Source organism: Klebsiella sp. KE9456, from assembly GCF_043832615.1.
In the GTDB taxonomy this organism is placed as follows: domain Bacteria; phylum Pseudomonadota; class Gammaproteobacteria; order Enterobacterales; family Enterobacteriaceae; genus Klebsiella; species Klebsiella indica.
In genome coordinates, this window is sequence record NZ_JBDYQK010000011.1 from 1 (window position 1) to 216,025 (window position 216,025).

Annotated in this window: 174 protein-coding genes, 1 tRNA gene, 4 pseudogenes, 1 CRISPR repeat array and 1 riboswitch; of the genes and pseudogenes, 107 read left to right on the top strand and 72 right to left on the bottom strand. The window is 54.9% G+C overall.

The window, feature by feature from the left end:
- Positions 1–196, top strand: a 196-nt coding sequence (locus ABK821_RS12715; RefSeq protein WP_395033949.1) for a hypothetical protein, incomplete at its 5' end; no start/stop codon positions are given.
- 184 nt (positions 197–380) lie between these two features.
- On the opposite strand, the gene rnz is transcribed toward ABK821_RS12715, so the two are convergent.
- On the bottom strand, positions 381–1,301 hold the full coding sequence (rnz, locus tag ABK821_RS12720; protein WP_142502317.1) for a ribonuclease Z: 921 nt from the start codon (positions 1,299–1,301) through the stop codon (positions 381–383).
- A 116-nt stretch (positions 1,302–1,417) separates the two neighbouring features.
- Between rnz and ABK821_RS12725 the strand changes: the two genes are divergently transcribed.
- From ABK821_RS12725 to yfaU, 12 genes are all read left to right on the top strand, one after another.
- Positions 1,418–1,879: a GNAT family N-acetyltransferase gene (locus ABK821_RS12725; RefSeq protein ID WP_343178815.1), complete on the top strand. Its 462-nt coding sequence runs from the start codon at positions 1,418–1,420 to the stop codon at positions 1,877–1,879.
- Positions 1,880–2,330: 451 nt separating this feature from the next.
- The gene (gene menD, locus ABK821_RS12730; RefSeq protein ID WP_343178816.1) at positions 2,331–4,001 is read left to right on the top strand and encodes a 2-succinyl-5-enolpyruvyl-6-hydroxy-3-cyclohexene-1-carboxylic-acid synthase; all 1,671 of its coding nucleotides are present in this window, start codon (positions 2,331–2,333) and stop codon (positions 3,999–4,001) included.
- The gene (gene menH / locus ABK821_RS12735) at positions 3,998–4,756 is read left to right on the top strand and encodes a 2-succinyl-6-hydroxy-2,4-cyclohexadiene-1-carboxylate synthase (RefSeq protein ID WP_343178817.1); all 759 of its coding nucleotides are present in this window, start codon (positions 3,998–4,000) and stop codon (positions 4,754–4,756) included. Before menD ends, menH begins: the two co-directional genes overlap by 4 nt.
- A gap of 14 nt (positions 4,757–4,770) precedes the next feature.
- Positions 4,771–5,628 (top strand): 1,4-dihydroxy-2-naphthoyl-CoA synthase, encoded by an 858-nt coding sequence (gene menB, locus ABK821_RS12740; protein WP_142502313.1) that lies wholly within the window; start codon positions 4,771–4,773, stop codon positions 5,626–5,628.
- Entirely contained in the window at positions 5,628–6,593 is a 966-nt protein-coding gene (gene menC, locus ABK821_RS12745) for an o-succinylbenzoate synthase (protein WP_308562241.1), read from the top strand. Before menB ends, menC begins: the two co-directional genes overlap by 1 nt.
- Complete coding sequence (gene menE, locus ABK821_RS12750) at positions 6,590–7,951, top strand: o-succinylbenzoate--CoA ligase (RefSeq protein WP_343178818.1); 1,362 nt, start codon at positions 6,590–6,592, stop codon at positions 7,949–7,951. Before menC ends, menE begins: the two co-directional genes overlap by 4 nt.
- Before the next feature lie 187 nt (positions 7,952–8,138).
- Complete coding sequence (locus ABK821_RS12755) at positions 8,139–8,681, top strand: YfaZ family outer membrane protein (protein ID WP_138361346.1); 543 nt, start codon at positions 8,139–8,141, stop codon at positions 8,679–8,681.
- A 196-nt stretch (positions 8,682–8,877) separates the two neighbouring features.
- On the top strand, positions 8,878–10,074 hold the full coding sequence (locus ABK821_RS12760) for a nicotinamide mononucleotide deamidase-related protein YfaY (RefSeq protein ID WP_138361345.1): 1,197 nt from the start codon (positions 8,878–8,880) through the stop codon (positions 10,072–10,074).
- 204 nt (positions 10,075–10,278) lie between these two features.
- Positions 10,279–11,061, top strand: coding sequence for an IclR family transcriptional regulator (locus ABK821_RS12765; RefSeq protein ID WP_138361344.1), 783 nt, complete (start codon positions 10,279–10,281; stop codon positions 11,059–11,061).
- A gap of 13 nt (positions 11,062–11,074) precedes the next feature.
- A complete protein-coding gene (gene rhmD, locus ABK821_RS12770; protein WP_138361343.1) occupies positions 11,075–12,280 on the top strand; it encodes an L-rhamnonate dehydratase in 1,206 nt (401 codons plus the stop codon).
- Between the two features lie 52 nt (positions 12,281–12,332).
- Positions 12,333–13,622, top strand: coding sequence for an MFS transporter (locus ABK821_RS12775; RefSeq protein WP_138361342.1), 1,290 nt, complete (start codon positions 12,333–12,335; stop codon positions 13,620–13,622).
- A 14-nt stretch (positions 13,623–13,636) separates the two neighbouring features.
- Positions 13,637–14,440 (top strand): 2-keto-3-deoxy-L-rhamnonate aldolase, encoded by an 804-nt coding sequence (yfaU, locus tag ABK821_RS12780; protein WP_138361341.1) that lies wholly within the window; start codon positions 13,637–13,639, stop codon positions 14,438–14,440.
- A 20-nt stretch (positions 14,441–14,460) separates the two neighbouring features.
- Here the strand turns inward: yfaU and glpC are convergent, their stop codons facing one another.
- The 3 genes from glpC to glpA are packed head-to-tail and all read right to left on the bottom strand — an operon-like array spanning position 14,461 to position 18,507.
- Complete coding sequence (gene glpC / locus ABK821_RS12785; protein ID WP_138361340.1) at positions 14,461–15,639, bottom strand: anaerobic glycerol-3-phosphate dehydrogenase subunit GlpC; 1,179 nt, start codon at positions 15,637–15,639, stop codon at positions 14,461–14,463.
- Entirely contained in the window at positions 15,636–16,895 is a 1,260-nt protein-coding gene (gene glpB, locus ABK821_RS12790) for a glycerol-3-phosphate dehydrogenase subunit GlpB (protein ID WP_142502306.1), read from the bottom strand. The genes glpC and glpB overlap by 4 nt, the downstream gene beginning before the upstream one ends.
- Complete coding sequence (gene glpA, locus ABK821_RS12795; RefSeq protein ID WP_138361338.1) at positions 16,885–18,507, bottom strand: anaerobic glycerol-3-phosphate dehydrogenase subunit A; 1,623 nt, start codon at positions 18,505–18,507, stop codon at positions 16,885–16,887. Before glpA ends, glpB begins: the two co-directional genes overlap by 11 nt.
- A 271-nt stretch (positions 18,508–18,778) precedes the next feature.
- Here glpA and glpT point away from each other — a divergent pair, with 271 nt between their 5' ends.
- Positions 18,779–20,125 (top strand): glycerol-3-phosphate transporter, encoded by a 1,347-nt coding sequence (glpT, locus tag ABK821_RS12800; protein ID WP_138361337.1) that lies wholly within the window; start codon positions 18,779–18,781, stop codon positions 20,123–20,125.
- A gap of 14 nt (positions 20,126–20,139) precedes the next feature.
- Complete coding sequence (glpQ, locus tag ABK821_RS12805; RefSeq protein ID WP_138361336.1) at positions 20,140–21,210, top strand: glycerophosphodiester phosphodiesterase; 1,071 nt, start codon at positions 20,140–20,142, stop codon at positions 21,208–21,210.
- A gap of 82 nt (positions 21,211–21,292) precedes the next feature.
- Here glpQ and yfaE read toward each other — a convergent pair whose 3' ends face one another.
- The 4 genes from yfaE to ubiG all read right to left on the bottom strand — a co-directional run bounded on the left by yfaE (position 21,293) and on the right by ubiG (position 26,138).
- A complete protein-coding gene (gene yfaE, locus ABK821_RS12810; RefSeq protein ID WP_138361335.1) occupies positions 21,293–21,547 on the bottom strand; it encodes a class I ribonucleotide reductase maintenance protein YfaE in 255 nt (84 codons plus the stop codon).
- Entirely contained in the window at positions 21,547–22,677 is a 1,131-nt protein-coding gene (gene nrdB / locus ABK821_RS12815; protein ID WP_138361334.1) for a class Ia ribonucleoside-diphosphate reductase subunit beta, read from the bottom strand. The genes yfaE and nrdB overlap by 1 nt, the downstream gene beginning before the upstream one ends.
- Before the next feature lie 102 nt (positions 22,678–22,779).
- Positions 22,780–25,065, bottom strand: a complete 2,286-nt coding sequence (nrdA, locus tag ABK821_RS12820; RefSeq protein WP_138361333.1) for a class 1a ribonucleoside-diphosphate reductase subunit alpha — start codon at positions 25,063–25,065, stop codon at positions 22,780–22,782.
- Between the two features lie 344 nt (positions 25,066–25,409).
- The gene (ubiG, locus tag ABK821_RS12825; protein ID WP_138361332.1) at positions 25,410–26,138 is read right to left on the bottom strand and encodes a bifunctional 2-polyprenyl-6-hydroxyphenol methylase/3-demethylubiquinol 3-O-methyltransferase UbiG; all 729 of its coding nucleotides are present in this window, start codon (positions 26,136–26,138) and stop codon (positions 25,410–25,412) included.
- 246 nt (positions 26,139–26,384) lie between these two features.
- Between ubiG and gyrA the strand changes: the two genes are divergently transcribed.
- Positions 26,385–29,018: a DNA topoisomerase (ATP-hydrolyzing) subunit A gene (gene gyrA, locus ABK821_RS12830; protein WP_138361331.1), complete on the top strand. Its 2,634-nt coding sequence runs from the start codon at positions 26,385–26,387 to the stop codon at positions 29,016–29,018.
- A gap of 130 nt (positions 29,019–29,148) precedes the next feature.
- Positions 29,149–31,998 carry a two-component system sensor histidine kinase RcsC gene (gene rcsC, locus ABK821_RS12835; RefSeq protein WP_138361330.1) on the top strand — a complete coding sequence of 950 codons (2,850 nt, stop codon included), beginning with the start codon at positions 29,149–29,151 and terminating at the stop codon, positions 31,996–31,998.
- Between the two features lie 51 nt (positions 31,999–32,049).
- Here the strand turns inward: rcsC and rcsB are convergent, their stop codons facing one another.
- Positions 32,050–32,700 carry a response regulator transcription factor RcsB gene (gene rcsB, locus ABK821_RS12840; RefSeq protein ID WP_004103995.1) on the bottom strand — a complete coding sequence of 217 codons (651 nt, stop codon included), beginning with the start codon at positions 32,698–32,700 and terminating at the stop codon, positions 32,050–32,052.
- Positions 32,701–32,716: 16 nt separating this feature from the next.
- The gene (rcsD, locus tag ABK821_RS12845) at positions 32,717–35,371 is read right to left on the bottom strand and encodes a phosphotransferase RcsD (protein ID WP_138361329.1); all 2,655 of its coding nucleotides are present in this window, start codon (positions 35,369–35,371) and stop codon (positions 32,717–32,719) included.
- A 768-nt stretch (positions 35,372–36,139) separates the two neighbouring features.
- Here rcsD and ABK821_RS12850 point away from each other — a divergent pair.
- The 6 genes from ABK821_RS12850 (at position 36,140) to mgtE (ending at position 43,656) form a co-directional block, all read left to right on the top strand.
- On the top strand, positions 36,140–37,237 hold the full coding sequence (locus tag ABK821_RS12850; RefSeq protein ID WP_138361327.1) for a porin OmpC: 1,098 nt from the start codon (positions 36,140–36,142) through the stop codon (positions 37,235–37,237).
- Between the two features lie 103 nt (positions 37,238–37,340).
- On the top strand, positions 37,341–38,393 hold the full coding sequence (gene apbE / locus ABK821_RS12855) for an FAD:protein FMN transferase ApbE (RefSeq protein ID WP_138361326.1): 1,053 nt from the start codon (positions 37,341–37,343) through the stop codon (positions 38,391–38,393).
- Between the two features lie 234 nt (positions 38,394–38,627).
- Positions 38,628–39,692, top strand: coding sequence for a bifunctional DNA-binding transcriptional regulator/O6-methylguanine-DNA methyltransferase Ada (gene ada, locus ABK821_RS12860; RefSeq protein WP_343178819.1), 1,065 nt, complete (start codon positions 38,628–38,630; stop codon positions 39,690–39,692).
- Complete coding sequence (gene alkB / locus ABK821_RS12865; protein WP_138361324.1) at positions 39,692–40,375, top strand: DNA oxidative demethylase AlkB; 684 nt, start codon at positions 39,692–39,694, stop codon at positions 40,373–40,375. The genes ada and alkB overlap by 1 nt, the downstream gene beginning before the upstream one ends.
- Before the next feature lie 36 nt (positions 40,376–40,411).
- Entirely contained in the window at positions 40,412–42,058 is a 1,647-nt protein-coding gene (locus tag ABK821_RS12870) for a multidrug ABC transporter permease/ATP-binding protein (RefSeq protein WP_343178820.1), read from the top strand.
- A 161-nt stretch (positions 42,059–42,219) separates the two neighbouring features.
- On the top strand, positions 42,220–43,656 hold the full coding sequence (gene mgtE / locus ABK821_RS12875) for a magnesium transporter (protein WP_343178821.1): 1,437 nt from the start codon (positions 42,220–42,222) through the stop codon (positions 43,654–43,656).
- Here the strand turns inward: mgtE and ABK821_RS12880 are convergent.
- Positions 43,619–44,866: a SulP family inorganic anion transporter gene (locus ABK821_RS12880; protein WP_343178822.1), complete on the bottom strand. Its 1,248-nt coding sequence runs from the start codon at positions 44,864–44,866 to the stop codon at positions 43,619–43,621. The genes mgtE and ABK821_RS12880 overlap by 38 nt on opposite strands.
- 278 nt (positions 44,867–45,144) lie before the next feature.
- On the opposite strand from ABK821_RS12880, the gene mqo reads away from it, so the two are divergent.
- Positions 45,145–46,779, top strand: a complete 1,635-nt coding sequence (gene mqo / locus ABK821_RS12885; RefSeq protein ID WP_343178824.1) for a malate dehydrogenase (quinone) — start codon at positions 45,145–45,147, stop codon at positions 46,777–46,779.
- Positions 46,780–46,872: 93 nt separating this feature from the next.
- Here the strand turns inward: mqo and ABK821_RS12890 are convergent, their stop codons facing one another.
- Positions 46,873–47,979 carry an AI-2E family transporter gene (locus ABK821_RS12890; protein ID WP_138361319.1) on the bottom strand — a complete coding sequence of 369 codons (1,107 nt, stop codon included), beginning with the start codon at positions 47,977–47,979 and terminating at the stop codon, positions 46,873–46,875.
- A gap of 603 nt (positions 47,980–48,582) precedes the next feature.
- Here ABK821_RS12890 and ABK821_RS12895 point away from each other — a divergent pair.
- Positions 48,583–50,283 carry an FUSC family protein gene (locus ABK821_RS12895; protein WP_138361318.1) on the top strand — a complete coding sequence of 567 codons (1,701 nt, stop codon included), beginning with the start codon at positions 48,583–48,585 and terminating at the stop codon, positions 50,281–50,283.
- 35 nt (positions 50,284–50,318) lie between these two features.
- A pseudogene (locus ABK821_RS12900) lies at positions 50,319–50,849 on the top strand (transposase); the annotation flags it as partial.
- 34 nt (positions 50,850–50,883) lie between these two features.
- On the opposite strand, the gene ABK821_RS12905 reads toward ABK821_RS12900, so the two are convergent.
- Positions 50,884–52,064, bottom strand: a protein-coding gene (locus tag ABK821_RS12905; RefSeq protein WP_395033950.1) for an IS3 family transposase whose coding sequence is annotated in 2 segments (ribosomal slippage) — positions 50,884–51,737 and positions 51,737–52,064 — 1,182 coding nt in all. Because the reading frame shifts where the segments join, the coding sequence is not laid out codon by codon here.
- A 139-nt stretch (positions 52,065–52,203) separates the two neighbouring features.
- Between ABK821_RS12905 and ABK821_RS12910 the strand changes: the two are divergent.
- A pseudogene (locus tag ABK821_RS12910) lies at positions 52,204–52,419 on the top strand (tail assembly protein); the annotation flags it as partial.
- 6 nt (positions 52,420–52,425) lie between these two features.
- Here ABK821_RS12910 and ABK821_RS12915 read toward each other — a convergent pair.
- Positions 52,426–52,785, bottom strand: coding sequence for a type II toxin-antitoxin system HigA family antitoxin (locus ABK821_RS12915; RefSeq protein WP_138361316.1), 360 nt, complete (start codon positions 52,783–52,785; stop codon positions 52,426–52,428).
- Between the two features lie 3 nt (positions 52,786–52,788).
- Positions 52,789–53,091, bottom strand: a complete 303-nt coding sequence (locus tag ABK821_RS12920; protein ID WP_142502293.1) for a type II toxin-antitoxin system HigB family toxin — start codon at positions 53,089–53,091, stop codon at positions 52,789–52,791.
- A 678-nt stretch (positions 53,092–53,769) separates the two neighbouring features.
- On the opposite strand from ABK821_RS12920, the pseudogene ABK821_RS12925 reads away from it, so the two are divergent.
- Positions 53,770–54,243: pseudogene (locus tag ABK821_RS12925) on the top strand (host specificity protein); the annotation flags it as partial.
- A 31-nt stretch (positions 54,244–54,274) separates the two neighbouring features.
- Entirely contained in the window at positions 54,275–55,030 is a 756-nt protein-coding gene (locus ABK821_RS12930) for a hypothetical protein (RefSeq protein ID WP_343179092.1), read from the top strand.
- Between the two features lie 128 nt (positions 55,031–55,158).
- Here ABK821_RS12930 and ABK821_RS12935 read toward each other — a convergent pair.
- The 3 genes from ABK821_RS12935 to ABK821_RS12945 form a co-directional block, all read right to left on the bottom strand.
- Positions 55,159–55,235: transfer RNA gene (locus tag ABK821_RS12935), tRNA-Pro, on the bottom strand.
- Positions 55,236–55,312: 77 nt separating this feature from the next.
- Entirely contained in the window at positions 55,313–57,073 is a 1,761-nt protein-coding gene (gene yejM / locus ABK821_RS12940) for an LPS biosynthesis-modulating metalloenzyme YejM (RefSeq protein ID WP_142502289.1), read from the bottom strand.
- Between the two features lie 19 nt (positions 57,074–57,092).
- On the bottom strand, positions 57,093–57,320 hold the full coding sequence (locus tag ABK821_RS12945) for a YejL family protein (protein WP_138360019.1): 228 nt from the start codon (positions 57,318–57,320) through the stop codon (positions 57,093–57,095).
- Between the two features lie 178 nt (positions 57,321–57,498).
- Between ABK821_RS12945 and yejK the strand changes: the two genes are divergently transcribed.
- Positions 57,499–58,506, top strand: a complete 1,008-nt coding sequence (yejK, locus tag ABK821_RS12950) for a nucleoid-associated protein YejK (protein WP_138360018.1) — start codon at positions 57,499–57,501, stop codon at positions 58,504–58,506.
- Between the two features lie 239 nt (positions 58,507–58,745).
- Here the strand turns inward: yejK and rplY are convergent, their stop codons facing one another.
- Together rplY and ABK821_RS12960 are read right to left on the bottom strand one after the other, a co-directional pair.
- Entirely contained in the window at positions 58,746–59,030 is a 285-nt protein-coding gene (rplY, locus tag ABK821_RS12955; RefSeq protein ID WP_138360017.1) for a 50S ribosomal protein L25, read from the bottom strand.
- A 137-nt stretch (positions 59,031–59,167) separates the two neighbouring features.
- Positions 59,168–60,925 (bottom strand): DEAD/DEAH box helicase, encoded by a 1,758-nt coding sequence (locus ABK821_RS12960; protein WP_138360016.1) that lies wholly within the window; start codon positions 60,923–60,925, stop codon positions 59,168–59,170.
- Between the two features lie 149 nt (positions 60,926–61,074).
- Here ABK821_RS12960 and rsuA point away from each other — a divergent pair, with 149 nt between their 5' ends.
- From rsuA to ABK821_RS12975, 3 genes are all read left to right on the top strand, one after another.
- Complete coding sequence (rsuA, locus tag ABK821_RS12965; RefSeq protein ID WP_142502286.1) at positions 61,075–61,794, top strand: 16S rRNA pseudouridine(516) synthase RsuA; 720 nt, start codon at positions 61,075–61,077, stop codon at positions 61,792–61,794.
- Positions 61,791–62,993 carry a Bcr/CflA family multidrug efflux MFS transporter gene (locus tag ABK821_RS12970; RefSeq protein ID WP_343179093.1) on the top strand — a complete coding sequence of 401 codons (1,203 nt, stop codon included), beginning with the start codon at positions 61,791–61,793 and terminating at the stop codon, positions 62,991–62,993. Before rsuA ends, ABK821_RS12970 begins: the two co-directional genes overlap by 4 nt.
- A 567-nt stretch (positions 62,994–63,560) precedes the next feature.
- Complete coding sequence (locus tag ABK821_RS12975) at positions 63,561–63,905, top strand: YejG family protein (RefSeq protein WP_138360012.1); 345 nt, start codon at positions 63,561–63,563, stop codon at positions 63,903–63,905.
- Positions 63,906–63,908: 3 nt separating this feature from the next.
- Here ABK821_RS12975 and yejF read toward each other — a convergent pair whose 3' ends face one another.
- From yejF to ABK821_RS13020, 9 genes are all read right to left on the bottom strand, one after another.
- On the bottom strand, positions 63,909–65,498 hold the full coding sequence (gene yejF / locus ABK821_RS12980; protein ID WP_343179095.1) for a microcin C ABC transporter ATP-binding protein YejF: 1,590 nt from the start codon (positions 65,496–65,498) through the stop codon (positions 63,909–63,911).
- A gap of 1 nt (position 65,499) precedes the next feature.
- Positions 65,500–66,525: an ABC transporter permease gene (locus tag ABK821_RS12985; protein WP_343179096.1), complete on the bottom strand. Its 1,026-nt coding sequence runs from the start codon at positions 66,523–66,525 to the stop codon at positions 65,500–65,502.
- A complete protein-coding gene (locus tag ABK821_RS12990; RefSeq protein WP_138360047.1) occupies positions 66,525–67,619 on the bottom strand; it encodes a microcin C ABC transporter permease YejB in 1,095 nt (364 codons plus the stop codon). The genes ABK821_RS12985 and ABK821_RS12990 overlap by 1 nt, the downstream gene beginning before the upstream one ends.
- 9 nt (positions 67,620–67,628) lie before the next feature.
- Complete coding sequence (locus ABK821_RS12995) at positions 67,629–69,434, bottom strand: extracellular solute-binding protein (RefSeq protein WP_138360046.1); 1,806 nt, start codon at positions 69,432–69,434, stop codon at positions 67,629–67,631.
- Between the two features lie 71 nt (positions 69,435–69,505).
- Complete coding sequence (locus ABK821_RS13000) at positions 69,506–71,068, bottom strand: cyclic di-GMP phosphodiesterase (protein ID WP_343179097.1); 1,563 nt, start codon at positions 71,066–71,068, stop codon at positions 69,506–69,508.
- Between the two features lie 173 nt (positions 71,069–71,241).
- Positions 71,242–71,814 (bottom strand): bifunctional murein DD-endopeptidase/murein LD-carboxypeptidase, encoded by a 573-nt coding sequence (gene mepS / locus ABK821_RS13005; protein WP_138360008.1) that lies wholly within the window; start codon positions 71,812–71,814, stop codon positions 71,242–71,244.
- A 427-nt stretch (positions 71,815–72,241) separates the two neighbouring features.
- Positions 72,242–72,949, bottom strand: coding sequence for a phosphatase PAP2 family protein (locus tag ABK821_RS13010; RefSeq protein ID WP_138360007.1), 708 nt, complete (start codon positions 72,947–72,949; stop codon positions 72,242–72,244).
- Between the two features lie 42 nt (positions 72,950–72,991).
- Positions 72,992–73,969 carry a GTP-binding protein gene (locus ABK821_RS13015; RefSeq protein WP_343179098.1) on the bottom strand — a complete coding sequence of 326 codons (978 nt, stop codon included), beginning with the start codon at positions 73,967–73,969 and terminating at the stop codon, positions 72,992–72,994.
- 119 nt (positions 73,970–74,088) lie between these two features.
- Entirely contained in the window at positions 74,089–75,555 is a 1,467-nt protein-coding gene (locus tag ABK821_RS13020) for a fructuronate reductase (RefSeq protein WP_343179099.1), read from the bottom strand.
- A 210-nt stretch (positions 75,556–75,765) separates the two neighbouring features.
- Here ABK821_RS13020 and uxuA point away from each other — a divergent pair, with 210 nt between their 5' ends.
- On the top strand, positions 75,766–76,956 hold the full coding sequence (uxuA, locus tag ABK821_RS13025; protein ID WP_142502281.1) for a mannonate dehydratase: 1,191 nt from the start codon (positions 75,766–75,768) through the stop codon (positions 76,954–76,956).
- A gap of 770 nt (positions 76,957–77,726) precedes the next feature.
- Here uxuA and yeiP read toward each other — a convergent pair.
- Positions 77,727–78,299 carry an elongation factor P-like protein YeiP gene (gene yeiP / locus ABK821_RS13030; protein ID WP_142502280.1) on the bottom strand — a complete coding sequence of 191 codons (573 nt, stop codon included), beginning with the start codon at positions 78,297–78,299 and terminating at the stop codon, positions 77,727–77,729.
- Positions 78,300–78,447: 148 nt separating this feature from the next.
- Here yeiP and ABK821_RS13035 point away from each other — a divergent pair, with 148 nt between their 5' ends.
- Entirely contained in the window at positions 78,448–78,702 is a 255-nt protein-coding gene (locus tag ABK821_RS13035) for a YkgJ family cysteine cluster protein (RefSeq protein WP_142502279.1), read from the top strand.
- 32 nt (positions 78,703–78,734) lie between these two features.
- On the opposite strand, the gene setB is transcribed toward ABK821_RS13035, so the two are convergent.
- Positions 78,735–79,916, bottom strand: coding sequence for a sugar efflux transporter SetB (gene setB, locus ABK821_RS13040; protein WP_138360001.1), 1,182 nt, complete (start codon positions 79,914–79,916; stop codon positions 78,735–78,737).
- Between the two features lie 330 nt (positions 79,917–80,246).
- Between setB and fruB the strand changes: the two genes are divergently transcribed.
- The 6 genes from fruB (at position 80,247) to ABK821_RS13070 (ending at position 87,743) form a co-directional block, all read left to right on the top strand.
- Complete coding sequence (fruB, locus tag ABK821_RS13045) at positions 80,247–81,377, top strand: fused PTS fructose transporter subunit IIA/HPr protein (protein ID WP_343179032.1); 1,131 nt, start codon at positions 80,247–80,249, stop codon at positions 81,375–81,377.
- A 1-nt stretch (position 81,378) separates the two neighbouring features.
- Positions 81,379–82,317: a 1-phosphofructokinase gene (gene fruK, locus ABK821_RS13050; protein ID WP_138359999.1), complete on the top strand. Its 939-nt coding sequence runs from the start codon at positions 81,379–81,381 to the stop codon at positions 82,315–82,317.
- A 16-nt stretch (positions 82,318–82,333) separates the two neighbouring features.
- The gene (gene fruA / locus ABK821_RS13055; RefSeq protein WP_138359998.1) at positions 82,334–84,022 is read left to right on the top strand and encodes a PTS fructose transporter subunit IIBC; all 1,689 of its coding nucleotides are present in this window, start codon (positions 82,334–82,336) and stop codon (positions 84,020–84,022) included.
- A gap of 510 nt (positions 84,023–84,532) precedes the next feature.
- A complete protein-coding gene (locus tag ABK821_RS13060; protein WP_343179031.1) occupies positions 84,533–85,474 on the top strand; it encodes a pseudouridine kinase in 942 nt (313 codons plus the stop codon).
- Positions 85,462–86,397 carry a pseudouridine-5'-phosphate glycosidase gene (locus tag ABK821_RS13065; RefSeq protein ID WP_343179030.1) on the top strand — a complete coding sequence of 312 codons (936 nt, stop codon included), beginning with the start codon at positions 85,462–85,464 and terminating at the stop codon, positions 86,395–86,397. The genes ABK821_RS13060 and ABK821_RS13065 overlap by 13 nt, the downstream gene beginning before the upstream one ends.
- Positions 86,398–86,492: 95 nt before the next feature.
- Positions 86,493–87,743, top strand: a complete 1,251-nt coding sequence (locus tag ABK821_RS13070) for a NupC/NupG family nucleoside CNT transporter (protein ID WP_343179029.1) — start codon at positions 86,493–86,495, stop codon at positions 87,741–87,743.
- Positions 87,744–87,777: 34 nt separating this feature from the next.
- Here ABK821_RS13070 and ABK821_RS13075 read toward each other — a convergent pair whose 3' ends face one another.
- From ABK821_RS13075 to ABK821_RS13085, 3 genes are all read right to left on the bottom strand, one after another.
- Positions 87,778–88,866 carry a sugar kinase gene (locus ABK821_RS13075; RefSeq protein WP_343179028.1) on the bottom strand — a complete coding sequence of 363 codons (1,089 nt, stop codon included), beginning with the start codon at positions 88,864–88,866 and terminating at the stop codon, positions 87,778–87,780.
- A 1-nt stretch (position 88,867) separates the two neighbouring features.
- Positions 88,868–89,725: a deoxyribonuclease IV gene (gene nfo, locus ABK821_RS13080; protein ID WP_343179027.1), complete on the bottom strand. Its 858-nt coding sequence runs from the start codon at positions 89,723–89,725 to the stop codon at positions 88,868–88,870.
- A 96-nt stretch (positions 89,726–89,821) separates the two neighbouring features.
- Entirely contained in the window at positions 89,822–90,871 is a 1,050-nt protein-coding gene (locus ABK821_RS13085; protein WP_343179026.1) for a YeiH family protein, read from the bottom strand.
- 356 nt (positions 90,872–91,227) lie between these two features.
- Here ABK821_RS13085 and yieE point away from each other — a divergent pair, with 356 nt between their 5' ends.
- Both yieE and ABK821_RS13095 read left to right on the top strand, forming a co-directional pair.
- Positions 91,228–92,094: a DNA-binding transcriptional regulator YeiE gene (yieE, locus tag ABK821_RS13090; RefSeq protein WP_138359995.1), complete on the top strand. Its 867-nt coding sequence runs from the start codon at positions 91,228–91,230 to the stop codon at positions 92,092–92,094.
- A gap of 161 nt (positions 92,095–92,255) precedes the next feature.
- Positions 92,256–93,725, top strand: a complete 1,470-nt coding sequence (locus ABK821_RS13095; protein ID WP_138359994.1) for an amino acid permease — start codon at positions 92,256–92,258, stop codon at positions 93,723–93,725.
- Positions 93,726–93,877: 152 nt separating this feature from the next.
- On the opposite strand, the gene ABK821_RS13100 is transcribed toward ABK821_RS13095, so the two are convergent.
- Positions 93,878–95,833, bottom strand: coding sequence for a ligand-gated channel protein (locus ABK821_RS13100; RefSeq protein WP_308562389.1), 1,956 nt, complete (start codon positions 95,831–95,833; stop codon positions 93,878–93,880).
- Positions 95,834–96,286: 453 nt separating this feature from the next.
- The gene (fghA, locus tag ABK821_RS13105; RefSeq protein WP_138359992.1) at positions 96,287–97,123 is read right to left on the bottom strand and encodes an S-formylglutathione hydrolase; all 837 of its coding nucleotides are present in this window, start codon (positions 97,121–97,123) and stop codon (positions 96,287–96,289) included.
- A 366-nt stretch (positions 97,124–97,489) separates the two neighbouring features.
- On the opposite strand from fghA, the gene folE reads away from it, so the two are divergent.
- From folE to mglC, 6 genes are all read left to right on the top strand, one after another.
- On the top strand, positions 97,490–98,158 hold the full coding sequence (gene folE, locus ABK821_RS13110) for a GTP cyclohydrolase I FolE (protein ID WP_138359991.1): 669 nt from the start codon (positions 97,490–97,492) through the stop codon (positions 98,156–98,158).
- Between the two features lie 16 nt (positions 98,159–98,174).
- Positions 98,175–99,332, top strand: a complete 1,158-nt coding sequence (gene yeiB / locus ABK821_RS13115; protein ID WP_138359990.1) for a DUF418 domain-containing protein YeiB — start codon at positions 98,175–98,177, stop codon at positions 99,330–99,332.
- A 155-nt stretch (positions 99,333–99,487) separates the two neighbouring features.
- Positions 99,488–100,513: an HTH-type transcriptional regulator GalS gene (galS, locus tag ABK821_RS13120; RefSeq protein ID WP_343179025.1), complete on the top strand. Its 1,026-nt coding sequence runs from the start codon at positions 99,488–99,490 to the stop codon at positions 100,511–100,513.
- 282 nt (positions 100,514–100,795) lie between these two features.
- Positions 100,796–101,794: a galactose/glucose ABC transporter substrate-binding protein MglB gene (gene mglB, locus ABK821_RS13125; protein ID WP_142502272.1), complete on the top strand. Its 999-nt coding sequence runs from the start codon at positions 100,796–100,798 to the stop codon at positions 101,792–101,794.
- A gap of 117 nt (positions 101,795–101,911) precedes the next feature.
- Positions 101,912–103,432 carry a galactose/methyl galactoside ABC transporter ATP-binding protein MglA gene (gene mglA / locus ABK821_RS13130; protein ID WP_138359987.1) on the top strand — a complete coding sequence of 507 codons (1,521 nt, stop codon included), beginning with the start codon at positions 101,912–101,914 and terminating at the stop codon, positions 103,430–103,432.
- 15 nt (positions 103,433–103,447) lie between these two features.
- Positions 103,448–104,458: a galactose/methyl galactoside ABC transporter permease MglC gene (gene mglC, locus ABK821_RS13135; protein ID WP_138359986.1), complete on the top strand. Its 1,011-nt coding sequence runs from the start codon at positions 103,448–103,450 to the stop codon at positions 104,456–104,458.
- A 61-nt stretch (positions 104,459–104,519) separates the two neighbouring features.
- Here the strand turns inward: mglC and sanA are convergent, their stop codons facing one another.
- The 4 genes from sanA to ABK821_RS13155 all read right to left on the bottom strand — a co-directional run bounded on the left by sanA (position 104,520) and on the right by ABK821_RS13155 (position 107,463).
- Positions 104,520–105,236 (bottom strand): outer membrane permeability protein SanA, encoded by a 717-nt coding sequence (sanA, locus tag ABK821_RS13140; RefSeq protein WP_138359985.1) that lies wholly within the window; start codon positions 105,234–105,236, stop codon positions 104,520–104,522.
- Between the two features lie 124 nt (positions 105,237–105,360).
- Positions 105,361–106,245: a cytidine deaminase gene (cdd, locus tag ABK821_RS13145; protein ID WP_138359984.1), complete on the bottom strand. Its 885-nt coding sequence runs from the start codon at positions 106,243–106,245 to the stop codon at positions 105,361–105,363.
- A gap of 127 nt (positions 106,246–106,372) precedes the next feature.
- Positions 106,373–107,068, bottom strand: coding sequence for a CidB/LrgB family autolysis modulator (locus ABK821_RS13150; RefSeq protein ID WP_138359983.1), 696 nt, complete (start codon positions 107,066–107,068; stop codon positions 106,373–106,375).
- Positions 107,065–107,463: a CidA/LrgA family protein gene (locus tag ABK821_RS13155; RefSeq protein ID WP_138359982.1), complete on the bottom strand. Its 399-nt coding sequence runs from the start codon at positions 107,461–107,463 to the stop codon at positions 107,065–107,067. The genes ABK821_RS13150 and ABK821_RS13155 overlap by 4 nt, the downstream gene beginning before the upstream one ends.
- A gap of 408 nt (positions 107,464–107,871) precedes the next feature.
- On the opposite strand from ABK821_RS13155, the gene dusC reads away from it, so the two are divergent.
- From dusC to ABK821_RS13175, 4 genes and pseudogenes are all read left to right on the top strand, one after another.
- A complete protein-coding gene (dusC, locus tag ABK821_RS13160; RefSeq protein ID WP_138359981.1) occupies positions 107,872–108,819 on the top strand; it encodes a tRNA dihydrouridine(16) synthase DusC in 948 nt (315 codons plus the stop codon).
- Positions 108,820–108,961: 142 nt separating this feature from the next.
- A complete protein-coding gene (gene bglG / locus ABK821_RS13165; protein ID WP_138359980.1) occupies positions 108,962–109,795 on the top strand; it encodes a transcriptional antiterminator BglG in 834 nt (277 codons plus the stop codon).
- A gap of 47 nt (positions 109,796–109,842) precedes the next feature.
- Positions 109,843–111,814, top strand: a pseudogene (bglF, locus tag ABK821_RS13170) (PTS beta-glucoside transporter subunit IIABC).
- A gap of 16 nt (positions 111,815–111,830) precedes the next feature.
- A complete protein-coding gene (locus tag ABK821_RS13175; protein WP_138359978.1) occupies positions 111,831–113,225 on the top strand; it encodes a glycoside hydrolase family 1 protein in 1,395 nt (464 codons plus the stop codon).
- 90 nt (positions 113,226–113,315) lie between these two features.
- Here the strand turns inward: ABK821_RS13175 and ABK821_RS13180 are convergent, their stop codons facing one another.
- Positions 113,316–113,885 (bottom strand): DedA family protein, encoded by a 570-nt coding sequence (locus ABK821_RS13180; protein ID WP_138359977.1) that lies wholly within the window; start codon positions 113,883–113,885, stop codon positions 113,316–113,318.
- A gap of 1,361 nt (positions 113,886–115,246) precedes the next feature.
- Between ABK821_RS13180 and ABK821_RS13185 the strand changes: the two genes are divergently transcribed.
- Entirely contained in the window at positions 115,247–115,834 is a 588-nt protein-coding gene (locus ABK821_RS13185; RefSeq protein WP_138359976.1) for a Yip1 family protein, read from the top strand.
- Between the two features lie 174 nt (positions 115,835–116,008).
- On the top strand, positions 116,009–116,956 hold the full coding sequence (gene pbpG, locus ABK821_RS13190) for a D-alanyl-D-alanine endopeptidase (RefSeq protein WP_138359975.1): 948 nt from the start codon (positions 116,009–116,011) through the stop codon (positions 116,954–116,956).
- Between the two features lie 74 nt (positions 116,957–117,030).
- On the opposite strand, the gene ABK821_RS13195 is transcribed toward pbpG, so the two are convergent.
- Together ABK821_RS13195 and dld are read right to left on the bottom strand one after the other, a co-directional pair.
- Positions 117,031–117,585, bottom strand: coding sequence for a GNAT family N-acetyltransferase (locus ABK821_RS13195; RefSeq protein WP_142502266.1), 555 nt, complete (start codon positions 117,583–117,585; stop codon positions 117,031–117,033).
- Between the two features lie 94 nt (positions 117,586–117,679).
- A complete protein-coding gene (gene dld, locus ABK821_RS13200; protein ID WP_343179146.1) occupies positions 117,680–119,422 on the bottom strand; it encodes a D-lactate dehydrogenase in 1,743 nt (580 codons plus the stop codon).
- A gap of 286 nt (positions 119,423–119,708) precedes the next feature.
- On the opposite strand from dld, the gene bglX reads away from it, so the two are divergent.
- The 5 genes from bglX (at position 119,709) to ABK821_RS13225 (ending at position 125,955) form a co-directional block, all read left to right on the top strand.
- A complete protein-coding gene (bglX, locus tag ABK821_RS13205) occupies positions 119,709–122,006 on the top strand; it encodes a beta-glucosidase BglX (RefSeq protein WP_138359972.1) in 2,298 nt (765 codons plus the stop codon).
- Between the two features lie 206 nt (positions 122,007–122,212).
- A complete protein-coding gene (locus ABK821_RS13210; protein WP_138359971.1) occupies positions 122,213–123,130 on the top strand; it encodes an ABC transporter substrate-binding protein in 918 nt (305 codons plus the stop codon).
- Between the two features lie 6 nt (positions 123,131–123,136).
- Positions 123,137–124,294: an ABC transporter permease gene (locus ABK821_RS13215; protein WP_138359970.1), complete on the top strand. Its 1,158-nt coding sequence runs from the start codon at positions 123,137–123,139 to the stop codon at positions 124,292–124,294.
- Complete coding sequence (locus ABK821_RS13220; RefSeq protein ID WP_138359969.1) at positions 124,287–125,234, top strand: ABC transporter ATP-binding protein; 948 nt, start codon at positions 124,287–124,289, stop codon at positions 125,232–125,234. Before ABK821_RS13215 ends, ABK821_RS13220 begins: the two co-directional genes overlap by 8 nt.
- A complete protein-coding gene (locus ABK821_RS13225) occupies positions 125,218–125,955 on the top strand; it encodes an ABC transporter permease (protein WP_343179147.1) in 738 nt (245 codons plus the stop codon). Before ABK821_RS13220 ends, ABK821_RS13225 begins: the two co-directional genes overlap by 17 nt.
- On the opposite strand, the gene ABK821_RS13230 is transcribed toward ABK821_RS13225, so the two are convergent.
- Entirely contained in the window at positions 125,930–126,043 is a 114-nt protein-coding gene (locus ABK821_RS13230) for a protein YohO (RefSeq protein ID WP_138359967.1), read from the bottom strand. The two genes, ABK821_RS13225 and ABK821_RS13230, sit on opposite strands and share 26 nt — an antisense overlap.
- Before the next feature lie 228 nt (positions 126,044–126,271).
- Positions 126,272–127,063 carry a MerR family transcriptional regulator gene (locus ABK821_RS13235; protein ID WP_138359966.1) on the bottom strand — a complete coding sequence of 264 codons (792 nt, stop codon included), beginning with the start codon at positions 127,061–127,063 and terminating at the stop codon, positions 126,272–126,274.
- Between the two features lie 210 nt (positions 127,064–127,273).
- On the opposite strand from ABK821_RS13235, the gene ABK821_RS13240 reads away from it, so the two are divergent.
- Genes ABK821_RS13240 through ABK821_RS13250 form a run of 3 tightly spaced genes read left to right on the top strand, consistent with a single transcriptional unit; the run spans position 127,274 to position 130,196 of the window.
- The gene (locus tag ABK821_RS13240) at positions 127,274–128,962 is read left to right on the top strand and encodes a sensor histidine kinase (RefSeq protein ID WP_142502260.1); all 1,689 of its coding nucleotides are present in this window, start codon (positions 127,274–127,276) and stop codon (positions 128,960–128,962) included.
- A complete protein-coding gene (gene btsR, locus ABK821_RS13245; RefSeq protein ID WP_138359964.1) occupies positions 128,956–129,675 on the top strand; it encodes a two-component system response regulator BtsR in 720 nt (239 codons plus the stop codon). Before ABK821_RS13240 ends, btsR begins: the two co-directional genes overlap by 7 nt.
- Positions 129,676–129,728: 53 nt before the next feature.
- Positions 129,729–130,196 carry a DUF1456 family protein gene (locus ABK821_RS13250; protein ID WP_138359963.1) on the top strand — a complete coding sequence of 156 codons (468 nt, stop codon included), beginning with the start codon at positions 129,729–129,731 and terminating at the stop codon, positions 130,194–130,196.
- Positions 130,197–130,806: 610 nt separating this feature from the next.
- Here ABK821_RS13250 and metG read toward each other — a convergent pair.
- A complete protein-coding gene (metG, locus tag ABK821_RS13255; RefSeq protein ID WP_138359962.1) occupies positions 130,807–132,840 on the bottom strand; it encodes a methionine--tRNA ligase in 2,034 nt (677 codons plus the stop codon).
- A gap of 152 nt (positions 132,841–132,992) precedes the next feature.
- Here metG and apbC point away from each other — a divergent pair, with 152 nt between their 5' ends.
- On the top strand, positions 132,993–134,102 hold the full coding sequence (gene apbC / locus ABK821_RS13260; RefSeq protein ID WP_138359961.1) for an iron-sulfur cluster carrier protein ApbC: 1,110 nt from the start codon (positions 132,993–132,995) through the stop codon (positions 134,100–134,102).
- Between the two features lie 221 nt (positions 134,103–134,323).
- Here apbC and ABK821_RS13265 read toward each other — a convergent pair whose 3' ends face one another.
- Entirely contained in the window at positions 134,324–134,641 is a 318-nt protein-coding gene (locus tag ABK821_RS13265; RefSeq protein ID WP_138359960.1) for an RcnB family protein, read from the bottom strand.
- 170 nt (positions 134,642–134,811) lie between these two features.
- On the opposite strand from ABK821_RS13265, the gene ABK821_RS13270 reads away from it, so the two are divergent.
- Complete coding sequence (locus tag ABK821_RS13270; RefSeq protein WP_138359959.1) at positions 134,812–135,726, top strand: LysR family transcriptional regulator; 915 nt, start codon at positions 134,812–134,814, stop codon at positions 135,724–135,726.
- 64 nt (positions 135,727–135,790) lie between these two features.
- Here the strand turns inward: ABK821_RS13270 and ABK821_RS13275 are convergent, their stop codons facing one another.
- Positions 135,791–137,134, bottom strand: coding sequence for an NCS2 family permease (locus ABK821_RS13275; protein ID WP_142502258.1), 1,344 nt, complete (start codon positions 137,132–137,134; stop codon positions 135,791–135,793).
- A gap of 2 nt (positions 137,135–137,136) precedes the next feature.
- Positions 137,137–138,948: an adenine deaminase gene (locus ABK821_RS13280; RefSeq protein WP_138359957.1), complete on the bottom strand. Its 1,812-nt coding sequence runs from the start codon at positions 138,946–138,948 to the stop codon at positions 137,137–137,139.
- Between the two features lie 130 nt (positions 138,949–139,078).
- On the opposite strand from ABK821_RS13280, the gene ABK821_RS13285 reads away from it, so the two are divergent.
- Complete coding sequence (locus ABK821_RS13285) at positions 139,079–140,002, top strand: LysR family transcriptional regulator (protein ID WP_343179024.1); 924 nt, start codon at positions 139,079–139,081, stop codon at positions 140,000–140,002.
- A 188-nt stretch (positions 140,003–140,190) separates the two neighbouring features.
- A CRISPR array of direct repeats spans positions 140,191–141,136; the repeat unit is 29 nt; unit sequence ATGTTCCCCGCGCAAGCGGGGATAAACCG.
- A gap of 248 nt (positions 141,137–141,384) precedes the next feature.
- Here ABK821_RS13285 and ABK821_RS13290 read toward each other — a convergent pair.
- Entirely contained in the window at positions 141,385–141,807 is a 423-nt protein-coding gene (locus ABK821_RS13290) for a universal stress protein (protein ID WP_343179023.1), read from the bottom strand.
- 173 nt (positions 141,808–141,980) lie between these two features.
- Positions 141,981–142,077, top strand: a riboswitch (TPP riboswitch).
- 34 nt (positions 142,078–142,111) lie between these two features.
- Between ABK821_RS13290 and thiM the strand changes: the two genes are divergently transcribed.
- From thiM to fbaB, 3 genes are all read left to right on the top strand, one after another.
- Positions 142,112–142,885 carry a hydroxyethylthiazole kinase gene (gene thiM / locus ABK821_RS13295; RefSeq protein WP_138359954.1) on the top strand — a complete coding sequence of 258 codons (774 nt, stop codon included), beginning with the start codon at positions 142,112–142,114 and terminating at the stop codon, positions 142,883–142,885.
- Complete coding sequence (gene thiD, locus ABK821_RS13300) at positions 142,882–143,682, top strand: bifunctional hydroxymethylpyrimidine kinase/phosphomethylpyrimidine kinase (protein WP_142502256.1); 801 nt, start codon at positions 142,882–142,884, stop codon at positions 143,680–143,682. Before thiM ends, thiD begins: the two co-directional genes overlap by 4 nt.
- A gap of 292 nt (positions 143,683–143,974) precedes the next feature.
- Positions 143,975–145,027 (top strand): class I fructose-bisphosphate aldolase, encoded by a 1,053-nt coding sequence (gene fbaB, locus ABK821_RS13305; RefSeq protein WP_138359952.1) that lies wholly within the window; start codon positions 143,975–143,977, stop codon positions 145,025–145,027.
- A 134-nt stretch (positions 145,028–145,161) separates the two neighbouring features.
- Here the strand turns inward: fbaB and ABK821_RS13310 are convergent, their stop codons facing one another.
- Positions 145,162–146,103 carry a sugar-binding transcriptional regulator gene (locus ABK821_RS13310; RefSeq protein WP_138359951.1) on the bottom strand — a complete coding sequence of 314 codons (942 nt, stop codon included), beginning with the start codon at positions 146,101–146,103 and terminating at the stop codon, positions 145,162–145,164.
- Positions 146,104–146,309: 206 nt separating this feature from the next.
- Between ABK821_RS13310 and dalD the strand changes: the two genes are divergently transcribed.
- The 7 genes from dalD (at position 146,310) to ABK821_RS13345 (ending at position 154,646) form a co-directional block, all read left to right on the top strand.
- Positions 146,310–147,677, top strand: coding sequence for a D-arabinitol 4-dehydrogenase (gene dalD / locus ABK821_RS13315; protein WP_343179022.1), 1,368 nt, complete (start codon positions 146,310–146,312; stop codon positions 147,675–147,677).
- 9 nt (positions 147,678–147,686) lie between these two features.
- Positions 147,687–149,156 carry a xylulokinase gene (gene xylB / locus ABK821_RS13320; RefSeq protein WP_343179021.1) on the top strand — a complete coding sequence of 490 codons (1,470 nt, stop codon included), beginning with the start codon at positions 147,687–147,689 and terminating at the stop codon, positions 149,154–149,156.
- A 183-nt stretch (positions 149,157–149,339) separates the two neighbouring features.
- Positions 149,340–150,617 carry a D-arabinitol transporter gene (dalT, locus tag ABK821_RS13325; protein ID WP_343179020.1) on the top strand — a complete coding sequence of 426 codons (1,278 nt, stop codon included), beginning with the start codon at positions 149,340–149,342 and terminating at the stop codon, positions 150,615–150,617.
- 56 nt (positions 150,618–150,673) lie between these two features.
- A complete protein-coding gene (locus tag ABK821_RS13330; protein WP_138360045.1) occupies positions 150,674–151,336 on the top strand; it encodes an HAD family phosphatase in 663 nt (220 codons plus the stop codon).
- Positions 151,337–151,633: 297 nt separating this feature from the next.
- A complete protein-coding gene (locus tag ABK821_RS13335; RefSeq protein ID WP_138359947.1) occupies positions 151,634–152,788 on the top strand; it encodes a mandelate racemase family protein in 1,155 nt (384 codons plus the stop codon).
- Positions 152,789–153,397: 609 nt separating this feature from the next.
- The gene (locus ABK821_RS13340) at positions 153,398–154,162 is read left to right on the top strand and encodes a winged helix-turn-helix domain-containing protein (RefSeq protein ID WP_142502254.1); all 765 of its coding nucleotides are present in this window, start codon (positions 153,398–153,400) and stop codon (positions 154,160–154,162) included.
- Between the two features lie 157 nt (positions 154,163–154,319).
- Positions 154,320–154,646, top strand: coding sequence for a hypothetical protein (locus ABK821_RS13345; RefSeq protein WP_241675612.1), 327 nt, complete (start codon positions 154,320–154,322; stop codon positions 154,644–154,646).
- A 139-nt stretch (positions 154,647–154,785) separates the two neighbouring features.
- Here ABK821_RS13345 and yegS read toward each other — a convergent pair whose 3' ends face one another.
- The 8 genes from yegS to ABK821_RS13385 form a co-directional block, all read right to left on the bottom strand.
- Positions 154,786–155,679 (bottom strand): lipid kinase YegS, encoded by an 894-nt coding sequence (gene yegS / locus ABK821_RS13350; protein ID WP_343179019.1) that lies wholly within the window; start codon positions 155,677–155,679, stop codon positions 154,786–154,788.
- Between the two features lie 234 nt (positions 155,680–155,913).
- Positions 155,914–157,284, bottom strand: coding sequence for a tRNA 5-hydroxyuridine modification protein YegQ (gene yegQ / locus ABK821_RS13355; protein ID WP_138359943.1), 1,371 nt, complete (start codon positions 157,282–157,284; stop codon positions 155,914–155,916).
- Positions 157,285–157,558: 274 nt separating this feature from the next.
- Positions 157,559–158,281, bottom strand: a complete 723-nt coding sequence (gene baeR, locus ABK821_RS13360; protein ID WP_142502252.1) for a two-component system response regulator BaeR — start codon at positions 158,279–158,281, stop codon at positions 157,559–157,561.
- Positions 158,278–159,789 (bottom strand): two-component system sensor histidine kinase BaeS, encoded by a 1,512-nt coding sequence (baeS, locus tag ABK821_RS13365; protein WP_142502251.1) that lies wholly within the window; start codon positions 159,787–159,789, stop codon positions 158,278–158,280. Before baeS ends, baeR begins: the two co-directional genes overlap by 4 nt.
- A complete protein-coding gene (locus ABK821_RS13370) occupies positions 159,786–161,201 on the bottom strand; it encodes an MFS transporter (RefSeq protein ID WP_343179018.1) in 1,416 nt (471 codons plus the stop codon). The genes baeS and ABK821_RS13370 overlap by 4 nt, the downstream gene beginning before the upstream one ends.
- Position 161,202: 1 nt before the next feature.
- The gene (gene mdtC / locus ABK821_RS13375) at positions 161,203–164,280 is read right to left on the bottom strand and encodes a multidrug efflux RND transporter permease subunit MdtC (RefSeq protein WP_142502249.1); all 3,078 of its coding nucleotides are present in this window, start codon (positions 164,278–164,280) and stop codon (positions 161,203–161,205) included.
- Entirely contained in the window at positions 164,281–167,403 is a 3,123-nt protein-coding gene (locus ABK821_RS13380; RefSeq protein WP_343179017.1) for an MdtB/MuxB family multidrug efflux RND transporter permease subunit, read from the bottom strand.
- Complete coding sequence (locus ABK821_RS13385) at positions 167,403–168,662, bottom strand: MdtA/MuxA family multidrug efflux RND transporter periplasmic adaptor subunit (RefSeq protein WP_142502246.1); 1,260 nt, start codon at positions 168,660–168,662, stop codon at positions 167,403–167,405. The genes ABK821_RS13380 and ABK821_RS13385 overlap by 1 nt, the downstream gene beginning before the upstream one ends.
- Before the next feature lie 193 nt (positions 168,663–168,855).
- Between ABK821_RS13385 and ABK821_RS13390 the strand changes: the two genes are divergently transcribed.
- The 5 genes from ABK821_RS13390 to ABK821_RS13410 all read left to right on the top strand — a co-directional run bounded on the left by ABK821_RS13390 (position 168,856) and on the right by ABK821_RS13410 (position 174,245).
- Positions 168,856–170,379: an EAL domain-containing protein gene (locus ABK821_RS13390; RefSeq protein WP_343179016.1), complete on the top strand. Its 1,524-nt coding sequence runs from the start codon at positions 168,856–168,858 to the stop codon at positions 170,377–170,379.
- An 822-nt stretch (positions 170,380–171,201) separates the two neighbouring features.
- The gene (locus ABK821_RS13395; RefSeq protein WP_343178924.1) at positions 171,202–171,963 is read left to right on the top strand and encodes an arginine deiminase family protein; all 762 of its coding nucleotides are present in this window, start codon (positions 171,202–171,204) and stop codon (positions 171,961–171,963) included.
- A 29-nt stretch (positions 171,964–171,992) separates the two neighbouring features.
- Positions 171,993–172,766, top strand: a complete 774-nt coding sequence (locus tag ABK821_RS13400; RefSeq protein ID WP_138359934.1) for an ABC transporter substrate-binding protein — start codon at positions 171,993–171,995, stop codon at positions 172,764–172,766.
- A 64-nt stretch (positions 172,767–172,830) separates the two neighbouring features.
- Positions 172,831–173,523, top strand: a complete 693-nt coding sequence (locus ABK821_RS13405) for an ABC transporter permease subunit (RefSeq protein ID WP_343178925.1) — start codon at positions 172,831–172,833, stop codon at positions 173,521–173,523.
- On the top strand, positions 173,520–174,245 hold the full coding sequence (locus ABK821_RS13410; protein WP_138359932.1) for an ABC transporter permease: 726 nt from the start codon (positions 173,520–173,522) through the stop codon (positions 174,243–174,245). The genes ABK821_RS13405 and ABK821_RS13410 overlap by 4 nt, the downstream gene beginning before the upstream one ends.
- Here the strand turns inward: ABK821_RS13410 and ABK821_RS13415 are convergent, their stop codons facing one another.
- Positions 174,246–174,701 (bottom strand): Lrp/AsnC family transcriptional regulator, encoded by a 456-nt coding sequence (locus tag ABK821_RS13415; protein WP_343178926.1) that lies wholly within the window; start codon positions 174,699–174,701, stop codon positions 174,246–174,248. It abuts the gene before it with no gap.
- Positions 174,702–174,715: 14 nt separating this feature from the next.
- On the opposite strand from ABK821_RS13415, the gene ABK821_RS13420 reads away from it, so the two are divergent.
- The 9 genes from ABK821_RS13420 to ABK821_RS13460 all read left to right on the top strand — a co-directional run bounded on the left by ABK821_RS13420 (position 174,716) and on the right by ABK821_RS13460 (position 183,726).
- On the top strand, positions 174,716–175,834 hold the full coding sequence (locus tag ABK821_RS13420; protein ID WP_138359930.1) for a succinylglutamate desuccinylase/aspartoacylase family protein: 1,119 nt from the start codon (positions 174,716–174,718) through the stop codon (positions 175,832–175,834).
- Between the two features lie 361 nt (positions 175,835–176,195).
- On the top strand, positions 176,196–178,313 hold the full coding sequence (locus ABK821_RS13425; protein ID WP_343178927.1) for a PTS sugar transporter subunit IIA: 2,118 nt from the start codon (positions 176,196–176,198) through the stop codon (positions 178,311–178,313).
- The gene (locus tag ABK821_RS13430) at positions 178,310–178,567 is read left to right on the top strand and encodes an HPr family phosphocarrier protein (protein ID WP_138359928.1); all 258 of its coding nucleotides are present in this window, start codon (positions 178,310–178,312) and stop codon (positions 178,565–178,567) included. The genes ABK821_RS13425 and ABK821_RS13430 overlap by 4 nt, the downstream gene beginning before the upstream one ends.
- Positions 178,568–178,606: 39 nt before the next feature.
- Complete coding sequence (locus tag ABK821_RS13435; protein ID WP_138359927.1) at positions 178,607–179,053, top strand: PTS sugar transporter subunit IIA; 447 nt, start codon at positions 178,607–178,609, stop codon at positions 179,051–179,053.
- Between the two features lie 13 nt (positions 179,054–179,066).
- The gene (locus tag ABK821_RS13440) at positions 179,067–179,378 is read left to right on the top strand and encodes a PTS fructose transporter subunit IIB (RefSeq protein WP_138360044.1); all 312 of its coding nucleotides are present in this window, start codon (positions 179,067–179,069) and stop codon (positions 179,376–179,378) included.
- Positions 179,379–179,404: 26 nt separating this feature from the next.
- Positions 179,405–180,478: a PTS fructose transporter subunit IIC gene (locus ABK821_RS13445; protein ID WP_138359926.1), complete on the top strand. Its 1,074-nt coding sequence runs from the start codon at positions 179,405–179,407 to the stop codon at positions 180,476–180,478.
- 42 nt (positions 180,479–180,520) lie between these two features.
- The gene (gene ptsP / locus ABK821_RS13450) at positions 180,521–182,239 is read left to right on the top strand and encodes a phosphoenolpyruvate--protein phosphotransferase (RefSeq protein ID WP_395033952.1); all 1,719 of its coding nucleotides are present in this window, start codon (positions 180,521–180,523) and stop codon (positions 182,237–182,239) included.
- A gap of 114 nt (positions 182,240–182,353) precedes the next feature.
- On the top strand, positions 182,354–183,205 hold the full coding sequence (locus ABK821_RS13455; protein WP_206665968.1) for a class II fructose-bisphosphate aldolase: 852 nt from the start codon (positions 182,354–182,356) through the stop codon (positions 183,203–183,205).
- A 101-nt stretch (positions 183,206–183,306) separates the two neighbouring features.
- Positions 183,307–183,726: a cupin gene (locus tag ABK821_RS13460; RefSeq protein ID WP_138359923.1), complete on the top strand. Its 420-nt coding sequence runs from the start codon at positions 183,307–183,309 to the stop codon at positions 183,724–183,726.
- A 4-nt stretch (positions 183,727–183,730) separates the two neighbouring features.
- On the opposite strand, the gene ABK821_RS13465 is transcribed toward ABK821_RS13460, so the two are convergent.
- The 3 genes from ABK821_RS13465 to ABK821_RS13475 form a co-directional block, all read right to left on the bottom strand.
- On the bottom strand, positions 183,731–184,939 hold the full coding sequence (locus ABK821_RS13465) for a pyridoxal phosphate-dependent aminotransferase (protein WP_138359922.1): 1,209 nt from the start codon (positions 184,937–184,939) through the stop codon (positions 183,731–183,733).
- A 61-nt stretch (positions 184,940–185,000) separates the two neighbouring features.
- A complete protein-coding gene (locus ABK821_RS13470; RefSeq protein WP_395033953.1) occupies positions 185,001–185,924 on the bottom strand; it encodes a dihydrodipicolinate synthase family protein in 924 nt (307 codons plus the stop codon).
- A gap of 130 nt (positions 185,925–186,054) precedes the next feature.
- Positions 186,055–186,831 (bottom strand): LamB/YcsF family protein, encoded by a 777-nt coding sequence (locus ABK821_RS13475; protein ID WP_395033954.1) that lies wholly within the window; start codon positions 186,829–186,831, stop codon positions 186,055–186,057.
- A 125-nt stretch (positions 186,832–186,956) separates the two neighbouring features.
- Here ABK821_RS13475 and ABK821_RS13480 point away from each other — a divergent pair, with 125 nt between their 5' ends.
- The 9 genes from ABK821_RS13480 to ABK821_RS13520 all read left to right on the top strand — a co-directional run bounded on the left by ABK821_RS13480 (position 186,957) and on the right by ABK821_RS13520 (position 196,486).
- On the top strand, positions 186,957–188,006 hold the full coding sequence (locus ABK821_RS13480; protein WP_142502237.1) for an ABC transporter substrate-binding protein: 1,050 nt from the start codon (positions 186,957–186,959) through the stop codon (positions 188,004–188,006).
- Between the two features lie 95 nt (positions 188,007–188,101).
- Positions 188,102–189,811, top strand: a complete 1,710-nt coding sequence (locus ABK821_RS13485; protein WP_343178930.1) for an ABC transporter permease subunit — start codon at positions 188,102–188,104, stop codon at positions 189,809–189,811.
- Entirely contained in the window at positions 189,792–190,793 is a 1,002-nt protein-coding gene (locus tag ABK821_RS13490) for an ABC transporter ATP-binding protein (protein WP_395033955.1), read from the top strand. The genes ABK821_RS13485 and ABK821_RS13490 overlap by 20 nt, the downstream gene beginning before the upstream one ends.
- Positions 190,790–191,506, top strand: a complete 717-nt coding sequence (pxpB, locus tag ABK821_RS13495) for a 5-oxoprolinase subunit PxpB (protein WP_308562505.1) — start codon at positions 190,790–190,792, stop codon at positions 191,504–191,506. The genes ABK821_RS13490 and pxpB overlap by 4 nt, the downstream gene beginning before the upstream one ends.
- On the top strand, positions 191,506–192,465 hold the full coding sequence (locus ABK821_RS13500) for a biotin-dependent carboxyltransferase family protein (protein WP_308562507.1): 960 nt from the start codon (positions 191,506–191,508) through the stop codon (positions 192,463–192,465). Before pxpB ends, ABK821_RS13500 begins: the two co-directional genes overlap by 1 nt.
- Complete coding sequence (locus ABK821_RS13505; protein ID WP_395033956.1) at positions 192,462–193,139, top strand: GntR family transcriptional regulator; 678 nt, start codon at positions 192,462–192,464, stop codon at positions 193,137–193,139. The genes ABK821_RS13500 and ABK821_RS13505 overlap by 4 nt, the downstream gene beginning before the upstream one ends.
- A gap of 16 nt (positions 193,140–193,155) precedes the next feature.
- Entirely contained in the window at positions 193,156–194,094 is a 939-nt protein-coding gene (locus ABK821_RS13510) for a dihydrodipicolinate synthase family protein (protein ID WP_395033957.1), read from the top strand.
- Positions 194,094–194,879, top strand: coding sequence for an SDR family oxidoreductase (locus ABK821_RS13515; protein ID WP_395033958.1), 786 nt, complete (start codon positions 194,094–194,096; stop codon positions 194,877–194,879). Before ABK821_RS13510 ends, ABK821_RS13515 begins: the two co-directional genes overlap by 1 nt.
- 161 nt (positions 194,880–195,040) lie before the next feature.
- Positions 195,041–196,486, top strand: a complete 1,446-nt coding sequence (locus ABK821_RS13520; protein ID WP_395033959.1) for an amidohydrolase family protein — start codon at positions 195,041–195,043, stop codon at positions 196,484–196,486.
- Between the two features lie 63 nt (positions 196,487–196,549).
- Here the strand turns inward: ABK821_RS13520 and ABK821_RS13525 are convergent, their stop codons facing one another.
- Both ABK821_RS13525 and ABK821_RS13530 read right to left on the bottom strand, forming a co-directional pair.
- On the bottom strand, positions 196,550–197,452 hold the full coding sequence (locus tag ABK821_RS13525) for a proline iminopeptidase-family hydrolase (protein WP_142502229.1): 903 nt from the start codon (positions 197,450–197,452) through the stop codon (positions 196,550–196,552).
- Between the two features lie 84 nt (positions 197,453–197,536).
- Entirely contained in the window at positions 197,537–198,289 is a 753-nt protein-coding gene (locus ABK821_RS13530) for a LuxR family transcriptional regulator (RefSeq protein ID WP_343178939.1), read from the bottom strand.
- 203 nt (positions 198,290–198,492) lie between these two features.
- On the opposite strand from ABK821_RS13530, the gene ABK821_RS13535 reads away from it, so the two are divergent.
- From ABK821_RS13535 to ABK821_RS13565, 7 genes are all read left to right on the top strand, one after another.
- The gene (locus tag ABK821_RS13535) at positions 198,493–199,392 is read left to right on the top strand and encodes a proline iminopeptidase-family hydrolase (protein WP_395033960.1); all 900 of its coding nucleotides are present in this window, start codon (positions 198,493–198,495) and stop codon (positions 199,390–199,392) included.
- Positions 199,392–200,330, top strand: a complete 939-nt coding sequence (locus ABK821_RS13540; RefSeq protein ID WP_395033961.1) for an ABC transporter permease — start codon at positions 199,392–199,394, stop codon at positions 200,328–200,330. The genes ABK821_RS13535 and ABK821_RS13540 overlap by 1 nt, the downstream gene beginning before the upstream one ends.
- The gene (locus tag ABK821_RS13545; protein WP_142502225.1) at positions 200,327–201,172 is read left to right on the top strand and encodes an ABC transporter permease; all 846 of its coding nucleotides are present in this window, start codon (positions 200,327–200,329) and stop codon (positions 201,170–201,172) included. Before ABK821_RS13540 ends, ABK821_RS13545 begins: the two co-directional genes overlap by 4 nt.
- Entirely contained in the window at positions 201,169–202,149 is a 981-nt protein-coding gene (locus tag ABK821_RS13550; RefSeq protein WP_395033962.1) for an ABC transporter ATP-binding protein, read from the top strand. Before ABK821_RS13545 ends, ABK821_RS13550 begins: the two co-directional genes overlap by 4 nt.
- The gene (locus ABK821_RS13555; RefSeq protein WP_308562525.1) at positions 202,149–203,180 is read left to right on the top strand and encodes an ABC transporter ATP-binding protein; all 1,032 of its coding nucleotides are present in this window, start codon (positions 202,149–202,151) and stop codon (positions 203,178–203,180) included. Before ABK821_RS13550 ends, ABK821_RS13555 begins: the two co-directional genes overlap by 1 nt.
- Entirely contained in the window at positions 203,161–204,675 is a 1,515-nt protein-coding gene (locus tag ABK821_RS13560; RefSeq protein ID WP_138359905.1) for an ABC transporter substrate-binding protein, read from the top strand. Before ABK821_RS13555 ends, ABK821_RS13560 begins: the two co-directional genes overlap by 20 nt.
- A 230-nt stretch (positions 204,676–204,905) precedes the next feature.
- A complete protein-coding gene (locus ABK821_RS13565) occupies positions 204,906–206,180 on the top strand; it encodes a dicarboxylate/amino acid:cation symporter (protein WP_138359904.1) in 1,275 nt (424 codons plus the stop codon).
- Positions 206,181–206,515: 335 nt separating this feature from the next.
- Here the strand turns inward: ABK821_RS13565 and ABK821_RS13570 are convergent, their stop codons facing one another.
- The 7 genes from ABK821_RS13570 to ABK821_RS13600 form a co-directional block, all read right to left on the bottom strand.
- Positions 206,516–207,133: a transcriptional regulator gene (locus ABK821_RS13570; RefSeq protein ID WP_138359903.1), complete on the bottom strand. Its 618-nt coding sequence runs from the start codon at positions 207,131–207,133 to the stop codon at positions 206,516–206,518.
- 106 nt (positions 207,134–207,239) lie between these two features.
- On the bottom strand, positions 207,240–207,380 hold the full coding sequence (locus ABK821_RS13575; protein WP_138359902.1) for a small membrane protein: 141 nt from the start codon (positions 207,378–207,380) through the stop codon (positions 207,240–207,242).
- Between the two features lie 366 nt (positions 207,381–207,746).
- Positions 207,747–208,445 carry a response regulator transcription factor gene (locus ABK821_RS13580; RefSeq protein WP_138359901.1) on the bottom strand — a complete coding sequence of 233 codons (699 nt, stop codon included), beginning with the start codon at positions 208,443–208,445 and terminating at the stop codon, positions 207,747–207,749.
- Positions 208,442–210,376: a sensor histidine kinase gene (locus tag ABK821_RS13585; RefSeq protein WP_138360041.1), complete on the bottom strand. Its 1,935-nt coding sequence runs from the start codon at positions 210,374–210,376 to the stop codon at positions 208,442–208,444. Before ABK821_RS13585 ends, ABK821_RS13580 begins: the two co-directional genes overlap by 4 nt.
- Positions 210,377–211,041: 665 nt before the next feature.
- Entirely contained in the window at positions 211,042–211,998 is a 957-nt protein-coding gene (locus tag ABK821_RS13590; RefSeq protein WP_395033963.1) for a glutathione S-transferase family protein, read from the bottom strand.
- A gap of 10 nt (positions 211,999–212,008) precedes the next feature.
- Entirely contained in the window at positions 212,009–212,416 is a 408-nt protein-coding gene (locus ABK821_RS13595; RefSeq protein ID WP_142502219.1) for a DoxX family protein, read from the bottom strand.
- A gap of 104 nt (positions 212,417–212,520) precedes the next feature.
- Positions 212,521–213,426, bottom strand: coding sequence for a LysR family transcriptional regulator (locus ABK821_RS13600; RefSeq protein WP_138359898.1), 906 nt, complete (start codon positions 213,424–213,426; stop codon positions 212,521–212,523).
- Between the two features lie 248 nt (positions 213,427–213,674).
- Between ABK821_RS13600 and ABK821_RS13605 the strand changes: the two genes are divergently transcribed.
- Entirely contained in the window at positions 213,675–214,958 is a 1,284-nt protein-coding gene (locus tag ABK821_RS13605; RefSeq protein ID WP_343178944.1) for a citrate synthase, read from the top strand.
- The last annotated feature ends 1,067 nt before the right edge of the window (positions 214,959–216,025 follow it).

The following is a 216,025-nucleotide window of genomic DNA, read 5'->3' on the forward strand; positions in this document are numbered from 1 at the left end:
CGCCGTCCTGGCGGCCAGTCCTGGATGCGCGCCTGCGTTCCCGCCAGGTTTCCTTGATGCGCCCAACCCCCATGCGGTGAGTCCGTTATTCGTCAGTGGCTTTTCAGAGGCTGAAAGTCATAAAAAAATTATATCCTTTATATTTCAGTCCGTATCAGCTCAGTTAGTGAATCAACCGAATCAGATTTTCGTTTAAACCACCGATTGACAGAACCACTCAGCCAGCCATAAACGCAACTGACAGCCCTTAACTGACCAGCATTAGGCCCACATCCCTGGGCCTCGTTCTTGTGGGCGCTGCGCACCTCAGCCGCTGGCTGTGGGGTTCCCGGCGTCGCCGCGTTATTCCCGTTTTTATTCCACTATTTCCTCTATTTCCACTATTCCACGGTATAGGTCAGAAAATCTTCCGCCAGTAGGGTGGACGGGAAGACTTCCCGACACTCAGCCAGCAGGCGCTGACAGCCCTCGGCGTCATAGCGCGAGCTGAAATGCGTGGCGATAAGCGTACCGACGCCCGCATCTCGTGCCAGCGCAGCCGTTTGCTGGCTGGATGAATGCCCGCGGCTGTTAGCCTTTTCCGCCATCGCCTGTTCGAGGGTGACCTCATGAACCATGACGTCCACGCCGCGCGCCAGCGCCAGCGCTTCTGTGCAGGGAGCGGTATCGCCGAAAATCGCCAGCTTTTTACCCGGCGTGGCCGGACCGAGATAGCGGCTACCGTCAATGACCCTGCCATCTGCCAGTTCAACCGTTAATCCCTGTTTTAAACGCTGAAACATCGGGCCGGGGGGTACGCCATCGGCGATAAGCCTGGCGGCATCAAGCGTGCCTGGCTTATCGTGCTGCTCGATACGATAGCCGTAGCACTCAACCGGATGGTTTAGCGGCCAGGCAGTAACCCGGTAGCCTGCTTCATCAAAAACCACGCCTTTTTCAACTTCGACAACGGTAAGCGGATAATCGGTCCATGAACCGCTAAGGCGTAGCGTGGTTTCCACAAACTCTTTCAGCCCCTCAGGCCCGTACAGCGTCAGCGGCAGCGAATTTCCTTGCATCGAGCGGCTGCAAAGCAGACCGGGGAGGCCGAACAGATGGTCGCCATGTAAATGGGTGATAAAAATCTTATTCAGTTTGCCAGGATGATAAGGGGTATGCAGAAACTGATGCTGAGTTCCTTCTCCGCAGTCGAACAGCCACATCTCAGCCGTTGTCGGCTGTTGCAAATTCAGCACCATAGACGTCATATTACGTGTACGGGTGGGCACGCCAGCGGATGTTCCCAAAAATAGTAATTCCATCGTCCGGTGTCCTTAGGGCGAGAGTCAAAAAACAGAGTATACCTGCCATTATTCAGGTTGCATGTGCGTTGGTTGCGGAGTGTCCGGGTGAAACGATATCAAGTAAGGAACGATAAATGATGATATGGCAGGATCTACACCACGCTGAACTGACCGTTCCACAGCTCTATGCTGTGTTGAAGCTACGCTGTACGGTGTTCGTTGTCGAACAAAACTGCGCTTATCTGGATGTCGATGGCGACGATCTGGTGGGAGAAAACCGTCATCTTCTCGGCTGGCGCGACGGCGAACTGGTGGCCTACGCGCGCATTCTCAAGAGCGATGATGAGTTTGAACCAGTGGTGATTGGCCGGGTGATCGTCAGCCCGGCGGTGCGCGGCCAGAATCTCGGCTATCAGTTGATGGAACAGGCGCTGGCCTGTTGCCGCCAGCACTGGCCGCAAAAGGCGATTTATCTGGGGGCTCAGGCCCACCTGCAAAAATTCTACGCCAGCTTTGGTTTTGTACCGGTTACTGAGGTTTACGATGAGGACGGCATCGAACATATCGGCATGGCGCGTGAAATCGTCGCCGTCTAACGAGCCGCAGTCAAACGTGGCTTCCTCATTGTAGGTACTGCTATTCATTGTGTTACCCCGTATAATATAGGGCCTTTATTCTGTGGCGGTTTGCGCGTTGTTTGTTTCTCTCTACCGGAAAGTTTATATAGCTGTCTGGCCGACGATTTTCCGCCAGCCGCCACAATCTCAACGGCGTTTACCTTTTGGTGGCCTTTAACCTGCGGCGGGTATACGGGTTAAAGGCCATCATTTGTTGTTTTTGCGTCTCTTGGTGTTCGCTGGGGCGATAAATATACGTTGAGATTGTTCGTCGGGGCTGAACCGAAGCAAGAGCGGCTGAAAATTGAACATAACGCTGCCAACGTGCGTGCGTTTTGCTTGCAGAAACACAGATAAAACGATGCATATCAAAACGGCAATAATTTGCATTATTTATACTTAGCCTCAATATTTGATACTGGACAAATTCATGTCAGTAAGCGCATTTAACCGACGCTGGGCGGCGGTGATCCTGGAAACGTTAATTCGCCACGGCGTGCAGCATATCTGTATTGCGCCCGGCTCGCGCTCGACACCGTTAACCCTGGCGGCAGCGGAAAACCACGCGTTTATTCACCATACCCATTTTGACGAACGCGGCCTCGGCCATCTGGCGCTGGGGCTGGCGAAGGCCAGCGGCCAGCCGGTGGCGGTGATTGTCACTTCCGGCACTGCGGCGGCTAATCTCTATCCGGCGCTGATCGAGGCCGGATTGACCGGCGAAAAACTCATTTTATTGACCGCCGACCGTCCCCCGGAATTAATTGACTGCGGGGCTAATCAGGCTATTCGTCAGCCGGGGATGTTTGCCTCGCATCCCTCGCAGACGATATCGTTGCCTCGTCCGTCGCCGGATATTCCCGCCCGCTGGCTGGTTTCGACTATCGATCAGGCGCTTGGCGCGCTGCGCACTGGCGGCGTTCATATTAATTGCCCGTTTGCTGAACCGCTGTATGGCGATATGGACGATACCGGCATTGAATGGCAGCAGCAACTGGGGACATGGTGGCAGAGTGATAACCCCTGGTTGAGCCAGTCGTTGCATCTGGAAAGTGAAAAGCAGCGCGACTGGTTTTTCTGGCGACAAAAGCGCGGTGTGGTGGTAGTCGGGCGAGTGAGCGCCGAAGAGGGCAAAAAGGTGGCTGAGTGGGCGAAAACCCTCGGCTGGCCGCTGATTGGCGATGTGCTCTCACAAACCGGGCAGCCGCTGCCCTGTGCCGACTTGTGGCTTGGCAATAGCAAAGCGGTTACTGAACTGGCGCAGGCGCAAATCATTATCCAGTTGGGCAGCAGCCTGACCGGAAAACGGGTGTTACAGTGGCAGGCGACCTGCGAACCTGAAGAGTACTGGCTGGTGGACAATCTACCGGGACGTCTGGACCCGGCGCAGCATCGCGGTCGTCGCCTGGTCTGCGCCATTGACCGCTGGCTGGAGCTGCATCCGGCGGAAAAACGCCCGCAGTGGGCGACCATGGTGCCAGAACTTGCGCGTCAGGCGTGGCAGGCGGCGGTCGCCAGTAGCGCGGATTTCGGCGAGGCGCAGCTGGCGCAACGGATTCACCGCTATCTACCGGAACAGGGTCAGCTATTTGTCGGCAACAGCCTGGTGGTGCGGTTAATTGATGCGCTGTCGCAGCTACCGGCCGGTTATCCGGTTTACAGTAATCGCGGAGCCAGCGGAATTGATGGCCTGCTGGCGACGGCCGCCGGGGTACAGCGTGCCAGCGCGCGCCCGACGCTGGCTATCGTCGGCGATCTTTCGGCGCTCTATGATCTCAATTCGCTGGCCCTGCTGCGTCAGGCGTCAGCGCCGATGGTGCTGATTGTTATCAACAATAATGGCGGGCAGATTTTCTCTCTGTTGCCGACGCCGCTGGAGCAGCGAAACCAGTTTTATCTGATGCCGCAGAATATCAATTTTGATCATGCGGCGGCGATGTTTGGTTTGCCTTACCATCGTCCGGCGGGGTGGGCGGCGCTGGAATCTGCCCTGGATGCCGCCTGGCGAGAGCCTGGCGCCACGCTAATCGAACTGGTGGTGAATGAAACCGACGGTACGCAAACGCTGCAGCAGTTGCTGGCGCAGGTAAGCCAGCTATGACGCTGCATTCGGTGGCAGAATGCGGCCAGTCGGGCTACCCCTGGCTGGTCTTTTTGCATGGTTTTTCCGGCGATTGCCGCGAATGGCGGACGGTGGGAGAGGCGTTCAGCGCATATCCGCGTTTGTATCTCGATCTGCCGGGCCACGGAGGTTCGGCGAATATCGAAGTGAGTGACTTTGCCGATGTCTGCCAGCTTCTTAAGAATACGCTGAATAGTTACAACATACTAAAGTACTGGCTGGTGGGATACTCCCTGGGCGGACGGCTGGCGATGGCCTATGTCAGCCAGCCGCGTAAAGGTCTCTGCGGGCTGGTCGTCGAAGGCGGGCATCCGGGATTACAGGATGACAACCAACGTCTGCTGCGCCAGCAAAGCGATGCCGCATGGGCGGAACGCTTGCGCTGCGAGCCTTTGCCGCATGTCTTTGCCGACTGGTATCAACAGCCGGTTTTTGCTTCCCTTGATGAATCCCGTCGTGCGGCGCTGATTGCGCTCCGCAGCCAGAATAATGGCGCGGCGTTAGCGGCGATGCTGCAGGCAACCTCACTGGCGAAACAACCCGATCTTCGCGGGTTATTACAGATGCGTGATTTTCCTTTTCATTATCTTTGCGGCGAACGCGACGGCAAATTTCGCGCCATTGCGCGGCAACTTGCTGCGACCACGCACATTATTAATCATGCCGGACATAACGCACATCGGGAAAATCCCGATGCCGTAGCGGCCTGTCTGGCGCAGTTTTTAGCGAGTTAACTGAAGGACACCCTATGATCTCTCTTGATGAAGCCATGCTTTACGCCCCGATTGAATGGCAGGACTGCTCTGAAGGCTACACCGACATTCGTTATCAAAAATCAGCGGACGGGATTGCCAGAATCACCATCAACCGCCCGCAGGTGCGCAACGCATTCCGTCCACTGACCGTTAAAGAGATGATTCAGGCGCTGGCGGATGCCCGCTATGACGACAATATCGGCGTCATTGTCCTGACCGGCGAAGGTGACAAAGCGTTCTGCTCCGGCGGCGATCAGAAAGTTCGCGGCGATTACGGCGGCTATCAGGACGACGCCGGCGTGCATCACCTTAACGTTCTCGATTTCCAGCGTCAGATCCGTACCTGTCCGAAGCCGGTGGTGGCGATGGTCGCGGGTTACGCCATCGGCGGCGGTCATGTACTGCATATGATGTGCGATCTCACTATCGCCGCGGAAAACGCCATTTTCGGCCAGACCGGTCCGAAAGTCGGCTCATTTGACGGCGGGTGGGGCGCTTCTTATATGGCGCGCATCGTCGGGCAGAAAAAAGCCCGTGAAATCTGGTTCTTGTGCCGCCAGTACGACGCGCAACAGGCGCTGGATATGGGGCTGGTGAATACCGTGGTACCGCTGGCGGATCTGGAAAAAGAGACCGTGCGCTGGTGCCGCGAAATGCTGCAAAACAGCCCGATGGCGCTGCGCTGCCTGAAGGCGGCGCTGAACGCCGACTGCGACGGTCAGGCTGGTCTGCAGGAACTGGCGGGTAACGCCACCATGCTGTTCTACATGACTGAAGAGGGTCAGGAGGGGCGCAACGCTTTCAATCAGAAGCGCCAGCCGGACTTCAGCAAATTTAAACGGAACCCGTAATGCGACAGGTGCAGGTTTACCGCTGGCAGCTACCGATGGATGCGGGCGTCGTGCTGCGTGAACGGCGGTTAAAAACCCGCGATGGCGTGCTCCTGCGGCTGCAGGAAGGGGGGCGTGAAGGCTGGGGGGAAATATCTCCTCTGCCGGGATTCAGCCAGGAAACCCTGGACGATGCGCAGACGGCGCTGCTTGCCTGGGCCACGGCCTGGCGCGATGGCCAGGACGCTGCGCCGCCGACGCCGCCTTCAGTTGCTTTTGGCGTCAGTTGCGCCCTGGCGGAGCTGCGTGACGAACTGCCGCACGCGGCGGATTATCGTGCCGCGCCGCTCTGTACCGGCGATCCGGATGAGCTGTTTGCGAAGCTTTCCCGGATGCCCGGTGAAAAAGTCGCGAAGGTTAAAGTCGGCTTGTATGAAGCGGTGCGCGACGGCATGGTGGTGAACCTGTTGCTGGAAGCGATTCCCGATCTGACGCTCCGCCTTGACGCTAACCGCGCCTGGACGCCGCTTAAAGCGCAGCAGTTCGCCAGATACGTTAATCCGCAATACCGCAGCCGTATTGCTTTCCTGGAGGAGCCGTGCAAAACCCGCGATGATTCGCGCGCGTTTGCCCGGGAAACCGGTATTGCCATTGCCTGGGATGAGAGCCTGCGCGAGGCGGATTTTGCGTTTGTCCCGGAGCCGGGTTTACGGGCGGTGGTGATTAAACCTATGCTGACCGGCAGCCTGCAAAAAGTGCGGCAGCAGGTGGCGCAGGCTCATGCCCTGGGGCTGACGGCGGTCATCAGTTCATCCATTGAGTCGAGCTTTGGCCTGACGCAACTGGCGCGGGTTGCCGCCTGGCTGACGCCGCACACCATCCCCGGTCTGGATACCCTGAGTCTGATGCGCAGCCAGCTGGTTCGATGCTGGCCGGGCAGCGATCTGCCGTGTCTGACCGTTGATGGCCTGGAGCCGCTGCTGTGACATTGGGTGACTGGCCCTGGCGCTACTGGCGTAAGCGGCGGGGAGAGGCGCAGGCGCTACGGCTGAATGAACAGCGGATAAGCTGGCGAGAACTGTGCGCGCAAATTGATGCGCTGGCCGCCGGGTTTCACGCGCAGGGCGTGAGCGAAGGCGATGGTGTGCTGATCCGCGCTTATAATCAGCCTGATGCTGTATTGGCATGGCTGGCGCTGTTGCAGTGCGGCGCTCGCGTCCTGCCGCTGAATCCGCAACTGCCGACCGCATTGTTGGCGCAACTGCTGCCCTCGTTAAGCCTCCGCCACGCGCTGCTGCTCAATGGCGGCGACCTTGCGGAGAACCTCAATCTGCTGGTTATGCGCTCTGCAACTGGCGAGCACGCGGTTGACTGGCGGGACGATCGCATCGCCTCAATGACGCTAACGTCGGGGTCAACGGGGTTACCGAAAGCGGCGGTCCATACTTTTCGCGCTCATCTTGCCAGCGCTGAAGGCGTGCTGGCGATGATACCGTTTGCGCCTGAAGACGACTGGCTGCTGTCGCTGCCGCTGTTTCACGTTTCCGGTCAGGGCATTCTCTGGCGCTGGCTGCTGGCGGGCGCTGGTCTGACGGTGCGCGAGAGACAGCCGCAGGATCAGGCACTACGGGGTTGTACCCATGCTTCCCTGGTGCCAACCCAGCTCTGGCGTCTGCTTAACGGTGATGCTGGTGTGTCGTTAAAAGCTGTCCTGCTTGGCGGCGCGGCGATTCCGGTGGCGCTTACCGAGCAGGCCCGTCAACGCGGTATTCGCTGCTGGTGCGGTTACGGACTGACTGAGTTTGCCTCCACGGTGTGCGCCAAAGAGGCCGATGGTCTGGCAGATGTCGGGCGGCCGCTGCCGGGGTGTGAGTTAAAGATTGTTGATGGCGAAGTCTGGCTTCGGGCCGCTAGCATGGCAATAGGCTACTGGCGGGAGGGACAAATTACGCCGCTGATAAATGAGAGCGGCTGGTTTGCCACCCGCGATCGCGGCAGACTGGATAACGGCAAACTGACCATCCTCGGGCGCATGGACAATCTCTTTTTTAGCGGCGGGGAAGGCATTCAGCCGGAAGAGGTGGAGCGAACGATCGGCGCTCATCCGCAGGTTCAGCAGATTTTTATTGTGCCGCTGGATGATGCTGAATTTGGCCAGCGCCCTGTGGCGGTAGTGGAGTGCAGTGAACATTGCGATCTTACTATGTTAGCCGCCTGGTGTTCCGACAAGCTGGCGCGCTTCCAGCAGCCGGTGCGCTGGCTACGGTTGCCGGAAACCCTGAACACGGGCGGGATTAAAATTTCCCGCCGGGCGCTGCGAGACTGGGTAAATGGCGGGCTTTAACCGCCATATCAACCAGCCAGAGGCGATCGTTTCTTGTCTGCGACGTTGCAGCGCTGACGCTGTTAGTAGCAACTGGTTACAATCACAAGGGTAAAGGCGGCCTCAGTTCATTGATTCCTTAGCGTTCAGCAGTACAATTCTGCGGTGTTTCGGGATTTTTTTATTCATGTCTTCTGGATAGATAAAAATGAAAAAAAGCATAATGATGGCCCTCTGCGGCATGATGTTCGTCTCGACGGCGGCAAATGCCATCAGCGTTGGCGGGCAGGTTGGTAAGCACTACACCAACCTTGGGGTCGGTTTTGGCACGGAATCCACGGGCCTGGCAGTGACCGGCAACTGGTTGCACAACGATGATGATGGCGATGCGGCAGGGCTGGGGTTAGGGCTGAATGTGCCGTTGGGGCCATTTCTGGCGACCGTGGGCGGCAAAGGCGTTTACACTAACCCGAAGGACGGCAGTGATGGCTACGCGGCAGCGGTTGGCGGCGGTTTGCAGTGGAAAATTGGCAGCAGTTTCCGCCTTTTTGGCGAATATTATTACTCCCCGGATTCACTCTCCAGCGGCATCGACAGCTATCAGGAAGCCAATGCCGGCGCGCGTTTCACCATTATGCGCCCGCTAAGTATCGAAGCCGGTTATCGTTATCTTAATCTGGCAGGCAAAGACGGCCATCGCGATAATACCGTGGCGGACGGTCCGTACATCGGCGTTAACGCCAGCTTCTGATCCTCCGGCGCGGTATGCCGCCGCGCCTGATTTTTCGCGTTTTTCAGCCAGCGACTTCGCGCTACTTTGTCGTTCCTTTCTCGCGTTCCCCCGGCAGACAACGATCGGCGTTGTTCGGGGAACGTCTGTGGTTCCCTGTCCCGCAGCGGGAATGATTTAAGGTATAGTATTCCGACTAATCAGGCTGGAGTTGACAATGTTAAACGTGGAAATGCTGTCCACTGGCGACGAAGTATTGCATGGACAAATCGTCGATACGAATGCCGCGTGGCTGGCGGATTTCTTTTTTGATCAAGGATTACCTCTCAACCGTCGCAATACCGTGGGTGACGATCTCAATGCTCTGGTGGCGATTTTACGCGAGCGCAGCGAGCATGCCGATGTTCTGATCGTTAACGGTGGTCTGGGGCCAACCAGCGACGATCTGAGTGCGCTGGCCGCGGCGACGGCCAAAGGCGAAGGGTTGATTTTGCATGAAGAGTGGCTGGACACGATGGCCCGTTTCTTTGCTGAACGGGGAAGGCCGATGTCCGCCAGTAACCGCAAGCAGGCGGAAATTCCGCAAAGCGCGGAGATGATCAATAACCCGGTCGGCACCGCCTGTGGCTTTGTTTTGCAGCTTAATCGCTGCCTGATGTTCTTCACCCCCGGCGTGCCTTCCGAGTTTAAGGTTATGGTCGAGCAGGAGATTTTACCGCGCCTGCGCGCACGTTTCCCGCTACCGGCTCCCCCGCTGTGTCTGCGTTTGACCACTTTTGGACGCTCGGAAAGCGAACTGGCGCAGAGCCTCGATCATCTGCCGTTGCCGCCTGGCGTGGTGATGGGCTATCGCTCGTCAATGCCAATTATCGAACTGAAGCTGACCGGGCCTGCTGAGCAGCGCGAGGCGATGCTGGCGCTGTGGTCGGAAGTGAAGACGGTCGCCGGAGATAGTATGATCTTCGAAGGCACTGAAGGCCTGCCGGCACAGATTGCCTGTCGCCTGCAGGCGCGCCAGCTAAGCCTGACGCTGAGCGAGCAGTTTACCGGCGGTCTGCTGGCGCTACAGCTTTCACGCGTCAATGCACCGCTGCTGGCCAGTGAAGTGATCCCCGCTCAGGAAGAGACCCTCGCGCAGTCCGCTCGCTGGGCGGCTGAACGGCGCGAAAAACACTTTGCTGGTCTGGCGCTGGCGGTCAGCGCTCAGGAAGGTGGGTATTTGAACTTTGCGCTCTCCACGCCGGAAGGTACTCACGCCCTGCGGGTCAAATTCAGCACCAATCGTCATAGCTTACAGGTGCGTCAGGAGGTCTGTGCAATGATGGCCCTGAACATGCTACGCCGTTGGCTCAATGGTCAGCCGGTAGCCAGCGAGCATGGCTGGATTAACGTTGTCGAGTCACTGTTCGTTTAAACACACCGCTGCGTCGGGAACCGCTTCCGGCGCGGCATAAGTCCAGCCCGCTGTACTCGCTTTAAAATATTCTGTGCACTATCTCGCATTTTCCCCTCTTCAGGCGTCCACTTCGCTGGAATAGTGTCGTCATTTGAAGTCGCTCACAATTTACAGCCCCGACAACCGCAACACTGATTCCAGTATTCAGGATTGGAGTCCATCATGTTGGAATCAAGCAAAGTTCCGGCGTTGACCCGCGCCATTGATATTCTCAATTTGATCGCTCGCATCGGCCCCTGCAGCGCCGCGACCATTATTGACGAACTGGGTATTCCGAAAAGTACCGTTTATTTGCTGCTGGGTGAGCTGAAAAAGCAGCGTTTTCTCAGCATCGATAATCAGGACAACTACTGCCTGTGGACCAAACTGGTTGAACTGGCCGGCCATGCGTTAAGCAAAATGGATCTGCGTGAACTGGCGCGCCCGCGCCTGACGCAATTGATGGATCAATGCGGGCTGCTTTGCCACCTGGGCATTATTGATAACGGTAACGCTTATTACATTCTGAAAATTGAATCCCCGGCCACCATCAGCGTGCGTTCGCATGAGGGGAAGAGTCTGTCGCTTTATCGCTCCGGTATCGGTAAATGCCTGCTGGCCTGGCAGCCTGAACGGGTACAGGAATCCATTATCAGCGAACTGCGTTGGGAGCAGGCTACGCCAACCACTATCACCAGTGCGTCGCAGCTTCGCGATGAGCTGGGGCGCATTCGCGCCAGAGGCTGGAGCTTCGATAACGGCGAAGATTATCCGGATGTTCGTTGCGTGGCCGCGCCGGTGTTTAACGCCAATAACCAGTTGACCGCCGCCATCTCCGTGGTGGGGACGCGTCTGCAAATCAATGAAGACAATCGTGATTACCTTGCCGGTAAAGCGATTGCCTGCGCCAAAGATATTTCCCGACTGTTGGGGTGGAAGAGCCCCTTTGAACAACAAGCCTCATAATAAGGAGAAGCGTATGACCCTACCGAAAATTAAACACGTTCGCGCCTGGTTTATCGGCGGTGCGACGGCAGAGAAAGGTGCAGGCGGCGGTGATTATCACGACCAGGGGGCGAACCACTGGATTGACGATCATATCGCCACCCCAATGAGCAAATACAAACAATATGAACAGTCCCGACAGTCGTTTGGCATCAACGTTTTGGGCACGCTGATTGTGGAGGTGGAGGCTGAGAACGGGCAGACCGGTTTTGCGGTATCAACGGCGGGGGAGATGGGCTGCTTTATTGTTGAGAAACACCTCAACCGTTTTATTGAAGGTAAATGCGTCAGCGATATTAAACTGATCCATGATCAGATGCTCAACGCCACCATGTATTATTCCGGCTCCGGTGGTCTGGTGATGAACACTATCTCCTGTATTGACCTGGCGCTGTGGGACCTGTTCGGCAAAGTCGTCGGCCTGCCGGTGTATAAACTGCTGGGCGGCGCGGTGCGCGATGAAATTCAGTTCTATGCGACCGGCGCGCGCCCGGATCTGGCGCAACAGATGGGCTTTATCGGCGGAAAAATGCCGACCCACTGGGGGCCGCACGATGGCGATGCAGGGGTGCGTAAAGATGCCGCGATGGTCGCAGAGTATCGCGAAAAATGCGGCCCGGATTTCTGGCTGATGCTGGACTGCTGGATGAGCCAGGATGTTAACTACGCCACTAAGCTGGCTCACGCCTGTGCGCCGTATAACCTCAAGTGGATCGAAGAGTGCCTGCCGCCGCAGCAGTACGAAGGCTATCGCGAACTTAAACGCAATGCGCCAGCCGGGATGATGGTCACCAGCGGCGAGCATCACGGTACGCTGCAATCCTTCCGTACGCTGTCGGAAACTGGCATTGATATTATGCAGCCTGATGTTGGCTGGTGCGGCGGCCTGACCACGCTGGTGGAGATCGCGGCGATCGCCAAAGCGCGCGGCCAACTGGTGGTACCGCACGGTTCATCCGTCTATTCCCACCATGCGGTCATTACGTTTACCAACACGCCGTTTAGCGAGTTCCTGATGACCAGCCCGGATTGTTCAACCTTGCGTCCGCAGTTTGATCCGATTCTGGTTGGCGAGCCGGTGCCGGAGAAGGGGCGCATTCACAAAAGCGTGCTGGATAAGCCGGGATTTGGCGTCGAGCTGAATCGCGACTGCAACCTGAAGCGACCTTATAGCCACTGATCCTGCCGTGCCGCACCGTGCTGACGTGCGGCCTCTTCTTGAGGATATTACGATGAGCAACACCTTGCTTGAGAGCGTGGTGAAGAAAAACCGCGCCCGTTTGATCCCGTTTATGCTGGCGCTGTACGTGCTGGCGTTTCTTGACCGCTCGAATATCGGTTTTGCCAAAGAGACCTACCAACTGGATACCGGGTTAAGTAATGAAGCCTATGCGCTGGGGGCGGGGATTTTCTTTGTGGTATACGCCTTTCTTGGCGTGCCTGCTAACCTGCTGATGCGCAAATTCGGCGCGCGAAAATGGATTGGCTGCACCACGCTGCTGTGGGGCGTGCTCTCCGCAGCGATGGCTGGGGCGGATACGGAAGCGAAATTTTTGCTGATACGCACCTTACTCGGGGCTGCCGAAGCAGGCTTTTTCCCCGGAATGATCTACCTGACCTCCCAGTGGTTTCCGCAGCAAAATCGCGCCAGCATCATGGGGCTGTTCTATATGGGGGCACCGCTGGCGTTGACTCTCGGTTCGCCTTTATCCGGTGCGCTGCTGGAAATGCACGGTTTTATGGGGCATCCGGGTTGGTTCTGGATGTTCATTATTGAGGGATTATTGGCCGTTGGCGCGGGGGTATTTACCTTCTTCTGGCTGGACGACACGCCGCAAAATGCGCGTTTCCTGAGCGCGACTGAAAAACAGGCGCTGATCGGCGAACTGGCCAGAGAAGAGGAGAAAAAGATCACATCGCGGCTCTCCGATGCGCTGCGCAATGGCCGGGTCTGGCAACTGGCGATTATCTATCTGACTATTCAGGTAGCGGTTTACGGTTTGATTTTCTTCCTGCCGACCCAGGTTGCCGCGCTGCTGGGCACCAAAGTCGGGTTTGTGGCCTCGGTGGTGACCGCCATCCCGTGGATTGCGGCGCTACTTGGCACCTGGCTTATTCCTCGCTATTCCGACCGTACCGGCGAGCGCCGTAATATTGCGGCATTCACCCTGCTGGCGGCGGCGATTGGCATTGCCGTCTCCGGACTGGTTTCACCGGTGCTGGCGATTATCGCCCTGTGCGTAGCCGCCGTTGGCGTGATTGCCGTGCAGCCGGTTTTCTGGACCATGCCGACTCAGTTGTTGTCCGGCACGGCGCTGGCCGCCGGCATTGGTTTCATCAATCTGTTTGGCGCCATTGGCGGTTTTCTGGCACCGATTGTTCGTGTCCAGGCGGAAACGATTTTCGCCAGTGATGCCGCCGGATTATTGACGCTTGCCGGTGTGGCGATTATTGGGGTCGCTATTATCTTTTCACTGCGTGTTAATCGCGCCGTTCCGCGGGCTGACAGCGTACAGCATTAACGTAAGGGATACCTATGAACGCAATTTTATCGAATCCGTTTAAAGCGGGATTATTACAGGGGGAAGCGCAAATTGGCCTGTGGCTGAGCTCGACCTCCTCTTATATGGCCGAGATCGCCGCCACTTCAGGTTACGACTGGCTGCTGATCGACGGCGAACATGCGCCGAATACTATCCAGGATCTTTATCATCAGCTTCAGGCTATTGCGCCGTATGCCAGTCAGCCGGTGATTCGCCCGGTAGAGGGCAGTCGCACCCTGATTAAGCAGGTGCTGGATATCGGCGCCAGAACGCTGCTGGTACCGATGGTCGATACCGCCGGACAGGCGCGGGAGATTGTTTCGGCAACCCGTTATCCGCCGATCGGGACGCGCGGCGTCGGCGCCGGAGTGGCCCGCGCCGCACGCTGGGGAAGGGTCGAAAACTATATGGCGCAGGCGAATGATGAACTCTGCTTGTTGATCCAGGTGGAGAGCAAAACGGCGCTTGATAACCTGGATGCGATCCTCGAAGTGGAGGGCATTGATGGCGTATTTATTGGTCCTGCTGATTTATCGGCTTCGCTGGGGTATCCGGATAACGCGGGTCACCCGGAGGTGCAGCGGATTATAGAACAGAGCATCCGCCGCATTCGCGCGGCGGGGAAAGCTGCCGGATTCCTGGCTGTGGACCCGGAAATGGCGCAAAAAGCACTGGCGTGGGGGGCGAACTTCGTCGCCGTGGGCGTCGATACCCAGCTTTATACCAGCGCGCTGGATAACCGGCTGGCGATGTTCAAGCCGGTAGCCGGGCAACCGGGAGGAAAGGGGAGCTACTAGGCGCTTAATGGCGCGGGTTTTCAGGCCAGCGCCTGCGCCAGCAGGGAGATGGGATGTTCACAGCGCTTGCTGGTGGACATCTCAATCTGCCACTTGCAGGTTTCGCAATCGGTCACCACCAGATCTGCGCCGCTTTCGTCAATCTGCCGGAACAGCGGTGCGCCAATCGCCTGCGACGAAGCGTAATTCTCCGACTTAAACCCGTAGGTTCCGGCGATACCGCAGCACTGGGAATCGAGCACTTGCAGTTGCAAGCCGGGGATCAGCCGCAGTAGCTCAAGGGTATACAGCGACCAGCCCATTTTCTCCATATGACAAGGGGTGTGATAAACCACCTTCAGCGGCAGCGATTTTAAAGGCAAACTGCGACCGGCATCCAACTGACGCCAAATCCAGCGGGTAGCCAGTTCAATCCGTTCGCGAATGTCGTGATTATCGATATCCAGCACATGCGAATATTCGTCGCGCAAGGTAAAGGCGCAGGTCGATGAGGTGGCGATAATCGGCAGGTTATTTTCCCGCATCGCCGCGACGTTACTGAGCGCCTGTTTACGCGCTTTAGCAAAAAATCCGTTGGCGATTAACGGCACGCCGCAGCACTTCTCTTTGCTGAGTAACTGCACGCCGACCCCCATAGCGTTCATCACGCGGACAAGATCTTTGCCCAGTTGCGGATGATTATAGTTGACATAGCAACCGTGAAAGAAAGCGACCTGCTCGCGATATTGCGCCTGTTGGGCGGCCAACTGGCGCCAGGCGCGGCGAAAGGTGCCGAAACCATACTTAGGCAGCGTGCGGCGATGATCGATTTTCAGCGTCGCGTCGAGAACCTGGCGTATCGGCTTCAGCCCGGTTACGGCATTAACCAGCGGTGCAAACGGTGTGGATAGCGTGCCCATCAGGTCGGTGTGGCTGAGCACGGCATCGCGCAAGGTCGGTTTTTGCTGACTGTACTGAATGCGCGCCCGCTGGATAATATCGCCGATTCTGACATCTGAAGGGCAGGCTACCTCGCAACGCTTACAGTTAATGCAATATTTTAACGCTTCATCGTAGAGGGCGCCGTCCTTCAGACGTAAACGCTCGCCGTCCGGTCCGGCCTGCTTGGGGCCCGGATAACGCGGATTGACGCGGCTGACAGGGCAGGCGGTAGTGCAAACGGTACATTTAATGCATTGCTCAAAACGGGTGTCGTTCATGATTCTTCTCCGGCAAGCTCGCTAATTTGCTTTGCGGCATGCAGCGCCGTCACCGCGCAGATGCCGCCGCCGCATCCCAGGGCAATGGCATCAAAACCTCCGAGCAGGGAACCAATGGCGAACAAATTTTCCAGTGGCTGCCCCTGACGCTGCGGGCGTAGATTCGCATCGGTTTTCAGGCCGAAACGTTGCCAGGGCTGCGAAGCAAAAAAGTCCTGCTGATACCAGCCTTCGCGCGGTAACGTCTGTTGCAGGTCGAGACCAAGAATCGGCTCCCGCACAGCGTCACGTTCGGCGACCAGTCCATTACTGAAAAAGCTGCCGCTGGCCAGCACGGCAAAACGCGGACGCAGCGGGATATCGCCGTGGTTGCGCGTCCAGACTGCGTCAACGACACCATTATGATGACTGATGTTGATCGCTTCATCCCCATTAAGCCAGGTTCCGCCGCGACGAATAAACTGGCGCTGTAGCTGAGCGTGCAGGCGCATCCCCGGCACCGATGGCGGCAGAGTCGGCAGCAGGCGAAGCGGGCAGGGCAAGCGTTGTTGCAGCCAGTGATAGAGGCGATCATCGGCGAGACCGAAACAGGCTGGCATGATTAACAAATTGTGTTGCTGCGCGAGCGGACGGAGCGCGGCCAGCAGCGTCGGCCAATGGGCGTCGTCGTCCAGCAGGCGGGCGATATTCGCGGCGCGGAATTCGGAGGGATTATCGCGCAGGACATCAAGCAGAGGTAAATCGATCTCTTTCGCCGTCGCGCTGACGCCGCGCTGATTCAGTGAGGCCGCGGCCAGATGCGGCTGGAAATCGGCAAATCCGCTGATACCGACCAGACAGACCTGGCGGGCGGGCAGCGGCGCGGTAGCGATTTCCTGCGGTGAAAGCCAGGCCGCGCGTAACGTTCCTAACGGCGTGACGCGCAGATGCGACTGGCTGGCGTCTCCCTGCATGACGATGCCGCTGGCGGCAAGCAGTTGCTGGGTCTGGCGGGCGTACATCATAACCCGCTCGACGCCAAGTCTGGCATAAGGGTGTTGCGGAAGCTGGTGGGTTAGCTGGTTTATGCCGTGAGCGATATCGGTGACGCTTTCACCGTTCGGCAGCGCCGAGAGCAGATCCAGCGAGGCGGAAGAGAAGTGCAGAGCGCTTTGACCGCGACTGACAATCACGCTGCGCAGGCCGCGCTGGTTTAGCGCCAGCCCGCATAGTAACCCGGCCAGTCCGCCGCCGATAATCACGCAATCAAACTTCATCCTGATGCTCCTTCTGTAGCCCGCACAGGCCGAGATAAACCCAACGGGTAAACTCGCTTTCGCGCAGCGCATCGCCCCAGGCGACCGGTTGCACGCCTTTCCAGCGTTCGTTAAGAAATTCAGACAACTGCGTGAGGGATTGCGCAGAGGTGGCGACGTTGAAGCGCTGTAGCAGTCCGGCGGCGCGACAGGCGCACAGTTCGCCCTGGCAGGTCCCCATGCCGACGCGGGTGCGGCGGCGCAAATCGAGCAGATTTTTCACCGCCAGATTTTCCACTGCGTACTGAACTTCGCCGGCGGTGACGGCTTCGCATTCGCAGACCAGACTTCGGTGCTGGCGGCTATCGCCAAGCCAGGCAGGGGTGCGATCGCCGTGGCGGTAGATGGCCGACCCGCGCAGCGGCGCAGGTAAAGAGATAATTTTGCGCAGGGTGGTTTCTGCCGATTCCTGCGAACCGGGCAGCGGCGTATCGGCAGTGGTGCAGGGCGTGGTGTTGCCCAGTTTGCGGCACACCGCATCCGTGGCCCATTCCGCCATCAGGCGATAGGTCATCAGCTTGCCGCCGGTGATGGTGATAAAGCCGTTCAGGCCGTCGCGTTGGGCGTGATCGAGCAGGACGATGCCGCGACTGACGTTGCGCCCGCTCGGATCGTCATCGCTGGCGACCAGCGGGCGCACGCCGGAGTAAGCGCGCAGCACGCGGGTGCGGCCCAGTACCGGGGCCAGCTTTTCACCTTCGCGCAGCAGGATATCGACTTCGGCGGCGGTGACCCGGTTATCGTCTATTTCATCATAGGCGATATGCATTGAGGTGGTGCCGATTAGCGAGATGGTATCGCCGGGCACCAGAATATCGGCGTCGGCGGGTTTGCGGCAGCGGTTAATGACCTGTTGGTTAATACGGTGATCGAGGATTAACAGAGACCCCTTGGCCGGGAACATGGCGACGCGCAGGTCGGCATACTCGGCGATGTGCTGCCCCCAGATACCGGCGGCGTTGACCACCACGCTGGCGCGTAGCGTACGCGCTGCATGATGTTGGTGGTCATAAAAGTGGACGCCGCAGACGCGATCGCTCTCGCGAAGTAAACCGGTGACTTCACAGCCGGTGAGCACCAGCGTGCCATGCTCGCGGGCATCCAGCATATTGGCGGCGGTAAGACGGAAGGGATCTACGGTGCCGTCGGGAACCTGAACGGCGCCGATTAACGTGGGATTGACGGCAGGTTCAATGCGCAGCGCTTCGGCGGGCGTCAGGGGATTAGCATCAATATCCGCCTGTCGGCAGGCGGTGATAAAGGTTTGCTGATAGGCCAGATCGTCTTCGGGTAGCGTGATAAACAACCCGCTGGTTGGCTCAATACAGTGACGGGCGATGCGGCGTAAGATCCGGTTTTCGCTAATGCACTCTCGCGCCGATTCGCTATCGGTGACCGCGTAGCGCGCGCCGCTGTGCAATAATCCATGGTTACGTCCGGTTGCGCCGGTGGCGATGTCATGTCGCTCAATCAGCGCCACACGTAGCCCTCGCAGCGAACAGTCCCGCGCGATCCCCGCGCCGGTTGCGCCGCCGCCGATGATAATGACATCGCATTCCTGGGTGTCGGCCATTTTCACATCCCTCTACTTTCGCTTTACATCATTTAGCCATACTGAACGTGTGGATTGTTTGATTTCGAGCATATTCGAGCAAAATTCGAACTGAATTTGTGATTTTGTGCTCACAATGGAAAATTTTGTCATATTTCTGTAACAATATGTGCAATGTTTCACAGTATCGACACAGCGCTTTGCCTACTATCGCAGTCTCAACGGAACCTGGTGAATAAACTGGCTTTTTTGCATCAACATAAAGAGAACCGTACTGGTCACGGAGGCTGCAATGTTAAGTATTTTTAAACCTGCTGCGCATAAAGCGCGTTTGCCAGAGGCGGAAATCGACCCGGTATATCGTCGATTACGTTGGCAGATCTTTATTGGTATATTTTTCGGCTATGCCGCTTACTATCTGGTACGTAAGAACTTTGCCCTGGCAATGCCTTATCTGATCGAGCAGGGGTTTTCCCGTGGCGATCTCGGTTTTGCGCTCTCCGGCATCTCTATTGCCTACGGATTTTCGAAATTCATCATGGGGTCCGTTTCCGATCGTTCGAATCCGCGCATTTTCTTACCCGCTGGTTTGATCCTGGCCGCGCTGGTGATGCTGGTCATGGGTTTTGTGCCCTGGGCGACCTCCAGCATTATGGTGATGTTTGTCCTGTTGTTTTTGTGCGGGTGGTTCCAGGGAATGGGGTGGCCGCCCTGCGGACGCACGATGGTGCACTGGTGGTCGCAGAAGGAACGCGGCGGGATCGTGTCGGTGTGGAACTGCGCGCATAACGTCGGCGGCGGGATCCCGCCGTTGCTGTTCCTGCTGGGGATGGCCTGGTTTAACGACTGGCATGCGGCGTTGTATATGCCTGCTTTCGGCGCTATTTTGCTGGCGATTTTCGCCTTCGCCATGATGCGCGATACGCCGCAGTCTTGCGGTTTGCCGCCGATTGAAGAGTATAAAAACGACTACCCGGATGATTACAGCGAAAAGAATGAAGAAGAACTGACCGCAAAACAGATTTTCATGCAGTACGTCCTGCCGAATAAGCTGCTGTGGTATATCGCGGTGGCGAATGTGTTCGTTTATCTGCTGCGCTACGGCGTTCTCGACTGGTCGCCGACTTACCTGAAAGAGGTGAAGCACTTCGCGCTGGATAAATCCTCCTGGGCTTATTTCTTATACGAATATGCCGGGATCCCTGGCACCCTGATTTGCGGATGGATGTCCGATAGGGTGTTTAAGGGCAACCGTGGCGCGACCGGCGTCTTCTTTATGACGCTGGTGACCATTGCCACCGTGGTTTACTGGCTGAACCCGCCGGGTAATCCTGGCGTGGATATGGCCTGTATGATTGTTATCGGTTTCCTGATTTACGGCCCGGTGATGCTGATTGGCCTGCATGCCCTGGAGCTGGCGCCGAAAAAGGCGGCGGGTACGGCTGCGGGCTTTACCGGGTTGTTCGGCTATCTCGGCGGCTCCGTGGCGGCGAGCGCCATTGTTGGCTATACCGTTGACTTCTTTGGCTGGGATGGCGGCTTTATGGTGATGATTGGCGGTAGCGTGCTGGCTGTCCTGCTGCTGGCAGTGGCGATGGTTGGTGAAAAGCGTCACCACGCGCAGTTGAAAAAGGCTTAACTTAAGGAATGCGTATGAAAACATCCTTATCGACGTTCATGGGCGCAATTCTACTGGCGGGAGCGACGTTGAGCGTCAGCGCGGCGGCGGGGGATAAAATCGTTATCGCCCATCGCGGCGCCAGCGGTTACCTGCCGGAACATACTCTACCGGCGAAAGCGATGGCCTACGCGCAGGGCGCCGATTATCTTGAGCAGGATCTGGTGATGACGAAGGACGACCATCTGGTCGTCCTGCATGACCACTACCTTGACCGGGTCACTGATGTTGCCGAACGTTTCCCGAATCGCGCTCGCCAGGACGGGCGTTACTACGCCATTGATTTCACGCTGGATGAAATTAAATCCCTGAAGTTTACCGAAGGTTTTGATATTGAGAACGGCAAGAAAGTACAGACTTACCCTGGCCGTTTCCCGATGGGGAAATCAGATTTCCGCGTGCATACCTTTGAGGAAGAGATAGAACTTGTTCAGGGGCTGAATCATTCGACCGGGAAAAATATCGGTATCTATCCGGAAATCAAAGCGCCGTGGTTCCATCATCAGGAAGGGAAGGATATTGCGGCTAAGACGCTGGATGTGCTGAAAAAGTATGGTTATACCGGTAAAAAAGATAACGTCTATTTGCAGTGTTTCGATGCAGCGGAGTTGAAGCGCATTAAGAATGAGCTGGAACCGAAGAGGGGGATGGATCTCAATCTGGTGCAGTTGATTGCGTACACCGACTGGAATGAAACTCAGCAAAAACAGCCGGACGGCAGTTGGGTTAACTATAACTACGACTGGATGTTCAGGCCCGGCGCGATGAAACAGATCGCCAGCTATGCCGACGGGATCGGCCCGGACTACCATATGCTGATTGATGAAAAATCGACGGTGGGGCATATCACGTTGACCGGCATGGTGAAAGAGGCGCAGCAGAACAAGATGGTGGTGCATCCTTACACCGTTCGCGCCGATCGCCTTCCTGACTACGCCACGGATGTTAATCAGCTTTATGACATCCTGTATAACAAGGCGGGCGTGGAAGGATTGTTCACCGATTTCCCGGATAAAGCGGTGGCGTTTTTGCAGGAGAAACACTAAAAAGCCGGATGGCGGCTTTGCCTTACCTGGCCTGTGAACTGCGGTTTTGTTGGTCGGGAGCGCTGCGCGCTACCCGACAAAATCACATCTCGATCTCAATATCCCCTTTTGCCCTGCAACAGCAGGGCAAAATTTCCCCTTCACTGATAAATGCCAGCGGCTCCGTCAGCCAGTCTACCTGGCCTGAGAGCAGACGACAGCGGCAGGAGCCGCAGTAGCCTTCGCGGCACTGGTATTCCACGTTGATATTATGCGATTCCAGCGCGGCCAGCAGAGAAGGGTGTTCATCCTGACACTCAAGATGCGTGTCAGAAATCTTCAGAAAAATACGACTCATCAGAGCTGGAAGTTGCTCAGGTCGTCAGCATCTACTTCGGAATCGATCTGCCCGACCAGATAAGAACTGACTTCCACTTCCTGCGGCGCAACCTGCACGTTATCGGACACCAGCCAGGTGTTGATCCACGGGATCGGGTTGGAGCGGGTCTGGAACGGCAGATCGAGACCAACCGCCTGCATGCGGATGTTGGTGATGTATTCGACGTACTGGCACAGAATATCTTTGTTCAGGCCAATCATTGAACCGTCACGGAACAGATAATCCGCCCACTCTTTTTCCTGCTGAGCCGCCAGCACGAACAGGTCATAGCACTCCTGCTTGCACTCTTCGGCGATTTCCGCCATTTCCGGGTCATCGGCGCCGGAACGCAGCAGGTTCAGCATATGCTGCGTGCCGGTCAGGTGCAGCGCTTCATCACGGGCGATCAGACGAATAATCTTGGCGTTACCTTCCATCAGCTTGCGCTCGGCGAAGGCGAATGAACAGGCGAAGCTGACGTAAAAGCGGATAGCTTCCAGCGCGTTAACGCTCATCAGGCACAGGTAGAGTTTCTTTTTCAGCTCGCGCAGGTTAACGGTAATGGTTTTGCCATTAACGCTGTGCGTACCCTCGCCCAGCAGATGCCAGTAGCTGGTCAGCTCGATCAATTCGTCGTAGTAGCTGGAGATCCCTTCCGCGCGTTTCTGAATCTGCTCATTGGTGACAATATCGTCAAACACCACCGCCGGATCGTTAACGATGTTACGGATGATATGGGTGTAGGAGCGCGAGTGGATAGTCTCGGAGAATGCCCAGGTTTCAACCCAGGTTTCCAGCTCCGGGATCGAGATCAGCGGCAGCAGGGCGACGTTCGGACTACGCCCCTGAATGGAATCCAGCAGCGTCTGATACTTGAGGTTGCTGATAAAAATGTGCTTTTCGTGCTCCGGCAACGCCTGATAGTCGATACGGTCGCGGGAAACGTCAACTTCTTCCGGACGCCAGAAGAAAGAAAGTTGCTTTTCAATCAGCTTTTCAAAGATGTCATATTTTTGCTGATCGTAGCGGGCGACGTTCACCGGCTGACCAAAAAACATCGGCTCAAGCAACTGATCGTTTTTGGTCTGCGAAAAAGTGGTATATGCCATTAAATGTGAGTCCTGTTGAAATTGTATCGCCCGGCGGTAGTTCGTTTGCCGGGCCTACAAAACCGTAGGCCGGGTAAGCGTCGCGCCACCCGGCAAAATAACTTAGATCTTACATGCGCCGCTTTCGCAGCCATCGTCCTGGATGGACGGCGCCAGGTCATCCTGGGCATCTTCCGCGCCATCGCGGGTGTTGTGATAGTACAGTGTTTTTACGCCGAATTTATAGGCATTGAGCAAGTCTTTCAGCAACTGCTGCATCGGCACTTTTCCTGACGGGAAACGCGTCGGATCGTAGTTGGTATTGGCTGAAATCGACTGGTCGATAAACTTCTGCATAATGCCCACCAGTTGCAAGTAACCGTCGTTGTTCGGCATCTCCCACAGCAGTTCATAACCGTTCTGCAGTTTTTCGTAGTCCGGCACCACCTGGCGCAGAATACCGTCTTTCGACGCTTTAATGCTGACGTGGCCGCGTGGCGGTTCGATCCCGTTGGTGGCGTTGGAGATCTGCGAAGAGGTCTCGGACGGCATCAGCGCTGAGAGCGTGGAGTTACGCAGACCGTGCGTTTTGATCGATTCGCGCAGGGATTCCCAGTCGTAATGCAGGGATTCGCTGACGATCGCATCGAGGTCTTTTTTGTAGGTATCGATCGGCAGAATACCCTGCGCATAGGTGGTTTCGTTAAACCACGGGCAGGCCCCTTGCTCGATAGCCAGTTCGTTAGAAGCTTTCAGCAGATAATATTGAATCGCTTCGAACGTTTTGTGCGTCAGGTTGTTGGCGCTGCCGTCTGAGTAGCGTTTGCCGTGCTTCGCCAGATAGTAGGCAAAGTTAATGACGCCAATCCCCAGAGTACGACGGCCCATTGCGCCGCGCTTAGCCGCCGGAATCGGGTAGTCCTGGTAATCCAGCAGGGCGTCCAGCGCGCGAACCGCCAGTACCGCCAGATCTTCCAGTTCATCCAGGCTATCAATCACGCCGAGGTTGAAGGCGGACAGGGTGCACAGCGCGATTTCGCCGTTTTCATCGTTAACATCTTCCAGCGGCCTGGTCGGCAGGGCGACTTCCAGACACAGGTTGGACTGACGGACCGGGGCGACAGCCGGGTCAAACGGGCTGTGGGTGTTGCAGTGGTCAACGTTCTGGATGTAGATACGGCCGGTGGAGGCGCGTTCCTGCATCATCAGCGAGAACAGTTCAACTGCTTTAATACGCTGCTTACGAATGCTGTCGTCCTGCTCGTACTTGGTGTACAGGCGTTCAAACTCATCCTGGTCGGCGAAGAACGCATCATACAGACCCGGAACGTCGGACGGGCTGAACAGGGTAATGTCTCCCCCTTTCAGCAGGCGGGTATACATCAGCTTGTTAATCTGTACGCCGTAGTCCATGTGACGAACGCGGTTGGCGTCGGTACCACGGTTATTTTTCAGTACCAGCAGACTTTCCACTTCCAGATGCCACAGTGGGTAGAAGAGGGTTGCCGCGCCGCCGCGCACACCGCCCTGGGAGCAGGATTTCACCGCCGTCTGGAAGTGCTTATAGAACGGGATACAGCCGGTGTGGAAGGCTTCGCCGCCGCGGATCGGGCTGCCCAGCGCGCGGATGCGGCCAGCGTTGATGCCGATACCGGCGCGTTGCGAGACGTATTTAACAATGGCGCTGGAAGTGGCGTTAATGGAGTCCAGACTGTCGCCGCACTCGATCAGCACGCAGGAGCTGAACTGACGGGTCGGGGTGCGCACGCCGGACATAATCGGCGTCGGCAGCGAGATTTTAAACGTGGATACCGCGTCATAGAAGCGCTTGATGTAATCCAGACGCGTTTCACGCGGATAGTTGGAGAACAGGCAGGCGGCAACCAGAATGTACAGGAACTGCGCGCTTTCATAGATCTCACCGGTGACCCGGTTCTGTACCAGATATTTGCCTTCCAGTTGCTTAACGGCCGCGTAGGAGAAGGTCATATCGCGGTCGTGCTGGATGAACGAATCCATCTGCCTGAACTCTTCTTCCGTGTAGTCTTCCAGCAGATGGGTATCGTATTTGCCGTTTTTCACCATCTTTGTGACGTGATCGAACAGCGCTGGCGGCTCAAACTGACCGTAGGCTTTTTTACGCAGATGGAAAATCGCCAGGCGCGCAGCGAGATACTGGTAATCCGGCGCATCGCGGGAAATAAGGTCCGCGGCGGCTTTGATGATGGTTTCGTGAATATCGGCCGTTTTGATGCCGTCATAGAACTGAATATGGGAGCGCAGTTCTACCTGGGAGATGGATACGTTATTCAGCCCTTCTGCCGCCCAATCCAGTACGCGATGGATTTTGTCGAGATTGATGCGCTCGGTGCGACCGTCGCGCTTTGTCACCAGCAGACTCTGATTCATGTGGATTATACCTGTCCGTGAAAGAAGATATCCCCCACTTATCCACAGAGACTCGTTGTGACTAACTCTGTGGATAAATACTATATGTAGGGGGTTATTGATAAAAGAAACGCTATATGGTGAGTATTCTAGTAAGGATTCTTTTGAGTACAAGAGTTGATTTTGACGTTAAATTGAGGTTGCGTAAGGGGAATAATCGCGAAATCCACGCCACATAAGGCCTGGAGAAGATGTCAATAAATCAGAAAAAAAAATGAAAATTTGATCGGGTGCCGATTTCTTCATCGGAAGAAGAAATCACGCGGCTTGATGCCGCGCAATCATCATAGGAAAAACTGCTGACGTTATGTGTTTTTCGTCGTTGTATGCAACATATAATTAACATCAACACCTGGCGCCAGCTTGAAGGTATTGGTCAATAAATTGTAATGCAGGCCGGTAATATGCTGTTCTTTCAGAATAGTCTGATCTACCCAACCAATCAGCTCCGCAGGTTTAATGAATTTCTTCACATCATGGGTCCCCTTGGGCACCATCTTCATAATGTACTCGGCGCCCACCACCGCCATCAGCCATGCTTTACCGTTACGGTTAATGGTCGAGAAGAAAACGTGGCCGCCGGGTTTGACCAACTGCGCGCAGGCGTGCACGACCGACTGTGGGTTCGGGACGTGTTCCAGCATCTCCATGCAGGTGACCACGTCGTACTGCTGAGCGTGTTTTCCCGCGTGCTCTTCGACCGTTTGCTGAATATATTCGACCTGTATACCGCTCTCCAGTGCATGCAGTTTCGCCACCTGTAAGGGTTCAAAACCCATATCGAGACCGGTCACCGTTGCGCCTTCGCGCGCCATGCTTTCCGCAAGAATACCGCCGCCGCAGCCGACATCGAGCACTTTTTTGCCGAACAGACCGCCGGAGCGCTCCGCGATGTAGCTGAGACGCAGAGGGTTGATGCGATGCAATGGTTTGAACTCGCCCTCTAAATCCCACCAGCGTGATGCGACGGCTTCAAATTTAGCGATTTCATTATGATCAACGTTGTGGGCTACCGACGATTTTTCGGCATTCATGAGCGCTTTTACTCCTTCTTCGATTCAGGTCTGGGAGTATATCAGCAGACCGCCGTGAATAAACCGTATATGCCGTCGCCAGCTTTGCCAGCCTTCGCTACTCCTGGCTGGAGACATTCATTCGCGACGAATTCGCCGTCCTGATGCGGCGAGAAATTCATTGGGTATAGATTTACCCGTATTACTGCGGCTGTGTTATAATTTGCGACCTTTGAATCCGGGATACAGTAGAGGGATAGCGGTTAGATGAGCGACCTTGCGAGAGAAATTACACCGGTCAACATCGAGGAAGAGCTGAAAAGCTCGTATCTGGATTATGCGATGTCGGTCATTGTTGGCCGTGCGCTGCCGGACGTCCGAGATGGCCTGAAGCCGGTTCACCGTCGCGTACTATACGCCATGAACGTATTGGGCAATGACTGGAACAAAGCCTATAAAAAATCTGCCCGTGTTGTTGGTGACGTCATAGGTAAATACCACCCTCATGGTGATACCGCCGTTTATGACACCATTGTACGTATGGCACAGCCATTCTCCTTGCGTTATATGCTGGTAGATGGTCAGGGTAACTTTGGTTCTGTCGATGGCGACTCCGCCGCGGCGATGCGTTACACAGAAATCCGTCTGGCGAAGATCGCCCATGAACTGATGGCCGACCTGGAAAAAGAGACGGTGGATTTCGTCGATAACTATGACGGCACGGAGAAGATCCCTGACGTCATGCCGACCAAAATCCCGAACCTGTTAGTCAACGGTTCGTCCGGTATCGCAGTCGGTATGGCAACCAATATTCCGCCGCACAACCTGACCGAAGTGATCAACGGCTGTCTGGCGTACGTCGAAAACGAAGACATCAGCATTGAAGGGCTGATGGAACACATTCCGGGCCCGGACTTTCCGACCGCCGCGATCATCAACGGTCGCCGCGGTATTGAAGAAGCCTATCGCACCGGTCGCGGGAAAGTGTACATTCGCGCACGCGCGGAAGTGGAAGCTGATGCCAAAACCGGCCGCGAAACCATCATCGTGCATGAAATTCCGTATCAGGTGAACAAAGCGCGTCTGATCGAGAAAATCGCCGAGCTGGTGAAAGATAAACGCGTTGAAGGTATCAGTGCGCTGCGCGACGAGTCCGATAAAGACGGCATGCGCATCGTGATTGAAGTTAAGCGTGACGCGGTGGGTGAGGTCGTGCTTAACAACCTTTATTCACAGACTCAACTGCAGGTCTCCTTCGGTATCAACATGGTTGCTTTGCACCATGGACAGCCGAAGATCATGAACCTGAAAGAAATTATTGCCGCGTTTGTGCGCCACCGCCGCGAAGTGGTGACGCGTCGTACCATTTTCGAGCTGCGTAAAGCCCGCGATCGTGCGCATATCCTTGAAGCGCTGGCGGTTGCGCTGGCGAACATCGATCCGATCATCGAGCTGATCCGTCGTGCGCCGACGCCGGCAGAAGCAAAAGCGGGGTTAATCGCCCGTCCGTGGGATCTGGGCAACGTTGCGGCGATGCTGGAACGCGCCGGTGATGATGCCGCGCGTCCGGAATGGCTGGAACCGGAATTTGGCGTGCGCGATGGTCAGTATTACCTGACTGAACAACAGGCGCAGGCGATTCTGGATCTGCGTCTGCAGAAACTGACGGGTCTTGAGCATGAAAAACTGCTCGACGAGTACAAAGAGTTGCTGGAACAGATCGCGGAACTGCTGCACATTCTGGGCAGCGCCGAGCGTCTGATGGAAGTGATTCGTGAAGAGCTGGAGCTGGTGCGCGATCAGTTCGGCGACCAGCGCCGTACGGAAATCACCGCCAATAGCGCTGATATCAACATCGAAGATCTGATCAACCAGGAAGATGTTGTTGTGACCTTGTCCCATCAGGGCTACGTGAAGTATCAGCCGTTAACCGATTACGAAGCGCAGCGTCGTGGCGGGAAAGGCAAATCTGCGGCGCGTATTAAAGAAGAAGACTTTATCGACCGTCTGCTGGTGGCTAACACCCACGACACGATCCTTTGCTTCTCCAGCCGTGGCCGTCTGTACTGGATGAAGGTTTATCAGCTGCCGGAAGCGAGCCGTGGCGCGCGCGGTCGTCCGATCGTCAACCTGCTGCCGCTGGAAGCCGACGAGCGTATTACCGCTATTCTGCCGGTACGCGAGTACGAAGAGGGCGTTAACGTCTTTATGGCCACCGCCAGCGGTACGGTGAAGAAAACGGCGCTGACCGAGTTCAGCCGTCCGCGTTCCGCCGGTATCATCGCGGTGAACCTCAACGAAGGCGACGAGCTGATCGGCGTGGATCTGACCTCCGGTTCTGACGAAGTCATGCTGTTCTCTGCCGCCGGTAAAGTGGTGCGCTTTAAAGAAGATGCCGTCCGTGCGATGGGGCGTACCGCGACCGGCGTGCGCGGTATTAAGCTGGCGGGCGAAGACAAGGTTGTCTCTCTGATTATTCCGCGCGGCGAAGGGGCTATCCTGACCGTGACGCAGAATGGCTACGGTAAACGTACGGCGGAAGGCGAATATCCAACCAAGTCTCGTGGTACGCAGGGCGTTATTTCCATTAAAGTTACCGAGCGTAACGGCTCTGTGGTTGGCGCGGTACAGGTGGATGATGCCGACCAGATCATGATGATCACCGATGCAGGCACGCTGGTGCGTACCCGCGTTTCTGAAGTGAGCATTGTGGGGCGTAACACGCAGGGCGTGATTCTCATCCGTACTGCGGAAGATGAAAACGTGGTCGGCCTGCAGCGCGTGGCTGAGCCGGTTGATGACGAGGAGCTGGATGCTATCGACGGCAGCGTGGCGGAAGGCGATGATGATATTGCGCCAGAAGCGGAAAGTGATGATGATATTGCCGAAGATGAAGAGTAATTCTCTACGGTAATTGTTCTGAAAGGGTCGGGGTTATCCCGACCCTTTTTGTTTTCCCGTTGCGGGGCCGTTGTTTTATCGTTACCTTAACGCCATTCTGTTGAGCCCCTGACGGCCGAGCATTGCGACATTGAAATACCTTGCTTCCTTTCGTACAACCCTGAAAGTTTCACGCTACCTGTTCAGAGCGCTGGCGGTATTGCTGTGGATGTTAATCGCTTTTATCTCGGTGTTTTACATCGTCAATGCTCTGCACGATCGGGAATCGAAAATTCGCCAGGAATTTAACCTCAATGCCGATCAGGCGCAGCGCTATATTCAGCGTACCGCCGACGTGATTAAAGAGCTGAAATATGTCGCTGGCAACCGCCTGACGGATGGGAGTGAAGACGGCGACACGCTGGTTCAGCGCGGTGATATTGCGATCCCTAATTTTGAACCGCTCTATCCTGATTCCGATTGCACGCTAATGAGCTCCACCTGGCGTAATTCGCTACAGTCGCTGGCATGGTTTATGCGTTACTGGCGTGACAATTTTTCGACAGCTTATGACCTCAATCGTATTTTTTTGATTGGGAGCGACAATCTCTGTATGGCCAACTTCGGCCTGCGCGAAATTCCGCTGGAGCGAGACCAGACGTTAAAAGTTTTGCACCAGCGCATTGAGCAGTATCGTGATGCGCCGCAAAACGAGCGCGGTAACAATCTGTTCTGGATAAGCCAGGGCGTGCGTCCTGGCGTCGGGTATTTTTACGCCCTGACGCCGATTTATGTGGCTAACCGCCTGCAGGCGATGCTTGGCGTAGAGCAAACGATCCGGATGGAAAGTTTCTTTATCCCCGGCAGTCTGCCAATGAATGTGACGATTCTCGACGATAACGGTCAGTCGCTCATTTCGCTTGCCGGGTCGGATAGCAATATAAAACCGGATGCCAAGTGGATGCAGGAGCGACTGTGGTTTGGCTATACTTCCGGTTTTCGCGAGCTGGCGATGAAAAAGAGCCTGCCGCCCTCTTCGTTGAGCATTGTTTATTCGGTATCGGTGGATCAGGTTCTGGAACGTATCCGGATGCTGGTACTTAACGCCGTCGTGCTTAACCTGCTGACCGGCGTGATCCTTTTTGCTCTCGCCCGGATGTATGAACGGCGGATCTTTATTCCGGCGGAAAATGACGCTCAGCGGCTGGAAGAGCACGAGCAGTTCAACCGAAAAATCGTCGCCTCGGCGCCGGTAGGGATCTGTATTTTGCGTACGCTCGATGGCACCAATATCCTGAGTAACGAGCTGGCGCATAACTATCTCAATATGCTGACGCATGAGGACAGGCAGCGATTAACGCAAATTATCTGCGGCCAGCAGGTGAATTTTGTCGATGTGCTGACCAGCAATAATACCAATCTGCAAATCAGCTTTGTTCACTCACGCTACCGTAACGAGAATGTGGCGATTTGCGTGCTGGTGGATGTGTCGGCGCGCGTCAAAATGGAGGAATCGCTGCAGGAGATGGCGCAGGCTGCGGAGCAGGCCAGTCAGTCGAAATCCATGTTCCTTGCGACGGTCAGTCACGAACTGCGTACCCCGTTGTACGGGATTATCGGCAACCTGGATTTACTGCAGACCAAGGAACTGCCGAAAGGGGTTGGCCGACTGGTAACGGCGATGAATAACTCTTCCAGCCTGCTGCTGAAAATTATCAGCGATATTCTCGATTTCTCAAAAATTGAATCCGAGCAGCTCAAAATTGAGCCGCGGGCGTTTTCGCCGCGGGAAGTGATGAACCATATTTCCGCCAACTACCTGCCGCTGGTGGTGCGTAAACAGCTAGGACTGTACTGCTTTATTGAGCCCGATGTGCCGCAACTGATGTCCGGCGATCCGATGCGCCTGCAGCAGGTGATTTCAAACCTGCTGAGTAATGCGATTAAGTTTACCGATACCGGCTGCATCATTCTGCATGTAAAGCGGGCGGGCGACTATCTGCAAATTAGCGTTCGCGATACCGGAGAAGGGATCCCGGCGAAAGAGGTGGTGCGTCTGTTCGACCCGTTCTTCCAGGTCGGTTCCGGGGTCCAGCACAACTTCCAGGGAACCGGGCTTGGCCTGGCCATTTGTGAAAAACTTATTAACATGATGGATGGCGATATTGCCGTCGAAACTGAACCCGGAATGGGCAGCCGGTTTACCATCCGTATTCCACTCTATGGCGTACAAAATAGCCTGCCGCTGCTTAGCGACGGCTTGTCTGAAAAATGCTGCTGGCTGGCGATAGATAATACTTCTTTGGCGCTGTTTATCGAGTCGCTGCTGACATATCACGCGATTCCGTTCCGTCGCTTTACCGGGCAAGAACCGGGAGCTGAAGACATCCTGTTGACCGACAGTGAGATCTCTTTGCCCTGGGCTGGCCTGGCTGCCGTTATCTTCTGTCGTCGCCATATTGGTATTCCGCAGGAGCGAGCCCCCGGCGAGTGGCTGCACAGTGTCGCCACACCGCATGAGTTGTTGTCGCTATTGGGGCGCATTTTCCACATTGCGGTCACCAGTGCAGGCAGCGAGCCTGCGTTATCCATTCCGGAGACGCAAACGGACAGCAATAATGATGACATGATGATTCTGGTGGTGGATGACCACCCGATTAACCGGCGTCTGCTGGCCGACCAACTGGGATCGTTGGGTTATCGCTGCGTCACCGCAAACGATGGCATTGATGCCCTGAATGTATTAAGTAAACAGCATATTGATATTGTGCTTAGTGACGTCAACATGCCGAATATGGACGGTTATCGCCTGACCCAACGCATTCGCCAGTTGGGACTGACGCTGCCGGTCATCGGGGTGACCGCCAATGCGCTGGCGGAAGAGAAACAGCGCTGCCTGGAGTCGGGTATGGACAGTTGTCTGTCGAAGCCGGTCACTCTGGATATTATCAGGCAGACCCTGGCGATTTATGCCGCGCGGGTGCGTCAGGGAAGAGAGTAAAAGATTTTCCCGGTCGCGGCGTTTATCGCCGCCCGACCGGGAGCAGAGGGGTTAGTCTTTGTCCGTTGAACTCAGCGAAACGGAAGAGAGATAGTTCAGCAGGGCGATATCGTTTTCCACGCCGAGCTTCATCATCGCCGATTTCTTCTGGCTACTGATGGTTTTGATACTGCGGTTAAGCTTTTTGGCAATCTCGGTGACCAGGAAACCTTCAGCGAACAGGCGCAATACTTCACTCTCTTTTGGCGACAGCCGTTTGTCACCATAGCCGCCGGCGCTGATTTTCTCCAGCAGGCGCGACACACTCTCCGGGGTGAATTTTTTGCCTTTTTGCAGCGCCGCCAGCGCTTTCGGCAGATCGGTCGGGGCCCCCTGTTTCAGGACGATCCCTTCAATATCCAGATCCAGCACGGCGCTCAGGATCGCCGGATTGTTATTCATCGTCAGCACAATGATCGACAGATCCGGGAAATGGCGCTTGATATACTTGATAAGCGTAATGCCATCGCCGTATTTATCGCCAGGCATGGATAAATCAGTGATCAGAACGTGTGCATCCAGTTTTGGCAGATTATTGATTAATGCGGTGGAGTCTTCAAACTCGCCGACAACGTTTACCCACTCAATTTGCTCAAGTGACTTACGAATACCGAACAGTACGATCGGATGGTCATCGGCAATAATTACGTTCATATTGTTCATGTATTAGGCTACCTTGCTACAGCAAGCTCTTGACGTAGACGTCAATGTCGCTGACATATTTTTCTATTCCTTGCGCATCTTTTTCACGAATCAGATGTTCAAGCGTTTCACATAACTGTTTGCCGGGTATCAGATTTAGCATAGCAAACGCCCCTTTCAGGCGATGAGCGGTTTGTGCCAGTGCGGCGAAATCGCTCGTTGTTAGTTCATTATACAGCCTCTTAACATCATCTGGTACCGTGTCGGCAAACAGGGCGTAATAGCCGCTGGCATGGAGTTGCACGTTACTCTCGCTGGCGGGAGCGTCTTCATCAGCCAACTGCTGCTCAATCAGCTGCAGGATCGCTTCCTGCATCGCGGTGCTGATATTAAAGTTAACGCGAAGCTGGCCTGGGCCAATTTTGCGTATTCCGGCCTCATCATCGCTTAAAAGCAAGCCTGAAGCAGTAAGATTAGACGGATTATCCGTTAAAAAGAGATCATATTGTTGACGCGTTAGTTTGTCATCCGGCGTAATGCAGCTCGCTCCCCAGCTTTCAAGTTGCCGCGTAACGATCCGGCGCACTTCATTGGCGGTGATATCAAGCAATACCACAACATCATCCAGCAGATGCTCGCCTGAATCGCTCTCTTCTTCACTGACCGCCATTTTCAGATGCAGGGAGTAGCGGGTACCCAGCGATTCACGCGCGTTGATATGCAACTGACCGCCCAGTTTGCGCATCAGTTGATCGCAGAGCCAGAAGGTGAGGGCGTTGGCTTTGCCGTACAGATCGGACTGCGTAGCGTTGAGGAACGGGAAGTGCATATTGTCGATTTCGTTACCGGAAACGCCGTTGCCAGTGTCGAGTATGCGGAAGGTCAGGCGATCGTCCGCTGACTCATCCTGACTCACTTCAAGGGTGATCTTGCCAATTGGCGTGGTGGTAACTGAATACTGGATAAGCAGTAAAAGCGTGCGCCGCAGCGCGTCACGATCGCCGTAGCGTTGCTCATTCGCCGGAAGCGCGTTATTAATCAGCAGTTGCAGACCTTTGCGTTTGATGAGCGGCAGGACTTCAGGTACGACTTCATCAATGAGTTGCTGAACAGAGAATCGCCCCTGAACGCTTTTCCAGTTATCGCTTTCCAGCAGATTTGCCAACTGTATTTCATCTACCAGCTGTACCAGTTCATCCGCATGCTGTGCCAGCTTACGACTCTCGCTAATGCCCAGCGCAGCCGCCTCTTCCGCCAGCGTTTGTGCCGGTTGCTTCAGCGCGGCGCCAATATGTTGCATAAAAGCGGTTCGACTATGCTGATTTTTCTCGTACAGACGCTGAGCCTGTCGGAGCTTCTTATTTACCATCACTTCACGATCCTGATCGCGAATAATGAATATTTGCGTACGAGGCGCGACTTGGCTACGAAACTGGCGGATCTCATATAGCTCATTATTCACCGTCGCCTGGATTACCCCCTGGTGCTGATCGGCCATATTGGTGATGTTTTGCAGGTTCAGATGCGGCAGCAGATGATCGGCGATAGGATTGCTGATGACGGTACGGTTAGCCTCCTGATCGTGAACCAGCAGCCCCAGCGGCAATAGCGAGACGATCTCTTCATGGATAGCGCGTTGGACGCGTAGTTCACTGTTGGCGGCCGAAGAGACCGCCGTACCGGATATGCTGTTCCGGTTGCTGTAGTGGCGGAAGGTGGTAAAACCGAACAGCGTCAGCGCCAGCAAACCGACGTTCAGCAGGAGCGGCAGTAAAATATTCTGTAAGGATTCCAGAATCAGCTCGCCGAAGGGCACTTTCCATATCAGACGCATGCCGGTGGTACTGATTGTGGTGATAATTTCAATCCGTGGGCCATTAAAGTTGATGCTGACAATGTCGCTTGTTGCTTTATCCGGCGTACTGGCGATATTTTTTGACGGATCCGGTTCAAGACGAAAACTATCCAGCGACATACTGGGGGGGATCAGGTCATTAATGGGCAGATCGAAAGCCACAACGGTCGCCAGATGGCCCGGTTGGTTGAAGGTGGTGCGCAAAGTAAAGTAGTAGCCATTTTGCCAGACGAGGTGGCGCAGCGAAGAGAATGTTTCGCGTTCATCCAGGGTATTTGCCTGAAGCAGCATTTCTTCCCGACGCGACTCTACCACGCTGCTGATGGTCGACTCTTTATAGCTGGATGATAAATCCTTCAACGGCAGCGTCGAAACCAGAATCAGGCTGTTATCAAGCCCATTCAGATAGTACATCGACCATGGAATTGTTTCCGCACCCCACAAAATGTCGAGGTAACTGGAGATTTTTTTCGTCATTTCCAGCGTAGAGCTGTCATGAGAACCAAAAATCAGCGCTTCGGTTTTACGCCGTGGTTTCTCCAGATAGTAAACATCCTGCTTTAAACGCGTTTCCTGTAAGTCTGTATCCTGAGTCGCGCCGGAAGAGGTCGAGGTGGCGGCAATATTGTCGTAAATTTGCCAGGTGGCGTAGCGCCAGGTATCAATGCGTTTGTGCAGGTCATCACTGATATCGACAATCTGGTAGCTTTTATCTTTCAGCCAGGTATTCACGGCGCTCTGAATCATGATCCCCATCGTCGCCAGCAGGACGATGACCATTAAAATGAAGAAGCGGGTAATGTTGCCAGGGATTAGGGACAATTTTTTCGAGGTCATCTTGTGAGAGTGCGACTCATCAGTGTTTATGAACGGGCGGTTGCGCCAGGAGCAACGGGAGCGTAGCGGATGCCACAAACAGTATAAAGGTTAACGTCGAAAATCCATACATCTGGATATCATACAAACACTTTTTTGCCTTGAGATTTATCTTAAACTTACCGGGTGGCAAAATGTACAGCCGCCTGGAGGTTGTACAAATATTTACTTTTTCTGTCAGTAAAAATAGCACTAAATAACAAAGAATTGTCTGAATAATGATTCTTCACAGCATAGCTGTTTGATTAATAGTCGTTATTTTTTTTGTTGGCAGGCATGGAGTAATTAAAGTGATGTAAAGAACGGTAAAAAAAAACCGAATGCGAGGCATCCGGTTGAAATAGGGGTAAACAGGCATTCAGAACTGAATGACGGTAATAAATAAAGTTAATGATGATAGCGTGGATAATTTTAGTCCCGGATGACGTTTTTGTTTTACCATTCAGTGCTATAGATTGGTCTCTTTTTAATGTGTTGATTTTATTTGTTTATTTTTATTTTTTGATTATTAGTGCTTATTTTGTTGCGTTTTTTATGCCTAAAAAAGTTCCCTTTCATTTACAAATTGAAATATTTTGCGGGTATTTTGAAACACCTTAGAAGTTTTAGTATCATATTCTTATTGGATTATTCTGCATTTTGCAGCACAATGAAATGGCCGGCTGATTAGAAGGGTAATCAGTAAGCAGTGGAATAATAAAGGCATATAACAAACAGAGGGTTAATAACATGAAAGTTAAAGTACTGTCCCTCCTGGTACCGGCTCTGCTGGTAGCAGGCGCAGCAAATGCGGCTGAGGTTTATAACAAAGACGGCAATAAATTAGACCTGTACGGTAAAATCGACGGTCTGCACTATTTCTCTGATGATAAGAGCAACGATGGCGACCAGACCTACATGCGTCTGGGCATCAAAGGCGAAACTCAGATCAATGACCAACTGACCGGTTACGGCCAGTGGGAATACAACGTTCAGGCGAACAACACTGAAAGCTCAAGCGATCAGTCATGGACGCGTCTGGCGTTTGCCGGTCTGAAATTCGGCGATGCGGGTTCTATCGATTACGGTCGTAACTACGGCGTAGTATACGACGTGACTTCCTGGACCGACGTTCTGCCGGAATTCGGTGGTGACACCTACGGTTCCGACAACTTCATGCAGCAGCGTGCTAACGGCCTTGCAACCTACCGTAACTCTGATTTCTTCGGTCTGGTTGATGGCCTGAACTTTGCCCTGCAATACCAGGGTAAAAACGGCAGCGTAAGCGGCGAAGGCGCGACCAATAACGGTCGTGACTGGAACAAACAGAACGGCGACGGCTTCGGTACCGCTGTAACCTATGACATCTGGGATGGCATTAGCGCTGGTTTCGCATACTCTCACTCTAAACGTACCAGCGATCAGAACACCGAAACTGAACTGGGCCGCGGTGACAACGCTGAAACCTATACCGGTGGTCTGAAATATGACGCCAACAATATTTACCTGGCGACTCAGTACACCCAGACCTATAACGCAACTCGCGCGGGCAGCCTGGGCTTTGCGAACAAAGCGCAGAACTTCGAAGTGGTTGCCCAGTATCAGTTCGACTTCGGTCTGCGTCCGTCTGTAGCTTACCTGCAGTCCAAAGGTAAAGATCTGGAAAACGGTTACGGCGATCAGGATATCCTGAAATATGTTGATGTCGGCGCGACCTACTACTTCAACAAAAACATGTCCACCTACGTTGACTACAAAATCAACCTGCTGGATGACAACAGCTTCACTCGTAACGCCGGTATCTCTACCGACGACATCGTTGCTCTGGGCCTGGTTTACCAGTTCTAAGCACGCTGAAGTTGCTAAAAAGGCGCCGATGGCGCCTTTTTTTATGCCCGGTTTAATCTTGCTGGTGTACTCTTTGGCTCTTAGCAAGAGGAAGCCAATTTTTATGGATATGACTTTTTTCCGCGCCACCCTGGTTGGGGTTTGCGTACTGTTTTCAGGTTGTGATTCAGCCACATCTCCCCAGGAACCCAAATCCGCCGTCACCGTGCTGGAGGGGAAAACCATGGGCACATTCTGGCGGGTCAGCGTGATAAATGTTGATCAGGCAAAGGATCAGGCGCTGCGCCAGAAAATTCAGGCACAATTAGATGCTGACGACCGCCTGCTCTCTACCTGGAAGAATGATTCAGCGCTGATGCGTTTTAACCATTTCTCCGGCACCACGCCGTGGCCGGTCAGCGAAGCGATGGCGGATATCGTCACCATGTCGCTGCGCATTGGCGCCAAAACCCATGGCGCGATGGATATAACCGTGGGACCGCTGGTGAATTTATGGGGCTTTGGCCCGGATAAACAACCGGTAAAAACGCCGGATCCGCAGCAGATCGCCGCGGCAAAAGCGCGTACTGGGTTACAGCATCTGACGGTGATTAACCAGGCCGATAAGCAGTTTTTGCAAAAAGACATTCCGGATCTGTTTGTCGATCTTTCTACCGTAGGTGAAGGTTATGCCGCCGATCATTTAGCGCGCCTGATGGAACAGGAAGGGATTTCGCGTTACCTGGTTTCGGTGGGCGGCGCGCTGGTGAGTCGGGGAATGAACGGCGAAGGGCACCCGTGGCGGGTGGCGATCCAGAAACCGACCGATCGTGAAAATGCGGTGCAGGCGATCGTCGATATTAACGGCCACGGTATCAGTACCTCAGGTAGCTATCGCAACTACTATGAACTGGATGGCAAGCGTATTTCGCACATTATCGATCCGCAAACCGGGTGCCCGATCGATCACAAGCTGGTTTCGGTTACCGTGATCGCCCCGACGGCGCTGGAAGCTGACGGCTGGGATACCGGACTGATGGTGCTGGGACCGGATAAAGCGCAGGATGTGGTACGTGAACAGGGGCTGGCGGTCTATATGATTGTTAAAGAAGGGGAAGGATTTAAAACCTGGATGTCGCCGCAGTTTCGCACTTTTCTTGTCGGTGAGAAAAATTAAACAGCAAGATTTCGGGTTTTTGATAACGGAGTTCGGCCCAGACTGAAGATACACTTAGTGCTTATCCCATCGGGGTGTTTGACTTGTCAGTTTGCGGTCGGCCATGGGCGAAAAACGCGTTGTGTTTTGAACGTACTTCAACGCGGCCGGGAGGGAGAGCGAAGCGCTTCCGGATTCCGACTGACAGGCCAATAACCCCCCGTAGGGAGGCGCTGCTTACCGCAGGAGTCCGTTATGAAACCGATAATGATTGATACCGATGCGCGTCGCTGGCAGGCCGTATGCGAACGCGATGTTCGCGCCGATGGTCAGTTTGTGTTTGCCGTGCTGACTACCGGAATTTGCTGTCGCCCATCCTGCCGTTCGCGACGGGCATTGCGGGAAAATGTCCGCTTTTATCCCTCCGTTGACGCCGCGCTGGCGGCAGGTTTTCGCCCGTGTAAACGCTGCCAGCCGGAAAAAATCGATCCGCAGCAGCAGAAGGTGGATAAAGTCGCAGCTGCCTGTCGATTGCTGGAGCAGGAGGCGCCGATAACGCTGGACACACTGGCGCGTCAGCTTGCGGTCAGTCCGTTTCATTTTCATCGTCTCTTTAAATCTGTCACCGGCATGACCCCCAAGGCCTGGCAACAGGCCTGGCGCGCCCGTCGCTTACGCGAAGCGCTGGCTCAGGGGGAAAAGGTCACCGATGCGGCGTTGTCCGCCGGTTTTCCGGATAACAGCAGTTACTATCAGCAGGCTGATGCCGTGCTGGGGATGACCGCCAGTCAGTTTCGTCGTGGCGGCGACAAGACTGATATTACCTGGATATGCGGCGACGGTCCTCTGGGGCGCTGCCTGGTCGCAGAAAGCGAACGAGGCGTATGCGCCGTATTGCCGGGAGAGAATGACGCCTCGCTCTATGAGGAATTAGCCCGAATATTTCCCAATGCACGCCTGGTGCCGGGTGACGACGTTTTTCGCCAACGGGTGGCGCAAGTATTTACGCATCTTAACGATTTCCGCCAGCCATTCTCTTTACCGCTCGATTTGCGCGGTACGGCGTTTCAGCTTCAGGTCTGGCAGGCGTTGCGGCAGATCCCGGCGGGCGAAACCCGCAGCTATCGTCAGGTCGCGCAAAGCATTGGCCGTCCCCGCGCGGTCAGGGCTGTGGCGAGCGCTTGCGCCGCCAACAGGCTGGCGCTGGTGATTCCCTGCCATCGGGTTGTCCGTGAGGGAGGGGCGTTATCCGGCTATCGCTGGGGGAGGGCGCGCAAAGCGCTGCTGCTGGCGCGCGAAGCACAAACCGAGGAGAACTGATGCTCGATCTTTTTGCCGATACGCCGCCCTGGCAGGAGCCGCTGGCACCGGGGGCGATCGTTTTACGTCGCTACGCCCGCGAGCGCGCTGCGGGACTTTTGCAGGTCATCGCCGATATTGCCCGCCGCTCGCCTTTTCGTCAGATGGTAACGCCCGGTGGTTATACCATGTCGGTGGCGATGACCAACTGCGGCGAACTGGGCTGGACCACGGATCAGCATGGATATCTCTACGCTAATACCGATCCGCTCACGGGCCAGCGCTGGCCGCCGATGCCGCAGCTTTTCCGTGAGCTGGCCTCAGATGCCGCCGCCGCTTGCGGCTATGCGCAATTTGCGCCAGATGCGTGCCTGATAAACCGCTATCAGCCGGGGGCGAAGCTGTCGTTACATCAGGATAAAGATGAACACGACCTGCGTGCGCCGATCGTGTCCGTTTCGCTGGGGCTGCCGGCAATATTTCAGTTCGGTGGCTTGAAGCGTAACGACCCACTACAGCGGGTACTGCTGGAACACGGTGACGTGGTGGTCTGGGGCGGGAAATCACGACTGTTTTATCATGGTATCCAGGCGTTGAAAGAGGGAATGCATCCGGCGACCGGCGCCTGCCGTTATAATCTCACTTTTCGTCTGGCGGGCAATAAAAATGAGAATTATTCTTGCCGTTACCGGCGAGCCGTTTAAACTGCTGGCTGTTTTTGCTTGCCCGGATTCGGTGTTATGGAACTTCTTCTTCTTGTCTGGCGCCAGTATCGCTGGCCGTTTATTGCCGTCATTGCCCTGAGTCTGCTCAGTGCGGCGTTGGGTATCGGGCTTATCGCCTTTATTAATCTGCGCCTGATTGCCATTGTGGATACCTCCCTGACGGTTTTACCGGAATTCCTCGGATTGTTGCTGCTGCTGATGGCCGTCACGCTCGGCTCGCAGCTGGCGCTGACCACGCTCGGTCACCATTTCGTTTATCGCCTGCGCGGAGAATTTATTAAACGTATCCTTGATAGCCAAATCGAGACGATTGAGAAAATCGGCAGCGCGTCGCTGCTGGCCGGGTTAACCAGCGATATTCGCAATATTACTATTGCCTTCGTGCGCCTGCCTGAGCTGGTGCAGGGGATCATTCTGACCTTCGGTTCCGCCGCCTATCTGGCCTGGCTATCGGGGAAAATGATGTTGATTACCGCGCTTTGGCTGGCATTGACCATCTGGGGCGGCTTTATACTGGTCTCACGCGTCTATAAACATATGGCTTTGTTGCGTGAAAGCGAAGATAAGCTGTATCACGATTATCAGACGGTGCTGGAAGGGCGCAAGGAGCTGACCCTTAACCGCGAACGCGCTGAATATGTATTTAACCAGCTTTACCTCCCGGATGCGCGTGAATATCGGCATCATATTGTGCGTGCCGATACTTTCCACCTGAGCGCCGTTAACTGGTCGAATATAATGATGCTTGGTGCCATTGGCCTGGTTTTCTGGATGGCCAATAGCCTGGGCTGGGCTGATACCGCGGTGGCGGCGACCTACTCATTAACCTTGTTATTTCTGCGCACGCCGCTGCTTTCGGCGGTGGGGGCGCTGCCCACTCTGCTCAGCGCTCAGGTGGCGTTTAATAAGCTGCGTCAGTTTTCGCTCGCGCCCTATCGCGCCGAATTTCCGCGGGCGCAGGCCAATCCTCACTGGCAGACACTGGAACTGCGCGATGTGGTGTTCCATTATCCCGATAACCGCTTTTCGGTAGGGCCTGTCAATATGACGCTGCAACGCGGCGAGCTGATATTTCTGATTGGCGGCAACGGTAGCGGAAAATCAACCCTGGCCATGCTACTGACCGGTTTGTATCAGCCGTGTGCCGGGCAGATTCTGCTGGATGGACAACCAATAGCGGCGGATAAACCGGAAGATTACCGTAAGCTATTCTCCGCCGTATTTACCGACGTCTGGCTATTCGACAGGTTGCTGGGGCCGGAAGGGAAAGCGGCCGATCCCGCGCTGGTGGACAAGTGGCTGGATTATCTACAAATGGGGCATAAGCTGCCGCTGGATAACGGTAAAATTCTCGATCTGAAACTTTCGAAAGGGCAAAAAAAGCGGGTGGCGCTGTTGCTGGCGCTGGCTGAAGAGCGCGATATCATCATGCTGGATGAATGGGCTGCAGATCAGGACCCGTATTTCCGCCGTGAATTTTATCAGGTATTGCTGCCGCTCATGCGGCAAATGGGGAAAACCATTTTTGCCATCAGCCACGATGACCACTATTTTCAGCATGCCGACAGGCTGCTGGAAATGCGCGGTGGTCAACTGGCGGTGCTGACGGGCGAAGAGCGAGCGCAGGCAAGCCGCGATGCGGTCGCCCGTACCGCCAGATAAACGTTGATACCTCTCCGGGAAGCTCTCTTCGGGGCTTCCCGCCATCCGCTGTTTTTTCCATCGACTGAATGCCTGGCGGTTATTATTTCCGTCTCCTCGCGCTATGCTTAATGCTTCCGGCCTGCTGGTCTGAGAGATATTTCACAAGGATTGCCTGATCGATGTCCGTTTTGCATAAAAAAAGCGCCAGGCTGCGCGACGAAGAGCGTGCCCGCCTCATCTGGCTACTGAGCACTGATAAAGCCGTCACATCTTCACTGTTGGGTAAATTAACCCTGGCTGAACGCTATGATGACGGTACTCTTCACGACGATCTGGCGGAAGTGGGCGCGCTGGTTTCGCACCTGCCGCCGCCGGATCTTGCCGATGCGCTGGAAGCGCTGCCTTACGACGCGCGTAACGCGCTCTGGCGACTGGTGGCCGACGACAAACGTGGCGAGGTGCTGCTGGAGGCGTCGGAAAGCGTCAGGGGCGATCTCATCGATAAGATGAGCGATCATGACCTGCTGTTTGCCTTACAAAATCTGGATATTGATGAGCAGGTCTATCTGCTGCAACACTTGCCGCGTGATCTGACCGGGCGACTGTTGGCCACGCTGTCGCCGGATAAGCGCGCGCGTATTCGCCAGATGATGCGCTACGCTGACAATACCGTCGGCGCAATTATGGAGTTCGAGGTTATCACCGTCCGCCCGGAGGCCACCCTTGCGGCGGTTCAGCGCTATCTGCGGCGATTGGGCAAAATGCCGGAAAACACCGATAAGCTGTTTGTGACCACCCGCAACAAGCTGCTGCTTGGCGAACTGGAACTGCAAACGATTCTGCTCAACGATACGCGTAAGCGAGTCGGGGAGGTGATGGAAGGCGATCCGATTACTTTTCAGCCGCATGAGGATGCGGAGAAAGTCGCCCGTACTTTCGAACGTGATAACTTACTTAGCGCCGCGGTGATTGACGCAGAAGGCGTGCTGATGGGGCGTTTGACCATTGATGAGATCGTTGATGTTGTTTATGAAGAGACGGATAACGATTTACGCCGGATGGGGGGACTGAGCAATGAGGATGATGTTTTCGCCCCGGTAAGCAAAGCGGTGAAAACCCGCTGGGCCTGGCTGGCGGTGAATCTCTGCACTGCCTTTATTGCTTCCCGCGTTATTGATGGTTTCGAACATACCATTTCCCAACTGGTCGCCCTGGCGTCGTTGATGCCGATTGTCGCCGGGATCGGCGGTAATACCGGTAATCAGACGATCACCATGATTGTGCGGGCGATGGCGTTGCAGCTTATTCAGCCGGGCAGCTTTTCGTTTTTGCTCCTCAGAGAGATGGGGGTCGCGCTGATCAACGGCATTGTCTGGGGCGGGATTATGGGCGCGATTACCTGGTGGCTATATGACGACCCCCAGCTTGGCGGCGTAATGATGCTGGCGATGATGTTAAACCTGCTGATGGCGGCGATGATGGGCGTGATTATCCCGATGGTGATGGTCAGACTGGGGCGCGATCCGGCGGTCGGCTCCAGTGTGATGATTACCGCTATCACCGATACCGGGGGGTTCTTTATTTTTCTCGGGCTGGCGACGTTTTTCCTGATGTAACCGGCGCTTTGTTGCGCAGGCGGCGGGGGATCAGCGCCATGGAGAGCAGACCTGCCAGGACGCCAATCGCCAGATTACTGGTGCCGACGGTGGCGCCGACGGTCACCAGCATTACCAGGGTTTCCGGCCACGGCGTCCGCGCGATCTCCGTCGGGCGAATGCTGTGCCAACTAAAAGTTTTCACCGCCACAATCACCATCACACCGGCGAGAACGGCCATCGGGATTCTCGCCATCACTTCGCTTAGTCCGGTGACCAGCAACAGTAGCACCAGGCCAGCGGCAAGGGTGGAGATCCGGCTACGCGCTTTGCCCATTTCAACGTTGACAATGGTCTGGCCGATCATCGCGCACCCGGCAATACCGCCGTAAAACCCGGCGAGAATATTCGCGATGCCCAGACCTGCGCTCTCGCGCGCTTTGCCGGAAGGGGTTTGCGTTAGATCATCAACTAATTTCGCCGTCAGCAATGATTCCATCAAACCCACAAAGGCGATACTCAGCGCGCAGGGCCAGATGATTTGCAAGGTTGTGATATCCAGCGGCACCATCAGGGTGTTCAGACCCGGCAAGCCGCCACGCATTGAGCCTTCATCCCCGACCGTTGGCAGTAATTGCCCGCTGGTGACGGTAAACAGCGTGAGCAGCACAATCGCAATCAACGGGGAAGGGATCGCTTTAATGTAACGTGGCGCCCATAATACGATCAGCAGCGTTAACAGGAATAAGCCGATAATCAGCGGCTGTTTACTCCAGAAATGGGGGATCTGGGCGAAAAAGATCAGGATCCCGAGGGCGTTAACAAAACCGGTCATGACCGCCTGCGGGATAAAGCGCATCAGCCGCGCCATGCCGCAAACGGCAAACAAAATTTGAATTATGCCTGCCAGAATAACCGCCGGAAGGATATAGCCGACGCCATATTGATGCACCATCGGCCCGATGACCAGCGCCACCGAACCGGCTGCCGCGGTGACCATGGCCGGTCTGCCGCCCAGTACTGACATGGCAAGGCATAACACCACCGAAGCGATCAGGCTAACCTTCGGATCAACGCCGGCAATAACGGAAAAAGAGATGACTTCGGGTATGAGGGCCAGTGCGGTCAGTGCGCCTGCCAGGGTTTCACGTGTCAGCAGCGCGGGAGAACGCACTATCTGGCGTAATGCGCCGACGTTAGCGGAGATCGCGGAGTCAGAAACGGGTGGCATAAAAAAGTTCGCAGAATATAAATAAAAGTGAGTATTGTCAGACGATGCTAACGTGCGGTCTGTCACAAAACCGAGGATGATAGCGCGGAATCGTTCCTGATACCAGTACAAAATGTGATTTATGATACACATTTATTAAACATTTTTATAACAGATCTCAAAACTCAACTTAAATTTTAAACAATATTTAAATTATTTTTCTTCGGTGCTACCTTTGGAGTCGAGAATCGTTTCACCTGCGCTAAATAAAAAAGCGAGTAAAGTAAGGCTCAAATCCGATGAAGAAAAAGATGGCCGTACCCAGCTCACAGGCGGTTGGTTCCAATAACACTCGGACCCACACCCGCCATGAGCAAGAGACGGATGTATTGCTGATTGGCGGCGGCATCATGAGCGCCACGTTGGGAACCTGGCTGCAGGAACTGGAGCCGGAGTGGTCTATTACCATGGTTGAGCAGATGTCCAGCGTTGCGGAAGAGAGCTCAAACGGATGGAATAACGCAGGGACCGGCCATGCGGCGCTGATGGAGCTGAACTATACGCCGCAAACCGCTAATGGCATCAATATTGATAAAGCGGTTGATATCAACGAATCTTTCCAGATCTCTCGTCAGTTTTGGGCGCATCAGGTGACGCGTGGCATTCTGAAAAAGCCGAAATCTTTCATTAATAGCGTGCCGCACATGAGTTTTGTGTGGGGCGAAGACAACGTCAATTTTTTGCGCGCCCGCTATGCGGCACTGCAACAAAGCGAACTGTTCCGCGGTATTCGCTACTCTGAAGATCATCAGCAAATTAAAGCGTGGGCACCGCTGGTAATGGAAGGGCGCGATCCGCAGCAGAAGGTTGCCGCGACTCGCTCGGAAGCAGGCACTGATGTGAACTACGGCGAAATTACCCGTCAGCTGATTGCCGGGCTGCAAACCCATGAAAATTTTTCTCTCCAGTTGAGTACCGTTGTGCGCCGCTTTAAGCGCAATGCGGATAAGAGCTGGAGCGTCACCCTGGCGGATGCCAACAATCGTCATCAGAAACGGGTCATTAAAGCGAAATTTATCTTTATCGGCGCCGGTGGCGCTGCGCTAACCCTGCTACAGGAAACCGGTATTCCACAAGCCAAAGAGTACGCGGGTTTCCCGGTCGGTGGACAGTTCCTGGTGTGCGAGAACCCGGAAGTGGTTAATCACCATCTGGCTAAAGTTTATGGTCAGGCGGAGGTTGGCGCGCCGCCGATGTCCGTTCCCCATATCGACACCCGGATTATCGACGGCAAGCGCGTGGTGCTGTTCGGACCGTTTGCCACGTTCTCTACGCGTTTCCTGAAAAACGGTTCGCTGTGGGATCTGCTGGCTTCCACCAATACGTCAAATATCATGCCGATGCTTAACGTGGGCCTGGATAACTTTGATCTGGTGAAATACCTGATTAGCCAGGTGCTGCAAAAAGACAAAGATCGTCATGCGGCGCTGTGCGAGTATTATCCTGAAGCGCGTAAAGAAGACTGGCGCCTCTGGCAGGCCGGTCAACGGGTGCAGATTATCAAACGCGATGAGAAAAAAGGCGGCGTGCTGCGCCTGGGAACCGAAGTGGTCAGTGATGATGACGGTACGGTGGCCGCGCTACTCGGCGCATCGCCGGGCGCTTCCACCGCGGCGCCAATTATGCTGCAACTGATGGAAAAAGTCTTTAAGGGTAAGGTCAATTCGGCAGAATGGCAGGCGAAACTGAAAGCGATTATACCAAGCTACGGTACGCGACTGGATGGCAATGCCGCGGAAGTTGAAAAGGCGCTGGCGTGGACCAGCGAGGTTCTGGAGCTGCACTATGCGCCGCACACGGCGCCCGATGATGTTCCGCAGGCGGAACTGAAGCCGTTGACTACAGGTCAGTCTGTCGCGGATATTGCGTTGTAATCCGTTATCCGGCGGCTAAGCCGCCGGACGCTCTCTGAAGCATTAACGGGTACGGCAAGGCAGAGCATCTTCAACCTCCCGTCGTGCGCCGCGCTACTCCTCGTGATTTTTTCCCTCTTCTAAAAAATCTTCATCTATCTCATCAATGTTTCCGGCGTGATCGCGGCCGGACAGCAGGTTCCAGCAGGCGATAAACAACGCGGCAATCAGCGGGCCAATAACAAATCCGTTGATGCCGTAGATTTCCATTCCGCCAATTGTGGTGATCAGGATCAGGTAGTCGGGCATTTTGGTATCTTTGCCGACCAGCAAAGGGCGCAGGATGTTATCCACCAGACCAACGATAATCACAAAGAAGCCGACGATAAAGGCTCCCTGCCAGAGCTGGGCGGTGGCGAAGAGATAGATGGCCGCAGGGACCCAGATAATCGCCGCGCCGACGGCAGGAATCAGCGACAGGAATGCCATTAGCGCGCCCCACAGGATGCTGCCATCAATACCGACGATCCAGAATGCCAGCCCACCCAGCGCGCCCTGAGCAAGCGCTACCGCGACGGTGCCTTTTACCGTCGCCCGGGCGACAGCGGCAAATTTAGCGAAAAGATGCTGCTTAACGTGGGTTGATAGCGGCAGCGATTCGAGAATCAGCCTGACGAGGTATGGGCCATCTTTTAGCAGGAAAAACAGCAGATAAAGCATGATGCCGAAGCTGATGGTAAAACCGAAAGTCCCTTTACCGATCAAAAATGCGCTACCGGCAAGGTACTGACCACCTTTTAGCGCAACCGAAGAAAGCTGCCGTTGGATTTGTTCGGCGCTATCAAGATTATGCTCAGCGAGGAAGCTGCGAGCCCATTCCGGCAGGTGAGCAAACAGGCTGGCCACCACCGCCGGGAACTGGGTATCATTATGCTGAAGTTTGCTGTAAACGACATTCAATTCAAAGGCCAGAGACGAGAGAATGATCGCCAGCGGAGTAAAAACGATCAGGCAGATAATGATAATTGTCAGCAGCGCCGCCAGGCCGTTGCGCTCTCCGAGTTTACCGCGCAGCGTGTTCTTCACCGGATGGAAGATCACCGACAGAATCGCGGCCCATAAAATGGCTGAATAATAGGGCGAGAGAACGTCGAAAAAAGCGAGGGTGACGATCAGCACTATCAGAATGAAAAAGCCTTTTGTAAGTCCATTAACTCTCATGTAAATCCTTCAAAAAATGACGTATAGAATAAAATAATAGAAGCTTTTCCACGATTTACAATCTGATTGATTTTCATGCTTCAGTAAGCAAAGGGGGAGGGGAATAAGGCCATTAAAAACCGGATATGGGAGCAGGGGCTGCGTTGATTGTGACGATGTACGCTCTGGCGGCCAGTCCGGATGCGCGCTGTGTTCTCGTCAGGTTTTTTGATGCGCCCATCCTCCATGCGGTGAGCCGGAGAAAGCCGCAGATGCAGCAGTAACTCCCATAAAAAAGGCATAAAAAACAGACGAGATTGTCAGTCTTGCCGCCGCATCAGGCTTTCGCAGAACCCACCGAAAAGTGATTCCCGTTGGCAAATACAACAGCGAACAACGCTGATGCCTCGCTTAACCGATGATGAGCATCAGGCAGCGCTTCCATTTTTTACGTATGGTTTACCGGTATTGTCATTTATGAACGACACAGTACAGATATGTTGATTTTTTATCCGTGCTGTGAATAAAGTAGGGGAGTCGTTTATCAATCTTGCGGAAACTGCTTATGTCTCATCTTATCAGGCCAGACGCCATCGGCAGTTTACCGTACCATCGGGACTCGCGGTGAAAAAAAACCAATACTTCGGGCCTGCGGCCGATTTTGCTATACGGACAACGCTGGCCGCTGCGGGTAGCATGCTTTTCGCTACCTGGCTGGGTTTTCATCACCCCTGGTGGGCCGCAATGACCGTCTGGCTGGTGGCGCAACCGACCCGCGGGCTGCTGCTGGAGAGAATGATTGCGCGCTTTACCGGCAGCGCAGTTGGCGCACTGGCCGGTATGGCGATTCTGCTGTGTCTGCCGATGAAATCATTCGGGCAATTATTGGTGCTGACGCTGTGGTTAGCGGCCTGCGCGGGCATTGGCAGTTTCTTCCGCCAGTTCCGTAATTATGGCTTTGTGCTGGCAGGCTACACCGCCGCTGTTATCGTTATGTTCAGCTATTTTGAAGCGCACACCGACTCACGCCTGGCCATTGACCGCACGTTTTGTACCCTGACGGGGATAGTTTTCACCGGGCTTGCGGCTTTTCACAGTTTGTCCGGCAACCGTTTTTCCGTGCTGAGTCAGCGATTTACTCTCCTGATTAATACCGTGTTATCGCAGGTACCGTATGCGCCGACCGCAAAACAACTTGTTGATTATATCGGGACGATTACCCGTCTTAACGCCGAGCTCGATAAAGAATCGGCAGGCTCGCTTTCAGCAATGCGCCAGGCCCGACAAATGAAACGAACGCTGCTTGCCTTGCTGAATGTTATCGCCACGCTGGCAACGCCCCACGCTGTGGTAGCCCGACATCCAGAATACCGCGTTCCCACTGCGCCTGACCTTTCGGCGCTTATCCGCCAGGCATCTGTGTCCGATAACACGCTGCTGGCACAGTCTCTGACGGAACTGCAACAATGCCTGGCGGGCGTGCCGGAAAGCTACGGTTTTTTTTGCCGGTTGCGCCACCATGACTGGCTGGTTGTGCTGCATGCTGTGTTGCGTCCGGTCGGGGCGCTCGCGTTATCTGGCAGCCTGTGGTTACTCACGGGCTGGGAAACCGGCCCCATTATGGTGATGACTGCCGTGCTGTTCGCGTCATTATTTTCCAGTAACCCGCAGGGCAACACTGCTCTTGCGGATGTGCTGTCGGGGACGATCATCGGGGCGCTGGCGGGGTGTCTGTTCCGGCTGTGGATCTCGCCGCAACTGAGTCATGATGCCGGAGTGCTGGTGATTATTCTGTTTCTGATGACCGGGGCCTACCTGATGGCATGCCCGCGTACCAGCAAAATGGCTATCGACATCAATATGACCTTTCTGTTGGTGACGCAGCCTTTTTCGTCCCAACTGCCTGCCACGGTCTCCGACGTATTGATGCAAAGTGGCGCGATTTTATCCGGCGCCACGATTGCCGCCCTCTGGTACTGGCTGGTATTACCCGCATCTCCTCGCAGCAGCCAGGCGCGCGCCGCACGGCGTCTCATCGGGATTGCGCGTCGTTTATCCCGCAGTACATCCCCTCAGGAGGTGTCGTGGCTGCTGCGATATGGTCAGTCGACGTTGATGCAGTTATTTGCCAGCCACAGCCATGATGCGCAGTTTATCAGGTCCGGGCTGCGCTATCTGCGTCAGGCACAGCGCAGTGTTATGCAGTTTCACGCTCACAATCACGAACGCGCGTTTCACAGCCAGAAAACCGACGCATATCCGCGTACAATGTTGGCGGCACGGCTGGTTCAGCGCTATCTCACCTGTAACCGGCGTTCATCGTAAACATCGGTCATATAGGGCGATTAACGAGGTGGAGGCTGATTGCCTGCGTGGACGGTCTGAAGGGCTTCCCGGATGCGATAAACAGTGTCTACCCGCAGACCCATATCCAGCTGTGCATCATCCATATGGTACGTAACAGCCTGAAATACGTGTCGTGGAAGGACTACAAAGCCGTCACCAGCGGACTGAAAGCGATTTATCAGGCCCCGACCGAAGAGGTGGCGCTGATGGCGCTGGATGCGTTCGCGGGTGAGTGGGACAATAAGTATCCCCAAATCAGCAAAAGCTGGCGTGCGCACTGGGAAAAGCTGAATACGTTCTTCGGCTACCCGCCGGATATCCGCAAGGCTATCTACACCACGAATGCTATAGAATCGCTGAACAGCGTGATCCGTGCAGCCATAAAGAAACGCAAAGTGTTCCCGACGGACGACTCGGTACGGAAAGTTGTCTATCTGGCGATCAAAGATGCGTCAAAAAAATGGAGTATGCCGATCCAGAACTGGCGGCTGGCAATGAGTCGTTTTATTATCGAGTTCGGTGACCGCCTGAGCGATCACCTTTAATACGGTGGCAGTTACACAGAATTACGGACAGGCTCTATTCCCTCGGTGACTGCATTTTCAGCCCTTTATGGGGATGCCAGTTATTATAGTCTTCCATCCATTCCGTCAGTTTTTCCATTACGGTCACCGCACCCGGCAGCTCATTCACATACACGTAGTCCCGCTTGAACGTTTTCACGAACGATTCAGCCATCCCATTGCTCTCCGGACTGCGCACCGGCGTCGTACACACGATGAACCCGAGTGAGGCGGTGAACGTTCTTGTTGCGTCCGCTATGTAGCAACTGCCGTTATCGGTCAGCCACTCAACGGCGTGTGGCAGATAAAGCGTATTTCCAGAGCGCTTTTCTACACTCTCTGTCAGCAGATCCTGCACCATAACGCTGTTTATACCACCTGTTGTTGCCGACCAACTGATAGCTTCACGATCACAGCAGTCAAGGCTGAACACCACCCGCACGACTTCCTGATTCCAGCAGCGTATTTCGAAGCCATCTGAGCACCAGCGCGTATCCGGCTTAAGTGTCACGACGTTGCCTGTACGACTGCTTGCTGGCTTTTTATGGCCTGATTTTGCCAGCAACAGGTTATTTGCCTGCATGATCCGATAAATGCGTTTGGGGTTAATCCGCCAGTTTTGTTCCCTCAGAGCACGATTGAGGTGCGCAGTCACGCGGCGATAGCCGTTTGTCGCCCGCTCGCTGCATATCTGGCGGAGAAGCGGCAACAGTCGGGCATCATCGTCTTTGCTGTAGCGTGCTGACCGGTGCTGGCGTTTCTCCAGCAACCGGTCATACAGATTCGAACGTGATACACGTAGCACTTCAGCTATTCGGATGAGGGGGTATCGTCCGGTGGCAGCAATGGCATGCGTGATATCAACTTTTTTGCCTGTGCTATCTCAAGCGCGTCCCGAAGGATTTCGTCTTCCATCGTTTTGCGTCCCAGCATCTGTTCAAGCTGTTTGACTTTTTTCTCCAGCGCTTTGACTTCGGAGACGCTGACCACCTCCTCTCCTGCGGCGATCGCAGACTTCCCACCATCGTTCATGAGTCGTTTCCACTTAAAAAGAAGACTGGGTGTTATGCCATATTGCCGGGCAACGAGTGAGACGGTGTAGCCGGGCTGCATGGCCAGCGCAACAAAACGGGCTTTCTCTTCGGGAGTATAACGGCGGCGCTTTTGCTCGCCAGTGATCACTTCGATTCTTTGCACAGGAGACTCCTTAAACATAGCTCTATGACTATGTCTTACTGGCGAAGTGTCCGGTTTAAACGGGGGCTATTACAGCGTTATTATTGGTTATGCCAGTAGCGGCACACTATCCTCTATTGGCTATGGTGTGGCAAAGTTTGGTGCGACAATGATGCTCGGCGGCGTCGTCCAGATGCTTTCCCCCCAGCCAGCAGGACTGGCCCGTAAAGAATCGCCTGATAACAAAGCCAGCTACGCCTTTGGCGGAGTAACCAATACCACATCGCAGGGTTACCCGGTCGGCCTGCTGTACGGTAAACGGCGAATTGGCGGCGCAATTATCTTTGCCGGAATTTATGTGGAGGATCAACAGTAGAGTACGTCACGCGCCGACGAGGCTCTCCAGCGGAATGCCGAATTGTGAATGAAGGCGGCGAATCATCGGCAGCGTCAGGTTGCGTGTTCCGTTCAGGATCTCATACACGCGGTTTGACTTGCCGATTGCTGGTTCAAGGTCTTTAACGGTCAGACCCTGTTGCTCCATACGGAATTTGATTGCCTCAACAGGTGATGGAGGAACGATCGGGTAGTGTTTTTTCTCATACTCTTCAATGAGTAAGCACATTACCTCGAAGTAGTCTCCTTCAGGGGTGTCGAGTTCTGGTTCGTTATCGAACATGGGTTCCACTGCCCGAAGGGCGGCGAGGTAGTCATGCTCAGTTCTGATTGGTTTAACGTTCATGGTTTACTCCATCTCAATCGTTTCTGCGTCTATGGCGTCGTATTGCCTGTGCGTTCCGATGAACTTAACGAACATCCATCCGCGCTGATAGGCAATGGCTACGATTAACCGGTAGTTATTCCCCTTTATATTAAATACCACTCGCCTGTTTTTCAGAATGCTGGCGCTACGGTATTGCTCTTTCATTTCTGCCGGGGTTTTCCAGTCGGCCTTTGTTGCCTCATCCACCCAGGCCCGTAGCGGTTGTTCTGCATCGGGATACTCCGCCCAAAAATCCTTCAGGTTTTTAACCGAGATTATCTTCATAGACCCATCATAGTCCCATAATGGGACTGTGTAAAGTCAGTATTCAAACTCCACCTCCGGGTGCAATGCCGTTCACTTAAGCAAATCATCGGTGTTATCTTTTGTTTTATTTGCCTGTGGCAATTGCATTATCGGTGGTTTAACGAAAATCTGATTCTGTTGATTCGCTTACTGAGCTGATACGGGCTGAAATATAAAGGATATAACTTTTTTTATGACTTTCAGCCTCTGAAAAGCCCCTGACGAATAACGGACTCACCGCATGGGGGTTGGGCGCATCAAGGAAACCTGGCGAGAACGCAGGCGCGCATCCAGGACTGGCCGCCAGGACGGCGGCCAGAGGGCGGGTCGAGACAGGGACGTCGAGTCCCGCCCGGTCCGCCAGATGAAGCCTGAGTGGAGCGGACCGCGCAGCGGCAGGTTTTCAGCGCCATGCCGGGGGTGCAGGGGGACGGGCGAAACGTCCCCCTGCCCGTTCACACGCTGTGGATATAACGACTATCCGCGTATTTATCGTGAACGGAACAGACCACGGAATCTGAATGGGCGAAAATGAAAAATGCGTCATGCTCGCCAGAACCACCGATTGACAGAACCGCTCAGCCAGCCATAAACGCAACTGACAGCCCTTAACTGACCAGCATTACACCTCCGGGTGGCTTTTTTTATGGACGCAATATGGCAAATAACATAATCAAAGGGCGCAAGGGTGGCAGCTCCAGCCAGCGCACGCCGACGGAACAGGCTGATGATTTACAGTCTGTAGCAAAAGCCAAAATTCTCATCGCGCTGTGCGAGGGAGAGTTTGCAGGTGAATCAACGGGCAAGGATATTTATCTCGATGGCACCCCGTTATTAAGTGCCGACGGTTCTGAAAACTTTTCCGGCGTGAAGTGGAGATTTCGTCCAGGAACACAGGCACAAAAATATATTCAGAGTATTCCCGGCACTGAAAATGAAATTAGCGTAGGGACGGAAATTTCCAGCGAGACCGCCTGGACGCATACGTTTACCAATACCCAACTTTCCGCCGTTCGCGTCCGCCTTAAATGACCCTCCCTGATGAAACAGGAAGACGACGGTGATGTCGTGGGGAATATCGTGTTGGGCAGCGATGGTTCAACAAGCGACATGATCCTGTTTCTCGCTGTTTAACCGCAACAGTAAAACTTCCGTGCCGGTGATGATCGCCGAGGGCAATGAACTGTACATCGACAAGGCTCGCATTAAAGACGGCAGCGTCGATAATGCGAAAATAGGGAATGTGATTCAGTCGAATGACTTCGCTTCCGGATCGAAGGGCTGGCAGGTTAACAAGAACGGAAAGGCGGAGTTTAATGACGTTACAGTGCGCGGGAAAATTGAGGCGACCAGCGGCGAACTTGATAACGTAGTAATCAATGAAAGCTGTACGATCAGCGGCACTTTGAGCGCGGATAAAATTGTCGGAGACATTTCTGACACACTGCCTGACCAGACTATTTTCTTCAGTGAAAATATTGGGAACGATGGCACGAAGACAGTGAGATTTTGTCGTATCAAACAACAAAGCTTTCAGCAGAAAGTAACTATTGTTGGATCGATATTGATGAATGATTCCGCAGGTCGTCAGAATGCCATTGTCTATGAAAACAGTCCTAGTGACAGGCTCAATTTGGGCTCATGCGCAGTTGGCATGGTCGCTTGTCTGGGGATGACTGCTGGCGGATCAGGCTCTGGAACATATTTCTTGCTCAGGGCCGATGGCACTCAAATATGGAGGCAGTCAAATGCAGGTCGATACAACATAGGATCGTTCTCCGTCTCTATTCCGACTGGTGATGGTTACACAGATGTGGAATGCGTGTTACACAACGCGTCAAACGCAACCGGGACGATTTTCATGCTTTCCAGGTATCACGTGTTTGTCAGCCGTTCAGGTTCGGTCATCACCAAATAAAAGTAATATCTCGCAGTCACGAAGGTGTAGTCATGGGATTTATGACGGGGTTTCACGCCATTAACTCCCCGTACAAAAAACAGGCATAAAAAAACCAGCCATAAGAGGCTGGTTCTATTGGGATTATTTGGTCGGCACGAGAGGATTTGAACCTCCGACCCCCGACACCCCATGACGGTGCGCTACCAGGCTGCGCTACGTGCCGATTTGTGGGGAACAATATTACCCGTTCCCCAACCGAATGCAAGCCGTGAAGTGCCTGATTGATTTATAAATAATCAATCAGTTAGCGATAAAGCGTTTTTCATCGGTTAGCACCTGCAGTAGCAGGCTCAGTTGCGGTTTTTGATCTTTAATCTTCTTACCTTCGCTGTCCCATGTTCTGTATGTGCCGTTGTGATTGAGCACGATGGTTAATTGTGGCGTCGTGATCGCCAGCGTATTGTTATTCGCAGCGGTAACCCATGCGCGGCGGCGGGCGGGGCTAAACAGATCTTCGCCTTGCGAATATTCATTCGCCGGTGTGGAAACGTGCAACAGGCGCTGCATCAGCGTTGTCATGACATCTTTGTTATCCGTCAGGGTCGCGATCGCCTGTGCCGGAGTGCCTGGCCAGTGAATCACTAACGGTACCTGTAGCTGTTCGCGCGACCAGTCAAACGCGTCATGCTGTGCGTCCAGCGGTACACCGTGGCCCGCCGTCACAATAACTACCGTGTTATTCATCTTGCCGGATTCGCGCAGCGCGTTCAGCACGCGACCAATTTGGGTGTCGACATCGCCGGCGGCGGTGCTGTAGCGACGGACAAAGTTTTGTTGCTGCCCGCGATCCAGGGTTGTGCCGTTCAGTGAAACCCATGAGAACCAGCGATTTTCATCCTGGGCGTAGCGGTTCAGCCAGTTGATCCACTGATTTGCCGTCTGCGCATCGCTTTGCGTTCTGGCGGCTGGTAAGGAGAAATCGGACAGCAGCGCCTGGCGATAAAGCGGGCTGCTGAAGCCGTCAGATGAGAACAGACCCAACTGATAGCCTTGTTGATTCAGTGACGTAATCAGCGCCGCAGGAATCCGGGCCGCTAAAATGCCATCCATATAGCCAGGGGAGATACCGTAGAACAAGCCAAACAGGCCGCTGTCCGCAGTATTACCGGAGCTCATATGCTGAGTAAAGTTGACGTTTTCTTTTGCGAATGCGGCCAGCGCCGGCATGTTTTTTTCAAAACGTGAGTAGTTGAGGTTATCAACGGTAATCAGCAACACGTTATAACCGGCGCCGAGATCACGATAACGTAGGTCGCTAAGCGGATATTGCACCGAGACGGCTTCCGGTGAACCTTGTTCTACCAGGCGTCGCTGGTAGTCCTCTGCGTCAAGCAGACCGTGTTTTTCCAGGAACCGGCGCGCCGTCATCGGGTAGGAAAGCGGCAGATTGGCCCGCTGCATAGTGATTGGGCGATAGAAATTCGCATCCGCCCAGATATAAATCAGGTGGTTGCTGATAAAGCAGATAAAGAAAAACCAGGCGACCGGACGAGCATAGTGACGGCGGCGGGTCAGGCTGCGCAGCTTCTGCCAGCTCCAGGTCGCAAAGAGCATTTCCACCAGGAAGATGATCGGGACGCTGATAAACATCAGTTGCCAGTCGCGAGCCATCTCATTTTGATCGGGGTTAATAACCAGTTCCCAAACGAAGGGATTAAGGTGCAGGTGGAAACGGGTGAAAACTTCGCTGTCGATCAGCAGCAGCGTCATGCCTGTGGTCGCCAGAATGACCGATATAAAACGCATTAAGCGCTGCGAGATGACGATAAAGGTTAGCGGAAAGAGGATCAGTACATAACTGGTAAAGACCAGGAAGCTGAAGTGACCAACGAGGCTAACGTACGAGAAAAGACGTCCGGCAAGCGTCGTTGGCCAGTCGGCGACAAAAAGATAGCGGCTGCCGAGCACCATGGCCAACAACATGTTGAACAGGGCGAACCAGTGTCCCCAACTGACCATCTGGGAAACTTTTTCTCGGTAGGGCTGACGAAGAGTCACCATATACTGTTGTTCGTTATCCTTAATGCGCTGGCTTGTCGTTGATCGACGACTGCAACGCCTGGGCAAAAGAGCGGGCGATGGCCTGACGCTGCGCCGGCGCGACGCTACTATTGATCAGGTTCGTCACCATATTGCCCAGAACCATCAGTGAAAGGTCAACGGGCGCTTTGTGTGTTTCCAGAACACTCGTCAGCTCGCTGAGCAGTTGTTCGACGTGTTCATCGCTATAGCGGGATAATTGCGGCATAAACTCAAAATCTGTTTGTTCGTGAAAGGGCAACATATTACCGTAGCAGCAGCATTTTTTCCGCATTTTTTCGCCGCGGCGCAAAAGCGCACCGCCTCGCTGGCAAAGCGTCACGTGGTGGTTGCGTCGCCGTCCCGGCGGTGGTTGAATACCGCCCGGTCTAAAAGGAGAGTTTAACATGAGTCTGGATATCGACCAGATTGCCCTGCATCAGCTAATCAAACGTGATGAACAAAATCTGGAACTGGTGCTGCGTGAGTCATTACTGGAGCCGACAGCGACCGTTGTGGAGATGATGGCCGAACTGCATCGGGTCTACAGCGCTAAAAATAAAGCCTACGGCCTGTTTAACGAAGAGAGCGAGCTGGCCCAGGCTCTGCGTCAGCAGCGTAAGGGGGAAGAAGAATTCCTGCCCTTCAGTCGGGCGGCCACCGGTCGTCTGCGTGACGAACTGGCGAAATATCCCTTCGCTGAAGGCGGTATTGTGTTGTTTTGCCAGTATCGCTATCTGGCGGTGGAATACCTGATGGTGGCGGTGCTCAACAATCTGAACAGTATGCGCGTCAATGAAGAACTGGATATCAGCGCCACGCACTATCTGGATATCAATCATGCCGATATTGTCGCGCGTATTGATTTAACCGAATGGGAAACCAATCCGGAATCCACCCGTTATCTGACCTTCCTGAAAGGCCGGGTAGGGCGCAAAGTGGCGGACTTTTTTATGGATTTCCTTGGGGCCAGCGAAGGGCTCAATACAAAAGCGCAGAACCGCGGTTTGTTACAGGCGCTGGATGATTTCGCCGCTGATGCGCAGCTGGATAAATCTGAGCGCCAGAACGTGCGCCAGCAGGTTTACAGCTACTGCAACGAACAGTTGCAGGCCGGAGAGGAGATTGAGCTGGAGTCGTTGTCCAAAGAGCTGGCGGGCGTCAGTGAGAAGACGTTTCAGGAGTTTACCGCCGAACAAGGCTACGCGCTGGAAGAGAGCTTTCCGGCGGATCGCAGCACGCTGCGTCAGTTAACCAAGTTTGCCGGCAGCGGCGGCGGGTTAACCATTAATTTTGACGCTATGCTGCTGGGCGAGCGGGTGTTCTGGGACCCGGCGACGGATACCTTAACCATTAAAGGGACGCCGCCAAATCTGCGTGATCAGCTGCAGCGCCGTACCTCCGGCGGAAATTAAAGGCTAAAAATCCTGGTGTCAGGTCGTCATACCGCCCGGTAAGCTCGTCATCAGGATGTTTATGCTGTGTCGTTTGTGAGTGCGAGTCAAAACCAGATCAAACCCGACGAATAGCGCTTAACTGGCCAGCAGGGTGTGCTGAGGGCGTTGACGCCATCTCTTGCTTTATCGCCGCGCCAAAACAAAACGCCCCGGACCTTGCGGACCGGGGCGCTTGCCATACAACGTTCAGTCGGCGATTAAGCGCGAACGAAGTCGATGTGAGCCAGCTTCGGCTTGAACGGGTGACGCTGAACAGCCTGAGCTTTAACTTTCTCTTCTTTGCCATCAACAACGATGGTCAGAACTTCGCTGTAGAACTCAGCATTGTTCTGCAGGTTCCACACTTTGTCGTGATCCAGTTCAATTGCTACTGGCGCAGCTTCACCGCCATAGATGATGGCCGGGAATTTGTTAGCTGCACGCAGGCGGCGGCTCGCACCCTTACCCTGCTCTTTACGTACTTCTGCGTTGATAGTAAACATTGATGTCTCTCTATATATAAATCCTGCTACAGGCGACCCAGCAACAGGCAGATTATCTGCTTTGCGAATGCAAAAGCGGGCGGCATTATAGCCGCCAACGGTTTTTGCAGCAACCAAAACCTCTGCCGCAGAGGCGATTAACGCAATTCATTGGCCCGCCGGAAGCGCCCCTGATAATCGAACACTTTTTCCCGTACCTGCCAGTATTGTCCCTTCATGCGGGCAACAACAAAGTCGGGATGGCGCAACAGCGCCTGCTGAGCGAGGATGTCTGCTGGTGTTATCCAGCGTAGCGGCACGCCAGGCGTTCGGGTATGCGGGCGGATAAACAACTGCTCAAAGGCGGTGCGCTGGGCGGGCGTCTGCAGGCGGAAGCGCTCACTCACATCCGTGCCGTCCTCGTCGTAATAGGTGATTTTCAGCCACGCGCCTTTCTCATCATGACCCTGTTGTAACGCCATTCCGCTACAGCGCAATACCAGCGCATCTTTGAGTTTTAGCGCCGCTTTCAGCATATCGTCTGGATCCACCAGAATCGTGTCGCACTCACGGCAGCGTCGGGCGGCGATATCGTTTTCCGCGTTGCACTGGGGGCAGTTTTTAAAGCGGAAGCGAAAATCGCACTGCTCACGATGGCCTTCATCATCTTCAAACCAGCCCTGGCAGCGGCGACCGAAATGCTCAATCAGCGTGCCGTCGGCGGTGGTTTTCCCCCAGAAGGTATTGGCGAATCCGCAGGCAGGGCAGAACACCTGCACGGGAACGTTGTCACTTTTGCCTTTTGGCGTGCCGACTTCCGGTGCATACAGATCGTGCGGGTTTCCGGCATAGTCGAGGATCAGACAATCGGTTTTACCGGGGGCCAGTCGCAGGCCGCGGCCAACAATCTGTTGGTAAAGACTTACCGACTCGGTGGGGCGGAGTAGGGCGATCAGATCGACATGCGGCGCATCAAAACCGGTGGTCAGCACCGCGACGTTAACCAGATAGCGATACTGCCGTGCTTTAAATGCCTCAATGATGCGATCCCGCTCAGTTCCCGGCGTGTCACCGGTAATTAATACCGCTTCACCCGTCGGCAGTAATCCCGTCACTTCCCGGGCGTGTTCAACGGTGGCGGCGAAAATCATCACCCCTTTGCGGGTCTGGGCAAATTCAACAATCTGGCTGATGATGTGCGGGGTCACGCGCTGCTGCTTTTTTAGTTCGCGGTTCAGGTCGGCTTCGCTGAACAGGCCGTTGCTTTGTGCCTGCAGACGGCTAAAATCATACTGCACCACCGGCATATCCAGCCGCTCAGGGGGCGTGAGGTAGCCGTTCTTAATCATATAGCGCAGCGGCAGTTCATAGATGCAGTCACGAAAAAACGCCTTCTCATCGCCACGTACCATCCCGTGATAATGGAACTGGTAAATCCAGCCCTTTCCGAGACGAAATGGGGTGGCGGTCAGCCCCAGCAGACGCAGATGTGGGTTAACTTGCCGGAGGTGGCTGATGATCTGTTGATATTGGCTGTCATCATCATCACCGATACGGTGGCACTCATCGACGATAAGCAACGAAAACTCATGCTGAAACTGCGCGAGATTGCGGGCGACCGACTGGACGCTGCCAAACACCACTTTGCCGTGGCTCTCTCTACGCTTCAGGCCGGCCGCAAAGATATCCGCCTCCAGGCCAAGCGCACAATATTTAGCGTGGTTTTGCGCCACCAGCTCTTTAACGTGCGCCAGCACTAACACACGACCGCGCGCCAGGCGCGCCAGTTCGGCGATCACCAGGCTTTTACCCGCGCCAGTCGGCAGGACGATGACTGCGGGGTGCCGATGGCGGCGAAACCAGGCAAGGGTGGCGTCGACCGCCTCTTTTTGGTAGGGACGTAATGTAAAGGTCATGGAATGTATAGCGCTTAATTAACTCGCGAATAGTATGCCACGAATCTTTTCCCTTGAGTGGTGTTAAGAGCTTGTTATACTACCCTAAGATATTCTTCTTTTCGGGCGTATTGCCCGCTCCAGCACTCTTTACAGGCTAAAAAAATCTCATGCGACTTGATAAGTTTATCGCTCAGCAACTTGGCGTTAGCCGGGCTATTGCCGGGCGTGAAATCCGCAGCAGCCGCGTTACCGTGGACGGCGAAATTGTAAAAGACTCTGCTTTCAAACTTTTGCCGGAACATGGCGTCGAATATGACGGCAATCCCCTGGTTCAACAGCATGGCCCACGCTACTTTATGCTTAATAAGCCGCAAGGTTACGTTTGTTCCACCGATGACCCTGATTACCCGACGGTGCTTTACTTCCTTGATGAACCGGTAGCGTATAAGCTGCATGCCGCTGGCCGCCTCGATATTGATACCACCGGCCTGGTGCTGATGACCGATGATGGTCAGTGGTCGCACCGCATTACTTCTCCCCGTCATCATTGTGAAAAAACCTATCTGGTGGAACTGCAAAATCCGGTGGATGAAACCACCGCAGAGCAGTTTGCCAAAGGCGTACAGCTACATAACGAGAAGAGCCTGACTAAGCCAGCGGTGCTGGAGGTGATCACGCCGACCGAAGTTCGTCTGACCATTAGCGAAGGGCGCTACCATCAGGTTAAGCGGATGTTTGCCGCTGTGGGTAACCATGTGACGGGTCTGCATCGTGAACGTATTGGCGACATTATCCTGGATGAGTCGCTGGAGCCTGGTGAATATCGTCCGCTGACGGCAGCAGAAATTGCCAGCGTCGGTGGTCAACATGCGCGGAGTAAAACGTGACGGCAAAGCAGAATGCTTCATCCGGGATTGTGTTTATTCTGGGCCTGCTGGCCATGCTGATGCCGCTGTCGATTGATATGTACCTCCCGGCGCTGCCGGTGATTTCGGCGCAGTTTAACGTGCCGGACGGCAGCGCGCAGATGACGCTTAGCACCTATATTCTGGGATTTGCGTTGGGGCAGCTTTTATATGGTCCGATGGCGGACAGTTTCGGTCGTAAACCGGTTATTCTCGGCGGCACGCTGATTTTCGCGGCGGCGGCGGTGGCCTGCGCGCTGTCGCAGACCATTGTTATGCTGATAACCATGCGTTTCTTTCACGGCCTGGCGGCGGCGGCGGCCAGCGTGGTCATTAATGCCCTGATGCGCGATATCTATCCAAAAGAGGAGTTTTCGCGGATGATGTCGTTCGTCATGCTGGTGACCACCGTCGCGCCGCTGGTGGCGCCAATGGTCGGCGGGGCGGTACTGGTATGGTTTAGCTGGCATGCGATCTTCTGGATCCTCGCGGTGGCGGCGCTATTAGCGTCAGTGATGATCGCGTGTTTTATCAGCGAGACCCTGCCGGTGGAACGTCGGCAGAAGTTTCATATTCACACCACGCTGGGGAATTTTGCCACCCTGTTTCGTCATAAGCGGGTACTGAGCTATATGCTGGCGAGTGGTTTTAGCTTCGCCGGGATGTTTTCGTTCCTGAGCGCCGGTCCGTTTGTTTATATCAATATTAATCACGTTTCACCGCAGCATTTTGGTTACTATTTTGCGCTGAACGTCGCGTTTCTGTTTGTCGTGACCATGATCAATAGCCGTTTTGTGCGGCGGATTGGGGCACTGAATATGTTCCGCACAGGGCTGTTGATTCAGTTTGTGATGGCGATCTGGATGGTGGTGTGCGCACTGTTGGATGTTGGCTTTTGGTCGCTGGTATTTGGCGTGGCGGCGTTTATCGGTTGCGTGTCGATGGTGTCTTCCAACGCCATGGCGGTGATTCTTGATGAATTTCCGCATATGGCTGGCACTGCATCTTCGCTGGCCGGTACGTTTCGTTTTGGCATCGGCGCGATTGTTGGCGCCCTGTTGTCAATGGCGACCTTTACCACCGCCTGGCCGATGCTGGTGTCTATCGCTTTTTGCGCCAGCGCTTCCATTCTGTTTTACCTCTATGCCAGCCGGCGGCGCAAAAAGTCGCATGCTGAGTGACATTCAGGGACGTTATCGCGAGTGCCGATTGGCTAAGCGAGGCATCGTCAGTGTTTTCTGTTGTATTTGCCAGCCGGAAGCGCTTTTCGGTGGTTCTGGCGAAGGAGTGCTTTTTCTTTTGCCCGTTTGGGTCAGTCGCCTGTTCCGTTCACGCTAAGTGCCGTGGAGATGAGTCATATCCGCGGCGTGTGAACGGCCAGCCGAGGGATCGTCAAAAGCAGATAAATGGCCAGGCATCAGGCATTACCGTCCCTTTATTGAGGTATATCTTGATGCATATCAACCGAAAACGGCTTCACGGTTTGGTGGTTTGTTTCTTTTATGTAAAATCAAATCGCTCAAAAAGTCGCATTGATGCGATAAAAAAGTTGTTTTAGATCACAGAAACGGGTACATATAGCCCGAACATATTCCATCTACACAATTATAAACTTTTGCATTACAAATCAGCAACACAATGATGATGCAGGTGTAAGCGTTTTCTGTGAGGAACTGGGACAACTTGTCAAGAATGTGTTAGCATTAATGTGAATTTATTGTGAAGTATTTTGCTTTCGGGGAAAACAAGTGAATAAACTGCAACTCTCTATCGTACACCGCCTGCCGCAGAGCTACCGCTGGCTGCCGGGTTTTGCGGGTTCAAGAGTTGAACCGATTCCGCAAAATGGCGTTCAGAGTGAAAACAGCCTTGTGGCGCTAAAGTTACTCAGTCCGGATGGCGAAAAAGCATGGCCGGTTATGCATAAGCTCAGCCAGGCGCTTAGCGATATCGAAGTCGATTGCTCGATTGTGGAATGCGAAGGAGAACCGTGCCTGTTTGTTAATTGTCAGGACGAGTTTGCCGCAACCTGTCGGCTGAAAAATTTCGGCGTGGCGATTGCGGAACCTTTCTCTGGTAATAACCCATTCTGAACGTCAGCTCAGCGCCAGTAGCTGACGGGTGTACTCCTGTTGCGGAGCAGTAAACACGCGCTCGCACTCTCCCTGCTCGACGATTTCTCCCTGCCGCAGCACGATGACCTGATGGCACAATGCCCTCACGACGCGCAGGTCATGGCTGATAAAAACATAGGTCAGTTGATGCTTTTGCTGTAACGTTTTCAGCAAGGCAAGGATTTGCGCCTGTACCGTTTTATCCAGTGACGATGTCGGTTCATCCAGCACGATAAGCTGAGGCCTGACGACCAGCGCCCTGGCGATAGCGATACGCTGACGCTGACCGCCGGAGAAGGCGGCAGGGTAGCGGTGGCGCGACTGGGGATCGAGCCCAACCTCTTGCATGGCCTGAATCACCGTCTGCTCACGTTCGGCAACGCTGAGCGTTGGCTGATGAACCCGGAGTCCCTCTTCGATAATTTGCAGGACGTTGAGCCGCGGGTTCAGCGATGAGTTCGGGTCCTGAAAAACAATCTGCATGCGACGACGGAGCGGCAGCATCTGCCGACGACGGCGTCCCTGAAGTGATTCGCCCTCAAAGGTGATGGCTCCGGTTGAATCAATCAGGCGCAGGAGCGCCAGCCCGGTGGTGCTTTTGCCTGAACCTGACTCACCGACCAGGCCCAGAGTTTCTCCGGCACGTAAACGAAAACTCAGGCCGTTAACCACCCGGTTATGTTCAACGACTCGCCGCAGGAGCCCTTTACGTATCGGGAAGGCGATACTCAGGTTTTCCGCCCGCAGTAATTCGCGCGCATCGGCGGCGAGCGGTACGGGATCGCCCGATGGCTCGCTATCCAGCAGGCGACGGGTATAAGGATGCCCGGGAGCAGCGAACAGCCTCTGGCAACTGTTCTGTTCGACGCAGCGGCCATTTTGCATTACCGCGACGCGGTCGGCGAGCTGGCGCACGATACTCAGGTTATGAGTGATAAACAGCAGCCCCATATTTAACTCTTGCTTCAGTTCGCGCAGCAGCGAGAGGATTTGTGCCTGAACGGACACATCCAGCGCGGTGGTGGGTTCGTCGGCGATAAGCAGTTCCGGGCGGGTCAGCAGCGCCATGGCGATCATGACCCGCTGCCGTTCGCCGCCGGAAAGCTGATGGGGATAGTCGGCCAGCCGTCGGGGCGCATTGCGGATCCCCACGCGCTCCAGACAATCGAGAATTTCTCCACGCGCTGCTTCTTTGCGCATCCCGCGATGTAAAGAGAGCACTTCGTATAGCTGCTTTTCCAGAGTGTGCAGCGGATTGAGCGACACCATTGGTTCCTGAAAAATCATCGCGATGCGGTTACCGCGTATCCCGCGTAGCGTGCGTTCATCCGCATGCAGCAGCGACTGACCGTGGAAACGGATATCGCCGTCCGGATAACTGACCGGCGGCGAGGGGAGTAGCCGCAGCACTGATAACGCTGAAATGCTTTTACCCGAGCCGGATTCGCCCACCAGCGCCAGGGTTTGACCAACGTCGATTTGCAGCGACAGTTCGCTGACGATAGTCGTGGTTTTTCCCTGCTGACGAACAGCAATCGACAGGTTGTCAATGTCTAACAGAGGTTGCGTCATGCTATACCGCCTTACTCGGATCAAAAGCGTCGCGAACCGCTTCACCGATAAAAATCAATAACGTCAGCAATACCGCCACGGAAAGAAAGGCGGTAATGCCCAGCCACGGTGCCTGAAGATTGTTTTTGCCCTGTAAAAGCAGCTCCCCCAGAGAAGGGGAACCCAACGGCAGGCCAAAACCAAGAAAATCCAGCGAGGTCAGCGTGGTTATTGAACTGCACAGAATAAACGGCAGGAAGGTAAGCGTCGCGACCATCGCGTTAGGCAGCATATGACGCAAAATAATCGCGCGATCGCTGACGCCAAGCGCCTGCGCGGCGCGAATGTAATCATAGTTACGGGTGCGCAGGAATTCGGCGCGAACGACGCCGACCAGCGTCATCCAGCCGAACAGCACGGTAATGGCCAGCAGCCACCAGAAATTGGCCTGGACCACGCTTGAAAGCAGGATAATCAGAAACAGCGTCGGCATTCCTGACCAGACTTCGATAAATCGTTGTCCCCAGAGATCGATCTTCCCGCCATAATAGCCCTGGATAGCACCGGCCATCACGCCCAGTACGCAGGAGAAGAGGGTCAGCAGCAGGCCAAAGAGAACGGAAATACGTGTGCCGTACAGGATGCGTGCCAGCACATCGCCGCCATTGGCATCGGTGCCCAGCCAGTTTTGCCTTGACGGCGGTGAGGGAAACGGGCTGTCGGTAGCGAAGTTGATGGTTGACGCCCCGAAGCGAACCGGCGCCCATAGTATCCAGCCGTTATCCTCCAGCCGCTTTTGCAGCCACGGGTCCTGATAGTCGGCGGCAGTGGCAAAGCGGCCGCCAAAGGTGGTTTCGCTGTAATTTTTTAACAGCGGAACATAAAGGCTGCCGCGGTATTGCACCAGTAGCGGTTTATCGTTGGCAATCAGCTCGGCGCACAGGCTGCAGGCGAAAAGCGCTAAAAACAGCCACAGCGACCAGTAGCCGCGACGGTTGTGGCGAAAGCGCGTCCAACGATCCTGATTGGCGGGACTGAAGAATGACATTAGCGGCCCTCAAAATCGATACGCGGATCGACCAGCGTGTAGCTGATGTCGCTGACGATATTCAGCAGCAGGCCAATCAGGGTAAAAATATACAACGTGCCGAACATTACCGGGTAATCGCGAGAAACGGTGGCCTCATAGCCCAGCAAGCCCAGGCCGTTTAGCGAGAACATCACCTCAATCAGCAGTGAACCGGTAAAAAACATACTGATAAAGGTGGCCGGAAAACCGGCGATCACCAGCAGCATGGCGTTACGGAAAATATGCCCCCAAAGGATCTGCTTTTCGCTTACGCCCTTGGCGCGGGCGGTAACGACGTATTGTTTGCGGATCTCATCAAGAAAGCTGTTTTTAGTCAGCATAGTGAGCGCGGCAAAACCGCCAATCACCGTCGCCAGCACCGGTAAGGTGATATGCCAGAGATAGTCGACGATCTTTTGATACCACGGCAGACTGTCAAAGTTGGCGGACACCAGCCCGCGCAGCGGAAAGAGATCGAAATAGCTGCCGCCGGCAAAGATAACGATCAGCAAAATCGCGAACAGAAACGCCGGGATAGCATAGCCGATAATGATCAGCGTGCTGCTCCAGACGTCAAAATGGCTGCCGTTGCTGACCGCCTTGCGGATACCGAGTGGGATCGACACCAGATAGATGATGAGCGTACTCCACAGGCCAAGAGTGACGGAGACCGGCAGGCTGTCTTTAATTAACTGCAGTACCGATGAGCTGCGGAACAGGCTATCGCCGAAATCAAAGCGCAGATAATCACCGAGCATTTTCAGATAGCGCTCGTAGATCGGTTTATCAAAGCCGTAACGATGGGTTATCTCGGCAATGACTTCTGGATCAAGCCCTCGCCCGCCGCGATAGTGACCATCGCTGATGTTACCGACGCCTGTCCGCACATGTCCGGCGCGCATCCCGCTTTCTCCCGCGCCGGGCAAGCTGCCGCGATCGCCAAACTCAATTGCCGCGATGGCCTGATCGACCGGGCCGCCGGGAGCAATTTGCACAATAAAAAAGTTTATGGTGATGATCGCCCACAGCGTAGGGATGATCAGCAGTAACCGGCGGAGAAGATATGCGCCCATCATAATTCCTTAACGTCTGTCCGCAGGGAGTCTGGCCGCTTTGCTTGCATCGTACCACCAGTTTTCAAAACCGGATGAGTAGACCGGGCGCGTATGCGGAAAGGAGAATTTGTCCCAGTATGCGGTTCGATTCTGCGCCATATACCACATCGGCAGCATGTAATAGTTCCATGTCAGCACACGATCAAGCGCCCGACCCAACGGCAGCAGTTTTTGTTTATTGCCCTGCCAGCGAATAATTTGCGCAATGAGCTGGTCAATGGCCGGATTTTGTACGCCAGGGGCATTGTAGCTGGAATTAATATATTCCGAGCCCCAGGAGATTTGTAGATCGGTGCCGGGCCAGGGCGTGGCGAGCCAGACGGTTGGCATCATATCGTAATCCCGGCTGCGCTTACGGTTGCTGTACTGGGAATTATCGACCTGGCGAATATCCATCACGATCCCGAGCCGCTGAAGATTGTGCCGGAAGGGCAGAACCCAGCGATCGTTACTTCCGGAGGGAAGCAGCAGCTCAAAGCGTAATGGTTTGCCGCTCTGCGCGTTAACGCGTCGCTGGTTTTTCACTACCCAGCCCGCCTGATTAAGGATGGCATCCGCTTTAAGGAGATTTGCGCGTTCGAAACCATCGCCGCTGGAAACCGGTGGTTGATATATTTGCGTGAAGACCTCGGCAGGGATCTCGTGTTTCAGCGGCGTCAGCAGGGCCAGCTCGGCGGCATCAGGGTAATCGCGCGCGGCGTATTCCGTATTCTGAAAGAAGCTATTGGCGCGGCTGTAAGCGTGATAAAACAGCGCTTTATTCATCCATTCAAAATCAAAGGCGAGGGTAATGGCTTCGCGAACCCGGCGGTCGGCAAATACCGGACGCTGGATATTAAAGGCCAGCCACTGCGTGTTCTGTGCGGAAGTGCTGGTATATTCGTCTTTGACGATATAGCCGCGGGTAAAGTTACGCCCGACATAGCGGGTAGCCCAGTTTCTGGCGACACTTTCTTCACGGCGGTCGACAGCACCGGCTTTGAAGGCTTCAAAAGCGACGTTGTCATCCAGATAGTAGTCGTAACGTAGGGTGTCGAAATTCCAGCGTCCGCGATTGACGGGTAAATCGGCTGCCCAGTAGTCCTTTACTCGCGAATAGGTGATGAACTGGCCCATTCGCCAGGCCGTCACGCGATAAGGACCGCTGGCCAGCGGCGGAGAGGAGAGCGGATCGCTGAGCTTATGATTTTTCCAGAATTTTTCCGGCAGCACCGGTAGGGAAAACAGGCTGAGCATGTTCTCTTTGCCCGGTTTCGCCAGCTCAATACGTACCGTTAGCGGGGCGATGGCTTTCACCGTGGTTCCTTTATAGTAGAGGCGAAACTGCGGAACTCCCTCGGTCATAAACTTGTGAAAAGTAAAAGCGACATCGCTGGCGGTTATTGGGCTGCCATCGTGATAGCGGGCATGCGGATTGAGAGTGATTTCCATCCAGGAAAAGTCATCGGCGTAACGGGCATGTTCGGCGATGAGCGGATAGTAGCTGCCCGGTTCATCGTCAGAGGAGGTGAACAGGGTATCGTATAGCGCGTCGGTACGAACCCCCGGATTTCCACGCATGGCGTAGCGATTAAAGTTGTCAAAAGTACCGATTGCCGCAAGGGTAATCGTGCCGCCTTTCGGCGCATCGGGGTTGGCATAATCGTAGTGCGTAAAGCCCGCGGCGTATTTGGGCTCGCCGATAATGGCGAATGAGTCGCTCTCTTTAATTGCTTGCGCCTGGCTATGCAGGCTAAATAAGGTCAGCAGTATCAGGCTGAAACGTACAAAAATAACCAGGATATCGTCCTCCAATAACAGACCTGAAGCGGACTGGCTGCTGATAGCGGAATAATAAAGGACACTCAGCAGGTTGTGAAATATTTTGCCGGCTCATGGCGGGCGGCGATCAGCGCCTCCAGCGTCAGCGGCCGACTTATCCAGTATCCTTGCAGATAGTGTACGCCGCGCTGGCGCAGCCATTCAGCTTGTTCCGGTGTTTCCACGCCTTCGGCGACGGTGGCGAGTTTCAGACGGCGGCTCAGCATGATGACCGCATCCAGCACTGGCGAGGTGACGGTCTCGGTTCCAATGGCCTGAACGAAGCCGCGGTCAATCTTCAGGTAGTCGAAGTTATAGCGCTCCAGATAAATTAGCGCGCTATGGCCGGTGCCAAAATCATCAATTGCAATTTCACAGCCTTGTTCGTGTAGCCAGTCGAAGTTTTCCAGCGAACGATTTTTGTCGATCATCGCGCGTTCGGTTATTTCCAGTACCACGGTAAAGTGGTTGGCGGGCATAGCGGCGGCGAACTGCTGAAGATCCTGCCGAAAGCTATCGGCATGCAGGTGGGCAGGGGAAATATTTATTCCAAGCTTGCTGCCTGCCGGCAGGAGGCGTTGCAGCGTTGCCGCATCACGGGCAATCAGTTTTAACAGATGGCGGGTAAGGGGAATAATTATCTGCTGGGCTTCGGCAAAGTTGATAAAAACATCGGGTGGGATCTCTCTGCTCACCGGATGCCGCCAGCGCAGCAGCACTTCAAGCCCGCTGATTTGAAGCGTGTCAGACTTCACGACGGGTTGATAGACAACGTAAAATTGCTCGTTTTTGATTGCCAGCAGTAATTCCTTACGCGGGTCGGATTTGGTTGTCAGAACGTAATAGCTTAAAAGTCCGGCCAGGAGACCACATATTATGCCCGGCAGCAGGGCAAACGAGAGGTTTTCCGTCAGCCACTTGCTGCCATAGAGATAGATTTTCAGCGGCAGGCCGTCAATTTGCGCCTGTCGTATGGGGCGCGCGGACTGCGTCTGCAGGTCGACAAGCCGGTTACTGAAAGTGGAGATGGCCGAGTGGTTAATGGCCAGGGCCAGGCCGCTGGAATCACTCTGTCGTGCTGAATAGAGAATGTTCGACATCTGATTGGCATTAATCGCGACAAATATACCGTCTTTCCCGCCTTGTGGGCTGCGGACCCACATCGCCAGTGCGGGGCTCTGCGGCATCATGGGCGTCCCAGGCAACATGGCCATATCGACTGCTTTCGTCATATTAAGCTGCGGGATTAACTGGTTCAAAGGCGTGTTCATTGCGCCAGTTGCGGAAGAACAAAACACGCGCCCCTTTTTTACCAGCAGAAAGGCGCGTACGTTTGGGCTAAACGCCGCATGGGCCGTTAATCCGGAGACAATGTTTCCACAGGGCTGATTTACCTGGGGTTGCAGTTCATCAATAGTCTGACTTAAATCGTGGAAATAGTGTTTCAGATAAGCGTGAACATGGGTGATGATGGCGTCAAAACGCTCCTCCCGATTGTGATAAATCACCATCAACTGGATACAGACAGCCAGCAGGGCGGCAGCGAAACCGATACCTATACTGGTCTGCCAGATTTTACGTCGGGGAGAGAAGTGACAGGTTGGCATTATAAGTCAGTCCGTGTTATTTGGTCATACCAGGGCTGATGGAAAACGCGTTTCTATCCCTGTTCAAATGCAGGGTTATTTTACTCGGTTTATTGGCAGGCGGGCAAAAAAAAACACTGCCGGAGCAGTGTTTTTCTGCCGTTGGCCAAGGGATTAACCAACGTCAGAAGAGACTATGAGCGGTTCAACACGCGTCGCGCTGTGTTGTAGCGCTTTTTCCAGTACGGCTCATCCATGCTGGAAATCGTCACACCGCTACTGGTGGAGGCATGAACGAATTGATTATTGCCAATGTAGATGCCTACATGGCGACCGGTTGAGCCGGCGCGGAAGAGGACTAAATCACCTGTACGCAGCTGTGAACGGCTGATGGATTTCCCGGAAACCTGCTGCTCAGACGTTGAGCGCGGCAATTCCAGACCGAACTGCTCACGGAACGTTCGTTGCACAAAGGCAGAACAATCAATGCCTTTACGCGTGCTGCCGCCAAGCCGATAGCGAACCCCCTTCCAGCTGGCATATTGGTCCATCAGGCGGGACTTGACGTCCAGGTTGCGAACCATTGTTTCAAATTCATCCTGAGAGGCTTGCAGTGATGATAAATCGTCACTACCCACAGCAAGCGTCTCAGAATGCATATTTCTGGCGGTACTGTTTGAAGAACTACACGCAGAAAGCAGAACCGCAACTGCAATCGCGGGGGCGACCCGCAAGATATATCTCAAAATCGGCTGAGATTTGACCATGCTGTGTGTTATCCCTTGTTGTCCTTAACGACAAAGTCGTTATAAAAAAATGCCAAACGTGTTAGAGCCTAAATAGCTGCCTGCAATGAGACAATTCCTTAAACACAAAACTGTGGCCCGACGCACAAATTTATTTACCCGGCGAATTGCTGTTGCTGAGAAGACAAAACGAGATCGAGGTTACCCGATCGAACGGGGGATGGCGAGCGGTTTTGCGCATTTTCTTATAAGAATTTTTGTGACAAAAAGTAGCGCGGCGGGAAAGGCTAAAAGAGCGACAATGGCGAGTGAAAAATATGCAATTTATTCATTTTTATCATGATTAATGTGACTGGACGATGATGGCGAATGAGAACGCATTGGCCAATAAAAAAAGGGACCCAGAACGATCCCTTATGAATGATATTAATTCATTGTAATGGAGATTTTAATTTTTCGTCTTCCCACCGGGCAGATAACGATCAAATAAGTTAATCAGCTTATCGCTCAGCGAGGTCATCAATACCCACGGGGCGCCAATAAGCACGGCGGTTAATGAGCCGACGGCAATATCGGTAAACCAGTGAGCGCCAATCATCACACGCGGAAAAGCAAAAATCACAAATATCACCAGCGCAATGGCAAATGCGCGACGGCCAAAATAACGCCACATAAAGGCGACGAAAATCAGCAGCATCATACCGTGATCGCCCGGGAAACTATCTTTAGAGGCATCTTTGGTCGGAAATGCAATGACATCACTCACTTTCGTGATATCGGTGAACGAGAGGGAGGGGCTGGCGCGCTTGACCGGCATCAGATGCTGAGCCAGTTGATTGATGATAACGGCAGCAAGCAGCATCACCAGACCGATGATAATGATCCGGCGGCGTCCGGCGCTCTGTTCTTTTAACCAAAAGCTCAGCATCAGGCAGCCCATTGCCAGCAGCGAACAGGCGTCGAATGCGCGGTTGTTGATAATCGCCAGCGTCCAGGTATACGCGGCGCTGACGCCAACCTCGCGGTTAAAGAAATGGAAGATTGCCGAATCCAGCGGATTCCAGAAACCATGGTTAGCGGGAAGATACCATGAACAAAATAGCGCTATACCGGCCGCGTTCAGCAGCAGGATGAGGGGGAGTCGATTTTTAATCATAACTGTCGCGTATTGTATAAAACGATGGCAACCATAGCCGCCTTAACTTAAACGAAGCTTCAACAAAGAGGCCTGCAGCGCGTTCCAGTCCGTATCGGTATCCGTAATCAGCTCAATACGACTATCCGGCGGAGCGACGTTTTGTGTCTCAATATGCAGATCGTGCTGCTGTCGGTTAATGCGCACCAGTCCTTCAGCAATACGCATCACGCCTTTCACCCGCCCGACCGGGGCCAGTCGCGCCCATTCGAGCAGACCAACGGTGTCGAAGAGGGTTCCGGCATCGAAAATCCAGCCGCAGGAGTGATAGCCCTGGCCGCTATTGAGGCAACGGCGCCAGCGCTGATGTGCCGGGAGGCTAAGCGCCGCGAGACCTTTTTTCTGCCCGTGGTTGTGGATGTGCTCTACGCTTTCAGGGAGTGGCGCGATATTGCGACGCGGTAAATCAAGCCACGTTGGGTCGATATCGCCCTGCGTTGCGCTGACATACTGGCGCTCTCCGGCACAGGCCTGCCACCACGTCGTAAACGCCCGCTGACTTTCGTCAGTCGAACGGTCGGCTTTATTACTGACAATGACATCAGCGGCAGCCAACTGATCGCGAAAGTTTTCGTTGGTCACGATTTTTTCATCCAGCAATTGACGCGGGTCCAGTACGCATAAGGTGGCACGCAGGTCAATCCACGGCGCGTATACTTCAGCGGTCAGAATATCGAGGAGCTGCCTGGGATGGGCAAGTCCGGTCGGCTCAATCAGAAGACGGTCCGGCGTGTTCTGACGTAACAGCGTATTGAGACCAACCTGCATTGGCAGACCGTTAACACAGCACATGCAGCCGCCGGGGATCTCTTTGAGTAAGGCGCCGCTCTCGGCCAGCAGCGCGCCATCAATGCCGACTTCGCCAAACTCGTTGACCAGCACAGCCCATTTTTCATCCGCGGGCTTGTGAGCCAGCAGATGCAGGATCAAGGTCGTCTTGCCGCTGCCGAGAAACCCCGTGATCAAGTTTGTTTTGGTCACTTTTTCTCCAGGATACATGTAATGTTGTAACAGTTGAGACTATCCTGACGAAAAAAAGGAAAAAAGAGAAGTCTTACGGCGGACAGAAAAGTAAGCTGCCCGCTAAAAGGCAGAAATTGTTAACAATCCAGTGTGGCGGCAATCGCCTGGCGGGCGCCTGATCTCGTAAGTTGCTGCCATGCGGCGGTGATTTGGGCAACAAACTGTGGATTCTGCGGCAGGTCATGGCCAAAGATCTCGGTCAGCGAGAGCAGGGCGGCCACGCGCTGTTGGTCGTTACTGCCGGAAACGCAAGTGTGTAACTTATCGGCCAGCGGATCGCGGATATCAATCGCGTTTCCGGCATCGTCAGTACCGCTGACGTAGCGCATCCAGCCAGCGACGCCGAGCGCCAGTAGCGGCCAGGCGCTGCCACGGTCAAGATGGACGCGAATACCATCAAGCATACGCTGCGGAAGCTTCTGGCTGCCGTCCATGGCGATTTGCCAGGTACGATGCTTCAGCGCCGGGTTGCTGAAGCGCGCGATCAGGCTGTCAGCATAGGCCGTCAGATCGACGCCTTTGATAGATAAAGTCGGCGCCTGTTCATCAAGCATCAGGCGGTAGGCGGCGTTGCGGAAAACCGGGTCCTGCATGCAGTCGCTAATATGCGTATGCCCGGCCAGGTAACCGAGCCAGGCAAGGAACGAGTGACTGCCATTGAGCATCCGCAGCTTCATCTGTTCCCACGGCAGAACATTATCGGTCATCTGTACGCCAGCATTTTCCCATTCCGGACGACCGGCAACGAAGTTATCTTCGACGACCCATTGAATAAAAGGCTCGCAGCTGATCGCGCAGGGGTCTTCCACTCCCAGGATCGCGCTAATTTCCGCCAGCGACGCATCGGTGGCGGCAGGCACAATGCGGTCAACCATGGTAGCGGGAAAACTGACGCGTTCTGCAATCCACTGCGTGAGTTCCGGGTCGCGTTTTTCGGCCATTCCCAGAACGGCGTTCTTTACCACATGTCCATTATTCGGGATGTTGTCACAGGAGAGGATAGTAAACGGCGGCAGTCCCCGTTGGCGGCGACGGGACAACGCTTCGACCAGAATACCGGGTACCGATTGCGGCAGCGTGGGGTTTTGCAGATCATGAATAATACGGGGTTGCGTCATGTCCAGCAGACCGCTGGCGGGATCGATGCAGTAACCCTTCTCGGTGATGGTCAAAGAGACGATGGCAACCTGCGGTTCGCAAAATTTATCAATAATGGCAGCCAGTGAATCCAGCTTCGCGTTCAGGCATTCACGCACGGCACCGACAACGATCGGCTGATTGCCTGCGGCGCCTTTTTCCAGCACGGTAAACAGGTGATCCTGCTGGCGAAGCTGACTCATCAACCGATCGCCGCTGAACAGGCTAATTTCGCAAATCCCCCAGTCTCCACCGCTGGCATTAAGCACCCGATCGGTGAGTAGCGCCTGGTGCGCCCTATGAAAAGCGCCGAAACCGAAATGCACAATACGCGAGCATAATTGGCTACGGTCATAGCGTGGGAGCTGTACGTTGTTCGGCAGCGTGGTTGTGGCAATAGTCATCATTCTCAATACACCTGATTAACCGATAATTAACATCCGGCAGTGTAAAGTTATATGACAAGAAATGAAATTGGTGAGCCGTATTTATCCGCTTAATGTGAGCTTGATCAATCAATTCTGTCGTCTAAATTGATTATAGCTGAGAAGCATGTATGGTAGTCGTCATGCGTGGTTAACACTATATTGGTATAACAACTTTTTAAGGGGAACGCGATGGAGCAAACCTGGCGTTGGTATGGGCCAAATGATCCGGTATCGCTTGATGATGTCCGACAGGCGGGAGCGACGGGGGTCGTGACGGCGTTACATCATATTGCTAACGGGCATGTCTGGCCGGTGGATGAGATCAAAAAGCGTCAGGCGCTGCTGGCGGAAAAAGGACTCACGTGGTCAGTGGTGGAGAGTATTCCGGTTCACGAAGAGATTAAAACCCATAGCGGGCAGTTTGCCGTCTGGATCGCCAACTATCAGCAAAGTATCCGCAATCTGGCGGCCTGCGGCATTGATACCGTTTGCTACAATTTTATGCCGATCCTCGACTGGACACGTACCGATCTTGAATATCAGTTGCCGGACGGTTCTAAAGCTTTGCGTTTTGACCAGATCGCTTTTGCCGCTTTCGAACTGCACATTCTCAAGCGTCCGGGCGCGGAGCGGGATTATAGCGAAGAAGAACGGCGGCAGGCGCAGGCCTGTTTCGCCGCGATGAGCGCAGCGGAAGTGGAAAAGCTGACCCGCAATATTATTGCTGGTCTTCCGGGGGCGGAAGAGGGTTATACCCTCGATCAATTCCGTGCGCGGCTGGCGGAATACGACAATATTGATAAAGCGCAGTTGCGGGAAAACATGGCGTACTTCCTGCGCGCGATTGTTCCGGTATGCGAAGACGTTGGCGTGCGTCTGGCGGTTCATCCGGACGATCCGCCGCGGCCGATTCTTGGTCTGCCGCGCATCGTCTCGACCATTGAAGATATGCAATGGCTGAAAACGACGGTAGATAGCATTAATAATGGGTTTACTATGTGTACAGGTTCTTACGGCGTTCGCGCAGATAACGATCTGGTCAAAATGGTTGAAACCTTTGGCGATCGTATCCACTTCACCCATTTGCGTTCAACCTGTCGGGAAGCTAATCCGCTCACGTTTCATGAAGCCGCGCACCTGGACGGGGATGTGAATATGGTGGCGGTAGTGAATGCGATTCTGTGTGAAGAATTGCGCCGCAAGCGTGCGGGCGATTTGCGTCCGATTCCATTCCGTCCGGATCATGGTCATCAAATGCTGGACGATCTGCGGAAGAAAACCAATCCGGGCTATTCGGCGATTGGGCGTTTAAAGGGAATGGCGGAGGTTCGTGGCGTTGAGCTGGCGCTGAAGATGACGAAGTATCCTGAGCTGCTGTAGTGCCGGGTGCGGGTTAATGCGATCAGTTAAGGGGCGGTCAGCCGCGTTTATGGCAGGCTGAGCGGTTCCGTTAAATGGTGGTTTTAGCGAACATGGCGCATTTTTACCTCCCCCATGTGATTCAGTGGACTGTTCCGTTCACCGTCAGTACGAAGATATATGCCGTCCCTGCAGCCTGTGAACGGCATGGGGGCGTTTCGCTCGCCCCCATGACCCCCGGCATTGCGCTGAAAACCTGCCGCTGCGCGGTCCGCTCCACTCCGGCTTCATCTGGCGGACCGGGCGGGACTCGTGATTACTCGTCCCATCCCTGGGACTCGCCCTTCCAGGGCCAGCGCAAGCGCTGTTCAAAATTGCTCCCGGCAATTTTGTCCCTGTCTCGACCCGCCCTCTGGCCACCGTCCTGGCGGCCAGTCCTGGATGCGCGCCTGCGTTCCCGCCAGGTTTCCTTGATGCGCCCAACCCCCTTGCGGTGAGCCAACAACCAATCTGTTACTCTCCCGGCGCTGTAGGTCATAAAAAACCGACGATACCGTCAGTCCTGTCACTCCATCAGGCCGTTCGCTAAAACCACCGAAAAAGCGATTACCGTTGAATAAAAAAGCAGAAGAGAACGTCGATGACTCGCTGAACCGATCAGCATTAGAGGGGATGTTATGGATGACCTTCAGCTTCCAGACAATTGCCGATTAACCGCATGTGGGGCGCGCAAAAACGCCCCGCATGCGTGTTTTACATTCTGCGTAAATCCACTGCAAAAGCCGCCGGGCTTAGTCCGCACGCCCCATATAACGGCTCTCTTCAATATGAATCCGAATACGCTCGCCTGCGCTCAGATATTCAGGCACCTGAACCACCAGACCGGTGCTCAGGGTCGCCGGTTTGTTACGGGCGCTTGCGGATGCGCCTTTAATACCCGGCGCCGTGTCAACGATTTCCAGATCAACCGTCTGCGGCAGCTCCAGCGCCAACAACTGGCCGTCCCAGGTCAGAACCTGCATATCCGGCATGCCGCCTTCCGGCATATACAGCAGTTCTTCTTCGATTTGCTCTTTGGTGAAGGTATAGGGAGTGTAATCTTCTTTATCCATGAATACGTATTCGTTGCCGTCGATATAGGAGAAGTCAACGGAGCGGCGAGTCAGGGTGACCGTATCGACAATATCATCGCCTTTAAAGCGCTCTTCGACTTTCAGGCCGGTGCGGACATCCGAGAAACGCATTTTGTACAGCGTCGCTGCGCCACGGGCGCTCGGTGACTGAATATCAATATTTTTAACAATCAGCAGTTTGCCGTTGTAATTCAGCACCATACCTTTTTTAATTTCATTCGCTCTTGGCATTGCGGTAATCCTGTCACATAAAGGGTCGAAAATATCGCGTAAAACTACTCGCGCCGGGCCTTTCAGGCAAGCGGAATTCGTCTGTTTTGCTATCTTCAGGGAAAACGTTTAGGCTGGGTCGCCAAAAACGTTAGCGGAAGAGTCGATTATGGAATGCCGCCCTGGCTGTGGGGCGTGTTGTATCGCGCCTTCTATCTCCAGCCCCATCCCCGGTATGCCGCAGGGCAAGCCGGCGAATACCCGCTGTATACAGCTATCGGAAGACAACCGTTGCAATATCTTTGGCTCGCCGTTAAGGCCTAAAGTTTGTGCCAGCCTGCGGCCAGAAGTGGAAATGTGCGCCACGACGCGCGATGAAGCGATGAGCTGGCTTCTTCATCTCGAACAACTCACTTCAACGTGATGCCATGCGCCGCAGCGTTCCGCTATCGCGCCTTATACATCTTTAATACGCCACAGGCAGACCTGCGTGATGATGCCCAGCGCCAGGGCGATCCAGAATACGGTATGGTAGCTCCAGATTTCCGCCACCACGCCCGCCAGCGAACCGGCGATAATCCAGCCGACGCGAGTGGTGTTCGTATAGAGGGTCGTTGCCGCGCCGGCCTGCCCGGGCATCAGATCCTGGAAATAGAGCATGCCAATCCCGGCCAGAATCCCGATAAATATCGCGTTGAGCATCTGCAAGGCCAGCAGTAGCCCAGGGGTATGCGCGGTGAGCATTCCGCTATAAAACAGCACCCCCGCCACAGCCGATACGCGCATCAGGAAACGTTTGCCAAAGCGTCTGGCATAGTAACCCGCAATCAGCATGACAGGAATTTCCAGTCCGGCAGCGGTTCCCATCATCAAACCAGCCAGTTTTTCCGGCAAATGCAGCTCATCAATAATGAACAGCGGCATATTAATGATGTACAGGCTGTTATTTCCCCACATCAACGTACAGATAACAAACAGTAATAGCGCATCGCGACGGTTAGTTCGCGGCGCTTCCAGGTGACCGGTGGCGACCTTCGGCTCTTTGCGCATGCTGGGGAGGAAGCACCAGACTATCGCGCCGCAGATCACGAAGGCGATTGCCGCGCTGAGATACATCACCGTAAAGCCGAAACCCATCGCCAGCGCGTAGGCCAGCGGCGGGCCGATCACCCACGCGAGCGATACCTGAGCGCGTAAAATCGAACTGAACATGACCGCTTCCCGGCCGGTTTTATCCGCGTGTTCACGGGCGAGGGCGAACATCTGTGGGTTCGCGGTCGAACCGAAGCTACTGAGGAATACGCCGACAAACAGCAGAATAAAGTAGTTACGGTTCCAGGCAAATAACAGGCAGGCCAGCACGCCTAACAGGCAACAGAAAACAATAAGCTGTTTACGATCGCCTTTGCGATCCGAACGTCCGGCGAGAAACTGGCTTACCAGAATACCGATTACCGCGCTGCCGGTAAAAAAGAAGCCGACCATGGCTGGCCTGACATGGACTTCATTGGTCAGAAACAGGCTCAGAGTAGGTGTTTGCAACGCCCCGGCGATGCCCGTCAGGAAGGCAACGAGCAGGAAGGCGGAAGAGGTCAAATCAAACCCGTGTCTGGGGAGGGCGGCGCTACTGTGTTGCATATCGGTTTTCGTTGGTTTCAGGTGTCGCGGAGTTTACGCCGTCAGTCAGAAAATGAATAGTGGCAAGGCACGAATAAATTAAAAAGACGTTTCAAAATTCAAGCTTCAGCAAAAAGCTGAAATATGACCGTCTCGCCACCTGCGCGTCAGCAAAAATGTGCTGTACCTCTAACTTCTGTTATCCGCCAGCTAACTTTCCTTGCGTGGTGATGACGAAAGGTACAAAATTCTTGAAACGTTTCAGCGTCATTCTCGGTTTATTCCGCCTGCAGGTGACGCCTTTTTTCCCAAATAAGCTGAAACGATTCAATTCGGCAAGAGAGGAGAACCATGTTCCAGTTATCTGTGAAGGATATTCATCCCGGCCAGCAGGCCGGCAATAAAGAAGAGGCTATCCGTCAGGTTGCTTCCGCGCTGATCAGCGCGGGCAATGTGGCTGAAGGCTACGTCAACGGCATGCTGGCTCGCGAGCAGCAAACGTCCACTTTCCTGGGTAACGGTATTGCGATTCCGCACGGTACCACCGATACCCGCGATCAGGTGCTGAAAACCGGCGTTCAGGTTTATCAGTTCCCGCAGGGCGTGAGCTGGGGCGAAGGGCAGATCGCTTATGTCGCCATCGGTATTGCCGCCAGCTCGGATGAACATCTGGGCCTGCTGCGTCAGCTGACCCATGTGCTGAGCGACGACTCAATTGCTGAACAGCTTAAGGCCGCCACCACGGCTGAAGAGCTGCGCGCCCTGCTGATGGGGGAAAAGCAAAGCGACGTGCTGAAGCTGGATAACGATACCCTCGTTCTGGATGTTGTCGCCAACGATTTGCTGACCCTGCAGGCGCTGAATGCCGCGCGTCTGAAAGAGAGCGGTGCGGTGGATGCTGCCTTTGTTAGCCGCACGATTAACGAGAAGCCGCTGAACCTCGGCCAGGGCGTCTGGCTGAACGACTGTAGCGAAGGCAACCTGCGTAGCGCCATTGCCGTCAGCCGTGCTGCGAACGCGTTTACCTGCGATGAACAGCCGGTTTCCCTGTTGATCACCGTGGCAATGGCCGATGAGCAGCCGACCGCAGTGCTTAATCGTCTGAGCAATTTGCTGCTCGACAAAAAAGCTGACCGTTTGCTGAAGGCTGATGCCGCCACGTTGCTGGCGTTGCTGACCAGCGACGACGCGGTTGCTGAAGATGTTCTTAGCGCTGAATACGTCATTCGCAATGAGCATGGATTGCATGCGCGTCCGGGCACCATGCTGGTGAATACCATTAAACAATTCTCCAGCGACATTACCGTTACCAACCTTGATGGTTCGGGTAAACCGGCAAATGGCCGCAGCCTGATGAAAGTTGTGGCGCTGGGGGTGAAGAAAGGTCACCGCTTACGCTTTACCGCGCAGGGTGATGATGCGCAACAGGCGCTGGATGCGATTGGCGAGGCTATCGCCGCAGGTCTTGGAGAGGGCGCATAACATGAGCAGACGTGTCGCAACGATTACCTTAAACCCGGCCTATGATCTGGTGGGGTTTACCCCGGATATTGAGCGTGGTGAGGTCAACCTTGTTCGTACCACGGGTTTACATGCAGCCGGGAAGGGTATCAACGTTGCAAAAGTGCTGAAAGATCTCGGTATTGATGTCACCGTTGGCGGTTTTCTCGGCAAAGACAATCAGGATGGTTTTCAGCAACTGTTCAGTGAACTGGGGATCGCTAACCGTTTTCAGGTTGTTCAGGGGCGTACTCGTATTAACGTCAAACTGACGGAAAAAGACGGCGAAGTGACCGACTTCAACTTCTCCGGCTTTGAAGTGACTCCTGGCGACTGGGAGCGTTTTGTTAACGATTCCCTGAGCTGGCTGGGTCAGTTCGATATGGTGTGTGTAAGCGGCAGCTTACCGTCTGGCGTGAGCCCGGAGGCCTTTACTGACTGGATGACGCGTCTGCGTAGCCAGTGTCCGTGCATTATTTTTGACAGTAGCCGTGAAGCGCTGGTTGCCGGTCTGAAAGCGGCGCCATGGCTGGTGAAACCTAACCGCCGCGAACTGGAAATCTGGGCGGGCCGTAAGTTACCCGAAATGAAAGATGTGATTGACGCCGCTCATGCTCTGCGTGAGCAGGGGATTGCTCACGTGGTTATCTCCCTTGGCGAAGAAGGCGCGCTGTGGGTTAACGCATCCGGGGAGTGGATAGCCAGACCGCCTTCAGTTGATGTGGTTAGCACCGTTGGCGCAGGTGATTCGATGGTTGGCGGCCTGATATACGGTCTGCTGATGCGCGAATCCAGCGAACATACGTTGCGTCTGGCAACGGCCGTTGCCGCACTGGCGGTGAGTCAGAGTAATGTTGGTATTACCGATCGTACCCAGTTGGCCGCGATGATGGCGCGCGTCGACTTACAACCCTTTAATTAACAGCAGGAGAGGCATAATGAAAACGCTGCTGATTATTGATGCCGGGCTTGGACAGGCTCGCGCCTATATGGCGAAGACTCTGTTAAGCCGTGCGGCGCAAAAAGCGCAACTTGAACTGATTGATAACCCACATGACGCTGAACTGGCAATCGTGCTGGGCACGGCGCTGCCAGCTGATAGCGCGTTGAACGGTAAGACGGTTTATCTTGGGGATATCAATCGTGCTGTTGCACACCCGGAACTGTTCCTGAGTGAAGCCAAAAACCATGCGACGCCTTACACCGCGCCGACCGCGGCGGTTTTACCCGCAGCGTCCAACGGTCCAAAACGTATTGTGGCGGTAACGGCCTGTCCGACCGGTGTGGCGCATACCTTTATGGCGGCTGAAGCTATTGAAACCGAAGCCAAAAAACGTGGCTGGTGGGTGAAAGTAGAAACTCGCGGCTCCGTGGGCGCGGGTAATGCGATCACCCCGGAAGAGGTTGAACAGGCGGATCTGGTGGTGGTTGCTGCCGATATTGAAGTGGACCTGGCGAAATTTGCCGGTAAGCCGATGTATCGCACCAGTACCGGGCTGGCGCTGAAGAAAACCGCCCAGGAACTGGATAAAGCGGTTGCTGAAGCGAAACCGTATCAGCCCTCGGGTAAATCTCAGGCCGCAGCGGAAGATAAAAAAGAGTCTGCTGGCGCTTATCGTCATCTGCTGACCGGCGTGTCATACATGCTGCCGATGGTGGTGGCGGGCGGCCTGTGCATTGCGCTCTCTTTCGCTTTTGGTATTAAAGCTTTTGAAGTAAAAGATACCCTGGCCGCAGCGCTAATGGACATCGGCGGTGGTTCTGCTTTCAAACTGATGGTGCCGGTGCTGGCGGGCTTTATCGCCTTCTCCATTGCTGACCGTCCGGGTCTGACCCCGGGGCTTATTGGCGGTATGCTGGCAGTCAGCGGCGGCTCTGGTTTTATCGGCGGCATTATTGCCGGTTTCCTGGCGGGTTATGTCGCGAAAGCGATCAGTTCGAAACTGAAATTGCCGCAGAGTATGGAGGCGCTGAAACCAATCCTGATCATTCCGCTGGTTTCCAGCCTGATCGTTGGTCTGGCGATGATTTACCTGATCGGCAAACCGGTTGCCGGGATCCTCGACGCGCTGACCCACTGGCTGCAAACGATGGGAACGGCAAACGCGGTTCTGCTCGGGGCGATCCTCGGCGGTATGATGTGTACCGATATGGGCGGGCCGGTGAATAAAGCCGCCTATGCGTTCGGTGTGGGCCTGCTGAGCACCCAAACCTATGGGCCGATGGCGGCAATTATGGCTGCCGGTATGGTTCCTCCGCTGGCGCTGGGGCTGGCGACGCTGGTTGCGCGTAAAAAGTTCGACAAAGCGCAGCGGGAAGGTGGCAAAGCCGCGCTGGTTCTCGGCCTGTGTTTTATCACCGAAGGCGCTATTCCGTTCGCTGCGCGTGATCCGATGCGCGTCCTGCCTTGCTGTATCGTTGGCGGCGCGGTGACCGGCGCTATTTCCATGGCGATTGGCGCGCAACTGATGGCGCCGCATGGCGGTCTGTTTGTCCTGCTGATCCCTGGCGCGATTACGCCGGTGCTCGGCTACCTGATGGCGATTATTGTCGGTACGCTGGTCGCAGGTCTCTCCTACGCGGTGCTGAAACGTCCTGACGTTCAGGCGGTAGACCAGGCCGCCTGATTAGCCTTGCAATTCGTCTTTGAGGGCAGAGTTTTCTCTGCCCTCAGATTGCTGACAACGCGCACCTTTTCAGAATGGCCCGGCGGTGATTCGCTTGCACGTGCCAAGAGTAACCCATAATGGAATACTCTTGTTGATTTTCCAGACCGGACAGGGTGTCAGCCGCCACCGGGGAAAAGGTCAGCACTCTCCTTCATACAGGTTTGTCATCCGTCTCAGGGCAGAATTTCTCTGCTTTTTTATAGCGACACCTTCCTGTCCTCATCGTTCCAGATGTGTACTTCATCACGTTATCAATTGATTTAAAAATCATACGGGCAGAATTTTGTGATTTTGTTCATGTCCATATGAAAATCCTATTTACAGCCTCTTTACTTTAAAATTATCTCGCTTAGCATGAACATGTGTTTGCATTAAAACATATGTTTTAAGGGCTGAAATGATAAAACAGTAATTTACTGAGAGTGAATGATGTCACTGCCATCGCGTTTTTTACGGGAGGGTATTTTTATGCCTGAAAATGATTACGTTGTGATTATTGGATCGGCAAATATGGATGTTGCAGGCTATTCTCATGCGCCGTTGAACTATGCTGATTCTAACCCAGGGAAAATAAAATATACCCCCGGTGGGGTGGGGCGGAATATTGCTCAAAACATTGCCTTGCTGAATAAACCAACATGGCTATTATCCGTTGTAGGTGATGATTTTTATGGCCATTCATTATTAAAGCAAACGGCTCAGTCAGGGGTTCATGTTGATAAATGCCGAATCATCTCCGGGGAGGGAACATCCAGTTATTTATCGTTGCTTGATAATACCGGTGAAATGCTGGTGGCAATTAATGATATGGGGATCACAGAACATATTACGCCGGTTTTTTTAAGCCAGTATCAGGATTTTATCTGCAACGCGACACTGATTGTCGCGGATTGCAATATTAGCGAATCCGCGCTGGCCTGGCTGATGCAAAACACGGGCTCAACGCCCATTTTTGTTGACCCGGTTTCAGCGTGGAAGTGCGTGAAAATCCGTCAGTATCTGTCGCGTATTCATACCCTGAAACCGAATCGGATTGAGGCGGAAACCCTTAGCGGAATCGCCCTCTCCGGTACTGACGATGTGATGCGTGTCGCCGACTGGTTTCATCAGCGTGGCCTGCAGCGCCTGGTGTTGAGCATGGGAGGTGATGGTGTTTACTACAGCGAAAATAATGGCGAGCGCGGCTGGTCTGCGCCGCTGAAAACCCGGGTGGTGAATGTCACTGGCGCCGGTGATGCCATGATGGCCGGTCTTGCCTGCTGCTGGCTTGATGGCTGTTCATTTACGCAGGCGGTGAAGTTTGCCCAGGGATGCGCTTCTCTGGCGCTGTCATCAGAATTCACCAATAACCCTGAATTATCTTACGCAAACGTAAAAAAATTAGTGGAGAAAGAATTATGCCCGAATTAACATTTTCCTCTGAATTATTTCAGATTTCTGCGGAAGTTCAGCTCGCATTAAAAAATAATCAACCGGTAGTTGCGCTGGAATCGACAATTATTTCTCACGGTATGCCTTTCCCTGAAAATGCTCAGACCGCGATGGAAGTGGAGGAAACCATTCGTCGTCAGGGCGTCATTCCGGCAACGATAGCGATTATTCATGGCGTAATGAAAGTTGGTTTAAGTCATGAAGAAATCGAACTTCTTGGCCGAGAAGGTCATAATGTGACAAAAGTCAGTCGTCGGGATTTACCATTTGTCGTTGCTGCCGGATTAAATGGCGCAACTACCGTAGCCGCCACCATGATTATCGCGGCAATGGCCGGGATTAATGTCTTTGCCACCGGCGGTATCGGCGGGGTACATCGTGGTGCAGAGCACACCTTTGATATTTCAGCCGATTTACAGGAACTGGCAAAAACGAATGTCGCAGTGGTGTGTGCCGGTGCGAAATCTATTCTTGACCTCGGACTCACCACCGAATATTTAGAAACTTTCGGAGTTCCGCTTATTGGTTATCAAACCTCGGTGCTACCGGCATTTTTTTGTCGAACCAGCCCGTTTAACGTCAGTATTCGTCTTAATAGCGCCAGGGAAATTGCTAAAGCAATGGCTGTGAAATGGCAGTCTGGCCTGAAGGGGGGCATGGTGGTGGCCAATCCGATTCCGCAACAGTTTGCAATGCCGGAAGAAAAAATCAATGCCGCTATCCATCAGGCGCTGCAGGAAGCGGAACAGCAGGGCGTGACGGGTAAAGAGAGTACGCCATTTCTGCTGGCTCGCGTCGCTGAACTCACCGGCGGCGACAGTCTGAAATCCAACATTCAGTTGGTCTTTAACAATGCGATCCTGGCCTGCGAGATTGCGAAAGAGTATCAGCAAATCGCCTGACGGAATTGCGGGCGATTTGTACCTGCCCGCCACGATATCAACTATACCGAAGGCCTGGCCCGGCGCCAGGTTTTCCACCACGTAAGGATATCATGATGGACATCATGAGAAGTCTTTTAGGCATGGTGGTACTGCTGGCCATCGCCTTTGCGCTGTCAGTGAATAAAAAATGCATCAGCATCAGAACCGTGGGGGCCGCGCTGTTACTGCAAATCGTAATTGGCGGGGTCATGCTCTATTTTCCTCCGGGGAAATGGCTGGTTGAGCAGGCGGCGCTTGGGGTACATAAAGTCATGTCCTATAGCGATGCCGGGAGCGCCTTTATTTTTGGTGCGTTGGTTGGTCCGAAGATGGACGTATTGTTTGATGGCGCGGGCTTTATCTTCGCTTTCCGCGTGTTGCCCGCGATTATCTTTGTCACCGCGCTGATAAGCTTGCTCTATTACCTCGGCGTTATGGGGTTGTTGATCCGTATTCTGGGCGGGATTTTCCAGAAGGCGCTGAATATCAGTAAGATTGAATCATTTGTCGCCGTGACCACTATTTTTCTTGGGCAAAACGAGATCCCGGCGATCGTTAAACCGTTTATCGATAAGCTAAATCGTAATGAGTTGTTTACCGCGATTTGTAGCGGAATGGCATCAATTGCCGGATCGATGATGATCGGTTATGCCGGAATGGGCGTACCGATTGACTACCTGCTGGCCGCTTCGCTGATGGCTATTCCCGGGGGAATTCTGTTTGCGCGTATGTTGAGTCCGGCGACAGAGGTTACGCAGGTGACTTTCGATAATCTCTCCTTTAGCGAAACGCCCCCGAAAAGCGTTATCGAGGCGGCGGCATCCGGCGCCATGACCGGGCTGAAAATCGCGGCCGGCGTGGCAACGGTAGTGATGGCGTTTGTGGCGATTATTGCTCTGCTGAACGGTATTATTGGCGGGATCGGCGGCTGGTTTGGCTATGGTCATGTCACGCTGGAAGGGATCTTCGGTTATGTGCTGGCACCTTTGGCGTGGGTTATGGGCGTCGACTGGAGCGATGCGACGCTGGCGGGGAGTCTGATTGGTCAAAAGCTGGCAATAAACGAATTCGTTGCCTATCTCAATTTTTCGCCTTATCTGCAACCCGGCGGTACGCTGGAAGTGAAAACCATCGCGATTATCTCGTTCGCTCTGTGCGGTTTCGCTAACTTTGGCTCTATTGGGGTGGTTGTCGGGGCGTTTTCGGCGATTTCTCCGCGCCGCGCGCCGGAAATAGCCCAGCTTGGTTTACGCGCCCTGGCGGCGGCAACGCTTTCTAACCTGATGAGTGCTACTATCGCAGGGTTCTTTATAGGGCTTGCATAGGCGTATCTGCGCACCGCGTCTGCGGTGCACGCTGTTATGCTCTGGGAAGCAGATTGAGTGCGTTATCAACGGACAAGGAGGGATTATTAATACTGTCGCTGGCGCGAGTGATGGCGGTGCAGGCCATGGCGAAAGCGGCGCTTTCCTGAAAATTGCTGCCATCAAGATAGTTGTAAAGCAGACCGGCCATTAGCGCATCGTCGGCACCAAAGCTGTCTATTGTTGTATGGGCTGGAAGATTCATCTGAAAATGTTCGCCGTCGGCTTCGCTGCAAAAAATAGTGTCGTCGTCCAGGCAGAGCACGACGCGTTGAGTACCTTGCTCATGTAGCCATGATAGCGCGCGATGGCAATCGCTATCGCTGGCGATAGTGTGCCCGCAGAGGATTTGTAATTCCCGCAGCGTGGGCTTGAGAGTATGGATTTTTCCCAGCCAGGGACGAATACGATGCGCTTTAAACTCCGACACCGTATCGACAAACACCGGGATGGTGTTTGCCAGCGTAAATACCCATTCCAGCGCTTGCTCCGTTAAATTACAGTCGACCAGAATGACGCCTGCATGGGTTAGCAGATCCCGATACTGATTCAGTAGCTGTGGGGTGAGAGACTGTAAAATATGCGTATCGTTAATGGCAAGTACCGTCTCTTCCTGCGGGTTGGCGATAGATAAATAGGTGGCGGTGTTGTGACCGTGCAGACGGATGCAGCTCTGTACGTTAACGCCGGCCTGCCGGGTTTGTTCCAGCAATGTCTCACCGTAAAAATCGCTGCCGACGGCGGAAATCAAATGCACATCACGGCCCAGCAACGCCAGATTATGAGAAATATTGCGCGCTACGCCGCCTGCGGAGCAGCGGATATTGCCGGGGTTTGACGCTGGCTGCGGATAATGAATGTCGGCCACTCCGCGAATATCCATATTGATCGCACCTAACGAGACGCAGTACTCCTGCTCGGTCAGGATGTAGCCCTTCCCCTTGATGGCCCCTTTGCGCGTGAGATCCATAATGTGTGCGGCTACACGGGAGCGGCTAATTTGCAAAATATCGGCAATCTCATGCTGCTGAATCAGCGGATTGCGCCGCAAAATTTTGAGGATCTGCTTTTCCCTGTCGTTCATATCAGACTGCCGCCTCTTCCGTCTGTTGCGCTCGCAGCCAGGCGATCTCTTCCGCCCAGATATCAGGATTAATCGTTTCCAGAATCAGCGGAATACCGTTGAAACGATCGTCCTGCATGATCCAACGGAAGGCATCGTGACCAATATTGCCTTCACCCAGACTGTGGTGACGGTCAACGCGGCTACCGAAAGCGCTTTTCGCATCGTTCAGGTGCATACCGCGCAGATACTGAAAACCGACAATGCGATCGAAATCCGCGAAGGTTTTTTCACACGCTTCGGCGCCGCGCAGATCGTAACCGGCGGCGAAAGCGTGGCAGGTATCAATACATACGCCGACGCGGGATTTATCTTCCACACCGTCGATAATGGCCGCCAGATGCTCAAACTTAAAGCCCAGATTACTGCCCTGGCCTGCGGTATTTTCAATTACCGCCGTCACGCCTTCGGTTTTTGCCAGCGCGATATTGATTGATTCGGCAATACGCGCCAGGCACTGCTCTTCCGGTATCTGCTGCAGGTGGCTGCCCGGATGGAAATTAAGCAGCGTCAGGCCAAGCTGCTGGCAGCGGGTGAGTTCATCAATGAAAGCATCGCGGGATTTTTCCAGCGCCTCCGCAACCGGATGACCGAGGTTTATCAGGTAGCTATCGTGCGGCAGAATTTGCCCCGGTCCGAAATGATACTTTTCGCAGGCGGCTTTAAATTCCGTAATCGTTTTGTCGTTCAGGGGCGCGGCGCGCCATTGACGCTGATTTTTGGTGAAGAGGGCAAATGCGTTAGCGCCGATTTCGTCTGCGCGAATGACGGCATTGGCCACTCCGCCGGAGGCGCTGACGTGCGCTCCAATATATTTCATAAAAAACTCCAGTTAAGCCGCTGGTTAGAGGGTAATGATAGCGGCTTAGCCGGAGAGTTACATCATCAGAAATATCACCTGACTTGCGAGGGGCTGTCAGCCTAACAGGCGATGAATGACGAGGTTAATCGTCCCGCCACCGATAATCAGCCATGCGAAGAGCATTAGCGCCATCAGTAGCGGTTTGGCGCCGGCTTTTTTCAGCGCGCTGACGTGGGTCGTCAGGCCCAGCGCGGCCATTGCCATTGCCAGCAGCACGGTATCCAGGGTGATCAGCATATTGACAACGGCTTGCGGCAGCAGGTGGAAGGAGTTAAACACCGCAACCAGAATGAACAGGATCGCAAACCACGGAATGGTAATTTTGCTTTTCTCACCGCTGCCCGCCGGTGTTAATTGCTTAACGCGAGCGGCAAGAAGCAGCAGGAACGGAGCCAGCATCATCACGCGCAGCATTTTGGTAATCACCGCTGCGTTTTCCGCATCCGGACTGACGGCGTGGCCTGCGGCAACGACCTGAGCGACTTCATGCATCGTCGATCCCATATAGATGCCGTAGATTTCCGGCGTAAACCAGGGCGCCAGCAAAGGGTAGATTGCCGGATACAGAAAGATGGCGAGGGTGCCGAAAATGACCACCGTGGCGACGGCGACCGTAACTTTGCTGGCCTCCGCTTTGACGACCGGCTCGGTGGCCAGCACCGCCGCCGCGCCGCAGATACTGCTCCCGGCGCCAATCAGCCAACTGGTGTGTTTATCCAGATTGAAAACCCGTTGTCCAACAAAGCAGGCAATAAAAAAGGTGCTGGATAGGGTCAGAACGTCAATTGTAATCCCGCTTATCCCGACATCGGCAATCTGGGCGAACGTCAGGCGAAAGCCGTATAAAATGATGCCGAGGCGCAGCAGATGCTGTTTGGCAACGATCACGCCACCGTCGCAAAACGACCAGATCTTGGGGTAAACCGTGTTTCCGATGATCATGCCGAACAAAATCGCCAGCGTTAGCGTGCTGAATCCTGCGCCAGCGATCGCCGGAAAGTGACCCGTCCACAGTGCGACTCCGGTAACGATGGCGGTTAGCGCCAGACCAGGTGTAAAGCGTCGTAATGGACTATGTTTAGTCGGTAAAGTGAGTGCTGTCATAACCTTCTCCTTTGTACGGGAAGAGCATACGACTCGCTGGTTTAAATATAAAATTGATTATATATTTATAATCAATCGTAATAAGTGGTATAGGGTCGATCATGACAGGATGTAACACGGCGGCTAGCAAGGGGTAGAGGCGTCGGCAATGAATGCGATGAGTCGAAAGCGACTCACCGGCGAGAGACAAGCGAGTCTTTCAGGCTGTACCCGGCAACGGAGATCACGATGTGGCTGGAATCGCAAGGCAGTTGGAATAATGACGTGTATATCCGGCTCGCTGAGTGGGATGGGTTCTGCTCTTCATCTCCCAGGGATAGCGGATAGACACGCCGTATATAAAGGCAGGAAGATTTATGCATATTACGCTACGGCAGTTGGAAGTGTTTGCCGAAGTTTTAAAGAGTGGTTCTACGACGCAGGCATCACAAATGCTCGCGCTATCGCAATCGGCAGTCAGCGCGGCGTTGACCGATCTGGAAGGGCAGCTTGGCGTACAGTTATTTGACCGTGTTGGTAAAAGGCTGGTGGTGAACGAACACGGCAGGCTGCTTTATCCACGGGCGCTGGCGTTGCTGGAGCGCGCGCTGGAGATAGAGCAGTTGTTTTGCGGCGATAATGGCGCGATTCGCGTCTATGCCAGCAGCACCATCGGTAACTATATTCTGCCGGAAATTATCGCGCGCTATCGACGCGATTTCCCGGATTTACCGCTGGAACTCAGCGTGGGGAACAGTCAGGATGTGATTAACGCGGTGGCCGATCTGCGCGTGGATATCGGGCTTATTGAGGGCCCTTGCCATGCCGCGGATATTATTGCTGAACCCTGGTTGCAAGATGAGCTGGTGGTCTTTGCGGCCCCGGATTCGCCGTTACTGGAAGGGGCGGTGACGTTGCAACGACTGGCTGAAGCGCCGTGGATTTTACGTGAACACGGCTCCGGGACACGGGAAATTGTCGACTATTTATTATTGTCGCATTTGCCGGCATTTCACCTTGGGATGGAACTGGGCAACTCTGAGGCCATCAAGCACGCCGTGCGTCATGGTTTAGGGATTAGCTGTCTTTCACGGCGGGTGGTTGCAGAACAGCTTGAAGTAGGCTCACTGGTGGAGTTAAGCATCCCGTTGCCACAATTAACCCGCACTCTGTGGCGTATTCACCACCGGCAGAAGCATATTTCCAAAGCCTTACAGCGCTTTTTGCAATACTGCGCAGGGTAGGCTGTCGATCAAGCTGAATGCTGATATTTCTGCGATTTACTACTTTACTAATAATTCATGCGCGATCATGAAGCTCTCTTATAACTCCGCATTTGTATCGGATGGACCCCCGACACTCTGCTACAATCTCGCCTCGTTTTTTGGATGGATAGAATTTTCACATGGTTTCGGATACTAAAACCACAGAAGTGCCCGGTCTACGTCGTGAACTGAAGGCACGCCACTTGACCATGATCGCGATTGGCGGTTCCATCGGCACAGGTCTTTTTGTTGCTTCCGGCGCAACGATTTCGCAGGCCGGCCCCGGTGGCGCGCTACTCTCTTATATTCTCATCGGTCTGATGGTCTATTTTCTGATGACCAGCCTTGGCGAACTGGCGGCATTTATGCCGGTTTCTGGCTCATTTGCCACTTACGGGCAAAATTATGTCGAGGAAGGCTTTGGCTTCGCGCTGGGCTGGAACTACTGGTACAACTGGGCGGTGACGATCGCCGTTGACCTCGTTGCCGCGCAACTGGTGATGGGCTACTGGTTTCCGGATACGCCCGGCTGGATCTGGAGCGCACTGTTCCTTGGCGTGATGTTCCTGTTGAACTGGATCTCGGTAAAAGGTTTTGGCGAAGCGGAATATTGGTTCTCGCTGATTAAGGTCGCCACCGTTATTATCTTTATTATTGTCGGCGTGATGATGATCGTCGGTATCTTTAAAGGCGCCCAGCCTGCTGGCTGGAGCAACTGGACCATCAACGATGCGCCGTTTGCGGGCGGTTTGCCGGCGATGATTGGCGTGGCGATGATTGTCGGCTTTTCATTCCAGGGAACTGAGCTTATCGGTATTGCGGCGGGCGAGTCGGAAAATCCGGAAAAGAACATTCCGCGCGCCGTGCGGCAGGTATTCTGGCGTATTCTGCTGTTCTATGTGTTTGCGATTCTGATTATCAGCCTGATCATTCCGTATACCGATCCGAGCCTGCTGCGTAATGACGTAAAAGACATTTCCGTCAGCCCGTTCACGTTGGTATTCCAGCATGCGGGACTGCTGTCGGCTGCGGCGATCATGAACGCGGTTATTCTGACGGCGGTACTGTCAGCCGGTAACTCCGGGATGTATGCGTCTACGCGCATGCTTTACACCCTGGCCTGTGATGGCAAAGCGCCGCGCATTTTCGCTAAGTTGTCCAGAGGCGGCGTACCACGTAATGCGCTGTACGCTACAACCGTGATTGCAGCGCTCTGCTTTCTTAGCTCAATGTTTGGTAATCAGACCGTTTATCTGTGGCTGCTCAATACGTCCGGGATGACCGGCTTTATCGCCTGGTTGGGTATTGCGATTAGTCACTATCGTTTCCGTCGCGGCTATGTGCTGCAAGGGAACGATCTGAATAATCTGCCGTATCGTTCAGGGTTCTTCCCGCTGGGGCCGATCTTCGCCTTCGTGCTGTGCCTGATTATTACCCTCGGGCAGAACTACGAAGCGTTCCTGAAAGACACTATCGACTGGGGTGGCGTCGCGGCGACCTATATCGGTATTCCGCTGTTCCTGGTTATCTGGTTTGGTTACAAACTGGCGAAAGGTTCCCGCTTTGTGCGCTATAGCGAAATGACGTTCCCGGAGCGTTTTAAAGACTAAGGTGAGCTCAAGCCCTCCGGCTGGAGGGCTTGAGGCTGATGAGCAACCTGTATTAGACATTGTGCCCGGATTTCCGTCAGGTGGCGGTTAACGCACTTTGTCAGCAACCTGAGCCACCCGCATAGCAGGTGGTTTATTGACACCGTTACCTATCAGAAGTTATACGTTATGCCGACGGTGTAGCGTCGACCGTCCAGTACCATATCGTAGGTATCATCGTCGATCTGCTTATCAAGAACGTTGTAAACGCCAGCGGTTAGCAGCACGTCCAGCGGAAGGTTGTAGCGTAAGCCGATATCCACCTGAGTATAAGACGGCTTGCTTTTCGCCATGGAAGTACGGCTCAGGTACTCGGAAGTTTTACCGCGGAAGTTCAGGCGGCTCCATAAGCCAAAATCCGCTGTCGCCTGCCAGTCTACGGTTGTATTAAACATATTCTTGGGCATTTTATTCAATGGCTTACCGGAAAACTTACCGCTTTTCTGCTCTGATTTTGTATAGGTATAGTTTGCAGTCCAGTTCAGATCGCGGGTTATCTTCCAGCCAAAGGTCGACTCGACGCCACGGATAATCGCTTTGTCCACATTAACGCGATCGCTGACGAAATCGTATTCATGATTGCCGATTTTGCAGGCGGGGTCGGTACTGCTGTTACAGCGACGGACTTCGGTGATTTTATCTTTAAAATCAGTATTGTATACCGTTATGCTGGCGTTCAGATTATCCGCGTTATCCCATATCAGCGCAATTTCTTCGCTCAGGCTTTTTTCGGGTTTCAGATCCGGGTTACCAACAATAATGCCGTCCAGGTAACGACCGCCGGTACCTTGCCCCCAACCGGCGGAGGACTGACGAAGATCCGGTGCGCGATAGCCTGCGGAAATACCGCCTTTCAGCGTCCACTGTTCTGTCAGATGCCATACGCCGTATCCACGCGGCGTCCAGTTACTACCGTAATTTTCATCTTTATCCAGATGCAGGCCGCCAGTCAGCGTGAAGCTGTCGGTGATAGCCCACTCATCTTCAGCAAACAGCGCCCAGCTCCAGCGTGTCAGCTTACTTAAACGGTCAGCGGCTTCGAACTTGTTACCTTTATCACTGAGCTTCTCGTAGCGATACTGTCCTCCGAGGGTGAGGGTGTGATCGCCGAGGAAAATCTGGTTCTGAGTGTTGAAGATGGTGTTGTAGGATTTCATGTGGCGACCGGCATTATTGCTTTCTTCACGCTGGATGTAGCTGGTGGAATTGATATCGTCGTAATAGCCGTTATGCGTAAGTGTGTAGTTGGTATGCTGGTAATGCGAGTTATCTTTACCGCGTCCGGCGGATCTTGACTTACCCGGGGTGCTATTACGGTCCTGCAATTCGCGGGAGTAATCCAGATCGAAGTCATTTTTTTCATCGGGCGTAAAATTCAGAGTAATGCCGCCGTTGCGCATTTTCTGTTCGTTGTAACCATACTCAATTTTATCTTCTGCGCGGCGGGAGAATAAGCCAGTCACTTTGGCCCCGAGCACCCCATCAATCAGAGGGCCAGAGGCATAAACGTTAGTCTGGTATAAATCACCGGAGTCGCGGTCTTCCTGGAAGGTGGCGTCCGCGTGCAGCGAGCCGCTCCACGCTTTGGTATTCGAGATTTTTTTGGTGATGACATTAATCACGCCGCCCATTGCGTCGGAGCCGTACAGCGAGGACATTGGCCCGCGAATGACTTCAATCCGTTCAATGGACTCCAGCGGTGGTAGCCAGCCTTGTTCGATCCCTGAGTTATCGCTGTTCGGGCGCGTGGTACGGCTACTGATACGCTTACCGTTGACAAGAAATAATGTGTACTGGGAAGACATGCCGCGAATGCTGATGTCACTGCTACTGCCGCCGCCTGTGATGACCACGCCGGGTACATCCTTAAGCGCATCGGTTACGTCGCGGTAGGCTTTATCTTCAATTTGCTGTTTGGTGATAACAGAAATAGATGCAGGCGCATTCTGGATTTTTTGTTCAAAGCCTGTGGCCGTAACGACCATCGTATTATCAGCAGCATGAACAAATTGCGAAGAGATTGCCGCGCATATAGCCACGGCAAGTAATTTAACGTGAGGTCTGGTCATTGATTCATTCCATTTTAAGTGAGAAAAGTTCCATCAGGTAATGCGTAAACCTTGTTTTTTGTTTTGTGTCTCCATCTTGTTTCAGGCGACAGGCTGTGCTGGTTGCACAAATTCATTGCGGCGCGTTATTGCTGACGAATCTGTCGCTCACGTGCCGCGTTGCTCTGCTTATGTGGAGCCAGAGCCAGCATTTTTATCCTGCAACCTGGGTTGAGTAGGGGATAAAAACAGCCATTAATGAAAACAAATGGGAGAATTGTAAAAAATGATATCTATTTTTAAATGTTAATGATAATCAAAATCACTTAGCAAATTCCTAATTTGCAGCGTGAGACCTTTCATGCATTTCGATCGCAGGGATTAAAGCGGGTGAGTATCAGTAAGCAGGCGGCGGGCAGAGCCGCAGGCAAAACGCCTGGCGGCTACATCATATTCGGGAAGGCGCGGGGGATGTCAATTCAACAGATACTGCGCATGAAAGCGCAAATGATCTTCAATAAAGGAAGCAATAAAATAGTAGCTGTGGTCATAACCCGACTGAATACGCAGGGTCAGCGGCCAGCTTTTCTGCCGCGCGATTTCAGCGAGAACCGCCGGTTGCAGCTGTTCGGCAAGGAATGGATCGCTATCGCCCTGGTCGATCAGGGTCGGTATCGCATCCTCCGCCCGGCTGGCTTGCATTAAGGCGCAGCTATCCCAGGCGCGCCAGGTTGTTTCATCCGCACCCAGATAAGCGGTAAATGCTTTTTTACCCCAGGGAATCTGGCCCGGGTTAACGATAGGGGCGAAAGCCGATACGCTGACGAAACGGCCCGGGTTCTTCAGCGCCATAATCAGCGCGCCGTGGCCGCCCATGGAATGTCCACTGATGGCGCAGCGCTCGCTGACGTTAAATTCGCTGGCAATCAGCTGCGGCAGCTCGTTGCAAAGGTAATCGTACATGCGAAAATGCGCGGACCAGGGCGCCTGAGTCGCGTTGAGATAAAAGCCAGCGCCTTTACCCAGATCGTAAGCGCTGTCATCGGCAACGTGTTCGCCGCGTGGGCTGGTGTCCGGCATCACCAGCGCAATACCCAGCTCAGCGGCAACCCGCTGCGCCCCCGATTTGGTGGTAAAATTTTCATCGTTGCAGGTGAGCCCGGACAGCCAGTAGAGAACCGGTGGCGGCGTGTCGGTGGCAGAGGGCGGTAAAAAGAGGCTGAATGTCATTGCACAGTTCAGCGTCGTGGAGTCGTGCCGCCAGCGTTGCTGCCGACCTTCATAACAGCGGTGCTCTTCGAGCAGTTCCATGCAAGGCTCCTTATGGGTTGTGCGCGTAATTCTTCATAATACAGATTTTCATTCACCCGTGAGCAACTTTCACTTTCTCCTTTTCGGAACGTATTGCATCATTAATGCAACGTTTAACCAACATACTGCTGTTGCCATCGCGTCAGGAATTGCGTCATGTCCCCGTGATGAGCTTGATTTCGGCAATCTGTGTAAGGCATTTCCGGACGTATCGTCATTTGCGGGACTGGGGACATGGAACGAGAGGTAAGGCCAATTTCAACAATTATCGCGGCGGCCACTGGATTCTGTGCGTCACCTCACGCACAATGATACAAACTTTGCCCTCAGAAGAGCAAAGCGCGCCACACCTGCAGGAGATTATAAATGTCATCACTGAGTAAAGAAGCCATACTCGTTCATGAAGCGCTTGTCGCTCGTGGGCTGGAGACGCCGTTGCGTCCGCCAGTGCAAGAAATTGATAATGAAACTCGCAAGCGTCTGATTGCCGGACACATGACCGAGATTATGCAGCTGTTAAACCTTGATTTAAGTGATGACAGCCTGATGGAGACGCCGCATCGTATCGCAAAAATGTATGTCGATGAGATTTTCTCCGGCCTGGATTACGCCCGCTTCCCCAAAATCACCGTCATCGAAAATAAGATGCAGGTTGATGAAATGGTGACCGTGCGTGATATCACCCTCACCAGCACCTGCGAACACCATTTTGTGACGATTGATGGTAAAGCGACCGTCGCCTATATTCCGAAAGATTCGGTGATTGGCCTGTCGAAAATCAACCGTATCGTGCAGTTCTTCTCCCAGCGTCCACAGGTGCAGGAGCGCCTGACCCAGCAGATCCTCACCGCGCTGCAAACGCTGCTGGGCACTAATAACGTCGCGGTTTCGATTGACGCGGTGCACTATTGCGTGAAGGCGCGCGGCATTCGCGATGCGACCAGCGCCACGACCACGACATCGCTGGGCGGTCTGTTTAAATCCAGTCAGAATACTCGCCAGGAGTTCCTGCGCGCCGTACGCCATCATAACTAAAAATGGGGCAGGGTAGATGGAGAGAAATGTCACGCTGGACTTTGTCCGCGGCGTCGCCATCCTTGGTATCCTGCTGCTGAATATCGTTGCCTTCGGTTTACCGAAGGCCGCTTATCTCAATCCGGCATGGTCCGGGCGGGTTTCTGATAGTGATGCCTGGACCTGGGCGATCCTCGATCTGCTGGCGCAGGTCAAATTCCTCACGCTGTTCGCGCTGTTATTCGGTGCCGGGCTTCAGCTTCTGCTGCCGCGCGGCAAGCGCTGGATCCAGTCGCGTCTGACGCTGCTGGCGCTGCTTGGTTTTATTCATGGTCTGTTATTCTGGGATGGCGATATCCTGCTCGCCTACGCGCTGGTCGGGCTGGTGAGCTGGCGGATGGTGCGCGAGGCCCATGATGCCAAATCGCTGTTTAATACCGGTGTGGTGCTGTACCTCATTGGTGTGGCGGTGCTGGTACTGCTGGGCTTGATTTCCGGCAACACGCCAAATCGTTCCTGGGTACCGGATGCGGCGAATGTGCAATATGAGCAGTTCTGGAAGCTGAATGGCGGCTTTGAGGCGGTGCGCAATCGTGCGGATATGCTGTCGGATAGCCTGCTGGCGCTGGGCGCGCAGTACGGCTGGCAACTGGCGGGGATGATGTTGATGGGGGCCGCGCTGATGCGCAGCGGTTGGCTCAAAGGGCAGTTCAGCCTGCGTCATTACCGCTGCGCTGGCGCACTGTTGATTATTGTCGGAATGGCGATTAATTTGCCGTCGATTTTTACCCAGTGGCATCTCGGCTGGGATTATCGCTGGTGTGCATTCCTGCTCCAGGCGCCGCGCGAGATAAGTGCGCCGCTGCAAACGATTGGCTACGCGGCGCTGGCATGGGGCTTCTGGCCGCAGTTGTGTAAATTGCGCCTGGCGGCGGCAATTGCCTGCGTTGGCCGCATGGCGTTGAGCAACTATCTGTTGCAAACCCTGATTTGTACGACGCTGTTTTACCGTTTCGATCTCTTTATGAAGTTTGACCGCTTATCGTTATTGGCCTTTGTACCGCCAATATGGACGGTTAATCTCCTCTTCTCGTGGCTTTGGCTACGTCATTTTCGTCAGGGGCCTGTTGAATGGCTATGGCGTCAGTTAACATGTCGTGCCTCAGGGACATCATTAAAAGATACATCACGATAACGATCTGGATCACAATCGTTAATAAAATAGATGTAACCGTTTCCATCCCTGTGACTTCACTCACGCAGCGCGCCGCGCGTCGCTGCCAGAATAGCCACCTTATTGAACACAGGAGGTGAGTATGAGGTACTGCAATTCTCTGAAGGCCGGTGAGCATGATCACCATTCGTGATGTTGCCCGCCAGGCGGGGGTGTCCGTCGCGACCGTTTCACGTGTGCTGAATAACAGTGCGCTGGTAAGCCCGCTAACGCGAGAGGCAGTAATGAAGGCGGTAGCCCAGTTGGGCTATCGGCCCAATGCCAACGCTCAGGCGCTGGCCACGCAGGTCAGCGATACTATCGGCGTGGTGGTGATGGATGTATCGGACGCTTTTTTTGGCGCGCTGGTTAAAGCCGTTGATACCGTTGCTCAGCAGCATCACAAATATGTGCTGATCGGCAACAGCTACCATGAAGCGGAAAAAGAGCGCAATGCTATTGAAGTGCTGATTCGCCAGCGTTGTTCAGCGTTGATTGTTCACTCAAAAGCGCTAAGCGACGCGGAGCTGGGTGATTTTATGGAGCATATGCCGGGAATGGTGCTGATTAACCGCATCGTACCGGGATACGCTCATCGCTGCATTGGGCTGGATAACGTCAGCGGTGCGCTGATGGCCACCCGCATGCTGCTGAATCATGGCCACCAGCGCATTGCCTATCTCTCCTCCAGCCACGGTATTGAAGATGATGATTTCCGTCGGGAGGGGTGGTGCAGGGCGTTGCATGAACAGGGCATTGTTGCTTCTGACTGCTGGGTCGCTTCGGGATCGCCGGATATGCAGGGCGGAGAAGCGGCGATGGTTGAGCTGTTGGGGCGTAATCTCGGCCTGACCGCCGTCTTTGCCTATAACGACAGCATGGCCGCAGGGGCGTTGACCGCCTTGAAAGACAACGGTATTGCCGTGCCGCAGCATCTGTCGCTGATTGGTTTTGATGATATTCCCATTTCCCGTTACACCGATCCGCAACTGACGACGGTGCGCTATCCGATTATGTCGATGGCGAAACTGGCGACTGAACTGGCGCTACAGGGCGCCGCCGGAAAACAGGAGCATGATGCCAGCCACTGCTTTATGCCGACGCTGGTGCGCCGTCATTCTGTGAGCCAAAGGCAAATTGTGGCGCCGATCACTAACTCATGACTTCTCTGATGTAACCGCTTTCAATCTGTGAGTAATTTCACAGTTTATTAACATTAAGATAACTATTATTGCTGCGTTTACGTGTGCCAACATGCGGTGATTACTCACTTTTACCTCAGTAATCAGCGGATAAACGATAAATAAAACCATTTTTCCAGGAGATTCACTTTATACGGAAGACAGAATTACAGTCGTGAATGTCGCTGTTCGGTTACATAAATGTAACGCTACCGTCAGCCATTTTCACCCTCAATGACCCTGCATAATAAAACCGGAGATTCCATGAATAAGAAGGTGTTCACCCTGTCCGCTGTCATCGCTGGCATGTTATTTGGTGCCGCGGCGCACGCAGCAGATACCCGTATCGGCGTGACGATTTACAAATATGACGACAACTTTATGTCGGTGGTGCGTAAGGCAATCGAGAAAGACAGTAAATCAGCGCCGGATGTTCAACTGTTAATGAATGACTCGCAAAACGACCAGTCCAAGCAAAACGATCAGATTGATGTCCTGCTGGCAAAAGGTGTGAAAGCGCTGGCGATTAACCTGGTGGATCCGGCGGCAGCGGGGACAATTATTGATAAAGCACGGAGCCAGAACGTTCCGGTGGTGTTTTTTAACAAAGAGCCTTCCCGTAAAGCGCTGGATAGCTATGACAAAGCCTATTATGTCGGCACCGATTCAAAGGAGTCGGGGATTATCCAGGGCGATCTGATTGCGAAACACTGGAAAGCGAATCCGAACTGGGATCTGAACAAAGATGGCAAGATTCAGTTTGTCCTGCTGAAAGGCGAGCCGGGACATCCGGATGCTGAAGCGCGTACCACCTATGTGATTAAGGAACTGCACGATAAAGGCTTCCAGACTCAGCAGCTGGCATTAGATACCGCAATGTGGGATACCGCTCAGGCGAAAGACAAAATGGATGCCTGGCTGTCTGGCCCGAATGCCAACAAAATTGAAGTCGTTATTTCCAACAACGATGCGATGGCGATGGGCGCGGTAGAAGCGCTGAAGGCCCACAATAAGAGCAGTATTCCGGTATTTGGCGTCGATGCCCTGCCCGAAGCGCTGGCGCTGGTAAAATCTGGCGCAATGGCCGGTACAGTACTGAATGATGCGAATAATCAGGCGAAAGCCACCTTCGATCTGGCGAAAAACCTGGCGGAAGGCAAAGAGCCGGCAGCCGGTACTCACTGGAAAATTGACAATAAGATCGTCCGCGTACCCTATGTGGGGGTTGATAAAGACAATCTGAGCCAATTTATCGGAAAGTAACCTCTTAATAAGCTGCGGGCGTACATAGAGTACGCCCGATTATTCTGATACCGTATCCAACCCTTTCCGATGTTAATACATTGTTCAGGGGATGTACGCACGCAGCCAGGTACAACTATGGTCAGCAATAATAGCGAACAGTCAGGTGAATATTTGTTGGAAATGCGAAATATCAACAAATCGTTTCCTGGCGTTAAGGCGCTCGATAATGTGAACCTCAAGGTTCGTCCCCACTCGATTCATGCATTAATGGGGGAGAACGGCGCGGGAAAATCAACATTATTAAAATGCCTTTTTGGGATCTATCAAAAAGATTCTGGCAGTATTCTATTTCAGGGAAAAGAGATTGATTTCCATTCGGCAAAAGAGGCCCTGGAAAACGGTATTTCAATGGTTCATCAGGAATTAAATCTGGTATTACAGCGGTCGGTGATGGACAACATGTGGCTGGGACGTTATCCCGTTAAGGGCATGTTTGTCGATCAGGAAAAAATGTATCGTGATACCCGTGCGATTTTTGATGAACTGGATATTGATATCGACCCGCGCGCCCGCGTCGGGACATTATCGGTATCGCAAATGCAGATGATTGAAATTGCGAAGGCGTTTTCTTATAACGCGAAAATCGTGATTATGGATGAGCCCACCTCATCGTTGACCGAAAAAGAAGTCAATCATCTGTTTAAGATTATCCGTAAGCTGAAAGCGCGCGGCTGCGGTATTGTTTATATTTCCCACAAAATGGAAGAGATTTTTCAGCTGTGTGATGACATTACCGTTCTGCGCGATGGTCAGTGGATTGCGACCCAGCCGCTGGAAGGGCTGGATATGGATAAAATCATCGCTATGATGGTGGGGCGTTCTTTGAATCAGCGTTTCCCGAACCGGGAGAACACGCCGGGCGAGGTGATTCTTGAGGTCCGTAATTTGACTTCACTGCGTCAGCCGTCAATTCGCGATGTCTCTTTCGATCTGCATAAAGGCGAAATTCTGGGTATTGCCGGGCTGGTTGGCGCGAAGCGTACCGATATTGTTGAAACCTTATTTGGTATTCGTGAAAAGGTTAATGGAACAATAACGCTGCACGGTAACAAGATTAATAATCATAGTGCTAATGAGGCCATCAACCATGGCTTTGCGCTGGTGACTGAAGAACGCCGCTCGACAGGGATCTATGCGTATCTGGATATCGGTTTTAACTCGCTGATCTCCAATATTAAGAATTACAGGAATAAGGTCGGGTTGCTGGATAATTCGCGCATGAAAAGCGATACCCAATGGGTCATTGATTCCATGCGTGTGAAAACCCCAGGACAGCGCACGCAAATTGGGTCGTTGTCCGGTGGTAATCAACAAAAAGTCATCATCGGGCGCTGGCTATTAACCCAGCCGGAAATTCTGATGCTTGATGAACCCACCCGTGGAATTGATGTCGGGGCCAAGTTCGAAATTTATCAATTAATGGCGGAACTGGCGAAAAAAGGCAAAGGGATCATTATTATTTCCTCTGAAATGCCGGAGTTGCTGGGGATTACCGACCGTATTCTGGTGATGAGCAATGGTCTTGTCGCCGGAATTGTTGAGACGAAAACCACCACGCAGAACGAAATTCTTCGTCTTGCGTCGTTGCACCTTTAAGATCAGGGGCTCCTTATGAGTGCGTTAAATAAAAAGAGTATTCTCACTTATCTGAAAGAGGGTGGGATTTATGTGGTTCTTTTTGTGTTGCTGGCGATTATTATTTTCCAGGATCCGACTTTCTTAAGTTTGCTGAATTTAAGTAATATTCTGACTCAGTCTTCGGTGCGTATTATTATCGCTCTGGGGGTGGCTGGCCTTATCGTCACCCAGGGGACTGACCTTTCCGCCGGGCGTCAGGTTGGTCTGGCGGCGGTTATCGCCGCCACGATGCTTCAGGCAGTGGATAATGCCAACAAGGTGTTCCCGGATATGGCAACGATGCCGATTCCGCTGGTGATCCTGCTGGTCTGCGCGGTTGGCGCGGTGATTGGGCTTATCAACGGAATTATCATCGCCTATCTCAACGTGACGCCGTTTATCACCACCCTCGGCACAATGATCATCGTTTACGGTATCAACTCGCTGTATTATGACTTTGTTGGCGCGTCGCCGATTTCCGGCTTCGACAGCCACTTCTCGCATTTTACTCAGGGGTTTGTGTCGCTGGGGTCATTTCGCCTGTCGTATATCACCTTTTATGCGCTGATTGCCGTTTTCTTCGTCTGGATCCTGTGGAATAAGACCCGTTTTGGTAAAAACATCTTTGCTATTGGCGGCAACCCGGAGGCGGCGAAGGTTTCCGGCGTCAACGTTGGTCTGAACCTGCTGCTGATTTATGCGCTGTCCGGTGTGTTCTATGCCTTCGGTGGGCTGCTGGAAGCAGGGCGTATCGGTTCGGCGACCAACAACCTTGGCTTTATGTATGAGCTGGATGCGATTGCAGCCTGCGTGGTGGGAGGCGTGTCGTTTAGCGGCGGGGTAGGTACGGTATTGGGCGTGGTGACCGGGGTGATTATCTTTACCGTTATTAACTACGGCCTGACCTATATCGGCGTGAATCCATACTGGCAGTACATTATCAAAGGGGCGATTATTATCTTCGCCGTGGCGCTGGACTCTCTGAAGTACGCGCGCAAGAAGTAAAGGCCACGCGCTCAGGCAGACGTTGGTTAAGACGTCTGCCTGGACTGGAGAGGGCGGCAAATCACTTCTCTTTTTTCTGTAGCTCCAGCAACTGCTGCGGCGTCACTGCGGGATAGGACTGCGCACCGTCCGGGACTTCCTGCGGTGAGGGAATCGGAATTAGCGGGCCTAAAAAGCGGGGTTCGCGTTTGAAAATATAGAGATCGGCGAGCGCGCCAAAGCGTGCGCCGAACTCGCGCAGGCGTACGCTCCACATATCCTTGGGTGACGGCACCGCATAGCACTGTGCCTGAATTCCCATATGCAGGGCGATAAATAACGCCCGCTCGCAGTGAAAGCGCTGGGTGATAATAATAAAGTCGTTAGTATCGAAAACTTTACGGGTACGAACTATCGAATCGAGCGTGCGGAAACCGGCATAATCCAGCACAATATCCGCCGGATCGACGCCAGCTTTAATCAAATCGCGGCGCATGGTCATCGGCTCATTATAACTATGCAAGGCGTTATCGCCGCTTAGCAACAGATAGTTCACTTTGCCGCTGTTATAGGCGTTCAGCGCGCCCTGAATCCGATAACGATAATATTGATTGATGACGCCGGTACGGTAGTACTTGGCGGTGCCAAGAACCACACCCACCTGGCGGTAGGGCAGATCCTGCAGTTCGTCGTAGATATAGGGCGATGTCTTCCAGCTCATCCAGCGGTCAAGACCCAGCACGGTTAACAGCAGTAAGCCGAACAGGACTAACAGGCTGTATAACGCACGCTTTAACATGAACCTGGCTCAATAGTGGCAGAGGGAGACTTCAGGCTACTTTACCCGTCGGGCAAGCGCAAGAAACCGTCGTTTAATTGCGGGGATTTTCAACAATACGGGCCGCCTGACCCGCACTGTGTGATTAACTTAACAGTATGCGATCGATATGATGACAGCCCAGCGCCTTCAATGTCGCCGCGGTGGCATCCCACTGAATCAAGGCCGCATCGCCTTTCTCGGCGAGAATGGCGCGCTGAATATCCGGGTAGTCGTAGCCATTAAGGCTCAGCAGATTTAGCGCCCCCTGCAATGGAGGTAGCGTGGGGTTAAAAGCGGCGTTCTCGGCATAGCTGCCGGTAAATATCGTACCGTCCGTGAGCGCCAGCGCCACGCCGGAGGGCGAGTGGCTGTAAGGCATATGGCTACGGTTTGCTGCCTGAATGGCCGCCTGAGCCAGCGCGTCGCCGCGGAGCGGGAAGCCATGATCCTGCTCATCCATCAGCAGCGTTTTTATTTGTAGGTCTTGCGGGCCGAACGCGTCCGGCAGATAGTGCCGGAGCGAATGCGCTTCGCGACCGGGCAGATGGATACGCAGCGCCAGTCCGCTGTTCAGTTCATTCATAAACTGACGGCAGTGGCCGCAAGGGGTGTAGTTGACGGTAATGGCCCGTAGTGATTTTTCCCCGCGCAGCCAGGCATGACTGATGGCGCTTTGCTCGGCGTGCACGGTCTGCTGCATGGTGGCACCGAGAAATTCCATATTGCCGCCAAAATACCAGGTTCCGCTGATACCGCGGGCAATCGCGCCGACGTTGAAATGGGAGAGATCGGCACGGGCGCAGGCCGCCGCCAGCGGCAGCAGCGCAAAGGCCAGCGCGTCTTCGTCCAGACCCGTCGCACTTTGCAATTCCGCGACCTGCCCCGCGTTTAACAGAGCAGGAAAATGCGGATCGGCCAGCATCGGGGAAATGGCCGCTTGCAGGTCCGCCGCCAGTTGCGGAAGAGCATCTTGAAAACGTGGATGCATGGCGTTGCCTCATAACAATGTAATGAGAATTCAGTGTACGGGGGGTGTTTATCTCTACATGTGATTAATATCTCATTTTTAGTGTAATTATTTTATGTTGCATTTATAAATGTGATAAAAGTCACGTTTATCCCACTATTGCCAGAATAAGCGGAAATAAAAACGGCGCGATCAGCGAAGTGATAATCCCGCATAACACCAGTGCCAGTGAGCTGAATGCCCCCTCCTGATAGTCGAGTTCCGCACAGCGCGCGGTCCCCAGGGCGTGGGAAGCCGTGCCCATCGACAGCCCGCGTGAGGCTTTAGTGCGGATACGCATTAAATTCAGTAGCGTATGGCCGAAGACCGCGCCGAGAATGCCGACGAAAATAACGCAGACCGCGCTGATTGCCGGAATACCGCCAATACTGCTGCTTACCGCCATGGCAATCGGCGTCGTCACCGATTTTGGCAGAATGGAGGCGGCAATCTGCGGCGTCGCGCCCATCAGCAGCGCCACGGTCGTTCCGGTAACCATGGCTACCACGCTGCCAATAAAGCAGATGGTGATAATGGATTTCCAGCGCGCGCGGATCTGGTGCAATTGCTCATAAAGAGGAAAAGCCAGCGCGACGACTGCCGGTTGCAGCAGGTCATTGAGAATTTTGCTGCCCTGAAAATAGCGCTGATAAGAAATGCCGGTTACCAGTAGAAAGGGGATCAGCACCACCATCGCTACCAGTAGTGGGTTGAGCAGGGGAAATTTAAACCGTGCCGCCAGCTTGCGGGCAAGAAAAAAGACGACCAGGGTCAGCGGCAGCGACCACCAAATTTCATGGATCATTTTTCAGTTCCTTTTTGCCCAACCACTTTGCGTTCCCCGTGAACCAGATGTGAGCTCCAGCTAACCACTAAAAAGACCAGCAGCGTGCTTATCGCACAGGAGACCACCACCGGGCCTAACTGCGCCCGCAGCAGATCCCAGTATTGCATGACGCCCACGCCGATAGGCACAAACAGCAGCGCCATATAGCGAATCAGGATATTGCAGCCCGGGTTAACCCACTGCGGCGGCATGATTTGCAGCGCCAGCAGACAGAACAAAATCAACATGCCAATAATGCTGCCGGGAATGGTAATGGGCAGCAGTGAGGCGATAAAAATACCGGCATACAAACAGGCATAGATCAACACGAAAGCGCGCAGATACTGCCAGACAATATTCAGTGACTTACTCATGGTAATAACCCTTGATGAACCACATTCATCATACAATTAAACCTGAAAATGTGCTACCGATCACATCATGAATTCTCCGCATACCTGAGACAGCGATCGGGAACAATAAACCGTCCGTCTGTCAGAGTGATGATTGCAGGGACAGAAAGTGGGGAAATCGGCTCAGCGCCAGCAACGATACTCACTTTTCCCCTCGCCCCAACGCTACCTTTTTGTTAAAGGCGCGGCAAATTGAGCATAGCCTGCTGGCGACGCATTGCTGACCATCTCATACGTTCACGCCAGGCGCCGATGTGTCGTCCGTTCAGGCGTAATGCGTGGTATGGGGGAGAAAACGCACCTCGCCTCTTTTAACCCGTATCCGGAGACGCTACCATAGCGCCTCTTTTTTCCGGGCAATGATAAACTATGCGTGTATTACTGGCGCCGATGGAAGGCGTACTCGATTCGCTGGTGCGCGAGTTGCTGACCGACGTGAATGATTATGATCTCTGCATCACCGAGTTTTTGCGTGTGGTGGATCAACTTTTGCCGGTAAAATCGTTCTATAAACTGTGCCCGGAGCTGCGCAATAATAGCCTGACGCCATCCGGTACCCGCGTGCGCGTGCAACTGCTTGGACAGTCTCCCCAGTGGCTGGCGGAAAACGCCGCCCGTGCGGTTGAACTCGGTTCCTGGGGTGTCGATCTTAACTGCGGTTGCCCCTCAAAGCTGGTGAACGGCAGCGGCGGCGGCGCGACGTTGCTCAAAGATCCTGAACTCATCTATCGCGGCGCGAAGGCGATGCGTGAGGCGGTTCCGGCGCATTTACCGGTCACGGTGAAAGTGCGTCTGGGATGGGACAGCAGCGAGCGGCGTTTTGAAATCGCCGATGCGGTTCAGCAGGCGGGGGCCAGTGAGCTGGTCGTGCATGGTCGAACCAAAGAAGAGGGTTATAAAGCGGAGTGTATTAACTGGCGGGCGATCGGTGAAATTCGCCAGCGTCTGGCTATCCCGGTGGTGGCCAACGGCGAGATCCGGGACTGGCAAAGCGCCAGGGATTGCCTCACGGCGACCGGCTGCGAGGCGATCATGATTGGCCGCGGCGCGTTGAACGTACCAAACTTAAGCCGGGTAATAAAATACAACGAACCGCGAATGCCCTGGCCCCAGGTGGTTGAACTGCTGCAAAAATATACCCGCCTGGAGAAGCAGGGCGATACCGGTCTTTATCATGTCGCGCGTATCAAACAGTGGTTGAGCTATTTGCGTAAAGAATACTCTGAAGCGTCAGCGCTTTTCAGTGCGGTGCGTACCCTGCAGGACTCATCGAGCATAGCGCGTACAATTAACGGCTGGCGGAACAAAACTATCTGACCTTCATCACATTTTTCGGTTTGCCCCGTTGAGTTTATCCGACGGGCAGTGAAATACTGACGACCGATTGTTACTGCTTCGGCAGGCAAAACCTGATTCCTGGCTTCTGTCGGGGTCAGGTTTTTTTGTTTTTGGGGTTCATATGCAAATCGCCAAAGTACTTAATAATAATGTAGTGGTGGTTGTAGATGAGCAGCAGCGCGAACAGGTGGTCATGGGCCGAGGACTTGCCTTTCAAAAACGCGTTGGTGACTCTCTGGATGAAAGCAAAATTGAAAAGGTCTTCGCGCTGCAGAGCGATGAACTGGTTGGCCGTTTAGGCGAGTTACTCAGTCAGATACCATTAGATGTGATCACCACCTGCGATCGAATTATCGATCTGGCGCGTGATCGTCTCGGTAAATTACAGGACAGTTTATACATTACTCTGACCGATCACTGCCACTTTGCGATTGAGCGGCAGAAGAAGGGTGTGGCGCTGCGTAATGTGTTGCTGTGGGAAATTAAACGGCTGTACCCGAAGGAGTTTGCACTGGGGCAAGAAGCCCGGGCGATTATCGCCAAAAGGCTCGGGGTTGAACTTGCAGAAGATGAAGCCGGGTTTATCGCCCTGCATCTGGTGACAGCACAGCTCAACAGCGAAATGCCGGAGGTGATGCACGTCACCCGCGTAATGCAGGAAATTCTGCAACTGGTGAAATATCAACTGACGCTGAATTATGACGAAGAGTCGTTGAGTTATCAGCGGTTTGTGACTCATCTCAAGTTTTTCGCCCAGCGCATGCTGACGCGGACGGTTGTCGAAGATGATGATGTGACGCTGCACAGCGCCGTAAAGGATAACTACCCTAAAGCGTGGAAGTGTGCGGAAACGGTCGCCCTGCATCTGCAAAAAAGCTATCAGCGACGGCTAACCACGGAAGAAATTATGTTTCTCGCGATTCATATTGAACGCGTGAGAAAAGAGGGACGCTAAGCGCTGAACAGGCCTGGCCTTCCTGATTAAAACGGGATTGTTACTGCATGATGCAGGCAAAACCTGAGCGCAACGCTAACCCGGCGTTGTTCTCGGGTTTTTTTTATTTCTCATACTCAGTTAACGATGCCTGCGGGCAGCAGAAGTAAGGAAAACAGCATGGAATATAAAGCACTCGCGCAGGATATTCTCCGCCGGGTTGGCGGCAAAGAAAATATAGTGAGTCTGGTTCACTGTGCGACACGACTGCGTTTTAAACTTCAGGATAATAACAAAGCCGATGCCGAAGGGTTAAAGACGAATCCCGGTGTTATTATGGTTGTGGAAAGCGGCGGTCAGTTTCAGGTCGTGATCGGTAATCATGTCCATGATGTCTGGCTGGCTGTGCGTAGCGAAGCGGGCCTGACCGATGAAAGCCAGCCTGTTGCTCAAAAAGGGGAGAAAACCTCTCTGCTTGGGCAGCTTATTGATATTGTCTCCGGTATTTTCACGCCGTTTATTGGCGTACTTGCCGCCACGGGTTTACTCAAAGGCTTTCTGGCGCTGGCGGTCGTTTGCGGTTGGCTCAGCGTTGATCACGCCACCTATAAAATCTGGTTTGCCGCCAGCGACGCGCTGTTCTTCTTCTTCCCGCTTTTTCTCGGCTATACCTCAGGGGTGAAATTCGGCGGCAATCCGTTTATCACCATGGCGATTGGCGGCGCGTTAACGCACCCGCTGATGATTAAGGCTTTTGAAGCCGCGCAGGCGCCGGGTGCGCCGGTAGAGCATTTTATTGGTATTCCGGTCACGTTTATTAACTACAGCTCGTCGGTGATCCCGATTATTCTCGCCTCCTGGGTGAGCTGCTGGCTTGAGCGTAGAAGCAACGCGTTGCTGCCGTCGTCCATGAAAAATTTCTTCACGCCAGCGATTTGCCTGGGCATCGTCGTTCCCCTGACCTTTCTGGTGATTGGCCCGGTTGCCACCTGGCTAAGTCAACTGCTGGCGCAGGGATACCAGATTGTATACGCCGTCGCGCCCTGGCTGGCTGGCGCGGCGATGGGCGCGCTGTGGCAGGTGTGCGTGATTTTCGGCCTGCACTGGGGACTGGTGCCGCTGATGTTCAATAATCTGGCGGTTCTGGGCCACGATACCATGGGGCCGATGGTGTTGCCGGCGGTGATGGGGCAGGTGGGGGCGGTATTGGGTATTTTCCTGCGGACTCGCGATATGCGACAGAAAGTGATGGCTGGCTCGGCTTTTTCCGCCGGGATTTTCGGCATCACCGAACCGGCGATTTATGGCCTGACGCTGCCGCTGCGCCGTCCGTTTATTTTTGGCTGTGTAGGCGGGGCGATTGGCGGGGCGATTAGCGCATTCTTTAATACCAGCGTTTACTCCTTCGGTTTCCCGAACATCTTTTATCCTGCGCTGATGATCCCCCCTGGTGGTATCGATGCCAGCGTATGGGGCGGGGTCGTGGGTATGGCTGTGGCGCTGGTTCTCGCCTGCGTGATGACCCTCATCGCCGGCATGCCGCGGAGAACTGCGGAGCAGGCCGCGACGCCGGTCGCAGTCGCCACAGAAGACGACATTCTGGCACCGATGACCGGCAGCGTTTTGCCTCTGGACAAGGTACCAGATAGCACCTTTGCCAGCGGTTTGCTTGGCCAGGGGGTGGCGATTATTCCATCCGAAGGTAAGGTTATCGCGCCGTTCTCAGGTGAAGTGGCCTCAATTTTCCAGACCAAACATGCTATCGGCCTGCTAAGCGACAGCGGTATTGAACTGCTTATCCATGTCGGGATCGATACGGTTAAGCTCGATGGCGTGCCGTTCACCGCCCATGTTAAAGAGGGCGACAAAATAAAAGCGGGCGATCTATTACTGGAGTTTGACCGCAAGGCTATTCTGGACGCCGGCTATGATCTGGCGACCCCTGTCATTATCAGCAACAGTGGCGATTATCGCGCCCTGGATATTGTCTCCGCCAGCACGGTGGAAGCCGGTCAGCCGCTGTTGTCAGTAACCCACTAATTAAGGAGAGAGATGAATGAAGACATTCCCGCAGGCGTTTTTATGGGGCGGCGCAACCGCGGCAAATCAGGTGGAAGGCGCTTATCTGGAAGAGGGGAAAGGATTGACCACCTCAGACGTTCAACCGCGCGGCATATTTGGCGATGTGGTGGAACGCGTGCCGGGTGACAGCGGTATTAAAGATGTCGCCATCGATTTTTACCATCGTTATCCGGAAGATATCAGCCTGTTTGCCGAAATGGGCTTTAATTGCCTGCGCGTGTCCATTGCCTGGGCGCGTATTTTCCCCAACGGTGATGATGCGCAGCCAAACGAAGCCGGGCTGGCCTTTTACGATAAGCTTTTTGATGAAATGGCGCAGCATAACATCACGCCGCTGGTGACGCTGTCGCACTACGAGATGCCCTGGGCGCTGGTGAAAAAGTACGGCGGCTGGGGCAACCGTAAAGTGATTGGTTTCTTCGAGCGCTATGCCCGGACGGTGTTTGCGCGTTACCAGGCGAAGGTCAAACTGTGGCTGACGTTTAACGAAATCAATATGTCCCTGCATGCGCCGCTAACCGGGGTTGGTTTGCCGTCTGACAGCAGCAAAGCCGAAGTATATCAGGCCATTCACCATCAACTGGTGGCGAGCGCGCTGGCGACTAAAGCCTGCCATGAGATCGTGGCGGAAGGTAAAATCGGCAATATGCTGCTTGGCGGGCTGATGTACCCGCTCAGTTGTAAACCGGAGGATATTTTTGAGACCCTGCAGCAGAACCGCAGCTGGCAGTTCTTCGGTGATGTACAGTGTCGGGGCGCGTACCCGGGCTATATGCTGCGTTATTTCCGCGACAACGGTATCAGCATTGAGATCACCGATGCCGATCGCGCAGCCCTGAAAGAGACCGTCGATTTTATCTCTTTTAGCTACTATATGACGGGTTGCGTAACCGCCGACGAAGAACTGAACAAGCAAGCGCGCGGTAACATCCTCAGCATGGTGCCGAACCCGCATCTGGCAAGCTCCGAGTGGGGGTGGCAAATTGACCCGCTGGGCCTGCGCACGTTGTTGAACGTGTTGTGGGACCGCTATCAGAAGCCGCTGTTTATTGTTGAAAACGGGTTGGGCGCGAAAGACAAAGTGGAAGCCGACGGCAGCATTAACGATGACTACCGTATCAGCTATCTTAATGACCATCTGGTGCAGGTACGCGAGGCGATTGAAGATGGCGTTGAGCTGATGGGCTACACCAGTTGGGGGCCAATTGATCTGGTGAGCGCGTCGAAGGCGGAGATGTCCAAACGCTACGGCTTTATCTATGTCGATCGCGATGATCAGGGCAACGGCACTCTGGCGCGCAGCCGGAAGAAAAGCTTCTACTGGTATAAAGAGGTCATTGCCAGTAACGGCGGCAGCTTAAAAGAGTAACGGCCTGATGGCCCGGATAATCTCCGGGCTACCTGTTGGCGCGGCGTTGCGGTCAGAGTAAGGCGTTGACTCCATGACCCGGGAAACGCTTCACTTCTCCTTCTTCGCCTCGCGGCGCTTCAGCCACCCGTGCGCCGCCAGGACCAGTACGACGATCAGAATCAGCCAAATCCAGTGTTTCAGATGCGCATCGAGATGATGCAGCCACGGGCCAATGGCTTCGCCGCCAAGATATCCCAGGGTGGTGAAGATCAGCGCCCATATCATCGCGCCGAGAATATTCAGCGGCAGAAACAGCTTTGGTGGCAGGCGACTGGCGCCAATCAGTAGCGGCCCGATTACGCGAAAGCCGTACATAAAACGCGTGCCAATCACAAACAGATAAGGGCGTCGTTGGATCATGCGCTGTGCCCGGCGGATCCGCGCTTTCTGGCGCGAAAAGCGCCGGAGAATCCGGCCACCGAAGCGTCGGCCAAGAAAATAAAGCACCTGATCGCCAAGCATGCCGCCAAAAGCGACCGAGATCACCACCAGCCAGAACTTCAGTAATCCCTGATGTGCCGCCACGCCGCCGAGCAGGGTGATGGTTTCGCCTTCCGCCATGCTGCCGATGACCAGCGCCGCGTAGCCGTATTGGGAAATCAGGTGATTGATATCCATATAAAGATAAACTCCTTAAATCGTCAGTCCCTTAATCATACACCCTGATGATTAAAATGCGGGGAAGCGTCATGCTGATTGGTTAAGCGAGTCATCGGTTGTGTCATTGGCCAGCGGGAATCGTTTTTTCGGTGGTTTTAGCGAACGGCCTGATGGGGTGACAGGACTGACGGTATCGTCGGTTTTTTATGACCTACAGCGCCGGGAGAGTAACAGATTGATTGTTGGCTCACCGCAGGGGGGTTGGGCGCATCAAGGAAACCTGGCGGGAACGCAGGCGCGCATCCAGGACTGGCCGCCAGGACGGCGGCCAGAGGGCGGGTCGAGACAGGACAAAATTGCCTGGAGCAATTTTGAACAGCGCTTGCGCTGGCCCTGAAAGGGCGAGTCCCAGGGATGGGACGAGTAATCACGAGTCCCGCCCGGTCCGCCAGATGAAGCCGGAGTGGAGCGCACCGCGAAGCGGCAGGTTTCCAGCGCAATGCCGGGGGTGCAGGGGGACGGGCGAAACGTCCCCCTGCTCGTTCACACGCAAGGGTCAGAAAAACTATCTGCGTATTCACAGTGAACGGAACAGCCCACTGAACCAGAATGTGGGGGGTAGCATTGCGCTCAACGGGGAGATAACAGGCCGGTTTTCGCTACCATACCCGCATTCTTGTCAGGTGGCGGCTAGCGCCTTACCTGACCTGGAACCCCATAAATACAGGCCTTGCGCCACGGGTTCCGTTCACCGTAATCCCGCAGAAAATGGATGACTGTCGCCCGTGAACGGGTAAAGGGGGAGAAAACCGTCTCCCCCTTTACAATCCCCGCGGTCCCGCAAAGAAACCGGTGCTGCGCACTGCGCTCACCTCCCGACCCTCAGCCTGCGGTCGGCTCAACTCGACGGCCTGTCTCGATTCGCCTCTGGCCGCCATCCCTGGCGTCCAGCCCTTGTCTTCGGGTCTCCGGTTCGCCGGTTTCAGCGGGCACCAGGGCATCGCTGTGGGTTTTGTGCTTTCAGCAGCGTATTCGTCGCTGTTCGTTTTTTCAGGGGAGGTTCTGTGTTTTATCACCTTCAGCGGTCAGACAGTTGCAGGTTTCCAGCGCAATGCCGTTCACCGGCTACGGGGATGGCATATCTCTTCTACTGACGGTGAACGGAGCAACCTGCTGAATCACATGGGGGAAGTAAAAATGCGCCACTTTCACCTAAACCACCGTTTAACGAAACCGCTCAGCGTGCCATAAACACGGCTGCCCCCCCTTAACTGACCCGTATTACGGGGAAGCGCATTTTTATCGCTGTACATAAAATAATCTACAGAGTGAATTATACTGAAATGAGTGCTGTAACACGCCGTGACAAGGGGGACACAATGAACCATGTCTGGGGACTCTTCTCTCATCCAGGCCAGGAGATGAGGGTGATTAAAAGCGAAAACGAGACTATTTCGCATCACTATACGCACCATGTATTGCTTATGGCCGCGGTTCCGGTTATCTGCGCCTTTATTGGCACCACGCAGTTGGGCTGGAACTTCGGCGATGGCACGGTAATCAAACTGTCGCTGATGACCGGACTGGCGCTGGCGATACTGTTTTATGCCGTCATGCTGGTCGGGGTGGCGGTGATGGGGCGGGTTATCTGGTGGATGGCACGAAACTACCCGCAACGGCCTTCGCTTAAACGCTGCATGGTCTTCGCTGGGTATGTCGCCACGCCGATTTTCCTGAGCGGGATTGTGGCGCTTTATCCGCTGGTATGGCTTTGTGCGCTGGCAGGCACTATCGCACTGCTCTATACCGGCTATCTGTTGTATCTCGGTATTCCGACTTTCCTCGGGATTGATAAAGAAGAGGGGTTGAGCTTCGCCAGCTCTACCCTGGCGATTGGGGTACTGGTACTGGAAGTGCTGCTTGCCATCACCGTGCTTCTCTGGGGCTACGGATACCGACTCTTCTGATTAACTCATTGCCGGCATGAATAGATTTTTCTGCCGGCAATGCAGCATTTGTTCACGATTCTTATTAGCCAGCCAGCGTTCTGACAGGTTATGATAATTTTTGCCAGCGGCGTGACTACGCTGCGCCGCGGCGTACGTTTATAACGTGCAAAAATACTTTTCAGAATGTTCACGATGACCAGATTTCGCGTTTCTTTTCTCAGCCTGACGTTGCTGCTGGCTGCGCCTTTTGCGCCCCAGGCGATGGCCAAAACCTCCGCGGCAGTGACCGCGTCACAGCCGGAAATTGCTTCCGGTAGCGCGATGATCGTCGATCTCGCCAGTAAAAAAATCATCTATGCCAGCCATCCGGATCGGGTTCGCCCCATGGCGTCGATCACCAAGGTGATGACCGCGATGGTGGTGCTTGATGCCCATCAGCCGCTTGACGAGATGTTAACCGTCGATATTAGCCAGACGCCAGAAATGAAGGGCATTTATTCGCGCGTGCGCCTGAACAGCCAAATCAGCCGTCGTAATATGCTGCTGCTGGCGCTGATGTCGTCGGAAAACCGCGCCGCCGCCAGCCTGGCGCACTATTATCCCGGCGGTTACGCTGCGTTTATTCGTGCCATGAATGCCAAGGCGCAGGCGCTGGGGATGACCCATACCCGTTACGTCGAGCCTACCGGACTGTCAATTCATAACGTCTCTACCGCGCGCGATCTGACCAAACTGCTGATCGCCAGCGAGCAGTATCCGCTGATTGGTCAGCTAAGCACCACTAAAGAGGATATGGCGACCTTTTCTCATCCAACATACACGCTACCGTTTCGCAACACCAACCACCTGGTGTACCGCGATAACTGGAACATTCAGCTGACAAAAACCGGTTTCACTAATGCTGCGGGTCACTGTCTGATTATGCGTACGGTGATTAACCATCGCCCGGTGGCGCTGGTGGTGATGGATGCGTTCGGCAAATATACCCACTTTGCCGACGCCAGCCGCCTGCGGACGTGGGTTGAAACCGGGAAGGTGATGCCGGTGCCGGCTTCCGCGCTCAGCTATAAAAAGCAGCGTGAAGCGCAGATGGCCGATGCGATGCTGAAAGGCGGCGCGCAGACTGCGCAAAACGATTAATCAGAACGCTTCCCGGAAGCGGCGCCTGACGCGGCTTGTTCAGGCAGCCGCACCGGCGGGCCCCGCTGCTGATGTTACTCCGGCAGCGTCCAGTCGCCATCGCCGAGCGGGCGCTGCATGATTAATGTGTCCCGCCAGTCACCCATCTTGTAACCAACGCTGCGCAGCTGGCCCGCGATGCTAAAACCGAATTTTTTGTGGATGGCGATAGACCCGGCGTTGCTGTGCCCGTCGCCGATGATCGCCAGCATTTGTCGCCACGGCCCCTGTTCGCACTGCTCAATCAAACGGGAAAGCAGGGCGCTGCCGATACCGCGTCCGCCCATTCCCGCCTCGACGTAAATCGATTCCTCAAGGGTATAGCGATAGGCCGGACGCGGGCGATAAAAGGTGGCGTAGCTATAGCCGACAATGGTTCCGCGCCACAGGGCAACCAGCCACGGAAGCCCGTTATCGCGTACGGTTTTGATGCGTTTACGCATCTCATCGACGGTGGGAGGGATCTCCTCAAAAGAGGCGCGCCCATTAAGTACGTGCCAGACATACAGTGCGGCGATAGCATGAGCGTCATCGGGCAACGCTTCGCGGATCGTTAAGTCAGCTGCGTGTAATTTTTCCACAGTGGGCATTCTGGAGTTCCTGTAGCGAGATTGCCGGAGAGGGGATTTCTCCGGCGTGCAGCGTAATACAGAAGATGCGCGGCTGAACAGCCCCTTTTGCGGATTATTGCGGATCGATCGCGCGCGCGGCATTCTCCTGGGATTCACCCCAATACTTTTGCTTACTGGTTTTGCCAATACCCGGATTCATGCTGTTGGTTGGATCGTTTTCACGGTAGAAGCGTTTTAAACTTTCCTGCGCTTCATAGAGGTGACCCACGTTATGCTCCGCCGGATACTGGGCGCCACGCGCTTGCAGCAGAGCCAACATTTTTTCCTTCAGCGCGTGGGCATCAACGCCTTTTTTCACAATGTAATCCTGATGGAAAACGTGGCACATAAAGTGGCCGTAATAGAGCTTATAAACCAACTGACTGTCGATCTCGGCGGGAAGATGCTCAAACCATTCGGTATCGTTACGACGCAGCGCAATATCCAGCGCCAGAATATCCTCTACTTCATCCGCATGCACCGCCTGATAGCGGATTGCCGCGCCTGCGGCGGCGAAACGGTGCAGGAAGGCTTTACTGCCTTCTTCGGCGCTACAGACGAAGAAATCGCCATCGGCGTGCTGGAAATAGTCGCTGAGCCAGGTTTGCGCTTCCTCGATGCCGTCTCCCGCCATTTTCAGCAACAGATGGTGTTCGTATTTATCACGCCAGGTTTTCATTCGTTCAGGCAGATGCGTCGGGAAGACGTGCCCCAGTTTTTGCATAAAGCGATCGGTGAAGTGCGGCTTAAACAGCGGTACTTTCTCCAGCATCGCGTCGGTACGGCCTTTCAATGTGAAAAAGAACGGCATTTTATCGGTGCCGAGCTTGTCAATCATCAGAAAGGTATCTTTGCCGTACTGCTCGGCAATATCGTAAATATCGCGGTGCATATACTCGCCCGCCACCGGCAGATGGTTAAATTCAGCCAGAATATGGCGACGAATTTCGGTCAGTACGTCAGGCTGATTGGTGCCGATATAAAACACCTGCTGGCGTTTTTCCGCCGGGAAGGTATCCAGACGCACGGCGAACACCGCCAGTTTCCCGGCGCAGCCTGAGGATTCAAACAGGCGGTCCGGGTCGGCATTGTAGCGCGCGGGCGTATCGGCATTGACGTCGCGCACACGAGTGACGTAGTCATGATCGTGAGCGTGACGGCCATCGTGATGAACGTCGTCATCGTTAATCCGCTCATCGTCAAGACGGCTGAGGATCTGTTCTGGCGTAGAGCCAAGATCGATACCCAGATGGTTGACCAGACTGAGTTTGCCGTTTTCATCAATCCGGGCGAACAGGGACATTTCGGTATAGGCGGGGCCGCGCTGAACCAGTGAGCCGCCGGAATTGTTGCAGATCCCGCCAATTACCGATGCGCCGATGCATGAAGAACCAATTACCGAATGGGGTTCGCGACCCAATGGTTTCAGGGCTTTTTCCAGTGAATAGAGCGTAGTGCCGGGGTAAGCCAGTACCTGTTCACCTTTATCCAGCAGATGCAGTTTATCCAGACGCAGCGTGCTGATAATGACGATTTCCCGGTCATAATCATTACCGTTCGGGGTTGAGCCTTCAGTAAGGCCGGTATTCGCCGCCTGCATCAGGATGATTTTATCGGCCTCAACGCAGGCATTCAGTATGCGCCACAGTTCCAGTAGCGTACCGGGAAACACCACCGCCAGCGCGTCGCCCTGGCCGGAGCGGAATCCTTTGCGATAGCGCTGGGTTTTAGCCGGATCGGTCAACAGATGAGACGCGCCGACCAGTCGGGTGAGTTCAGCCAGAAAGGCGTTGTTATTTGTTGTCGCAGATGACATGTTCCACTCCTTGTGGTGGTACAAGATAATCACGAATAAAGCCATCCATTAGGGCTATTTTGTTTGTCATTCTGAACCAGAGCCGGGCTCAAAATGACGGCACGAATAACGCCTGCTGAATAGGCTATTAAGAATAGCGCTTTGTATGACAATTTGATGCATGAATGTTATGAAAAATCAGAGAAGCGTGCGCGCTTTCTACAGGCGCCTGGTTTATGTTTATGGCAAACTGCGGTTTTTGTTATCTTTTCGCCGAAATATTTGGCTGTAACAATAAGGGGTTAAAATGAAGTGGCTCTGTACTGTAGGCGTCGCGGTCGGTCTGACGCTGCAACCCGCGCTGGCGGATGAACTGTTCGGCAATCATCCCTTAACACCGCAGGCGCGGGATGCGTTTGTGACCAAACTGCTGGCGAAAATGACGGTGGATGAAAAAATCGGTCAGCTGCGCTTAATTAGCGTCGGGCCGGATAACCCGAAAGACGCTATCCGCGAAATGATCAAAGAGGGTCAGGTGGGGGCGATTTTTAACACCGTGACCCGCCATGATATCCGTATTATGCAGGACCAGGTGATGGCGCTCAGCCGCCTGAAAATTCCGCTGTTTTTCGCTTATGATGTGCTGCACGGCCAGCGTACCGTCTTTCCTATCAGCCTCGGTTTAGCCTCCTCGTTTGATCTTGATGCGGTTAAAACCGTCGGGCGGGTATCGGCGTATGAAGCCGCCGACGATGGCCTGAATATGACCTGGGCGCCGATGGTCGATGTTTCCCGCGATCCTCGCTGGGGACGGGTGTCGGAAGGCTTCGGGGAAGACACATATCTGACCACCGTGATGGGCAGGGCGATGGTGGAGTCGATGCAGGGGAAAAGTCCGGCGGATCGCTACTCAGTGATGACCAGCGTCAAGCACTTTGCCGCCTATGGCGCGGTCGAGGGCGGCAAAGAGTACAACACCGTCGACATGAGTCCGCAGCGCCTGTTCAACGACTATATGCCACCGTACAAAGCGGGGCTGGATGCGGGAAGCGGGGCGGTGATGGTGGCGCTTAACTCGCTCAACGGCACACCGGCGACTTCCGACGCCTGGCTGCTGAAAGATGTTTTGCGTGACCAGTGGGGCTTTAAGGGCATTACCGTTTCCGACCACGGGGCCATCAAAGAGCTGATCAAACACGGCGTGGCCTCCGATCCGCAAGACGCGGTACGTGTGGCGCTGAATGCTGGCATTAACATGAGCATGAGCGACGAGTACTACAGCAAATATCTGCCGGGGCTGGTGAAGTCCGGCAAGGTGACGATGGCGGAGCTGGACGACGCCACCCGCCATGTGCTGAATGTGAAATATGATATGGGCCTGTTTAACGACCCGTATAGCCACCTGGGGCCAAAAGGCTCCGACCCGCAGGATACTAACGCCGAAAGCCGTCTGCATCGCAAAGAAGCGCGTGAAGTGGCGCGCGAGAGTCTGGTGTTGCTGAAAAATCGTCTTGAGACGCTGCCGCTGAAAAAGTCGGGCACGATCGCGGTGGTGGGGCCGTTGGCTGACAGCAAGCGCGATATGATGGGCAGTTGGTCGGCGGCGGGCGTTGCCGATCAGTCAGTAACCGTGCTGACCGGCATGCGTAATGCGCTGGGCGATAAAGGCAAAATTATTTATGCCCGAGGCGCCAATATCACCAATGATAAAGGCATCGTCGACTTCCTCAATCTGTATGAGAAAGCGGTGCAGGTCGACCCGCGTTCGCCGCAGACGATGATCGACGAAGCGGTGGCGGCGGCGAAGCAGTCCGACGTGGTGGTCGCCGTGGTTGGCGAAGCGCAGGGCATGGCGCACGAAGCCTCCAGCCGCACCGACATCAGGCTACCGCAAAGCCAGCGCGATCTGATTAGCGCCCTGAAGGCCACCGGTAAGCCGTTAGTGCTGGTGCTGATGAACGGGCGTCCGCTGGCGCTGGTGAAAGAGGATCAACAGGCCGATGCGATCCTCGAAACCTGGTTTGCCGGTACCGAAGGCGGCAACGCCATTGCCGATGTGTTGTTCGGCGATTATAACCCGTCGGGCAAGCTGCCGATGTCCTTCCCTCGCTCGGTCGGGCAAATCCCCGTGTATTACAGTCATCTCAATACCGGTCGCCCGTATAATCCCGATAAACCGAACAAGTACACCTCGCGCTATTTTGATGAGGCTAACGGTCCGCTCTATCCGTTTGGTTACGGTCTGAGCTACACCACCTTTAAGGTTTCCGATGTCAGGATGTCGTCACCCACCATGCCGCGCAATGGCAGCGTTACCGCCAGCGTGCAGGTGACCAACACCGGTAAGCGCGAAGGGGCGACGGTGATTCAGCTCTATCTGCAGGATGTTACCGCGTCCATGAGCCGTCCGGTGAAAATGCTGCGCGGCTTTAAAAAGGTGATACTCAAGCCGGGCGAGACGCAAACCGTCAGCTTCCCGATTGACATCAATGCGCTGAAGTTCTGGAACCAGCAGATGAAGTACGATGCCGAGCCGGGCAAATTCAATGTGTTCGTCGGCGTTGATTCCGCTCGCGTTAAGCAGAGCGAATTTGAACTGCTGTAATTGCGCAGCCGGACGATAACGATGAGGCGGCTGCGTAAAGGCGTTAGCCGCCATCCGGCAGAAATAGCAGCAAGTATCGAATCCGGCTTTGTCATCACTCTCAGGGGGGGAATTAACCGACCTTTTCTTTTTCCGCGATGCCGCAAATGAACTACGCTTTTTCTTAAGCTTCTGTTAATGGAGCGCGAATTCAAGAGAGGCGGGGAATGATGCAGGCAAAAAAATGGTCAGCTCTGCTGGCGCTGATGGCCCTGATAAGCATGCCGCTCCAGGCGGCGGAGCCGGTTAAAGTCGGCTCGAAAATCGATACCGAAGGGGCGCTGCTCGGCAATATTATTTTGCTGGTACTGGAAAACCACGGCGTGAAAACGGTCAATAAAATCCAGCTTGGCACAACACCCGTAGTGCGCGGGGCGATAACCGCCGGTGAACTCGACATTTACCCTGAATATACCGGCAACGGCGCCTTTTTCTTTAAAGAGGAAAACGATCCGGCATGGAAAAACGCGCGGCAGGGTTATGAAAAAGTCAAAAAACTGGATGCGGAAAAGAATAAGCTTATCTGGCTGACGCCGGCTCCGGCCAATAATACCTGGACCATCGCCGTGCGTCAGGATCTGGCGGCAAAAAATCATCTCACCTCGTTAAGCGACCTTGCCAGCTATCTGCAAAAAGGCGGTGAGTTTAAGCTGGCTGCTTCGGCCGAATTTATCGAACGTCCGGACGCGCTTCCGGCGTTTGAAAAAGCCTATCACTTTAAGCTTCGGCAAAACCAACTGCTGTCGCTGGCGGGCGGCGATACGGCGCTGACTATCAAAGCGGCGGCGCAGCAAACCTCCGGGGTGAATGCGGCGATGGCTTACGGTACCGATGGCCCGGTCTCTGCCCTGGGGTTGCAAACCCTGAGCGACCCGAAAGGCGTGCAGCCGATTTATGCTCCAGCCCCGGTCGTGCGTGAAGCGGTGCTGGAGGCCTATCCGCAGATAGCCGAATGGCTACAGCCGGTGTTCGCCAGCCTTGACGAAAAAACGCTGCAACAACTGAATGCGAGTATTGCGGTGGAGGGCCAGGATGCGAAGAGGGTCGCTGCCAGCTATCTGCAACAAAAAGGGCTGCTAAAGTAGGCCCGCGTGACGATTCGCTGCTATAACCGGGTTGCGCTGCTGCTGGCGCTGTTACTGCTGCTGGTGATGGCGCTGCCATTTATCAATTATGCGCCCAATCGGCTGTTATCCGGCGAGGGGCGCTGGCTGTGGCAGGTCAGTTCGTGGCTGGCAGGCGTACAGGCGGCGGTTGCGCTACTCGCGGTGCTGCTGTGCTGGTGTCCCGGACGCTTTCCACCGTTGCTTATTTTTCTGCTGGCGGAGATGCTGCTGCCGCTCTTGCTGTGGGGTGCCGGAAAAAGCGCGCTGCTATTGGAACAGAGCGGTTCTCCTCTGGCGCGCACCTCTCCCGGCAGTGGTCTGTGGCTGGCGCTGGCGTTCTGTCTGCTTATCGCCAGCGACGCTGTTCGCCGCATGACGCGCCGTACGCTATGGCGCTGGCTGTTGAATGCGCAAATCTGGCTGCTGCCCGCTCTGCTGCTCTGGCTGGGTACTCTCAATGGGCTCTCCTTACTTAAAGAATACGCCAATCGTCGCGATGTTTTTGACAATGCGCTGTATCAGCATCTGACGCTGCTGTTCGGCACTCTGCTGCCGGGGCTGCTGATTAGCCTGCCTGTTGGCGTTTGGCTCTGGCGGTATCCCGGCTGGCAATCGACGGTATTTGCTGTACTCAACGTTATTCAGACCATTCCCTCCATTGCATTGTTTGGCCTGCTTATCGCGCCGTTGGCCGGGTTAGCCCGTCAGTTTCCGTCGCTGGCGCAACTTGGCGTGTCCGGGACCGGCACAGCCCCCGCATTGATCGCCCTGGTTCTGTATGCGCTATTGCCGCTGGTTCGCGGCGTGGTTACCGGCCTGCAACAGGTGCCGCGGGAAGCGCTGGAGAGCGCTCTGGCGATGGGTATGAGCGCTCTCCAGCGTTTTTATCAGATACAGCTCCCGCTGGCATTGCCCGTATTGTTGCGCAGCCTGCGGGTCGTCAGCGTGCAAACCGTCGGTATGGCGGTGGTGGCGGCCCTGATTGGGGCGGGCGGTTTCGGGGCGCTGGTTTTCCAGGGGCTGCTCAGCAGCGCGCTGGATCTGGTTTTGCTGGGTGTGATCCCCACTATCGCGCTGGCGGTGGTGGTCGATGCGCTATTCGCGCTGTGGGGTGCGCTACTGAAAGGAGAGGTCAGTGATTGAATTCGACGGCGTTAACAAAGCCTTTGCCGGACAGCCTGCGGTGAAAAACCTTAATCTGCATCTGCGCGAGGGGGCATTTTCAGTGTTGATCGGCACCTCCGGCTCGGGGAAATCAACCACGCTGAAGATGATTAATCGTCTGGTGGAGCACGATAGCGGCGCTATCCGTTTCGCCGGGCAGGATATTCGCCAACAACCGGTTCTCGAACTGCGCCGTAGAATGGGTTACGCCATTCAGTCCATCGGTCTGTTTCCCCACTGGACGGTGGCGCAGAACATTGCCACCGTCCCGCAGTTGCAAAAGTGGTCGCGGCAGAAAACGCAGCGACGAGTTGATGAGCTGATGGCATTGTTGGGGCTGGAGCCACAACTGCGCGAACGCTATCCGCACCAGTTGTCCGGCGGTCAGCAGCAGCGTGTCGGCGTGGCCCGCGCGCTGGCGGCTAATCCGCAAGTGTTGCTAATGGATGAACCCTTTGGCGCGCTTGACCCGGTCACCCGTGAAGCCTTACAGCAGGAGATGATTCGCATTCATCGCCTGCTGGGACGGACGATTGTGCTGGTAACCCACGATATCGATGAGGCCCTGCGGTTGGCGGATCATCTGGTGCTGATGGATGGCGGCGAAGTCGTGCAGCAGGGCGAACCGCTGCAGATGCTTCTGCAACCGAAGAATTCGTTTGTGCGAACCTTCTTTGGTCGTAGCGAGCTGGGGGTGCGTCTGCTGTCGCTGCGTCGGGTGGGCGACTACCTGCGCCGCGACGAGCGTCTGAAGGGAGACGCCTTAAGCGTGGTGATGACTCTGCGCGAGGCGCTGTCGCAGTTCGTCGCCCGCCGTTGTGAGGCGCTACCAGTAGTCGATGAACAGGGGCAAGCCTGCGGGACGCTGCATTTTGCCGACCTGCTACGCGAGGAGGTCCGGCGTGAAAGTTCTGCATGATCCGCTGCTGTGGCTTACGGCCATGTTTGTCGTCTTGTTGCTGGTATTGCCCTACAGCGCGCCGCTGTTCAGCACGCTGTTTCCGCAATTGCCGCGCCCGGTTTACCAGCAGGAGAGCTTTGTCTCACTGACGCTGGCGCACTTTTGGCTGGTGGCGCTCTCCAGCCTGTCCGCTACGGTAGCGGGCGTCGGGGGCGGGATTGCGGTGACGCGCCCGGCAGGCCAGGAGTTTCGACCGCTGGTGGAGACCATCGCTGCGATGGGACAGACATTTCCACCGGTGGCTGTGCTGGCGATTGCGGTTCCGGTGATGGGATTTGGCTGGCAGCCTGCGCTGATTGCTTTGGCGTTGTATGGCATATTGCCGGTTTTGCAGGGTACGCTGGCCGGGTTGGGCGCGGTGCCGTCAGGGGTATTAACTATCGCTCAGGGGATGGGGATGAGCGGCTGGCAGAGGCTGATAAAAGTGGAGCTGCCGCTGGCGGCGCCAGTGATGCTGGCCGGTATTCGTACATCAACCATCGTGAATATTGGCACGGCGACCATCGTTTCAACGGTAGGCGCGGACACGCTCGGTACGCCGATTGTTATCGGTCTGAGCGGGTTTAATACCGCTTATGTCATCCAGGGGGCGCTGCTGGTGGCGCTGGCGGCGATTATCGTCGACCGTGGCTTTGAGCGGCTGAATCGGCGAATCAGCCGACACCGCCGCGAACAATAAACGAGTAACCGGCCAGCATAACGCCGCCAATCCCGCCGATGGCCATAACTAAGAACAGAGTGATGACCGCAATTTTCGCTGGCTTCATATTAGGCTCCTGATGTTAACGCAGGGATTATACGGTGAAGCGCAGGTGTTAATAAAACATTAATTGCTTTTTAGCGCCTATCCCACCAGGCGTTATTGGCGCAGCCAGTTTGAATACGGCCAGCGGGGAAGAACCGGAGCGTACACGTAGTACGTGAGGATTCTGAGCACTGCCCGGGTTCAAAATGACAAGCAAAATAGCCCTAATGGGATAGGCTCTTAGCTACGGTCATCTTCCCGGCGGAACTGCGTCGGGCAACGCATACGTACGATCTGCGGGAGAGGTTGCCGTCGCGTTATTCAGCCAGATAACCTGACGCTGTTGCTCCCAGAGACACATTTGATTGACCTGAGCGCTACAGGGGGCGTCGCCGCACCAGATCATTAATGTGCTGTCGGGAAAAAGCTCCGGGCGAATCTGGGTCAGCGAATGGGCAAGGATATCCACCCGCCAGCCTTGCTCGCAGGCTATCCACCCCTCCAGCCACAGCCGGGTAATATCATTCACATTCCAGCCGATCACCAGCGCATGGCTGCCTGTGTGTTTTGCGGCGCCAGAAAGATGGCAGGCGACATGAGTAATCAGAATACCATCAAGAATACCCCGCAACGCCCGCAGCGCCGGCTGCGGGCTAAGCAGACGCTGGCGCAGCGGATTAATCAGATGCTTAACCAGCGTGTGCGCTGATTCACTGTGGTTGCGCTCTTTCAGCCACATGCGCAAACGATGATAGCTGCCATTTTGCAGATAGCCGAGCAGGATCTCTTGCTGGGCGCGCCAGCCATCGGCGATCTCCTGTTCGCTGTCCATCAACAGCGTTTTCACTTTCCCGACCTGAACGCCGGAATCGATCCAGCGCTTAATTTCGCGAATGCGGTCAATCTCATGATCGTTGAATAAGCGATGACCGCCATCGGTGCGCTGAGGTTTCAATAATCCATAGCGCCGCTGCCAGGCGCGTAACGTGACGGGATTGATGTCGCAAAGCTGCGCGACTTCGCCGATTGTATAAAGCGCCATTTTTTCCTCCCGCGCTGTTCTCCTGCATTAACTGTAGAAGCTGTTGGCTGAAAGCGACAATTTTGCTTATTTTTTGTCCAGAAAAGGACGGGGCTGGCAGCAAGAAATGTGATCGTTACCCTGAATTATCATTTTCTTGTATTGCTTCAAAGAAAGTTATTACCGGGCAGTGTATGTTACGCGCTTTCAGGCGAAGTGTGGTTTGCGGGTATGTACGAGTTTGATCTGGTGTTGCTGCTGCTTCAGCAGATGTGTGTGTTTTTGGTCATTGCCTGGCTGATGAGCAAAACGCGGCTGTTCATCCCTCTGATGCAGGTCACCGTTCGCCTGCCGCACAAATTACTCTGTTACGTCACCTTTTCCATTTTCTGCATCCTGGGCACCTACTTCGGTTTGCATATCGAAGACTCCATTGCCAATACGCGCGCGATTGGCGCAGTGATGGGGGGGCTGCTCGGTGGCCCGGTGGTCGGTGGACTGGTGGGGCTGACTGGCGGGCTGCATCGCTATTCGCTGGGGGGCATGACGGCGCTGAGCTGCATGGTCTCCACTATCGTCGAAGGCCTGCTCGGCGGGCTGGTGCACAGTATTCTGGTGAAGCGCGGACGGCCAGATAAAGTCTTCAGCCCGCTTACTGCCGGCGCGATTACCTTCTTTGCCGAATCGGTGCAAATGCTGATTATTCTGCTTATCGCCCGCCCCTTCGCCGACGCTCTGCATCTGGTGCAGAGCATTGCCGCGCCGATGATGGTCACCAATACCGTCGGGGCGGCGCTGTTTATGCGCATTCTGCTCGATAAGCGGGCGATGTTTGAAAAATATACCTCGGCATTCTCGGCCACGGCGCTAAAAGTTGCCGCTTCGACGGAAGGTATCCTGCGTCAGGGGTTTAACGAAGAAAACAGTATGAAAGTCGCGCAGGTACTGATCCAGGAACTGGATATTGGCGCGGTGGCAATAACCGATCGTGACAAGCTGCTGGCATTTACCGGGATCGGCGACGATCACCATCTGCCCGGTAAGCCGATTTCCTCCTCGTATACCCAAAAGGCGATTGATACCGGCGAAGTGGTCTATGCTGACGGTAATGAAGTGCCTTACCGCTGCTCGATTCATCCCGGCTGCAAACTGGGTTCCACGCTGGTTATTCCACTGCGCGGCGAGAATCAGCGGGTGATTGGCACCATTAAGCTCTATGAAGCGAAAAATCGTCTGTTTAGTTCTATTAACCGGACGCTGGGGGAGGGCATCGCGCAGTTGCTGTCGGCGCAGATCCTGGCCGGACAGTATGAGCGGCAGAAAGCGTTGCTGACGCAGTCGGAAATTAAGCTGCTGCACGCCCAGGTGAACCCACACTTCCTGTTCAACGCGTTGAATACGCTAAAAGCAGTGATTCGTCGTGACAGCGACCAGGCCGGACAACTGGTGCAGTATCTGTCGACCTTCTTCCGCAAAAACCTGAAACGGCCTGCGGAAATCGTCACCCTGGCGGATGAAATTGAACATGTGAACGCCTATTTACAGATCGAAAAAGCGCGTTTCCAGGCCAATTTACATATTCAGATGCTGGTACCCGACGCGCTGGCGCAGCATCAGTTGCCGGCGTTTACGCTGCAGCCGATTGTCGAAAACGCCATTAAGCACGGGACGTCGCAGCATCTCGGCGTCGGGGAAATTACCATTCGCGCCAGTCAGCATGAGCGCTGGCTGCAGCTGGATATTGAAGATAACGCCGGGTTGTATCAGGACAAACCTGGCGCTAGCGGGCTGGGCATGAACCTGGTCGACCGGCGGCTGCGGGCGCGCTTCGGAGTCGATTGCGGGATCTCCGTTACCTGTGAGCCGGAGTGTTTTACCCGCGTCACGCTGCGGCTGCCTCTGGAGGAGAACGCATGTTAAAAGTATTGATTGTCGACGATGAACCGCTGGCGCGTGAAAATTTGCGTATTCTACTGGAGGCACAGCCGGATATTGAGATTGTCGGCGAGTGTGGCAATGCCGTCGAGGCGATTGGGGCAGTGCATAAACTGCGTCCGGACGTTCTGTTTCTGGATATTCAGATGCCGCGAATCAGTGGGCTGGAGATGGTCGGGATGCTCGACCCTGAGCATCGGCCCTATATCGTGTTTCTCACCGCTTTTGATGAGTATGCGGTTAAAGCATTCGAAGAGCATGCGTTTGATTATTTGCTTAAACCGATTGAGTCCGGGAGGCTGGAAAAAACGCTGGCTCGCCTGCGCCAGGAGCGCAGCCTGCAGGATATGACCGTTCTCGACGATACCCAGCAGGCGCTAAAATATATTCCCTGCACCGGCCACAGTCGGATCTGGTTACTGCAGATGGAAGACGTGGCTTTTGTCAGCAGTCGGATGAGCGGTATTTACGTGACTGACAGCGAAGGGAAGGAAGGATTTACCGAACTGACCCTGCGCACGCTGGAGAACCGTACACCACTCTTGCGTTGCCATCGCCAGTATCTGGTCAATATGGCCCATCTTAAGGAGATCCGCCTTGAAGAGAACGGTCAGGCGGAGCTGCTGATGCGCGCCGGGCATACAGTACCGGTCAGTCGCCGCTATCTGAAAAGCCTGAAAGAGGCGATCGGGCTGTAAAACGGCGGAATCGTGATAGACTTAGCGCCAGAATTTTTCATCATGAAGGCATTATGATCAGTAACGATATCTTACGTAGCCTGCGCTACACCCTGAAAAGCAATAATAGCGGCCTGGTGCGCATTTTTGCGCTGGCGGATACGCCGGTCAGCGCGGAGCAACTGGTACCCTGGCTGAAAAAAGAAGACGAAGAGGGGTTTGCGCGCTGCCCGGATATCGTGTTGTCGGGTTTTCTTAACGGCCTGATTTACGACAAACGCGGTAAAGATGATGCCGCGCCGCCGCTGGCGCTCGATCGCCGGGTGAATAATAATATCGTGCTGAAAAAACTGCGCATCGCCTTCTCTCTGAAGACAGATGACATTCTCGCTATTCTTACCCAACAGAAATTTCGTGTCGCCATGCCGGAAATTACCGCGATGATGCGCGCCCCAGAGCATAAAAACTTTCGTGAGTGCGGCGATCAGTTCCTGCGTTATTTTCTGCGCGGGTTGAGCGAGCGCGAGCACGCGAAGCCGTAACCGGCATCTGGCCCCAGGCCAGAAAGAGGACGTTAAACGGTGGGTTGTGGAGAAAGTGGCGCATATTTGCTTTTCCCATTTGATTCAGTGTGCTGTTCCGTTCACCGTCAGTACGAGGATATATGCCATCCCCGCAGTCTGTGAACGGCATGGGGGCGTTTCGCTCGCCCCCATGACCCCCGGCATTGCGCTGAAAACCTGCCGCTGCGCGGTCCGCTCCACTCCGGCTTCATCTGGCGGACCGGGCGGGACTCGACGCTACTCGTCCCATCCCTGGGACTCGCCCCTCCGGAGCCAGCGCAAGCGTTGTTCAAAATTGCTCCCGGCAATTTTGTCCCTGTCTCGACCCGCCCTCTGGCCGCCGTCCTAGCGGCCAGTCCTGGATGCGCGCCTGCGTTCCCGCCAGGTTTCCTTGATGCGCCCACCCCCCCTGCGGTGAGCCAACAATCAATCTGTTACTCTCCCGGCGCTGTAGGCCATAAAAAACCGACGATACCGTCAGTCCTGTCACCCCATCAGGCCGTTCGCTAAAACCACCCGAATAAAGAAAGTGAGGTATTTTAGAATAGATAAATAAAAAAACGCTGCCGGAGCAGCGCTTTATGCAGTATTACTTAACCTGCTGACCTGGCTGTGCGCCGCTGTCCGGGCTCAAGAGGAAAATATCTTTTCCGCCAGGCCCGGCGGCCATCACCATACCCTCCGACATACCGAAGCGCATTTTACGCGGCGCCAGGTTGGCGACCATCACCGTCAGACGGCCAATCAGAACCTGCGGGTCCGGGTAGGCGGAGCGGATACCGGAGAAGACGTTACGCTTCTCGCCGCCGAGATCCAGCGTCAGGCGCAGCAGCTTGTCGGAACCGTCTACAAACTCAGCGTTTTCAATCAGCGCGATACGCATATCCACTTTGGCGAAATCGTCAAAACTGATGGTTTCCTGAATCGGATCTTCCGCCAGCGGGCCGCTTACCGGCGCTGACAGCGCTTTCACTTCCTCTTTCGACGCGTCAACCAGCGCCTCAACCTGCTTCATCTCAATGCGGTTATACAGCGCCTTGAAAGTATTGATCTTATGGCCGAGCAGCGGCTGCTGGATAGCATCCCAGCTTAGTTCGCTATTGAGGAACGCTTCGGCGCGCGCCGCCAGCTGCGGGAGAACCGGCTTCAGCCAGGTCATCAGCACGCGGAACATGTTCAGGCCCATGGTGCAGATGGCCTGCAGGTCGGCATCGCGGCCTTCCTGTTTGGCGACAACCCACGGGGCCTGCTCATCAACGTAGCGGTTCGCGACGTCGGCCAGCGCCATGATCTCGCGGATGGCTTTACCGAACTCACGGCTCTCCCAGGCTTCGCCAATGGTGGCCGCCGCGTCGGTGAAGGTCTTGTACAACGCCGGATCGGCCAGCTCAGCGGACAGCACGCCGTCGAAACGTTTATTGATAAAACCGGCGTTACGCGATGCCAGGTTAACCACTTTATTGACGATGTCGGCGTTCACACGCTGGACGAAATCTTCCAGATTCAGGTCGATGTCATCAATACGCGAGGAGAGCTTGGCGGTGTAGTAGTAGCGCAGGCTATCGGCGTCAAAATGGTTTAGCCAGGTACTGGCCTTAATAAAGGTACCGCGTGACTTGGACATCTTCGCGCCGTTGACCGTCACGTAGCCGTGCACGAACAGGTTGGTCGGCTTGCGGAAATTGCTGCCTTCCAGCATGGCTGGCCAGAACAGGCTGTGGAAGTAGACGATATCTTTGCCGATAAAGTGATACAGCTCGGTGCTGGAGTCTTTTTTCCAGTATTCATCGAAGCGGGTGGTATCGCCGCGCTTATCGCACAGGTTCTTGAAGGAACCCATATAGCCAATCGGCGCGTCCAGCCAGACGTAGAAATATTTGCCCGGCGCGTTGGGGATTTCGAAGCCGAAGTACGGCGCGTCGCGGGAGATATCCCACTGCTGCAGGCCGGATTCGAACCACTCCTGCATTTTATTCGCCACCTGCTCCTGCAGCGCGCCGCTGCGGGTCCACGCCTGCAGCATGTCGCTGAATGATGGCAGATCGAAGAAGAAGTGCTCGGAGTCGCGCATCACCGGCGTGGCGCCGGAAACCACCGATTTCGGCTCGATAAGCTCGGTCGGACTGTAGGTCGCGCCGCACACCTCGCAGTTGTCGCCGTACTGATCCGGAGATTTACATTTCGGGCAGGTGCCTTTGACGAAACGGTCCGGCAGGAACATGCCTTTTTCCGGATCGTAGAGCTGAGAGATGGTGCGATTCTTGATGAAACCATTCTCTTTCAGGCGCGTGTAGATAAGCTCCGACAGCTCGCGGTTTTCCTCGCTGTGCGTGGAGTGATAGTTATCATAGCTGATGTCGAAGCCAGCAAAGTCGGTCTGATGCTCCTGACTCATTTCGCCAATCATCTGCTCCGGCGTGATGCCGAGCTGTTGCGCTTTCAGCATGATCGGCGTGCCGTGAGCGTCGTCGGCGCAGATGAAGTTGACTTCGTGGCCGCGCATTCGCTGGTAACGGACCCAGACATCAGCCTGGATGTGCTCCAGCATGTGGCCGAGGTGGATTGAGCCGTTTGCGTACGGCAGCGCGCACGTTACCAGAATTTTCTTCGCGACTTGAGTCATAGTGGGGATTACATCTTCTATTGTAAAAAGGGGGTTTGATGTTACCGCAAAGGCAATAATTTGGTAAGCCCAAAGCTTATTGTGGGGGAATTATTCCCTTTGGGGTAAACTTAAGCGGCAAGATTCAACTCACAATAACAAAAGGAGTCGGGATGAGTTCGCAAATCCTGGGCAAATCCCCCGAACGTCTACGCGCGATGGTCGCCGGGACCCTGGCCAATTTCCAGCACCCAACCCTGAAACATAACCTCACCACCTTGAAGGCGCTGCATCACGTCGCCTGGCTGGATGAAACCGTACATATCGAAATTCAGATGCCGTTTGTCTGGCATAGCGCATTTGAAACGTTAAAAGAGCAGTGCAGCGCGGAGCTACTGCGTATTACCGGGGCGAAAGCCATCGACTGGAAGCTGACGCACAGTATCGCGACCCTTCAGCGGGTGAAAAACCAGCCCGGTATCAACGGTGTGAAAAATATCATCGCCATCAGTTCGGGCAAAGGTGGGGTGGGCAAATCGTCCACGGCGGTCAACCTGGCGCTGGCGCTGGCGGCGGAAGGGGCGAAAGTCGGACTGCTGGATGCCGATATTTACGGCCCCTCGATCCCGACCATGCTTGGCGCGGAAGACCAGCGTCCGACCTCGCCGGACGGCACCCATATGGCGCCGATTATGAAATTTGGTCTCGCCACCAACTCCATCGGTTATCTGGTGACCGACGACAACGCCATGGTGTGGCGCGGCCCGATGGCCAGTAAAGCACTGATGCAGATGTTGCAGGAAACATTATGGCCGGATCTTGATTATCTGGTGCTGGATATGCCGCCAGGCACCGGCGACATTCAGCTGACGCTGGCGCAGAACATTCCGGTAACCGGCGCGGTCGTGGTCACCACGCCGCAGGATATCGCGCTGATTGACGCCAAAAAAGGCATCGTGATGTTTGAAAAAGTCGACGTGCCGGTGCTGGGTATCGTGGAAAACATGAGCGTGCATATTTGCAGCAACTGCGGCCACCACGAACCTATCTTCGGTACCGGCGGCGCGCAAAAGCTGGCGGAAAAATACCACACTCAGCTGCTGGGCCAGTTGCCGCTGCATATCACTCTGCGTGAAGATCTCGACAAAGGCACGCCGACGGTGGTGGCGCGTCCGGAAAGCGAGTTTACCGAAATTTATCGCCAACTGGCAGACCGCGTCGCGGCGCAGTTGTACTGGCAAGGGGAAGTGATCCCCGGCGAGATCGCCTTCCGCGCGGTGTAATTCTCTTATCATGCTGAACCGTGCGGTGTTTTGCAGCGCACGGTTTTTTTATACGCATCGCAAGAAAGTTATGCCGATCGGCCAGGTCAGTACCGGGATGTTAATGTTATTGCAGGGCGCGGATAATAATGACGCTTATCGTTGCTATAGCGTGATGTTTTTATCCGCTGAAAAAAGCCGCAGCACGCCAGCGGCAGAGATGGCGCGCTGGCGAGTGGATGTTAACGATGGTAGAAAATCTCGCCATCATAGATTTTGAGGATTTTTCCCCCGGTATCGGTAATCAGTACGTAGCTCCCGCCCATATAAGTCCAGTGAGTACCGGCATCAGGCGCCGGAAGATTGCGCAACTGCCACTGCTTTATATTATATTCTGGCGTGAGGTACAGCGGCGGTACGGTATCGCCGATGCGGAATTGTTTGAAGTCTGCGGTAACGCCATCCAGCGCATATTTCTGTATCGCGCTGTCGGTAGCAGCCCATGCTCCACTCGTGCAGGCCAAGAGTACGCCCAGAAGCATCATTTTTGTTTTACGCATAATATCCTCATTATTATCCTGGACACAAAATCGCAGCCCCGTATCATTCCCGATGCATGAAGCAAATGGCAAGTGTTTGAGTGCTTAAAAGTGTAAGTAAACGGTGATGCACTGACGATTTTTGGGCGAATTGCGCCTGTTTTGAGAATAATCCAGGTTTGGGGGTTCCTATGTTCAGGCTGGAAGATCTGGCATTGTTTGTCCGCGCAGCGGCATTGAACAGTTTCAGCGATGCGGCGCGGGAAGCGGGGCTGCAGCCCGCGCAGGTCAGCGCGGCGATCAAGCGTCTGGAAACGATGCTGAATATTCGTCTCTTTGCCCGTTCAACACGGAGTTTACGCCTGACGCCGGAAGGGGCGATCTGGCTACCCTACGCGACGCAAATGCTCGATACTTTGCATGCTGGTTTGCAAAAAATTCACCCTCAGGATGATGAGGTTCACGGCACGTTACAAATTGCCGTACCGTCGGATCTTGGGCGTAATCTGCTTCTGCGTGTGTTTCGTGCTTTTCGCCAGCGCCATCCTGCGCTGCATTTACGGATTCTGTTTTCTGACCATCTGACCGATGTGTTTAAAGATCCGGTAGATGTTGCGTTTCGCTACGGTGATAATGGCAGCGCCTCGTTTATTTCTTTGCCGGTTGCGCCGGAAAACCGCCGGGTGCTGGTGGCCTCACCGGGCTGGATTGCCGAACATGGCGAACCGCAGACGCTGGCGGATCTGGCGCGACACAATGCGCTGACTTACGTGCTGCGAGGCAGAGCGTTCGACCGCTGGCCGCTCAGTCTGGATGGTCAGGTACACCACGTTCAGGTTTCCGGCACTATTGTGAGTGATGATGCGGAGGTGATTCGTCGCCTGGCCATTGCCGGGGAGGGCATAGCGTTTAAATCTCAACTGGACGTCGGCGATGATATCCGTGAAGGGCGGCTGCAGGTTCTGCTGCCGCACTATCAGGGAGATCGGGTGCCGCTGAATATGATTTGTCCACACCGCAAGCAGCTCTCTGCCGCGGTGCGCTTGTTGTATCAGGAGGTGAAAGCATACTGTGAAGCCATCAATTCCCCGATAGCGCTGCGCTGACAGGGCGACGTGGTTCATGCCGCGCGCGTTCGGGCCAGGGGCAACGCCCCGCTTGCGGGATAAGTTAATGTTTCACCAGCGTTGTAAAGTAGTACACCAGGGGAACAGAGAGGATCCACAGGCCAATCGGGATTTCCCGCCATTTTCCGGCAATGGTCTTAATCACCACGTAAAACAGCAGCCCACCGGCAATCCCGGTCCCGAAGCTATTGGCAATCAGGGTGATCATCACCATCATCAGCACCGGCAGCCCGTCGGTGAAATTCGCCAGATCCACTTTGCGCAGACCGCTGAACATATTCAAACCGATCAGAATCAGCGCAGGGGCGGTAGCCTCTTTTGGGATCATGAGCGCGACAGGCGTAAACAGCAGCATCAGCAGGAACATCACCGCCGCCGACAGCGCGGTTAACCCGGTTTTGCCGCCAGCTTCCGCGGCCGCCGAAGACTCAATCAGCGCGGTAGCCGCCGGAATACCGAGCCAGGGGCCAATGGCGGCGGCGATCGAGTCGACCATAAACGGGCGATTAATATGCGGCATATTGCCTTCTTCATCCAGCAACCCTGCTTCGCCGCCCACCGCCAGGGTGGTGCCCATCGTGGAAAAGAATTCCGAAGCGAAAAAGACGAACAGGAACGGCAGAAAGGCGATATTTAGCGCGCCGATCATGTCGATTTGCCCAAGCACCGGCGTCAGCGAGTGGGGCAGATCAATAAAGCTCTGCGGTAGTCTGGTCACGCCCATTGGAATACCGATGAGGGTGGCGAAGAGGATTGCCCACAAAATCGAACCGGGGATTTTTCTTGCCTGCAGGGCAATTGCCAGAAACAGTCCGCAAAGCGCCACCAGCGCTCCCGGAGAGAGAAAATCGCCAAGCATCAGGGCATGGGTTTTGGCGTTGGCCAGCACCAGCCCGGCGTTGCGAAACCCCAGCACGGCGACGAACAGCCCGATGGAGGCCGTCAGACCGAGCTTAATGGACTGCGGCACCGAACGGGTGACCACTTCGCGCAGGCCGAATTTGGTTAGCAGGAAAAACAGAATCCCCGACCAGCAGGCGATACCGAGACCGACCTGCCAGCCAATTCCCTCGCTGCCCGCGAGCGTCACGCCGACCAGTACCGAGCCGCCGATCCCCGGCCCGACGATAAACGGCAGGTTGGCGTAAAACGCCATCAGTAGCGTGCCGCCGATAAATACCAGAATCGTACCGGTGGTCGCCGCGCCTTTATCCATTCCGCCCACCGCCAGCAGACCGGGGATAACCACCAGCAGATAGGCGGCGGCGAGAAAACCGGTAATACCGGCGAGGCACTCGGTGCGCAGCGTGCTGCCGCGGGAATACAAAGCAAAACGGCGCTCCAGCCAGCTTGCTTGCGTAGAGGTATGAAGGGTATTGTCGGCCATGCTCAGGCTCCCTGAAGATTATTGTTGTGATGCGTGTGTTCCGGGATTTCCCGGCAGTCTATCAGCGGTTCGACTATCTGGCGGGTGCTGCCGTCGGTCAAACCTAAATCAGTCAAATGCGGACCGGCATTACAGGCGAGGCAGGTGCCTTCAATTGCCTTAAACACGCGGTACGGTGGTTGCCAGTCCGCAATCTCGGCGCTCAGATCGCGAAGCTGGCGGAACTGCCGGGCCAGTTCCGGAGCCGGTAAGTCGGAGAGCATTCCGGCAATCGGCATCGCCACGTGAGCGAGAATGTTGCCCCGCTGCGACAGCGCCATGCCGCCGCCGGATGCGATCAGTCGGTTTGCCGCCAGCGCCATATCGTCGGCATCGCGGCCCAGTACCACCAGGTTATGCGAGTCGTGTGAGTAGCTGGTGGCGATAGCGCCGCGCAGCTCCCCCCAGCCCTCTAACAGGGCGATTTGCGGCGTCGCCCGGTGGCGACCGTGGCGATGCTTAACCCAAATCAGGCTAAAGCCGTCCGGGAGTTGCACTTTGCCATCGCGAACCTGTACCTCAACTTCACCCCACTGGGTAAAACGCGCGCCGCGAATATGCCGCAGGCGGGCGACGCCGTGGCGAATATCGCCGACGCGGAGGACAAAATCGTCAGGGCTTAGCGGCGCAATCCGCAGCGTGTCGCGCGGCGGCGTTACGCCGCTCGCCGCCGGAACCGGCTGGAGCAGGGCGCCGTTTTGCGCAATCAGCTTACCGGCGACGTAGACTTGCCGCGCGTTAAGCTTTTCTAATGAATCGAAAGCGACCAGATCGGCGCGACGCCCGGCGGCAATTAGCCCCAGATCGTGACGCTGCAGACGGATCGCCGCGTTGAGGGTCGCGAAGCGCAAGACGTCGGTTACCGGCAGGCCCTGTTCAATCAGTAGATTGAGCAGGGCAATGATCCCACCTTTTTCCAGTAGCATATCCGGCGGGACATCATCGGTGCAGACGGTGATTTGCGAGGAGAGATGCGGCAGCGTTTTCAATGCTTTAACGATCTCCGGCAGCAGGTAAGGGTGCGAACCGCGAATTTCGATAGTCAGCCCGGCGCGCAGTTTTTCCAGTGCATCTTCCGCTGAGGTCAGTTCGTGATCGGACGTGACGCCGGCGGCAAGATAGGCCTGGAGATCCGCGCCGCTCAAACCGCGGGCGTGGCCTTCAATCAGCTTACCGCTGTCCAGACCGGCCTGAACGATCTCCTGCATCCGCTCGCTGCCGTGCAGTACGCCATGCATATCCATCACTTCCGCGACGCCGCGTACTTCCGGCCATGCCAGCATGGTTTGCATCTCCGCGCCAGCAAAATCGGCGCCAGACATCTCCAGCCCCGGCGTTGACGGCACGCTGGAGGGCGCGGCCACCATTACCTGCAAGGGGAGATGGCGACTGGCGGCGACGGCATAGCGCACACCGTCCACGCCCAGTACGTTGGCCAGTTCATGGGGATCCCAGAACACCGCCGTGGTGCCCTGGGCCAGGACGATTTCAGCATAACGTTCCGGCGGCAGGTGAGAGCTTTCAAGGTGGACATGAGTATCCATCAGCCCTGGCGACAAAAAACATCCCGCCAGGGAGCGATGTTCGCGGGCATCGGAACGGCTGCCGCGTGGATGTACGCTGGCGATGGTTTCACCGACGATGCCAACATCGGCCTCGCGGATTTCGCCGGTCGCCATATCGACAATCTGCGCGTCGGTCAATAAGAGATCGAACGGGGATTCTCCGCGAGCGGCCTGAACGGCGCGACGGCGGATTTCAGCACTGCTGGACATAACATCTCCGGCACAAGGATAATGCGGATACTCTAGGGGCAGTGCAAACGTTTGCCCAGATGAATAAATTTATCGCCCGATAACTTCGGGTTATTCTGCAGAATAATCGTTAGTGAAGACGAAGAATCCTATGACCGAACCCTGGCAGCGTCTGCCTGCGCTCTCCCTTAAGCAGATCCAGTATTTTGTGACCCTGGCTGAGCTACGCCATTTCACCGATACCGCTAATCGCCTGGCGATCAGCCAACCGGCGCTAAGCAGCGCGCTGCGGCAAATTGAGACGGTACTGGGCGGGAAGCTGGTCAATCGCACGGCTTCTGCGGTTACTTTGACCGATCTGGGGGCGGCGATTTTGCCGCATGCCCGGCGGGTATTGAGCGTGGCGCAACTGGCGTTTCAGGATATGCGGCAGATTGTCGAAGCGGGTGGCGACGGTACGGTACGTATTGGCCTGGTGCCCTCGGTTAGCTCGCTGCTGTTTCCGTTGTTGCCTCAGACGCTGGCGCAGGCTTTTCCGCGCCTTAGGGTGGAGTTTCACGATCAGACTAACGATGCTCTGTTTTGCGAGCTTTTGTCGGGGAAGATAGATTTTGCCGTAGGCGCCATTGATCGTTCGTTGCCGCCTGAACTGCAGGTTTATCCTTTGCGTGAAGATCCGTTCGTTGCGGTACTGCATCGTGACGATCCGCTGGCCGGGCAGCCGCATTTACCGTGGAAGCTGCTGGCGGGGCGCGATATTGCGGTATTCTCAAAAGGTAATATTCAGCGTCTGGTCGGGGCGCTGGTGGAGAGCCATCGGCTGACGTTAAATACCCGTTATCAGGTGGACTATATTGAAACGCTATATGGTCTGGTGCGCTCCCGGCTGGCGGTGGCGATTTTGCCTGAGCTCTATACCACCCACCTTCAGGGCCCTGCGTTGAAGATTGCTCAGCTTCAGCAGCCAGCGCTGACGCGGACCGTGGCGCTTATGCGCGGGCCACAGCCCCTGCCGCCGTTAATTGAAGCGTGTTTTTGTTTACTGCAGAGTTCGCTGCGGGAAGTGGATTTGTAGAGGCATTCTGTAGAGGTATAGCTATCGCCGCTTGTTTTGGTGAAATACGAGAGAGGCAATGGAATACAGTATCGTGTCTTTTAAAATCAAAGCGTTATAGCTCTTTAATAAAATCATGTTGTTGCAAAAATGTCGGTAGAATGTTTTGTGTCGATAAATTTATTATAAAACAATAAGATATATTTAGTATGTTCCCCGCGCAAGCGGGGATAAACCGCATCCTGACTGTCGGGGGATTACGGTTGATGAATGTTCCCCGCGCAAGCGGGGATAAACCGCCATCACCGCCCACGGTGCGCAGGGGGCGAGTATGTTCCCCGCGCAAGCGGGGATAAACCGCCGGCGCCAGCTGGGCCAGCCAGAATAAAGGTATGTTCCCCGCGCAAGCGGGGATAAACCGCCCGCGCTCTTCATATTTTGTTGCGGCCCCCGCATGTTCCCCGCGCAAGCGGGGATAAACCGCACATCTGGATTTAGCGAACGGCGACCGTTTTATGTTCCCCGCGCAAGCGGGGATAAACCGTCGGCCAGTATCCGCAGATCGGCCCACGTTCTATGTTCCCCGCGCAAGCGGGGATAAACCGGAGACAAAATCATATCCAGTCAATGTTTCCCCATGTTCCCCGCGCAAGCGGGGATAAACCGTACAAATTCCGGAGCCCAGAAAGTGAAATATTATGTTCCCCGCGCAAGCGGGGATAAACCGGGCAGGTGATTAATCCGCGCAAAGCCGTGAAAATGTTCCCCGCGCAAGCGGGGATAAACCGGGCCCTTGGTTACAAAAGCCGATTTGGATTAAATGTTCCCCGCGCAAGCGGGGATAAACCGAAGTCGCGGATCAGGCGGTACTGGCTGCGACCATGTTCCCCGCGCAAGCGGGGATAAACCGGGCGGCTGGTGGGTGTTGTAGCACCCGACCAGCATGTTCCCCGCGCAAGCGGGGATAAACCGGGACAGAGTATCGTTTTTAGCCATTTTTTTTCATGTTCCCCGCGCAAGCGGGGATAAACCGGCATCGCGTTGTTGTGTACGGCAGGCTCGCGGATGTTCCCCGCGCAAGCGGGGATAAACCGCAGGGAGTATAGTTTTATGCTCAGAAAAGTTCATGTTCCCCGCGCAAGCGGGGATAAACCGCGCAATGTGCTGACCGAGCTAATGAAGGCTCGTGGTCTGGCTACAGTCTTCCACACTGATCTGGATGCCCTGAAGCCGAACGGGTAAGGATTCAAACTGACGACCAGTAAGAGGCTGATGACAAACCTGTATCAAACATTGTGCTCGCGTTTCTACCGGATGGCGGCAAAAGCCTGACCTGTCTCATTGGCAACAGCGCTGCGCCGGTATGGTGGCCCGGACAGACTCAGCGCCTCCGGGAAAGGATGCTAAGGCAGATGCTTGATCAGCACGTCGGTGGCCAGGTGATTAATGTATTCCATAGAGTGCGAGGAGAGCACGCCCAGCAGCCGGTTATGATGCCCGGCGATAATCAAATCGATATTTCGCTGGCGCACGCACTCTTCAACATCGGCAAAACGACGAGTGGTGACCAACGAGAGCGTCTGCACAGGGATAGGGACCGTCGCCGCCAGTTCGCTCAGCAAGGCTTTAGCCTGAATGACCTCCTGAGAAACGTCATCATCCAGCAGACTATCGGAGACATAATTCAGCGCCCGGTAGTCGGTACTGATATGAGCAATGGTAATACGCAGGGCGTTCTCTTCCGCCATTTTGGCGGCGTGCTGGAGCAACGGAACACCATCAAGGCTGTTGTTGATCAGCACCAGAGCATGGTGATAAACGGGCATAGCGACACCTCAAAGTAAGGTTGCACTTTTTATCATAGTGTATCCGTCGTGAGGGGAAAGCAAATCCAACAATGTGCTGTACCGCTAAATATTCTTACATTATTTCTCTTATCAGCAGTCGCTTGCGTTGTGTAGAGACATACCGTAACCTGCCTGCTGAGAACGTTTTATCTCTCAATGACTCGGGGTGCCCTTCCTTGTGAAGGCTGAGAAATACCCGTACCACCTGATCTGGATAATGCCAGCGTAGGGAAGTCAGAGACCGCAGGGTCGTCGCTTCTTCATCGCCTGGCGGGAGCAAACGATGCCTGACCTGCTAAACCCCGCGCAAATTGCCCGTCTGCGGCACCTTTTACGCAGCCATTCCCCCCTTATTCACTGCATGACGAATGACGTGGTGCAGACATTTACCGCCAACGTGCTTTTAGCGACAGGCGCTTCGCCCGCGATGGTTATCGACCCGGACGAAGCCAGCCAGTTTTCTGCGATTGCCGATGCGCTGCTGATTAATGTCGGCACCCTGACGGTAGAACGCGCCGCGGCGATGCGCGCGGCGGCGCACAGTGCGCGGCAGGCGGGAAAACCGTGGGTGCTGGATCCAGTAGCGGTTGGCGCACTAACGCTGCGCACTGAATTTTGTCGGCAACTGCTGGCGCTACAGCCTGCCGCGATACGCGGCAATGCTTCGGAAGTGTTGGCCCTTGCCGGAATGAGCGGCGGCGGGCGCGGCGTCGATACCACCGATAGCGCCGCTGCTGCGCTGCCCGCCGCCGAAGCGTTGGCTCGCCAGTTAAATACCGTGGTCGCGGTAACCGGCGAAGTCGATTACATCACCGATGGCCAGCGCACGCTGATGGTCTCCGGAGGCGATCCGCTGATGACCCGGGTGGTTGGTACCGGCTGCGCGCTGTCGGCAGTGGTTGCCGCCAGCACAGCGATGCCCGGCGACCGTCTGGAGAACGTCGCCGCGGCCTGCGGCCTGATGAAACTCGCCGGTGGAAAAGCGGCGCAGCAGGGTGGGCCTGGCAGCTTCACTCCCGCTTTTCTTGATGCGCTGTACGCGGAGGGCGGCCAATGAAACGAATCAATGCCTTAACGATCGCCGGCACCGACCCAAGCGGCGGCGCGGGGATCCAGGCGGATCTCAAAACCTTCTCAGCGTTGGGCGCTTATGGCTGCTCGGTCATTACCGCGCTGGTGGCGCAAAATACCCGCGGCGTGCAGTCGGTGTACCGCATTGAACCCGATTTTGTCGCCGCGCAGTTGGATTCGGTGTTTAGCGATGTACGAATCGACACCACCAAAATCGGTATGCTGGCGGAAGCCGATATTGTGGAAGCGGTGGCGGAGCGGCTGGCGCGTTATCAGATTAAAAATGTGGTGCTGGATACGGTGATGCTGGCGAAAAGCGGCGATCCGCTGCTCTCCGACAGCGCGGTGCAAACGCTGCGCCAGCGCCTGCTGCCGCAGGTGGCGCTGATCACCCCGAATCTGCCGGAAGCGGCGGCGCTGCTGGATGCGCCGCACGCGCGCAGTGAACAGGAGATGCTGGAGCAAGGGAGAGCCCTACTGGCATCAGGCTGCGGCGCGGTATTAATGAAGGGCGGCCATCTGGATGACGCCGAGAGCCCGGACTGGCTGTTTACCCGCGAAGGGGAGCAACGCTTTACCGCGCCAAGAGTACAGACCAAAAATACTCACGGCACGGGCTGTACATTATCGGCGGCGCTGGCGGCGCTACGTCCTCGTTATGACTCCTGGCAACAGACCGTGACGGAAGCGAAAAGCTGGCTCTCTGCGGCGCTGGCGCAGGCGGATTCATTGGAAGTGGGGCACGGGATTGGCCCGGTCCACCATTTCCACGCCTGGTGGTAAACGCCATGACAACGTGCCAGTGGGTAAGGCTGAAAAATTGCGCGCCCGGCTGGAAAATCTGCTGAGTTGGTACCAGGCTTACTCTGCCCATACCCGGCAGACTTCAGGCTGCATATGCGTTGGTTGTGTGACTCGGTTCATTCATCTTTCGCCCGCTTTTGGCTGGTCAGGTGCGTTTCTGACGACGCTGTCGTTCACTGGCCGCCGTCCTGCAACGTGAATGCTCCAGGGTCTAAATAATTGGGCGGGGAAAATGCTTGCCGGTTTCGACCGGCACTTACGGGAGATAGCTATGACTGATATTACGCAGTTGCTTGGCAAAGATGCCGACACACTCTTACAGCACCGTTGTATGACTATTCCAGCCGACCAGCTCTATTTACCGGGCGCGGACTACGTTGACCGGGTGATGATTGATAATAATCGCCCGCCGGCGGTGCTGCGTAATATGCAAACGCTGTATAACACCGGGCGTCTGGCGGGAAGCGGATATCTGTCCATCCTGCCGGTGGACCAGGGCGTAGAACACTCTGCCGGCGCCTCCTTTGCCGCCAACCCGCTGTACTTTGATCCGAAAAATATCGTTGAACTGGCGATTGAAGCCGGGTGTAACTGCGTGGCTTCCACCTATGGCGTGCTGGCCTCGGTGTCCCGCCGCTATGCGCACCGTATCCCTTTCCTGGTCAAACTGAACCATAACGAAACGCTAAGCTATCCGACGGAGTATGACCAGACGCTGTACGCCAGCGTCGAGCAGGCGTTCAATATGGGGGCCGTGGCGGTAGGGGCGACGATTTATTTCGGTTCTGAACAGTCTCGTCGCCAGATTGAGGAGATTTCCGCGGCCTTTGAACGGGCGCATGAACTTGGGCTGGTCACCGTACTCTGGGCTTATCTGCGTAACCCGGCGTTTAAGAAAGATGGCGTCGACTATCACGTTTCCGCTGACTTAACCGGTCAGGCTAACCATCTGGCGGCGACGATCGGCGCGGATATTGTGAAGCAGAAAATGGCGGAAAATAACGGCGGCTATAAAGCGGTGAATTTCGGCTATACCGATGACCGGGTTTACAGCAAATTAACCACCGACAACCCGATTGACCTGGTGCGTTATCAACTGGCGAACTGCTATATGGGCCGTGCCGGGCTGATTAACTCCGGCGGTGCGGCGGGTGGCGAGACCGACCTCTCCGATGCGGTGCGTACGGCGGTAATCAATAAGCGCGCGGGCGGGATGGGACTGATTCTGGGCCGCAAAGCGTTTAAAAAGTCGATGGCCGACGGCGTGAAATTGATTAATGCCGTGCAGGATGTCTATCTCGACAGCAAAGTCACCATTGCTTAACGCGGCGTAGCCCTGACAGATACCGGTGTCGGCGTCCTCTTGCGACGCGGTGTTGACTGACGCTATGGGGCGCCGGGAGCTATGGCTGGGGCCGCTGCCTGTGAGCGGCCACTGTTCCTTTCCGGTTGTTGGCGTCAGCGCGTCAGCAGCCAGCGGGCGGTGTGTTCATCGGTTACCAGACCGTTGATCCAGTCGCCTTTCAGCGCTGCCAGAATAGCCAGACGCTTATACTCCCCGCACGCCACCGCGATACGCGGGCACTGGTTCTGGCGAATATCGTAGCTGGTGATCATTCTGTTGATTTCGCTGTCAACCACGCTGCCTTCGGCATCAATAAAGCGCCCCATGATCTCGCCGATTCCGCCGTGCGCCGTTAGCTCATCCATCTGCGCCTGATTGATAAAGCCGTCTTTAAATATCGGGCTTTGGCTACCCAATGGCCCAATCCCCACAAAGATGACGTCCGCCTGCCGTGCGACGGCAGAAACGCTGCGGAAAAGCCGGCTGGTACACCACATATCATGCTCTTCCTGGGTTTGTGCGTAGCGTGGCGCGGGCCACTGATAGTACTTCGCCTTAATTTTACTGGTCAGCAGTAGCGGGACGTCATCGTAGTAGTTGCACTGACCGTCGGCATCCATGGCGCTGATTAGCGCCACGCAGCGGGTATTCAGGCTATCGAAATCGATGCGTTGCAGCGCTTTCTTCAGGGTCAGGCCAGAACCAAGGCCGATGATTTTCTCTTTGTCGTCCTGCAGATAGCGCGCCATCAGTTGATAGCAGCCAAACGACACGCTATCCAGGGTACTTTCTTCACTAAAGGCGGGGACGATATTGCACTCGATAAGCTGGTATTTTTCCTGCAACAACTGCGCATAATCGAGGCAGTTCGCCACGGGATGATGCAAGCTAATCGATACGATCCCTTCTTCTTTTGCAGCGGCGATCAGCCGCTGTACTACCGGTCGCGAGGTGCCAAGCTGGCTGGCGATCTCGCTCTGATTCTGCCCGGCGATGTAGTACATCCATGCGGCGCGGACCTTTTGATCCAGCCGGATATCATCTTCTTTACTCATGGTTTCCTGCCCCTAAGTGTCTGGCCACGGCAATAAATTCTCCTGGCAATAACCGCATTCTCGCCGTGGCTGGCATAACTGGCAAGCTTTTGCTCAATTTTGGTCATTTGAAATTTTATTGGTCAATTGCTCTTTTGTGATCTATAGCTCTTAAATAGGTCAAATGATCAATTACAGTGACGCCATCAACTCAAGGAGAGCAGAACATGAACAATCAATTCACATGGCTTCACATTGGTCTGGGTTCTTTTCACCGCGCTCATCAGGCGTGGTATCTGCACCGGCTGATTGCTTCCGGAGATAAACGCTGGCATATCGCGGCGGGAAATATTCGCAACGACGCCGAGCAGGTTGTTCAGGCACTGACTGCGCAGGATGGACGCTACGTGCTGGAGACCGTCAGCCCGGAAGGGGAACGCGAATATGAAGAAATCACTTCCATTCAAAAACTGCTGCCATGGCAGGCCGGACTGCAGCCGCTGATTAACGAGGGGGCGAACCCGCAGACGAAAGTTATCGCCTTTACCGTGACGGAAGGGGGTTACTACCTGAATACCGGTTACAAACTGGAAACCAGCAACGCTGATTTAATGGCTGATTTGCAAGGGGGTTGCCAGACGATTTACGGCACCATCGCGCGGATTCTGGAAAAACGCATGGCGGACAACGCCGGGCCGCTCACCCTGCTGAACTGCGATAACGTGCGTCACAACGGTGAACGTTTCCACGACGGTATGGTTGAGTTCCTGCAGTTAACCGGCAAACAGGCGGTGATTGACTGGATGGCTGCCAACACCACCTGCCCGAATACCATGGTGGATCGCATTACTCCGCGCCCGGCGGCTGACCTGCCCGCACGCATCAAAGCGCAAACCGGGATTGATGACAAGGCGCCGGTGATGGGCGAAACCTTTATTCAGTGGGTGGTGGAAAACAACTTCCGCGCTGAGCGCCCGAATCTGGACGCGGTTGGCGTGGAAATGGTGGCGTCGGTGATCCCTTATGAAGAGGCGAAAATCCGTATTCTTAACGCGTCACACAGCTGTATCGCCTGGGCGGGAACGTTAATCGGCCAGCAATATATTCATGAAAGCACCTTAACTGATTTTATCTATGCCATTGCTGACCGCTACGTCACGGAAGATGTCATTCCGTGCCTCGGTGATAACGGCATCGATCTGCCAGCCTATCGCGATGTAGTGCTCAAGCGCTTTACCAACCCGTATATTCAGGATACCAACCAGCGCGTTGCCGCCGATGGTTTCTCGAAAATTCCGGCGATGATCACGCCAACCTTACAGGAGTGCTACCGCCGGGGCGTTCGCCCGGAAGCGACCGCCATGCTGCCCGCGCTGTTCTTTGTCTTTATGGAACAGTGGCATAAGGGAACGCTGCCGTATCAGTACCAGGATGGGATCCTCGACGAACAGGCGGTGCATGAAATGTTTGAAGCTCACGATCCGGTCGCGCTCTATGCCCGCGATAAAGCGCTGTTTGGCGAACTGGCCGACAATAGCGATTTCCTGACGCTGATGCGCGAGAAGATCGCTTCCGTTTATATGCTGATTAACTAAGAGGTGGCTATGTATCTCGGTATCGATCTGGGCACATCGGAAGTCAAAGCGCTGGTCATTGATGAAAACAATGAGGTGATCGCCAGCCATAGCGCGCCATTGAGTATTCAACGGCCCCATCCGCACTGGTCAGAACAGTCGCCGCAAGCCTGGTGGGAGGCGACAGAGTACCTGATCACCACACTGCGGGAGAAATGCGCTCAGCACTGGCCGGCGATTAAGGCTATTGGCCTTTCCGGGCAGATGCACGGCGCGGTGCTGCTGGATGCCGATGGCGAGGTGATTCGCCCGGCAATTCTGTGGAACGACACCCGCTGCGCGCAGGAGTGTGCGGAACTGGAAGAGATAGCGCCGGAACTGCACCAGGTCGCGGGAAACCTGGCGATGCCGGGCTTTACCGCCCCGAAACTGCTGTGGGTACGTCGCCATGAGCCGCAAAATTTTAAACGTACTGCCACGGTTCTGCTGCCAAAAGATTATCTGCGCTACCGGATGACGGGGAAAAAAGTGTCCGATATGTCGGATGCTGCCGGCACGTTGTGGCTGGATGTGGCAAAACGCGACTGGTCTGATTCTCTGCTGAATAAATGCGGCCTGTCGCGTCGCCATATGCCGACGCTGGTGGAAGGTTGCGAGGTTTCCGCCACGCTTGATCCGCAGGTTGCCGGGCGCTGGGGGCTGAACGCTTCGGTCATGGTGGCAGGAGGCGGCGGCGATAACGCGGTCAGCGCCATTGGCGTCGGGGCGGTCTCACCGGGGGATGCGTTTATTTCGCTTGGCACATCCGGGGTGCTGTTTGTGGTGACCGACGCTTACCGCCCGGCCCCGCAGTCGGCGGTTCATGCGTTTTGTCACGTGCTGCCGAATCTGTGGCATCAGATGAGCGTGATGCTCAGCGCCGCAAGCTGTCTGCAATGGTTCTGTCGCCTGACCAGTACGACAGAAATCGCGTTGCTGGAGGAGATTGCCGAGCTTAGCGAGGAACAGAAAGCCAGTGCGCCGTTCTTCTTACCTTATCTCTCCGGCGAACGCACGCCGCATAACGATCCCGAAGCGCGCGGCATGTTCTGGGGAATGAGCCACTCCAGCCAGCGCGCCCAGCTTGGCTACGCGGTGCTGGAGGGCGTGAGTTTCGGCATCAACGACGGTCTGCGGGTGCTGAAAGAGAGCGGTACGCAGATCGATCGCTGTTCGCTGGTTGGCGGTGGCGCCCGCAGTCCGTTCTGGGCGCAATTGCTGGCCGATATCCTCAATATACCGGTGGTGACCCACAAAGGCGGGGAGACCGGCGGCGCATTGGGCGCGGCGCGGCTGGCTTGTCTGGCAGCAGGCAAACCGCTCGCCAGCGTTTGCGAAAAACCGGAAGTCTGGCAGACCTGGTACGCAGACCCGGTTCGCCATCAAACCCTGATGCAGCGCTACGCACAGTTCAATGCGTTGTATGTCAACGACCTGAACTTTCGTCAGCATGCATTTTAATCACCTACCCTAAATAATCCGAATTGCAGCAAGGCGGCGCAGTGAATCGCCAGGCGCTGACATAAGTCAGTGACTGGCGTGAGCAAGGAAGGCAACGCAACTGCGGTTTGAATTATGGCGGGCAGAACAGCCCTCCGGTGAATTCACCGGAGCGGTTTCCTGTATCCTGAAAACGAGGTCATTATGTCCGTAAATAATAAACAATGGCTCGGTTTACCCCTGAATCTGTTCTGGGGATATGTCGCCATTGCCGTGTTTATGACCGGCGACGGTTTCGAACTGGCATTTCTGTCGCACTATATCAAAGAGCTCGGCTTCACCCCGGCAGAGGCTTCATTTGCGTTTACACTGTACGGACTGGCCGCCGCGCTGTCGGCGTGGATTTCCGGCGTTGTGGCGGAAATCATTACCCCGCTTAAGACCATGATGATTGGCTTCGTAATGTGGTGCGTGTTCCATGTGCTGTTTCTGGTGTTCGGGCTCGGCCATGCGAATTATGCGTTGATCCTGGTCTTCTACGGCATCCGCGGCTTCGCGTATCCGCTGTTCCTCTACTCGTTTATCGTGGCCATTATCCATAATGTGAAAAGTGATAATGCCAGTTCGGCGATCGGCTGGTTCTGGGCGGTTTACTCCATCGGCATCGGCGTGTTCGGCAGCTATATTCCGAGCTTTACCATTCCGCATATCGGCGAGTTAGGGACGTTGTGGCTGGCGCTGGCCTTCTGCGTGACTGGCGGCGTCATCGCATTGTCCTCTCTGCGCCATATCCAGACGCCGCGCCATATGCAGAATCTGACCACCCGTGAGAAGTTTTCCGAGCTGGGACGGGCGGCGACGCTGCTCTATACCAACCGTAATATTCTGCTGTCGAGCATGGTGAGGATTATTAACACTCTGTCGCTGTTCGGCTTTGCGGTCATCATGCCGATGATGTTTGTCGATGAACTGGGCTTTACCACGTCTGAATGGCTACAGGTATGGGCGGTCTTCTTCTTTACCACCATTTTTTCTAACGTCCTGTGGGGGATTTTGGGCGAGAAACTGGGCTGGATGAAAGTGGTGCGCTGGTTTGGCTGCATCGGTATGGCGCTCTCCAGCCTGGCGTTTTACTTCATTCCTCAGCATTTTGGTCATAGTTTTGCGATGGCCCTGATTCCCGCCATCGCGCTGGGGATCTTTGTCGCCGCGTTTGTTCCGCTGGCCGCCGTTTTCCCGGCGCTGGAGCCGCAGCACAAAGGGGCGGCGATTTCGGTTTACAACTTGTCTGCGGGGATGTCGAACTTTCTCGCGCCGGCTATTGCGGTGATATTGCTACCGTTCTTCAGCACCATCGGGGTGGTGATCGCCTATACCGTACTGTATGTGGTGGCCTTTTTCCTCTGCGCATTTATTCGCGTTGAGCAGCCGGGGTTTTGCCACAAGGAAACGTCCGCCAGTGAGCAGGTTGAATTCTCTTAATGGTGTCATGTTGTGCGGCTGGCAGGGTATTTATGCCAGCCTTATTGAGGTAGATGATGAGTATTAAAGCGGTTATTTTTGACATGGATGGCGTAATCATTGATTCCGAATATTTATGGCGACAGGCGCAAATCGAAACCCTTGCGAAGTGGGGGGCGACGGTGAGCGTCGATGAATGTGAAACCCTGACCAAAGGAAAACGCCTTGACGATATTGCCCGCATCTGGTGCCAGCACTGCCAGCTTGATGTTGCGCCAGAACGGATTGAAGAGGCTATACTGCTGCGTATCACCAATCTGATTGCCGCCGAAGGTGAACCGATGAACGGCGTGCGCGAGGCGTTACGCTATTTTCGCCAGCAGGGGTATCAAATTGCGCTCGCCACCTCATCGTCCCGGCAGGTTATCTCCGCAGTGCTGAATAAACTCGCTCTTTGGCGCTATTTTGACGTGGTTTCCAGCGCGGATGATGAAGTTCGCGGTAAGCCGCATCCGGCGGTCTATCTGACGACGCTGCGCAAGCTAAATCTCAGCGCCAGCCAGTGCCTGGTGATTGAAGATAGTTTTAACGGATTTTGCGCGGCGCGGGCGGCAGGTATTCCAACGATTATTATTGCCGGGGATTGCCTGGATGGCCGTTTTCAGGCCGCTGCCGGCCGCTATCAGGCTTTGCCTGAACTGCTGGATGCTCTCTCCGCTGAACCGGAAGCGGTCGGATAAATTCGTCATTTGTGGGTGCAGGAGATTTCGGGGTGTACACGGTCTGTTAATCCTTTTTCTGCGCCCACGCTCCTCTCGTTCATCTTGCCGATCGTCCTCGCGTTTCGCTCCCCTTTTGTGAAAACAATCACGTCCTGTTGTGCTAATGCCCAAATTTAATCTCCTGCTTAGCGGTAATTGTCCGAGGAACTGTTGCATAATTGTGCTTAGATTATAAATGAAACATGTTTTTAATAATTAAAAACCGCCTTGCTGATTTTTTCTGTGAATCGGATTAGGCTGTGATAAGGACTGAGCATGAAAATTGAATCTGTAAATGTCACCATTTTCCAGTATCCCACTCGTCGGGTTTCCGACAGTGCCGGGCACTCCCATCCGGGGGCTGAAGGGATGGCGAAAATGGCGATGCTGACCATCACCGCCGATGACGGCGCCCAGGGCTATTCGTTCGCGCCGCCGGAAGTGGTACGCCCGTATGTGGTGAATACTTTTTTCCGTAAAGTGCTGGTGGGGCAGGACCCGTTTAATCGCGAGCGCATCTGGCAGGATCTTAACCACTGGCAGCGCGGCAGCGCTCATCAACTGACCGAGCGCGCGCTGTCGTTTGTCGAGCAGGCGCTGTGGGATCTGATTGGCCGCAAGCTTAACCTGCCGGTTTACAAACTGCTCGGCGGCTACCGTGACACGGTTCCGGCCTACGGCAGCACGATGTGCGGGGATGATTTACCGGGTGGTCTGTCGACCCCGGAAGAGTATGCGGCCTTCGCTGAAAAGCTGGTCGCCCGCGGTTATAAGGCCATCAAGCTGCACACCTGGATGCCGCCGATCGCCTTTGCGCCGGATCCGAAAATGGATATCAAAGCCTGCGCGGCGGTGCGTGAAGCGGTGGGACCGGATATCGCGTTGATGATTGACGGCTATCACTGGTACAGCCGCGCTGACGCGTTGTGGATTGGTAAGGCGCTGGAAAAGCTGAATTTCGCGTGGTTTGAAGAGCCGATGGCAGAGGATTCGATGTCTTCCTACGCCTGGCTGGCGGAAAACCTGTCGATTCCTGTCGTCGGGCCGGAGAGCTTCGGCGGTAAGCACCATATGCGCGCCGAATGGGTGAAAGCCGGGGCCTGCGACATTCTGCGCGCGGGGGCCAACGGCGTCGGCGGGATCGCGCCGACCATGAAGGTGGCGGCGCTGGCGGAGTCGTTCGGCATGGACTGTGAAGTCCACGGCAATGGGGCGGCAAGCCTGGCGGTGGTCGGCGCGATCCGCAACTGCCGCTGGTACGAGCGTGGCCTGCTGCATCCGTTCCTTGATTACGATGAGCCCGCCGCGTACCTCAACAGCATTGTCGACCCGATGGATGACCAGGGATTGGTGCATTTGTCACAACGTCCGGGCCTCGGCGAAGACATTAATTTTAGCTATATCGAAGCCAATACCGTTAGCCACGACTGATTAAATATCACCTGCTCGCTAATCCTTGCGCAATTTACAGTCAGCCAGGCGAGCCATGCCCCGGTAAATCACCGTTCTGATACGCTTTACCGGGCTATTTACTCGTGGGGGAGAACTGGCAGAGACCACGCAGACGCTGGTCACTGCCAGCCGGCAATATACGCGAGAAATGGCGCGAGAGGTGGCCACGTACTCGTTCATGTGGCGCATTGTCTGTTGCGAAATGCGCCATTTTTAGATAAAGAATTCCTATAAAGTGTATTTATAGTTATATATATCGTATAATAGTGTAAAAGTGGTGTTTAGGTCTAAAACGAGAGTATATTCTTATTATATTGTTATTTGTGGAATCATAATTCATTTTTATTGGTTTTTCTGGAATGGATATCCAGTTTTTTCCTCGGTTCTGACATGTTTTGTGTTGTAAATGCACTTAAACTTTGCTTGTAATAGCGAAAACCTGCATAAGGCATCTCCAGTTCCTCACCGTAATAGAGTAAAATCGCTTACGAATAATCCTAAAGCGTTTCTGCGTATTAAGAATTATCTCATTTGCACTCTGGCATTATGCCGCCTTCATCCAAACGATTACTATTCTCAGGGAACAGGATGGAAAAAACATATACGATTAATGGAAGAATTGCTTTTATTCCTCAGAGAAGCACTCTAATACTTATTCCAGATAATTCGAAGCGTGTTTTATTGAATATCCCGGCCTGCCGTTGTTTATTGTTGCTAATTCAACAAGATGGCGAAATAGTCGCGCGTGACGCTTTTTTTCAGGAAGTGTGGATAAAGCATGGCTTGCAGGTAACCAACAACTGTTTTTACCAGAATATTTCTTTACTCCGTCGTGCTTTTAAGCAACTGGGCGTCGGGCAAGAGATAATTGTGACGGTACCCAGAGTCGGCGTCAGGCTGGATGCGCAGCTGGCGGTTATTGAATCCCCGTCGGACACACAGGAAACGGTACCGCTTATCCCGGTGGCTACTGCGGAGGTTGCGACGGCAAGTCCCCCGGAAAAAAAGCGGTTGAGGCCGCAATTCCCTCTCATATGGGCGGTTGCGGCGTTGCTAAGTTGCCTGATAATGGGGTTTATTGCCTGGCAAACCGAATTCGATTCTTATCTGCAACGGTATTTACCGGTTAATGTGAAAACGTCACAACAATGTTATTTTTTTGCCAATAATGATGTTGTCGATCATTATCCACATGAGAAATTTAGCGATCTTAACCATTTTGAATGTAAAACCTATCCGTGGATTTATTTAACCCTGTATCCGGGGCAGGCCCGCGTTTCGGTGATAAGCTGCCGTCAGCCATTTAGTCCATGGCGTGATAATCAATGCCTCACCAGTTATTATATTAAGTAGGTACAGAATGCGCTTGCATAGCATTAAATGGTTAATGGCTATCATTTTTATCAGTTTGTTAACCGCTTTAGTAATAAAATCCTGGCAATATTGGCAGCAAAATCATTTCCAGTGCAGCGGGGAAATGCGATTATTTAACACAGATTTCCAGGGGGATGTGTCAGTACGTTACATATTTGATAGTAACCGCGGGTTGGTGATTGTGCGAGGGGAAATTACGCCCCTGGAGGGACGTCCATTTACTATCAATCAGAGCGTCTGGTTTAGCTTTACCCGTGACGGTGAGCACTATTTCATGCGTTCGGAAAATATCTCCGCGGGCACAGGCAAGGCGGAAGAGGAGGTGCAGGGGCAGATAAAACGTATCCTGCCGCCTTTTTTCCTCAAGCCGCAGGTACCGTTTTACCTTAATATCCAACGGATAAATGAACGAACCCGATTGTTTTACACCAGCCGGGCGCCAGTACTGTTTTGCGAGACCTGAAGCCGATTATGTCCCGTCGCCGGTCGGGGTGACGTCGTCGCGTTCATAACCCGTCATCAAGTCAGAGGGCGCAGGGCATATTGTGCCTGTCCGGCTGCACGGCTCGCGCTGGCACTGACGCACTTTTGCGGGAGACGGCCTAACGTAACAGTGCGCAATCTGGCGGCAGCCTGCAGCGCAGTGCGGCCGGTAAGAGTTCCATACGGAAGTTTTTTCCCGTTAGCGGCTCGCCATCAAGGTTAAACGTCATCTCGTGCGGGGCGGTTATCTCAAACCATGAGGAGACGCCGTCAATCAGATTCGGGGAGTTATCCGGGTTGGCAAGGGTGTTGAATAGCGCGGGAATCAGCTCTTCACCGGTAAAAATACGCAGATGCAGCAGACCATCGTTGATTAACGCCTCCGGACATAACGGCTGACCCCCTCCGGCCTGGCGACCGTTGCCGATACCGATGACCAGCGCATCGCCCTGCCAGTGAAAATTTTCGCCGCGGATTTCACAGCGATCCGGCTTCAGGGTATCCATTCGCATCAGACCGTGAATCAAATACGAGACACCGCCAAGCGCGGCCTTTAATTTTTCCGGGGTTTCAGTGGTAATTCGCGTGCCGAAACCGCCGGTGGCCATATTGATAAAACCGGTCTTGCCATTAACTCGCGCAATATCAATCGCCACATCGCGGCCAACGATAGCCAGTTTTAACGCGCTGGCGAGATCCTGCGGGATACCGACGCTGGTGGCGAAGTCATTCGCCGTGCCCAGCGGCAAAATCCCCAGCGCCATTTCGCTGCCGCGCGCGACCAGCGCGGTGGCAACCTCGTTGATCGTACCGTCGCCACCGCCGGCAATTACCGTTTCGACCTTCAGCGTCAGGGCTTCATCGACAAACCGCGCCGCATCGCCTTTTTCCCAGGTGACGCGGACGTGGATATCGACACCTTCATCGCGTAACAGTGCGACCGCTTCGCGTAGCTGCGGTTCATTGGCGCCTTTGCCGTTCAGAATCAGTAAGCTGGCTGGAAACGTAGACATTATCGGGGGAACCTTTATTGCACAGAGATGCATAAAGTGTACCGCATGAACAACGTGAAGACCTGAATGATGATAAAAAATAAGCCCGCGTAAGGGAGATTACGCAGGCTAAGGAGGTGGTTCCTGGTACAGCTAGCATTTATGGGTTATGTTTTTCAGCGAAATGGATAATATCTTTTTTGACGGAAAGGGTATGTGATCCGTTTCTAATATCCTCACATTGAGAAAAATAACCTAAATTAACGAGTTACTGTGCGGGTTTCTGGTTGTCTGACCAGAAAAATTGCGCATCAGTAACGCGTACTGTAGCGTCATATCCTGCGGAACAGGCAGCCATACGGTGTGGCCATCGCCCGGCGCGACCGGCGTCATTTCGCCTTTACCGTTTTCCATATGTTCGAGGGTAAAGTTGACGTTGCCTTGCGGCGTCATCAGTTCAAGACTGTCGCCGAGGGAGAATTTGTTCCTCACCGCAACCGCCGCCAGGTCCCCACGGCGCTCGCCGGTGAATTCGCCGACAAACTGCTGGCGCCCGGAAACGGAGTAGCCGTACTCGTAATTCTGGTAATCGTCATGGGTATGGCGGCGCAGAAAACCTTCGGTGTAGCCGCGATGAGCCAGGCCTTCCAGCGTTTCCAGCAGGCTGGTATCGAAAGGTTTGCCTGCGGCTGCGTCGTCAATGGCTTTGCGGTAGACCTGAGCGGTACGCGCGCAGTAGTAGTAGGATTTGGTACGACCTTCGATTTTCAGCGAATGGACGCCCATTTGAGTCAGGCGCTCAACGTGCGCAACGGCGCGCAGATCTTTTGAGTTCATGATGTAGGTGCCGTGTTCGTCTTCAAACGCGGTCATGTATTCGCCCGGACGTTTGGCTTCTTCAATCATAAATACCTGGTCGGTCGGCGCGCCGATACCCAGCGTCGGCTCGACGTTCTGTACCGGAATCGGCTCGTATTTATGCACGATGTTGCCGACGTCGTCTTCTTTGCCTTCCTGAACGTTATATTCCCAGCGGCAGGCGTTGGTGCAGGTCCCCTGATTCGGGTCGCGCTTATTGATGTAGCCGGAGAGCAGGCAGCGACCGGAATAGGCCATGCACAGCGCGCCGTGAACGAAAATTTCAATTTCCATATCCGGCACCTGGCTGCGAATTTCGGCGATTTCATCCAGCGACAGTTCACGCGACAGAATGACCCGGCTCAACCCCATTTGCTGCCAGAACTTGACCGTCGCCCAGTTAACGGCATTGGCCTGCACCGAAAGATGAATCGGCATCGCCGGGAAATTTTCCCGTACCAGCATGATTAACCCCGGATCGGACATAATCAGCGCATCCGGCCCCATTTCCACCACCGGCTTCAGGTCACGAATAAAGGTTTTCAGCTTGGCGTTATGCGGCGCGATGTTGACTACCACATAGAATTTTTTACCCAACGCGTGGGCTTCATTGATACCGAGCTGAAGATTTTCATGGTTGAATTCGTTATTGCGCACGCGCAGGGAGTAACGCGGCTGGCCCGCGTAGACGGCATCGGCGCCGTAAGCGAAAGCGTAACGCATATTTTTCAGCGTTCCCGCCGGGGAAAGGAGTTCCGGTTTAAACATGATTTTCTCGTTCTGATGACAGGTCAGATCCGCCGCACCAGGTACGGCGAGTTGGGGAGTGTCCCCACATTAAGGGCGGGCATTGTAGCGCTGCGGGAAGGGGGAGTAAATATCAGGGGCTATCTTTAGCGGATAGCGAACCGGGGCGCGACACAATAGGGGAATTAAAGTCTGCCGCCGGGGATGCGGCTGCGGGTTATCCGTTTCTCAGACGGCGGTGACCCCGTATCCCCGGTCAGCGCCACCGGGGAGATAACCAGAAGCGGCAATGTAATTACGCCAGCCGACAGGCATCGGCTTCCCAACGGTATCCGACCCCGTAGACGGCGCGGATAAACGACTGATCGGCATCCAGCGACTCCAGCTTGCGCCGCAGGTTCTTGATATGGCTGTCGATAGTCCGGTCGGTCACGACCCGGTAATCATCGTACAGATGGTTGAGCAGTTGCTCGCGGGAAAAGACCTTCCCCGGCTCCTGAGAGAGGGTCTTCAACAGGCGGAACTCCGCGGGCGTCAGATCCAGCAACTTGCCGCGCCAGGAGGCCTGAAAGCGGCCTTCGTCGACAATCAGCGGGCTTTTCGCATCCAGTTCCTGCAGGTCGCGCCGCGGTTTACAGCGGCGAAGAATGGTTTTTACGCGGGCCACAACTTCACGCGGGCTGTAGGGCTTACAGATATAGTCGTCAGCACCGATCTCTAACCCCAGCAGACGGTCGATCTCTTCAATTTTGGCCGTCACCATGACCACCGGCACTTCCGAGAAGCGGCGGATTTCCCGGCACAGGGTGAGCCCGTCGGTGCCGGGCAGCATCAGATCCAGCAGGATCAGATGCGGTGGCGTCTGGCGGACGTACGGCAGAACCTGATCGCCGTGATTAATGAGCGTCGGCGCATAGCCTGCCGCCTGTAGATAATCGATCAGCAATTGACCCAGCTTAGGCTCATCTTCCACGATAAGAATGCGTGGCGTGTTTTCATCAACAGGTAATTCAGTCATACGTCCCTCGATAAATGACGTTCCAGAGGTAACTCTACTTTAATGCTAACGCCGCCTAAAGGCGAATGGCTGGCGCGTAATGTGCCGCCGTGGGCCGTGACGATGTTAAGGCAAATCGCCAGCCCTAAACCAGAACCGCCGCTGGCGCGATTGCGCGACCCTTCGGTACGGTAAAAACGTTCAACCAGCCGCGCCAGTTGTTCATCGGTGACGCCTGGCGCGCTATCGGCAAAGTCGATAACCAGCGTATGGCGATCTTCGCTGACGTCGATCTGCAGGCGACCGCCGCGATCGGTATAGCGCAGGCTGTTTTCCAGCAGGTTGTTGAACAACTGCATCAGGCGATCCCGATCGCCAAAAACCGTCGCGCTTTCCGGCAGCGAGACGCCGATCGACAACCCGCGACTGATGAAGCGTTCACGAAACGCTCCGGCGGCGACTTCCAGCAGGTTGATGATATCGACGGAGGTTTTCTGATAGGCCAGCGCGCCTTCGTCTGACATCGAAAGCTGATGTAAATCATCGACCAGCTTGGTGAGCGTCGCGACCTCCGCCTGCAGGGAGGTGATGGAGTCCGGTGTGAATTTTCGCACGCCGTCCTGGATAGCTTCCAGTTCGCCGCGCAGTACCGCCAGCGGCGTACGAAGCTCGTGGGAGATATCCGCCATCAGATCCCGGCGCATTCGCTGATTGCGCTCAAGGGTGCTGGCCAACTGGTTAAAGTCCTTTGCCAGCCGCCCCAGTTCATCGCTGCTGGTGGCCGTTACGCGCGTGGAGAAATCCCCTGCGGCGAGGCGGTGCGTACCTTCAACCAGTCTTTTAACCGGGGCGAGCAGACCGCGCGCCAGCGGAAAGGTGGCGAGCGCCGCCAGCAGAGTTGCCAGCGCGACAATCAGCCAACTGGTGCGTTTCTGCTGACGATCGAAGTTGATATCGGTGTTACGCGTCAGGCGTTCAACCGGCGACGCGATCACGGCGCCAACCTGCACGCCGTTGACCATAATGTTGCGTCGGCTACCCTCCTCCGGGACCGGTTCGCGCGGCCCTACCAGTACACGCCCTTTTTGATCGACCACCCAAAACATGGTGCGCCAGATATGCGGAGGAAGTTCCGGGGGCCCACGGCCATCAGGCGGCGGGCCTGGAACGATATCCGGCGGCATATTTTGTGGGCCGGAGTTCGGTACTGGCCCGTCCATCGGGTCTGGCGGCATACCGCGCCCCGGCAGAGGACGATCGTCGTTGTCGCGATCGAAGGTTTTCAGTAGCTGAAAAATAAAGCGATCGTTATTACGCAGGAATTTCCAGTTACCGTGCTGAGCATACTGTTCGCTCAGGGCATCCCCCAGCATGGTCAGACGCTGTTCATTTCCGCGCTTAATATAGTCGATAAAACCGCGTTCAAAGCTGATACGCACCGCCCAGTGCATGCTGATTAACAGCACGATACAGGTTGCGAGGATCGCAATAAACAGCTTGCCGGTAATACCGGGACGCCAGAACCTCAAGATTCACTCCTTTTACGACGACGAATCACGCTATTGACGGTGGTATCGTCCGGTACGTGGGAAAAAATCAGCGCGGGTAGCGCAATACACACCGCCATGCTTAAGTAGGTATAAAGAAAGACCTGATGTGTGGTAGCCACATCAGCGCTGATATGCTGGTGGCCGTAGAGGCCCAGCAGCATCCCGGCGATGGTGACGCCGATACTCATCGACAGTTGCATCACCATCGACAGCATACTGTTACCGCTGCTGGCCAGATCGGCGGGCAGGTCCTTCAGGGTCAGGGTGTTCATTGATGAGAAGCGGCTGGAATTAATCATTCCTTGCAGGAACAGCACCGGCGGCAACAGCCAGTACCAGCCCGCAAGCGCGATGGTCATAAACAGCAGGCTCACCAGCGCCAGACCCAGCGTCGAAGCCACCAGCACCCGACGATAGCCAAAGCGATTGACCACCTGCACCACGATGCGTTTCATACTCATACTGCCAAGCACCATCGGGATCATCATCAGACCGGCATGGAACGGCGTAAAGCCGAGGCCAATCTGCAAAAATACCGGGGTCATAAACGGCAGCATACCGCTGCCGATACGCCCGGCGAAGCTGCCGCCGAGTCCGAGGGCGAAAGTGCGATTACCAAACAGCTTCAGGCTGAATAGCGCGTTGAGATTGCCGCGGGCGTGCCACAGATAGAGCAGAATCGCCGCAATGCCGAGCGTCACCAGAACGGCCAGCCATAGTGGGGAGATACCGAGCCCTTTTTGACCGTCGAGCGCCAGGGTCAGGGTCGCCATTCCCGTCGCCAGCAGAATAAATCCCAAAATATCAAAGCGCTGCGTTTGCAGGGTGTAGTTGGGCATCAGGCACAGCGTGGCGATAGCGCCGACAATCCCCACCGGAATGTTAATCAGGAAGATCCAGTGCCAGGTCGCGTATTCCACCAGAATGCCGCCGAGCGCCGGGCCGAGCAGAGGGCCGACCTGGCCGGGCAAGGTGACGAAGGTCATCGCCGCCATATACTGCTCGCGGGGAACGATTTTCAGCACCGTCAGACGGCCAACGGGAACCATCATCGCGCCGCCGATGCCCTGTAACACGCGGGCGAGTATCAACTGATCGAGCGTACCGGCCTGGGCGCAGAACAGCGAACCGGTGGTAAACAGGATGATGGCGCTGAAAAAGGTATTACGCACGCCAACCCGGTCCGCCAGCCAGCCACTGGCGGGCAGCATCACCGCCACCGTCAGCACATAAGAAACAATCACCATATGCATATGCAGCGGACTCTCTCCCAGACTTTTAGCCATTGAGGGGAGGGCGGTATTAACGATGGTGGTATCCAGAGACTGCATAAAGAAGCCGAATGCCACTATCCATAATTGCCAGCGTACGTTGGGCGGTAAATCGATCATTTTATTCACTTACCGGTTGCGGACGTTTGCGTGCAAAACGCCGCTGTAGACGGTCGAAGAACAGATAGACCACCGGCGTGGTGTACAGGGTCAATAGCTGGCTCATCACCAGACCGCCGACAATCGTAATCCCTAGCGGCTGGCGTAGTTCGGCGCCATCACCGCCGGATAATACCAGCGGCAGCGCGCCAAATAACGCCGCCAGGGTCGTCATCATAATTGGGCGGAAGCGCAGCAGACAAGCCTGGAAGATAGCCTCTTCAGGCGGCAGGTTACCATTGCGCTGCGCTTCCAGCGCGAAATCGACCATCATAATGGCGTTTTTCTTCACGATACCAATTAACAGCATAATGCCAATCAGCGCGATGAGGCTGAATGGCGCATTGAAAAGTTCCAGCGCCAGCAACGCGCCGACGCCGGCGGAAGGGATCGTGGAGAGAATGGTCAACGGATGAACGTAGCTCTCATAGAGGATCCCCAGCACGATATAGACCGTGGCGATGGCGGCGAGGATCAGGATCACCTGTGCGTTCATCGTTTGCTGGAATATCTGCGCGGTACCGGCAAACGCGCCGCGCACGCTGGACGGCACGCCAAGCTGGGTCATCGCCCGGTTGATGGCGTCGCTGGCTTGCGACAGCGACTTACCGATCGGCAGGTTAAAGGCGATGGTCGATGCCGCCGACAGCCCCTGATGATTCACCGACAGCGGGGCGTTGGCCGGTTGCCATTTGGCGAATGAGGAGAGCGGAATTGGTTGACCTTCGCTGTTGATGACGAACATTTTATCCAGCGCGCTGACATCCTGGGTGTAAATCGGGTCGACTTCCATCACCACCTTGTACTGGTTCAACGGCTGGTAGATGGTCGAGATCTGCCGTTGGCCAAAGGCGTTATTTAGCAGGTTATTGGCATCCTGCACGCTGATGCCCAGCCGCGACATGGTATCGCGGTCATAGAGCAGCGCCATCTCCGCGCCGTTATTTTGGCTGTCCGAGTTCACATCGGCCAGCTCCGGCAGCGCCGCCAGCGCTTTACGGATTTTGGGCTCCCACTCCCGCAGCGCCGCAAGGTCATCCGACAGCAGGGTGTACTGGTAGCTGGCGTTGGCCTGACGACCGCCGACGCGAATATCCTGTACCGCCATCAGGAACAGGTTAGCGCCCGGCTCCCTGGCCAGCTTTTTACGCAGTCGGTCGATAATCTGCTGCGCCGTTTCATGGCGCTTATCGCGGGGCTTGAGGGTGATAAACATCATCCCGCTGTTGACCCGCGAGCCGCCGGTAAAACCGGTTACGTTATCGACAGCCGGATCTTCACGAATGATCTTCATAAAGTCCTGCAGCTTGCCGCGCATCGCCTGGAACGAAATGCTTTGATCGGCCTGAATACCGCCCATCAGCACCCCGGTATCCTGCTCCGGGAAGAACGTTTTTGGAATAGAGATATAGAGCCAGACGCTTAGCGCGATGGTAGCCAGCAGCACCAGGCCAGTCAGACGATGATGTTGCAGAACCCACTTCAGCGACTTACCGTATTGGACCTGAATCGCCACCAGCAGACGGCCAAAACCGCGCTTGCGCGTCGGCTCGTCGGGCTTGCCGCTTTTGAGCAGCCAGCCGCACATCATCGGTGTCAGGGTCAGCGACATCGCCAGCGAAATAGCGATCGCCACCGACAGGGTGACGGCGAATTCCCGCAGCAGCCTTCCCGGCAGGCCGCCCATCAGCAGCAGCGGCAGGAATACCGCCACCAGCGACAGGCTCATCGACAGCACGGTAAAACCGACTTCCCGGCTTCCCTGTAGCGCCGCCTGCAGCGGTTTCATACCCGCTTCAAGATGGCGAGCGATGTTTTCCAGCACCACGATAGCGTCATCGACCACGAAACCGGTGGCGATGGTCAGCGCCATCAGCGACAGGTTATTGAGGCTGAAACCGCACAAATACATCGCCGCGAAGGTGCCTATCAGCGATACCGGAACCGCCACCGCCGGGATCAGCGTCGCCCGTCCTGAGCGCAGGAACAGGAATACCACGAGGATCACCAGCGCGACGGCGATCACCAGGGTTTGTTCGACCTCTTCCAGCGACGCGCGGATGGTTGGCGAGCGGTCCTGAGCGATTTGCAGATCGATAGACGCCGGGATCGTGCGCTGTAGTTCCGGCAGACGAGCGCGAATGCTGTCTACCGTATCAATAATATTGGCTTCCGGCAGCTTGCGGATCATCAGCAAAATCGCCGGTTTGGCGTTGGTCATCCCGGCGTTGCGCACATCCTGCACCGAATCGGTGACATTGGCTACGTCGCCCAGTCGCACCGGCGAGCCGTTGTTGTAGTGCACGATGAGCGGCTGATATTCGGCGGCGGTTTTCAGTTCGTCGTTGGTTGCTACCTGCCAGCGGCGGGTACTGTCTTCCAGCGCGCCCTGCGGCCTACGCACGTTGGCGCTGCTGATGGCGGTACGCACCGCGTCCAGGGATACGCCCTGGTTAAACAGCGCCTGCGGGTTAAGGTCTACGCGCACCGCTGGCAGCGAACTGCCGCCGACGTCAACGTCGCCGACGCCGGCAATCTGGGAAAGGGTCTGCGCCAGTTGGGTGGAGGCGAAATCATAGAGCTCGCCCTGGGAGTACGTCTCCGAGGTGAGGGTGAGGATCATGATCGGCGCATCGGACGGGTTGGCCTTGCGGTAAGTCGGGCGCCCCGGCATGCCGCTCGGCAGCAGGCTTTGGGCGGCGTTAATCGCCGCCTGCACGTCGCGTGCGGCGCCGTTGATATCGCGGTCAAAGTTGAACTCCAGAATGATCCGCGTACTGCCAAGAGAACTGGTGGAGGTCATCTCATTGACCCCGGCAATCCGCCCCAGCGAGCGTTCCAGCGGCGTCGCCACCGAAGAGGCCATGGTTTCCGGCGATGCGCCGGGCAGCGACGCGCTGATCATAATCACCGGAAAATCCACCTGCGGCAGCGGCGCCACCGGCAGCAGGCGGAAACCGAGCACCCCGCACAGGGTGATAGCAAGCGAAATCAGAATCGTCGCCACTGGCCGGTAAATGAAGAGCGCGAAAAACTTCACTTACGCCTCCTCTTCATGCCGTGGGAACCGACGCTTCATATACAGCGACAGGCGGTCGAACAGCAGATAGATAACCGGTGTGGTAAACAGGGTCAGCACCTGACTTAGCATCAGGCCACCGACCATACCGATCCCCAGCGGCCGACGTAGTTCCGCGCCAACGCCGGTACTGAACATCAGCGGCAGCGCGCCGAGCAGGGCGGCGAGGGTGGTCATCAGGATCGGGCGAAAACGCAGCAGACAGGCCTGATAGATCGCCTCGCGCGGCGGCATGCCCTGTTCGCGTTCGGCGGCCAGCGCAAAGTCGATCATCATGATGGCGTTTTTCTTGACGATGCCGATCAGCAGGATGATGCCGATAATGGCGATAACGTCCAGTTCGCTCCCGGCCAGCCACAGCGCCAGCAGCGCGCCGACCCCGGCAGTCGGCAGGGTGGACAAAATAGTGATCGGGTGAATAAAGCTTTCATACAGTACGCCGAGCACGATATACATCGCCACCACCGCGGCAATCACCAGCCAGACAGTGCTGTTGAGCGCCGACTGGAAGGCGAGGCTACTGCCCTGGAACTGGGTGCGGATATCGCTCGGGAAGTCCAGCGCCTGTTCCGCGCCAAGAATCGCCTCTACCGCATCGCCCAGCGAATAGTTGTCCGGCACGTTAAACGAAATCGTGGTTACCGGGAACTGATCGAGATGGTTAATCGACAGCGGCGTAAAACGCTGTTCAATGCCGGCGATGGATTTCAGCGGCACAATTCCGCCATCGCTGCTGGTCAGGCGGATATTATCCAGCGCCGCCAGCCCTGGGGTGGTTCGGGTATCATGCTCCAGCACCACGCGATACTGGTTTGCCTGGGTATAGATGGTGGAGATCAGGCGCTGGCCGAAGGCGTTATACAGGGCGTTATCAACATCGGCCATGCTGATGCCAAGACGGCTGGCGCTATCGCGATCAACGTTAATATACGCCGCCAGGCCCTTATCCTGCCAGTCGCTGCTGACGTCGGAGAGCTGCGGCAATGCCTGCAGGCGGCTCATCAACTGCGGGACCCAGTTGCTGAGCGCATCGAGCGAGTTGGCCTGCAGGGTGAACTGGTACTGGGTGCGGCTGACGGTGGTATCAATGGTCAGATCCTGGACCGGCTGGAGATAGAGTTCGACGCCGGGAAGGCCGTCCACCGCGTTTTGCAGACGGGCAATCACCGTTTGCACGCGATCGTCACGTTCATCCAGCGGCTTGAGGTTGATTTGCAGGCGAGCGCTGTTCAGCGCCGGGTTGGTACCGTCCACCCCGACATATGACGTCAGGCTCTCTACCGCCGGATCCTTAAGAAGGATTGCCGAGACCTGCTGTTGACGCTCGGCCATGTTGGCAAATGACGCCGACTGCGGCGCCTGCAGCGTACCCTGAATAATGCCGTTGTCCTGAATCGGGAAGAAGCCTTTTGGAATAAAGACCCACAGCATAATAGACAACATCAGGGTGCCGAGCGTCACGCTCAGGGTCAGCCAGGGATGATTCAGCACCCGACCCAGCCAGCGGCCATAAACGGCGATAACCTGCTCAAAAAAGCGTTCGCTGGCGCGGGAAAAGCGGTTTTGCTTGCGCAGCGAGTCATGGCTCAGCATGCGGGCGCACATCATTGGCGTCAGGGTCAGCGACACCACTGCCGAAATCAGGATCGCCACCGCCAGGGTAATGGCGAACTCGCGGAACAGGCGGCCAACGATATCGCCCATAAACAGCAGCGGGATCAGCACCGCGATCAGGGAGAAGGTGAGGGAGATAATGGTAAAACCGATCTCCCCGGCCCCTTTCAGCGCGGCGGCCAGCGGTTTTTCGCCTTTCTCGATATAGCGCGAAATGTTTTCGATAACCACGATGGCGTCATCGACGACAAACCCGGTGGCGATGGTCAGGGCCATCAGCGTCAGGTTGTTTATTGAGAAATCGAGGAACACCATCACCGCGAAGGTGCCGACCAGCGAGAGCGGCACGGCGATGCCGGGAATAATGGTGGCCGGAACGTTGCGCAGGAACAGATAGATAATCATTACCACCAGGGCGATAGCCAGCATCAGCTCAAACTGCGTGTCGCTGACCGAAGCGCGAATATTGGTGGTGCGGTCGGAAAGCACCTGCACTTTAACGGATTTAGGCAGGCTTTCGGTCAGTTGCGGCAGCATCTGGCGGATGCTGTCGGCGGTGGCGATGATATTGGCCCCCGGCTGGCGCTGAACGTTCATGACGATCGCCCGCTGATTGTTAGCCCATGCTCCGAGCCAGCTGTTTTCTGCGCCCTGTTCAACGGTGGCGACGTCGCTGAGGCGGATGGGCGCCCCGTTCTGATACGCGATAATCAGGCGACGGTAATCTTCCGCCGTCTGCATCTGATCGTTGGCGGAAAGCGTCACCGCGCGGGACGGGCCGTCAAGGCTCCCCTTCGCCGAATTGACGTTGGCGCTGGTAATTGCGGTACGGATTGTTTCACTGGTCAGGCCGAGGGCGGCAATGGCCTGGGCGTTAAGTTTTACGCGTACCGCCGGGCGCTGACCGCCCGCGAGAGTCACCAGACCGACGCCGGATACCTGAGAGATTTTCTGCGCCACGCGGGTTTCCACCATATCCTCGACCTGGGTCATTGGAATAGCGGAGGAGGTGACCGAAAGCGTCATAATCGGCGGGTCGGCGGGGTTAACTTTGCTGTAGACAGGCGGGTCGGGGAGGTCTGACGGCAGCAGGTTAGTGGCGGCGTTGATCGCCGCCTGCACTTCCTGCTCGGCGACATCCAGCGGCAGCGTCAACTGGAACTGAAGCGTGACCACGGAAGCGCCGCCGGAACTCTGGGACGACATTTGCTTAAGACCGGACATCTGGCCAAACTGGCGTTCAAGCGGGGCGGTGATCGACGAGGTGACCACGTCCGGGCTGGCGCCAGGGTAGAGCGTTACCACCTGAATTGTCGGGTAATCCACTTCCGGCAGCGCCGAAACCGGTAAAAAACGGTAGCCGATAATCCCGGCCAGCATAATGGCCACCATTAACAGCGTTGTCGCTACCGGGCGTAGGATAAACAGACGGGAAGGGCCACCCGTACTGCTCGGCGGTAACACTTGCATCAGGAGCGCGCTCCTTTTTTACCGTGTTCGCCGCGGGGGGCTTCCGCCGGTTCGGCGGCGCCGGTGGCCTTGAGGGCGTCCACCACTTCAACCTTCGCGCCTTCCGTCAGACGGTCAATACCGTCCGTCACGACGCGATCTCCGGCAGAAAGACCGGCGTTAATGACCACCTTCAGGCTGTCCTGGATACCTGGCGTCACGTTGTGTTTGCTGACTTGATTTTCGTCGTTCAGCACCCAGACGAAATGCCCTTCATTGCCCATTTGCAGCGCAGCGGCTGGGATCACCACTGCGTTTTGTTCGGTATCAACCAGCATGCGGGCGTTCACGAATTGATTGGGAAACAGGGCGTCATCCTGGTTATTAAAGCGCGCTTTAAGTTTGATGGTGCCGGTGGTGGCGTCAATCTGGTTATCAAGACTTAGCAGATAACCTTCGCTAATTTTCTGTTTGTTGGTGCGATCCCAGGCTTCGACGACCAGTTTTTTGCCCGCTTTTTGCGCCTGAACGACCGTGGCGATTTGGCTTTCCGGTAGGGTAAAGACCAGGTCGATAGGGTGGGTTTGCGTCAGAACCACAATCCCGGTGGTATCTCCGCTGGCGATCTGATTGCCGATATCAACCTGCTTTAGTCCGACCCGGCCATCGATCGGCGCAGTGATGCGGCTCCAGTTCAGCTGCAGCTGCGCGCTGGCAACGTTAGCTTCATCGGCTTTGATGGTGGCCTGGGTTTCATCGACCAGCGATTGCTGAGTATCGAGCTCCTGACGTGAAACCAGATTCGTTTTGGCCAGTTGTTGATAGCGCGCCAGATCGCGGCGGGCGTTTGCCAGGGTAGCCTGGTCTTTTGCCAGTTCGGCCTGTGCCTGGGCGAGGTTAACTTTAAACTGGCTGGGGTCGATTTCCGCCAGCAGATCGCCGGCTTTCACCTGCTGACCTTCGGTAAAGTGGATAGCCAGAAGCTGGCCGTCGACGCGGCTGCGTACGGTGACGGTATTCGCCGCCGTCACCGTACCGAGGCCGGAAAGATAGCGAGGCACCGATTCGCGGGTAGCCGTCGCCGCCTGTACGGGCGCCAGAGTGGCGCCAAAACGACCATGTCGTCCGCCACCTGACCCTGGCGCCTTAGCGCCCTGGCCTGTTGCCGCAGGAGGCTGACCGTTCGCCGTTTCGCGTCCCTGCCAAAACCAGTACGCGCCACCAGCGACGATCGCCACGACCAGTACCGCCGCCCAACGGTGTTTATTGCTATCTTTCATTACGTTGCTATCTCATCCTGAAACAATTCACGGCATGATACTAGTTTAGTCAGCGAACGCAGCTTAAAAATGGAGGAATTATGAAAAGAGTGTTGGATATATCTGGAAAATATGCTTTTTTCTGAGTAAGTTAGGTGAATATTCCTAAAACCATCCTCGGAACGTCACGACGCCAGGCGAGAGCTGTGCAAAGATGAAATTTATCAACAAAAAGAAATGGCTGCTGGCAGGTGGTGGCGCGACGGTGTTGCTTAGCGTTCTCCTGACAAATTCTCTTATGCTGCATATTCAGCGGGGTCGTTTATCTGACCAGGGCCGTGAGTTACTGAGTCATGCTGAAAATGTGACCGCGCAAATCGTCTCTTCCATCAGTCATGTTCAGGCGCGACGCATTAATAGCTGCGGTACGCAGGCGATTGTGGCTTTGCGGGAGATTGTCTGGCAATATTCAAATGTTGAAGATTTAGGCATTGTTGAGAAGGGAAAACTGGTCTGTACCGCTAATTGGGGGATGTTCGAAAAACCGTTGTTATTGCCTGATAATAAATATGTCGTGTCGAACGGTTATAATATTTACCAGGGGATGAAAAATTACCTTCCCTATGGTGTTGTCATGGATATGACTCAATATGATAATATCGTCTCTTTTACTTCTCCATTCGCCTTTCGTTCATTCTCGCAGCAGAACAGGGGGCTGGATTTTTCATTGAGCACCTTAAACGGTCGTCATGTTTTCCTCAATGAGAATAAAACGAATGGAAATTCAGCGTCATTAGTAAAAGTCAGGTTGTGCAGCAGTCAATATGATTTGTGCGCCCATTTGGCTGAAAGTAAACAGGGTTTCCATTCACTTCCCCTGGCCTTTATGGCGTTAATCATCAGTCTCGCTTTTATTGTTGGGGTGGTGTTTGTCTACGCCATTCTGAGCTATCTTAATGCGCGACGTTCGCTGGAGTTTCGGCTGAAGAAAGCGCTCGTTAATCAAAAAATCTATCTGGAGTATCAACCGATAGTCTGTGCGAAAAATGAACGCATTGTGGGGGTGGAAGCGCTGGTTCGCTGGCATGACAAGATCTTCGGCCAGGTATCGCCTGAACTGTTTATTTCGATGGCGGAAAAGCTGAATGTGTATAACGAGATCTCGACGCTGGTTGTTAAAAAATCGATCAGAGAATTAAAACCGATTCTGAATGCGGATAAGAATTTCACGCTGGCGATGAATATTGGTAAGTATGAAATTAATGATCCCCACTTTCTTGCGCGCCTTGTGCTCATCTTACGCGATAATCATATTCGTCCGCAGCAGATTAAAATTGAGATTACTGAGCGAAGTGACGAATATTATAAAAAAATTGCCGCATTCTCACGAGAGGCGATGAATCGTGGTTTAAAAATTGCGCTCGATGATTTCGGTACCGGGGCATCAAATTTACTGTGGTTAACCGAAGTCTTTTATGATGAGGTCAAACTGGATAAGTTTTTTGTCAACGGGCTAAAGAATGCGTATAAGCGCACTATTCTGATGTCGATTCTCGATGTGGTCTACGGGCTGAATAAACAGATTGTTTTTGAAGGCGTGGAAAGCAAAATGGATTTTGAATTTGTTAAATCCTTCGATGAAAATGCGTTGATTCAGGGATGGTATTTTTACAAAGCGATGCCGATTAAAAAACTGATTGGGCTGGTGCTGGCGGATAATAACCCTATCCGGGAATAACGCATCCGGTAAGGCGAATAGCGGTTGGTTTTATTGTTGGCCGGAAGCCTTTAGTTAAAAGGTGGTTTTGGCGAAAATGTCGCATTTTTAGTTTTCGCCTGGTTTTGCTTAGTGGACTGTTCCGTTCACTATAAATACGAGGATATTGGTCATCTTCGCAGCCTGTGAACGGCATGGGGGCGTTTCGCCCGCCCCCATGACCCCCGGCATTGCGCTGAAAACCTGCCGCTGCGCGGTCCGCTCCACTCCGGCTTCATCTGGCGGACCGGGCGGGACTCGACGCTACTCGTCCCATCCCTGGGACTCGCCCTTCCAGGGCCAGCGCAAGCGCTGTTCAAAATTGCTCCCGGCAATTTTGTCCCTGTCTCGACCCGCCCTCTGGCCGCCGTCCTGGCGGCCAGTCCTGGATGCGCGCCTGCGTTCCCGCCAGGTTTCCTTGATGCGCCCAACCCCGCTGCGGTGAGTCAACAATCAATCTGTAACTACCCGGGCGCTGAACGTTATAAAAAAACAACCTAAACTCGTCATCCGGCAAACTGCATCAGGGCAGCAAACGAATAAACGCCATCAAGCTTTCGCCAAAACTCCGCTGAAAAACATTCGCGCTGATAAACGAAACATCCCCAAAAACGTGCATAACTGCCTCGCCTTATCCGATAAAGCGTACGTCCTTTACAGCGGAATGCGTCGTCCCCGCGGGCGTATACAGCGTAAATCGGGGGTGACGGCGGGCGATTCAGCCTGACTGGTGGCGGCATCTATTTAATAATCAATTAACCCGTTCCGGGAATAATACAGACCAATGCCATCAGAGGGTTATCAATGCATTTTACCCAAGCTATCGCTCGTTTACCGGCCGCGACCTGCGGTGCCGGGCAAACAACCGCCCGGTTAGGCGCACCGGATGTTGCCAATACCACCCGTCAGTTTCTTGCCTATATAGAAACCTTGTTACGGCTTGGCCTCAAGGTCACCGTACTGCCTGCCGCAGAGGATTATCCGGACGCGCACTTTGTTGAAGATACCGCCGTAGTGATGCCGGAACTGGCGGTGATTACCCATCCGGGCGCGCCGAGTCGTCGGGGGGAAGTGGATACCATCGCTCCGCTTCTGGCGGGTTTTCGCCCGCTGGTGCAGATGAGCGAGCAGGGACATATGGACGGCGGCGACGTGCTGCTGGTGGATAAACAGTTTTTTATCGGCCTGACGGCGCGCACTGACGAGCAGGGGATCCGCGAGTTTGCCGCTGCCGTTGAGCCGCACGGCTATCGCGTGACGGCGGTTGAGGTCAGTGCCGGCCTGCATCTGAAATCAATCGTCAACTATGTTGGCCGCAATACGCTGTTGCTGACGGAAGGCTATGTTAACCACCCGGCGTTTAGCGGTTTTAACCGCACCGTTATCCCGGAGGAAGAGTCCTACGCCGGAAATACGCTGTGGATCAACGATACCTTAATTACGCCGCAGGGGTACCCCTATACCCTGAGTGAAATCAGTAAGCTGGGCATGCCGATCGTGCAACTTGATACCAGCGAATTTAAGAAGATGGATGGCGGGCTGACCTGCCTCTCACTGCGTTTTTAATCATCGCGCCAACTCCGGGGAATCCGAAAATGAAAATACGCCTTGCCGCTTTACTGGCTTGTATGGCGCTTAGCGCGCCGCTTGCCGCCCAGCAGTTTGACACCATCAGCTTTGGCGTTGATGGCGGCTACCCGCCCTTCGATGTTCTGGCGCCCAGCGGGGAAATTACCGGCTTTGATATTGATATCGCCAACGCGCTTTGCACGCAGCTGAAAGCGAAATGCGTTTTTGTGAAGCAGCCGTTTGAAAGTATGATCGCCGCCCTCAACGCGCATAAATACGATGCCATTATTGCTTCGCTCAATATTACCGATGAGCGCAAAAAAGAAGTGGACTTTACCGACCGCTACTATCGCAGCGCGGCGCAACTGGTGGCGCGTAAGGGTAGCCCGCTACTGCCGGATGTCGCCAGCCTGAAAGGCAAGACCGTTGGCGTGCAGACGGGCTCCACTCATGAAGCGTTTGCTAAGGCAAACTGGGCCAGTCATGGCGTGAAGATTGTCAGTTACGCCAACCAGGACAATGTCTATCTCGACCTGCTCTCCGGGCGTATCGACGCCTCTTTGCAGGATAATATCCAGGCGGCGACCGGCTTTATTGATACTCCCCGTGGGCAGAAATTTGCTTTTGCCGGCCCGGTTATCCAGGATGGCGGCATCTCTTCCGACGTTGGGATCGCGGTCAATAAAGACAATCCGGCGCTGCGCGATGCGTTGAATGGCGCCATTAAGGCAATCCGTGCCGACGGTACCTACGATGCCATCCAGAAAAAATACTTTAGCTTTGATATCTATGGCAAATAAGTCGTAAAGGCAAGGGCGCAGCCATTGACTGGCGCCCGTTTACGACACCCGTGGAAGGCTGAACATGGTCGCAGACTATTTACCATTGCTGTTACGCGGCGCGGCGCTTTCGCTGTGCGTGATGTTCTCTTCATTACTGGTGGCCCTGCTGCTGGGGCTGATTAACGCGCTGATTAAACTTTTTGGCCCGCCGTGGCTGCGCGTGTTTTCTACTGGCTATACCACGCTGGTGCGCGGTATCCCTGAACTGGTGATTATGCTGCTGCTGTTTTTTGGCGGCGAAATGCTGGTGAACCAGCTGCTGGGGCTGGTCGGTCTGGGGCCCGTTCGTTTCAATACCTTTATTTCCGGCGTGCTGGCGATTGGCTTTGTGTTCGGGGCTTACTACACCGAGACGTTTCGCGGCGCGTTTCTTACCGTTGATAGCGGGCAAACCGAAGCGGCGCAGGCATACGGTATGCGTCCGTGGACGGTATTCCGCCGGGTGATGTTGCCGCAGATGCTGAGCTTTGCTATTCCAGGGATCAACAATAACTGGCTGGGGCTGATGAAAGCATCGGCGCTGGTCTCGATCCTCGGTCTGGAGGATATGGTATGGCTGGCCGAACAGGCTGGCCGCGCCACGCAAAAACCGTTTTTGTTCTACTTTCTGGTGTCGCTGATTTATATGGTTATCACCGCGCTTTCCAGCTGGCTGTTTAACCGTCTGGCGAAACGTTATGCCCTGCGTTCTTCGACGGCGGGGGCGGCGCTATGAATCTGCAAACCTTTATCGCTGCGATTCCCGGCTATTTATGGAGCGACGGCAACGGCGCCGCGAGCGGTCTGGCGGTGACCGCGGAGCTGTTTTTGCTCGCCATCGTTCCCGGCATGGCGCTGGCGATATTGATGGCGGTAGGGCAGGTTTACGGCCCGCGCGTGCTGTCGGTACCCATCCGCGCATTTACCTGGTTTTTCCGCAGCACGCCGCTTTATCTGCAGTTGATGCTGATTTATTACGGGCTGTCGCAGTTCGATATCGTGCAGACCGGCTGGCAGAACGACCAGCCATTCTGGCTGCTGTTTCGCGATGCCACCTTCTGCGCCACCCTGGCGCTGGTGCTGAATACTTCGGCCTACGTCGCGGAACTGCTGGCGGGGATGATGCTGACCTTTCCGCGCCAGGAGTGGATCACCGGAGAGGCTTACGGTATGGGAAAATGGCAAATCGTCCGCCGTCTTGTCCTGCCCGCCACCCTCAGACGGGGGATCCCGGCGCTGAATAATGAAATGGTCTTTTTACTGCACGCCACGTCGCTGGCCAGCACCGTGACTTTGCTGGATATTACCGGCGTGGCGCGCGCTTTCTACGCCATGACCTATTCGCCGTTTATTCCGTTTCTGATGGCCGCCGCGCTGTATCTGCTCTGCACCTTTATGCTGATTTTCGCCTTTTCACGCGCCGAGCGACGCTGGCTGGCCTTTATTCGTCGCGGCTGATCAGGTGCGCTTAATGGACTGCAGCTCCGTCAGGGTGACGATTTTATCGACGTGGAATTTTTTACTGGTTAGCCATCTATCCGCCAGCTGGCAGTAGTGGGTCATGCTACGGCAGCCGATGCGCACCAGAAAGTCGAAGCTGCCGCTGACCAGCCAGCAATCCAGCACTTCCGGCGTCTGGCGCATTTCCTGTTCGAACATCGGCTGCGAGCGGCCATGGTCGGCCAGCGCGATTTGCGCCTGAACGATAAAAGCGTGCTCCGGATCGGGCAGTTCAATGATGGCGCTGTAGCCGCGGATAATGCCCTCGCGCTCAAGGCTACGCACGCGTTCCAGACAGGGACGAGCGGTGAGATTTACCTGCTCCGAGAGCTTCTGATAAGAAATGCGGCCATCCCGGCGCAGAATTTCAAGGATCTTATGATCGATACGGTCAAGCCGGGCTTTCTTTATCACAACCAGGACGTCCAATGAGAATTAAACACTATACATTACCTGAGCATGTCCTTAGTGGGCAGCGGCAATTAAGTCATTTTCATTTCGGCGAGCCCGGAACAGGAGAAAAAGTCTATCTGCAGGCAGGGCTGCACGCCGATGAAATTCCGGGCATGCTGGTTCTGCATTATCTTAAAAGATTATTGAACCAGGCGGAACGGCGCGGTGAGCTGCGCGGCGAAATCATTCTGGTGCCGGTGGCGAACCCGCCGGGACTGGCTCAGGTGCTGCTCAATAGCGGCATTGGCCGCTTCGACCTCGGAAGCGGGCGCAATTTTAACCGCGACTTCCCCGATCTGGCGGCACTGGCGTGCCAGCACTTAAACGTGGAATCGCCGGTGTCGCGAGCCGGGTATCTGCAACGGGTGCGCGCCGCAATGCAGAGCGCGTTAGCGGCCGCTCCCGTCGGCAATGAAGTTCAGGCCCTGCGTCATCATTTGTTGAGCCTCGCCTGCGATGCCGACCTTGTGTTGGATCTGCACTGCGACGATCGGGCGATTTTACATCTGTATGCCGATCCTGCCTGGCAGAGCGAAGCCGGTGTGCTGGCGGCGTTTCTGGGGATCGGCGCCGTGCTGCTGTCGCAGGAGAGCGGCGGCAACTCGTTTGATGAGGCCTGCGGCTTGCCGTGGCATCGTCTGGCCGCCCGCTATCCATCGTGGCGACAGCAGCGGCCCGGCTGCATGGCGGTCACCGTCGAGCTGCGTGGTCAGCAGGATGTTAATCACGCCACCGCCTGCGATGATGCTGAACGGCTGTACCGCTACCTGCAATACCGTGGCGTGCTGGCGGGCGTTAAGCCTGCGGTTCCAGCGCAGGAAACGCTGATGCTGCCGTTTTCCGCCGGGGAGATTGTTACCGCTCCGGCAACCGGCATTTTAGTCCAGTTGAAACAGCCCGGCGAATGGGTTAACCGCGACGATGTGGTCGCCGAAATCATCGATCCGCTCACCGATATGGTCAAAGCGGTACGTCCAAAATCTGGCGGCCTGATCTATGCCAGCCGCCGGGCGCCGTTTGTGACCCTGGGGGCGGAAGTCATGAAAATTGCCGGGGAGCAGCCGTTCAGCGGCGGAGGCGGGCTGGCGATGTAAGCGGCAGCATTATCTGGCCTAATTGGCGGTTGTTGATTACCATGAATTAACCGCCATTAGCGTATTCCCTCCTGATACCATATTGGTATCTGCCTTATTGATTCCTGAACAATGTTTTTCCCTCAATCAAAAAGAGACTGACAGTGAAATGTGATGGCTCATGCTAAAATCTTCATTCTCAGTGAATAAAGTGTGATGTATTTCGCAGTAATTGTGTTTGTGTGCCAACATTGATAAATGTGATCTTGATCCACCGAATATGGAAAAAAAAGAATAATGACCAAAGGATTGTGTCATTAATTGACTTTGCTTAAAAAATTGTCACTGCTACTATCGATGATAGTAAGAATGAAGCAGGTTGATGCTGGATCATAATATTGTTGCAATAATTATTTCTGATGGGGTAATTGCCGTGATGTTATTTACTGTGAGACAACGTAAAATTTTTGAACTACTTTGGATGATCAGAGATTATGTCACAGTAAAAGATATTGCTGATGAGGTGTCTTACTCAGAAAAAACAGTGAGGAGCGATCTTGATGTTATCAGAAATGAGGTTGTTAATCATAATATAGGTCGACTGGTAGCTAAAACTAATAAAGGTTTTTTCCTCGAAATGGAAAAAACAGCCTACGAAAAAATAGCCACGACGTTTGTTGAAAATAAAATTGATGAACGTATAAAAAACCGCATGTGTCGTATGCTAATGATGCTGTTGGTACAGCCTGAGGTGTCGGCTCAAGAGTTGGCTGATTGCGTTTATTTAGATAAAGGAGCGATAAAAAAATACCTACTCGAAGTTGAGTCCTGGCTGTTGCCTTTCGGTATTGAACTATTCAAATCTAGTGCAGTCTACAGCTTATCCTGCACTGAAGTCATTCGACGTAAATTATTCTGGTACTTATTTATTGAACTGAAACTCTGTCAGAAAAAAGAGTCTGCAAAGCATCTTTATTCATCCGCGCATATTCCCAATAAAAAATATTTTGATGATGCTGATTATTTCACTCTCAAGATTATGTTTGCCAAAGAAATGCACTATTTTGAATTGATTATGAAAGCGATTGAGGAATTAGAGAAAAAATATAATATCTCTTATACCTATGATTCTTGCGTATGGCTGATATTTTCCTTAGTGCTTGTTATACATCGTCGGAAGATGGTTGGTGATCGCTTGGTTGCGGCTGCATCAGAAGCTATGGAAACCTGCCCGGAGCGGGAAATGGCGCATTATCTCTGTCTACAATTACATGCGTCAACTGGGCTTATTTTTTCAGATGATGACGTACAATATACAACTCTTGTTTTACTAACCAGTGAGTTAAACGATGTTAACGATGAGAGCATCAGGGGCCAGCTTTGCGCTTCACCACTGCATTTGGGGGAAACTATTCAGGAATTTATTTTATCATTGAGTCATGTAGTCAGTCATGGGTTGCTGAGGGATAAACAATTATTATGGCGTTTGATTTTACTCATTCGCCCGATGATCTATCGCAATCTCTTCGGTATGAATCGAGCTGAAACCGGTGCTTCTCAATCATTGATTCGGCAGGTCAAATTTTCTTATCTTGATTTATATCTTGAAGTGGAACTTTGTAGTTTACTATATGAACAGCGTTATTCTCTGACGTTGAACGAACAAGAAATTAGTCTGATTACCCTATGTATTAAAAATGCACAAAGCTTAGCGCTTAAGAAAATTAGAGTTGCGATTATCTGTAATTATGGTATTGGCATCTCCCAGTTTGTTGCACAAAAAATACAGCGGGCAATCACTCAGGTTGAAATAGTGGGCATTTTTTCGCTGAGAGAGCTGGATCAGCTGGATAATAATTACTGTGACCTGGTTGTGAGTACAGTGCCGCTACAGCGTAGTAAAGAGACTGTTATTCAGGTTAATGATGTACTGCTGCCTTACGATCTCTCTCTGATTAAAGAAACCGTCAAGAAGATGCAAAAGAATAAGATGTTGCAAACGCTACAGAAAAAAACGGATGGTAGGATAAAAAGCTATCATCAGTATATATTTCCTGAGATGATATTCGTTATTTCAAAAGTTAAAAATAGTAATGCTGTACTGGAATTTATTTGCCACCAGGCGACGACTTCTGGCTGCTGTGATGAAAAATATCTATCCTCAGTATTAGAGCGAGAAAAGGCCTCCTCGACAGAAATTGCCTCTGGCGTTGTTCTGACGCACGGAGATCCCAGTCTGGTGAAGGCAAATTTTATATCACTAGCTATACTCCGCGAACCTATCGATTGGGGAGGAGAGCAGAATGTCGATGTCGTCTTTATGGTCGGTTTTAAAAGAGCGCCAGATGGTAAAATTGATGGCAACATTGCTGGGTTTTACACCATGTTGGCGGGCATGGTGGAAAACGATGAGATAATGAAATATCTACGCGACTGTATCTCTGAGCAAGAGTTATATAGATTTTTAATAGATGAGAGCAAGTATGAGGATGTGATATGAAAATGTGCGAATTTATTATTAAAAGTGATGAGGGGTTGCACGCCAGACCTGCTGCAGACTTTGTTGATAAATCTATTTCTTATCTGAGTAAAATTACCTTTGAAAAAGATGGTGAGATTTTTAATGCCAAAAGTTTTACCTCTGTGTTGAGTATGGGGGCATGCAAAAATGACAAAATTATTATTAAGATAGAGGGGGAAGATGAAGAGCAGGCGATCGATGAACTTACTTCGTTTTTTTATACACTAGATTAGTACACTGACACTACGCAGATACCAGGATGAATAAGTTTTATGATACTCTCAGATGTTATCAATAAAAATGCCCTGCAAATTAATATGCCAGCGACGGATAAACGGCAGGCGCTCGAATTATTAATTGATCTGTTATATAAGGATGGCGCTGTTAACGATCCTGCTGCTTTTATTCAGGATGTTTACCAGCGTGAAAATGAGGGTAAGACGGGAATTGGTGGCTTTATTGCAATTCCTCACGGCAAATCGGATTTTGTTAACAATACCTGCATTGCTATTGGTTTATTAAAAAAACCAATTGAATGGGAATCATTAGATGGCAATAGAGTGAAGGTTATTATTCTTTTTGCCGTAAACAAAAAAGATAAAAATGATTATTTCGTCAAAATGATGTCACAAGTGGCTCGCATGTTAGGAAAAGAGGAAACTTGCGAGAAATTACTCTCAGCAGAGTCGACGGATGAGCTCGTCTCTGCCTTTGAATAACCTGGAGTGTATGATGAATATTGTTGGAATTACCGCCTGTACTGCCGGAATTGCTCATACCTATATTGCCAAAGAAAAACTGATCCAGGCCGCCTTGAGCCTGGGGCATAGCATTAAAGTTGAAACTCAGGGATCTATTGGGGTAGACGATAAGCTCAGCCCGGAAGATATCGCTAATGCGGATATTGTTATTTTTGCAACTGATATTGGTATCGGCGGTTTAGAACGTTTTAAAGATAAAAACGTGGTCGAAGTCCCTATTTCTACCGTAGTCAAGTCACCTAAGTCTTTGATTCAAAAAATACAAGAAAAAATGCAAAAATAGTTAACCCTAAATATGAGGGCGATAGTATGTCTTACAGTATCGGTTTCAAGAAGCATATGTTGACCGGCGTTTCCTACATGATTCCTGTCGTTGTCGCCGCGGGTCTTTGCATGGCGATTGCAAAAATATTTGGCGGTGCATTTGTTGCCAATGCGACGCAAACGTTGCCCTGGTTTATCAATCAGCTTGGCGTTGTTGCAATGGGGTTGGTTGTCCCGGTTCTTACTGCTGGCATTGCCTATTCCATTGCCGATCGTCCGGGTATTACCCCCGGACTGATTCTGGGGTTTGTGGCCATTGAAATTAAAGCCGGGTTCCTTGGAGGCATGTTGGCTGGATTCCTGGTGGGCTACGTTATACTGGCTATCCGTCGTTACTTAAAGCTCCCTTCCAGTATGCAGGGGCTGATGCCGGTGCTATTTATCCCCTTGCTTTCAACCCTGATTATTGGCCTGGCTTTCTATCTATTTCTGGGACGTCCGGTTGCCATCGCCCAGGCAGCGGTCATTGACTGGATGGGGGGACTTATGGGTGGGTCGAGGATGGTACTCGGGGGTATTATTGGCGCGATGATGGGTTTTGACCTTGGCGGGCCGGTAAATAAATCCGCGTCTCTTTTTTCGAACGCCATGCTGGCTCAGGGGATTTATGGCCCGGAAGCGGCAAAAATTGTTGCAGGCATGGTTCCCCCCATTGGTGTCGCGATTTCCGTGTTTATTTCCCGGCGTAAACGCTATTCGCAGGGAGAAATTGAAGCAGCGAAGGCCGCGTTTCCTCTCGGATTATGCTTTATCACTGAAGGAGTCCTGCCGTTTGCCGCTGCCGATCCGCTGCGGGTCATCCCTGCCTGTATGGTCGGTTCCGCCACAGCCGCCTCGCTAACGATGCTGTGGAACGTTACCAGTACTGTTCCTCACGGCGGGATCTTTGTTATTCCCATCATGGGACACCCATGGGGATTTGTCGCCGCGTTAATCATCGGCAGCCTGATTACTGCCGCAGTATTAACCATCCTCAAACCAGTATTAAAAGCATCCGATCAGCAAGATGGCACTGAAGAGGAGCCTGAAGTTGACGATTTTGAGATTAGCATTAAATAGTGAATCGCTTACTCAAGATTATTCGAATAGTTGAGGTCTGATATGTATATTTTGAACGGCATTGCGGCGTCACCAGGAGTTGCTTTTTGTCAGATTCAGGTGGTGCGTAATAATCACAGGCATGCTGAATATCATGGCGCCAGAGAGCCCTCATGTGAGTGGGAACGTTTTTTAACTGCATTACAGAACTGTATTGTAAGCATGGCTAAATTTCATCAGCAAGCATTACAGCAGTACACCGATGAAATGGCTAAGGTTTATAAATCTTATCTGCTAATGTTGCAGGATGAAGATTATATTCAAAATATCCGTGAGAATATTTTCTCTACACTATGCGCTGAGCAGGCGGTTATCAAAGAAACGGAGAGGCTGGTTGGGTGTTTATTAAAGGCGAAGTCGGCTTATTTGAATCAGCGCGTTGAGGACGTTCGTGCGATAGAAAAAATGCTGCTAGACTGCCTGGCGAATAAAACCATCGTTGAGCTATCCGATTGCCTGCAAAAAATGATTATCGTTGCGGATGAACTGACGCCAGCAGATACCATCGTCTATAATCCTGACCAGCTGCAGGGGTTTATCACTTGTCGTGGTGGGGTGACTTCTCACTCGGTGATTCTGGCTAAAGAGTTGGGGATCCCGGCCATTGTTGGTGTCTCGGTGGATCTCGACAGCTTGATAGACGGTCAGTCAGCGATCGTTGATGGCGACAGTGGGATTATCTACCTTGATCCTGATGAGCAATGTATCGCGCGGTACCAACAGCTAATTACACAATTAGCACAGCGTAAAGAAGCAATAAGACGTTTTGTTATAGATGCTGCGCTTACGCCTGAGAGGATCACCGTATGCGCCAATATTACGGCGCTCAACGAAGCTCAGAAAGCCCTCGAACAATATGCTGATGGTATTGGCCTGGTCAGGACCGAGTTTTTGTATATGAACCGGGATCGGTTTCCCGATGAGGAGGAGCAGTTTCATTTTTATCAATCACTGGCTTTGCTTATGGCAGAAAAGGAGATTGTTATCCGTACCCTGGATATCGGCGGGGATAAGCAAGTGGATTACATTGGCATTCCTGCGGAGGAGAACCCATTTCTTGGCTATCGAGCCGTTCGCTACTGTCTTGATAATAAAGATATTTTCAGACAGCAGCTGCGGGCGATTATCCGCGCCTCGGCGTTTGGCCGGATTAAAATATTAATTCCGATGATTGCCACGCTGGAAGAACTCTGGGAAACAAAGGCGCTGATAGCTGATATTAAGCAGTCATTAAGTGCGCAGCAGATTGCGTATGACGGGAATATTCCCGTCGGTATTATGGTTGAAACACCTGCCGCCGCCATGCTTGCTGATGTTTTTGCCAGCTACTGTGACTTTTTCAGTATCGGGAGTAACGATCTCACGCAGTATATTACCGCCAGCGATCGAAATAATAATAAAGTCCAATACTTATATCAGCCGCATCATCCGGCAGTGTTACGTGCGATTAAGCAGGTTATCGATGCCGCAAAAAAAAATCTTATTCCCGTTCACGTTTGTGGTGAAATAGCTTCGAATGAAAAGATGCTACCTTTCCTGATTGCTGCCGGTGTTGATGAACTTAGCGTTACGCCATTAAGCGTGCCGCAAGTTAAATATACGGTAGCGAAAATGGCGACGGTTAAATGTGAGTCATGGCTGAAATCAGTCTTATCAACTTATGAAATGGAGAAGATAGATTTATTGCTCACCGGAATGGCAAAAGAAATAGACGCACTATAAATTTATCCATTAGTTAAAGAGTTCATCTATTATTCCGGATATTTAAAAATCTGGAAAGGATGAGTGCTGTATAAAATCACTTTCTATGCAGAGGTATAAAATATGTATGTCACAATGAAAACTATTTTAGATGATGCTAACCAACATTACTATGGTGTTATTTCCGCCAGTGTTATTAATCTTGAGTTAGTCCGTGGGGCGATTCGGGCGGCACAAGAAGAGAATGCACCTATCATTATTAATATAGGGCAAGGGCAAATGAGTAAGCACGGTGATGGTGAAATTATCTCTAAGATTGTGCGGACTCTGGCGGCGCGTGCAACCGTACCGGTAGCGCTGAATCTCGATCACGGCAAAGACTATGAGCGTATTACTCACGCTTTTCGCCACCAGTTTTCATCCATCATGATCGATGCGTCCGAATACCCGCTGGAAGAGAATATTCGGCGTACCAAAGATGTAGTGACTTTATGCCACTCACAAAATGTGACCGTCGAAGGAGAGATCGGTTTTATTGGTCAGGCCGCCAACGCGGATGATGAAAAATTTGATCTATATACTCGTGTTGAAGACGCTGTCCATTTTTTTGAGGCTACAGGCGTTGATGCGCTGGCGATAGCCGTGGGGACCGCGCATGGTAAATACCCTACCAATCGTGCACCTAAAATTGATTTTGACCGTATCAGCCAAATTAAACAGGCTACTCAGAAACCGCTAGTGCTTCACGGGGGGTCTGACTCCGGGGAAGAAAATATTCGTCAGGCCGTTATTTGCGGTATTAATAAAATTAACGTTTGCACCGACACGTTTGTCAACTGCAAAGAGGGATTGAGAACGATGCTGCAAGAGACGCCAGATATTGATTTCATGTCTATGATGATAAATATGGAAAATAAGGCCAAAGAAACGCTGCAAGACTATATTCGTATTTCTGGATCCAGCGGTAAAGCGAAGAACTTTAGATAATTTATCACGATTTTAATCACTAGATTTTATCGCGAACGATTTAACTAGCGCGCAGGTGCCAGGGGATTCGTACGCCCGCGCGCGGCTCTGAGGAAAAAGTAATGCAATGCTCGGTAAAAATTGGACAATATGACGGTACTGGCCTGCAGTGTATGGTTGAAAGCGCTGACTGGTTTGTCGGAATAAAAAACTGGAAGCCCGAAAATGATATCCAGCATATCGATACGCTTGAACGCCATTTATTGACAGACGAAGTTTTTATTCTGTTAGATGGGAAATGTACGCTATTGGTTATTGATGAGAATGATACCGCGAAATTTCATTTTCAATATATTCCAATGGAACCTTATAAGGTGTACAGCATCCCAAAAGGTACCTGGCACAATACGATTACCTGGCCAGGCGTCAAACTGGCATTAATCGAAAACCGCAACACCAGCGCGGAGAACAGCGAGTTTATGCTATTAAGCAACTCGCTGCGTGAGCAGATTACCTCTGCGCTGGCGTCAACTGTCGACTAAAGCATCAGCGCAGTTCCCCGCAGGCGCGGGCGATGCTCTGACAGGCTAATTCCAACTGGGCATCATCCAGCGCGTAGGCCAGCCGCAGATATCCTGGCATCCCAAATGCGGTTCCCGGGAGGGTGGCGACATGGGCTGCGGTTAACAGGTAATCGGCAACCGCGACGTCATCATGGAGCCGATCGCCCGCCGGGGTCGATTGACCGATCAGGCCGGAGCAATTCGCGAAGACATAAAATGCGGCCTGCGGCGTCGCCGCGCTGACTCCGTTGACCTCATCAATCAGCGCCATTACCCGATTGCGGCGTTGAGTGAGGATAGCCAGCCACTGGGGCAGGAAATCGGCGGGTTGGTTGAGGGCGGCGACCCCCGCCGCCTGCGCCAGCGAACATGGGTTGGAGGTGCTCTGCGACTGCAAAATGGTCATCGCGGAAATTAACCACGCGGGCCCGGCCGCGTAGCCCAGGCGCCAGCCGGTCATGGAAAAGCCCTTTGAGAGCCCATTCACCGTCAGAATGCGATCGCGTAGTCCGGGCGCAATCTGCGCCAGCGTGCAGAATGGTGCGCCGTCGTAGCGCAGCGCCTCATAGATATCATCTGCCAGAATCAGCACCTGCGGTGCGGCCAGCAGCACCTCCGCCAGCGCCAGCAATTCCGCGCGGCTGTACAGCGCTCCCGTGGGATTGGAGGGCGAGTTGAGGATCAGCCAGCGGGTATGCGGGGTAATGGCGGCGGCCAGAGATTGCGGCGTGAGTTTCCAGCCGTCTTGCTCGCTGGTCGGAACGATGACGGGTTCGCCATCCGCCAGCGCGACCATATCGGGATAGGAGACCCAGTACGGCGCGGGGATAATGGCCTGCAAACCACTGCTTAGCGTCGCCTGCAGCGCATTGAAAATCAGCTGCTTAGCCCCCGTTCCGGCAATGATCTCCTGGGGGGTAAAGCGCAGGTCGTTGTCGCGGGCGAATTTATCCATGATGGCGGCTTTCAGGGCGACGGTACCGCCGACGGCGGTGTATTTTGTTTCACCCTGGTGGATAGCGTTGATACCGGCCTGGCCGATCGCCGCCGGTGTGGCAAAATCCAGTTCACCGAGGCCAAGGCTAATAATGTCGATCCCCTGCTGCTGGAGAGCGCGTACCCGATCGGCAATGGCCGCTGTCGGCGATGGGCGAACTCGCCGCATGCGCGGCGCGAGAAATGGTGCTGACATAGTGTTCTCTTTGGTTAAACGCCGCGTTAAATCGGGCGGCGTATTCATCTTTTCAGGAATCTCAGGCCGTTAGCGTGACGCCGCTGCGCGTGTCGGCGGCAAGGCGCAGAAGCTCCGCCCGGGTTTCGGCAATCACTTCCGGGCTGACATCGATCAGCGGCGAACGCACATGTCCGCCGTTGAAGCCGCGCAGATTCATGGCGGCTTTCACCAGTTGCGGCTGGCCGTGGCGACGGGCCAGGGCGCGGAAGCCGTACCATAAGCGGTGTAATTCTCTGGCGGTGGCGGCATCGCCTTGCTCCAGCGCCCGGAAGCTGGCTAACACCAGCTCCGGCAGGGCGCCGCTGTTGGTGGTACTGATCCCGTCGAAGCCGCACATCATGGGGCCTAAAAACGCCAGATCGGAGGCACAGAACAGACGCACACGGCCGGATAAGCGGTTGGCGATTTGATCGATGACGGTCGGATTGAGATCGCCCTGTTTGATACCCACCACCTGCGGGATATCCGCCAGTTGCTCCAGAAGAGCAGGGGATAAGGTGATGCCGATGCCCGGCGCGTTGTAGACCAGAATCCCGGTTCTGGATAACGGCGCCATTTGCTGGAAAAAGCTTACGATTTGCGCATCGGTGACTTCGGAAACAAAAGGCGGCGTGACCATCGGCAGGCCGCCGAGGTCGCCTGCCAGCGTGGTCAGTTCGCGAACCACCCGGGCGTCGGAACCCGCGCTGCACAGCATAACCGGAACGCGATCGCCCACGACTTGCATAACGTGGCGGAAAATCGCGGCGCGCTCCTCAACGCTGAGGGTCGGGAATTCGCCATAGGTTCCGCCGATCAGGATACCGTCGTAGCCGAGGCCGATGACGCGCTCAATATTGGCGCCCAGCCCCGCGAAATCAATATCGCCTTGCGCGGTAAACGGTGTCACGGTGATATTGAAAATTCCGCGCAGTCTTTCACGGCATTCAATCCTGTCTTTCATCTCTCTCTCCTTTACAGGTCATGCCCCTGCGGCATGACGATGGTGTGGTGGTAGTAACCGGCGTTTGCCTGTCGATGGTGCAATTGCGCACTGTTATTGCGCGTCATTTGTTCATTTATGTCGCAGCGACTTATAGGTGACTCAACTGGCTGAGTGGCCGAATAACGACGCCAGCGGCGGTCAGTCGTTCACGTAAGGTATGGGCGATAGCGACGCCCCGCGGGTTATCACCGTGAACGCAGATGGTGTGCACGGGCATTGGGATCCTTGCGCCGCTAATGGTACGAATCGCTTGTTCCTCAATCATTTGCAGCGCACGGCTGGCGGCACGCTCGGGGTCGTGAATGATGGCATCCGGGAGGTGCCGCGGGAGGGTAAGTCCGTTCTCACCGTAGCTGCGGTCCGCGAACACTTCGCAGGCGACGCGCAGTCCGGCCTTGCGCGCCGCCCGTTCTGTCGCATTGTGTGGGGTGGTGACCAGCATCAACTGACGGTCGACGGCCAGAATTGCGCTGACAATGGCTGCCGATAATGCGTCGTCGGTGAATGCCTGGGTGGCCATTGCGCCGTGCAGCTTGACGTGCGTCATCGCATGGCCGCAGGCCCGCGCCACCGCCTGCATGGCCCCTAGCTGATACACCACCATTTTGCCGACATCCGCCGGGCTATCGCCGGTAATGGTGCGCCGGCCAAAGCCCCACAGGTCAAGAAAGCCCGGATGCGCGCCGACATCCAGCCCGCGCGCTTTGGCGTGGGCGACGGTGCGGTGCATCACTACCGCATCGCCAGCGTGAAAACCGCAGGCGACGTTGGCCGACGTCACCAGATCCAGCATGGCTTCATCGTCGCCCACGCTGAATTGACCAAAACTTTCACCCAGATCTGAATTCAGGTCCACTTCTTGCATAATGACTCCTTGAAACACTTGGTATACCAAATGCATGCAATGAGAATGCCAAAGGGTGAAAGCCAACATCACGCTGCTGGCGAGTGCACCGATAAGCGAATGTTTAACGAGGAGAGAGTGAGCAGATGAAACCATCGATCAAAGCAGGCTGTCTGACATTGGGCCTGTTGACCATGAGCTATAGCCTGTCCGCCAACGCGGATGAGCTCTACTTTGCCAGCTGGGGCGGAGCCTACCAGGACGCGATTCGTGAAGCCTGGCTAAAGCCCTTTAATAAAGAAACCGGTATTGATGTCGTCGAAGATACCGACCCGCAGGTCAGTAAACTGAAAGCCATGCAGGATACCAATACCGTTTCATGGGATGTGGTGACGGAAAACAGTTCGCGGCTGGCCCGCGGCATCAAGCTGGGCGTATTTGAAAAGATCACCCCCGAAATGGTCAATCAGCAGCATGTTATCCCCGGCGCGCGCAACGATTACGGTGTGCCGTCTGAAATTTTCTCCACCCTGATCGGCTTCTCCAGTAAAGCCTTCCCGGAAGGTAAACCGCAGCCGAAAACCTTCGCCGATTTTTGGAACGTGAAGAAATTCCCCGGTAAACGCACCTTACAGGATGAACCGGCCACGGTTATTGAAGCAGCGCTCATCGCCGACGGCGTCAAGCCGGAAGATGTCTATAAAACGCTGAGTACCCCGGAAGGGGTCGATCGGGCAATGAATCAGATTAAGAAAATCAAACCTTACGTAGCGAAATGGTGGAAGAGTGGCGCTGAGCCGGTGCAGGCGCTCGCCAGCGGTGAAGTGGTGATGGCGCTGGGCTGGAATGGTCGCTTCCAGGCGGGCATCGACTCCGGCGTACCGATCAAAATGTCCTGGGACGATTCCATCGCTCAGGTTGGCTATTTCGCGCTGGTTAAAGGGGCACACAACCGCGAGGCCGCGCTGAAACTGCTCAACTACATTATTGCGCCGAAACATCAGGCGGAATTCAGCAAGTACATCGCCTATGGCCCGACCACGAAAGACGCGATGCAGTATATCGACAAAGCGCGCCAGCAACGTTTGCCGTCGACGCCGGAACGGCTGCAGCACACCCTGTTTATGGATGCAGGATGGTGGGACAAAAATGGCCCGGCGATCATTGAGCGCTATAACCAGGTTCGCGCGCAGTAGCGGCGGCCTGTTGAGAGTGTGACGCAGATGTTGATTCAGTGAATGACTGGGCGGACGGGACCGCTGGTAGGGGCCCGTCCAGAACGGAGTGAGTTATGGTGGCAACGATATTGACTGACAACCTTACCCCATCCCGGCGGATCCGATGGCCCGGGCTGGCCCTCGTGGCGACGCTACCGTTGCTGCTTTTTTTACTGCTGTTTTTTGTCTGGCCGATTGCCGGGCTGCTGAAGCAAGGGTTCCTGGTGCAGGGGCATTTTAGTCTCGAAAACTATCTCCACCTGTGGGATACCCCGATTTATCGCATCGTTCTGGAAAATACGTTTGTTATCGCGGCGGCGGTAACCATTGGCTGCATTGTGATGAGCTACCCGCTGGCCTGGCTGATGGCTTCCGTGCGCCCGGCGATGGCGAAGCTGCTGTTTTTCGCCGTTCTGCTGCCGTTCTGGTCCAGCGCGCTGGTGCGGACCTCGGCGTGGATCGCGCTGCTGCAGCAAAACGGCCCCCTAAACCATCTTTTGATGACCCTGCAGATAACTTCGCAGCCGGTGGCCTTCCTGTATAACTTTACCGGCGTGCTGATTGGCATGGTGCACGTGCTGATGCCCTTCGTGGTATTGCCGCTCTATGCATCATTCCGCTCGCTGGATAGTTCGCTGCTGCAGGCGGCGCAGAGCCTGGGCGCGGATTCACTCAGCGTCTTTACCCGTATTATTCTGCCGCTGACGCGCCCTGGCGTGGTTGCCGGCGCGGTTATCGTCTTTATGAACGCGGTCGGTTACTACATTACGCCATCGCTGATGGGCGGACCGGCGCAGCGGATGGTCGCGGAGCTGATTTCACACAATATTACCGACGAGCTGAACTGGGGGATCGCCGCTGCGCTGGCCTGCGTTTTGTTGATAACCACGTTGTTCGCGCTGTGGTTGTTTAATCGTCTGTTTGGCCTCGATAAGCTGATGGGCGGCGCTAGCGGCAAGGGCAGCCAGTCGGTGGTGGTAACGCAGCGCAGCGGCGGCGGGCGTATCAGCGCAGGCGCGGGCGTGCTGGTGGCGCTGTTTCTGATTCTGCCGATTGTGGTTGTTATCCCGATGAGCTTCGGCACCACCAGCTTCCCCACTTTTCCGCCGGCGGAATACGGCGTGCGCTGGTACGTCAACTTTTTCACCGATCGAAAATGGATGCTGGCGCTGGGCGAGAGCGTGCGGATTGGGCTGATTGTCACCATTCTGTCAATGGTGCTGGGCGCGACCGCCGCGATGGGGATTCATAAGCTACGCTCGCCGCGCAAAAGCTGGCTGGAGACGCTGTTTATTATTCCCATGTCGGTCCCCGCCATCATTACCGCGGTCTCGCTGTATTATCTGTGCGGACCTTTGGGCTTAATCAACAACTCGGTGGCGCTAATCCTCGGCCATACCGTTCTGGCGACGCCTTACACCTTTATTACGCTGCGTGCGGCGCTGAAAGGATTTGATCCCAGCCTGGAACTGGCGGCCTACAGCCTCGGCGCCAGGCCGTGGCAGATGTTTCGCCGCGTTATGCTGCCGCTTTTGCTCCCCGGCATGATCGGCGGCGCGGTGTTTGCCTTTGTGACCTCCTTTGACGACGTCGTGATGTCGCTATTTTTGACCACTATCCGTAATCGAACTCTGCCGAAGCTGATGTATGAAGGGCTGGCGTTCGATTTTGACCCGACGGTGATTTCGGCCTCCTGCGTGCTGATCGCGGCGACGGCGGGGATCCTGATTATTCAGAGCCTGGTAAAACGTAATGGAGGCAAACATGCGTCAAATGCAGGGTAAAGATGTCACTCTCAACGCCATTCGCAAAACCTACGGTGCGACGGTGGCGCTGCCGCATATCGATCTGAAGGTCGCGCGCGGTGAATTCTGTACGCTGCTGGGCGCTTCCGGTTCCGGTAAAACCACGCTGCTCAAAGTGATTGCCGGATTTGAACGGCCCGATAGCGGCAACGTACTGATCGCCGGTAAGGAGGTGACCCGCGCCCCGATTGCCGATCGCAATATTGGCATGGTGTTTCAGAACTATGCGCTCTTTCCGCATATGTCGGTCTTTGAGAACGTCGCTTTTCCGCTGCGCATGCGTCGTCTGGCGAAAGTCGATATTGAGCGCCGGGTTGGCGAGGCGCTGGCGCTGGTCAGTCTGGAAGAGTACCGCAAACGCCTGCCCGGAGAGCTCTCCGGCGGTCAGCAGCAGCGCGCCGCGCTGGCGCGTGCGCTGGTATTTAATCCGGACATCCTGCTGATGGATGAACCGCTCGGGGCGCTGGATAAAAATTTGCGCCAGTCGATTCAGGTTCAGATTAAACAGCTGCATCAGGAACTGGGGCTGACGGTGGTGTTTGTCACCCACGATCAGGAAGAGGCGATGAATCTCTCCGATCGGATCATCATAATGGATAAAGGCGAAATCGTCGGCGATGGCTCTCCGCAGAGCCTTTATCGCCAGCCGGATAGCCGCTTTGTCGCCGGTTTTCTCGGCGAATGCAATTTTATCTCCGGCGAGCGCGACGGAACGCTGGGGGTTCGGCCGGAGCATATGCTGGTCGGGCGCGCCAGCGAGGGGGCGGGCTGGCGCTATCAGGGCAATGTCGTGATGGCGACCTTTTGCGGCCTGCACTGGAAATTATTGATTGCGTATCAGGGACAGATGCTGGTGGCCTATGCGCCGGTAGATCTTCCGTCCGAGGAGCGGATCGCCGGTCAGACCATCAGTTTTGGCTTTCGGCCGGAACAGGCGATGACTTTCAGGGAGTCGGCGTGAACGGCTATCCACGTTTTATTGCGGTGGGTGAACAGGCGCTGTTGGTCGAATTCGGCAACCGCATCGACGATCGGCTTAATGCCCGGGTGCTGGCGCTGGCGGCGGCGTTAAACGGGGTGAGTGGGGTGAGTGAAATCATTCCCACCTATCGCTCCCTGACGATAACCTTTGATCCGTTAACGGTAACCTGTACTGAACTGTGCGAACGGGTTGCGCTGTCTCTCGATCCGCCTGCGGCAAACCACTCATCGCGCCGTCGCTGGCGGGTGCCGGTGTGCTATGGCGGTGAATATGGCGAAGATCTGCCCGCCCTGGCGCAGGCGCACGGCTTGAGTCCACAACAGGTGATTGATCTGCACAGCACCGCGCGCTATCGGGTTTATATGGTGGGATTTATGCCGGGGTTCGCCTATCTCGGCGGACTGCCTGAGGGACTGCATACCCCGCGTCGGGCGTCGCCGCGCGCGATGACCCCAGCGTCCAGCATCAATATTGGCGGCCAGCAGACGGCAATCAGCTCGGTGGCGGGCCCCAGCGGCTGGCATCTTATCGGCCGGACGCCGTGGCGTTCATTTGACCCGCAGCGGCAAAGGCCATTTTTGTTTCAGGCCGGGGATGAAGTCAGCTTTGCGCCGATTTCCCCGGCGGAGTTTACCCGCCTGAGCGACGCGTGCCGCGCGGCGGATTGGTTTCCTGAGCCGGAGGTGGCGTGATGGGCTGGCTGGATGTCATTTCGCCTGGACTATTTACCACCGTGCAGGATGAAGGGCGCCGCGGTTTCGCGCATTCGGGCGTACCGGCTTCGGGACCGATGGACATGATCGCGTTTCGCTTAGCCAATGCCGTCGTCGGCAACGGGCCGGATTGCGCGGCGCTGGAATTGACCGCGCTCGGCGGGCGATATCGGGTGACGGGGGGCGAGTGCATCCTCTGTCTTGGCGGCGCGGTTGAGGCGCAGGTGGATGGCCGGGTGCTGGAACCCTGGGTCAGCCACCGGCTGGCGGAGGGCAGCGAACTGGTTATCGGACGGATAGCGCGCGGGCTACGTGCCTACCTGGCGCTGGCTGGCGGCGTGAATGTGCCGCTGGTGTTGGGCAGTCGCGCTACGCTGACCCGCGCGGGGCTGGGCGGCCTGGAAGGACGGGCGCTGGCAAAAGGCGACCGTTTGCCGCTGGGGGAACCGGCCGATATCGGGCGTCGCCGCTGCGCGCATGAGCACCTGGCAGCGCTGTACAGCAGCGGTTCGCTGGCCGTGGTGATGGGGCCGCAGCAGGAGGCGTTCACCGCCGCTTCGTTGCTCACCTTTTTACATGGCCGCTACCGGGTGAGCGCCTATGCCGATCGGATGGGGTACCGGATGGCGGGCCCGGCGCTGGCGCATTTACACGGAGCTGATATGGTTTCCGATGCAGTGGTGCCGGGAAGTATTCAGGTTCCCGGTAATGGTCAGCCGATTATTGCGTTGCACGATCGTCAGACCACCGGTGGATACCCGAAAATCGCCACCTTAATTGCTGCGGATCTGCCGCGCGTCGGGCAACTGCGACCGGGGCAGAGCGTAGCGTTTCGTGCGGTCACCCCACAGGAAGGCGTTGCGCGCTGGCGGCGTTTGCAAACGGGCATCGCCGCCTGTTTACAGCATATTCAATCAACGGAAGTGAGCTGGCTATGAGTGAAACACAGAGTGATGTAGACAATATTTTCCTCAATCCTGGCAGCGAGGATCTGACAGAAGCGACCTATCGGCAGCTACTGGAAATGATCCAGCAGGGACGGATCCCCACCAATGTTCCGCTGCAGGAGCGGACGCTGGCGGCGGCGCTGGGCGTGTCGCGTACGCCGTTGCGTGAAGCGTTCAGCCGTCTGGTTGGCGGCGGTTTCGCGACCCGGGTCGGGCGCGGACAGCTTATTGTGAAAGAGCCCACGCTCCGTGAGTATCTGGAGATCCTGCAGTTGCGCATTCTCCTTGAAGGGGAAGCGGCGTTTGCCGCCGCGACGCGAATGCCGAAGCCCCTGGCGCAAACGGTGATTCGCGCGCTGAGCGACCACCGCCAGGCGCGGGACTTTTCCGCCTCTGAGAACCATCGTATCGATAATCTGGTTCACCAGACGATAGCCGCCCACTGCGGTAACGCCATGCTTGAGCGCATGATTTTTGATCTACGCATTAAGGCGCGCACTTTTGACCAGAACGGCACCGTCGCTCGCTTCGAGCCCGGCTGCCAGGAGCATATTGCGCTAATGGAACGTATTCACGACGGCGACGCGCAGGGGGCCAGAGAGGCGATGGTCTTTCATCTGAGCCAGGCGCGGGCCGGTATTGTGGCTCGATTTACTGCAATCTGAGTAGGAAACCAGGGTAATGAACAAACTGAATGAACAGGCGAAGGGCGTCTACATTATTTCCGCCACGCCATTTACCGACAGCGGAGAACTGGATTTAGCCAGCGCGGACAGCCTGACCGACTTCTACCTCGAAAAGGGCGTCAGCGGTATCACTATTCTCGGCATGATGGGGGAGGCGCATAAGCTCACCGAAGAAGAGGCGCTGATCTTTATGCAGCGGGTGCTGGCGCGGGTCAACGGGCGCGTGCCGGTCGTGGTCGGCGTCAGCCATGCTTCCCACCGCCACGTTGAACGTCTGGCGAAAACGGCGATGGATAAAGGGGCGGCAGGGGTCATGCTGGCGCCTGGCCCGAATCTGGTCACCGATCCGCAGGTGGAAAATTACTTTCTCAGCGTTGCGCATCTGCTTGGCGGCGAGGTGCCGATTTGTCTGCAGGACTTCCCGCAATCGACCAAAGTGCATACCTCTGTTCCGGTGATGCTGCGTCTGATTGATGCGCTGCCGCAAATCGTGATGCTTAAGCATGAAGACCTGCCGGGGATGCGCAAACTCAGCCAGCTCCGCAGCCAGAGCGAGACGCTGGGGCTGCGCCGTATCAGCGTGCTGGTGGGTAACGGCGGCCTCTTTTTGCCGCAGGAGCTGGCGCGCGGAGCCGATGGCGCGATGACCGGTTTTGCCTGGCCGGAAATGCTGGTACAGGTCTGTCAGGCCTATGCCGCGGGCGATCCGGCGCGGGGCGAGGATATTTTCGACTGCTACCTGCCGCTGCTGCGCCATGAGTTTCAGTATGGCATTGGCCTGGGACTGCGCAAAGAGGCGCTGCGTCGGCGCGGGGCGATAAAAAGCGCGGCGGTTCGCCAGCCGGGGCCGGTTCTTGACAGTATCGACCAGCAGGAACTGAGCGGGCTGATGGCCCGTCTGGAACGTAAACTCGCCGAAAAAGGACTGAACTGATGGATTTTATGATTGCCGGAAAAACGGCGTTGGTGTGCGGCGCGGGAAGCGGTTTAGGGCGCGCCATCGCGCAGGCGCTGGCCGCCGAAGGCGTCAAGGTCGCGGTGACCGGACGCAATGAAGAGAAGCTGGCCGGGACGGTGAAGCTGATTACGCAGGCTGGCGGCGAAGCCCAGGCCTGGCGGCTGGATCTGGCGGCCCCGCAAACCTTTGATGCGGTCCTCAGCGAGATCCGCCAGCGCTTTGGCGCGATCGCCATTCTGGTGAATAACTCCGGCGGTCCGGCGCCCTCTACCGCCGCAGGCGTGGACCCGGACATCTGGCAACGGCAGTTCAGCGCGATGGTCAGCTCGCTTATTCAGTTGACCGATAAGGTGCTGCCCGACATGCGGGCGAACGGCTGGGGACGCGTTATTACCAGCACCTCTTCCGGCGTGGTCGCGCCAATTGCTAATCTGGGGGTGTCGAATACCCTGCGTATGGCGCTGATGGGCTGGTCGAAAACGCTGGCCGGGGAAGTCGCCGCCAGCGGCATCACGGTGAACGTGCTGGTGCCGGGACGTATTGCCACGGAGCGCGTGGGTCAGCTTGACGCCGCCCGCGCCGGGCGGGAAGGGGTGAGCGTCGAGACGGTGCGCAGTAAAAGCCAGCAGACGATCCCGGTCGGGCGTTACGGTCGACCGGAGGAGTACGGCGCGGCGGCGGCGTTCCTCGCCAGCCAGCAGGCGTCGTTCATCACCGGCAGCGTGTTGCGGGTTGATGGCGGGATGCTCCCCTCTCTTTAGCGCTGGCCCATTAGGGCTATTTTGCTTGTCGTTTTGAACCCGGGCAGTGCTCAGAATCCTCACGTACTACGTGTACGCTCCGGTTCTTCCGCGCTGGCCGTGTTCAAACTGTCTGCGCCAATAACGTCTACCTGGATAGGCTCTTAGTATGGAGAATGGCGATGAATAAGGTGATGCATGGTGCGACCCGGGTGCTGCGGGACGTGTTGCTCTTTGACGGCGGCGGCGAGCCACCGGTACCGGCGGATGTGGCGATTGCCGGTGAATATATTACCGCCATTGGCGCGCCCGGTTCGCTTGTCGGGGAACATATTATTGAGGCGCAGGGGCTGGCGCTGGCGCCGGGGTTTATTGATGTTCATACCCATGACGATCGGGCGTTGCTCATGCCGGGAATGATGAGCGCCAAGCTCTCGCAAGGGGTCACCACGGTGATTACCGGCAACTGCGGCCTGAGCCTGGCGCCAGCGCAGATGGCGCACGTTCCCGCGCCGCTGGATCTGATAGCCACTCCCGAGTGGCTGCGCTTTCCCCGTTTCGCCGACTATCTGGCGGCATTAACCAACGACGGGATTGCCGTCAACGCCGCCTGCATGGTGGGCCATACCACGCTGCGCGCCAGCGTGATGGGCGATTCGCTGACGCGTAGCGCCAGTGAAGATGAGTGCGCCCGGATGCGCGAACGGCTTGAGGAGTCTCTGGCCGCTGGCGCTTTTGGCTTCTCTACCGGCACCTTTTATCCCCCCGCGCGGGCGGCGACTATCGATGAGATTGTCGCGGTGGCCGAGCCGCTGGCGCGCTACGGGGCGTTGTACGCCACGCATATGCGTAACGAAGCGGAAGCGGTGCTGGAGTCGCTGGAAGAAACCTACGAGATCGGCCGTCGGTTAGGGGTGCGGGTGTTGATTTCCCACCATAAATTGGCCGGGGTGAAAAACCATGGCCGTTCGCGGGAAACGCTGGCCAGCATTCAGGCTGCCCGCGCGCGCCAGCCGGTGTCGCTGGATTGCTACCCCTATAACGCCTCATCCACCACCTTAAACCCGGCCTTTATCGCCAGAGCGGCAAAAGTGCTGGTGAGCTGGTCGACGCCGCATCCGCAGCATGCCGGACGGCTGCTGGCCGATATCGCCGCCGACTGGGGCGTCAGCGATGAAGCGGCGGCGCAGCGGCTGATGCCCGCCGGGGCGATCTATTTCATGATGGATGAGGACGATGTCCAGCGTATTCTGGCGTTCCCGCCGACGATGATTGGCTCTGACGGCATGCCGCATGATGAGCATCCGCATCCGCGTTTATGGAGTACCTTTCCCCGGGTGCTGGGGCATTACAGCCGCGAGCTGGGGTTGTTCCCGCTGTACACGGCGGTGAATAAGATGAGCGGCCTGCCCGCCGCGGAGCTGGGCATCGCCCGTCGCGGGCGGATCGCCGTTGGATATTATGCCGACCTGGTGCTGTTTAACCCGCGGACGGTGCAGGATAGCGCGACTTTTGCGCAACCGTGTCTCCGGGCCGAAGGGATCGAAAAAGTGTGGGTGAATGGTCAACTGGCCTGGGCCGAGGGCGAAATCCGCCATCAGACGGCAGGGCAGGTGATTCGTCGGTAAAGAAGTGCGCCGTTCACCGGTATCGTTCAGCCTTAACGGCTGGCTTCCGGCGAACGGCGGGGATTATGCCGCCGGGATCGCGCTGTGCAAAAAGTCGTTCACCGTTTTCATGCACAGTTCCCGTTCTTCCACATGCGGCATATGGCTTGAGGCGTCGAAAATTGTCCACCGCACGTCGGGAATGTGGTCCATAAAGGGCTGCACCACCTCCGGCGTCGCTTCATCGTAACGCCCGGAAATCAGCAGGACCGGCACCGTAATCCGCGCGAGTCGGTCGATAATGGTCCACGCTTTCATGCTGCCGATCACATGGAATTCGGTGGGGCCGTTCATCGCGTGATAGACCGTCGGGTCGGCATCCATGGCATCAAAGGTGCGCCGGACTTCCGGCGGCCAGGGATCGAGCCGACAGACATGGCGTTGATAAAATACCTGGCTTGCCGCCTTATATTCCGCGCTGTCCAGCGTGCCCGCTGCTTCATGGGCCAGCAGCGTTTGCTGGACGTCAGCGGGCAGCTGCGCGCGGAGCGTTGCCGCGCCCTGTAACCACAGCGCCATTGAGGCCGGGGAGTTGGCGATAACCAGCGCTTTTAACCCCTCAGGCTGCCTTACCGCGTGCTCTGCGCCGAGCATGCCGCCCCATGACTGGCCGAGCAGGGCGTAATTATCGGCAATATTGAGATGTTGCAGCAGATTGTCCAGTTCGTCGAGAAACAGCGCCGGTTGCCAGAAGTCGGCGGGCTGCTGCGGGAGATGGGTTGAACGCCCGTTGCCTAACTGATCGTAGTGGATCACCGCCCGCCCGGTAAGGGCGATATCGCGGAACGCATCGACATAATCATGCGTACACCCCGGCCCGCCGTGGGCGATGACCAGCGGCGTCAGCCCGCTATTGAGGTCGCCGCAAATACGAAACCAGGTTTGATAGCGCCGAAACGGGGCGTAGCCTTCGCTGATGGTATACATGAATCATCTTTACCCTGCTAAGTGAACTGGCTTTCAGGGTAAAGGCTGGCGACCGGCGCTGAACACTAGCAAAAATGCTAGATCTTAGCTGTCGAGCAGGCGGTAGTGCAGGGCGCGGACCACCGCCTGCACGCGGTTGCTGGCGCCCAGCTTTTTCGCGGCGGTATTCAGATGCAGCGTCACCGTCGCCACCGAACGATGCAGCTTACGGGCAATCTCCTTGGCGGTCAGTCCTTCGGCGGACCACGCCAGGCATTCGCGCTCGCGGTTGCTCAACTTCACGTGACGGCAGGTGAGCATGGTGCTGTCGAACAGCGGAAAGGCCGATTCCTGGAACTGGTGGGCGATCAGCATCAATTGCGCCAGGGTGGCGCTGATTTCTCGCTCCTGACGCGGGCCGGTGTGGATACCGGTGAGGGTGACGAAGCCGCCATTAGGCAGATGCAGGGGAACCGTTGCGCCGCAGGGCATATTGTGTTCGCGCATATAGTCGGTGACGGCGGCGGCCTGATGGCCGAGCCTGCCGCGCAGTATGCTACTGTCTGACCGCTGATAGGACCAGACAAAGGGCGCGCAGCTTTCCAGCGCGTAGTGCTGCACCGGATCAACCTGATAATATCCGTGTTCGCACCATAGCTGGCGCATATCCTCCGGCACATTGCAGGTTTTTAGCAGCGACGGCGTAATCAGATCCCCTTCCAGTGAACGCGGGACCGGCGTGTAGTCGTAAATGACCGCGTCAAATCCCAGTGTCCGGGTGTGCTGAAAAAGTCCGCCGAATGCCTCCTCCAGACTGTTCGCCCGGACGCTGCCGGGGCGTTCAAACTCCAGTCGCATATAACCCCCTTCACGTTAAAACGAGACCGGCGACGGGCACGATTTGTGCAAATCCGCCAGTTACTCAGCCTGAGGTATGCAATTCCGGTGCCGTCCCGGCGCGGCGCAAAACTAGTATTTTTGCTAACTGTTCAGTTTCCGGCGATGCCGTTAGCGTTAAAGCAACCCAGGCAGCCGGAACCATCGACGATGAGGAGCACAGTATGTGGAGCGAAATAGCGGCCGATCGATGCCATAACATTACGGTGGATGGTTATAACGTCGTGGCGTATCAATTTGGCGACGGCGAGGAGACCGTTCTCTGCCTCAACGGCGGGCCGGGATTGCCGTGCGACTATCTGCGCGAAGCCCACGCCTGTCTGAAACAGCACGGTTATCGGGTGATTGCATTTGACCAGTTGGGTACCGGAAAATCCGACCGCCCCGATGACGCCAGCTTATGGACGATGGCGCGCTACGTGCGAGAAGTGGAAACCGTCCGTCAGGCGCTGGGGCTCGGCCCGGTACACCTGCTTGGTCATTCGTGGGGCGGCTGGCTGGCGATTGAAGTGGCATTGCACCATCCTGGCGCAATTCGTTCGCTGATTCTGGAAAACACCGTTGCCGATATGCCGCATCTGGTGCAGGAACTGAATCGTCTGCGCGGGGCGCTGGGGGCGGAAACCGTTGCCATGATGCAGCGCTATGAAGCGCTGGGCTGGTTGGATCATCCGGCCTATCAGGCGGCGATTACTCTGCTGAATTATCGCCACGTTTGTCGTCTTGACGTCTGGCCCGATCCGGTTAAGCGCTCGCTTGAGGACTGGAATATGGGGCCTTATACCACCATGCAGGGGCCGAACGAATTCCTCTATACCGGGAATTTAAAAGCGTGGAACCGCAGCGCTGAGCTGGCCTCAATTCGCGTACCGTGCCTGATTACCAGCGGACAGCATGATGAGCTGACCCCCGCCTGCGCCCTGAAAATGAAACAGGGGCTGGCAAATGCCGAAATCGCGATTTTTGCCAACAGCAGCCATATGCCGTTTTACGAAGAGCCGCAGGCCTACTATCCGGTGCTGCTCGACTTTCTGGCGCGTCAGCGCGATGCGGGAGGCTGTTGATGCATCGCTACCGATTTTTGCTTTTTCGACCGTTACAGCTGCTGCCGGTTCTGCTCGGCATTAGCCTGATTACCTTCATGATGGTGCGCGCGATCCCCGGCGATCCGGCGCGGATTCTGCTGGGCGTCCGTAGCACGCCGGCGGCGCTGGCCCGCATTCGCGCGCAGTTTGGTCTGGATGAGCCGCTATGGGTACAATATGGCTATTTTCTGCGCAACCTGCTGCAGGGAGAACTGGGGAAGTCGATTGTTTACCGGGTCGATACTCTGAAGCTGATCGCTTCGCGTCTGGAGCCGACGCTATGGCTGGTGCTGGGCAGCGTTCTGCTGGCGATTGTGTTGACGGTGCCGCTGGCGGCCATTGCCGCCCGCCAGCGCGGGCGTCTCGCCGATCGGTTGATTCGCCTTTTTACCACCGCCGGGCTCGGGTTTCCGGCGTTCTGGCTCGGCATTATGCTGATTCTGCTGTTCAGCATCGTACTCGGCTGGTTTCCGGTCTCCGGTTACGGCAGCGATTTTTTAGACCGCATGCACCATATGGCGCTGCCGTGCCTGACCGTCGCGCTGGCCCTTTCCGCCGTATTGATTCGTAACCTGCGCGCCAGTCTGCTGATGGAAATGAGTAGCGATTATGTTGTGGCGGCACGGGCGCGCGGGCAGCAGGAAAGGCGCATCTTCTGGCGGCATGTGCTGCCGAATTCACTGGTACCGACCATCAATCTGCTGGCGGTGAACATTGGCTGGTTAATTGGCAGTACGGTGGTGATTGAAAGCGTGTTCGCTATCCCCGGCCTGGGGCAACTGCTGGTAAAGGCGATTTTTAGCCGCGACTACATGGTGGTTCAGGGCGTGGTGATGGTCTTTGCGCTGGCTACCGTGGCGGTCAGCCTGCTGGCGGATCTGCTGACCGTCGCGCTCGACCCGAGGATAAAACTATGAAGGCGATAGCTACCTTGTCCCGTTTGCGGCGCCGGGCTATTCCGCGCCAGCAGGCGTTATACGCCGGGCTGGCGATTGTTGGCTTGTGGCTACTGATCGCCTGTCTGGCGCCGTGGATAGCGCCGTTCGATCCGATTAATCAGGATGCGGCCGCGGCCCTGTTGCCGCCGGGCGGCGCGCATCCCTTCGGCACCGATAACTTTGGTCGCGATGTTTTTTCTCGCGTGCTGTGGGGCGCGCGGATAGATCTGCAGATCTGCCTGTTGGGGGTGCTGTTTCCCTTTATGCTCGGCACCACCCTCGGCGCGCTCTCCGGCTATTCTGGCGGCGTGGTTGACGCGCTGGTGATGCGCATTATCGATATCGTGCTGGCTTTTCCCTTTCTGGTGCTGATGCTGGCGATCATTGCCATTCTCGGACCAGGGCTGAGCAGCTTTTATATCGCTATGGCAATGGTCGGCTGGGTCTCCTACGCCCGACTGGTGCGCGCCCAGGTTCTGACCCTTAAACAGCGCGATTTTATTCTGGCGGCCCGCAGTCTGGGCTACGGCCATCTGCGCATTTTGTTCCGCCATCTGCTGCCGAACGCCCTGACCGGAGCCATCGTTTTTTCGATGTCCGACTGTGTCCTGGTGCTGCTGAACGGGGCGTCGGTGAGTTATCTGGGGCTTGGCGTACAGCCGCCAACCGCCGAATGGGGCGTGATGGTGGCGGAAGGGCAGAGTTTTATTACCACCGCATGGTGGATAACCACCTTTCCGGGCCTCGCTATCGTGCTGCTGGCGATGGGGTTTAGCCTGCTGGCCGACGGGCTGGGCGATAAATTAGGAGAACGTGTATGAGCCTGCTGGAGGTGAATCACCTGACGGTCACGCGCGGTGAAAATATCGCGCTGGTGGATGATGTTTCATTCACGCTTGACGCCGGGGAGATGCTCGGCCTGGTCGGTGAGAGCGGGTCGGGGAAAACCGTTACCTGTCGGGCGCTGATGCGTCTGTTGCCGGGAGCCGGATTGCGGATCACCGGCGGTGAGGTGCTGCTGGGGGGACGGGAGATATTGTCCCTGAGTGAAAGGCAAATGTCGGCGCTGCGCGGCCGGGAAATCGGCATGATTTTCCAGAATCCCACCAGCCACCTGAATCCGGTGATGACCATCGGCGAACAGATTGCCGAAAGCCGCCGCCTCCATTTCGGCGCCAGTCGTCGTCAGGCGCGGGAGGATGCGCTGGCGCTATTGCGCCAGGTGGGGATCCCCGATCCGCAAAACCGGCTCAATAACTATCCGCATGAGTTTTCCGGCGGGATGCGCCAGCGGGCGATGATTGCCGTCGCCCTTGCGCCGGAGCCTGCGCTGTTGATCGCCGATGAACCGACGACCGCGCTGGACGTAACCGTGCAGATGCAGATTTTGCGTCTGCTCAGCGACCTGCGCAGCGAACTGGGGCTGGCGATCGTTATGATCACGCATGACCTTGGCGTGGTGGCGCAAACCTGCGACCGGATTGCGGTGATGTATGGCGGCCGGTTGTGTGAGGTTGGCGATAAGCGTGAAGTGCTGGCCGTGCCGCTGCACCCCTATACCCGCGGGCTGATCGACTGTCAGCCCGCCAGCGAAGGTGGACAGGGGCGGTTAATGACTATCGACGGGCAGCCGCCGGTTGCCGATCACTTTCCGCCAGGCTGTCGCTTTCACCCGCGCTGCCGCCGCGCAGATGAAGCCTGCCAGAGCCAGCCTTTACTGCATTACCGGCAGGGTAGTCAGAGCCATGCGGCCGCCTGCCATCATATATTGCCTGCGCTCACCCGGCGGGAGGGATAATGGTTCACGCTCACTGGCCGTTGATGGAGGCCGATAATCTGTCCGTCACTTTTCCGGTTTCCGGCGGGCTTTGGCAACCGAAACGGGTCGTACATGCGGTCAATCAGGTCTCGTTGCAAATCTATCCCGGCGAGACGCTCGGTCTGGTCGGCGAATCCGGTAGCGGAAAAAGTACCCTGGGACGGGCGCTGTTACAGCTTGAGCGGGTCGCCGGCGGAGAGGTGCGCTTCGAGGGGCAACGCATCACCCACGGCCTGACCAGCGATATCGCCCGCTTGCGGCAGCAAAGCGCGATGATTTTCCAGGACCCCTTTGCGTCGCTGAATCCGCGTCAGACCGTGGGGGAAAGTATTGCCGAGGTGTTGCGCGTACATCGGAAGGTGGCGCGGGGCGAGGTTGACCGGCGGGTGGCGGAGCTGCTCACCCAGGTGGGCCTGCGTCCGCAGCAGGCCAGCGCGAAACCGGCTCAGCTTAGCGGCGGTCAGTGTCAGCGCGCCGGTATTGCCAGAGCGCTGGCCATGGAACCCCGCCTGATTGTGGCGGATGAATGCGTCGCAGCGCTGGATGTTTCCATTCAGGGACAGATTGTCAATTTATTAATGACGCTGCGCGAGACGATGGGGCTGGCGATTCTGTTTATCGCTCACGATCTGGCGATTGTTCGTCGGCTCTGCGATCGCGTTGCGGTCATGTACCTCGGACGGATCGTGGAAGAGGGGCCTGCGGAGGCGCTCTTCACCCGGCCGTTGCATCCCTATACCGCCGCGTTGGTCTCGGCGATCCCGGAAATCGACCCGGACAAACCGTTGCCGAAGAATATGCTGGGAGGCGAACCGCCCAGCCCCGTCGCGGTGCCGCAAGGCTGTGCATTTCATCCGCGCTGTCCTTATGCGCAGGTGCAGTGCCGCACCGACGCTCCACCAACCCGGCAGATTGCCGACCGCACTTATGCCTGCGTACTTAACCACACAGGCGATGAGACCGTTTTTCCTTTGACTGGGGGATCTTTTGATGAAGCACAGGCATGTTAAGTTACTGGCGGCCAGCGTTTTTCTGGCGCTAAGCGTGGTAAGCGAAATGGCGCAGGCGGCGGGGGTATTGAGCATAGGCCGTCGCGAGGACAGCACCACTTTCGATCCCATAAAATCGGCGCAAAACGCCGATAACTGGGTCTTTTCCAACGTCTTCGACCCGCTGGTGCGAGTCGATAAAACGGGGACGAAACTGGAGCCGGGCGTGGCCGAGAGCTGGACGGTTTCCCCGGATGGTAAGGTGTATACCTTTAAAATCCGAGATACCAAATTTTCTGACGGGACGCCGGTTACCGCCAGCGATGCGGCCTTCAGCCTGATGCGTATCCGTGATGATGAGGGGTCGCTGTGGCGCGATTCGTATAGCATTATCGCCAAAGCGGAGGCGCCGGATCCCCACACGCTGGTGGTGACGCTGAAATCCCCTTCTGCGCCATTTTTGTCGCAACTGGCGTTGCCCAATGCTTCGGTGATTTCACAAAAAGCGATGGAGGCGGAAGGTGAAGAGGCATTTGCTGAAAAACCGGTGGGGTCCGGCGCGTTTAGCGTTAAGGAGTGGCAGCGCGGTGAAAAAATCGTGCTGGTGAAGAATCCTTACTTCTGGCAGGCGAAAAATGTCAGCCTGGATGGCGTGGAGTGGTTAACGATCCCGGATGATAATACCCGTATGCTGAAAGTGCAGGCGGGCGAACTGGATGCCGCGCTGAACGTGCCTTTCTCGCGCATTGCGTCATTACAGAAGGACGCGAATCTGAAGGTTGAACTCAATCCTTCCACGCGCGAAGATCATCTGCTGATTAACCATTCTCACGGCGCGCTGGGTAAAGTGGCGGTACGTCAGGCGCTGGACTTTGCGATTGATAAAGACGCGATCGTCAAGACCGTGACGTTTGGCTATGGCCAGGTGGCGAACTCCTATATTCCGGCCGGGGCGCTTTACCACTACGCGGACAATCTGCGGCGGCCATACGATCCGCAAAAGGCAAAGCAGATGTTAAAAGCGGCGGGGGCCGAGAACCTGAAGCTGAATTATGTGGTGAACGCCGGGGATGAAGTGGACGAGCAAATCGCCATTTTATTGCAACAGCAGCTGGCGAAAGCCGGGGTGACGGTCAATTTACAAAAGGTCGATCCGAGTCAGAGCTGGGATATGCTGGTTGCCGGGGATTACGATATTTCAGTGATGTACTGGACTAACGATATTCTCGACCCTGACCAGAAAACCACCTTTGTACTTGGCCACGACGCCAATATGAACTATATGACCCGCTATCATAACGAGAAGGTGAAAGCGCTGGTGGCCGCCGCGCGCGTCGAAATGGATAGCAAAAAGCGCGAACAGATGTATATCGATCTGCAAAAAATGGCCAAGGCCGATGTCAACTGGATCGATCTGTATTACAGCCCGTACCGCAACGTCAGCCGTAAAAATATTGACGGTTTTTACCAGAATCCGCTGGGCCGATTCTTCCTTGAGGATACCGTCAAAAACTGATGCCTCTTGCGCCGGTCGGCTTCAGTCGCCGGCGCTTTTTTGATCGTCCCTGATACCCGCCCGGATTGATGTACATCAACGTGCAGATTAACTTTTCCTGTAAAAACTAAAAAACAGTTGTGACCGGTCCGGCATTTATTCAATCTATGCGGTGAATATTTAATGTGCGCCAATACATAGAATATATGTGCATTAAATCAACAGGTTAAATAAATCAGGGGTTAATTTTTGTGGCAAGTGCAAACAAACTCACGCTGTTCATCGTCATTTTCATGTTGTTGGGTATCCTCTCCGGCGCGGCCATCCACGCATACGCAGCGCCAGCCGCCATCACCGCATGGTCAGAAAACATTACGCTGCTCACCGACGTGTTCCTGCGCCTGATTAAGATGGTGATTGCGCCGTTGGTCTTCAGTACCCTGACGGTCGGCATTATGCGCCTTGGCGAAACGGCGACCATCGGGCGGGTCGGCGGTAAAGCGATGGTGTGGTTTATCACTTCGTCAATTCTGTCCATTCTGGTCGGGCTGGTGATTGTCACCCTGGAGCATCCTGGCGCCGGTTTGAACCTGGCGATCCCTCAGGCGTCTGTGGATACCGGGCTGGCGGTGAGCGGGATGAGCTTAAAAGGTTTTCTGACCCATACCATCCCGACCAGCATTACAGAGGCGATGGCCAACAACGAAATTCTGCAAATTGTGGTGTTCTCAATGTTCTTCGGCATTGCCGGGGCGTCGCTGGGAGAAAAATTCAATGCGCCGCTGGTGGCGGCGCTGAATGTGGTTTCCCATATTATGCTGAAGGTGACCGGATACGTGATGTATGTGGCACCGCTGGCGATTTTCGCGGCCATTTCTTCGGTTATCGCCGCTCAGGGATTGGGGATACTGCTTAACTACGCTTCATTTATCGGCGGTTACTACGTGGCGATCCTGCTGACCAGCATGGTGCTGCTGGCGGTGGGCTATATGGTGTTGAAAAAAGAGGTGTTTCGCCTGCTGAATATGCTGAAAGACCCGGTACTGGTGGCGTTTACCACCAGCAGTTCCGAAGCGGCCTATCCGAAGACGCTGGAGCGCCTGGTGAGCTTCGGCTGCTCGCGCAACATCGCATCGTTTGTGCTGCCCATCGGTTACTCCTTTAACCTCGTCGGCTCGATGGTCTACTGCTCTTTCGCCGCGATGTTTATCGCGCAGGCCTATAACGTTCAGCTTAGCTTCGGCGAAATTAGCGTGATGATGCTGACGCTGATGCTGGCGTCGAAAGGGATTGCCGGGGTACCCCGTTCCGCGCTGGTGGTGCTGGCCGCGACAATTCCGAGCTTCAATATTCCGGTGGCGGGTATTTTGCTGCTGATGGGCATTGACCATTTCCTCGATATGGGGCGTTCGGCGATTAACGTGCTGGGTAACGGTATCGCCACGGCAATGCTGTCAAAAAATGAAGGCTTACTGGAGGATACGATCCCGGAGAGCGAAGCCGGACCTCAGCAGGTCGAAGCCTGATAAACATGCGCCCTCTGCGAGGGGGGCGTTCATGCCGGGGATAAAGCGGGTTTGAAAAAAGAGGCCCCTGACAGGCACGCGAGGGGCAATGTGACGAAGTGAATAATCCTCGATAAAGAGGTTTTTTTTATTGTATTTCTACCAGACTGCACGTTGCAGAATGTATTAGCGGCGGTATCGTCATACCAGAAAACCCGGTCATGTTACATGCAGTCAGTAACGACTGAATAGATGTTTTTCATCCCCTTGATATATTTCGGAATCCCTTGTCAAATAACCTGTCAGATTCCTAATTTCGCCCCGCATTCCGTTATTGACGATTGACTCTGGGGCGATTACCAGCGCTCTTTCAATAAATTAATAAATTGAAAAAAGTCATAATTATTATTAAGGCGATATTTTTCCATGATTTTACTTTTGTGCCAGACGATAGTTTTGGGCGTCACGTTGTGAAGTGCGGATATTTTACCGATGTCGAAGCCATGAATAATACCGCTGGCAACGGCGACCTGCGATCTTGATAGCATTTTATGCGGGCAGTTGCTGCATATTAGCTCAGAAGTGGCTGTTGGCGTTGGCGGCAGGTTTTCACTCTTTTTCAGTTCCCCGGCAATAATGTCAAACATTTTATTAATAGGCACGGATTTGATTGAGACAAAGGTAACGCCCTTCAGACAATTAACAATGCGTTCCTTTTCCGGCAGCGGGTCATAGCTGTGTAATATAATCACCGAACTGCCCGTTTTGCGGTTTTTTATGCTGGTATTACACAGATAAATCTCGCCGGGGAGAACTTCAGCGATAATCATATCTTTATCTGAAAAATCATTATGCTTATAAGAAAAAGTGACGTGCAGATGACGATTATGGCGGATCAGTTCGTTGATCATTGAAACCAGCGATTCTCTGAGGAAGGTATTTTTGGTATTGATTGCGATGTTAATTTTTTTCATGGCGTTACTTTCCTGATGAATCAACATAACGCCACTCCGTGGCCATACCTCCGGCGTATGCGGTGATTATTGCTATGCAAGTTTTTTATTATTATATTGCCTGGCCTTATTTTCTACGCATTGAGTTCTTGGCTGAAAACGGCAGCTTTTGTTTTTTCCTGTCTCTGAGATAAGAAACAAGACTGTAGACAGAAATGCACAGGCAAAATACGCACAGCAGTAAAGCTAACCATGTTTGCATGGTCATGGTTGGGATCCTTTAATAAATTTATTTGATAGTAAAGCGTACACCGCAGGCACGAGAATATTTTTATATTCATCTACAGGTTGTGCGGGCGGCGCATGGCCCAAAGCGTACGGCAAACTCTTCGCGCGTGGTCATTGCTGAATTCTGCAACAACCTGTTTTCTTTACAGAAAACGTTGCCGGTATGTTCACGACGCCTAATCAATGTAGGAAAAATCCTAGTGGTCCGTCAGTCTCATTCCTCTCATTTCTCTCAAAAAACGAAAAAAGTTACCAAAAAATGCGGAACTCATCCGGTGAGGGGGAAAAGCGAGACAGCAAGAGCCGCCGTCAGCCGGTAACATAACGGCTGCCGGACGGGGAGAGATCAGGAGATGAACGCCAGGCCTTTGCCAAAAATAGCGCGAATCGGCAGCGTGATGCCGTGAAGACGGGCTTTATGCCGCAGGCGGCTGATCACCACGTCAATTCGGTGCAGCTCCGGCTCGCCTTCATCGGTAAACAAACAATCGTGTAGCTCAACTTTGCTGCACACTTCATTGCGGTTACGCATTAAGATTTCCAGCAACCGGTATTCCTGCTGGGTCAGCGGCAGGCTGAGCCCCGATGGCGCAATCAACTGATCGGTGTGCAATTTCCACGGGGAGGCGGTTGCCGGCTTTGCGGCGACCGGTAGATCAACCTGTGCTGGCGGTTTTTGCTGCTGAAGCCGGGCGCCAAGCGCATGAATGTTATCCGCGAGGGCGGAGAAATTGACCGGCTTAATCAGATAGAGATCGGCGCCAGCATTAAACGCCTGCAGTTTGTCCTGCTCATGCCCTCTGGCGGTGATAACAATCAGCCCGTACTGACCTATTTCATGCAGATAGTCCAGTACGCTAAATCCGTCTTCTCCCGGCAGGCTGATGTCGATGAGCACGATATCGACAGGGTTGCGGTGCAGCTGTCGCCAGAACACTTCGGCGCTGCGTACGCCCCAGACGTCCAGTCCGCGATGGCGTAAAAAGGCCAGCAGTTCGTCGAGTAAATCAGCGCTATCTTCGATGATAGCCACGCGTAACGTCATGATTTGTCCTCCTGCTGTATAGCCGCTGGCAGCGTGAGCGCAAACTGGCATCCGGCAGAGGTATTTTTTGCCAGCGAGAGAGCACCGCCGTGGGCGTGGATGATTTGTCGGGCGACGTACAATCCCAGTCCGGTGCCGGATGCGTTGTTCGCATGCGGTTCGCCGCGTCGATAGCGTTCGAAAATATACGCGACCTGCTCAGGCGGAATACCGGGGCCGTGGTCGCTAATACGGATTTCAATCCATTTTTCCTGCTGAAAAATTTCGACGCTAATCTCCCCGGAAATCGAATATTTGACCGCGTTGTCGAGCAGGTTGGCGATGGCAATACACAACAGCCCGCTATCGATAAACAGCACCGGAGAAGGCGACTCAGGGCCGACGGTTTGCCCTTCAAGGACAACATTTAAATAGTGATCCAGCGACAAATCCACCACTGTCGCAGCCATAAAGATGACCTGCAGCAGGGGGGTATCCTGCTTATCGGGGCTCAGAGCGTAGGAGGAGAGGCGGGCATCGGCCAGGCAATTATCGGTTAGCTGCACCAGACGGTTTGTGGCCCGTTGCATGCGATCGAGGCGCGAACTCTGGGTGAATGTGGCAGCGGACAGGCGCAGGTTTTCCAGCGCTGCCTGAATAACCGCCAGCGGCGTTCTGAACTCATGCGCCACGATGCCCATAAACTGGCGCTGGTGGAAGCTGGCCTCGCGCTCAATCTGCAGTTCACGCGCCAACTGTTTCTTGCGCATCAGAGCGCGATTTTCCGCTTGTACCCGCAGCACGGCGATAATCAATACGATGAAAATATGGACTAGTAATGCGTACTGCCAGGCGGAATAAACCATGTTGTGAAAGGGAATAATACCGTTGATAGAGAGGAGAACCAGCCCGGTACACCCTACGTATAGCGGCGGCAGTATCCCGAGTAACAGCGTTTTCCGATCAACCGCTTTGCGTCGCCACAGGGTCCAGGACGTTATCAGCAGAAGGGGGGCGGCGATAAAGAAAACACCCGCTTTAATTTGCATCGCCAGACCGTAAAACCCCAGCGGAATACTGATTTGCAGAACAATATTCAAACCTATCGCCGCCAGCAGTAGTCGATGCAGGCGCGGCATATTCTTCTTCAGATCAAAGAATTCGCTATGCAGCCACAGGGTGGTGGCATAGCTCATCAGCGATATGCTGCTGATCATGTAATCCTGTACTGGCAGAACGGCGTCGCCAAATAGCCATGCCGGGTAGCCGTGCAGGGCCGCGACCAGCGGATAGTTGAGGGAGACCAGACAGATCCCCCAAAATAAACGGCGGCGCAGTACAATGGCGAGACACAGGGCGATAGCGCTGGCAATCGCCGCGAGGCCGAAGTAGAAGCTCCAGAAGGCGGTAGAGAGCGTGGCCGTATGCACAAACTCTTGTGGTGAGAAGAGGGTCGCCAGCAAAAGAAGGGTACTGGTGCTCCGGAGACGGAAGACCATCTCGTACCCCTCCGCCGTTGGCGGCGGCGGTAAAATCAGCACGCTTTTACGATAGTCGATGTCATTATCCCTGGTGGCGCTGCGATCGCCATACTCTTTTTGTATCCACGGGCCATCACTGCCATAGGGGCGATAGAACACGGTCATATGATCAACATATGACGGGCCAAGCTGTAGCCAGCGCTGTTCGCCGGAAAAATAGTCCGCAGGCAATAACGTCCGGAGCCAGAGGGTCTTTGACGAATAGCCAAACGACGGGATCTGCGCCACGGGTTTCAGCGCGCCTTTGGGTAAGGCGAGGAAGGCGTCCAGCGTCATCGTATTGCTGGCGTCGGTATACCAATAGACCGGAATATCGATCCCCAACTGGCGGACTTCCGCGTGAGCTGGCGTCCCGATGTGCAGGGCAAAAAGGACGCCACACCATGCCCAAAAAGGCAGCCTGCGGTGCATGCGGCCGGGCCCGGCGAGATGGATAGCAAAAACAGCGTACAAACGATTCAATCACGCCCCCCTTGCGGCATGGTTCAATAATATCAACAGGATATTAACGGCCAGACGACCGCAGCCCGAAATCCGGGAAATAAGTGTGTATATCCGTCATACGTCAAGTTGCTTATGCGTTGGTTACGCCCGCTCACCCTTGCTTGTCATTTTGAACCCGGGCAGTGCTCAGAATCCTCACGTACTACGTGTACGCTCCGGTTCTTTCGCGCTGGCCGTGTTCAAACTGGCTGCGCCAATAACACCTGGTGGGATAGGCTCTAAGCAACGCGAATTATTTAGGGTATAGGATGAAACGACGCCGCATTCTGCTGGTGTCGACAATATTATTCCAGCGTTATCTGTAGGCCAAAAAACTGGCCGGATCAGTAGTAGGAAAATTCTTAATTAACGTTAACGTATTCGGAATGGGGGATAAAATGCAAGGCAGAAGTTCAGTCAGAAGATAAAAATTTTTGCTGTTATCCCCGCAACGCGTTTTGTGGGAGAACTGGCGGCAAAGCGTGATGCGGCTGAGATTACTACGCCCGGTTAAAAAACGCGGTTGTTACGTTCGGGCGCGGTGATAACGGCGGCGCGATTAAACACGCCGACGTTATGGTAAGCGTCTGCGGCTAAAATCCGTAGCGGCTGAGGTCAGGGCCGACGGGGACGATACCGTTCGGATTCAGCGCCTTAATAGAGTAGTAGCCCTTTTTGATATGGTCGATATTGACCGTTTCGCGGATGCCGGGAATGGTCAGAATCTGGCGCAGATAGCGGTCGAGATTGCCATATTCCACTAACTTACGCAGATTGCATTTGAACAGGCCGTGGTAGGCGGCATCAAAGCGGATAAGGGTGACAAAAAGGCGAATATCCGCCTCGGTCAACGTCTCTCCGCAGAGAAACTGACGGGTTGCCAGATGCGCTTCAAGCTTGTCGAGCATGGCAAAAACGTCCGTGACCGCCTGCTGATAGCTGACCTGCGTGGTGGCAAACCCCGCCCGGTAGACGCCGTTGTTAAGCTGCGGATAAATCTCCGCATTGAGCTGGTCGATCTCTTCCCGCAGCGCGGCGGGGTAAAGGTCGATATCGTTGCGGGCCAGTTGGCCAAAACCGGTGTTAAACATGCGCACGATATCGGCAGACTCGTTGTTGACGATCGTCGCGGTTTTTTTATCCCACAGCACGGGCACCGTGGCGCGCCCGGTGAATCGTGGGGCGGCCCGGGTATAAAGCTGATGCAGCCACTCGGCGTGGTTGAGCGTATCGCGGTCTGAACCCGGATAATCGCCAAAGTGCCAGCCTTCATCCATTAACCAGGGCTCAACGACCGATACGCTAATCACCGCTTCCAGCCCTTTAAGCTTACGGGCGATCAGCGTACGGGAAGCCCACGGGCAGATCAGCGCCACGTACAGATGATAACGATCCGGCTCGGCAATAAACCCGCCGTCGCCGGTGACGCCGGGAGAACCGTCCGGCGTCACCCAGTGGCGAAAGCTGGAGGTCTGGCGCACGAAGCCGCCCTGTTTATCGGTTGCCTGTACCGGGTGCCACTCTGCCGCCCATTTCCCGTCGATCAGCATACGGCCTCCGTTACAGTTTTACTGGCGTTGGTTTCAATGCGTATTTCCCGTCACCGGTCAGCGCCAGAACGATCAGGCCGATAATCCAGAATGCCGGAAATTCCCAGCCACCGTTAGGATTGGTGAAGAAGAACCCGGCGGGACCGTGCACGGTAAAGATGGCGCCCAGCAGGATAGGGATCAATATGACCGCCACGATGCGGGTATACACGCCGAGGATCAGGGCGATCGCGCCAAGGAGTTCAACGGTCATGGTGATATAGGCCAGCCAGCCCGGCAGTCCGAGGGAGGCGAAGAATTTAGCCGTGCCAGCAGGCGTGAAGACAAAGAATTTCAGGCCAAAATGCGCGAGAAACAGAATACCTAAAGCAAGACGCATAACCAGAGCGGCATATGGGGCAGTACGTTGGTCAATCATGATGTAAATCCTCTCCTGTGAGTGTATGCGAAGACTGTACTCGATTTCGTTTGTCTGATTATCCGTGCAAAAGGCGCATGTTTATTTCCATTACGGAAATAATGTCAACAGCGGGCGCGTTCTTCATCATTGGCAAAGACTTCGGCCAGAAAATCGATCATCACCCGGGATTTGTGCGCCAGGTAGCGTGCGGGAGGGAAAACGGCATACAGCGCCAGCGGCGGCGCTTCGTAAGCCGTCAGCAGCGGAATCACGCTACCTTCGTCAATGGCCTGGCGGGCGATAAAATAGGGGAGCCGGGCGATGCCGAGACCGGCGCGGGCGGCGGCCAGACAAACTTCAGCATTGGAAAATTTTAATTTACCGGAGACCGGCTGGGCATGTAGCTGCTGCCCATCGAGGAACGGCCAGTGCCAGGGATCGCGAAAATTGGTATCGACAATCAGATCGTGTTGGTTTAGGGCGTCCCAGCGCGGCGGTTCGCCTCGGCGAGAGAGATATTCCGGCGCCGCGACCACCACGTTGCGGATGGGACACAGGCGGCGGGCAAGCAGCGCGCTGTCGCTCAGATTGCCGATACGTATCGCAAGGTCAAAACCTTCGTCCACCACGCTGACCAGCCGATCGGAGAAGCTGACGTCGAGCTCGATATCCGGATAACGGTGGGCGAAAGTAACCAGATGCGGGGCCAGTTGCGTGGTGCCAAAGGTCACCGGAGCGGAGATCCGCAGCCGCCCGGAGGGGGCGTTGGCGATATTCCGCACCGCGTCGTTGAGTTCATCGTAGTCAGTCAGCAACTGGCGGATGCGCTCATAGTAGGCCAGCCCGACATCAGTCGGCGTCAGTGAGCGGGTGCTGCGCCTTAACAGATTGACGCCCAGGCTGCGTTCGAGGCTGGAAATAAGTTTCGAGGCCTGGCCGTGACTGGTACCGCAGCGCTGGGCGGCGAGAGTAAAACTGCCGGTTTCCATTACCGCAACGAACATTCGATCGCAATCCAGCCGTTCCATAAGATTTTCCTGAGGTGTATTGTCAGTGGTGGCACTATAGCAAAGGAGAAGGCGCTGGACACGTCATCGCCTGAGCGGAGGGCCCGGTTGCAGAGGCCTCAGCAGGCTTGAGGCGACGAAAACGGGCGTTTCTTTGCGCGGATTTTATTTATATCAAAGAATCCCCGGGCGACTCTGTTATGTTGGCAATTCTGCCTGGAAAATGTCCAGGTTAATTATTCATGTGTTGTGGAAGGGGACCTTACAGGATGACGACAAAATCGCTAACGCTGTCTTTGGATGAACAACAGTCAATTCCTTTGAGTACGGTCTCGGGAACGCTGGGCCATGTCGGCATGGATATCCGTCCGCTTGCGCCGCTCGGGATCTGTAGTTTTGACCCCGGTTTTACGAATACCGCGGGCTGCGCGTCGGCGATTTCCTATATTGATACCGAAAAGAGCATTCTGCTGCACCGGGGCTATCCGGTTGATCAACTGGCCCGCCAGTGCGATTTTCTTGAGGTCGCCTGGATTTTGCTGCAAGGGGATGCGCCAGACGAAGCCAGCTATCAGCAATTTAAAGAAAATATTACTCGCCACAGCCTGGTGCATGAGCAGATTGCGCGTATGTGCAGCAGTTTTCGTCGCGATTCCCATCCTATGGCCTTAATGTGCGCCCTGGTGGGGACGCTGGCGGCGTTTTATCACGATGTGCTGGATGTGGAAAACCCGGCGCACCGTGCGCTGGCCGCTACCCGTTTGCTGTCGAAAATGCCGACGCTGGCGGCGATGAGCTATAAGTTTTCCATTGAGCAACCGGCGCAGTATCCGCGCAACGATCTCTCCTACGCGGGGAACTTCCTGCATATGCTGTTTGCCATTCCGGCTGAGGATTATCAGCTCAATCCGGTGATTGAGCAGGCGATGAATCAGATTCTGGTGCTGCATGCCGACCACGGGCAGTGCGCCTCAACCACCACGGTGCGGGCGGCGGGCTCGTCCGGCGCGAATCTGTTCGCTTGTATCGCCGCAGGGCTGGCTTCCCTGTGGGGGCCAACTCACGGCGGGGCGAACGAAGCCAGTATGCGCATGCTGGAGGAGATTAACACCGTTGATCAAATCCCCGCGTTCCTCAGTAAAGCGAAACGCGATCCGCAGGCGTTTCGCCGTCTGGGATTCGGTAATTCCCGCTATCGCAATCTCGATCCGAGAGCCGCTATTCTGCGGGAGACCTGCCATCGGGTACTGAATGAGCTGGGGATGTCAGATATGCCGCTGCAGGTGGCGATGGCTCTTGAAGAGGTGGCGCTGACCGATCCGTACTTTGTCGAGAATGGTCTGTCGCCCAGCGTCGATTTTTATACCGCGGTGATCCTGAAGGCGATGGGTCTGCCTTCGTCAATGTTTGTGGTCATTACCGCCGTAGGCAGAACGCTTGGCTGGGTGGCGCACTGGAATGAAATGCATGAGACGCCGCTGAATATTTATCGTCCGCGGCAGATTTATACCGGTGAGAAAATGCGGGATTACGTTTCGCGCCGCAAAGGGTGATGTTGTACGTATTCTAATCCACAGGTGTGGAGACAGACGCGGCCTGGCGGTGTATGGAAAGACGCAGTGCTGGCCCGCTGCCCCTCACATTCTGGTTCAGAGGGCTGTTCCGTTCACTGTGAATACGCAGATAGTGAGTAGGCCGGGTAAGGCGTCAGCCGCCACCCGGCAAAAATGCGGGCACAATAATTTCATACAGATTCGGCATCACGCTTAAACCTGCTTCACATTCTGGTTCCGTGGGCTGTTCCGTTCACTGTGAATACGCAGATAGTTTTTCTGACCCTTGCGAGTGAACGGGCAGGGGGACGTTTCGCCCGTCCCCCTGCACCCCCGGCATGGCGCTGGAAACCTGCCGCTGCGCGGTCCGCTCCACTCCGGCTTCATCTGGCGGACCGGGCGGGACTCGACGTCCCTGTCTCGACCCACCCTCTGGCCGCCGTCCTGGCGGCCAGTCCTGGATGCGCGCCTGCGTTCCCGCCAGGTTTCCCTGATGCGCACAACCCCCCTGCGATGAGCCCGCAGTAAACCTGCAACTGCCTGACCGCTGAAGGTGATAAAAACTTGGGAAAACACCTGCCACATCTGAAAGACTGACAGTGAGTAGGCCGGGTAAGGCGTAGCCGCCACCCGGCAAAAATGCGGGCATGATAGCTAAATGGGCTTGTTATCCCCCGGTGGCGCTGCGCTTACCGGGGCTACAGGTCCTCAGCCGCCTGAAGGCGGGGAGCCCGGTATTTATGGGTTTCCAGGTCAGGTAAGGCGTCAGCCGCCACCTGACAGGAATGCGGGGATGGCAGCGAAAACCGGCCTGTTATCTCCCTGGTGGTGCTGTGCAAGCGCCTCATATTCCGGTTCAGAGGGCTGCTCCGTTCACCGCCGGTACGAGGATATATGTTATCTCCACAGCCTGTGAACGGGCAGGGGGACGTTTCGCCCTTCCCCCTGCACCCCCGGCATGGCGCTGGAAACCTGCCGCTTCGCGGTCCGCTCCACTCCGGCTTCATCTGGCGGACCGGGCGCGACTCGACGTCCTGTCTCGACACGCCCTCTGGCCGCCGTCCTGG

Coding starts and splice junctions, on each gene's coding strand:
- ABK821_RS12915 (WP_138361316.1), bottom strand. CDS start 52,785: ATGAACGTTAAACCAATCAGAACTGAGCATGACTACCTCGCCGCCCTT.
- ABK821_RS13470 (WP_395033953.1), bottom strand. CDS start 185,924: ATGAAAGACAGGATTGAATGCCGTGAAAGACTGCGCGGAATTTTCAAT.
- ptsP (WP_395033952.1), top strand. CDS start 180,521: ATGTATATTTTGAACGGCATTGCGGCGTCACCAGGAGTTGCTTTTTGT.
- ABK821_RS13440 (WP_138360044.1), top strand. CDS start 179,067: ATGAATATTGTTGGAATTACCGCCTGTACTGCCGGAATTGCTCATACC.
- ABK821_RS13460 (WP_138359923.1), top strand. CDS start 183,307: ATGCAATGCTCGGTAAAAATTGGACAATATGACGGTACTGGCCTGCAG.
- ABK821_RS13430 (WP_138359928.1), top strand. CDS start 178,310: ATGAAAATGTGCGAATTTATTATTAAAAGTGATGAGGGGTTGCACGCC.
- ABK821_RS13390 (WP_343179016.1), top strand. CDS start 168,856: ATGAAATTTATCAACAAAAAGAAATGGCTGCTGGCAGGTGGTGGCGCG.
- fruK (WP_138359999.1), top strand. CDS start 81,379: ATGAGCAGACGTGTCGCAACGATTACCTTAAACCCGGCCTATGATCTG.
- ABK821_RS13400 (WP_138359934.1), top strand. CDS start 171,993: ATGAAAATACGCCTTGCCGCTTTACTGGCTTGTATGGCGCTTAGCGCG.
- yegS (WP_343179019.1), bottom strand. CDS start 155,679: ATGTCTACGTTTCCAGCCAGCTTACTGATTCTGAACGGCAAAGGCGCC.
- ABK821_RS13195 (WP_142502266.1), bottom strand. CDS start 117,585: ATGCCCACTGTGGAAAAATTACACGCAGCTGACTTAACGATCCGCGAA.
- ABK821_RS13480 (WP_142502237.1), top strand. CDS start 186,957: ATGAAACCATCGATCAAAGCAGGCTGTCTGACATTGGGCCTGTTGACC.
- ABK821_RS13545 (WP_142502225.1), top strand. CDS start 200,327: ATGAAGGCGATAGCTACCTTGTCCCGTTTGCGGCGCCGGGCTATTCCG.
- yfaU (WP_138361341.1), top strand. CDS start 13,637: ATGAACGCAATTTTATCGAATCCGTTTAAAGCGGGATTATTACAGGGG.
- menB (WP_142502313.1), top strand. CDS start 4,771: ATGATCTCTCTTGATGAAGCCATGCTTTACGCCCCGATTGAATGGCAG.
- mglA (WP_138359987.1), top strand. CDS start 101,912: ATGGTCAGCAATAATAGCGAACAGTCAGGTGAATATTTGTTGGAAATG.
- ABK821_RS13575 (WP_138359902.1), bottom strand. CDS start 207,380: ATGACCATGCAAACATGGTTAGCTTTACTGCTGTGCGTATTTTGCCTG.
- ABK821_RS13340 (WP_142502254.1), top strand. CDS start 153,398: ATGGAAAAAACATATACGATTAATGGAAGAATTGCTTTTATTCCTCAG.
- yejM (WP_142502289.1), bottom strand. CDS start 57,073: ATGGTGACTCTTCGTCAGCCCTACCGAGAAAAAGTTTCCCAGATGGTC.
- dalT (WP_343179020.1), top strand. CDS start 149,340: ATGTCCGTAAATAATAAACAATGGCTCGGTTTACCCCTGAATCTGTTC.
- ABK821_RS12850 (WP_138361327.1), top strand. CDS start 36,140: ATGAAAGTTAAAGTACTGTCCCTCCTGGTACCGGCTCTGCTGGTAGCA.
- ABK821_RS13155 (WP_138359982.1), bottom strand. CDS start 107,463: ATGAGTAAGTCACTGAATATTGTCTGGCAGTATCTGCGCGCTTTCGTG.
- ABK821_RS13420 (WP_138359930.1), top strand. CDS start 174,716: ATGAGAATTAAACACTATACATTACCTGAGCATGTCCTTAGTGGGCAG.
- gyrA (WP_138361331.1), top strand. CDS start 26,385: ATGAGCGACCTTGCGAGAGAAATTACACCGGTCAACATCGAGGAAGAG.
- nfo (WP_343179027.1), bottom strand. CDS start 89,725: ATGAAATATATTGGAGCGCACGTCAGCGCCTCCGGCGGAGTGGCCAAT.
- menC (WP_308562241.1), top strand. CDS start 5,628: ATGCGACAGGTGCAGGTTTACCGCTGGCAGCTACCGATGGATGCGGGC.
- ABK821_RS13240 (WP_142502260.1), top strand. CDS start 127,274: ATGTACGAGTTTGATCTGGTGTTGCTGCTGCTTCAGCAGATGTGTGTG.
- ABK821_RS13475 (WP_395033954.1), bottom strand. CDS start 186,831: ATGCAAGAAGTGGACCTGAATTCAGATCTGGGTGAAAGTTTTGGTCAA.
- mglC (WP_138359986.1), top strand. CDS start 103,448: ATGAGTGCGTTAAATAAAAAGAGTATTCTCACTTATCTGAAAGAGGGT.
- rcsB (WP_004103995.1), bottom strand. CDS start 32,700: ATGAACAATATGAACGTAATTATTGCCGATGACCATCCGATCGTACTG.
- ABK821_RS13465 (WP_138359922.1), bottom strand. CDS start 184,939: ATGTCAGCACCATTTCTCGCGCCGCGCATGCGGCGAGTTCGCCCATCG.
- ABK821_RS13175 (WP_138359978.1), top strand. CDS start 111,831: ATGAAGACATTCCCGCAGGCGTTTTTATGGGGCGGCGCAACCGCGGCA.
- ABK821_RS13075 (WP_343179028.1), bottom strand. CDS start 88,866: ATGAACGACAGGGAAAAGCAGATCCTCAAAATTTTGCGGCGCAATCCG.
- ABK821_RS13455 (WP_206665968.1), top strand. CDS start 182,354: ATGAAAACTATTTTAGATGATGCTAACCAACATTACTATGGTGTTATT.
- ABK821_RS13560 (WP_138359905.1), top strand. CDS start 203,161: ATGAAGCACAGGCATGTTAAGTTACTGGCGGCCAGCGTTTTTCTGGCG.
- ABK821_RS13290 (WP_343179023.1), bottom strand. CDS start 141,807: ATGCCCGTTTATCACCATGCTCTGGTGCTGATCAACAACAGCCTTGAT.
- ubiG (WP_138361332.1), bottom strand. CDS start 26,138: ATGAATGCCGAAAAATCGTCGGTAGCCCACAACGTTGATCATAATGAA.
- xylB (WP_343179021.1), top strand. CDS start 147,687: ATGTATCTCGGTATCGATCTGGGCACATCGGAAGTCAAAGCGCTGGTC.
- ABK821_RS13010 (WP_138360007.1), bottom strand. CDS start 72,949: ATGATTAAAAATCGACTCCCCCTCATCCTGCTGCTGAACGCGGCCGGT.
- glpA (WP_138361338.1), bottom strand. CDS start 18,507: ATGGCCGACACCCAGGAATGCGATGTCATTATCATCGGCGGCGGCGCA.
- ABK821_RS13285 (WP_343179024.1), top strand. CDS start 139,079: ATGACCGAACCCTGGCAGCGTCTGCCTGCGCTCTCCCTTAAGCAGATC.
- cdd (WP_138359984.1), bottom strand. CDS start 106,245: ATGCATCCACGTTTTCAAGATGCTCTTCCGCAACTGGCGGCGGACCTG.
- ABK821_RS13580 (WP_138359901.1), bottom strand. CDS start 208,445: ATGACGTTACGCGTGGCTATCATCGAAGATAGCGCTGATTTACTCGAC.
- ABK821_RS13590 (WP_395033963.1), bottom strand. CDS start 211,998: ATGCTGATCGACGGGAAATGGGCGGCAGAGTGGCACCCGGTACAGGCA.
- bglG (WP_138359980.1), top strand. CDS start 108,962: ATGCAAATCGCCAAAGTACTTAATAATAATGTAGTGGTGGTTGTAGAT.
- galS (WP_343179025.1), top strand. CDS start 99,488: ATGATCACCATTCGTGATGTTGCCCGCCAGGCGGGGGTGTCCGTCGCG.
- ABK821_RS13150 (WP_138359983.1), bottom strand. CDS start 107,068: ATGATCCATGAAATTTGGTGGTCGCTGCCGCTGACCCTGGTCGTCTTT.
- ABK821_RS13100 (WP_308562389.1), bottom strand. CDS start 95,833: ATGACCAGACCTCACGTTAAATTACTTGCCGTGGCTATATGCGCGGCA.
- ABK821_RS13185 (WP_138359976.1), top strand. CDS start 115,247: ATGAACCATGTCTGGGGACTCTTCTCTCATCCAGGCCAGGAGATGAGG.
- mgtE (WP_343178821.1), top strand. CDS start 42,220: ATGTCCGTTTTGCATAAAAAAAGCGCCAGGCTGCGCGACGAAGAGCGT.
- ABK821_RS13395 (WP_343178924.1), top strand. CDS start 171,202: ATGCATTTTACCCAAGCTATCGCTCGTTTACCGGCCGCGACCTGCGGT.
- ABK821_RS13570 (WP_138359903.1), bottom strand. CDS start 207,133: ATGAAAAAAATTAACATCGCAATCAATACCAAAAATACCTTCCTCAGA.
- ABK821_RS13035 (WP_142502279.1), top strand. CDS start 78,448: ATGGAATGCCGCCCTGGCTGTGGGGCGTGTTGTATCGCGCCTTCTATC.
- ABK821_RS13535 (WP_395033960.1), top strand. CDS start 198,493: ATGTGGAGCGAAATAGCGGCCGATCGATGCCATAACATTACGGTGGAT.
- fghA (WP_138359992.1), bottom strand. CDS start 97,123: ATGGAACTGCTCGAAGAGCACCGCTGTTATGAAGGTCGGCAGCAACGC.
- ABK821_RS13445 (WP_138359926.1), top strand. CDS start 179,405: ATGTCTTACAGTATCGGTTTCAAGAAGCATATGTTGACCGGCGTTTCC.
- ABK821_RS13525 (WP_142502229.1), bottom strand. CDS start 197,452: ATGTATACCATCAGCGAAGGCTACGCCCCGTTTCGGCGCTATCAAACC.
- ABK821_RS13250 (WP_138359963.1), top strand. CDS start 129,729: ATGATCAGTAACGATATCTTACGTAGCCTGCGCTACACCCTGAAAAGC.
- ABK821_RS13180 (WP_138359977.1), bottom strand. CDS start 113,885: ATGGATATCAATCACCTGATTTCCCAATACGGCTACGCGGCGCTGGTC.
- btsR (WP_138359964.1), top strand. CDS start 128,956: ATGTTAAAAGTATTGATTGTCGACGATGAACCGCTGGCGCGTGAAAAT.
- yejK (WP_138360018.1), top strand. CDS start 57,499: ATGAGTCTGGATATCGACCAGATTGCCCTGCATCAGCTAATCAAACGT.
- sanA (WP_138359985.1), bottom strand. CDS start 105,236: ATGTTAAAGCGTGCGTTATACAGCCTGTTAGTCCTGTTCGGCTTACTG.
- ABK821_RS13265 (WP_138359960.1), bottom strand. CDS start 134,641: ATGCGTAAAACAAAAATGATGCTTCTGGGCGTACTCTTGGCCTGCACG.
- ABK821_RS12760 (WP_138361345.1), top strand. CDS start 8,878: ATGTTAAACGTGGAAATGCTGTCCACTGGCGACGAAGTATTGCATGGA.
- fbaB (WP_138359952.1), top strand. CDS start 143,975: ATGACTGATATTACGCAGTTGCTTGGCAAAGATGCCGACACACTCTTA.
- ABK821_RS13370 (WP_343179018.1), bottom strand. CDS start 161,201: ATGATCGATTTACCGCCCAACGTACGCTGGCAATTATGGATAGTGGCA.
- ABK821_RS13520 (WP_395033959.1), top strand. CDS start 195,041: ATGAATAAGGTGATGCATGGTGCGACCCGGGTGCTGCGGGACGTGTTG.
- ABK821_RS13585 (WP_138360041.1), bottom strand. CDS start 210,376: ATGCACCGCAGGCTGCCTTTTTGGGCATGGTGTGGCGTCCTTTTTGCC.
- rplY (WP_138360017.1), bottom strand. CDS start 59,030: ATGTTTACTATCAACGCAGAAGTACGTAAAGAGCAGGGTAAGGGTGCG.
- nrdA (WP_138361333.1), bottom strand. CDS start 25,065: ATGAATCAGAGTCTGCTGGTGACAAAGCGCGACGGTCGCACCGAGCGC.
- yejF (WP_343179095.1), bottom strand. CDS start 65,498: ATGACGCAACCTCTGTTAGACATTGACAACCTGTCGATTGCTGTTCGT.
- glpT (WP_138361337.1), top strand. CDS start 18,779: ATGTTAAGTATTTTTAAACCTGCTGCGCATAAAGCGCGTTTGCCAGAG.
- yegQ (WP_138359943.1), bottom strand. CDS start 157,284: ATGTTTAAACCGGAACTCCTTTCCCCGGCGGGAACGCTGAAAAATATG.
- menD (WP_343178816.1), top strand. CDS start 2,331: ATGTCAGTAAGCGCATTTAACCGACGCTGGGCGGCGGTGATCCTGGAA.
- yfaE (WP_138361335.1), bottom strand. CDS start 21,547: ATGAGTCGTATTTTTCTGAAGATTTCTGACACGCATCTTGAGTGTCAG.
- dalD (WP_343179022.1), top strand. CDS start 146,310: ATGAACAATCAATTCACATGGCTTCACATTGGTCTGGGTTCTTTTCAC.
- menH (WP_343178817.1), top strand. CDS start 3,998: ATGACGCTGCATTCGGTGGCAGAATGCGGCCAGTCGGGCTACCCCTGG.
- mqo (WP_343178824.1), top strand. CDS start 45,145: ATGAAGAAAAAGATGGCCGTACCCAGCTCACAGGCGGTTGGTTCCAAT.
- apbE (WP_138361326.1), top strand. CDS start 37,341: ATGGATATGACTTTTTTCCGCGCCACCCTGGTTGGGGTTTGCGTACTG.
- mepS (WP_138360008.1), bottom strand. CDS start 71,814: ATGGTCAAATCTCAGCCGATTTTGAGATATATCTTGCGGGTCGCCCCC.
- ABK821_RS13555 (WP_308562525.1), top strand. CDS start 202,149: ATGGTTCACGCTCACTGGCCGTTGATGGAGGCCGATAATCTGTCCGTC.
- rcsD (WP_138361329.1), bottom strand. CDS start 35,371: ATGACCTCGAAAAAATTGTCCCTAATCCCTGGCAACATTACCCGCTTC.
- ABK821_RS12945 (WP_138360019.1), bottom strand. CDS start 57,320: ATGCCGCAATTATCCCGCTATAGCGATGAACACGTCGAACAACTGCTC.
- yeiB (WP_138359990.1), top strand. CDS start 98,175: ATGGAGAGAAATGTCACGCTGGACTTTGTCCGCGGCGTCGCCATCCTT.
- ABK821_RS12890 (WP_138361319.1), bottom strand. CDS start 47,979: ATGAGAGTTAATGGACTTACAAAAGGCTTTTTCATTCTGATAGTGCTG.
- ABK821_RS12725 (WP_343178815.1), top strand. CDS start 1,418: ATGATGATATGGCAGGATCTACACCACGCTGAACTGACCGTTCCACAG.
- rsuA (WP_142502286.1), top strand. CDS start 61,075: ATGCGACTTGATAAGTTTATCGCTCAGCAACTTGGCGTTAGCCGGGCT.
- ABK821_RS13060 (WP_343179031.1), top strand. CDS start 84,533: ATGCCTGAAAATGATTACGTTGTGATTATTGGATCGGCAAATATGGAT.
- ABK821_RS13595 (WP_142502219.1), bottom strand. CDS start 212,416: ATGATTGACCAACGTACTGCCCCATATGCCGCTCTGGTTATGCGTCTT.
- ABK821_RS13270 (WP_138359959.1), top strand. CDS start 134,812: ATGTTCAGGCTGGAAGATCTGGCATTGTTTGTCCGCGCAGCGGCATTG.
- ABK821_RS12990 (WP_138360047.1), bottom strand. CDS start 67,619: ATGGGCGCATATCTTCTCCGCCGGTTACTGCTGATCATCCCTACGCTG.
- ABK821_RS13335 (WP_138359947.1), top strand. CDS start 151,634: ATGAAAATTGAATCTGTAAATGTCACCATTTTCCAGTATCCCACTCGT.
- nrdB (WP_138361334.1), bottom strand. CDS start 22,677: ATGGCATATACCACTTTTTCGCAGACCAAAAACGATCAGTTGCTTGAG.
- setB (WP_138360001.1), bottom strand. CDS start 79,916: ATGCAACACAGTAGCGCCGCCCTCCCCAGACACGGGTTTGATTTGACC.
- yeiP (WP_142502280.1), bottom strand. CDS start 78,299: ATGCCAAGAGCGAATGAAATTAAAAAAGGTATGGTGCTGAATTACAAC.
- thiM (WP_138359954.1), top strand. CDS start 142,112: ATGCCTGACCTGCTAAACCCCGCGCAAATTGCCCGTCTGCGGCACCTT.
- glpQ (WP_138361336.1), top strand. CDS start 20,140: ATGAAAACATCCTTATCGACGTTCATGGGCGCAATTCTACTGGCGGGA.
- glpB (WP_142502306.1), bottom strand. CDS start 16,895: ATGAAGTTTGATTGCGTGATTATCGGCGGCGGACTGGCCGGGTTACTA.
- ABK821_RS13235 (WP_138359966.1), bottom strand. CDS start 127,063: ATGGCGCTTTATACAATCGGCGAAGTCGCGCAGCTTTGCGACATCAAT.
- folE (WP_138359991.1), top strand. CDS start 97,490: ATGTCATCACTGAGTAAAGAAGCCATACTCGTTCATGAAGCGCTTGTC.
- fruA (WP_138359998.1), top strand. CDS start 82,334: ATGAAAACGCTGCTGATTATTGATGCCGGGCTTGGACAGGCTCGCGCC.
- ABK821_RS12985 (WP_343179096.1), bottom strand. CDS start 66,525: ATGTCATTCTTCAGTCCCGCCAATCAGGATCGTTGGACGCGCTTTCGC.
- ABK821_RS13410 (WP_138359932.1), top strand. CDS start 173,520: ATGAATCTGCAAACCTTTATCGCTGCGATTCCCGGCTATTTATGGAGC.
- ABK821_RS13095 (WP_138359994.1), top strand. CDS start 92,256: ATGGTTTCGGATACTAAAACCACAGAAGTGCCCGGTCTACGTCGTGAA.
- ABK821_RS13385 (WP_142502246.1), bottom strand. CDS start 168,662: ATGAAAGATAGCAATAAACACCGTTGGGCGGCGGTACTGGTCGTGGCG.
- ABK821_RS13530 (WP_343178939.1), bottom strand. CDS start 198,289: ATGCGACTGGAGTTTGAACGCCCCGGCAGCGTCCGGGCGAACAGTCTG.
- thiD (WP_142502256.1), top strand. CDS start 142,882: ATGAAACGAATCAATGCCTTAACGATCGCCGGCACCGACCCAAGCGGC.
- ABK821_RS13380 (WP_343179017.1), bottom strand. CDS start 167,403: ATGCAAGTGTTACCGCCGAGCAGTACGGGTGGCCCTTCCCGTCTGTTT.
- ABK821_RS13330 (WP_138360045.1), top strand. CDS start 150,674: ATGAGTATTAAAGCGGTTATTTTTGACATGGATGGCGTAATCATTGAT.
- pbpG (WP_138359975.1), top strand. CDS start 116,009: ATGACCAGATTTCGCGTTTCTTTTCTCAGCCTGACGTTGCTGCTGGCT.
- ABK821_RS12930 (WP_343179092.1), top strand. CDS start 54,275: ATGATCGCCGAGGGCAATGAACTGTACATCGACAAGGCTCGCATTAAA.
- fruB (WP_343179032.1), top strand. CDS start 80,247: ATGTTCCAGTTATCTGTGAAGGATATTCATCCCGGCCAGCAGGCCGGC.
- ABK821_RS13275 (WP_142502258.1), bottom strand. CDS start 137,134: ATGGCCGACAATACCCTTCATACCTCTACGCAAGCAAGCTGGCTGGAG.
- ada (WP_343178819.1), top strand. CDS start 38,628: ATGAAACCGATAATGATTGATACCGATGCGCGTCGCTGGCAGGCCGTA.
- ABK821_RS13000 (WP_343179097.1), bottom strand. CDS start 71,068: ATGCCAACCTGTCACTTCTCTCCCCGACGTAAAATCTGGCAGACCAGT.
- ABK821_RS13485 (WP_343178930.1), top strand. CDS start 188,102: ATGGTGGCAACGATATTGACTGACAACCTTACCCCATCCCGGCGGATC.
- rnz (WP_142502317.1), bottom strand. CDS start 1,301: ATGGAATTACTATTTTTGGGAACATCCGCTGGCGTGCCCACCCGTACA.
- baeR (WP_142502252.1), bottom strand. CDS start 158,281: ATGACTGAATTACCTGTTGATGAAAACACGCCACGCATTCTTATCGTG.
- uxuA (WP_142502281.1), top strand. CDS start 75,766: ATGGAGCAAACCTGGCGTTGGTATGGGCCAAATGATCCGGTATCGCTT.
- ABK821_RS13405 (WP_343178925.1), top strand. CDS start 172,831: ATGGTCGCAGACTATTTACCATTGCTGTTACGCGGCGCGGCGCTTTCG.
- ABK821_RS12755 (WP_138361346.1), top strand. CDS start 8,139: ATGAAAAAAAGCATAATGATGGCCCTCTGCGGCATGATGTTCGTCTCG.
- ABK821_RS13425 (WP_343178927.1), top strand. CDS start 176,196: ATGCTGGATCATAATATTGTTGCAATAATTATTTCTGATGGGGTAATT.
- ABK821_RS13435 (WP_138359927.1), top strand. CDS start 178,607: ATGATACTCTCAGATGTTATCAATAAAAATGCCCTGCAAATTAATATG.
- ABK821_RS13600 (WP_138359898.1), bottom strand. CDS start 213,426: ATGGAACGGCTGGATTGCGATCGAATGTTCGTTGCGGTAATGGAAACC.
- ABK821_RS13505 (WP_395033956.1), top strand. CDS start 192,462: ATGAGTGAAACACAGAGTGATGTAGACAATATTTTCCTCAATCCTGGC.
- ABK821_RS13210 (WP_138359971.1), top strand. CDS start 122,213: ATGATGCAGGCAAAAAAATGGTCAGCTCTGCTGGCGCTGATGGCCCTG.
- dusC (WP_138359981.1), top strand. CDS start 107,872: ATGCGTGTATTACTGGCGCCGATGGAAGGCGTACTCGATTCGCTGGTG.
- ABK821_RS13550 (WP_395033962.1), top strand. CDS start 201,169: ATGAGCCTGCTGGAGGTGAATCACCTGACGGTCACGCGCGGTGAAAAT.
- ABK821_RS13310 (WP_138359951.1), bottom strand. CDS start 146,103: ATGAGTAAAGAAGATGATATCCGGCTGGATCAAAAGGTCCGCGCCGCA.
- ABK821_RS13510 (WP_395033957.1), top strand. CDS start 193,156: ATGAACAAACTGAATGAACAGGCGAAGGGCGTCTACATTATTTCCGCC.
- ABK821_RS12775 (WP_138361342.1), top strand. CDS start 12,333: ATGAGCAACACCTTGCTTGAGAGCGTGGTGAAGAAAAACCGCGCCCGT.
- ABK821_RS12920 (WP_142502293.1), bottom strand. CDS start 53,091: ATGAAGATAATCTCGGTTAAAAACCTGAAGGATTTTTGGGCGGAGTAT.
- bglX (WP_138359972.1), top strand. CDS start 119,709: ATGAAGTGGCTCTGTACTGTAGGCGTCGCGGTCGGTCTGACGCTGCAA.
- ABK821_RS13085 (WP_343179026.1), bottom strand. CDS start 90,871: ATGACAGCACTCACTTTACCGACTAAACATAGTCCATTACGACGCTTT.
- ABK821_RS13230 (WP_138359967.1), bottom strand. CDS start 126,043: ATGAAGCCAGCGAAAATTGCGGTCATCACTCTGTTCTTAGTTATGGCC.
- apbC (WP_138359961.1), top strand. CDS start 132,993: ATGAGTTCGCAAATCCTGGGCAAATCCCCCGAACGTCTACGCGCGATG.
- metG (WP_138359962.1), bottom strand. CDS start 132,840: ATGACTCAAGTCGCGAAGAAAATTCTGGTAACGTGCGCGCTGCCGTAC.
- ABK821_RS13605 (WP_343178944.1), top strand. CDS start 213,675: ATGACGACAAAATCGCTAACGCTGTCTTTGGATGAACAACAGTCAATT.
- ABK821_RS12765 (WP_138361344.1), top strand. CDS start 10,279: ATGTTGGAATCAAGCAAAGTTCCGGCGTTGACCCGCGCCATTGATATT.
- ABK821_RS12880 (WP_343178822.1), bottom strand. CDS start 44,866: ATGCCACCCGTTTCTGACTCCGCGATCTCCGCTAACGTCGGCGCATTA.
- ABK821_RS13280 (WP_138359957.1), bottom strand. CDS start 138,948: ATGTCCAGCAGTGCTGAAATCCGCCGTCGCGCCGTTCAGGCCGCTCGC.
- ABK821_RS13540 (WP_395033961.1), top strand. CDS start 199,392: ATGCATCGCTACCGATTTTTGCTTTTTCGACCGTTACAGCTGCTGCCG.
- ABK821_RS13490 (WP_395033955.1), top strand. CDS start 189,792: ATGCGTCAAATGCAGGGTAAAGATGTCACTCTCAACGCCATTCGCAAA.
- ABK821_RS13065 (WP_343179030.1), top strand. CDS start 85,462: ATGCCCGAATTAACATTTTCCTCTGAATTATTTCAGATTTCTGCGGAA.
- ABK821_RS13070 (WP_343179029.1), top strand. CDS start 86,493: ATGGACATCATGAGAAGTCTTTTAGGCATGGTGGTACTGCTGGCCATC.
- ABK821_RS13500 (WP_308562507.1), top strand. CDS start 191,506: ATGGGCTGGCTGGATGTCATTTCGCCTGGACTATTTACCACCGTGCAG.
- dld (WP_343179146.1), bottom strand. CDS start 119,422: ATGTCATCTGCGACAACAAATAACAACGCCTTTCTGGCTGAACTCACC.
- ABK821_RS13515 (WP_395033958.1), top strand. CDS start 194,094: ATGGATTTTATGATTGCCGGAAAAACGGCGTTGGTGTGCGGCGCGGGA.
- mglB (WP_142502272.1), top strand. CDS start 100,796: ATGAATAAGAAGGTGTTCACCCTGTCCGCTGTCATCGCTGGCATGTTA.
- glpC (WP_138361340.1), bottom strand. CDS start 15,639: ATGAACGACACCCGTTTTGAGCAATGCATTAAATGTACCGTTTGCACT.
- yieE (WP_138359995.1), top strand. CDS start 91,228: ATGCATATTACGCTACGGCAGTTGGAAGTGTTTGCCGAAGTTTTAAAG.
- ABK821_RS12960 (WP_138360016.1), bottom strand. CDS start 60,925: ATGACCTTTACATTACGTCCCTACCAAAAAGAGGCGGTCGACGCCACC.
- rhmD (WP_138361343.1), top strand. CDS start 11,075: ATGACCCTACCGAAAATTAAACACGTTCGCGCCTGGTTTATCGGCGGT.
- ABK821_RS13020 (WP_343179099.1), bottom strand. CDS start 75,555: ATGATGACTATTGCCACAACCACGCTGCCGAACAACGTACAGCTCCCA.
- ABK821_RS12870 (WP_343178820.1), top strand. CDS start 40,412: ATGGAACTTCTTCTTCTTGTCTGGCGCCAGTATCGCTGGCCGTTTATT.
- alkB (WP_138361324.1), top strand. CDS start 39,692: ATGCTCGATCTTTTTGCCGATACGCCGCCCTGGCAGGAGCCGCTGGCA.